This is a genomic window from Zhongshania antarctica (assembly GCF_014202945.1).
In the GTDB taxonomy this organism is placed as follows: Bacteria; Pseudomonadota; Gammaproteobacteria; order Pseudomonadales; family Spongiibacteraceae; genus Spongiibacter; species Spongiibacter antarcticus.
Window position 1 is genome coordinate 1 of record NZ_JACHHW010000007.1, and the last position, 207,974, is coordinate 207,974.

Here is a 207,974-nt window from a genome sequence, read left to right on the forward strand (position 1 = left end):
ATGGCTTCTGCAGCATCTCGAATAGAGCGCCCCTGATTAACAACCAGCTGGGCTGCTTCCAATCGAAATTCTGGGCTAAAAGTCGGTCTTGTACGATTGCTCATTGATCACCTGTATCGTTATAGAGGTGATCATATCACCTCTAATCAGGTGGCCAAATTCACTATGCCACTACAAAATGACTGATGTGTCAGAGTGGACTTATAAAGACTGGAGTGCATTATCTAACGCGGGCGATATATCCCCTACATCGCGAACGTCTTTAGAGTGGGGTTGGAGGAAGGAGGCGCCACTTAAGCCGGATATTGTAGAAGAAGGTGGTAATTTAATTATATCTCCGGATAAGAAACATATTACCAATGCTGATTGTGTCTCGTTAGTCACCACAGGGGACCATACGAAGGGCCGATTCTTTATAGACCACAGAGAAACGAGCGCCGCGACGGCACTTACTTCAAGATTAGCTGCTAATGTTTGGTCTCAGTATCCGGAGTACTGGTCAGAAACAATTCGGGCTCTGATAATCCATAGTGCATCTTGGACAGATGCTATGTGGAACTATAAAGATTTGGCTGTCGCTCAAGGGTTATTGGAAAGTGATGCGAAGGAGATCGTACTTCGAATGTTTGGCCATGGCGTTCCAAGTCTTGATCGGGCATTGGCTAGTAAAACAAATTATTTAACTATGGTCGTCCAGGATTTTATTTACCCATACAAGCTAAAGGATGGTCGGTTGGGGCTAAATGAAATGCACTTAATTGAGTTGCCATGGCCGCAGGCTGAATTACTTGCACTGGGTAATGCTAAAGCAAAGTTAAGGGTAACACTTTCCTACTATATTGAGCCAAACCCTGGGCGACGGGCGTACACAAAGCGATTCCGCTATCAATCTCATGGCCTACGATTCAAGTTAAATCAAAAAAATGAAAGCAGTGATGATTTTGTTGCGCGAATTAATCTCTCTGAGAGACCGGATAATTACGAGGCTGGGGGTGTAGATAATAGCGGCTGGTGTTTGAAAGAACGATTGCGGACGAGAGGAACAATACACCAAGATACTTGGGAGGGCTCTGCTTCAGATTTAGCATTGCGAAATTTAATTGCTGTAGTTCCGATTGCCGGATGGTGGAGCCAAAGCCAAAAGGCACTCACTGAAAAAAGGGATCAGAAGCCTGTAGCTTATTCACTTGTTGTTTCACTTGAAGTAGATAGCTCTGATGTCGATATTTATTCCCCAGTGGCAGTTCAAGTTGGAATTGATAATCCGATTGCGATATCGGTTCTTACATAAGCTTTACGTACAGTTATCGACAGAACTTCAAGGGAGGCGCATTCGCACCTCCTGAAGAACCAAAAATTTGGAGGGTATCTAAGCTTTTGGGCCGACTTTGGATTGTCCACGTACGAATCCGGGTTTTAATTATTTCTGAGCTTTGATAAAACACCCCTTTAAGTTGCTTTACGGCTTCGCCAAATTGATTGAATTGGTTATTTAATACGTGGAACCCATTGAGGCTCTAGCTCATTTGCCAATCTGCGAGCTGGCGTTTGATCTGCTTATTGGTATTTCCGAGGGCAAGCGATAGCAGTGAGAAAACATATAAGAAGTGCGATTGCACGTCTTTGTAAATGCAGCCCCCGGCGTCGATAAGAGCTCGGCTACTATCGTAGGGGGTTTGTATATGTTGGCTAGGGAAAGACGCCAATAGAAAGAGTGTTTTATCTGCGTGTTCGCGTAGGTGTTCAATAAGGTCGTTGTAGTCCGCGCCATAGGGACCTGTCCCGCTGTGGTATAGCTGGATAATGACGATGTCTCGACCTTTTGTGACGGCTTGGAGGACGCTTTTATCTATGCCGGGGTAGAGCGTTATGCAGCATATTTTGGCTTGGGCTGTTTCGATGGCTTTTTTGTCAGGCAAGTTGGCAGTTTCAATTTTTGGATGTGTTATGCCCGTGCTGGAGGCAGGGTTAGATAAGCCATATTTTGGGGAGTAGCTTGCAAGCACATTATTATATAAGGCGCCAAAGTATGAGTCGTCAAAATTCATGGGCTTAACGTCGAAGCCATTGAGTATTCTGGCCTCACTATTGTTTTCGTTTGACCTGAACGCGACAAAAATGCCACTTGCCGGATGGCTTGACGCGGCAAATTCTAATGCCGCTAAAAGGCTCAAGGAGGTGTCTGAAGACGGGTTGTCGGGCGAGTAAAACGCGCCAGTAAAGCAAATTTTCTTATTCCATAAATGCCCTAAGGCCACGGCGGCTGATACTGTATAAACAAGGGTGTCGGTACCGTGTGTCACCACAACAGCGCTTGCATCTGTTGCGCAGGCTGCTTGGATACTCAATAAAATATCTAGCCAATCACTGGGTGCGAATGCCTCTGAATTTTTATTTATTGGCGCTGCGACTTCAATGTCATAGCCCAGTGTTTGCTTTGCTATTTCAATTTCTTTGGCGATTTTGTTTGCAGATAAGTCTACTGAGACAGTGCTCGATTGCAGAATGGAGCCTATCGTTCCTCCGGTGGTTATAACGACAATCTTGCTATTCATTTTGTTCACCAAATTAATTCAGTTGATCTACGCCGAGGTCTATATGCCCAAAATTATTAGCGATACCGGCTGCGGTGCTTAATTAAGAAATACCACGCTGGCGGTGGTATTCGATAATTCGCGCATCTTTTTTCCTGAGTGCTTCAAGCTATTTTATGTGCGTATAGATCAGCATACTAATATACGTTCGGGCGGCTCATTGCATTAGCAATTTGCCGTTGCGCACGCGTTGAGGGTGGTTGCCCACGGGGACGCTGGCTACTTCTTTGGCTTCTGCAAAGGAGATAACCGAAACTCGGTCTTGTTCGCTAACCGAGACATAGCAATACTTGCCGTCGTGGCTTTCAGTTGCCCAGTATGGTTTGGCACCCAAGGGGTGTTCGGAGAGCTGCACAACTTTATAGTCAAAACTTTCTCGGTCGATTATGGCGACATAGCCCGACATGGTGGCTGCCGCGCAGAGCTTGGTTCCGGCTGAGTTAACCGCCAGGCCGTGGTGGGCGGAGTTGAGCTGGTAGTCTGAGTAGGGCATATCTTGAATTAGCTGGGGTATGGGCAGCTCCAGTTTGCGGGTGATGCGCTCAGTTTCGAGATCGTATTCAAACAAGCCGTGGAAAAACGACACTTGTAAATATAGGTGCTTGCCATCTGCAGGCACTGCCATTGGCCGTACCGCTGAGTCGATCCAGGGAAACCCGGCTTCTGCGAGCTTCTTACCAATGTCGATGCGTTTGAGCACTTCTAGGGTGCTGGCGTCGACAATTTGTAACCAGCGATCACCCTTAATCCAATCTAACCACGAGGCCGTTGTGGGCACAAATACCTTGCCGATACTGGCGTGATAGATCAGCTTGCCGTCTGTTGAGTAGGTGTTTTCGTGGGGTTGGTCGCCAGATTCAAACTCGCCAATAATTTTGCCGGTGGCGGTGTCGATGGCTTGTACCTTTCGGGCGGTGGAGGCTGAAACCATGAAGGTCTTTCCGTCTGGCGAGATCGCGGCATGGTCGGCGCGGTAGCCCGCAATGGGAGTGCGCCAGACAATTTCGCCACTGTGCATGTCTATCGCGACGACATCGGCAAAGCTGGGGCGTGAAACATAGACAAAGCGGCCGTCGTGGGAGGTGAATAAGTCATCGACCAGTTGGTCATTGCCTTCGCCGGGGACGTGGCGAACAAATTGGAACATGAAGCGGCGTAGTAAGCTGCCATTGTTGATCTCGTCCATGCGCTCGGCGCGGTCCGGCACGAGATTAATTGTTTTTAGGGTTTCAAAGGTATGCGGGTCAAAAATTTCGGCGGTGCCATCCCAGTTGCTGCCCACAATGACAATATCTCTTACCGTGGGGCTGCTGGTGTCAGCGCTAACGGGCAGAACTAGGGCTAGGGCGATTAGGCTGGCTAGGCGTTTAATCCATGGCGTTGACGGTGTTTGCAGCATTTAGGGCCTCACAGGTAATGAATGTAATCAAATTGCCTATTATTGCGGCTATTCTCTCACAGTAAGTCGAGGCTGTTAGCTAGATTTTGCTGAGGATTATGTAATGTTGCGTTGCAATGTCGAATTACGTCATCAGGTTTCGACTAAGCCGAGGGGGTGTTCAAATCCACCTTATGCCTTTTGATAAGTGCAGCGGGGCAGGGTGCTGGCTATACCGCCAGTGCGCGGCATTGGAACGAGGCCGCGATGAAGCGGCATGCGCAAATGGGTTTTGCTGAGGGTTGGGCAATGGTGGTCGAGCAATTGGCCGCCCTGGCGGAGGCTTAAGCCTTGGGGTTTAATCGTACGAGCTACTGCGCGGCTGAGCGGCGCAGTAGCGAGCTTAAGCGGCTTGCTTTTGGCTTGTAGCCACAATTTTTCTGTTTGTCGCGGTTTGGCTTTTGCCTTTTAAGGCGTAGCAGTTGAGGCCAGGCATGTGAACTTTGCGCAAGTAGTGTTCCCAGTTTATTGCGCGGGCATCTACCGGGAACAGGGCTTGGTCGGCGGGCCCCATGCGCTTGGCTAAATTGATGAGTTTGTCGTTGCGGAAGATATATTCTGGTTCGGTGTAAAACGAGAATATGGTCGATAAGCTTATGGCGGCATCAAGGTTTCGACGGGCTTTGAGACTCCGTTTCCAGCCAAGTTTGCCAAGGGTTTGGCTGGCCATAAGCAGCACAAAACTCATGCACAAGGTAATGGCATTAAACAGGCGTTTATTCACCGCGATAAAGGGTTTGCGAGGGCGCCGTGAAAATAGTTTGTCGTAGGCTCCGTGGTTTTCTTTGGCCTCGGCCATCAAGTGGTCGATAAACGTGCCGAGTGTGAGTGGGTTTGCCCCACCACTGCAGCATTGATAAACGTGGTGGTTGCCCGGCGCTTTAAACTGTTCAGCCAGTGAAAGTAGTATGCTGTTCGCTACTAAGTCGGCGGGAATAACGTCGATAACGCCACTGCGTTTGCCGGGGAAAAAACTCACTTTTTCTTTGGCGTAGGCTAGCAAAATCGCATCCGCAACTTTGACGCCTTCGATCCAGCCAGGAGACGGTTCGTTTAGCGTGCTTTCAACAATTGACGGTCTTAGGAGGGTGAGTGAGTAACCCCGCAGCGATTTTAAAAGAATTTGCTCGCCCAGCCATTTGGTAAAGGTATAGGTATCATTCCAGCCTAGGGCATTGGCTTCACGAATACCGAGGTCAATCAACTGGCTTTTGAGTTCTTTGCCTTGGTATTGGCTGTGTACATCAGCAATTTTTAATTCTAGTTCTTGGATTAAACTGCAGACCTCGAAGTAGCCACTTTTGTGCTGAGTGAGTTCGCCGCGTGTTGGCTTGACCACAGTTTCGTGAATAGGGCCTTTATTGAAGCCGTTAACGTAGCAGGTTGAGACTTGTATAACGGGAATATTGCCCGCGATATCTGACAGCTCGACAATATTGCGCAAGCTGTGAGTGTTGATCGCGAGGGCGCGGTCGAGCTCTTCGCGAAAATTAACGCTGGCAGCGCAGTTTACTATAGCGTCAATTTTACCGCCAAGTGCGCGGAACTCGCTGCGCGACAGACCAAATTGGGGCTCGCTAATTTCGCCGCTAATGCAGTGCACTCGGTTATCACAGAAGTCATTAAAGTAGTCTGGGGAATTTAGTTTTAGGTGTTCGAAAACCGACGAGGTGGCAATTTCGTTGGCGAAGCGGCTACCGGCATTGGCGTGCTTTTTATTGCCGCGAATGACTAAATAAACTCCGCCGATGTCGGGTACGGTGCGCATGATTTTTTCTAGCATGACTTTGCCAACAAAGCCGGTGGTGCCAGTAATTAAGATGTGCTTTCCCTTGAGGAGTGGCAGAGTCTGAGAGACAGTGCTACTAGAAATATCCATGTATGCGTCCTCGTTAAGTATAGATGTGTTGAAATAGCGGTTAAGGTGCTCATCCTTTAAGCATCCTAGCGGTAATACTTGACCCTAGTGTTACAGCTAGGTTTTAACTCATTACCTGCGCAGTTAATTCCATCAATGCATCAAGTAAGCCAAGTCGTTATGGCAGTGTTTTATTTACTTAATTTGGGCTGCGGAAGTAGTGGTAAACGTTTGTTTGCCCGAGTTGGCAGGCAAATTCGTCGAAAACAAAGTGACTGTGAATTAGCGGTAACAAAGGTATATTTTGTCTCGCACCACTGTTAGGCGGGGGATGCTAAATTGGTGCACGATAATGCACTCAGATGTGGAGCTGGGATGGCACTCACTGGCTTTACTGTTTTTTAATTTACCGGCAAAACTCAAATAACTGTTCAGGCGGGATTAAGTTAGCAGTGAGCATACTGCGACCATACTTAAATGGAGTACGGCCATGAAAATACTGTCTGTTGTTACGCTTACCACCCTCGTAGTCTTGCCTAGTTTAGTGCATGCGGAACATGGCGCTAGCAATCGTTACCGCAGTGGGCCAAGCATGTATATGTTTGGTGGTCTGAGTGCATCTGAATACGATTTTGAGGCTTCGGACTATCGCTATAGTTTTGGTGATGGGTCGCTGTCGGATGTGCAGGTCGATAATGAAAGCTACGGCCTGCGAGCGGGTGTCGGCTTCGGGTTTAGCCCCCAGTTGGCCCTGGAGTTGGGGTTTGTCGATTTAGGTAAAATAACCTCCACCAGTGTTTCTGACGGCTCGCAGATAGTAAATAACGGTTTTGCTGCGGGTAGGGTTGATATGGATGCTGATGTTGACGGCGTTTTCTTTGGTGTAAAAGTCCATACCCCCATTGAAGAGCCGGTGGGCTTGTATGCGCGCTTTGGCGTGTATTCTTGGGAATTTTCTGGCACGTTAGAAGACAATAGTCGCCAAGGTGAGTTTTCGGTAGAAGGTACCGATCCCTATGTGGGCATCGGTCTGCGTTTTGCGGTAGCGCACAATGCCGATTTACAAATCGGATACGACCACTATGTATTAGATGACGATGAATCGGTGAATATGTCGGCCAACACCTTGTCTGCGGATTTGGTTTTTCGTTTCTAATCTGGATAAAGCCTCGGTACGGCGGCAATCTTTGTGATTGCCGCCTTTTTTTTGCCCATGTATTGGCGCCGGTATGCTGTTTGTGGCGGGAGGGAACATCTTTGTGAACAAGAATTAATAAGTGTAGCGGCCAACATTGGTCATAATCTATGACCTTTGCAATTCAGTCGCGGGACATTGTTTTTGCAGATCGGTATAGTGTGGCATATTGCGAGATGTATTCGGAGATAACATGGCAGATTTAGAATTTACCTTAAACGGTCAGCAGCAAACCCTGAGCGTTGATGACGGCACACCGCTTTTATGGGTGTTACGTGACCATCTGGCCATGACCGGCACCAAGTTTGGCTGTGGAATGGGCCTCTGTGGCGCATGCACCGTGCATCTAGATGGCAGCCCTATTCGGAGTTGCAGTTACCCTGCGGAATTCGTAAATGGCAAAGCCATTACCACTATTGAAGGCTTAGCGAGTTCGGATGAGAATTTGCATCCGGTTCAGCAGGCGTGGCTAGAGATGAATGTGCCCCAATGTGGCTACTGTCAGTCAGGTCAGATTATGTCCGCAGTGGCCTTGCTCGCCAATAATAGCGCGCCGAACGACGCAGAGATTGATGCCGCTATGGCGGGCAATATATGCCGGTGTGGTACATATCCCCGTATTCGCAAAGCGATTCATCGTGCTTCTGAACTTGCGGTGGTGCAACACTATCAGCCGGCCAATACCGTTAAGGAGAATGTGTAATGACTATCTCCAGACGTAGTTTTATTAAAGGTGGTGCTATTTTTGGCGGTGGCTTGGCGATTGGCTTTAATCTTAGCGGTTGCGCCCAAACTGAATACCCACATTTCTCGGCAACTGATTTACAGCCCAATGCCTATATACAAGTAAGCCCGAGCGGGCAGGTGATTCTTCAGCTCTACAAATCAGAAATGGGTCAAGGTGTGTACACCGGTATGGCAACCATGGCTGCTGAAGAATTGAATATGGATCCGAGTCTGATTATTGTTCAGCACGCTGAGTTTTATCCGGATTTTCGTGACCCAGAATTTTATGTGATGATCACCGGCGGCAGCTCCTCGATTAAATACGGCTACACAATTTTGCGTGAGGCGGCGGCCACCGTGGCGGCAATGCTAAAGACTGCGGCTGCACAGTATTTATCTATAGCAGAGTCGGCGCTTAATCTTAAGGACGGCAAAGTGGTGTATGCCGGTGGTGAAGTAGATTTTGCGACATTGCTGCCTATTGCCCGCGGTTTAGCGACGCCGACTGAAGTGACGCTAAAATCGCCACAAGACTTTCAATATATTGGCCGCCACAGACAGCGTTTAGACGCTTTAGGCAAAGTCACGGGCAAATCTGAGTTTGGTATTGATGTTCAATACCCCGGTGCGATGACCGCTGTGCTGCTACGTTGCCCGCATTTTGGCGGCAAAGTAAGCAGCTTTGATGCGAGTAACGCGCTGAAAATGTCGGGTGTTAAGTCTGTCTTTGAAGTTGACGGCGCCGTTGCGGTTTTGGCCGAAACTTATTGGCAGGCGCGCCAGGCCGCGGGCGTAGTGAGCGTCGTTTGGGATAAGGGCCCGTTGGCGGGAGTGAGTAGTGAGTCGCTGCGGGTTGAACGCCACGGCATGTTGACTAGTGAAGCCGGCAAAAACGTTGAGGAAAAAGGCGAGGCGAGCGCGGCAACCGGCGAGTTGTTCGAGGCTGTTTACGATGTGCCTTACCTCGCCCATGCAACGATGGAGCCGATGAATGCGGTGGCGGTAGCCACTAAAGAAGGCATTGAAATTTGGACCGGCAATCAGTCGCCCGACATTGCATTGTCAGAAATTGCTGATGCGACAGGGTTTAAACGCGAGCAAATCCGTATTCATAATCATATGCTCGGTGGCGGTTTTGGTCGGCGTATCATGCCGGATTATTTGGTTGAGGCGGCGCGTATCGCGCAACTTAGCGGTAAACCAGTGAGATTGGTGTGGAGCCGCGAAGACGATATGCGCGGCGATTTTTATAGGCCCAATGCGACTGTGGCAATGAGCGCGATGATAGATCAGTCAGCCGTAACCAGTTTGCAGGCCAAAATTGTTGCACCAAGTATATTGGGTGGCTTTGTGCAATTTGTAACCAATACGTTGCTGCCCCAGTGGCTCCCTAAAGGGCTTCATAAAAAGATTGGCGGTATGGCCAGTGGATCTGACCCCGCAGCGGCTGAAGGCATAGCGCATTCGGATTATGAGTTTCCCTATATGCGCACCGATTATGTGGAGCAAAAAACCACTATTCCGCTAGGGTATTGGCGCTCGGTGGGGCATTCCCAAAATGGTTTCTTTATTGAAAGTTTTATTGACGAGCTTGCCCATCAAACCACCCAAGATCCGGTTGCCTTCCGTCTGGCACATATGGCCAAAGACTCGCGTCGTCGTCAAGTTTTGGAGTTGGCGGCGGCCAAGGCGAACTGGGGTAATCCTCCGCAGGGCCAATTTCAGGGCGTTGCCGTACATGAATCCTTCTCTACCGTCGTGGCTCAGGTTGTGAATGTGTCGATCGCCGACGGCAAAATCAAAGTGCATAAAGTGGTTTGCGCCGTGGAATGTGGTATGGTGATTAACTCGGATATTGTTGTTGCGCAAATGGAAGGTGGTATTGTGTTTGCCTTAACGGCGGCCTTGAAAGGCGAGATTACCATCGAAGATGGTGCTGTTCAGCAAAGTAACTTTCATGATTATGAAGTTTTGCGAATCAATGAAACGCCGGAAATTGAAGTGTATCGTGTCGACAGTGCTAACGCGCCAACCGGCGTAGGCGAGCCGGGCGTGCCGCCACTGGCACCTGCGCTTGCGAATGCGGTATTCGCGGCAACCGGCCAGCGCCTGCGCAAATTGCCTCTGCGTTTAGCTTGAGTTGCCCAAGGCAGCTGCCTCTGGGCTGTTGCCTTTCTGCACATCTAATATGGAATACCTATGAGTAGTGATGCCAAAGCAGGAATATCTTATCCTTTTCCGGGTGCACCGGAAAAAGGCCAATGGTTAGAAGTTGCCAAAGGCATCTATTGGCTGCGAATGGTTTTACCAATGGCACTGGATCACATCAATCTGTATGTGCTTGAGGATGATGCCGGTTGGTGGATAATTGATACGGGCATAAATCTCGGCGATACGCGCGAGCGCTGGGAGCTGCTGCTTGCTGGCCCAATGGCGGCAAAGCCGGTGCTAGGGGTGATTTGTACGCATATGCACCCTGATCACGTTGGCCAGGCGGGCTGGTTGTGCGAGCATCTGCGGGTGCCGCTGTACATGAGTTACAAAGAGTATTATGAGGCGCGGACATTTACCGGTGCGAGTACCGACCAGATTAGCTGGACGACAGAAGAGTACTTCAGTAGGGCCGGGGTAGACAAAGATTATCAGAAAGAAATGGCGTCGCGATTTAAGGGCTTTGGTTCGGTTGTTGCGCCTTTGCCCACCGCTTATCGGCGTTTGGAAGAAGGGCAGACTTTACGCATAGGCGGCCGCGACTGGCTGATTATGACTGGTGCCGGTCACTCTCCAGAGCATGTGTCGCTGTATTGCGCCGAAGATAAGCTGATGATGTCTGGCGACCAGATTATTCCGCGTATTACGTCGAATGTTAGTGTTATGCCCTCAGAGCCAGAGGCGAACCCGCTGGCAGATTGGTTTAGTGCACTGCGGCGTTTTCGTGCCGATATCGATGCCGATACACTGGTTATGCCGGCGCATAATGCGCCGTTTTATGGTGTGCATGCGCGACTAGATTATTTAATAGCTCACCATGAAGGACATTTAGAGGAAATTGAAAAGGCCTGTGTTGAGCCGAAAATTGCCCTCGATTTGTTTGGTATTATGTTTGCCCGGAAAGTGGGCATGGATCAACTCAGTTTGGCTCTGGGTGAGGCGGTTGCCCACCTTCATTATTTGTGTGCGGAAGGGCGAATGCAACGAGAGCTGGATAGCGAAGGCGTGTATCGCTATCGGAGCATCGACCCGTCAAACTGTCCTTATCATGGTGTGTATGAACCCGATACCGGGCCGATGGAAGTGTAGCTTGCCGCCGGTTTTACGCGTTAAATTCAAAATTCGACAAGGGTAAGGTAATCATGCAACAAGGCTTGTTTGGCGATGAGTCAGTGGCGCAAAATTGTATTTTTTGTAAAATCATTGCCGGCAAGGCGCCTGCTCATATTCTCTACCAAGACGAACAGGTTCTGAGTTTTTTAGATATATCGCCAGTCAGTCCTGGCCACAGTTTGATTATCCCCACCAATCATCATGACAATATATTTTCCCTCAGCGGGGAGGAGATCACCGCGGTAGCGCTGCATGCCAAACGTCTTGCCCCAGTGGTTAAGCGCGTTACCAAGTCTCCAGGTTTGGCGATCCACCAGCTCAATGGCCGCGCTGCCGGGCAGACGGTATTCCACTATCATATGCATTTAATTCCCTGCCAACATGATACTCCTAAGCAATTCCACGGCCGTCGCGCAGCGTCTCAAAGTGCATTGGCTGAACTGGCGGTGGAAATACGGCAAGCTTTAACTAAAGCCTGAGTGTCACGTGACAGAGAGGTGGTCGTGTTAGGCTTCGCCAATACTCTGTAGTCCGAGTGCACGAAACAACTCACTGCTGACGCCACCTCAGCTAGCCGTTTTTTTCGTCATTGTTCGTTCAAATATAATGTAAATAACGGCCTCAATTGCGCCAGCTCGTATACAAAGCTGTGGCAGATTTGCTAGTATCTGCACCCTCGAACAATCGATCGTCGAGGTTCTCAGGGCGGGGTGTAAGTCCCCACCGGCGGTAATCATGCCTAGCATGTAGCCCGCGGGCGCTTGGTCAGTATCTTTTTGCAATGATGTGACTAAGGACAGCAGATCTGGTGAAATTCCAGAGCCGACAGTGAAAGTCTGGTTATGAGAATAAAGAGGGTTACATGCTATCAGTCGCTGTTTTTTTAACGGTGTTGCCTGACGGTTTGTTACTCACTTTTGCCGCCCTGTTTTATTCACTCGGGGCTAAACCATGATATCGAAAACTACCGCATCAACTGATACACAAACCATCGCGTTTATCCAAGCCTGTTGGCACCGTGATATCGTTGACCGCTGCAAAGAATCCTTTCTGGCTGACACAGCCAAGCATAGCAATCTAAAAGTCGAACTATTTGAAGTGCCCGGTGCCTTCGAAATTCCACTGCACGCAAAATTGCTTGCCCAAACAGGTAAATACGCCGCCATCGTTGCGGCGGGCTTAGTGACTAATAGCGGCATTTATAAACATGAATACGTCGCGCAGTCCGTTATTTCTGGCCTTATGCAAGTACAGTTAGAAACCTTGACGCCGATCTTTTCCGTGGTTCTAACACCGCACAACTTCCACAGCAGCGAAGAACATGTCAGCTTTTTTCGAGAGCATTTCGTCGTTAAAGGTGCAGAAGCAGCATCAGCCTGTATTAGCACGCTAGAGAGCCTTGGCAAACTAGGCGATTAACCTCTCTACTTAGCTTGCCATGTCAACATGGTGGGCTAAGTATCTCCTAAGGCCGTGTGCGCTATCGCGGACTTCGTCGTCGCGCGCTATTTAGATGCCGCCATTTCGATTTACTATTGACCGTTTTTGCTATCCCGGTGACGCCTTATGTTATTGAGGGCAGCTGGTATATCGTGAAGAATGCTAAGTCTTAACTGGTGTACACGGCCATAGCGAAATAATTAATAGGAGCCGATTCATGGCAATGCCCGACGACATTAAAGTAATAGACCTGATGCTTAGCGTACCGGGCGAAGACAATAGCCAGTGGTATGAGTTTATGAAGCCACTGCTGATGGATGAAGAAAGCCGCACTATGTTTAAAATGCCCGCTCAATATATGTTTAAAGACATTCCTGAGAGCGGTAAGAAAGAAGACTACATTGCCTATACCATTGAACAAATGGATAAGCACAATATTGAACGCGCCATGCTGGGCATTGACGACCATAATGAGATTGCCAAAGAAGCGCTACGCCGTCATCCAGATCGGTTTTTTTGCTCGCTTGAAGTCAATCCGAATAATGGCATGGACGAAGTCAGGAAAATCGTGCGTCTGCACAAAGAGTTCGGCGTTAAGGCAATAACCGGCTTTGCCTCAGGTCTTTGTCCACAAGTGCCTTACGACGATAAAAAATGGTATCCAATTTACGCTAAGTGCGTTGAACTCGATATTCCATTTTGCCCTTGCGTCGGCGTTCCTGGCCCACGTCTACCAATGGCGCCGCAGAAAGTGGAACTGCTTGATGAGGTATGTTGGTTTTTCCCCGAACTCAAAGTTGTTATGCGCCACGGCGCCGAGCCTTGGGAAAAATTAGCGTGGAAACTGATGCTGAAATACCCGAATCTGTATTACATGACCAGTGCGTTTGCGCCCAAGCATTACCCCGAAGAGATTGTGAAATTTGCGAACAGCCGCGGCGCCGACAAGGTAATGTATGCGGGCTATTTCCCGATGGGCTTGTCTTTAGATCGTATCTTTAAAGACATGCCGAATGTGCCGTTTAAAGATGAGGTGTGGCCGAAATTCCTTAGCGAAAATGCGCGCAGGGTTTTTAAACTCGATTAATTTTTGCAGTTAGCGGTAGGGCTGTAGTTCAAACGGTAGAGTAATAAAACAACAATAAGAACCTTAACAAGGAGATATGCCATGGCCCTATCTTTAGAAGAAATGTCGGATCGTTTTGAAATTCAAGACATGCTGTACCACTACGCCGATATTATAGACCGACAGGCGGCTGAGGAATTGAGCGATATTTTTACCGCTGACGCGCATATTGATTACAGTGCATTTGGCGGCACGATCGGTGACTTGCCGAGCACCATCGCGTTTCTCAAGGAGGCTCTGCCTGCGTTTAGTGCGACGCAGCATCTTAATGCCAATATTCAAATTACGGTTAGCGGTGATACTGGCACTGGTCGCGTAATGTGTTTCAACCCGATGGCGATGCCACTGGGCGACGAAACACAGGTGTTTATGCTCGGTCTTTGGTATGTGGATACGTATCGACGCACTGATACGGGCTGGCGCATAAGCAGTCGCAAAGAAGAGAAAAGCTGGGTATTTAATGTACCGGACTTTATGGTGTTATAGCATAGGTGCTGCTAGAGGAAAAGTGAATGCATTGGGGAGGCTTACGCCTCCCCGTAAGTGTCGCTTAGCTATTGGCTGTTGCCGCAATGAATTCTAAAATAACCTCAACCAAACGCTCGCTTTGGTCTTCTTGTAAAAAATGCCCTCCGTCCTTAATCGTTGTGTGAGCTTGGTCTGCACAACCGGGAATCATCTTTCTGAATATTGGCTCGCCACCTGAGGTGATCGGGTCTTTATCGCTAAATGCGGTTAGAAAAGGTTTTTGCATTTTACCGAGGGTTTCCCAAGCGCGTCGATTCGGTACTGCCGCAGGGTCTTCAGGCGAAATAGGGACTAGCATTGGAAACTGGCGTGCGCCGGCTTTATATGTCTCGTCTGGGAAGGGCGCATCGTAGGCCGCGATCGTTTCTGCAGATAGCTTTTTAACGCAAGCTCCGGCAATCAGTTTACCCACGGTAAACGTTGGTATGTTTTGCGACAGCTGCTGCCATTGTATAAAGGCTTCACCGGGATGATGGTCGCCCGTTGGTAGCATGGTGTTCGCGGCGACGGTGCGGCTAAAACGGTTGTTTTCTTCGGCCAGTAAGCGTAGTCCAATCAGTCCGCCCCAATCTTGGCAGAACAGGGTGATGTCTTGTAAGTCGAGTTGATCTAACAGTGCACGGAGCCAATCTACGTGACGCTGGTAGGTGTAATCACTGCGCTCGCTTGGTTTGTCTGAACGGCCAAAGCCAATTAAGTCTGGGGCGATAACTCGAAACCCTGCTGCAGCCAAGCCTGGAATCATCTTGCGGTATAGGTAGCTCCACGTTGGCTCACCGTGCATCAGCAAAATCGGCGGTGCGTCTTTTGGGCCTTCATCAACATAGTGCAGGCGCAAACTGCCGCCTTCGGTATCGTCAACGTTGATGTAGTTCGGTGCAAAAGGGTAGTCGGCTAAGTTCGCAAAAAAACTATCGGGTGTGCGTAGTGGTGTCATTCGTTCGCTCCAGTTGTTGCTGTTATAGGTAGGGTGGCGATAATGTGCCTGGCTTTATCGGCCAAGCTATGGTGTTCGTTGTTTAAGCGGCTACTCACGAGTAAGCCGAACAATTGCAATTGCAGATTATCAGCAAGCTGGTCGATCTCGGCATTAGGTGCCAATAGATGCTGAGCTTGAAGTCGTAATAAATTGCTGCGCAGCGCCAAAAATATTTTGTGGGTGCCTTCATGCAGGCAAGCTTGTATTTCCTCATCGGCTGATGCGCGTTCAAGGCTAGTGTTAACCAGTAAACACGAACTAGGCTGCTGGAAGCGCTTGGCATTTTGAGGAATGGACTCAAAAAATGCGCATAAGCCGGTCAGGGCATCCTCAGCGTCAAGATAGTGGCGAATACGCCAGTCAATTACGCTCTCAATATAGTGACGAAGGCTGGCACAAAACAAACCGTGTTTAGAGTGAAAGCGGTGGTAGATGGCTGGGGACTTTAGCCCAAGGGCGAGTTCAATCTCGCGGGTTCCGGTCGCGGCAAAACCTTGCCGCCAAAATAGCTGGGTTGCGGCGTCAAGTAACTGCTTGGTGTCTTGTTGTCTGGGACGGGCCATGTGAACTCTATTTTGTATCGATTGATACAAAATAGAGTGTGTTGATTGCTAGGTCAAGTTTTTGGATAACGTTTAGTAAAGGATTTGCGCGGTGATTGCTCGCAATGCACCGCGCTTGAACAGGTTTATGCCGGTAGGGAAATCGGCTTCTCGACAGACTCGTCGTTTGGTTCTGGCGGCACAAAACTAATGACGGTATCGCCAGACTGCAGTTTGCGGGCTTTTTGGCTTAGCCATTCCAGTTTGCCGCTTTCGGGGATAATGGCAAGCCGCACGGCATCTTCAGGTAGCTTGGCCAAAAAGTCTTTCTCGGTGTAAGTCTCGGTAATAATCGTTTTGCGGATACCCCAGCCACGAATCATTCGGGTCCACAGTTCGGCAAAAGAAATATTGGCGGAGAAGGCGGTAATGCCGCGTCGAGTTTCTGACACCACGCGATTGTGGCGTTCATAGCCGCTGTCGTAGGGCTGAAACACGCGGTGGCGGCCAAGGTGGGGAGCAAAGTGGTTACATACCATTGAGTTGTAATGGTTGTTGCCTGTTGCGGCCAGCACGGTGTAAATATTGTCTAGGGCCATGGCTTCCTCGGCCAAGTCAGACAGCACCTCACCAAACCACGTGTCTATTCCCTGCTGGCGGGCAGATTGCAGTCGCCCCCATTCCGTATCGGCAATAACCACATCTTGGTTGATTTTTTTCAGGGCGCTAGCCAGTTCAACGGTCCACGGTGAGGCGCCAACGATGAGAATTCGGCCTTTGCCAGCCGATCCCAGTTTTAATAATTTGGTTAGGGGGCCAAGGGAAAAACCGTGGGCGATGATAGTGGTGAAAATTAGCATAAATACCGCGGGTACCAAATACTCAGCGTCGCTGAATCCGGCGTCAATGAGTGCTGGGGCAAAAGCGCCAGCGGACGCAGCTGCGACAACCCCACGCGGGGCGATCCATCCCATTAGCACGCGATCCTGCCAGCTACAGTCGGTGCGGATGGTGGCAAGAAAGACGGCGAGGGGACGAACCACAAAAACAAAGCCAAGCACCATGGCAATCAACGGCCAGTGAATGGCGCGTATCGACTCCATAGTGAGTGACGCGGTAAGCACCACAAACAAAAACGACACCAATATGATGGTGATGTACTCTTTGAATCGACGCATTTCGTCCAAGCTGCGCAAACGCATATTGCCCATTACCACGCCCATTAGGGTGGTCGCGAGCAATCCAGACTCATGTTGGGCAAGGTCGGAAAGGGCGTATACCGCGAGAACCGCCGCAATAACTGATGGCGCTTTTAGGTATTCAGGAATCCAGCCTTGTCGAAAGCTATAGCCCAAGCCGTAGGCAACACCGCCCCCGAGTACCGCGGAAACGCCGAGCGCTAAGGCGAGGCTGGCAATAACGGACTGTATGGCAGGGCCTTCGCCGGAATAAAGCAAGTATTGATAAACCAGTACCGCCAATAACACCCCAATAGGATCGTTTATGATGCCCTCCCATTTTAAATAGGAGGCCGTACGGCGGTTGAGTTTGGCGTGTTTAAGCAGCGGCATAATGACCGTTGGCCCGGTAACCACCAAAATGGCGCCGAGTAGGGCTGACACGGCCCAGCTTAATCCGCCAACCCAGTGCGCCATCGCGATACCAATGCCCCATGCTAGGATTACGCCGATTGATGTTAGGCGCCGCGTTACTTGCGCTGTTTCGCGCAATTCATGGAACTGAAGATTGAGTCCGCCCTCGAAGAGAATGATGGCTACAAATAATGAGGTTACCGCGGTGAGCCCGGTGCCAAACTCAACGGCGGGGTTAATCCAGCCGCTTATTGGTCCGAGTATTAAGCCGCAGGCCGCGAGAAGTACAATCGCCGGTAGGCGAAACCGCCATGCCAGCCACTGACAAATGATGCCAGCGACTAAAATACTTACTAAAGCTATGGTCATTGTTAAACGGTTTCCCTTGCTAATTATTTGCGGAGCTGAAGATGTCATGGTCAGCCCTGTAAAGTAAAGCTGGGAACTGGGTCAAATCAAATTAAACTGCTTGGGTTATGATTGTTTTCCGCGCAAACTTGCGCTTTTAGGGATCATTAGGGGTATGGGGAAGTGAATGTTTAAGCAATTCAGCGGCATCATTTGGGGATGTTTGCTTGTGCTCGGACTAAGCGCCTGCGCGCATCATGCCGAACAGCGCCGTTTTAGTGCCGAAGGCCAACCCTCACCGGTTTTTAGTGGTGAATATCGCGGTGGCTTATTTAGGCAAGGTACGGTGACCTACGGCGATAAGCTTAATACAGTATTTAGTGGGAAATTTAACGAGGCGGGCTTTCCGCTGCGGGGCGAGCTCCGGCAGTCCTACCAAGATGCCCAAGGAGGGCGGCTGCAGCTGCTACTAACGGGCGACTTTAGTTTAGACCCGGAAGAGAATGAACTCGGGTTTGCCGGTGGTTTCGTCATACTTGATGCCGAGCAGCGTATATTGGCAAGCGCTGAGGTCAGTCATTGGGCGGCCGCTTATGGCGAGCTTCATCCCTTTCAGGCGCCGCAACGTATGACGATGGCGGGCGAAAACACCTATACCCAATATCGTCGGGATATTAGTCCTGCTGGGGCAGGCCATGCTTTTGTGAAGATTCGTCGCCCTTTATCCGGCCCGTTTGAAGTTGATCTTCGCTATCAAGCTGGAGTGCCTAGGGGCATAGTGAAAATATCGACGACCAGCAGCGAGGGCAAGCAGTATGTTGTTGAGCGCCAGTATTTTAATTTTCAAATAGCAGGGGAGCCGGTTCATTATTTTTATTACGAGCCGGGTAGTTTTACCGAGGCCGATATCTTGGGTGACTGCAAAATAATGCCTAATTTAACGGCGCCGCAAGCACTGTTGAGCGTCTATGCCTACGATTGTGACAAAGCGGTATTTTATGCCCTGAGCGAGGATTTTCCGGCGTCGGTATTGGCGATTGCCGCCGCAGACTTAGATAATAGTGGCGCCTTTCATCGCTTCACCCTTTATCACCACGGCGTGGTTAGTCAAATCGAGATTAGTGTCGATGCCCTGTACGAGGGCCAGTGGCTGCGGCACGGTGATGTAAGGCAACTGCATTATGGTGATCTGCGGTTTTATGCGCGCTACCTGCTTGGCACACCGATTGGTATTGGTATTCAGGTTGATGATGAGGGGCCAAAATACAGGCGTTTTGGCCAGTCGGGGGCTGAGGCTGAGATGCTCCCGAGCGCAGAGCTTTATGACCGCATCAACGGTCGCTATGAATGGCAAGTGACACGCTTGAATAAGCATTTTTCGGCAGTTTTGGGCAGCAGTATTGTGTCGGCAGACGCACTTGCGACGCTAAAAGAGGCGTTGTTAGCAGATTTAAGTGAAAACAAGGCAATAGCCCAGGATGGCCAAGTGCCAGGTTTGAGCGAGTTATGGCAGAGCTGGCAGCGCCAAAGTCGGGCGCGGATTATCACGTGGCAGCGCCATAGTACTGGGGAGCAGGAGAAAACGCCGGCGTCGATGCAGTTAAAATTGAAAGCAGACATCGATAAATGGTTGGCGCAAAGCCAAAAACTGCTCCTAGGCGAGGCTGAGCGGCGCTGTGAGCTTAATAGTCAGAGTTTTAATAGTGATGTTTGGCAGTGCGAGAATCGGCCTGATGCTCGCCTAGCTGAAGTCTGCGTAAACTATTTAAGTAAATCCGCCTGCGCCAAGATGGCAGGGGAGTTTGCGGCGAGCGCGGCGCAGTAGCCGGTGATAGTGCTGGGCACAAATTTGCCAATAATTTTGTGTTCTTGGTTTTTCCCTTGTCATAAAGCACTACAATGACGGCGAACATTTTCTTTTATCGTTACACAGGCAATGCGATACATGTGGTTTAAAAATCTTCTTATATACCGTTTTACCAAGCCATTTACCCTCACCGCAGATGAGGTGGATCAAAAATTAGGCGAAATGGCCTTTTCACCCTGTAATAGTCAAGATCCTTCTAGTTACGGCTGGACCATGCCGCTGGGCAGTCAGGGTAGCCAATATGTGCACAGTGCCAACGGCTATATTATGGTCTGCGCCAAAAAGCAGGAAAAAATTCTCCCCGCGGCGGTCATTAATGAAGTGTTGGCTGACAAGCTAGAAGAAATTAAATCTCAGGAAGACCGCAGGCCCGGACGCAAAGAGCGCACAGACCTAAAAGAAGAAATTATTTTTTCTCTGCTGCCCCGCGCATTTACACGCTCGAATCGTGTGTTTGCCTATATTGCGCCCCAAGAGGGTTTGTTGATTGTGGATGCGGGCTCGCACAATAAGGCTGAAGAGTTAATGGTTTTATTGCGCGAATCGCTGGGCAGTCTGCCGGTTATTCCGATTAAGGCAAAAAATGTTGCTCAGCACGCCATGACCGAGTGGTTGACCAATGGCAGCGCACCCAAGGGCTTTGAGCTGGGTGGCGAATGTGAATTACGCGACAAGGCCGACGACAGCGCAGTGATTCGTTGTAAAAATCAAAACCTTTGCTCCACCGAGATTAATAATCACATTCAAGCGGGTATGTTCGTCAATAAATTGGCCTTGCATTGGGTAGGTGATATCGATTTTATTGTAGACGACCAGTTGACGATCAAGCGTTTGAGCTTTGGCGACCTTGTCCAAGAAAAGCTAGGCGAAACCAATGCCGATAGCGCCGCCGAACAGTTCGATGTGGATTTCAACATCATGACTGGCGAATTTGCTAAATTCATTCCGGCGGTATTAGAAGCCTTTGGTGGTGAAGATACCGCCGAGCAAGATCCAGTCATCTCCAGCGCGGCTTAATTTCTGCACGCTATCCTATAGTTCCAGCCTTTACCCTGCGAATTTTCCCCACGAGCTCACGCTTATGGGGTTTCGCAGCGGCAGTGTAAGAAAATGTCATGTTTTTTGTTCTGAAGTGACATGTCGCCTCGATCAGCTATGGCACAGAATATGGCCAATTTCGAATTCTGGGTTCGATCTCACTGTTTTGGTGTGCTTGGGCCTAGGGGTTTTGAGAGTTCATTTAATAATATTGGGAGTGAGATAATGGATATTACTGGCAAAATTGCAGTGGTTACTGGTGGTGCATCTGGTCTAGGTGAGGCCACTGTGCGGGCCTACGTCGCTAAAGGTGGCAAGGTTGCTATTTTTGATATGAACGCCGACCGCGGCAATGCCATTGTTGCTGAGTTGGGTGCCGACAATGTCAGTTTTCATAACGTCAATGTTTCTGACGAAGAGTCAGTGAGCACTGCCATTGCAGAAGTAATGGCGAAGTTTGGTGCCATTCATATTTGTAATAACTATGCCGGTATTGGCAACGCAGTAAAAACGCTGGGTAAAAACGGCCCGTTCCCATTAGATGCCTATAAGCACGTAATTAACGTGAACTTAATCGGTACCTTCAACGTTGCCCGTTTAGCGGCTGAGCAAATGGCCAAAAACGAAGCCTACGACGGCGCGAATGCCCGTGGGGTAATTATCAATACTGCCTCAGTAGCGGCTTACGAAGGTCAAGTCGGTCAGTTGGCTTACAGCGCATCTAAAGGTGGCGTGGTCGCTATGACCTTGCCAATGGCGCGTGATTTAGCGTCTTACGGTATTCGCGTTAACACTATTGTACCGGGCTTGATTCACACGCCGCTGTTCGAAACCCTACCTGAAGAAGCCTATAAGTCTTTAGAAAACAGTGTGGTAAACCCGCGTCGTCTTGGTCGTCCGGAAGAAATCGCGCACCTCTCAGTCATGATTGCTGAGAACGAATATATGAATGGCGAATGTATTCGTTTGGATGGCGCAATACGCATGCAGCCGCGTTAATTATTGGTCTGCAAACTTGGCCCTGCGTCCTGCAGGGCTGAACGATGTACCTCATAATAAAAGTAGAGGCGAGCGATGAACGTAAATTCCACGGTTGAAATGACCATCAATGGTCATGTTGCCACTATTTGCTTAAATCGACCCGATTCCCTGAATGCCTTCAATCGTGAGATGCGCGCAGAATTACTTGCATGTTTTACGCAAGTGTCAGCAATGTCTGACATCCGCGTTGTGGTGCTTGGGGCTAATGGGCGCGGTTTCTCGTCTGGCGCTGATTTGACGCAAGGTCCGCTGGATGGCCAAAGTGTCGAACGCCAGTTGCTCGATGAGTACGGCCCCATTTTGCGCTTGATTGAAACCATGGATCAAACCGTGATCGCGGCGATTCCTGGCGTTATGGCCGGTATTGGCGCCGCCTTTGCCATGCACTGCGATTTATCGGTAATGGCGAATAACGCCAGTATGGTGATGGCCTTTACCAATGTAGCGCTGGTGCCGGATGGTGGGGCGACATGGAATTTACTGCGGCGTTTGGGCTATCAGCGTGCTTTTCAGCTTATAGCCGAGGGCGGCAGGCTCGATGCGGCAAGTTGTTTGGAGCTGGGTTTGGTCACTAAGCTCGCTGATGCGGGTGAGGTTTTAGCAACCGCTCAGGCCTGGGCTGAAGCATTAGCCCAGCGTGCGCCAATAGCGCTGCGCGAAGCAAAAACCTTGCTTCGCAATGCCGGTACACAGTCCTTTAGTGAAACCATGGCCGCCGAGGCGAAAGCTCAGAATCAGTGCTTTGCTAGCGAAGACGCGGCCGAGGCAATTGCGGCATTTATGGCGAAGCGCAGCCCAGTTTTTAACGGCCGCTAATGTTCGATTTTGGCTGATAGTAAGTATTTTAATAATTGATTAGGAGAATTTGCAAATGAGCGATGAAGTATTGGTAAGTGTTGAAGACGGCGTGATGCTTATAACTTTAAACCGTCCAAAGGCAAAGAACTCGGTGAATTTGGCTGTTGCAAAAGGCGTAGCTGCAGCAATGGACGAACTTGACAGCAATGACAGCATTCGCTGCGCTATTATTACTGGCGCAGATAATACCTTTTGCGCGGGTATGGATTTAAAAGCGTTTGTCACTGGCGAGATGCCAGTGATTCCAGGGCGTGGTTTTGCTGGCTTGGTTGAAGCTCCCCCGAAAAAGCCGTTGATTGCTGCTGTCGAAGGCTATGCCTTAGCTGGTGGATTTGAAATCGCGATCACCTGTGATTTGGTTGTGGCGGCAAACAATGCCAAATTTGGTATTCCGGAAGTTAAGCGTGGTTTGGTTGCAGCAGCTGGCGGCTTAATGCGCCTGCCTCGTCAAATTCCCTCGCGTATTGCTAAAGAAATGGCGCTGACCGGAGAATTTATTGATGCAGCTCGTGGCTACGAGCTTGGTTTGATAAATAAAGTGGTAGAGCCCGGCTGCGCACTTGATGGTGCAAAAGCCATGGCTAAACTGATCGCCGCGAACGGTCCGTTGGCCGTCATTAAGAGTAAGCAGGTTATCGATGAGTCCCAAGACTGGACTAACGATAATATGTACACCAAGCAAACCGAAGTGGCTACTGTGGTATTTACCAGCCACGATGCAATAGAAGGTGCAACGGCCTTTGCCGAAAAACGTGCGCCTAATTGGCAGGGTAAGTAAGGTTTCTCTAGCCAGCAAATCCAAAAATAACATGGCGAGGATTTGCGTTCTCGCCTATAACGAGAGTTTTGAATATGAGCGAAGCATGGGTTATAGATGCCTGCCGCACCCCGCGCGGTATTGGTAAAGTAGGTAAGGGCGCATTGGCGGGCATTCACCCCCAGCAGTTGGGCGCGACAGTTTTAAAAGCGATTGCCGAGCGCAATAATTTAAACACCGCTGATGTCGATGACATTATTTGGGGTACCAGTGCCCAGCGCGGCACCCAAGGCGGCGATTTAGGTCGTATGGCGGCACTCGATGCAGGCTACGATATTCGTTCCAGCGCGGTAACCCTAGACCGCTTCTGTGGTTCAGGTATTACGGTAGTCAGCATAGCTGCCGCTAGTATCATGTCTGGTATGGAAGACGTGGTGATTGCCGGTGGCACTGAAATGATGTCGACCTACGCAGAAAATAGTAAAGGCATGTCGCCGTTTATGGATTCCGGCAATACGCGTTTACGCGACAGCCACCCTCAGCCCCATCAGGGCGTGTGTGCGGATGCGATTGCGACGCTTGAAGGCATTAGCCGTGAAGCCCTTGATCAATTGGCGGTGACCAGTCAACAGCGCGCCGCCCACGCTATCGCAAACGGCCACTTCGATAAAAGTTTGGTGCCGGTTTACCATGAAGATGGCACTTTGGCCTTAGACAAAGAAGAGTTTCCGCGTCCAAGTACTACCTTGGAAGGTTTGTCTCAGTTGAAGCCGGCATTCCCGGACTTGGCGAATTACCCATTAAATGAAGAAGGTACGACCTACGCGAGTTTGGTTGCTAAGGTGTATCCAGACCTCACAATTAGCCACGTTCACCACGGTGGTAACTCTTCAGGTGTGGTTGACGGCGCAGCGGCTCTATTGCTGACCTCGCCAGAATACGCTAAAGCCCACGGTTTAAAGCCTCGCGCTAAAATCGTCGCCATGGCCAATATGGGAGACTCGCCAACCTTAATGCTTAACGCACCGGTGCCAGCAACCCTGAAAGTACTGAAAAAAGCTGGCTTAACCATCGACGATATCGACTTGTTTGAAATCAACGAAGCCTTTGCCGTCGTTGCCGAGAAGTATATTCGCGATCTGAAGCTGGATCGCGATAAGGTCAACGTCAACGGCGGCGCAATGGCTTTGGGTCACCCCATTGGTGCAACGGGCGCGATTTTGATCGGCACATTGCTGGACGAATTAGAGCGTCGTGGCCTTAAACGTGGTCTAGTTACCATGTGCGCGGCCGGTGGTATGGCGCCAGCGATTATCATTGAGCGTATTGAAGGCTAAATTTACGCGATTTGAATTTTTTGTGTTTAGAGGCCGCAGATGCGGCCTTTTTTTGTTTTTTGTCCCGCCAGAAAGCGATATTGCCGTGTTAAAACCACATTGCGCGAGAATAAAACTCCCTGAATCCCCCCAGACCATAGCCTTAGCGCCCCAGCTTGACTAAAATGCACTCCTTTCGGCTTGGAATTTAACAGTTTCCGTGCCAGTCCCAGTATTGTCGGGCTTCCAGCGCCCGAGATATTGCCTGATGTTTTAAAGGAGCAATAGTGGATTCGGTCAAAGTAGGAATATGTGGTTTAGGAACCGTGGGCAGCGGCACGTTTGCGGTATTGAAGCGCAATGCAGCAGAGATATCTGCTCGGGTTGGCGCCGATATCGTGGTGGCGCAAATTGGTTCGCGTCGCGATAACCCCAAGTGCGAGACCGGCGATGTGGCGATTAATCGCGATGTGTTCGCCGTGGCTGAAAACCCCGAAATCGATATTCTGGTGGAATTGATTGGCGGCACCACTGTAGCCAAAGAACTCGTCTTAAAAGCAATTGCCAACGGCAAGCACGTTGTCACAGCCAATAAGGCGCTGATCGCTGAGCACGGTAATGAGATTTTCGCAGCTGCAGCAGAAAAGGGCGTTACCGTTGCCTTTGAAGCCGCTGTAGCCGGTGGTATTCCCATCATCAAGGCGCTGCGTGAAGGCTTGGCGGGCAATAAAATTCAGTGGCTGGCGGGTATTATCAACGGCACGGGCAACTTCATCCTGTCTGAAATGCGTGAAAAGGGCCGTGACTTTGCCGACGTACTGGCCGAGGCGCAGGAGCTGGGCTATGCCGAAGCTGACCCCACTTTTGACGTGGAAGGTATCGACGCCGCGCATAAACTGGTCATCCTTGCCTCTTTGGCCTTTGGTATTCCTCTGCAATTCGACAAGGTCTTCACCGAGGGCATTAGCCGCATTGCTCAAGAAGACGTGATCTATGCTGAAGAGCTTGGCTACCGTATAAAGCATTTGGGTATTGCCAGAGACACGAGCGACGGTATCGAGCTGCGAGTTCACCCGACTTTGATTCCCGAGAAGCGTCTGATCGCCAATGTAAACGGCGTCATGAACGCGGTGCTAGTACAATCCGACGCGGTTGGCCCTAGCCTGTATTACGGCGCTGGCGCCGGTGGCGAACCCACGGCCTCTGCAGTGGTAGCGGACATTATCGATGTGGCACGCACCTTAAGCTCGTCGCAAAGCAGTCGCGTACCGTATTTGTCGTTCAAAACTGAATCCCTCAGCGCCCACCCAATACTGCCGATTGATGCGGTCGAAACCGCTTACTACCTGCGCATGGCTGCAGTGGATAAGCCTGGTGTACTGTCTAAAGTTGCGCAGATCCTCAGCGACGGCGGAATCAGCATTGAAGCACTGATTCAGAAAGAACCCGCTGACGGCGCGAACTTGGTGCCCATGATCATCCTGACCAATCGCACCATCGAAGCCAAATTGTCGGCTGCAGTAAGCCAGATCGAAGGCTTGGAAAGCATCGTGGGTGAAGTGACTCGGATAAGAGTGGAGTCGTTGGCGGGTTAAGGCCGCTTTACGCGGCACGGGAGACGGGAAACGCCAGTGCGGCTTTTGCGTCTCCCGTCTCCCATCAAGCGTTTAACTACTATAATTTAACGAACATTGAGAGCTAAAAGCACGTGAAATACATTAGCACCCGCGGCAAAGCGCCCGCCCTGAATTTTGAAGACGTTCTGCTGACGGGCCTCGCGCCAGATGGCGGTTTGTATGTGCCCGAGTCTTTGCCCAAGTACAGTAAAGCGCAGATTGCGTCGTGGGCGTCCTTGTCGTATACCGATTTGGCGTTTCAAATTATTCAGCCCTTTATCGGCGGCTGCATTCCTGATGATGACCTCAAAGCGATTATTGACGATACCTATGTGGATTTTCGTCACCCAGCGATAGCGCCGCTGGTGCAGTTAGATCGCAATGAGTGGGTACTGGAATTATTCCAAGGGCCGACCTTGGCCTTTAAAGATTTTGCCCTGCAAATGCTCGGTCGCTTGCTCGATTACGTGCTTGAGCGCCGTCAGCAGAAAGTCGTCATCATGGGCGCGACCTCGGGTGATACTGGCTCGGCTGCGATCCAAGGCTGCAAGCGCTGCAGCAATATCGACATTTTCATATTGCATCCTTATCAGCGGGTATCAGAAGTACAGCGTCGCCAGATGACCACGGTGGTAGGCGACAATATTCACAATATTGCGGTGCGCGGTCACTTTGATCACTGTCAGGCGATGGTGAAAGCCAGTTTTGCCGATCAGAGCTTCCTGCCTGAAGGTCGTCAGTTGGTTGCGGTTAACTCGATCAACTGGGCGCGGATTATGGCCCAGATCGTTTACTACTTTTACGCGGCTTACGCCGTTGGCGCGCCAGATCGCTCAGTGAGTTTCTCTGTGCCCACTGGTAACTTTGGTGACATTTACGCTGGGTATTTGGCTAAGTGCATGGGGCTGCCAATTGAGCAGTTAGTGGTGGCGACCAACCAAAACGATATTCTGCACCGTTTTATTAGCGGTAATAAGTTTGAAAAGCACGAGCTGCAGCACACCTTGTCGCCGAGCATGGATATTGTCGTTTCTAGCAATTTTGAACGGATGTTATTTGACTGCTATGACCGCGATGGTGCCGCCATTGATGATTTAATGACGAAGATGAATACCGAGACCGTTTCGATTCCTGATGCGGCGTTTGCTAAAGTACGCGGTCTGTTCGATAGCTACGGTGTTAACGACGAAGAAACCGTGGCCATGATCGCCTCGGTTTATGAAAACAATGAGTATCTGCTCGACCCTCACTCAGCGATTGGTGTTAAGGCCGCCCGCGAATGCCGTCGTGATACCGCTACGCCAATGATCACTTTGGCCACCGCGCACCCGGCTAAATTCCCCGAAGCGGTGATGAAAGCGGGCTACCCTACGGCGCCAGCCTTACCCCACCACATGAGCGATCTCTTCGATTTGGACGAGCGCTATGAGGTCGTCGACAATAAACTGGAAGACGTGCACGCGATGATCGCCGCGAATATTCGCGCATGATTTGCTCCCTAACGTAGTGACAGACTTTCCCAAGATAATCCTTCGTGAACCCGCCGCCGCAGAATTTTCTGCGGCAGTGCCGACCCTTCTGCAAAGACTCTACGCCAGCCGTGGCTTGTTTCGCGATGCTGATCTGGAATCTGGTTTAGAGCATTTACCCAAACCAGAAATGAAAGGCATGGCAGAGGCTTGCGCCTTGCTCGCCAATGCCCTCGAAAAGCAGCATCGCCTATTAATTGTCGGTGATTTTGACTGCGACGGCGCAACCAGTACCAGTCTTGCGGTTTTGGGCTTGCGGGCCTTGGGCGCGGCGGATGTGGATTATTTGGTACCCAACCGCTTTGAATACGGTTACGGCCTCACGCCTGAAATTGTCGCGGTAGCGGCGGAGCGCCAGCCAGATTTAATTATTACTGTTGATAACGGCATCTCCAGTATCGACGGTGTTGCCGCTGCGGCTAAGCTGGGCATTCCGGTGTTGGTTACCGATCACCACTTGCCCGGTGACTCACTGCCCCAAGCCGCCGCGATTGTGAATCCTAATCAGCACGGCTGCCCCTTTGCTGGTAAATCCTTGGCTGGGGTAGGGGTGATGTTCTATGTGCTGCTGGCATTGCGTAGCGAGTTGCAGCAGCGGGGCTGGTTTACTGGCGAGCGCGCTAAACCTAACTTGGCCGAGTTCCTGGATTTGGTCGCCCTCGGCACCGTCGCTGACGTCGTGCCGCTGGAGCACCTCAACCGCATTTTGGTTGAACAGGGCTTGCGCCGTATTCGTGCGGGTCGCTGTCGTCCGGGCATACAGGCTTTGCTGAGAGTGGCGGGTAAAGAGTCTGGCCGCTTAGTTGCATCGGACATGGGCTTTTCGATTGGCCCGCGTTTAAACGCGGCGGGCCGCCTAGACGATATGAGCCTGGGTATTCGCTGCTTGCTTACTGAAGATGCCGATACCGCGCTAAATTTGGCCGCCGAGCTAGACGATTTAAACCGCGAGCGCCGTTCAATAGAGCAAAGCATGAAAGACGATGCGATGCGGGTATTAGCGCATTTGCAGCTCGACCCCACGGCGGTGCCAAACGGGATATGTCTTTACGACCCAACATGGCATCAGGGAGTGGTCGGGATACTTGCCTCGCGGATTAAAGACCGCTACCACCGGCCCGTGATCGCCTTTGCCGATGCTGATGGTGAAGAAATCAAAGGCTCGGCGCGCTCGATTCCAGGCCTGCACATGCGTGATGCCCTCGATTTAATTGCCAAGCGCCACCCGGGTTTGCTCAATAAATTTGGTGGCCACGCCATGGCGGCGGGCATGAGTTTAGCCAAAGCTGATTACGAGCGATTTGCTAAGGCGTTTGACGCCATTGTGGCGGAGTTAACTAGCGCGGAACAATTGACTGCCGCGGTATACAGTGACGGCGAATTGACCGCCGAGGATTTGTCGCTAGAGCGGGCAGAATTACTGCGCGGCGCAGGCCCTTGGGGACAGAACTTCCCTGAGCCGCTGTTTCACGGCCGGTTTCGCCTCGTGCAGCAGCGTATTGTTGGCGCGCGGCATTTGAAGATGGTCTTGGCGCCGGAGCAGGGTGGCGAACAAATTTTTGACGCTATCGCCTTTAATATCGACACCGATGTGTGGCCCAGCCCCACAACTGAATACGTCGAGCTAGTCTATAAACTCGACAGCAATCTGTTTCGTGAGCGCCTGTCTTTGCAGCTTATGGTCGAACACCTGCGCTCGCTGTGAACGCCTTAATTGCCCCTTGTGAGTAATTGCCCCCGCGATGCTTTGCGGGAGCTGGCTCATCAGGTAAAATGCCGCCCTTTCCACGTGATACCGGATAATCTTCAATGTTAGAAGTCAACGCGATACGTCAGTCCCTAAAAAGCATGAGCGAAAGAACCGACGTGCTTCGGGGGTATCTTTGACTACGCTAACAAGAAAGAGCGTTTATTTGAGGTAGAGCTCGAGCTGGGCGACCCTAAAGTGTGGGACGACGCTAAGCGCGCCCAAGAGTTGGGTCGTGAGCGCGCCGCGCTAGAAGCGGTAGTGGCGACGATAGATGAATTAGACAGCGGTGTGTCCGATTGCAAAGAGCTTTTGGATATGGCGGTTGAAGAGGGTGACGAAGACACCATCAGCGGTATGCAGGTCGATGTCGACCGCTTGGAAGCCTCCTTGGGCGCTCTTGAATTTCGTCGGATGTTCTCTGGCGAGATGGACCCTAACAACTGCTATCTGGATATTCAGTCAGGCTCTGGCGGTACCGAAGCGCAGGACTGGGCCAATATGGTGTTGCGCATGTATTTGCGCTGGTGCGAGGCCAAGGGCTTCAAAGCTGAATTGGTGGAACTGTCAGACGGTGAAGTGGCGGGTATTAAAAGTGCGACTATTCATATTCAGGGCGAATACGCGTTTGGCTGGCTGCGCACCGAGACGGGTGTGCACCGTCTAGTACGGAAATCGCCTTTTGACTCGGGCAATCGTCGCCACACCTCATTTTGCTCGGTATTTATATCGCCAGAGATTGATGACGATATCGAAATTGATATCAATCCATCAGACGTGCGCACCGATACCTATCGGGCCAGCGGCGCGGGTGGTCAGCACATAAACAAAACCGATTCTGCGGTGCGTTTAACCCACGTGCCGACGAATATTGTGGTGCAGTGCCAAAACCAGCGCTCGCAACATCAGAACCGCGACAGCGCGTGGAAAATGCTAAAAGCAAAACTCTACGAACTGGAAATGCAAAAGCGCAATAGTGCCGCGCAAGAGCTGGAAGACAGCAAGTCGGATATCGGTTGGGGAAGTCAAATTCGCTCCTACGTTTTAGACGATCAGCGCATTAAAGATTTGCGCACCAATGTGCAGACCAGTAACTGCAATGCGGTGTTAGATGGCGATTTAGATCAGTTTATTGAAGCAAGTTTGAAGTTCGGCCTTTAGCTGGCTGAGTCGGGTGTCGGAAGTCTGACGTCTGACGAGAAGTTCGCACAAGTGTTAAGCAGGGCGCTGAGATCGGCGCCTTAATTTTCAAATACAAATAAGCAGCGCGCTGCTTTTAATACGTCCGACGTCAGACCTCCGACGCCCGACTTAGGAACCCAATATGTCTGATAACCACAACGAAGTTGAAAACGCCCAGGAAGAGAATCGCTTAATCGCCGAGCGTCGCGCCAAGCTGAGCGCGATTCGCGAAAAACGCAATGCCTTCCCTAATCACTTCCGTCGTGAAGACTACGCCCAGCGCCTGCAAGATGAGTTGTCTGAGAAGGGTAAAGAAGAACTTGAGGTCTTAGATCGCAAGGCTAGCATCGCCGGTCGTATTATGGCCAAGCGCGGGCCCTTTATGGTGCTGCAGGACATGACTGGTCGTATTCAGGTTTATGTCGATAAAAAGCTCCTGCCAGCTGAGCTGATTACCGAAATTAAAACCTGGGATATCGGCGATATTATTTCAGCAACTGGCCCTGTGCATAAGTCTGGCAAGGGCGACCTCTACGTGAATATGCATGAGACCTCCTTGCTGACCAAATCGCTGCGACCATTGCCAGATAAATTCCATGGTCTGACAGATCAAGAAACCCGCTACCGTCAGCGTTATGTCGATTTGATCATGAACGAAACCTCGCGCCGGACCTTCGCGATTCGCTCAAAAATGATCAGCTCAATTCGCAATTTCTTGCAGCAAAAAGACTTTGTTGAAGTTGAAACTCCAATGATGCAAGTCATTCCCGGCGGCGCCAGCGCGCGGCCGTTTGTAACGCATCACAATGCCCTGAGCATGGACATGTATCTGCGTATTGCGCCTGAGCTGTACCTAAAGCGTTTGGTCGTTGGCGGCATAGAGCGGGTGTTTGAAATCAACCGTAACTTCCGCAACGAAGGGCTTTCTACTCGGCACAACCCAGAATTCACCATGATCGAATTCTACCAAGCCTATGCCGATTACAAAGACATGATGGACTTGACCGAAGCCATGCTGCGCAATACGGCGCAGGAAGTCTTGGGCACGACCATCATCACCTACCAAGGCAGCGAATACGATTTCGGTAAGCCGTTTACCCGCCTGTCAGTATTTGATTCGGTGTTGCAGTACAACCCAGAAATTACTGCAGAACAGCTCAGCGATATGGTACAGGCCACTGAAATTGCGGTAAAACTTGGCGTTAAAGTCAAAGACACGTGGGGCTTAGGCAAAATCCAGATCGAGATTTTTGAAGAGACCGTTGAACACAAGCTTGATCAGCCGACTTTCATTACTGAGTATCCTACCGAAGTCTCGCCACTGGCCCGCCGCAGTGACGGCAACCCCTTTGTGACTGACCGCTTTGAATTCTTTGTCGGTGGTCGGGAGCTGGCTAACGGCTTCTCGGAGCTTAACGACCCAGAAGACCAAGCCGAGCGCTTTATGGCGCAAGTTGCCGAGAAAGACGGCGGCGACGATGAAGCCATGCACTACGACGCCGACTACATCGCCGCGCTTGAATATGGCTTACCGCCAACCGCCGGTGAAGGTATTGGTATTGACCGCTTGGTGATGCTGTTCACCGACTCACCGTCGATTCGGGATGTATTGCTGTTTCCACATATGCGACCAGAGTAGGTCTGATGTCGGAAGTCTGGCGTCGGACGTATGCAGAGTGCATATTTAAGCGTCAGACATCTGACTTCCGACGTCCAGCGTAAAACCCGCCTAGACAGCCACTTACGCAACTATGCTATAGTAACCTCCACGTTTTATCGTCCTTGGGGAATGTGGTAATGAGTATCGAAAACGTCGATTTATTTGACGGCCTGATGCCGGAAGAGATCCAAATTTTGCGCGACACCAGTGTGTTGCGGGACTTCGCTAAAAACACGGTTTTGATTCACGAGGGCGACGTTGCAGACTCCCTTTATGTTGTGGAGTCGGGCCGAGTTAAAGTGTATTGCAGCGATAAAAGCGGCAAAGACTTCGTACTGAATATTCTTGAAGATGGTGACTACTTTGGCGAATTAGCCTTGTTGGATGACGACAAGCGCTCAGCCTCGGTGCGCGCTATGGAAGCGACCAAGGTACGTATCGTTTACAAGGAGGATTTCAAAGCGATATTGGATATGCACCCCAATATCACCCGTATCCTCAATAAAAACTTAACTCGCCGTATTCGTAAACTCACTAACGATGTCAAGAGTTTGGCCTTGCAGGATGTGTACGGTCGAGTGGTTAAAGTACTGACGAATCTGGCCCAGCCCGCGGGTGACGACGGCAGTATGCGTATTGATGAAAAACTCACTCAGCAAGAAATTGCTGACCGGGTGGGCTCGTCCCGCGAAATGGTAGCGCGAATATTAAAAGACCTGACCATTGGAGAATACATCGATGTTGAAGGTCGGCATATTGTGATTAAGCGCAAACTTCCGGAAAGCTATTAATATAAATTTTATACCGAAGGCAAGTTCTTGGCTTCGGTATAAAATTGTTAAGTCGTCATTCCTGTTTCGTTAAAACTCACGTGGCCGTGCTTGATTTAACCAGCAGTTTCGCAGTTCCCTGGCTAAATTTTGCACGCAACTCTTGGTCTGTACTAAGTTGGTCTGCATTATTGATTATCTGGCCGCTGGTATCCTGAATAATAGAATACCCTCTATTTAAGGTCTGCTCGGGCCCTAGGTTGCGCAGTTGTTGCTCAAGGTTCAGGCTGGCGGCTTTATTTTGCTTTAGATTTTGCTTGATGGCGTTAACCATGCGCTTGCGCAACTGGCTAAGGTCGCGCTGCTTATTGTTAAGCTGGCGCTGAGGGTTTAGCAGGGATAGCTGCTGGTTGGCCGCGCCAAGGCGCTGCTGGCGCCGACGCTGGCTTTGCTGCCACTGCCGTTGCAGGCGAAGTTCTAAATCATCTAGGCGCTGACTTTGCTCTCGCAACTGACTGCGCGGGTCGCGAACCCGACGGCTTAATGACAAGAGTTGCTCTTGCCAGCGTCGTAGTCGTAATTGCTGTGACTTGGCGAGGCGACCTTTGAGTAAATGCAGCTTAGAGATTAGCTCGGTTTGATCTGGGCTAAGCAGCTCGGCTGCCGCAGATGGCGTGGCCGCGCGTATATCGGCAACAAAGTCGCTAATACTGAAATCCACTTCGTGGCCCACGGCGCTAATTACGGGCAATTCTGAGTCGTGAATTGCAGCGGCAACAATATGCTCGTTAAACGGCCATAAATCTTCTAGTGAGCCACCGCCACGGGAGACCAGTATTAGGTCAAAGTCTTGCTGTTTAGTGCGCACCCAATGGTTGGCTTGGGCAATGGCGTTGGCAATTTGGCCAGCGGCGTTGTTACCCTGCACTAATACGGGCAATACACTGATTTGCATCGTTGGCCAGCGACGTTTAAATACGGATAAAATGTCGTGAATAGCCGCGCCAGTAGGGGAGGTCACTACCGCAACGTGTTTGATGGTGGCCGGTAGCGGTTTTTTGTGTTCGGGGTCGAACCAGCCTGCAGCCAAGAGTTCTTGCTTGAGTTTTTCAAACGCCAAGGCCAGCGCGCCAGCGCCAGCTTGCTGCATACTGTCGACAATGAGCTGGTAGTCACCACGGCCTTCATAGAGGCTGACTTTGCCGCGAACGCTGACTTGCTGGCCGGGCTCGGGGTTAAAGTTAACCCGCATATTCTTACCCTTAAAGAAGGCGCAGCGAATTTGGGCGCGGTCGTCTTTTAGGGTGAAATACCAGTGGCCGGAGCTGGGGCGCGATAAGGTCGACAATTCGCCGGTCACGTTGACCTGGGCAAAACAGTCTTCAAGTAATTGTTTAGCCAAACCGTTTAATTGGCTGACAGAGAGAGTTTGTGGCGGTTCTTGTGTAGTCATGGCGCTATTGTAGCAAGATATAGTGGGTAGTTCGCCAAGAATCGGTTTACTAAGAGGGCGGTATCGCTTAAAATTGCGAGGATTCTAGCCACCGGCATTGGAATCTATTTATGCTACGTATTGCCCAAGAAGCACTCACCTTTGATGACGTTCTTCTGCTCCCAGGTTACTCCGAGGTTACCGCTAAAGACGTTAGCCTAAAAACTCAGCTGACCCGTAATATCTCACTGAATATTCCCCTTGTGTCTGCCGCAATGGATACTGTCACTGAAAGCGCGCTGGCGATTGCCCTCGCTCAGGAAGGCGGCATCGGCATTATTCACAAGAGCATGACCATTGCTCAGCAAGCTCAAGAAGTGCGCGCGGTTAAAAAGCACGAGAGCGGTATAGTTAAAGATCCAATCACCATTGAAGCGAGCGCACCACTTAGCGAATTGTTTGAGCTACGTCGTCGCCATAAAATCTCCGGCGTTCCCGTTCTCGATAAAGGCGAGCTGGTTGGTATTGTCACCAGCCGTGATGTGCGCTTCCAAGAAGAATTAAACGTTCCTGTTTCTAGCATGATGACCCCGAAAGAAAAGCTGGTCACGGTTAAAGAGGGCGTGGATATGGTGGTAGCCAGAGAGCTACTGCACCGTCACCGTATTGAAAAAGTCTTAGTGGTCAATGACGATTTTAAATTGACTGGCATGATCACCGTTAAAGACATGAACAACGCCCAGACTTATCCCCATGCCTGTAAAGACAGCCAGGGCCAGTTGCGGGTTGGCGCATCGGTTGGCACTAGTGCAGATACCGATGATCGCGTTGCCGCACTGGTTGCCGCTGGCGTAGATGTATTGGTGGTTGATACCGCGCATGGTCATTCTATGAATGTATTAAATCGGGTGCGCTGGATTAAAGAAAATTATCCGCAGGTGGACGTGATCGGCGGCAATATCGCGACTGGCGCAGCGGCTTTGGCGCTACTCGAAGCTGGCGCCGACGCGGTTAAGGTCGGTATCGGTCCAGGCTCCATTTGTACTACTCGTATTGTGACTGGTGTTGGTGTTCCGCAAATTAGTGCTATTGCTAACGTTGCCGCAGCCCTTAAAGGCACCGGTGTACCGCTCATCGCCGATGGCGGTATTCGCTTTTCCGGTGATTTGTCTAAAGCTGTGGTTGCTGGTGCTAACTGCATTATGATGGGCTCGATGTTTGCCGGTACCGAAGAAGCGCCAGGCGAGGTCGAGTTATTCCAAGGTCGTACTTATAAGTCGTACCGTGGCATGGGTTCACTCGGCGCAATGACCAAAACCCAGGGCTCTAGTGATCGCTATTTCCAAAGTGCTGACGATGGCGCCGAGAAACTCGTACCCGAGGGTATTGAAGGTCGCGTCGCCTATAAAGGCCCGCTGGCCGTGATTGTCCATCAGTTGATGGGCGGCCTGCGCTCAGCCATGGGATATACCGGTAGCCTCGACATTGAAGCTATGCGCAACAATCCTGAGTTTGTGCGGGTGACCTCGGCAGGCATGAACGAAAGCCATGTACACGACGTGAGCATCACCAAAGAAGCGCCCAATTACCCTACCTAGGGGGTAGTGGTCATTATTTTTTTGAATTAACAAACCCGCTACCGTAGCGGGTTTGCTGTTTTATTTATGTTCACATTTGCCGTGAACCTTGTTGAGAGAATTGCCGTGTCAATCCCAGATATCCACGCCCACCGTATTTTGATTCTAGATTTTGGCTCTCAGTACACCCAGCTGATTGCGCGGCGTATTCGTGAAATTGGCGTATATTGCGAGATTCGCGCCTTTGATATTAGCGATGACGATATCAATGAATTCAAACCCTCAGGCTTTATCTTGGCGGGTGGGCCAGAGTCGGTAACGGAAGCAGGTTCGCCACGAGCGCCACAATTGGTGTTCGAATTGGGTGTACCGGTATTGGGCATTTGCTACGGCATGCAGACCATGGCCGAGCAAATGGGCGGTAAGGTAGAAGGCTCGCCGGTTCACGAATTTGGCTACGCGCAAATCAAACTGGAAACCGCTGGCGCGCTAACTGCAGACATTGCCGACCATATTGACAGCAAAGACGGCAAGGCGCTGCTGGATGTGTGGATGAGTCATGGCGACAAGGTCATTCGCTTGCCAGAAGGGTTTGAGGTTTTGGCCTCTACGCCATCTTGTCCGATTGCGGCGATGCAGTGCGAGGCAAAGAAGTTCTACGGCGTGCAGTTTCACCCAGAAGTTACTCACACCTTACAAGGCCAGCGCATATTCGAACATTTTGTCTTGAAGCTGTGTGGCTGTGAAGCACTGTGGACGCCCGCCAATATTGTTGAAGACGCCATTGCCAAAGTGCGCGCTCAAGTTGGTAACCAAAAGGTATTACTGGGTCTTTCTGGCGGTGTAGACAGTTCAGTCGTCGCAGCCTTGCTGCACAAGGCCATTGGCACACAGCTTACCTGCGTGTTTGTTGATAATGGCCTGCTTCGTAAAAACGAAGGCGATCAGGTTATGGAAATGTTCGCTAAGAATATGGGCGTGAAGGTTATTCGCGTCGATGCCGAAGAAGCGTTTTTAAGCAAGCTGGCCGGCGAAGCCGATCCTGAGAAAAAACGTAAATCCATTGGCAATACCTTTATCGAAATCTTCGACCAAGAAGCCACCAAGCTCAAAGATGTTAACTTCCTTGCGCAGGGCACAATCTACCCCGACGTAATTGAATCTGCGGCCTCTAAAACAGGTAAAGCCCACGTTATTAAATCTCACCACAATGTTGGCGGCCTGCCCGACGACATGGCAATGGATTTGGTTGAGCCACTGCGCGAGCTCTTTAAAGACGAAGTGCGCCGCATTGGTTTAGAACTAGGTTTACCTTACGACATGGTCTATCGCCATCCATTCCCTGGTCCCGGTTTGGGGGTGCGGATCTTGGGTGAAGTGAAAAAAGAATTTGCTGATATTCTTCGTGAAGCCGACGCCATTTTCTTAGAAGAACTGCACCGCGCTGACTGGTACCATAAAACCAGCCAAGCCTTTGCCGTGTTCCTGCCGGTGAAATCGGTTGGTGTCGTAGGGGACGCCCGTCGCTACGAATACGTTATTGCGCTACGTGCCGTAGAGACTATCGACTTCATGACCGCGCGCTGGGCACACCTGCCATATGAGCTGTTAGAAACCGTATCAAACCGCATTATCAATGAGATAAAGCAGGTTTCACGAGTCGCCTACGACGTAAGCAGCAAACCGCCAGCGACCATTGAGTGGGAATAGCGAATTTGAGGTAAGGTCTGCTGAATTAAATTCAGAATTCAGTGCTGCGGTTTTTGGTTGCCGGCGTACCGCCGGCATTGCTTAGAAGATTACTTGCTCAGATCTTACAATCATAGGTAGCAATGTGATACTAATCATGAAAACTGAGTTTGAAAACCTACAGCAGAATGCCGCGCATTCTTATGATGTGGATACCAATACCGATAAGCAGGTTCTTAAAATCTATTGCGGTGAAGTGTTGATTGCCAAAAAGATCAAACAGAAAAAATCCATTCGCTACTTTGGGGTTCGGGATTACCAGAAGTACCTGCACTCAGTTTAATCGTTTTTTATAAGTACAGTATCAAGCGGCCTTTTGGCCGCTGCCATCGCATAGTCTATTGCTCGTCCTCTGATCTGATCCATATATCCCGTTGTGGGAAGGGGATTTCTATTTCGTGTTTTCTCAGCGTTGCCTCTATTTCCACGTGAATCTCGTGAATTAAGGGCATGATGTCGAGCATGCTGGGTACAAATACGCGGAGTTCGAAGTTGAGGCTACTGTCGCCAAAGCCGACAAAAAAGACGGATGGCGGCGGATCTCTGGTAATTCGACGGTTGTCTTCAATGACTTTAGAGAGCAATTTATGCACGGCAATCACATCAGAGCCGTAAGCGACGCCTACTTTAATTATTTGCCGGGTAATAGAGTCGCTTAATGTCCAATTGGTGAGCTGCTCAGTAATAAAGGTTTTGTTGGGAATTATCTGCTCCTTGCGATCCCAGTCGGTGAGTGTTGTCGCGCGAATACGGATGCGGGTAACGGTTCCGGTGTGATTGCCGACCGTGACGGTATCGCCGACGCGAATGGGTCGCTCGAATAAGATGAGTAACCCGGAAACAAAATTAGCCACAATTTCTTGTAAGCCGAAACCAAGGCCGACACCGAGCGCGGCGACGAGCCACTGCAGTTTCGACCATTGAGCGCCGATAATATTCAGTGAAACAATAATGCCAACCATCACGATAATGTATTTCACCACGGTGGTGATGGCATAGCTGCTACCGGATTCGAGTTGCAGTTTACGTAGGATCGAAATTTCTAAAATGCCGGGTAAATTGCGCGCGCCCAAATACGTTAAGGTCATCATGATGACGGCAATGATACCGTCGGCAAGAGTGATTGCCTTGTCACCCAGTGCGGGATTGTCACCCGTCACGTGCCAAAGTTCGACGGTATTGAGTATGCTCAGTGCCGGTAGTATTTCTGCCCATAATTCCCAGCCTAGAAGGATTGCCGCAACGCCAGTTAATAAGCCTAAAAAGCCTCTGGTTTGCTGGGTAATCGTGTCCATGTCGTATTCAGTGGCATCAATGGATTCGGGCATTCCTTCGCCGGCATTGTCTGCCGCTTGGCGATTCGCGTTTTGTGCTTGTTCGGCTTTGCGCTTTACTCGCAGCCGCTCGAGCGTCATACGCCGTTCAATTACTGAGAATATGCGTAAGGTCAGGGAGTAGAGTATAAACAGTACTGCCATTAAACATGCAGTTACAAAGAGCTTATTTTGGATCATGAGTGCTGAGAAATGATAGCCGTACCAAGACAGGCCGAGCAGTGTTAAGGGGATGCAAACTGCCACTGCGTGAACGAAATATTTAAAGCTGATTCTCCGGCTAGAGACCTGATTTCTCAGTAAGAAGAGTTGCCATAATACGCGGTGTGTTACGTAGGCGAGCGCTAAAGACGATATGCTGAACAGTATACGGCTAATAATAGTATTGCCATCTGCGCTGTGGTCTGCAATGGGTATGAAAAGCGAGACAAAAACCAGTGTTAAGGTAAGCCAGCGTAGATTTTTTCTGGTGACGTTAATGATGTCGAGACGCCATTTGAAATGGAATTCTGCAACTCCGTCTGGTCGGCATATTTCGCGAAAGACATTTAGCAGTAGCCACAAGCCCGCTGCATTCTTAAGCCCTTGGTGAATTTGCTCTGTGAATGCGCCGCCATCTGATGTTAAAACGGCTAAGAAGCCAAGCGCTAAGGGGCCTGGTGAGGCCAGTACAAGGGATACTAGCAATGCCAGCGCTGTGTAGGAAAATCGGTCTCGATTTACCTTGCCGACGTTCGTCGCTAGCGTTTTTAACAGCGTGAGTAATCGTGACTTCAGTAAAAGAATGAGCGTCGGAACGGCGAGTAAAAAAAGCTGCCATTTATTATTCCAGGGTGTATTTTTGGACAAGTTGTTTGCTTGCCATTTCGGTAGGCGCGCCGACCAAGGAGAGTCTTGCTCTATTGCTTGCTTTAGCTGAGTCCATAGTGGTGTTGTGCTTGGAATCCACAGCAGACGACTATTAAGCAGCTCAATGTATTCAGCCGTTTTTGTGTTCAGGGCGATATTTTCACTTCGGGTAGTCATTATTGTTTCAATATACCGTCGGTAGATTTTGGTGCCGTTCTGAAGCAGTTGGCGTTGTTCGTCGTGCAGCTCGTCGCGCTGTGAATTCAGGCCTGTGCTATTCTCTTTGGTCATTAAATACTGGCGGTCTTCGAGGCGAAGTTTAGTCAATTGGGCGCGGGCGAGTTCTTCTTCTAGCGCCTTAGTTTTTAGTGTTAGTGCAGCGCGCTGGAAGAACTGCTGGCGCTGTTCGAGTAGATCGACGCCCAAGGTTGACAGGCGGTCGGCGCCAGTGATGGCAAGCTGCTGTGCCATGCTGTTGGAATAACGTTCAACGTAGGACCGCTCATCACGTAGCCCCGCTAGTTTGTTGAGTAAATCGTCTGTGCGCGCCGTGACGTTGGCAATATCGCTAGCGAGTTCGGCGTTATCTTGGGCAATTTTTTTAATCTCTTCATCCGCATTTTCTAGCTCAACAAGGCGTTGTTGGGCTTGCTCAGCAATAGTATTGGCCTGATTTCGGCGGGCGCTACTTACGGCTTCTTGTAGTTTTTCGATTGCTTGATTCGCAATATCGATTTTTCTTACTACTAAGCGTTGCTGAAGGTCCAAAATTTCAAGTCGTGAATCTCTGGAAATTAAGCGTTGTCGCAATAATTCAACTCGTGCATTGGCGGCTACGCTTTCGCTCTCGTTGAACGCTCGGCGCGCTCTGGCTAGTTCTGTTGTTTGGCTTTCGGGACTCTCTGCTAATTGCGCTTCAGCGTTAGACTGCTTCTGCAAGGCAGTCTCTATTAGTGGCGAAACGTCTTGTTGCGCAGATAGTATTCGCGCGTTTATAGCGGTTTCTTCGCTGTGGAGCTCGAGTAAAGTGGCCTGTTGATTGAGTAAGCGTTTTTCGAGAAGACTAAGCTTACCGCTAACGTCGATTTCTGGGAGGGGCTGGTCAAGTTTCTGCTGAATCTCTGCCTGCCGTGTGGCAGCCGTCGCGATTTGGTCGATATATCCTTGGGCTTGATTGCGGTCTTCTGTTGCTTGCGCCAAATTGTCGAGGGCTTGCTGGTAGAGTTGGACAATAAAATCGCGTTGTTCGGAATTGAGTTTTTCAGAGGATTGCGCCGCATTTAGACGAAGTTGCAGGTCATTACTCGTTTGTTGGGTGAATGTTGATTCAGCGTAGCTCGGGTGTGCGGTAACACTAAACAGTATGCAAAATAGACGTACGGTGAATAAGGCGTACCGGTATATTTGAGGTTTTAGCTGCACTCGGCTGGCGTTAGCCGTGTTACGGCTGTTTCTGGGTAAGCAAACTAGGTGAACCCCTGTTGTCTGTGGGGCGTCTTGCTTAGGTGTTTGATTTTGTTGATAAGATGACATGTGTTGCCTTTACGAAGTCCAGAACCTGCTAAACGCTGGCTTAGCCTAAGGACTATTGGGTTGTTGTGAAAATATTACAACTGACGGTAGCAGAAATAAAAGCAGACGCGTAGGTAAAAGAGTGCCGAGCCCTTGATGCCTCCACGTCACGGCTTGGCTATTACCAATGGCTTTTGAGTTTGCTTGATTTGAATCAATTCGCTTTTCTATCAAACAGGTAGCATTAACTTAGCGCATTTTCGCAGCCTTGCCGTATGGAGAGTGGATGATGAGTACAAAGCAAAATTTTAACGATATGATCGAAAAATTGCGTGAGCAGCGTGATGATATCAACGTGAAAATTCATTTGGCTAATATGGAAGTGCGTGACGAGTGGCAGGAACTAGAACAAAAGTGGGGCCAACTCGTGGATAAAACCAAGCACCTCAATAAAGAAGTGGAACCGACTGTCGAGAGCGTGCACGCCGCGATATCCCTTTTAGGCGAGGAGATTAAAGAAGGCTATTGTAAAGTTAAGCGCGCTTTGTAAGGTAAGTCTAAGAAGGCGGCGTCGGTGATTTGAGGCCGCCTAGTTTCGTCATCAAGTTACTGACTTATGTTCCGGCTTTCCGTTGACCGACGAGTGAAAATACCGCGCCCTGTGGGTCGAGTCCTTGAATGGTGTATTCGTCGCCTGGAATTGGGTCTGGGCCAGTTAATATCGTTCCGCCGGCAGCCTTTACTTTTTCGACCGCGATATCTATGTCTGCAACTCTGAAATAGAAATTCCACATTGGCCGTGACATAGCTTCTGGACTTGGCATTATTGCGCCGATCATGTGATCGTGACGTAAAAACTCGTAAGTACCCATTGGCCCCATATCCATTTCGCCGTCTTTAATCCAGCCAAATTCCTTGCCATAGAATGAGCGCGCCCCAGCGGGATTGCTGCTCATTAACTCGTTCCACGCGCAGTGTCCGTCCCTAGGGTGGTCAGCGGCAAAGGCAAGACTGGCTTCGTCGCTAAGCCCCCGCATAATATAAAACAGCGCGCCCTGGGGGTCGCTTACCATCGCGATACGGCCAATATCAGGAATGTCAGTTGCCGGCATTATTTCTGTGCCACCGGCGGTGATGATCCGCTCAATACAGGCGTCAACGTCGTCTGCGGCGATATAGCCTAGCCATATTGGTTGCGCGCCGCCTGCTTTCATCTCAGGCGTAATCTGTAGCATGCCACCAATGTCGGCGCTGGCTTTGGCGGTGATAATCGTATAATCCATCTCGGCTTGGCCGCTATCGTTGAATTCCCAGTTGAGTACATTCCCGTAGAATGATTGCGCGAGGTCAGTATTGTTTGTTATTAACTCGTACCAGATGAAATCGCCGTGTTTGTTGGCCATGCTTATTCTCCTTATAATTTAGTCCATTGTTTAACGTTATTTGTCGCGCAAGCGAGGGCTAAATCGACATTAGCACAGAATTTTTACAGTTTTTAGTATGTTTTCGGCTAGCGGCGGTACTGTCATTAATAGGCTAAAATAGCGAATTCATATATTTTCGGGTGAAACTGATGGAGGCGAATAATGTTCGGCAGTAAACACGCGGTTTTTCGGTCATTGCGTAATATGCATGTCTGAGCTTTCTGATGAGTATTGGATGCGCCATGCATTAGAAATGGCGCAGCAGGCTGATATAGCCAATGAGGTGCCAGTTGGCGCGATTATCGTTAAAGATAATACAGTTATTGCCGAGGGCTTTAATCAGCCGATATCCAAGGCTGACCCTACGGCTCACGCTGAAATTGTGGCGCTGCGCAATGCCGCGCAAAGCCTTAATAATTATCGCCTGCCGGACACCACTCTCTATGTGACCGTTGAACCCTGCGCTATGTGTGCTGGGGCTATTATCCATAGCCGCATTCAACGCGTGGTGTATGGCGCTGCTGAGCCTAAGGCCGGGGCGGTGTGCAGCCATTTACAGCTATTCGACCAACCGCAAATGAATCATCGGGTGGATTGGCAGGGTGGTGTGCTGGCTGCGGAGGCCACGGCTGTATTGCAGGCATTTTTTGCGCGGCGCCGTGATGAGAAGCGCGCTTTGAAGAAAGCTGATTAAAATTTTACGCTGGCTACGCTGCTAGAGCGGTTTTCGCCTCGCTGGGCGACTTACTTCTTTTTTGTGTGAAAAAAGAAGTAAGCAAGAAAAAGCACACCCCATCACTCGCCCTTCGGGTGCCCTGTGCTTCTCAAAATTGAGCGGCGCTGCGCAACTCGCCTTCGGCTCAAACAGTGCTCGCTAAAGGCCCCGCTCAGTTTCTGCGATGCTCGGCGAGTTCAAAGGGGGCTTGTCTAGCTCGTAGTTGATGAGCATAAATTCGATACAGTGCGCTATGACATGTGATGAATCTAAAAACATATGGTCAAGGCGTAATGTTACTGGCACAAAAAAGCCGCCCGAAGGCGGCTCTCTCAACGACTTAAGTCAAAGACTTACATCGATACTTCAGTAATTTCTACTGACGCTATACGCTTACCTTCTTCAGCACCTTTCTGGAAAGACGCAATCTGATCGAAGTTCATGTAGCGATAAATCTCGCCAGACATGGCATCCAGATCTTTACAGTATTCCATATACTCAGCCGGCGTAGGCAGGCGGCCCAAGATCGCGCCAACCGATGCTAATTCAGCAGAGGTCAGGTAGACATTAGCGCCATTGCCAAGACGGTTGGGGAAGTTACGGGTTGAGGTAGACAGTACTGTAGCGCCATCGGCAACACGTGCCTGGTTCCCCATGCACAGTGAACAACCTGGCATTTCGGTGCGTGCACCAGAAGCGCCGAAGATGTTGTAGTAGCCTTCTTCCATCAGGGTGTGCTGATCCATTTTGGTCGGTGGAGAGATCCACAGACGGGTATTCAGCGTGCCCTTGTTGGCGTCTAGCAGTTTACCAGCGGCGCGGAAGTGACCGATGTTGGTCATACAGCTACCGATGAAGACTTCGTCTACTTTGTCGCCGGCAACTTCAGACAGCAGCTTAGCGTCGTCTGGGTCGTTAGGGCAGCAAACTACAGGCTCTTTCAGTTGGTCTAGGTCGATTTCGATAACGGCAGCGTATTCGGCATCGGCGTCGCCTTCAAGCAGACTTGGGTTAGCCAGCCATGCTTCCATATTGGCAGCGCGGCGCTCTAGGGTACGTGGGTCGCCGTAGCCTTCGCTTACCATCCAGCGCAGTAGGGTGATGTTAGAGCGCAGGTATTCAGAGATTTCTGGAATGCCTTGCTTGATGGTACAGCCCGCGGCTGAACGCTCTGCAGAGGCGTCAGACAATTCAAATGCCTGCTCAACAGTCAGACCGGCCAAACCTTCGATTTCAAGAATGCGGCCAGAGAAGATGTTCTTCTTGCCCTTTTTCTCAACGGTCAGGTGACCTTCTTTAATCGCTTGGTAAGGAATGGCGTGAACCAAGTCGCGCAGGGTAATGCCGGGCTGCATTTTGCCTTTAAAGCGAACCAATACTGATTCAGGCATATCCAGTGGCATAACGCCGGTGGCAGCTGCGAAGGCAACTAGACCAGAACCCGCGGGGAAAGAAATACCCATTGGGAAGCGGGTGTGGGAGTCACCGCCGGTGCCAACAGTGTCTGGCAGCAACATGCGGTTCAACCAGCTGTGGATGATACCGTCGCCTGGGCGCAGTGAAACACCGCCACGGGTCATGATGAAGTCTGGCAGGTTGTGCTGGGTGTCGATGTCGATTGGCTTGGGGTAAGCCGCAGTGTGACAGAACGACTGCATGGTCAGGTCGGCAGAGAAACCGAGGCAGGCCAAGTCTTTCAGCTCGTCACGGGTCATTGGGCCAGTGGTGTCCTGTGAACCAACAGTGGTCATTTTGGGTTCACAGTAAGTTCCTGGACGAATACCAGTACCTTCGGGCAGACCGCAGGCGCGACCAACCATTTTTTGCGCCAAGGTGTAGCCTTTGCCTGTATCTGCGGGCTGCTCGGGCAAGCGGAATAGGGTAGACGTGGGCAGACCCAAAGATTCACGGGCTTTCGCGGTTAGGCCACGACCAATGATCAGGTTGATACGGCCGCCAGCGCGAACTTCGTCAAGCAGTACGGGTGACTTCAGTTCAAAGGTGCTCAGGGTAGCGCCAGTTTCAACATTTTTGATTACGCCGTCGTAGGGGCGGATTTCAATCACGTCGCCCATGCTCAATTCGTCAACTGGGGCTTCAAATACGAGTGCGCCAGCATCTTCCATGGTGTTGTAGAAGATAGGAGCGACTTTACTACCGATACAAATGCCGCCAGAGCGCTTATTGGGCACGCCAGGCATATCGTCGCCAAAGAACCAAAGTACCGAGTTGGTCGCAGATTTGCGCGAAGAGCCAGTACCAACAACATCGCCAACGAAGGCAATGGGGTGGCCTTTTTCTTTCAGGGTGTCGATCAATTTAAGTGGGCCAACACTGCCTTGTACGTCGGGCTTAATACCGTCGCGCTCCATTTTAAACATCGCTAATGCGTGCAGCGGGATGTCTGGGCGTGACCATGCGTCTGGCGCAGGTGATAGGTCATCAGTATTGGTTTCGCCGGTGACTTTAAATACGGTGTTAACAATGCTTTCGGCAACTTCAGGGCGGTTGGTGAACCACTCTGCATCGGCCCAGCTTTGAATAACTTCTTTAGCCAGAGCGTTACCGGCTTTAGACTTTTCTTCTACGTCGTGGAATGCGTCAAACATTAGCAGGGTGTGCTTAAGCTCTTCTGCGGCGAGTTTGGCTAGATCTGCGTGGTCGAGGAGGTCAACCAGAGTCACAATATTGTAGCCACCGTGCATATTGCCCAGCAGTTTAACTGCTTCTTCTTTGCTCAGAAGTGGGCTGCTGGCTTCGCCTTTAACGATAGCTGACAAGAAGCCGGCTTTAACATAAGCGGCTTCGTCGACACCGGGTGGTACACGGTTGGAGATCAGGTCAACAAGGGTTGCTTCTTCGCCTGCAGGCGGATTTTTGAGCAACTCGATTAGGCCCGCGACTTGTTCAGCGTTGAGTGGCTGGGGAACAATGCCTTGCGCGGCGCGTTCGTCGACGTGTTTCCGATATGCTTCAAGCACAGTGTAACTCCTCTTTTCAGTTTCGGTACCCGCATCCGCCGGGATCGCCGGGGCCGGGGCTATCGATGCCCATCATCGATGCGAAATAGGGGGCAGCAAGTATACTGAAAAACCACACGGAGGTTAAGCTTATTACCGCGCTTGCCAGCCTATGCGGTGCTGGCTTACTCTTTACGCCCTATATTTGCCGCTTTCTTAGGAGTCTAGTTTGGCTGTTGTGCATCCGCGTGTTGTAACTCCCTGTATCGGTGTTTGTTCAACGGCGCTGGGCGATGAGGTGTGCCGTGGCTGCAAACGTTACAGTCACGAGGTGATTGACTGGAATAGCTACAACGATGACCAAAAGGCGATTATTGATGCGCGTCTGGACGGTTTTTTGGTTCAAGTCATGGAAAATAAACTCCGCATTCACGACGTAAAGCTCTTGGAGTGGCAGCTGCAGACTCAGCGTATTCGCTACCCAGCGCATAAAAGCCCCTATGTTTGGTTGTTTCAGCTATTGCGAGCGGGGGCTGGTCAGATCAGTGATAGTGCCCAATTTGGCTTTAGCGTTGATGCTGAATACCGGACGGAGCCCTTAATATCGCTACGTGAGATGATTGATCAGGAGTTTTATCTGCTGTCAGAGGCGTATTACCAGCGCTATATCGGTCGGTATTTACATCGCGACGTTTAATTTTTCTGCCGTGTGTGGTTATTCAGTTGCATTGCGTCTGAAATAGGCTGCAATTTTGCTATACTGCGGCCGTTTTCTTGCCCTGTTTTAGATTGGATATGCATTCTCATGGCCGTTGATATCAGTGAAATACTCGACTTTCTTCCTTGCGAGACGCCACAGGGCTGGGTCGATGCCGCCTTGCGTTTCCCGGAAGAAATGCTGATTGATCACGCCAATTGCGAGAAGAAAGCGGCGGGTACCGCGCTTAATCTTATGTTTCGCTACGTGGATAAGCCTGATTTGCTGATGAAAATGTCAAAATTGGCGCGGGAAGAGCTGCGCCATTTTGAGCAGGTTATGGGGATCATGAAAAAGCGTGGCGTCGAGTATCGCCATTTATCGTCCGCCAATTATGCAAACGGTTTACGCGCTGGTGCTCGGACTAGCGATCCCCACAAATTGGTCGATATTTTAATTATCGGTGCGTTGATTGAGGCGCGATCCTGCGAGCGCTTTGCGCGTATTGCGCCTTTGTTAGATGAGGAATTGGGCGCTTTTTATACTTCTTTGTTGAAGTCTGAAGCGCGGCACTTCAAGGACTATCTGTCATTGGCTGAACGCTATGCGGTGGAGCCAATAGCCCCACGCGTGGCCTTTTTTAGGGCCAAAGAGCAGGTCTTGATTGAGACAGTAGAGCAGGAATTTCGCTTTCATAGCGGGCCTATTGCCGCTTGACGTCCTCCGTCGCAATTTGACCCTATGGTAGCGCTTAAATAAATGAGCCGGTATCCAGTAATTGGCGAGCTATCTCGGTAACCGGCCGGCGCTGGCGATCTGCATTTTTACTGAGTAAGTCGCTGGCTTGGTCTTCTGCTAAGCCGTAAGTGTCCATAATGAATCTTTTGGCTTTATTCAGCACTTGTCGGGCTTCAATTATGGGCTTTATGTGTTCAGCTTCGTAGCGCAATTGGTCGATGCTGTGGAAGTAGGCTATGGCTATGTCGATCAAGGCTTGCAATAGCGCGGTGGGAACTGCATCGATGGCATAAAGGCTGATGCCGGCTTCGGCGGCAAGGCGGTTGATGCCTTCGGAGCGCGTGTTTTCCAATTTAATGACGGTGCGCGGTGCATTCTTCTGAAGTTGAGCCAAGTGTTCTAGGGTGTCGCGATTGGGTGAATTGGTGTCGACAAGAATAATTTCTGGGTGCATTTCGCCGACTAATTGGTAAATATCGGCGTTGCTGTCGTTAATGGTAATCATGTCAATGCCGGTCCAGGCAATGATGGGCGCAAGCTTGTCGGCGCGAATATCGTCAACATCAATCAATAGCAATTTCATGAAGCGAGTTAAACCTCTTTTTGGGCGTTAATTAGCCGTAGTGCGGGAATGTCTGCCTTGGAAAGATTTTGTTTTTCCAAATATTTAATAATGCCGCCGACGCTAATAATTTTTCCGTCCAAAAATTGATTGGGGCCGATGTGCTGGGATTTCGTCAACATCATTTTCTCATGTAAATTGCCCTCTGTTTTCCGGTCGATGCTGGGGCTTTCAATGCCAAGCGCTGCGGCTGCGATGCGAAACAAGCCGGGCTTGTACACGGCAGCGACGGTTTCTTCTATATTGACTGGCGTTGTTAATTGGCCCCAGCGATACATTTGCGAAATAAACCACTCGGCGTGATTTAGCCAGGGGAAGTTCGCGGAATAGCGGTGGAAAACATGAAAGTCGTCTACTTTCTCTGGCGGCAGGCCATGGTGCTTTAGGGATGAACCCATTAATGATAGGGCAACTGTTTCCTCTGGTAGGGCGATATACGCCGCCTGACTGATGATTTTAGCGGTGAGCCTGCGGTTTTCTTTTTTGTCCAACCAAATGCATGCTTTGATCAAGGCCCTCAGTAAAGCTTGATGGGTTGCGGGGTTATCTTTCGACCAGCTCTCACTCACGGCGAATACTTTTTCTGGACTGTTGTTCCATAGCTGGTATTTGGTGGCGACCACATGGCCAATTTGTTGTTGTACTGCAAGGGTGTTCCAAGGCTCACCTACACAGAATCCGTGGATGTCGCCGTCGGTCATCGCGGTGACCATTTTTGGCGGGGGAATTACCACGATTTCGACATCTCGGTCGGGGTCAATGCCCGCACTGGCTAACCAGTAGCGCAATTCGTAGCTTTGGGTGGAGCAGGGATAAACGACCCCAAATCGCAATTTTGGGCGTTTACTCCGTTTGTTTTCTTCTATTAAGCATTGCAAGGCCTGCGCCGCGATTAGTGGGCTGAATTCGCTGCGTGAATCGATTTCATAGAGGTGGTTGTATAGTTGATTGTTAACGGTAATGGCATTGCCATTGAGGTCGAGTACCATGGCGCTGACCATGTCTATTTTGGGCCCACCGACGCCAAGGCGCGAAGCGACGGGTATGGACGCCAACATTTGTGCGCCATCCAAAATACCGAGTCCCACTTTGTCGCGAATGCCAGCCCAAGACACTTCCCTTGAGAGGGTGACGTTGAGTCCCTCGCTGGCGAAGTAGCCTTTTTCGTGGGCGATCACCAGCGGTGCGCAATCTGTCAACGGAATGAAGCCGAGTGTGACGTCGGCTTTCTCTAAGCGGAGTCCGTTCTTATTGTGGATGGCGCCCATATTATGCCCCTACTGCCTTTTTAACTTCGGTTAGTGGTTCCGCTGACGAGAGTTGCGGCGGTGACGCTGGTTTTTTTGCTTGTTTTTGGTGCAAGAAAGTTAGCACCGCAGCGCGGTAGTGGTTGTAGTCGGGGTTGTCGGCCAGCGCTAAACGGTCGCGCGGACGTGGCAGGTCGATATTGAGGATTTCACCTACTTTCGCGGCGGGGCCATTGGTCATCATGACAATGCGGTCTGAAAGCAGTACTGCCTCGTCAACATCGTGGGTAATGAGGATGACGGTATTGTTCAGCTCCGACTGGATCTCCATAAGGGCATCTTGTAAGTGCGCGCGGGTTAAAGCATCGAGGGCACCAAAAGGCTCATCCATCAGCAATACTTTGGGTTCCATGGCCAGTGCTCTAGCGATGCCAACGCGTTGCTTCATGCCGCCTGAGATCTCCGCAGGGAGCTTGTGGCTGGCATGGGACATGTGTACCAAGGCGAGATTGTAGTCCACCCATTGACGCATTTCGGCCTTGGACTTTTTGCCTTTAAAAACTTGCTTCACTGCAATTTCGACATTTTCAAAAACCGTCAGCCAGGGGAACAGTGAGTGATGCTGAAATACCACAGCACGGTCTGGGCCAGGTGCATTAACCTCTTTGGATTCGAGTATTACGGCACCTTCGGTCGCTTCGTAAAGTCCGGCAACGATATTAAGTACCGTTGATTTGCCGCAGCCCGAGTGGCCAATCAGAGAGATGAACTCGCCGCGAGCAATTTTTAAGTCCACTTTGTCTAGGGCTTTAAACGGGCCCGTTTTCGTAGGGAATTCTATGCTAATTTGTGAAATATCAAGATAAGTCGACATGTCAGAATCCTTTGTTTCAAGCTTCGTCGTGGGCGATGATTTTGTGAAGCGTATGCATGAATGAGTCCAGAATGAACCCGACAAAGCCAATGGTGATGACCGCGACCATGATGCGGGCGAGGGATTCAGAGCTGCCGTTTTGGAATTCATCCCACACAAACTTACCAAGCCCCGGGTTTTGGGCGAGCATTTCGGCCGCAATCAATACCATCCAACCAATGCCAAGGGAGATTCGCAGGCCAGTAAAGATCATCGGTAGCGCGGCGGGAATCGCAATTTTAGTAACCCGTGTAAACCAGCCAAGCTGAATGACGCGGCCAACGTTGATTAGGTCTTTGTCGATATTGGCAACGCCGACGGCGGTATTGATCAAGGTTGGCCACATGCAGCACAGCGTGACGGTGATAGCCGAGTTGATAAACGACTTAGACAGCAAGGGGTCATCGCTAACGTAGACGGCGCTGACGACCATGGTCACCAATGGGAGCCATGCAAGGGGCGACACGGGTTTGAGTATTTGAATGATTGGCGTAATAGCGGTGTTTAATAGCGGGCTAAGACCGCAGGTTATACCGATGGGAACCGCGATAATCGATGCGATCAGAAAACCAGTAAAAACGGTTATGAGGCTAGTAATAATCTGGTCGAAATACGTCGGCTTGCCGGTGTAGTCGCGGATCTTAATTTCGGCGTCTGGATTTCTAGCTAATTTTTCTTCGTTGCGTTTATTTTGGCGTTCATAAAAGGCGACCGCCTTTTCACGTTCAACTACGTGTTCTTGATACAGACCCTGTGCTGCTGAGACCACGGCGGTTGGGCCGGGGAAGGTACCAAGACTGGTGTCAATGCGCGATGCTGCCGTAGACCAGATGGCCAGAAATACCAAGATGGCGATCACTGGCAGACCAATGAGGCGAACGATTTCCTGTGCTTGCTCCCGGGGGTTCTCCCAGCTGGCAAGCTTAATGAGTGGGACTAGCCATGCGAAACCTGCAACACTCAAGTAATGCAGGGTGTTTTGTTTAAACATAGGTGCTCCTTTTGCCCCGCTGTGAGCAGCGGGGCGGTACGACTACTACTTCAGAGTGTCTTTTGGTTTTAGGCCGATGCTGAATTTTGAGATGTATTCATTAGGCTTTTTGCCATCGTAGGTAATGCCATCAATGAACTCAGATTGAGGTGGTTTAAAGCCGGATTCGATCGCGAAGTTTGGGAACTCGCTGGCACTGACCTTGCCCTCGGCAATCAATTGTTCGGCAGCTTTGCGGTATATATCTGGACGGTAAACCTTCTTGGCGATCTCCATATACCAGCTGTCGGGTTTGTGCTCAGGAATTTGGCCCCAGCGGCGCATTTGGGTGAGATACCAAATCGCATCAGAGTAGTAGGGAAAGGTGGCGTTGTGACGGAAGAACACGTTGAAGTCGGGGACGTCGCGCTTATCGCCTTTTTCATACTCAAACGTGCCGGTCATCGAGTTAGCTATAACGTCGTAGTCGGCGCCGACGTAAGCTGATTTAGCGAGGATTTTAACTGCTTCTGGGCGGTTGGCGTTGTTGTTTTCGTCCAGCCATTTGGCGGCGCGAATCATGGCTTTCACGACGGCAATGTGGGTGTTTGGGTATTTCTCAGCCCACTCATTGCTCACGCCAAACACTTTTTCGGGGTTGTTTTTCCAAATTTCATAATCAGTTATAACTGGGACGCCAATCCCTTTGAAGACAGCTTGCTGATTCCACGGCTCACCTACACAGTAGCCGTCGATAGTGCCGGCTTCTAAGGTTGCGGGCATTTGTGGTGGAGGGGTAACCGATAACAGCGCGTCGGCGTCAATCTGACCACTGGTATCGCCTTTTAATGGCGCGTAATAGCCTGGGTGAATTCCGCCAGAGGCTAACCAGTAGCGCAATTCATAGTTATGAGTAGATACGGGGAAAACCATACCCATTTTAAAGGGCTTGCCCTCAGCCTTGTATTTGTTGACGACGAGTTTTAGCGCGTCGGCCTTGATTGGGTGAACAGGTCTGCCGTCGGCCTGTTTGGGGATGTGGGGTTTCATGTCTTCCCACACGCTATTGGAAACGGTAATGCCGTTGCCGTTAAGATCCATGCTGAAGGCGGTAATGATGTGGGCCTGAGTGCCAAAGCCGATGGTGGCGCCGAGCGGCTGTCCAGCCAACATGTGCGCGCCGTCTAATTCGCCGTCTATGACGCGATCAAGTAGTACTTTCCAATTAGCCTGGGCTTCAAGGCTGACGTATAAGCCTTCGTCTTCGAAATAGCCTTTTTCGTAAGCAATGGCCAGTGGCGCCATGTCGGTAAGTTTTATGAAGCCGAATTTTAGCTCTTCTTTCTCTAGCTCGGCGGCCATTGCAAAGCAGGTACTTGTTAAGGCGAGGGCGCCGACTGTGCATTTTATGAGGCTATGATACCAAGGCATTTATCTGTCTCCGGGTGAGTGACGGTTGCCAAGATGTGATCAGCATCGCGGCGTCCCGTATTCGTAACACCGCCAATCTTGGCGGGCTGCGTTTTGGATCAGAACGTTCTGCATAGGAATTAGCAATAGCTATGCCATGAGTGTTATTTTTATAAAAAACAGTGTGTTAGGGTTTTTTTGTGCGGCGTCTGCGCTGGCGCAGTGCGCTAAATGGGTGCTGCTTAATTTGAGAGTGCTACGAAGGCGATGTTCAAAATGGTGCAGTTCAGCGCCGCTAGGGCGCTGAAGAGAGAAGGCTTGGTGTTAGGGCGTGGCGTTTAAAAGGGGATTTCTGTTAGCGTTAGGCCATTGCTGTCGGCAATCAAGAACCATGCGGCGCGATCCCAGTCACCGAGAACAATGCGTTCTGCGAGCTTGCCATCGATGTTGAGGGGGTGGCGCATTGGCCGGTGGGTGTGGCCGTGAATTAAGCGGCAGCATTGGTGGCTCTGCATTTCGCGTATGACGTCATTGGGGTTCACATCCATGATGTCTTCGGCCTTGTTGCTATTGGCCTCGCTGCTGGCCATGCGCAGGTGTTGCGCTATGACGCGGCGCTCTTCCAGCGGCTTGGCTAGGGCTTCTTTCTGCCAATCGGCTGAGCGCAGCATTTTACGAAACTGCATATATTCTTGGTCGTCGCTGCACAGGCTATCACCGTGCATCAGGAGGGTGGCTTCGCCATTTAGCTCAATAACCGTGGGGTCTTTGAGTAGTTTTGCACCAACGGCGTCGCAGAACTGTTGGCCTATAAGAAAGTCGCGATTGCCATGCATGATATACAGGACGACGCCTTTGCTGGTGAGCGCCTTGAGTTCTCTGCTGACTTCGTCGAGAAGCGGCGATTGGTCGTCGTCACCAATCCAGGCTTCAAAAAAATCGCCAAGTATGTATAAGGCTTGGGCTTTACTGGCGTGGCTATGCAAAAATTGAAAAAACGCCCGACTGATATCCGGGCGATTTTCATCCAGATGAAGATCTGAGATAAAGAGGCTAGTCATAGGGAGATTAGTCTACCCAAACCGCTTTTTCGATGATGACGTCTTCTACGGGAACATCTTGATGTCCGGCAGCGCTACCGGTCTTTACGCCCTTGATTTTGTTGACTACGTCCATGCCGTCGGTGACTTTGGCGAATACCGCGTAGCCCCAGCCCTGCATGGTTTTGCTGCTGTGGTTCAAGAAGTCGTTATTTTTCACGTTAACAAAGAACTGTGAGCTGGCTGAGTGTGGGTCTGAGGTGCGAGCCATAGACAGGGTGCCCACGTCATTTTTCAAACCGTTGTCGGCTTCGTTTTCAATGGTGGCGCGTGTTGCTTTTTGCTTCATGCCAGGCTCAAAACCGCCGCCCTGGAGCATAAAGCCGTCGATTACGCGGTGGAATATGGTGCCGTCGTAGTAACCGTCAACAACGTATTGCTTGAAGTTTTCAGAGGTCTTGGGTGCATTTTCAAAGTCTAATTCAATGTTGATGTCGCCGAAATTCGTTTTGAAGATAATCATTTACGCTGATCTCGCTTATAACCAGAATTTAAAGCCGCTATAATACGGCTTTTGGTCCCTCGGTGAAACCAGCCTCGCACGTGGCGCTTCAAATCCGTCAGCGGAATGCATTAGCCCGCTTGCCGGAAAATGACGATTAACGGAATGATTCAATGACTGACACAGCAGTAACGGGCAATAATTTTCTGCGCACTATTATTAAAGAGGACATAGCCAGTGGGCGCCTAGTGGGCGAACTGGTAACCCGCTTTCCGCCGGAGCCGAACGGTTTTCTTCACATTGGGCATGCCAAATCGATTTGTTTGAATTTTGGTCTGGCAGAGCAATTTGGCGGCCGTTGCCATCTGCGCTTTGATGACACCAACCCGGCGAAAGAAGAGCAGGCCTATATTGATGCTATTCAGGAAGATATTCGCTGGTTGGGCTATGAGTGGTCAGGTCCGATCCGCTATGCCTCTGATTACTTCGACACCTTGTTTGAGTACGCCCAGCATTTAATCAGCACGGGCCATGCCTACGTTTGCGATTTAAGTGCCGATGAGGCCCGAGAATATCGTGGCACCCTTACCGAGCCCGGCCGTAATAGCCCTTACCGTGATCGCAGTCCAGAAGAAAACTTGGCCCTGTTTGCCGGAATGCGCGACGGTGAGTTTGATGAGGGAAGCAAAGTGTTACGCGCTAAAATTGATATGGCTGCCCCTAATATTAATTTGCGCGATCCCATCATTTATCGGATTCGCAAGGTTAGCCACCATCAGACCGGCGACAACTGGTGTATCTATCCCAACTACGACTTTACTCACGGTCAGTCCGACGCCTTGGAAGGGATCACGCACTCAATCTGCACCTTAGAGTTTGAGGATCACCGCCCTTTATATGAATGGTTTTTGGCGCATTTGCCTGTGCCAGCTCAGCCTAAACAGTATGAATTTGCTCGTTTAAACATCAATTACACCGTGACCAGTAAGCGCAAGCTAAAAATGCTAGTGGACGAGAAGGTGGTTGATGGCTGGGATGACCCGCGGATGCCGACCATTGCGGGTATGCGGCGTCGTGGCTATACCGCCACAGCCCTGCGCAATTTCTGCGATATGGTCGGCGTGGCGCGCAGTGAAGGCGTGGTTGATATGGCCATGCTGGAGCACGCGATTCGCGATGACCTCGACAAAAACGCGCCGCGGGCCATGTGTGTGATGGATCCGCTGAAATTGGTCATTACTAACTACCCAGAAGATAAGCTTGAACAGCTCACCGCACCGGGTCATCCGAACCGCGATGACCTTGGCGAGCGCACGCTGCCCTTTGGTCGCGAAGTGTATATTGAGCGCGAGGACTTCCGGGAAGAAGCCAATAAGAAGTTTAAACGGCTGGTCCTAGGTAAAAAAGTGCGCCTGCGCAGTGCTTATGTATTGCTGGCCGAATCCGTGATTAAGGATGCTGAGGGCAATATCACGGAAGTGCATTGCAGTTATGACGACGGCACCTTGGGTGAAGACCCCGCAGATGGCGTTAAGCCTAAAGGTGTTATTCACTGGGTTTCGGCAAGCCAGGGTAAGCAGGCAGTAGTGCGCTTATATGACCGTCTGTTCACCCATGAAGCACCGGATCGTGGTGGCGAAGAGTTTTTAGATCACGTGAATCCAGACTCACTGACGGTCTTAGAAAACTGTTGGATTGAACCGGGCTTAGCTGACGCTGCACCCGAAGCGCGTTTTCAGTTTGAACGCACGGGCTATTTTGTTGCTGATCGGCGCGAACACTGCAGTGATAAGCCGGTGTTTAATCGGGCGATTGCGCTGCGGGATACTTGGGGTAGCAAGGAGTCGGGCGAGTGATGGGTCAGGCGTCCGACGTCTGACGTCTGACGTTTGGTCTAGCGTGCATAATTACGGGCAACTGCGAAACTAAATTTACGTTACGGGTCTCGGGGATAAGCCCCCGTCTCCCGTCCAGCATTAAGCGAATACTTATGAGCATACAAATCTACAACACCTTAAGCCGCAGCAAGCAGCCGCTAAAACCATTACAAGACGGCAAGATCGGCATGTATGTCTGTGGTATGACGGTTTATGACTACTGCCACTTGGGGCATGCGCGGGTGTTGGTGGCCTTTGATGTTATTACACGATATTTGCGCGCTAAGGCGTTTGAGGTCAATTACGTGCGCAATATCACCGACATCGACGATAAGATTTTGCGTCGCGCCACTGAAAACGGCGAGCCTTACGAGGCGTTGACCGAGCGCTTTATTGCGGCCATGAATGAAGACGCTGAGCGCCTTGGTATTATTGCACCTGACCGCGAGCCACGCGCCACAGCGCATATCGGCGATATTATTGCCATGATTACGCGCTTAATTGCGAGTGGTCACGCCTATCAGGCGAGCAATGGTGATGTTTATTATCGGGTAACGTCGTTCGCCGACTATGGAAAGTTATCAGGGAAAAAGCCTGATGAGTTGCTGTCTGGCGCCCGTATTGCAGTGGATGAGGCAAAGGATGATCCCCGCGACTTCGCCCTGTGGAAGGCGGTTGACGACGGTACAACAAGCTGGTCGTCGCCGTGGGGGGAGGGGCGTCCCGGTTGGCATATTGAGTGCTCGGCAATGTCGACATGCTGCTTGGGCGAGACCTTCGATATTCATGGTGGTGGGCCAGATTTGGTATTTCCTCACCACGAGAATGAAATTGCCCAGTCGGAAGCGGCCACCGGAAAGAAGTACGCACAGACGTGGATGCATGCCGGTGCGGTGCGGGTCGACAATGAGAAGATGTCTAAGTCCTTAGGCAATTTTTTCACCATTCGTGAAATTTTGGATAAATACCACCCTGAAGTGGTCCGCTACTTTCTGATCTCAAGTCATTATCGTAGTGCTATTAACTACTCCGAAGAAAATTTGCAGATCGCGAAGCAGAACCTGGAGCGGTTCTATCACGCTTACAAGGGGTTGCCGCCAGTAACGCTAATTTCTTACGCGGACTTGCCCCAAGATAATGACTTTGTGCAGCGCTTTGATGCGGCAATGGCAGATGATTTTAATGTGCCGCTTGCCGTTGCGGTTTTGTACGATATGGTGCGAGAGCTAAATACTGCAAAAGAGGCCGGCAATGCAGAGCTTATTAGCTCGCTAGCGCAGCTCCTGAAATCGCTAGCCGCCGTTTTAGGTGTTTTACAGTTAGAAGCTGACGACTTCTTGCAGTCTGGCAGTGCCGATCAATTAGATGAAGTGAGTATCGAAGCCTTGATTGCTGAGCGGGTGCAGGCGAAGAAAGATCGCCAGTTTGCTCGTGCGGATGAAATTCGCGACTCACTTAAAGCGCAGGGCGTGATCCTAGAAGATAGCCGAGAGGGAACTACCTGGCGTAGGGATTAAATCCTTGCTGTTTTTTATAGCATCTAGGCTCACTTACTCATACGCATTGTGAAATGCATAAGAAGCCAAGTGAGCAGGTAGCCGCTGATCACCCCGAGGCTATTGGCGAATGCATCTTCATACGATGTATGTCTGCCGGGGGAGAGCTGTTGGGCGTATTCCACTGCAATGCTGTACGCGATGATGCCAATACTGCTAGCGATCCGCCAGCGGTGGTTGCTCGCTAAGGGGTAGGCCAGCATCATAAATAATAGGTAGGCGCCAAAGTGCTGAAACTTATCCCAAACGCCCAGTGCCGGGCTTTGTTGTGCGGGGAGCAAAGACATCACGGTAATTACGAGCGCGTAAGCCAAAAACAGTAATATGCGGTATTTGCGGCTTAAAATCATTTAGTGATTCCGTAATCATCAGCTTGCAATGCGAGTAGGCGCTTTTGTGCCTCGGCCACCACAATATTTATATCTGCTTCGTTGGCATAGTCTTCCATAGGGAAGCGTTCATAATTAAAGCTAATACTTGTAAAGGGCTTGGGGAGTTTTGTCTTGTCCCAGGTGCTTTCCAGACGCACGCCGCTGTACTGTGCGCGTATTAAATACAGGGGTAACTTGGTTTTGCGGGCCAGCATAACTGCCCCTTGCTTCATTTCATGGCGGGGGCCACGTGAACCGTCTACCGCGAAGGCGATAGTTTTGCCTTTGCGTGCCGATTTTAATAATTGAAAAAAGGCATCCATGCCGCCGCGGCTACGCGAGCCAAGGGCGACTTCATAGCCGTAACGCTCCATGACCTTGGCGATGGAGTAACCGAAGTGATTTTGCGAAGCAATGGCGGTAACGTCTTCATCTCGAAAGTAGTGAATGAGCGGCATTAATTCATCGTGATAGACCGCCATTACACAGGGCCGTTCAATAGCCAGCTGATTTTTAAAGCGCAGGGTGTTCATCACCCAGAAAAACAGCTGCAGTACCTCACTTAAGATTCTGCGCGCTATTTTTTGGCTAGTATTAATTTTCTTGGGGGTTTTGATACGGCCCATAATGTGTGTCCGGCTTAGCCTAGAGCCTTTTCGCCGGAATCGACACTCTGGAAGATCAAGGTGTTAATGGTCATGGGGCCTACACCGCCAGGAACGGGTGTATAGGCGCTGACGCGGTCTGCTAAAGGTCCAAGCTCGATATCACCGACACCGCCTGGGTGGTAGCCAGCGTCAATGACAACCGCGCCATCTTTAATCCACTCGGCTTTAATAAACTCGGGTTTGCCAACAGCGCCGACGAGAATGTCGGCTTGTTTAATGAGTTCGGGCAGGTTTTGGGTGCGGGAATGACAAATGGTAACCGTGGCGTTGGCCTCTAATAACATCATGGCCATGGGTTTGCCTAGAATGGCGCTGCGACCCACTACAACGGCGTGTTTCCCTTCCATGGCGATTTTGTAGTGCTCTAATATGCGCATGATGCCTTTAGGAGTTGCGCAACCATAGGCGTCCTCACCCATGGCCATACGGCCAAAGCCGAGGCAGGTAACGCCGTCGACGTCTTTATGCAGTGCAATGGCGTCAAAGCAGGCGCGCTCGTCAATTTGTTCTGGCACTGGGTGCTGGAGCAAAATGCCGTGTATGTCAGGGTTGTTGTTTAACTCATTTATTTTGGCCAGCAGCTGCTCGGTGGTGGTGGCTCCAGGCATTTCTACGGCGAGTGATTCCATGCCAACGCGGCGGCAGGCATTGCCTTTCATTTTTACGTAGGTGGCGGAGGCGGGGTCATCGCCAACCAATATTGTCGCTAATATAGGGCTTCTACCTGCACAGCTATTCTTGAGGGCGGTAACCCGCGCTGCCAGTTGTTCTTCCCAGCTTGCCGCCAGTGTTTTGCCATCTAAGATCAGAGCTGCCATGTCAAGTAGTCTCAAAAAAAGGTGATTCAAATGAAGGTGTTATTGTCGCATGGCGCGAAACGGCAGGCCAACAAATGAAATGAAATAATTTCGTTAAAAGCGTTGACGGAAACAGGACTGCTGCGTATTATGCCCACCTCCTGTAGCGAGGCATACGGGAAACGAAAAACGGGGTATAGCGCAGTCTGGTAGCGCGCCTGCTTTGGGAGCAGGATGTCGGGAGTTCGAATCTCTCTACCCCGACCATTTTTCGTATCTCAGTTAAGGCGATTTTGCGCCCGTAGCTCAGCTGGATAGAGCAACGGCCTTCTAAGCCGTCGGTCACAGGTTCGAATCCTGTCGGGCGCACCACTTACAGGTTTGTAGTACCCTTTGTAGTACCCCCAATGGTGGCCGTAGCTCAGTTGGTAGAGTCCAGGATTGTGATTCCTGTTGTCGCGGGTTCAAGCCCCGTCGGCCACCCCATTATTTAATACACGCATTGCCGAAGTCACTTACTTCGAGTTGCTAAGCATTGCAGATCTGAACCTCCCTTCAAATTAATATTCCAAACTCTTGCTAGCGGAATTGTCGTTCTCTGGTTTTGATTATATCAATTTGGCCCGCCGTCTTGTCCTTTAATGCTAGATCCCTACCTGCACCGCAATTATGGAATATTCACATTGTACTAGTGATCGGGCCTATTGCGTATTCCGGCGCTTAACCTATGATAGGCGCGTTTTGGCGGCAGTTTAAAACTGGCGGCGAGGATCTGAAAATAGCGCATTCGTCGCTGTGGTTTTTCATTTGTATTACGTTTTGGGTATCAAATAACCGCTTTATATAGCGGAATTTTGCGGTGCCTAAGGTTCGTGTCTGGGTAAAGGCTTTGGCTGGCGTCCAGTTGCAATTTCATTGTATTGGGTGTGGAGTTTGGCATGAGATCTGTTCGTCGGTATCTAGTAGCTGTGCTGGTGAGTGCGTTGTTAATGGCCCCTATGCTGTTAACAACAAATGTGGCCAAGGCTGATGCAATGACTGATTTTTTAAATTCGCTAGGGCTTTCAGCGCTCTTTTCCGAATTCGGTGAATCGGTAGGTACGGTTGGCGGCTCGGTGCTGGATCCCGTCGGCACCGGCGATAACGATTTTCTAGGGCTAGATGTGCTCAACCCTGAGAATGATTTCGGCTTAACCGCGAATTCAGAAGAGGTGACAGGATTTGGCAATAAGACCGGCTCCGGTACGGCAATTCCCTTGGATGAGCTCGGCGGCTCCGAGGCGGCTAATGAATCCGGTTTAAGCTATGAAAGTGGTAGTGCCGACCGAATTCGTGCCGTTATTGGGCCAGACGGATCAATTACTGCGCCAGCGGCGGCCGGTGTTAAAGACGGTGCTGGGCAAATTGGCACTGCAGTGGGTTCAAATGCACCTCTGCCAGGATTGAGTGATCAGCCCGTTGGTTTGGCAGTTTTGGGTGCTAGCTCATCGGGTAATGGCGAGGCGGTTGGGATCGCGGTTCTGTCTGGCGATAATTCCGGTAACGGTGGTAGTGCCGGTGTGGCGGTGCTCTCTGGGAGTGGGTCGGGCAACGGCGACAGCGCCGGTATCTCGGTGCTTGGCGGGGCGAATTCCGGTAATTCCGAGCTGGCTGGTGTCGCGGTATTAAATGGCGCCAATTCAGGGAACTCGGGCACCGTTGCCGTGGGTATCTTAAACGGCGCCAATTCCGCCAATGGCGGCGTGGTCGGTGCAGGGGTTTTAAACGGCCCAGGCTCAGGTTCTGGTGGTTTAATTACGCTTGCCGTTGCCAATGCGCCGCTCGGGCCAAATAGTAATGGCGGCGGTGTGGGCAATAATGGTAGCTGTTCTGCATCAGGCGGCGTGGGCTGCGGTGATATTGGCGCTTTGGCGTTGTTGGATTCGTGTAAAGACGCTGATCTAGACGGTGTGTGCGACGAGTTAGACGAGTGTTTAAATACGCCCGCCGATATGCCGGTCTTTTTAACGGGCTGTCATTTGTCTGAGGATGCGCCGCTGGTGCTGCGTGGCGTTAATTTTGAATTTGATAAATGGGACTTAACCGCAGAGTCGTATCCGATTTTGGAGCAAGCCGTGAAAGTGTTAAATGCTCAGCCTGATTTTCTGGTTGCGGTAGACGGCCACACCGATTGGATGGGCAGCGATAGCTATAATATTCGCTTGTCATATAAGCGTGCGAGAACGGTTTACCACTATTTGGTTGATGCTGGAATTAAGGAGAATCGCTTGGTATTTCGTGGCTACGGGGAAAATGTTCCGGTTGCAGCGAACGCAAACGAAGACGGCAGCGACAATCCTGAGGGGCGTGCAGAAAACCGTCGCGTAGAACTAAATGTTCTGCAGCCCGCTGTTTTTGAGGCGGTGAAAGAAGAAAACTTGTCGCAGCGTTGAGGTGTGTCGGCGCTAGCGCATAAGCACTAACGCTTATTTTTTGGGAGTGGTCTCCCTTGGCTTTTATTGTTTAGAGACGATGATATGGCAATTGATTTTCCTTCCGCGCTTCCTCCGCAACAGGCGAGCGTAGCGCAGATTGCTGAGTGGGCGGGCACGGGTAGTGTTTATCAAGGTTTGGTGAATGGATTCCAAGTTCGCGTTTCCGGTGTCCACCAATTGAGCCGCGACGAATTGGATAAGATTTTTAAATCGGCAAAAACGCCATCACAGGCAATTTTTCTGATGAGTTCGGCGGCGCTTAGAAAAGGGCATATGTTGGTTTCTATACAGTATGCGCCAGAGGGCAATGTTATTTATGTTCACGCTCTTCAGGCCCGCATTACGGGATTTAAGGGCGGCGAAATAAGTGCGTTTTTTACGGACTTAAAAGATGATCCAAGTCTAACTCGGGGCGAGTTTGATCGCGCTAGAGTGATGGCTAACGTGCGCAGTGAGCGTACAGGCGTTGATTATTCGGTTAGTTATGTCGTCGATGAAAATGCGCCTGAGCGTGTTGTTATGGTGTTTTCTGGTGAGCCCCGTGAGGATTACGACGCCACTGATTTGGTGTTGAAATTTGGCAATCAAGGTAGTCGTTACGTTGGGCGTTATTTTGGTGATGTTGGACTCAGCCATAATTTTAAAGATGGTAGTCGCGCCACCGGGAGTTTAGAGACAGCGTTTACCGATTTAGGCGAATCTCGCGACGGCGAAGATTACTACCGTATTCAGTTAGCCGCAGATCGTCCGTTTGCGCAAGGCTTGTACGGTATCAGTGCCGGGCACACTGAGTATTCACAAGATCTAGGCAGTACGACGAACTCAACAACGACAGCGTCGGGCTCGGATCCAATTTGTGATGCATTGGGTATGCTCGGTTTATGCAGTCCTAGCTCAGCCACCACGACCAGTACTCAAAACGTAGGTTTAGACGCCAAAATCAATACGCTTGGTGTATCTGGCGAGCAGGTCTTGGCCAGCGATTTAAGCTCAAGGCTAAATGTGTTCGAGCGTATCGACTATATCGACTCACAAATTGACGTGGGTGTTTTTGGTAATTTACAAGACGAAAAGTACGCAACCCTTGAAGTCGGTGCTAAGTATTTTGCCGCTGACCTGCGCGGGCCAAAGTCTTTGCGCTGGTCTGCCCAGCTTTCAGTTAAAACCGGATTAACCGGCGATAGCGGTAGCTTAGGGACTTACCCTGCGTATCGCGCTCAGTATTTGAGTAACAATCCCGGTGCGACAAGTGCGCCCCAGGTAGTCCCGGCTGCGCGAACAGCGGAGTTTGTTACCGTATTGCCGCGCTTTACGGCCAAGCTCCCGCTTGCTGATAGCGGAAATTTACGGCTTAACGTCATGGCTCAGCTCGCCAATGAGCAATTGCCCCAGCAGCAGCAGTGGGTGCTGGGCGGTATGGGTTCAATTAGTGCTTATTTGCCGGGTGTTTTATCGGGTGACTCAGGTTACTACGGTAAGTTAGATTACGCCAAAACGATTGCTGTACTCGGTATTGATGTAGAGCCGGAGGTCTTTGTTGAATACGGGGCGGCATGGTTCGAAAATGCCTCAGGTCTCGAGGGTGAGACGCGGAGCATTGTTGATGCCGGTGTCAAATTCAGTGCTGATTTGGGTTGGGATGTGCAATTGGATGCCGTAATGGCGCGGTCCTTAGCTGATGATGGTTTTGCGAGTTCCTCCGCGCTGAAAGTATTTGAAGCCGATTTTTTCTTTACGGTTAAGAAAATATTTTAATCTTTTCTTGTTAATGGTAGCTGGCGCGCTCACGTGCCAGTTACTCGAAATATAGCATTTTCTCCTCCCTCGAAATTTAAATATCCCCTTTTCTTACTCTATATATCGTAATTTTGTGCTAACTACAGCCTAGGTGCTGCCGCATATAAAATATTTATCACCTTTTTGAGTTTTTGGCGCTAATGCTCAAAGTCTTTTTATAGCAAACGTTTATTTCTCAATTCCTTTGTAGTGTGACTTTGTCAACATTTCCTGGCGATAAAAGTGTGATCATCATCACATATATCACATAATCACAGATGTAAAGATAGCTTTTTCTCATATCTTAATACAATTGCATTAAGATGCTTTTTCCTAACGTAAATGTTGTGCCACTTAATGGTTTCCTGCTAATGCTTGTGCAGTGTGATCTTTAGGATTGGGAATTGAACAGTGACGTTCAAATTACAGTAGAAGTTACTGCCTACAAGGAAAGTACCTATGTTTTGCGAAAGCGAGGCGACGTTAAGTACATCTATTCCTGTTTTTTTAAATGTGCACTTTGCAATAGTGTCTATGCAAAGTGTTGTTTCTGCGTGTCGAGAAAAATAGCTTCTCAACTACTTTGCTAATGCCATCAAGGGGAAATCCTGACGTCTGTAGTGATTAGTCACGATATTGAATTGAAGGCCCCTGAAAATTTAAATCCTGAATTGTTATTTTCTTTTTTTACAAATGGAGTTGCCAAATGAAGTCTATTCGCAGACTGTTGTCTGTTTCGCTTATTATTTCGGCAGGAATGTCGGCATCATTAGCGTCTGCAGATGCTCTAACAGATCTACTAAATTCCCTCGGTTTACCGCAGCTGTTCTCTGAGGTTGGATCGACCGTGGGCACGATAGGTGCGTCGGTGCTCGACCCTATCGGTACCGGGGATAATGACTTTCTTGGTGTCGATTTATTAAACTCAGAAGACGATGTCGGTGCGACCTTGGGCGGCTCTGGGGAACTCACCGGGACCGGCAATAATACTGACTCTGAAACCATGATGCCGCTGGATGCACTTGGTCTAAGTGAACTATTGGATGCATTAGGTTTAACCTATGACACCGGTTTTGCGACTCAGCTTCGTGGTTTGGTTGGGCCTGAAGGCCTAATCATCGAAGGGCTGGTTGGTGTGCTCGACGGTATACCCGCAGGCTTCGAACTACCTGGTTTAGCGCAAAGCTCCGGACTGGTTATTGATGGCGCTGAAAACGGACTGTTGGGCCTGTCTTTACTTGACTCGGGTTCTGGCGGTAACGGTGGTGCGATCGGTGTGGCGATTTTGTCTGGCAGTAATTCTGGCAACGGTGAATACGCTGGCGTTAGCCTGTTGGGCGGCGCTGGTAGCGGCAATGGCGGGGCGCTTGGTGTGGCGGCATTGTCCGGAAGTAATTCAGGAAATAGTGATGCAATCGCGGCCGGTATTTTGGGTGGTGACAACACCGGTAATGGCGGTAATTTAGGTGTTGCGCTGTTGAACGGCGACAATGCTGGCAATGGCGAAAACGCGGGTGTCGCAATACTAAATGGTGCTAACTCGGGTAATGGCGACACAGCTGGTATTGCGGTTTTAAATGGGGACAATTCAGGGAATGCGGTGCTTGCCGGCGTTGGCGCGTTGAACGGCGCGAATTCAGGTAACTCAGACACTATTGCGGTTGGTGTGCTCAATGGCGAAAACTCCGGAAATGGCGGTGTTATCGGTGCTGGTGCGCTAAATGGCCCCGGTTCAGGTCAGGGCGGTTTGATTGCCGTTGTTGCTGTCAATGAGCCTGCTACCGGAACGAATGGAAATGGCGGTGATAACAACGGAAGTTGTACTGCGGCAGGTTCTGTTGGCTGCGCGGCGCCGCTGCAATTGGCTATGCTGGACGCTTGTGCTGATGTCGATGGCGATGGTGTGTGCGATGACCGTGATGAATGCCTTGATACCCCGGCAAATACGCCGGTGTTTTTAACCGGCTGCCATCTAACAGAAGATGCTCCGCTGGTTTTACGTGGTGTTAATTTTGAATTTGATAAGGCGGATTTAACGCCTGCATCTTTACCGATTTTGGAGCATGCAGTGCGTGTTTTGGCTGCGCAGCCGGAATCCTTAGTTGCTGTTGACGGGCATACCGACTCGAAGGGCAGTGACGAATATAATATGCGTTTGTCTTATCTTCGCGCGCGTGCCGTATACAGCTACCTGATTGACGCGGGCATTGACGACCTGCGTTTAGCGTACCGTGGTTACGGTGAGAGCGTGCCGGTCGCGCCAAATGCCAACGATGATGGTGGCGATGATCCAGTCGGTCGTGCAGAAAATCGCCGTGTTGAGTTGAATATACTCGATGTGGAAAGCTTTCAGTCAATCAAGCAAGAAAATCTAAGCAAATAGACAAAAGGGACGAATTATCCGAGGCCGATGATGGGAGCGTTTGTTGCTCCCTGTTTGCATGGCAGGCTTCCTCTGTTTGATAAACACTTAATTCAAAGCATATTTAAGGAATAGATTATGGCTATTGATTTTCCTCCTGCGTTACCGCCGCATTTGACGACTGTCACCGAGATTACAGCTGCAGCCGCTGGTGCAAGTGCGCCCTATGTTGGCTTAGTAAACGGTTATGAGTTGCGGGTAACTGGAGATCATTATTTAACTGAGGGCGAGCTGGGCACTATTTTTAGTACCGCCAAAACGCCGTCACAGACCATCTTTTTGATGAGTTCTTTAGCGCTGCGGAAAGGCCACTTATTGGTGTCAATGGAGTATGCGCCGGAGGGCAGTGTTGTCCATGTTCATGCCGTTCAAGCGGCATTGACCTCAGTGGAAGGCGAGGGTGTTGCTCAGTACTTTACCGGATTAGAGGGCGATACTGATTTAACGCGCGCCGAGTTCGAGCGTGCCCGCGTGATGGCGAATGTAAAAAGCCTGCGCACCGGTGTTGATTATTCTGCGAGATTTGTTGTGGATGAAAATCATCCGGAAGTTGCGAGCCTAGTATTTGATGCAACGCCAGTTGAAGATTTTGATGCCACTGACGTTTATCTGCAATTCGGTAATCAAGGTAGCCGCTATGTTGGTCGTTATTTTGGTGACGTTGGTGTCAGCCATAATTTTGATGACGGGAGTCGCGTTGGTGTTGGTTATCAAACGGCGTTTACCGATTTGGGTGAGTCGCGCGACGGTGAGGATTATCATCGGATTCAAATCGCCGCGGACAAACCGTTTTCTTCAGGGCTTTACGGAATAACAGTGAGCCATACTGAATATACTCAGCAACTTGGTTCTAGTTCAAGCAGTTCGACGACTGGCGGGGCCGGTGCGATCTGTGACTTACTTTCAGCTTTGGGCTTATGCGCTCCTGGGGCATCTACCGCAGGGCAGAGTTATGATTTAGAGGCAGATATCAATGTTGTTTCGCTGAGTGGCGAGCAAGTATTAGCGAGTGACTTAACGTATCGCATAAATTTGTTCGAGCGCCTTGAATACATCGATTCTCAGCTTGATGTTAGTGGTGTCGGTAGCTTACAAGATGAGAAATACGGCACGCTCGAATTGGGTGCTAAGTATTTCTCCGCGGAAGCGATTGGCGATACTAAATTTCGCTGGTCAGCGCAGCTGTCGGTAAAAGCGGGGATCACTGGCGACAGCGGCACGCTCGGCACTTACGCGGAATATTTAGCAGCGAACCCAACGTCATCATCTGTGGTTCCTACAGCGCGCACCGCTGAATTTGTAACGATTCTGCCGCGTATTGCCGCGAAGCTTCCCTTGTCGAAAGAGACTGAACTGAACGCCAGTGTTTTTGCCCAGTATGCCGATGAGCAATTACCTCAGCAGCAGCAGTGGGTTTTAGGCGGCATGAAGTCTATTAGCGCCTACTTGCCCGGCGTAATGTCAGGGGACTCGGGTTATTTCGGTGATCTGAGCTTGCAGCATAAAGTTGTTGTGGCGGGTATTGATGTAACTGCCGCCGTATTTGCTGAATACGGCGCGGCATGGTTTGAAAATGCCGCAGGTGCGGCAGGTGACGAGCGCAGTATTGCCGACGCCGGCGTACGTGTTTCAGCTGATTTGGGCTGGGGCGTTAACTTGGATGCCGTTGTAGCGAGACCGCTGGCAGATGATGGTTTTGCGTCCGACGCCGAGCTTGAGCGCTTGGAGGCTGACTTCTATTTTGTGGTGAAAAAGGTCTTTTGATCGCTAGTTTCGCTGCAGCTGCCCATTTTGAAGGTAGCTGTAGCGAATTTACTGGCTACTGTGTTTAGTAAAGGCAGCGTAAATACGCCTTTATACACGCATCTAGGCCCATCTCGATGGCGTCTACGGTGAAAGCATGGCCAATAGACACTTCGCTTAATTGGCTTACGCTGTTTTTAAATAATAATAAATTGTGTAAGTTTAGATCGTGACCTGCATTCAGTCCGAGGCCAATATCGCCGGCCAGAATGCTTGCGTCGATGAATTTCTGTAAGACTGCATCTTGTTGGCTTGTGCCGAAGGCTTCAGCGTAAGGGCCGGTGTAGAGCTCTATTCGGTCTGCGCCCACCGATTTTGCTAATCGGATTTGCTCTGGCTCGGGGTCCATGAACAAGCTCACCCGCACGCCAAGGTCTTTTAATTCGCTAATAATTGGCTTTAGGCGTTCGCCGTCACGATGCAGATCAAAGCCGTGATCCGACGTTAATTGGGCGTCGCTATCGGGTACTAAGGTGCACTGGGCTGGGCGTATTTGGCGAATGATTTCCATAAAGCCGGGGTAGTCAGCAACGTCTTTGCGTGAGGACTTCATTGCTGGTGCAAAGGGGTTTCCTTCGATATTAAATTCAACATTTAACATCTCTGCGAGCTCAAAGCAGTCGCTTACCCGAATATGGCGCTGATCTGGTCGGGGGTGTACGGTAATCCCGTGAGCGCCTGCGGCAATACAGCGTGCAGCATGGAGCGTTACGCTCGGATAGTCAGTATCTCGAGAGTTTCGGATTAGCGCGATTTTATTTAAATTAATACTTAAGTCTGTCACGGTAGATCCCTTGCGCTAGTGCGCATGGATTATGGTTGCTGGACACCACTTGCCTGTTTAATACTGGTATTCGTGATTAAGATGGGTTCGACGGGAACATCATCGAAGCCACCAACGCTGTGAGTGCGGCTTACAGCGATGTCGCGAACAACGTTTTGTCCGTCTATGACCTTTCCAAATACGGCGTAACCGTCTCTGCCCATTCTGGCGTCGAGATTCAGATTCATGCCCATATTAAAATAAAATTGAGATTGCGCACTATTTGGATCGTTGGTCCTGGCCATTGCAATGGTCCAGCGTTCATTGCTCAGTTTGCTCGTTTTAGACTCGTTAATGATCGGGTCACCATTGTCTTTTTCAACGAGGTCTGGAGTGAAGCCGCCACCTTGCACCGCAAAGCGTCGAATAACGCGGTGAAATATTGTGCCATTATAAAAATCGCTGCGAACATAGCCTAGAAAGTTCTCAACAGTTATTGGCGCTTTGTCGGCATATAGCTCAACAGTAATACTGCCTTTGCTGGTCTCTATAATCACTACGGGATTCGCGTTGGTCTGACTGTGGCCAGTAGTGGGTAACAGTAAACCTAAAACAATTACTAGTGCCGACAAATAGCGCATCATTCTCAACTCCAATCAGAGCGTCTTTTTGGCATCATTTTTGGAATGATCAATGTGATCATAACGCCAATTAAAACGGCAAAAGCGCCGTTTAAGAAAAATTCGTTTTCTTTGTTTTCTCGTAACCGGGCATTGTCGGTTTTTAAAACGTCGACTTCGCTACTGAGCATTTGATTGGATTCCAACAAGCGTCTGTTGTCCTCGTCTAGCTTGATCGCGTTTGCTGATATTCGTTTGACTTCCCCAAGCTCTTCATTGAGCGCGGTGTTTTCCTGCTCAAGTTCGCTGACGATGTTATTGGTTTGAGTGCTGCTTTGGGTGGTGTTTTTTAGTTGTTCACGGAGCTCTTTGTTAGTGTTCGAGAGTTCGGCGACTTGTTGTTTTGCTGCGGTTAGTAAGGTCCGAGCAACGGGATTTTCAACCAAGTAGTGACTCGGCAGCCAACCCTCAACACCGCGGTCAGTTTTTACCCGAGAGTAGCCACTGTCTTCGTTCGTTTCGAGTAATTCGAGTTTTTCGCCACTGGGCAGGCCGCGATGAATGATGCGGTGTTTAGTGCTATCGCCGACGCGCAAGGGCACGTATATCTTGTCGCTGATGTAGCGAGTTTCTGCTAAGGCCATGCTACCTACGCTTAGTAGGAGAAATGATGCGCCGACGATAATCGATTTTTTCACTGGATTTTCCACGTTAATAAGCTGCAATAAACGATTAAAAAATAAAGAATAAAGCACTTGGAGGCTTACTTCAATTTTCTTACTTTTAGGGCAAAACCTTTTTATAGGGTTTGACGGTGACTTTGGCGTATACGCCGGCTGCAATATAGGGGTCGGTATCGGCCCAATGCTGGGCATCGGCCAAACTTGGAAACTCAGCAATAATCAGGCTGCCAGTAAAACCCGCTTCGCCAGGGTCTTCAGTGTCGATGGCGGGGTGCGGCCCCGCCATGACCAGGCGGCCTTGGCTTTTTAAGTCTTGCAAGCGGGCAATATGATCTGGGCGCGCCTCTAGGCGTTTGGCTAGACTATTGCTTACATCTTCGCTGATTACGGCGTATAGCATGAGTATTCCTAGTTAAGTCTGAAAATTTCTTCAAAGCTCAGCGATGTGAGCTTTTCTATGCGCTTTACCAGATAAAACATCGCACCTAACATGACTATCGTGCAGGGCAGGGCGATAACAGGAAAGCTTAGGCCAGTCATTTTGCCGAGTTCAGCGCTGTATTCCGCACTGCCAGGTGGACTGATAAGTAATATTTTGGCAAGCGCGTAATTGAGGATGGCAGACAAGAAAAACGAAAAGGCAATCATATAGGTCGCGGTTTGCAATGCCTTTTGGAATAGCGCGTTGCTATTGTGTTGCTTGAGTGCGTTGGTAACTTTTTCAGTGTCGATAATTTCATCATTAAAGATAAAGGTTTTTATCAGCGGGTAGGGGGTATAAAGTGAAATTAGCGTCGCGAGGCCAATAAGCGCTGGGATGCTTGCTTCCTTGATGGCGATATACCCTGCATCGAGCTCTAATAGGCTGATGCCACCAGTTAGCAGGACACTGATAAAGCCCAAAATTGCAAACATATTGGCGCGGCGGGTTTTTACAAAGTCGTAAAAACCGAAGCCAAGCGGGAAGGCTAGGGCAATTATGATGCTATAGCGGGGGCCAAGATACACCTCGCTACTGAGTTTGGTCAGTATTAAGGTGGGGATAACGATATTGAACAACAGGTTAACGATGACACTGTGTCGTTGTTTATTTGGCGCCTGTTCCGGCATATTGGATCCTAATGTGGGCTTGCTGTTTAGCGGGTAATGATTGATTAACGCGACCTGCTGTTGCGTCACCGCGGCAGGGCAGTGATAATCCGCCCACTATACCTATTTTCAAAATCCATCACTAGCCTCCAAGGGGATTAGCTTTGATTGTTGATTTACACACTCACACGACGGCTTCTGACGGTGGACTTTCGCCCTTGGAGTTGGTTCAGCGTGCTCGTGAGCGGGGTGTGCAATTGTTGGCGATCACCGATCATGACACCGTTGCCGGTTTTGCCGCGCTTAAGGGTGAGGCTGGCGATGGAATGCAGTTGCTGGCCGGAATAGAGTTGTCGTGCACGTGGTCCGGTGTGAATATCCATGTGCTCGGTTTGGGTATTGATATTATGGCTCCCGCGTTTGTTAGCGAGCTAGAGGGACAGCGCAACGCACGAGATTCGCGCGCCCAGGTTATCGGTCAGCGCTTGGATAAACTAGGTTTTGTCGGCAGTTATGAAGCTGCCGCAGAGCTGGCGGCGGGGCGAGCAATTGGTCGTCCGGATTTTGCTCGATTTTTGGTGGCCGAGGGGCATGTCAGCTCAATGGCGGCGGCCTTTGATAAGTACCTCGGCTCCGGTAAATTAGGTGATATTAAGGCTGTGTGGCCCGATTTGGGCGAAGTTGTTAGCTGGATTCGTGAAGCGGGTGGCGTCGCGGTTATGGCGCATCCGCTGCAATATAAAATGACGAATGCGAAGTTGCGGCGCATGCTGACCGAGTTTAAAGAAGTGGGTGGCGAAGGCTTGGAAGTGTGTAACGGCAAGCCTTCTAATCAAGACTTGGCGTATCTTCGACAGCTTTGTCAGCAGTTTGAGCTGGAAGCCTCTGCCGGTAGTGATTTCCATAACCCTAGCAGTTGGTCTGAATTGGGTTGCGACGCGAAAATCATTGCGCCCTGCAAGGCCGTTTGGGATCGCTGGTGCACGCAATAGATCGATTGGAATATAATTATTGGAGGCTGCAGTGAGCCAATTTTTTCAGATACACCCCGAAAACCCACAGGCCAGATTGATAAAGCAGGCAGCCGATATTATTCGCGGCGGCGGGGTGGTGGCTTACCCAACTGATTCTGCGTATGCCTTGGGTTGCCATTTGGGGGATAAAAACGCCCTGGAGCGGGTGCGGGCTATTCGTCGTCTCGACGACAAACATAATTTTACCTTGATGTGCAGTGATCTCTCTGAGCTGGGCACCTATGCGAAGGTTGATAATTCTGCATTTCGTCTATTAAAAGCCCACATTCCGGGGCCGTACACTTTTATCTTGCGGGCTACCCCCGAGGTGCCGAAGCGCTTGCTGCAGCCCAAGCGTAAAAGTGTGGGTTTGCGGGTGCCCGCTAATCAAATTTGTTTGGATTTGCTGGCGGAGCTTGGTGAGCCCTTGATGAGTGTAAGCTTGATACTGCCAGGTGAAGAGCTGCCGATGACAGACCCCTATGATATTCGCGATACGATCGGTGGCCTAGTCGATTTGGTAATTGACGGTGGCTATTGCGGCATGGAAGCAACCTCAGTCATCGATTTGGTGGACGAAGTTCCGGTAATAATACGCAGAGGCCTCGGTGATGTCAGTCAATTCGAGGATTCACTGTGACCGGCGGCCAGATCCACGTATAATCGCGCCCTTGGTGGATGATATCGTGAGATCTCAGTAACAGTGCAAGACGAGCAGACAGAACAGCAGCCCGACGCGGTTGTACAAAGCGCAGCAGATGATGCCTCATTGGCGGCAGATCTCCGCGCTGGGCGTTTGGAACCAGTTGTGGAGCCACCAATTGCGCCTCTGGAAATTATTAGCTTAAAAGCTATTCGTCAGCAGTCCCAGCAAGGGGAGATGCCCTTTGCGGTAGTACAAGGCAAAGCGCTTACTGAAATCCCTAAAGATTTATATATCCCACCTGAGGCGCTTGAGGTTTTTCTCGAGGCTTTTGAAGGCCCGCTGGATCTCCTTCTTTACCTGATAAAACGCCAGAATCTGGACATCTTAGAGATCAACGTTGCGCAAATTACTGAACAGTATATGCAATACGTGAATATGATGAGTGCCATGCAGTTTGAGTTGGCCTCAGAATATCTTCTGATGGCGGCGATGCTTGCTGAAATAAAATCGCGGATGTTATTGCCTCGTTCAGCGGAAGCGCTTGACGATGAGGAAGACCCCCGCGCGCAGCTAATTCGGCGTCTCCAGGAATATGAGCGTTTTAAGCAAGCCGCTGAAAGTATTGATCAGCTTCCTCGTATTGGCCGGGATAATTATATTGCGCTAATTGATCCCCCCGCTGCGGAAAAACGCCGGGCAGAGCCCGATGTCGATCTTAAGGAACTGATGCTGGTGCTCGGCGACGTGCTTCGCCGCGCTGATTTATTTGAAAGCCACCAAGTGCAACGTGAAAAACTGTCTACCCGCGAGCGCATGTCAGAAGTACTTGCCGCGCTGCGTTCCGACAGTTTTGTACCTTTTGTTAGCCTGTTTAAGGCGGAAGAGGGGCGTTTGGGCGTGGTGGTGACTTTTCTGGCGATTATGGAATTGATTAAAGAGTCGCTGGTTGAAATAGTGCAATCCGAAGCTTTTGGCCCCATTCACGTGAAAGCGAAAGTGATCTAATGCTCGAGCAACAACAATTAAAACGTATTTTAGAAGCCGCGCTTATGGCGGTTGGTCGCCCGCTCTCAGTGCAGCAGCTCAGCGAGCTGTTTGATCCTGAGGACAGACCAACCACGCCCGATATTTTGGATACCTTGAAGACAATTGCAGAAGATTGCGATGGTCGTGGCTTTGAACTCAAAGTGGTTGCTAGCGGTTACCGCATGCAAGTTTGTGAAGACCTTGCGCCCTGGGTTGGCCGCCTCTGGGAGGAAAAGCCACAGCGCTATTCGCGGGCGATGCTTGAAACATTAGCCTTGATAGCTTATCGCCAGCCAATCACCCGTGGCGATATCGAAGATATTCGTGGCGTGGCGGTAAGTTCGCAGATTATTAAAACCATGCTCGAGCGGGAGTGGGTTAGGGTGGTTGGCCATAAAGACGTGCCGGGGCGCCCAGCAATGTATGCCACAACCCGAAAATTTTTAGATTATTTTAATTTGCGCAATTTAGATGAATTGCCCAGCCTCGCCGATATTGCCGATTTAGACACCCTCAATGGTGAGCTGGATCTCGACACCGGCGAGTTTAGTCCCACCGCAGATAATGCTGAGTCTGAAGCAGACGCCAGCGATGAACATGGTGATGACGAAAACAGTGATTTAGCCTTGAATGACGACGCCAGCGACAGTGTCGAGCTCAAGCTCAGCGTCGCCGAAAATGGCGATGCTGACGACGACAACCGTGACCCAAATTTCCCACCCGAGACCCTTCTTTAATGATACCAACTGATGAAAAGCTACAAAAAGTTCTGGCCCGCGCTGGTTTAGGTTCGCGCCGAGAAATGGAAAAAGTCATCAGCGAGGGCCGAGTGACCGTCGATGGCCGGGTGGCTGGCTTGGGTGATCGGGTCGCGGTGGGTGTAAAGATTCAGCTCGACGGAAAACCGCTGCGCATTGAAGGCGCTGCTGCCAGACCGCGAATACTGCTCTATAACAAGCCTGAGGGCGAAATCTGCAGCCGTAAAGACCCTGAGGGGCGGCGCTCGGTGTTTGATCGTCTTCCCCGTCTACAGGGCGAGCGTTGGATTTCGGTTGGCCGACTGGATTTTAATACTACCGGTTTGCTGTTATTTACGACCGATGGCGATCTGGCAAATAAGCTGATGCACCCCTCAACGACAATTGAGCGGGAGTACTTATGCCGAGTCATGGGTAGCGCAACCCCTGCGATGATGCAGCAATTGCGCGATGGCGTGCAGTTAGAAGACGGCTTAGCTAAGTTTGCCGACATTGCTGACGGCGGCGGTGAAGGCTTTAATCACTGGTATTACGTGGTAATTATGGAAGGTCGAAACCGGGAAGTTCGCCGCTTGTGGGAGTCTCAAGGTTTACAGGTCAACCGCTTGAAGCGCGTCCGCTATGGTTCGGTTTTTATACCCTCCAAGGTCAAAGTAGGGCAGTGGACGGAATTGAGTGACCCTGAAATTGCCACGGTATACCAAATGGCGGATATGCCGGCGCCGCTGAGCGCGCCAGAGGGCGGGCGCGGTCGGAAGTCGCGTTAGACAGGCACAAAAAAGGCCCGCAAGGGCCTTTTGAATGGTGATGGTCAAGGGTTTGTCGTGGTGTCAGTGGATTGCTTGTTTTTCAAGCGCGGTAGCGGTGTCGATGCCATCCCAGTGGTCGGTTCGGCCTTCTCGCCAGCCGGTTAGCCATTCCTGTCTGAGTTGGTCTTGATTATGTGGGCAGTTGTCTTTTTGTCTTCCAGCTATACCGGCCTGATAGCCGCGTTGGTAAGCTCTTTCGGTCATGTCGCGTTTCTGTCTTCTCATTGGGCATACGCCTCCAGCATTATAGTCAACATGTCGCTCTGGGTTATCGTCAGTGCGCCTAACCCAGTTTTCTGGCACCATCGCGAGACTTATCGCGGTGGGAACCCCATGTAATCAAACTTTCATGGTGCTCGTCGAAGACCTATTGCTTATATGCATATAGTCTTTTAGAAGCAGGTCGTATAAGACGGTATGCTATTGTTTGTAAAAGAATTTAAATTTACTACTAGTTCTCCCCAGAGGTTTTATGAGTCAAAAGCGTTCTTTTATCGCCACCTGCCCTAAAGGTCTGGAGCAGTTGCTTGCGGCAGAAATCGCGAGCTTAGGTGGTGAGCCGTTGCGGGAAACCGTCGGCGCGATGATTTTTAACGCCGATCTCGCGGCGATGTATCGCCTGTGTTTGTGGTCGCGTTTGGCCAACCGTGTAATGTTGATACTGTCGGAGTTTCGCGGTGAGAGTGCCGATGATCTCTATCAAGGATTGTCTGCTATCGATTGGCAGGATCACATGTTGGCCAGTAATAGTATTAGCGTCGACTTTAATGGCCAGACGGACGAAATTCGCAACAGCCATTTTGGCGCCTTAAAAAGTAAGGACGCGGTTGTCGATTATTTCCTGGCTCGAGGCGAGGCGCGACCAAGTGTTGATAAAAATACGCCAGATATTCGCATTAATATTCGTTTAAATCGGGGGCAAATCACGGCTTGTATCGACTTGTCTGGTGAAAGTTTGCACCGTCGCGGTTACCGTTCCAGTGGTGCGATGGCGCCGCTCAAGGAAAACTTGGCGGCGGCACTGTTGCTTCGCGCCGATTGGCCAGGTATTGCGAGTCGCGCGGGAGCGTTAATTGACCCCATGTGTGGCTCCGGCACTTTGCTTATTGAAGGCGCAATGATGGCCATGAATATTGCGCCGGGTTTGCTGCGTCAGCGCTGGGGCTTTCGAGGCTGGCTAGACCATGATCAGGCGCTGTGGGAGGGGATTGTTGAGCAAGCTGAGGCTCACCGCAGTTTAGCCTTAACGCGGGAGTGGCCAGAAATTCGCGGCTACGATGCCAATGGTAAAATTGTTGCTCAAGCGCAGGAAAATATAGAAAACGCGGGTTTGGAGCGTTTCATTAAAGTCTCTCGGCGGGAGCTCGCTCAGTTGGCTAAGCCAACACACCGCGAGTTGGATCACGGCCTATTAATTACGAACCCACCGTATGGTGAGCGCTTGGGCGAGCAGGCGGAACTGCTGCATTTGTATCGTCATTTAGGGCAATCGATGTTGGCGCACTTTAGCGGCTGGCAGGGGGCGGTCTTTACGGGCAATGCCGATTTGGGTAAGCGCATGGGGATTCGCAGTTACAAGCAATATCAATTGCTCAACGGCACCATTCCCGCCAAGTTACTGCTGTTCAATATTGGGCCAGAGGCGCAAGTGCGAGAGCGTCGTCCTGATGTTCAGCAAGAGAGCACTGCGGAAGCGCTGCAGCTGACCTCCGGCGGACAAATGTTTGCCAATCGCCTGCGTAAAAATTTAAAGCGTCTATCGAAATGGCGGACTAAAAACGGCATTGAATGCTTTCGGGTTTATGACGCAGATATGCCGGAATACGCCGTCGCAGTCGATTGCTACGGCAGCGCGGTGCATATTGCCGAATACATGGCGCCAGTCTCGGTGCCGGAGGAAGATGCTGAGCGTCGCTTGCGCGAAGTGATTGAGGCGGTGAGCCAAGTATTCAATGTCTCCGCCAACAATATTGCCGTTAAGGAGCGTCGTCGTCAGCGCGGTAAAGATCAATATCAGCGTCAAGCACCACGCAATACGGTTATGGAGCTTAAAGAAGGCCAAGCCAAGGTTTTGGTTAATCTGCATGACTATTTGGACACCGGTTTGTTTTTAGATCACCGCCCGGTGCGTCTTGATATTGCGGCAAGAGCGAAGAATAAACGTTTTTTAAATTTGTTTAGTTACACTGCGGTTGCCTCGGTGCAGGCGGGTATCGGTGGCGCTAAGGTCACGACCTCAGTGGATATGTCTCACACCTATTTGCAGTGGGCGCGACGTAATTTGTCGCTAAACGGTTTGAGTGAATCGCGGCATCGTACAGAGCACGGTGATTGCCGCCGTTGGATGAAAGACTGTAAAGATCAGTACGACCTTATATTATTGGATCCGCCGACGTTCTCAAACTCTAAGCGTATGGATGATGTCTTAGATATTCAGCGTGATCACAGTGAATTAATTAATGATGCAATGGCGCTGTTGGCGCCAGAGGGCTTATTGATATTCTCTACCAATAAGCGCGATTTTATTTTAGACCAAGACTTATCTAGTCGTTATAAAATGGAAGACCGGACGCGATGGTCCCTCGATGAAGACTTTTCGCGTGGCGGTAAGCCAATCCACTACTGTTGGTATATTACTCGCTGAGAGCAGGGATAAGGCTGAATTAAAAAAGCCCGCAGTGATAATTCACTGTGGGCTTTTTTGCTAAAGATTGCCTTAAAGCGCAATGACGTTAGCGGCTTGTGGTCCTTTCTGGCCAGTCTGTACATCAAACTCAACGGCTTGACCTTCCGCTAGTGTTTTAAAGCCGGTGCCACCGATAGCGCTAAAGTGAACAAAAACATCTGGGCCGGAATCTTGCTCAATAAAGCCAAAGCCTTTTGTTTCATTAAACCATTTTACTTTTCCGGTGCTTCTGGACATAACATGTGCCTCGTTGTGTTAAGAAATGCCTTTTATGGTGCTTGAGCTGAGATAGTCAGGGACTTATGAAACAGAACGAGGTACTTAAAACGACTTCGTGGTGCTTATACATAAAACCAAGCTGCATCCGTAGCCAGCATGATTATTATATACATAGAAAAAAGTCGCTTTGGAAGAGCTTTAGCCCACGGAAAATGAAATTTTATTTCGTTTTCCGTGGTGGCAGGCCCGTGTGTTGCGTCAATATTCGGCGACCCTTGCCTTGCTTGGGTGTCCAGTTTACTGGCTGGCGCGGCGGTACTAAATGTTTTTTACCGTAGCCAATCAGGTCTTTACGGCCCATTGATAGCAGTGCTTCACGTATCGAAGGCCAGCCTTCAGGGTCGTGGTAGCGCAATAATGCTTTGTGTAAACGACGCTGTTTCAGGCCCTTGGCGCTCACCACATCTTCACTCGTTCGCGATACTTTCTTAAGTGGGTTTTTGCCGGAGTAATACATCGCAGTGGCATTCGCCATTGGCGAGGGGTAGAAGGCTTGCACCTGGTCGGCGCGAAAGCTATTACCCTTTAACCACATGGCTAAATTCATCATGTCTTTATCACTGGTGCCGGGGTGGGCGGCGATAAAGTAGGGAATTAAATACTGCTCTTTACCTGCCTGTTTGGAATATTTATCAAACATGGCTTTGAATTTGTTATAGCTGCTCATGTCCGGCTTCATCATTTTCGACAGCGGACCCTCTTCGGAATGTTCCGGAGCAATTTTTAAATAACCACCAACGTGGTGGGTCACTAATTCTTTGACATATTCTGGGGTTTCAATCGCGAGGTCATAGCGCAGACCCGAGGCGATTAAGACTTTTTTGACGCCTTTCAGCTCCCGCACGTCGCGGTATAAATCAATCAGTGGCGTTTGATCCGTATTCAGGCTTTTACAGATACTGGGGTAAACGCAAGACAGGCGGCGACAGCGGCTTTCGATTTCAGTGCTTTTGCAATTTAGGCGCCACATATTGGCGGTGGGGCCGCCTAAATCAGAAATGACGCCAGTGAATTCTGGGGTCATATCCCTGATTTTTTCTACTTCTTTGACAATAGATTCGTGAGAGCGGCTTTGAATGATCCGCCCCTCGTGCTCGGTGATTGAGCAGAAACTACATCCGCCAAAGCAGCCGCGCATGATGTTTACTGAGAAGCGGATCATCTCATATGCAGGGATCTTGGCTTCGCCATAAATTGGATGAGGCTTGCGCTGAAACGGCCGTTCAAAGACCCAGTCGAGTTCTTCGGTGCTCAATGGAATTGGTGGTGGGTTCAACCACACTTCCTGGTCGCCGTGACGTTGGATCAAAGCTCTGGCATTGCCTGGGTTGGTTTCCAAATGCAAAACCCGGGCGGCGTGCGCATAATTTACGGGGTCGTTTTTAACGACCTCGTAATCAGGCAGGCGGATGACGGTTTTGGCAGCGTCAGTACCTGCTTTACGGGCTTGCAGGGGATCGATAATTCTAACCGTCTGCACCGCTTCAACTGCGTCGGGATTTTCTTCGTTCTTTTTACAGCTCTCGGTGGCGCTGGTATCAACGTAAGGGCTGGTGATCGGATCGACCTTGCCGAGTTGGTCAACACTGGAGGAGTCAATGACAGTCCAACCATTGGGTACATCGCGGGTAACAAAAGCAGTGCCGCGCAGATCGCGAATACTGTCAATGCTGTCGCCACGGCCAAGGCGGTGTGCCACATCAATAATTGCACGTTCGGCGTTGCCATAGAGCAGTAAATCGGCTCTGGAGTCGAGTAGTACCGAACGTCTTACCTTGTCGCTCCAATAGTCGTAGTGGGCGATTCGGCGCAAACTGGCCTCAATCGAGCCAATAACGATTGGGGCGTCTTTATAGGCTTCGCGACAGCGCTGGGAATAAACAATTACCGCGCGGTCTGGACGCTTACCACCTTCGTTGCCCGGCGTGTAGGCGTCATCATGGCGAAGGCGCCGGTCGGCGGTGTAGCGGTTAATCATGGAGTCCATGTTGCCGGACGCCACCCCAAAAAACAGATTGGGTTGCCCTAGGGCTTTAAAGGGTTCGGCGGATTGCCAGTCGGGCTGGGCAATGATGCCCACGCGGAAGCCTTGGGCTTCCAGTACTCGGCCGATAACCGCCATGCCAAAACTGGGGTGGTCGACATAGGCGTCACCGGTCACAATGATGATGTCGCAGCTATCCCAGCCTAGGGCATCCATTTCCTCGCGAGAGGTGGGCAAATAGGATGCGGTACCGAAACACTCGGCCCAGTAGGGGCGGTGACTAAAGATGAGTTTTGGAGTTTGTATTGCTGAAGACATAGAGGTAACGCAGGAATCCGAATAAACGAGCATTATACGTGAAAACGGCGACACTTGCTGGATGTTAAGCTGTCGCAGCTAAATATAAATAGCTTTACTAAGTGCTTGAATTTTTAGGTAAATAAGGGATAAATGAGTGTCTCAAACGCGACTCGCTACGGAATGAGGTTAAAAATGGAATGGTTAGACGCAAATATTGCCTACTGGCACTGGATGGTTTTGGGTCTTTTGTTGGTTGCGACTGAGTTATTTATTCCTGTTTTTGTCATGATTTGGTTTGGCGCCAGCGCCATTGCGGTCGGCTTGATATTGTTGGTGGTCGACATGAGCTTGGTCGTGCAAATGTTATTTTGGCTGAGCTTGTCGGTGCTCGATTTAGTGGTGTGGTTTAAATTTATTCATCCCAAAATGAAGAATAAGACCCTATCGGGTATGTCCCGAGAGCAGGTGATAGGGCAGGAGGGCATGGTTATTCGGCTTGGCCCGGAAATAGAGCAAGGCACCATACGTTTTTCCATACCGGTGCTGGGCAGCGATGAGTGGCAGTTTATTTGCCGGGAACACGTTGCCGTTGGCGACAGGTTAGTTGTGGAGGACATATCGGGGAACACGCTTATTGTCCGGTCTCAGCGCGGCGCGGCATAACATACAAGACCAACTGAATCAGAGAACAAGGAGTATTGCGATGGATGGCTTGGCAGTAGTAATAGCATTGGCAATTTTGGTTATTGTTACGTTAATGAAGGGGGTGCGCACGGTACCTCAAGGCTATAAACATATTGTGCAGCGGCTGGGTAAATACCACGTAACCTTGAATCCGGGATTGAACTTCATTATTCCCTATATCGATGACGTGGCTTATAAATTAACGACCAAGGATATCGTGCTCGATATTCCCTCGCAGGAAGTCATTACCGAAGATAATGCGGTGATTATCGCCAATGCCGTTGCTTATATTAATATTGTTGCCCCAGAAAAAGCAGTGTATGGGGTTGAAAACTATACCTTTGCCATTCAAAACTTGGTACAGACTGCCTTGCGTTCTATTGTCGGCGAGATGGCGCTGGATTCTGCGCTGTCATCTCGAGATCAGATCAAAGCGAAATTGAAAGCGGCGATTTCAGAGGATATTGCAGACTGGGGGATAACCCTGAAAACCGTCGAAATTCAGGATATAAATCCATCACCGACGATGCAGGCTGCCATGGAAGAGCAGGCGGCGGCAGAGCGTCAACGTCGCGCCGCAGTGACCAAGGCCGAGGGAGAGAAGCAAGCGGCTATTCTGGAAGCAGATGGCCGCCTGGAGGCGTCGCGCCGTGATGCCCAAGCACAGGTTGTATTGGCGAAGGCCAGTGGCGCTGCCATTACCTTGATTTCTGACGCGGTGGGTAATGAGGAGTTGCCAGTGTTGTATTTATTGGGCGAAAAATACACCGACGCCTTATTGCGTCTGTCTTCGTCAAATAATGCAAAAACGGTTGTTTTACCGGCTGATTTGCCTCAGGCATTGCGTGGCATTTTGAATAAAGCCTAATTTAGGATTGAGTGTTTTACATGGATCATACTTATCGTTTAGTGATTAGCTGTCCCGACCGCGTGGGCATTGTTGCGCGGGTTAGTCAATTTGTCGCGGAGCACGGCGGTTGGCTTACCGAGGCAAATTATCATGCTGATGCAGAAAGTAATTGGTTTTTTATGCGTAATGAGATTCGTGCAGAATCTCTAAAAGTCAGCGCTCAGGCCTGCCGCGAGGCGTTTGCGCCATTAGCGGCTGAATACGGCATGCACTGGGCGCTGGTCGATTCTGCCGTTAAGCGCAAGGTTGTAATACTGGCTAGTCACGCCTCTCACTGCCTTGCTGATATATTGCACCGTTGGCACAGCGGCGAATTAGACTGCGATATACCCTGTGTTATTTCTAATCATGAAAACCTGCGTAGCATGGTTGAGTGGCACGGTATTCCCTTTGAGTTTGTCGCCATAGATCCCGAGAATAAAGCGCCCGCGCATGCCGAGATTATGGCGCTGGCCCAGCGCTATGAGGCAGATTGCGTGGTGTTGGCGCGCTATATGCAAATTATTCAGCCCGAGTTTTGCCAAGCTTACGCTGGTCGAATGATTAATATACACCATAGCTTTCTACCGTCATTCATCGGCGCAAACCCCTATCAAAAAGCCTTTGATCGTGGCGTCAAGTTGATCGGTGCTACTTGCCACTACGTTACCGAGCGACTAGATGAAGGCCCGATTATCGAGCAAGACGTGATTCGGGTGTCGCATCGTCATAGCAAAGATGACCTCGTTAGGCTTGGCAAGGACGTCGAAAAATCGGTGTTGGCGAGAGCGCTGCGCAACCACTTGGAAGATCGTGTTTTGGTGCACGGGAACAAAACCGTAGTGTTTGATTAACCAAGTGAAATTTAAACTGTCATAAAATTGTCACTTAAAATGGTTTTAATGCAGCTTACGATTTTTACAAAAAAGGTTAATGGAATGACGTCAGCCACCATATTGATTGTCGACGATGAAACCGCAATCCGTGAAATGATACGGGTGGGTCTTGAATTGGCGGGTTATGAATGTCTGGAGGCAAGCAATGCCCAAGATGCCCACGGCATAATCGTCGATCAGCGCCCTGATCTTGTGCTGCTGGACTGGATGATGCCGGGAACTAGCGGTTTGGAATTGTTGCGGCGTTTGCGCCGGGATGAGCTGACCCGCGATTTGTTGGTGATTATGTTGACTGCCAAGGACGATGAAGACAATCGGGTGCAAGGTCTTGATGTCGGTGCCGATGACTATATTACCAAGCCTTTTTCGTCGCGGGAGCTGATGGCGCGTATAAAAGCGATTATGCGCCGTTCGACAAATCGCGACGAGGAGGAAAGTATCGAAGTGGCGGGGCTGAAATTAGATCCCAGTAGCCACCGTGTATTTGTTGATGCAACCCCCTTAGATATGGGACCCACCGAATTTAAATTACTAAAATTCTTTATGACCCATCAGGAGCGGGCTTATAGTCGCGGCCAGCTTCTTGATCAGGTATGGGGCACCAATGTGTACGTTGAAGAGCGTACCGTCGATGTCCACATTCGCCGTCTTCGCAAAGCATTGCAAACTGAGCTAAGAGACTGCGGCCTTTTAATTCAAACAGTTCGTGGAACCGGCTACCGGTTTTCGACAACAGGTGTCTGCGCATAGCGCGAAATAATGCGGTATTACAGTTGGAAGGCAGAGTTATTGCGCGTTGCCATACCACTCCTTGTGGTTGCGGCTGGCTGCGCGTTATTCGATCTTGGGCTATTGCCGCTGTTGGCGGCGGCGTTGTTGGCATGTGCATGGCTGTTGCGGCATTTACAGCGCTTGTCTGACTGGCTGTATAACGGTGCGAAGTCAGATCCACCAGAGGCTGCAGGGATGTGGGGTCAAGTTTTTGATGTAATTTACGATATGCAGCGGGAATCGTCGCAAGACAATGATCGCTTGCAGGCAATGATTGATTATTTGCACGCTTCGTTTGCCTCGATGTCTGACGCAGTAGTGATGCTTGACCCCTACGGAAATATTGAGTGGTGTAATGCCTCTGCCCACGACTTGTTGGGTTTAAGAGAAGAGGATGATAAGGGCCGTCAGCTGGTCAATTTGCTGCGTAGTCCGGCGTTTCTCCGCTATTTCGAGGCTGAGCGCTATCAAGCCCCTCTGGAAATGGTATCGCCGGTCAATGGCCTCATTAATTTGAGTATTAGCGTGAGCTTCTTTGGTAAGCGCAATCGCCTTTTGTTTGCCCGCGATGTTACCCGAACCCACCGTCTAGAGCAGATGCGCAAGGATTTTGTTGCCAATGTCTCCCATGAGTTGCGCACGCCACTCACGGTTATTAATGGTTATCTGGAGACGTTTTCTGAGCATGGCGGCGCAAATCCCCGCTGGGACAGAGCGGTAGATCAAATGCTGCAGCAATCTCGACGCATGAATTTATTGATTCATGACTTGATGATGTTATCGCGCTTGGAGTCGGTACCAAAGTTGGCCGACGAGAGTGTTATTCAGCTGCGGCCCCTAATGGAAATGATTCGCGAGGAGAGTGGTACGGCGGCGAAAGGCAAACGCCGCATTGAAATTGATTGTGACGATAAAATTGCAATTAATGGTAATGCCAATGAATTGCGCAGTGCTTTTTCTAATTTGGCGGTCAATGCGGCCCGCTATACTGCTGAAAATGACCGAATTATCTTGCGTTGGTATCAGGATGACTATCACGCCTATTTTGAGGTGGAAGACACGGGGATTGGCATCGAGCCCCAGTATATTCCACGCTTAACTGAGCGGTTTTACCGGGTTGATCAGAGTCGATCCCTTGATACTGGGGGCACTGGCCTAGGTTTGGCGATCGTTAAGCACGTGCTGATTCGGCACCGGGCAGAATTGCGAATTCGCAGCGCGCCCAATCAAGGTAGCGTCTTTACCTGTGTTTTTCCGAAATCAGCGGCGGTTCAGGTATCTGGAAAGGAGTAGCTTGAAAGTAATTATTACAGTACTTGTCACAAAGTTGTCATAATTCGACTATAAAGTAGCCTCACTGAAGTAGCTTACATTGGTTTAGGAGTGTCGAAGTGAAGATGAAATATTTAGTAGCGAGTGCGTTTGTGGCGGCGTCTGCTGTCGGCACAATTGCTGAAACCCGAGTGGATAGCGCTTTGTCCGATTACACCATAGTCTCTGGTGTGTCAGGTAATTTGTCTAGCGCCGGTTCAGATACCCTAGCTAATTTAATGACCTTATGGGGCGAAGACTTCAAACGTAACTACCCCAATATTAATATCCAGATTCAGGCCGCAGGTTCATCTACTGCGCCGCCAGCGTTGACCGAAGGCACCTCTAATATTGGCCCTATGAGCCGTAAGATGAAGGACAAGGAATTAGAGTCCTTTGAAACGAAATTTGGTTATAAACCTACTGCGATTCCGGTTGCAATAGATGCACTAGCGGTCTTTGTTCACAAGGATAACCCGCTTCAAGGCATGACCATGGCGCAGGTCGATGCGGTATTCTCCAGTACTCACAAGTGTGGCCATAGCGCTAATGTGAACACCTGGGGTGGTTTAGGTATGACCGGCGGCTGGACGGCTCGTGATATCCAAATGTTTGGCCGTAACTCAGTGTCAGGTACCTACGGATACTTTAAAGAAGAAGCACTGTGTAAAGGCGATTTTAAAAATGGTGTGAACGAGCAGCCGGGATCAGCATCTGTTGTGCAGTCGGTTTCGACATCAATTAATGGTATTGGCTATTCTGGAATCGGTTATAAGACCTCTAGCGTTCGTGCTTTACCCCTAGCTAAAGATGACAAGAGCCGTTTTGTTGAAGCCAACGCTGAAAACGCGACCAATGGTAGTTACCCCTTGTCACGCTTCCTCTATGTTTACGTAAATAAGGCCCCGAACAAGCCATTAGCGCCTTTAGAGCGCGAGTTCATCAAGCTGGTATTGTCTAAACAGGGTCAGGAAGTTGTTGTAAAAGATGGCTATATACCCTTGCCAGCCAGTGTTGTTACTAAAATTAAAGCTAAGCTAGAGCTGTAACTCGAGTTGTAGTTGGTCATGACAATACAATGCCGCAGAATGGATTTGCGGCATTTTTTTTGTTGAAGACCTTTTGTCATATTAATGTAATAAATTTGTCATATTGTGTGCGCAGGTTTTTAGAGAGCGAAATACATGAGTCAGTCTGAGGTTCGAGCTACCGCTTCCGCCTATCGTCAGTGGCGTAAAGTCAAAGATGGTATGGCAACCGCTACGATCACGGCGGGTGGTATAAGCGTACTATTTGCAATACTCCTGATTTTTTTCTACCTCCTCTATGAAATTATGCCCTTATTCCAGTCGGCCTCGCTGGACGACGGCCAAGAGTTTGCTGCGAACAGCGATGCGCCCAGCCTGTATTTGGCGATGGAAGAGCAAGCTGAAGTGGGTTTCAGTTTAGATCGTTCAGGTAGAGCTGACTTTTTCCAAACAAACGATGGTAAGTTGCTACTCAGCGAGGCTATTCCGCTGGACGGCGCAGAGATCCGGAGCTTTGCCTTAGACTCGGAAGTGAGCCGAATTTTTGCGCTTGGCTTGAGTAATGGCCGGGTGATCATTGCCAAGCATGATTACCGCACCAGCTTCCCAAACGATAAACGCTTAATTACCCCCGTGTTGCGTTTTCCTTACGGTGAACAGAGTTTATTGCTCAGTGAAAGCGAACCGATAGACCATTTGGCGATTAGTGACAGCGATGACGAGTTGTTATTGGTTGCCGTAAGTCAGGGCAAGCTTATTGGGCGCCGCTGGGTCAAAGAAGAAGACTTCCTTAGTGAGGAGGTGACCTTAGTCGAAGAGTCGGTTGATCTGCCAGTTTTGGACATGAGCGCTGACCGTGTACTTCTGGGCCCAGATCAGCGATGGCTCTATGTAATGAGTAATGATGGCGGTTACCGATTAATCGATTTGCGTCGCGTGAAGGTCGCGGATCGCGGCTATCTTTTTGACAGCGGTAAGCTAAATGAAGCCCGTTTCTTGCTCGGTGGGATATCCCTGCTCACCGCCAGCGATCAGGGTGAGGTGGGGCAGTGGTTTGTCGTGCGCGATAGCGAGCGCGAGTCGGGCTACCGCCTACAAGCGGTTCGCAAATTTGCCGTGCCCGAGGGTAGCGGTGCTACCTTGGCGACGGAACATCGCAGGAAGGGCTTTGTCAGCGTAAGCAAACAAGGGCATTTAGACCTGTTTTACACCACTTCCCACCGCCGTTTGCTCAATGCCGATTTAGATGTCGGGCGTATTGCTGCAATCGCAATATCGCCACGGGCCGATATGCTCTTGATTGAAAATGAGGGCGGAACTCGATACAGCTATAAACTCCACAATGAACACCCAGAACTGTCTTGGTCGGCGCTGTGGAGCAAGGTGTGGTACGAGAGCTATCCCGAGCCGGATTATGTTTGGCAGTCTTCGGCTTCCACCAATGATTTCGAACCGAAATACAGCTTTGCGCCACTTGCTTTTGGCACACTTAAAGCCGCTTTTTACGCCATGCTTATCGCTGCGCCTTTAGCGATATGTGGCGCGATTTACACCGCCTATTTTATGGCGCCCGCGCTGCGCAGAAAGGTAAAGCCGCTAATTGAACTAATGGAGGCGCTACCGACGGTTATCCTCGGTTTCCTTGCTGGTTTGTGGTTGGCGCCCTTTATTGAAAAGAATATGCCCGCCGTGTTTTCAATGTTTTTGGTTTTGCCATTTGGAATACTGCTGTTTGCCTGGACTTGGTCGAAAGTCCCGATAAGTTTGCGTCGTCATGTTCCCGATGGCTGGCATCCTGTGCTGTTAGTCCCCGTCGTGCTCGGTATTGTTACCGCCTGTGTTGCCTTGGGCGCACCGATGGAGCGCGCATTCTTTGGCGGTGATATGCGCGCCTGGCTAACGAGTGATTTGGGCGTGTCATTTGATCAGCGCAATGCCCTGGTCGTTGGTATCGCCATGGGCTTTGCCGTAATACCCACTATATTCTCGATTGCCGAAGATGCGATTTTTTCGGTGCCTAAGCACCTTAGTTATGGCTCCTTGGCGCTTGGCGCTACCCCGTGGCAGAGTTTGGTCGGCGTTGTTATGCCAACCGCCAGCCCCGGTATTTTTTCGGCGCTCATGATCGGTATGGGTCGAGCGGTCGGTGAAACCATGATTGTTCTGATGGCCACGGGTAATACCCCTATTATGGATGCCAATATTTTTGAGGGTATGCGAACTCTCGCCGCCAATATCGCTGTTGAAATTGGCGAGACCGAGGTGGCTAGCTCTCATTATCGTGTTTTGTTTTTGGCAGCATTTGTATTGTTCATGTTTACTTTCTTTGTGAACACGATTGCAGAAACAGTGCGTCAGCGCCTGCGCATGCGTTACGGAAATCTCTAACATTACTGTCGCAGTGGGCTGAATACAGGAAATTTACTAATGTCTTTGCATGATGATAACAAACAGGGCCTCGTCGAGTGGTGTAAGCGCGGCGAACCCATGATTTGGATGAATGCGGCCGCGGTTACCGTGAGTACGCTCGCCGTTATTGGCTTACTTCTACTATTGGCAGTGAGAGGCTTTGGCCATTTTTGGCCGGCGTCCGTGGTGCAGGCGCAATACAGCTTGCCCGGTGAGTCCTCTGTACCCATATTGGCTGAGCGGGTTGAAGTAGAGAGTGTGCCAATTGAACAGCTGTTGAGCGCTGGGTTTAAGATTCATGCCGACGAAGCATTTGTTAAGCGCGAACTGGTTAAGGTGGGCAACCGTGACGTAGGCGGCGCGGATTTTCAGTGGGTGATCACTCGTCATCTTGAGAACCCAAAATACCCTGTCGATGCGGTTGTCGTGGAGCGCAGAGAATGGGGTAATTTTTACGGATTCTTGCGCGACGTCAAAGAGCAGGGTGAGGTGGTGGCCAGCGCGAGTGAAAGTGCCGATTTAGCGTGGGCAGCTTTCGAAGAGCGAATTGCGCGCGCCAGCGACATTCATGAGAAAATTTCCAAAATTGAAAAGAAGGAAATTGGTAGCATCAACTATCAGTTTGAAAAACTGCGTTTAAAGGAGCGGGGCTTGGCACTCGATCCCGATCTTGACCCCTCTCGTCGGCAAGTAATTGAAACGGATATTGCGCTTTCTCGTGCAGAACTGGATATTGAATATAAAGCGCTACAAGGGCAATTGGCCGATTTGTATACCCAGTGGAATCGCGATAGCTTCACCATAGAGACGAGCAGTGGCGCGCTTCGCGAGCAGCGTATGGCCACCGTAGTGAAGGCGTATCGGCCCAACGCTATGCACCTCGGCCAAAAAATCGTGTTTTATTTTCAGAAATTTGCTGAGTTTCTGACTGACGAGCCCCGTGAGGCCAATACCGAAGGCGGTATCTTCCCGGCGATTTTTGGCACAGTCATCATGGTGCTAATTATGTCGGTGTTAGTGACGCCCTTTGGCGTCGTCGCAGCGGTTTACCTCCGCGAGTATGCCAAACAAGGCTTAATGACCCGTATAGTCAGAATTGCGGTGAATAATCTAGCGGGCGTGCCGTCAATCGTTTACGGTGTGTTTGGCTTGGGTTTCTTTATCTATTTTCTAGGTGCAGAAATGGATAAGGCTTTATTTGCTGAAGCGCTCCCGGCCCCGACTTTCGGAACGCCGGGCTTGCTGTGGGCGTCGGTGACCCTAGCACTCCTTACTTTGCCTGTAGTCATAGTGGCCACGGAAGAGGGCTTGGCACGGATTCCTCGCAATTTACGCGAAGGTAGTCTCGCGCTTGGCGCGACCAAAGCCGAAACCTTGTGGCGAGTCGTATTGCCAATGGCGAGCCCGGCAATGATGACGGGCTTGATTTTGGCGGTGGCGAGAGCGGCCGGCGAAGTTGCACCGCTAATGTTGGTCGGGGTGGTGAAATTGGCGCCGTCGTTACCGGTAGATGGCAATTTCCCGTATTTCCATTTGGATCAAAAGTTTATGCATTTGGGCTTTCACATATACGATGTGGGTTTCCAAAGTCCTAATGTTGAGGCTGCGCGTCCTCTCGTTTACGCGACTGCGCTGCTGCTGGTGGTGATCATTGCATTATTGAATTTGAGCGCAGTGGCTATGCGTAATCACTTACGCGAAAAATACAAATCACTGGAAATGTAAGCGCGTGAACAAAGTAAATGAAAAGGCAGCGAATTTTATGACGACAGATAAAGCGGCAGTGAAGTCACATGCCATCAATATGGAATCACTGGGTCGCAATCGTAGCGAGCAATCTATTCACGATGAGGATATTACCCTGTCGGTAGATAATCTCGACCTTTACTACGGTGAAAAGCAGGCCTTGTTCGACGTCAATATGGTTATTCCTCGGAAAAAGGTAACCGCGTTTATCGGCCCTAGTGGCTGCGGTAAATCGACCTTATTACGTTGTTTTAATAGAATGAATGACTTGGTTGATACCTGCCGAGTTGACGGTGGCATCTCGCTCGACGGTTCGAATATTTACGATAAGCGTGTTGACGTGGCGACCTTGCGCCGCCGGGTAGGTATGGTGTTTCAAAAGCCAAATCCCTTTCCTAAATCGATTTACGAAAATGTCGCCTACGGTTTACGGATACAAGGTATAAATAAAAAGCGGGTTTTAGACGAAGTGGTAGAGCGTTCGCTGCGCGGCGCTGCGCTGTGGGATGAGGTTAAAGATCGCCTGCACGATAATGCCCTTGGTATGTCCGGTGGTCAGCAGCAGCGTTTGGTTATTGCTCGCACCATCGCGGTAGAGCCTGAAGTTTTACTTCTGGACGAGCCGGCGTCGGCTCTCGATCCCATTTCGACCTTGAAAATTGAAGAATTAATTTACGAACTAAAAGATAAATACACAATCGTAATTGTCACACACAATATGCAGCAAGCGGCGCGGGTGTCAGACTATACGGCGTTTATGTATATCGGTAAGTTAATAGAATTTGACAATACCGATGTTCTTTTTACTAATCCGACGAATAAGCAGACCGAAGATTATATTACCGGGCGCTATGGTTAAGCTTACGTGGAATCGTTGTCGGTCACTGTTTGCTGATGAATTATTGGGAGCATAAAGATGAAAGAAAAGAATACATATACCCACCATATATCTCAGCAGTTTAATACCGAGCTCGATGATATTAAAACGCGCATGCTGGAGATGGGGGGCTTGGTCGAAAAGCAAGTTGCAGATGCAACCAATGCCTTCATGCAATTGGATACGGGCTTGGCTGAAGAGGTCCGCAAAGGCGACGCTCTGGTAAATGCCTTAGAAGTCTCCATTGACGAAGATTGCACAATTATACTGGCTCGGCGTCAACCCGCTGCGAGCGACCTGCGCTTGGTCTTGTCGATAAGTAAAATTTTAAGTGACCTTGAGCGAATGGGCGACGAAGCGAGTAAGGTTGCTGATAGTGCTATTAAGTTAACTGAACTCGGTGGCTTACCCCGCAGTGTGCTTGAAATTCGCCATATTGGTGATCACGTTGCCGGTATGGTGCGGGGTTCACTGGACGCGTTTGCGCGACTCGATATTGATCTTGCGCTCGAGGTTGCTGAAGAAGATAAGGCAGTAGACCTTGAGTACGGCACGGCCATGCGCAGCTTGGTGACGTATATGATTGAGGACCCTCGTACTATTTCGTCGGTTCTACAGGTTATGTGGGCCTTGCGCTCTCTAGAGCGGGTCGGCGATCACGCACGTAACATCGCCGAGCATGTGATCTATTTGGTTAAGGGCGCGAATGTCCGCCACGTCAATATTGAAGAAATGGCGGCAACGGTCCAAGATCAGTCGTAAAAGAGCAACGGGCGAGAAATGTCGCCCGCTTAGCCTGGGCCTAGCGGCAGTCCAGCTGCTAGCCACAGACCTAGTAACAGCGACCATCCCAGTAAAAAACTCAGCGAATAAGGCAGCATTAATGCCATGAGGGTACCCATGCCTGCGGTTTTGTCGTGGCGTTGGACAAAGGCAACGACCACGCCGAAGTAGGGCATTAATGGGGTGATAATATTGGTGCTTGAATCGCCAATTCTATAAGCCATTTGGGCAGACTCAGGATCGACACCTAATAAAAAAAGCATAGGCACAAAGATGGGGGCCATTAAGGCCCACTTGGCCGATGCGCTGCCAATCAATAAGTTAATTAGGGCGCTAATCAGAATAAAGCTCAGTAGCAGGCTTATTTTTGAAAGTGCCAGTCCTGCGAGCCAATGGGCGCCGTTAATCGCAGCGATTGCACCGAGCCCGGTCCAGTTGAAATAGTTCACAAACTGCGCCGCAAAGAACATGAGCACCAAATACCCAGACAAACTCGATAGGCCGGTTTCCATGGCTTTTACCCAGTCGTGTTGGGCGCTGAATTTGCCGGTGGTGTAGCCAAAAATTACACCCGCGATGATTGCGTATAGGGCGATGAACACCACAATGCCGTTAAGCAAGGGCAGCGCGGCAAGGCCGTCTGGGTCAGGGTTTCTCATTAAGCCATTGGCAGGGAGCACTAAGGCAAACAATATTCCGATAAATACCAGGCTAAAAAAGCCTACTCTGCGCAAAGCTTGGCCTTGGCAGGGGTCCTCGGTTGCAAGGGGCGTGTCTGCGCTGCCTTTCGGCTTCGCGAGTCGCGGCTCGACGAATTTTTCATTTATCCAGGTGCCGGCAACAGTGATAAACACGGTGGAGGCGAGGGTGAAGTAATAATTGGCGCTAGTGAGCACGTCCCTGTCTGGCGCCACCAAATGAATGGCTTCGCTGCTGATACCTGACAAAATGGCGTCGACTGGGCCGAGTAATAAATTGGCGCTATAGCCACCGGAGACTCCAGCAAACGCCGCCGCAATACCCGCCAGTGGTGAGCGACCCGCGGCGCGAAAGATCAATGCTGCGAGTGGTATTAACACCACATAGCCCGAATCAAAACCAATGCTGGACATAACGCCGGCAAAGACGACGAAGCTACTGAGGAAACGTTGGGGAGCTTTACTTGCCAGGCCATGAAGGACGCAGGCAAGTAATCCAGATTCTTCAGCGACGGCAATGCCTAATATCGCGACGATAACCGATCCGACGGGGGCAAAGTGAATGAAATTGCTGACGGCATTGCTAACCATCCAGCGCATGCCGTCACCGGACAGTAGCGATTTAGCGGCAATGGTGTCGCCGCTAATCGGGTGGTTTGCGCTTAATCCCAGAAACTGCGCTATTGCAGAGGCCAGTATTACCGCAAGGCAAAAATAGAGAAATAGCATGACGGGGTTTGGGAGTCTATTTCCCGCGCTTTCAAGGTGGTTAAGCCAGCGCTGACTAATAGGGGTATTGGTTTGACTGGTGGGCATTAAGAGCTTCCGTTGCAGTTAGAGGGCGTTAGCAGTGTACTATAACCATACTTAAAGCAGGGGCGCGAATGCTTGGCGATATTTGTAAACTACGCCGTTCGAATTATAAAAAATAGGAATGCATAGGAAGTGACTCACTCTCAACAAAGCGGCCTAAAACCCACATGGCAAATGATGATTACGCTGTATTTGGCCATGATGAGTGTCGGTATGGGCCAGACTGTCGTGTTTGCTATTTTACCCATGCTCGGCCGCGAATTGGCACTGGATCAACTGGTTTTTCAGCTTCCTTTCGGTTTAGGTGCCATACAAGGTAAAGAATTAACCATTACCTCATTGTCAGCGTTAACCGCATTTAGCTTTTTTATCGCGGCGCCCTATATGGGCCGTCTTAGTGATCGGCTTGGGCGTAAGCCCCTCATTATATTTGGGCTATGCGGCTATGCGGTGGGCACGCTTATATTTAATGGGGTCGCTGCTTTAGGTTTAAGCGGCGTACTAGTGGGAACTATGCTCTATGTGTCGTTGGTGCTAAGTCGGGTATTTCATGCGGTTTTGATGTCGTCGACGCATCCCGCGTCTGCGGCTTATATGGCGGACGTGACCTCAATTAGTGAGCGGACTAGGGGCATGGGGAAGATGCAAGCTTTCAATCAGCTTGGCGTCATGATTGGCCCCGCTTTGGCGTGGTTCGTTCATATTAGTTATTTAGCGCCGCTATATATCCAAGCTGTTATTTCATTTGTGGTGGCAATGATGGTTTGGCGATTTTTACCGCCATTACCGGTAATGCGTCGAAAAGATCAGAAAGTCGTGTCGATGTCATTTTTTGATCCCCGCTATAAATTGTACATACTGCTCAGTTTTATTATGTATGGTCTGTTCGGAATGGTGCAGCAGACCCTAGGGTTCTATTTTCAAGATCTGCTGCATATCGACGGGGTGCGTGCCTCGCAGATTTTTTCGATGGCGATGGTCGTGTCTTCAGCTGCGATGCTGATAGCGCAATTTCTTGTAGTACAGCGCTATGCGGGACCGCCTATGCGCTTGTTGCGACGGGGCCTGCCTTTTATATGCCTTGGTTATGGCTTACTCGCGAACGCAACGACGCTGCCAACGTTATTGCTGGCGATGTCTCTATTTGGGTTTGGCATGGCATTAACCGCTTCGGCACTCGCTGCCAGTGCAACTATGGCGGTGCAAAGTAATGAGCAGGGTGGTCTGGCGGGGCTACTGGGGTCGACCGCCGGCTTGGGGTTTATGATTGGCCCGCTTGTCGGCGGCAGTCTCTACCGAATCTCCCCTAGTTACCCGTATTGGTGTGCTGCAGCGGTTATGTTTGCTGTTATTGTGTTTCTCTTTACCGAGGGTCGGCGCAAGGGAAGTCAAGCTAAATAAACGGCTAGGGCGGTTTGGTTAATTTTTATCCGTAAGCTGGCAGTCCCCATGAACTCTCGCTCAAGGAGGTTTCCTACAAAGTTATCCACAAGCTTATTCACCCTAAATGGGGAAAACTTTTATTGTTGGTAGCGCAGGGAATCATTTTGCCAGTATTAGTCTAGAATCATTTAAAGTGCGGTTAGGTACGCCAGTTGATCGGTTTTCAGCATTGTTTTCGCCGTTTTTGAAGCGTTTAATGGTAGCTGTTAGAGTTTCCTGCTAAAAATAAAGAGCAATCAGGTATTATACTAATCCTTGTCCGAAGCTGGGCGCGACGCGTTTAATGAGAATTGAGTATGCCTAAATACAAAATGCCGGCGATGCTGCCGTTGTGCTTGGCGGTTTTAGTTAGTCAGAATGCGATGGCACTGGGGCTTGGCCCAGCCAGTTTAGATTCTGAACTCGGCGAGCCCCTGTTTGCGCGTATACCTATTTTTCGGGCTGATGGTTTGGGTAGTGAGCAATTGCTCGTCACCCTGAGTCCGGTTAAGGACGACGGCAGTGGCATTGAAGTTGGCTCGGTCGACACGCGCGCGATATCTGCAGTCGGCGAAGTAGATTTGAGTGGCAATGGTACGGTCTATTTGCGCAGTGATCGCCCCTTAGTTGAGCCTTTTTTGCATTTTATGCTCACCGTGCGCTGGCCAAATGGCAGCTTAAGCCGCGCTTACACGTTGTTATTTGATCCGCCGGTCAATGCCGCGGCAGGTTCGGCGCAGGGCGTGTCTGCGCTGCAAAACATCAATCGAAGCTCAACGCCGGCTATCGCGAGCCGCAGTGAATCCCGGCAAGCTCGGCCGCTGCCTGTCGCCGAAGCGATTACCGCAGAGTCGAGTTTATACACCACGGTTCGCGGTGATAGTTTGTGGACTATAGCCCTTCGTCTTGCGAAGGTGAAAAGTGGTTCAGTTACGCTGTGGATGGATCGGCTTTACGCCAATAACCCCGCAGCGTTTATCCGCGGTAATCGAAATTTACTCAAAGAACGTGTGACCTTGGATTTGTTTGAAAGTATTCCAGAACCGCTTAATCCAGGTCCACAAGCGCTGTCTTCGGCACTTCCCAAAATCAAAAAAACTGAGGTCGTCGCCACCAGTTCGATTGGTAACCCTGGGGACCAGCTTGGGCAAGATAAGGCCATTTTAAATCGTCGAGAGGATGACGGTGCGAATTCGTCTTTAGCGGATGGCAATGATGAGGCCCTAACTGAAAAGCAGTTTTTGCAGCAAAGCCTGGTTGATGTCCGTAGCGAAGTTGACCGTGTGTCAGAAAATATTACGGAAATGACGGCTCGTTTGGCCGCATTGCAGACCCAGCTGGAAGGTCTTAATAACCAATACAGTCAATTGCGAACAACAGGCCTTGACGCTGAGCTGGGTGGCGAGGCTTTGAGCAGTGCTGATGAGGGCCTGGCAAACGCTGATATTACGGTGGCCGATGCCGACGTAGCTATGACAGACGAACTATTGGTGGCGTCGACGGAATTACAGCCAGAGCAATCGGTAGCGGTAGTCGCTGATACGACGCTGCCGAGCAGCGCGTCGTCGGCCTGGCAGCTCAATTGGCGCTGGCTATTACCGCTTGCGGCCTTTGCCTTTGGCTTATTACTGTGGGTGCGGCGTCGCCGCGAAGAGAAAGATGCGGCCTTTAACGTGGATTTGAGTGACGTAAATGCGGCAGTTGCCGCCAGGGCGAATACCAAAGAGGCGTTTAACGATGTGTTTTCGTCATTGGATTCCCATTCAGGTGTTGTAAAGCCGAGCGTTAGTCCGCTGGTTGAGCCTACCTTGCGAGACGAGGATAATGAATCCGATGTTTTTGATTCGTCGCCAACACCAGCGGCGGTAGATGAGGTAGAGCCCGCGAGCGCGGTGATCGGTGAAGATGTTTTTGCGGCACTGAATTTGATACCCAATGATTCTACAGAAGCGCATACCGACGAACTGTTTCTTGATTCTGCTGACGCAGCAGAAACGATCAGTATTGATGAAATTGAATTAGATGATGAATTATTCGCAAATTTAAATGACGATCCGGCTCCGGAGTCTGACGAAGCGGACCTGGTCGATTTTGATTTGTCGGCGATAGATGATGATTGGCTTACCGATTCAAGTGATGACAGTCTTCATGCGGCGGAAAATTTAGCTGCAGACGGGGACGCTAGCCACCGAGCTGCAGCGGCGCTGGAATTAGGCGATTTTGCGGGCGCTAAATTAATATTAGAAGATGCCATTGCTGAATGCGATGATGTGAACTTAACGATGCAATTGCTCGATGTCTTTGCCCGCAGTAATGATGCTGCTAGTTTCGAGGAAGTGGCATTGCAGATTCAGTTTTCCGATGTCGATGACGAAATAATGCACGAGGTTGATCTCATGCGCGCATTGCTTCATGACGGTCACGAGAACGGTAAGCGCCACGCTGATTAATATGACTGTTGTGGATCATCAAACTAAGCACTATGAACTTGTAAAAGACACTGCGGATTACATCGTAATTGATAAGCGCCCTGGTGTTAACCTTCATCGTAATAACACCAAGCAAAGCTTGGTCGATATCCTGAACGCAGATTTTCCTGGGGAGTCGCTGCATTTAGTGCATCGTTTAGACGATGCTACCTCTGGCTTATTGGTGCTGGCGAAGAACCCTGTCGCAGCCGCTGAGTTCGGCGCGCTGTTTGCTAATCGCGAAGTAGAGAAATACTATCTTGCTGTCGCTGACGGCAAACCGGGTAAAAAGCAGGGCGCAGTTGTTGGTGATATTAAAAAAAGCCGCAGTGGCAGCTATTTACTCAGCAGAACGCGCAGTAATCCGTCGCTCACGCAGTTTTTTAGTTACAGCCTTGGTGAGGGACGACGGGCGTATTTGCTAAAGCCGTATACCGGAAAAACTCATCAGTTGCGGGTGGTAATGAAAAGCCTTGGGGTGCCGATTTTTGGCGACCGCCGCTACGGGCCGACAATTCAAGACAGCGACCGTATGTATCTTCACGCTACCGCCTTGCGTTTTACCTTTCGCGGCGAGGAGCGCGAATATATCTCGCTTCCCAAGGAAGGGCAGCTATTTGCCGATGGAGGCTTGGCAGCGGCTTTGTTAGACTGCCAAACACCTTGGGCGCTACCGTGGCCTAGCCTAAATTAGTGAGTAGCCTTGTTAATTTTTTAGCAGGAGTTGCATTGTAGATGGATTGTGAACATGACCGAGTTGCCCTCTGAACTATGTATTAAGCTCAATCGCGAAACTTCGAAAATTGATTGGGAAGCGCTTCAGCGCTTCTATGCACAAGGCACGGTTTTAGTCGTTGCCGCTGAACTTGATTTGGTTGCCACGGCTGTGGCGCTTGCTGAAGATAAAACTCAGTATATTGCAGACCTGTTAGAAAAAGGCCTGCTTCAGAAAGCAGATGAAACTCAGGCCAAAGCCTGGCTGGCAGAAAAATGTGAGGTGTGGGCAGTGGTTGTCGCACCTTGGGTGCTAGTGCAACGCGAACGCACATTGGCAAAATAATGAGCGCTGCAAATGACTTTTGCGCACAGCTATTTGAGAAAATACATAGCTTTTTCAGTGATCAGCAACAAGGTTTAGATATTCCTCCCGCGCAATTATACCGTCTTGAAGGTTTCATCGAGGCAGGCTTGCTCGCGGGCTTTGTCCTTGAATCTGAGGTTAAAAAAACGTTTATCGACTGCGCGGAACAGTATTTTAATACAGAGATTGCCGACTTTTACCGCAAGGATTATCGCTTAATCCTGCATATGCGTATGAGCGAAGCACCGGTTTACCCCAGCAGTAACGCCCCGTGAACCTTCTTTTTGAGAACGATTCTGCGCTCAGTTTAGCGGATGTCTATGAGCGATTGCGATCCCATGCTCTGCACAGCGGACACCGGTATTTGGTGTTTGTTTCGGGTTCAGCCGCGTGGTGTGAAACGCAGTTATTGAATGTGCCTACGGCTCTTGATAATTGTCTACTGGTTGCCGGGCACGAATTGTGTGGGCTTACGCCGTGCAAAACAGAAAATACGCTTGGCAGTGAATATTCGTCGCTGCTTATCAATGCGCATAATCACCAAAAGCTTAATGATTGGCTGGCTGCCGCGGGCTGCTTAACAGCGGGTGGTGTGCTGTTATTACTGTGTCCGCGCTTTTCTGAGTGGCCGGGCCATTTTAGCAATCAGTCACACTTTGGCGACAGCCGGCCCTCGGTATTTATGCAGCGATTGCTTCGGCTCGCGGCCGGGCTGGAAGGCTGCTTTTTTTGGGATCAAGAGACGGGCTGCAGTGGTAATGCGCCGAACACGGGTGATAAATGGCAGCAAACCCTGCCAACACCTAGCCAAACAGCTACCTTAGCAGCCATTAAAACCGTCGTGACGGGGCGGGCAAAACGGCCATTGGTGATTCGTTCAGACCGGGGCCGGGGTAAAACCAGCGTCCTCGGTTTGGCGGTAGCCGCGCTTTTTGCATCAGAAGATAATGACTGTCGACGGGTGCTGATTACCGCGCCGAGCTTTGCTGCGGTGAAAGGCGCTTTTGAACACTTAGCCGCCGTGCTGCCTGCGGCACAATGGCGTGATGACAGCTGTTTTGTTGGGCCATGTTGTTTCACGTTTTTGGCCTTTGATGCGGCGCTAAAAAATCGTGATGACTGGGATTTGCTTCTTGTTGATGAGGCGGCCGCGCTACCGGTAGCAGGTTTGCGCACCTTATTGCTTCGTTATCCTCGTATTGTTTTTTCCAGTACGGTGCACGGCTACGAGGGCAGTGGTCGTGGCTTTGATATTCGCTTTAAGGCGATATTAGACGCCGAGCGGCCACAGTGGCGACGGCAGAACTTAGATGAACCGATTCGCTGGGCGGCGGACGATCCATTGGAACATGCCTTGAATGCCTTGTTCTTATTAAATGCCGAACCACGGTCTAGCGATGATAATCGCGATGAGTTGAGGGTTCGCGTTGTTGATTGCGAGGCGCTATGCGACGACGATTTATTGCGCCAAATATTTGGCCTGCTGGTGCAAGCCCATTACCAAACCACACCACAGGACTTACAGTATTTGCTCGATGGTGACGCAGTGATAATTATTGCCAGTCGCGGCAGCAGTGTTCTGGGTGTTTGCCAATTATTGCCCGAGGGCGATTTTGCGGAGGGCTTGGCCGCAGAAGTGATAAAAGGGCGGCGCCGCCCAGCGGGGCATTTGGCTGCCCAGCGGTTAGCGCATTGCAGCGCGGAATCACGCTATCTAACCGGGCAAAGTTGGCGTATTAATAGAATAGCAGTCGCGGCAGACTGGCGTCGTCAGGGCTTAGGAAGAGCGATGTTGACGACGGCGGAGCACGTTGCGCGCAGCCGAAATATTACGTATTTATCGTCTAGTTTCGCAGCCGATCCGCAAGTGATTAATTTTTGGTTGGCGCAGGGTTTCGCTCCGACCTATTTTGGTAGTCGTCGCGATAGCGCTAGCGGTTTGTATTCACTGATTGTCGTAAAAGGCCTCAGCCCGCAGCTAGAGGCCGATGCAGCGCGACTTGCAAGCCAATTGAATAATGATTTGCGCTTCAGTTTAGCGAGTGTTTATGCTGGACTCAGTGCAGATTTACTTATCGTTTTGCTCGCTTCAACTCGAAATCCGGCAAGCCTTGTGCCGACATCAGCCGTTGTGGTTGCGAAGCGTTACTGCGACGGTGAACTGATTTTCGAACAGGCGGCGGCGAGTTTGGCGCAGTTGTGTTTAGCTTGTGATTTACGTGCCGTGAGCGATGCAGACTTGGCTGTCGCGCGCTTATTATTGGGTCATAACTGGACAGGCATCGCGGACCAATTTGGGTTAACGGGCAAGGCTGAAATCGAGCTGAATCTTAAACGCATCTTTAAAAAATTAATTTCTACCTTAGTGTGAGGTTTTATTATGTCGACGCTTTTTACGAAAATTATTCAAGGTGAATTACCCAGCCATTTTGTGTGGGAAGATGAGCAGGCTGTCGCTATTATGACAATTGCGCCGATTCAGGCCGGACATGTTCTCGTTATTCCCCGTCAAGAAGTAGACCATTGGGATGATCTGCCTGAAGCCCTTGCCGCGCATTTGATGGCTGTTAGCCAGACCATTGCCAAGGCAATTAAAAAAGCATTTTCTTGCCAGCGCGTCAGCATGATGATTATCGGTCTTGAAGTGCCCCACACACATTTACATTTAGTGCCAATCAATACCATGGAAGATGCCAACTTCGGCAATGCTAAAATGGCAGAGCAAGAAGAGCTCGCAGCGTCAGCTGAGAAAATCCGCGCGGTCTTAGCAGAAAATTAAGGCCTGCGGAGTCAGCTTAGCCTCACTGTGGGCTGAGCTGAGGTTTAACATTGGGATGCATAATTCGTACGGTTTGCACCTCAATCGTGGGGCTCAGTATTTCGCCCCGCAGCCAACCACCGCCGTCAGGGTCTTTCAGAATAGTACCGACACCCCCGGGGCTTTTAACGTTGAATCTTTGGGCTTTCGGCGACAGGTCTTCGGGCGCCGGCAAACTCAGGCAGTCGAGTGCCGTTTTGCTGCTGATAACATCGAAGTTGAAGCTGTATTCGGTTTCTGTCGGCCCGCCAACGCGAGGCGATAGGGCTTGATCTAAATCGATAATATTGGCAATGGCGTCGCGATGTTGCTTGCAATTGGCGGCATCTAAATAGGTAAAGACCTGCTGACGAAGCAGTGTGTATAGCGCCTCAGGGTTTTGCAATATAGCCGTGTAGAGGCGAGCCCTATTTTCATAGACGACCATGCGATCGCTTAAATCAATGTCATTTAATTCATCTTGGTATTCCGCGCAGACGGCGCGTAGTAGTTTGCGGAGTAACGGTGCCGTGGTGATATTGTCTTGCAAGGCTAAGTACCGAATCGACAGAGGAAGCAGGTGGCCGTGGGCAAATAAAATGTGCGCGGTAATTAAAAAATAGCCTTCAATACCTTGGTCGCGGTCAAAGGTGTGGCAGGCGACCACATACTCACCCTTGGCTTTGCCATAACCGGCGACAGGAATGGTTTCGATCTTATATTCTTCGCGTCGCTCGTAAAATTCAGTGCCGGGCAGCAGGGTATAAGCAAAGATATTTAAGTTGGGGAAGGTGCGCAGTAATTGATCTAAATTGCGTTCGAACTCAGGTAGGTTGTCACCTGGTAAGCCCCATATTAGCTCGGCGGCAATGGGAACACCTTCGCTGGCCATCTGTTTGGCGATGGGTTCGTATTTGTTGGCGCCCATATTTTTGCGGTTACTTAATTCCAAGGCCAGTGGGGTCAATGTTTGCAAGGCCAGTTGATAATGGGGCAGCAGGCCATTGCGGTGTAATAGCAATACAATATCTTGAACTCGTGGACTGTGTTTTTTTGACCAGGATGTAGCAAAACTACTCGGTAGGCCGGTCTCGGCTTTGAGTTCGCAAATGTACTGGGCTTTTTCCAGGTCTTCTTTTAATGCGCCAAAGTTGGAATCTGCCAACCATATGTCTTTAATGCCGGCGTCGACAATACGGCGCCAGTCGCTCCGCACCCGCTTCATGGAAAACTGATACATCTTGGTGCCAATTGCACCGGTTCCCCACTCGCAAAACGCACATTTAAACGGGCAGCCTCTGCTGGTCTCGTAGGAAATGGAGTCATATAGGCAGTTGCCATCGGCATCGACCAAGTCAATAACATCTAGTGCTGACGGCAGTTCGTCAAGCAGAGTGCGACGCCGGCGCTCGGGGGTTTTTACTATCTCGCCATTTTTTAAAAACGCGAGGCCGTTAACCTCTGTCCATGGATTGCTTAGAGGAGTGTCGAGAATTTCCTGAAAGGTGGTTTCGCCCTCACCGAGAATAATTAGGTCTATTGGGTCTTCAAAAAGATAATCTTCCGCTTGTTGAACATGGGGGCCGCCGGCGATACAGAGCACCTCGGGGCAGGCGGCTTTTATTTGGTGGATTAAACTTAAAAATTCCGCCGCGTTCCACGTGTACATGCTAAAGCCAACCACTGGTCGTTGGCCTGCGTCTAGTGCGGTTTTTAGTTTGGGTAAAACCGTGTTGTGCCATCGGCTCTGCCAGGCTGCAACCGCGTCGCTATCGCGAAAATGTATTAATTCTAATTGATACTGTGATGTTTGTTTTCCGTAGGCTTGGTAGTAGGCCTTAAGTCCGCCGGTGGTTGTCGGTGCGGCCCAAAATTGATCAGAATCCATACTGAACAGGAATACGGGGCAGGGCAGTGCATTCATTATTATTTCATTCCGGCAGAGGCCTTAGTCTTGCCAAGGCGGGGCATCACTAGGTGATACAAATGACATACTTTAGCTAAGAGTAGCAGCCTTTTGAAGCCCGGCCTACAACCGAGTTGTCATAAATAGTGCGAGGGGCTACGCCGTTCGGGTGAGGTTGCGCCGCCGCTTATCCGGCATGATTATCGCGACTTTTATAGACTATGGCTGGACTCGAAAAATGGTAAACGTACATTTGGCACGTGATTTTGACATTGCTGCAGACAAGGTGTGGGCCCTGCTAGAAAATTTTGGCGATATTAGCTGGGCACCGGGCATCGATAAAACCGAGGTTATCGGCGAGGGTGTTGGTATGACACGCCGTCTACACATTGCCGGGATGGAGCCTATTGACGAGGTGTTAACGGCGATGGATAAATCGGCAATGACGTTTTCCTACAATATTCCCCGAGGCATACCGATGCCGGTCACGGACTACTCAGCCAATGCCAAAGTGACTCCCTTGAGTGAGGGGCGTTGCCATGTTGACTGGTACGGCCGCGCGGAGCCTGTCGGCATAAGTGAAAAGGAGCTCGGCGCGATGTTAACCGGGACCTATGAAATGTTACTCCAATGGATTCATGATCATCTGACTGCGGCTTAACGCTGGTAGCGTTTTAGTAAATCAGGGCCTTCAGGAAGCTCTAGAACAAAGCGGCGCACCAAGTCTAGGCTTAAGGCCGCTACCCAGTTTTGGAAACCTGTGCGCTCAAAGGGCAGGTGGAAGCGCTGGGTTTTGAGGTTTTGAGCTGTACCCCAAGCGATCCATACGGTGCCGACCGGTTTTTCAGGGCTGCCGCCATCGGGCCCGGCGATACCGGTTACCGCAATTGCGATATCAGCGCCGGTGCAATCAAGGGCGCCTAGTGCCATTTGTCTAACGACAGTTTCGCTAACGGCACCCTCGGTTGCTAACGTCGTTTTTGAAACCTTAAGCAGCTGGTTTTTTACGGCATTGGAGTAGCTAATAATTGCGCCGGGGAAAACCTGAGAGGCGCCAGGAATACTGGTTAGCTGCGAAGCAATAAGGCCGCCAGTGCAGGATTCGGCAGTACAGATCTGTAAATTGTTCTGCTTTAACGCATTTATGGTCGCTAGCGCTAGGCTAATCGGCAGTTCGCCCAGTAGATGGTCGCCCATTAGTTCGGCGACTTTGGCTCGCCATGGCGCGAGTTCGGCGCTTGCATTTTCGCCTCTTGCCGTCAGTTTGACTTCCAAAACCGGCATGGACGCCCGAAATCCGAGCTCAATGTCCGCTGGCCAGTCTGCTAATTTTTCATTAACAAGTTCTTGAATTGCTGATTCGCCTAAACCAAATACGCCTAGGCGTATGGTTTGTATATGATCTGAGTGGAAAAGCGTGACCAGCGCGGGAATTATTTCATTCGCGAGCATTGGCTTTAATTCACTAGGCACGCCGGGTGTTGCTAAAACGAGGCAGTTGCGATGTCGTAATTTAATACCAACGGCGCTGCCTTTAGCATTGGCAATAATCTCACAGCCTTGCGGTAACATTGCTTGTTTGTGGTTTGATGCATTTAGGGCGAAGCCTCTCAATGTGCACCATGCTTTTAGGTGGTCTAGTGCTTCTGGGTGTTCAGCAATGGCCGTGTTGGTGACCTTGGCAAGGGCGACAGCGGTAAGATCATCAACGGTAGGGCCGAGCCCGCCATTTATTATAAGGACGTCTGCACCGGTGCAGAGCTGATCGATTTCATCACATAGAATGCTTAGCTCATCGCCCACCGTTACTTTTTTGTTGATGCGCCAGCCAAAATCTTTAATTTGTTCAGCGAGCATTGCGGAGTTGGAATCTATAATATCGCCAGCCATAAGCTCATTGCCGGTGAGGAGCAGGTTTAGCTTCATTCAATTCACATCCATTTTGATCGTTGTTTAACGTTGGCGCTAAGCGGTATATTTAGCGGAGTAAGCCGTTTAGTCATTGATAGCATAGTAATGTTTTTTTGGCCTATGCTCTAATGATTGTCGTTATTATCCTAGGAGCAATGGTATGAAGTTGTCGTCAGGTGAAATTCTTGCTGGGTGCATCGTTCTTGTGTTGTTGGTCTTTGAGGTGTGGCAATACTTGGACGCCAAGGCCTACCGAGAGACGATGAACGCCCAGTTGGTGTTGTTGTCGACGCGGGTAGACAGTGTTGATGAACGGGTTCAGCAGGCGCGAGATAAACTCGAGGAGTTGGAGCAGTCGTCTCTTGGGGGCTTGATTGAAAATGCTAACGACGCCTTGATTCAGGGATGGTCGGCAATGATTGATACGGTGGAAAAAGAGCTGCACCGTGCTAAGAAGGGATTTGATAAGCCAGCCGGTAATGCCGGTGCGGGAACTGACCCTCAAACTGATCAGTCGTCAATGTCAGCGCCAAATGGCAACGGGCCGCTATAGGGTGCTGCCAATGGCGTATGCAGTATAAATATATGATTTGTCGCCACGAACAGAGCTTTAAGTGGCTGTCGTATCCGAAAATTGCGTATATTGGATTAGACGAAAGCGCTGACTAAAAACCTTGTTCGTGTCTTGCCTCTTTAACTGCGGTTTGTCACCTAGTAGCGTAGGCGTGCATCAAGCTCATCGACTATTTCCGCCCATTCGGCGTCTAGGTCAATGGATTCCTTGAGTAACTTTGCCTGTGCGGGCTTCCAGAAGCTTGCTTCATGAATCATTAGCCCTCGAGGAAGCGGGCGGTGACGTACAATGAATCGCTCTACTTCTTCATCGCTGTCGGGCAGGCCGAGCTGCTGAAAAAGCATATTCATTGTGTGTAGTTCGGTTTCCATTTTGTCCTCCGTAGGTGAGCGCGTTCGCTACGCCCAATATAGAAGACCACGCGCTCGCTTTCCAGTATTTGTCTGTAAGCGCTGAGAGTTTAATCTTTGGTCCCCAAAAGAGTTCACTTAGGAGCTTGGTAAAAGATCTAAGCGCATGCCGGCGCTCCAACCGCCATCAACAATAAATTCTGCCCCTGTTGAATAGCTGCTGTCGTCTGAGGCTAAGAACAGCGTGGTGTTGGCGACCTCGATAGGCAGACCGACACGAGGGAGCGCGTGATTGGCATAAAAAGCATTGTCTTCGGCGGTGGGTGCAGCTTTTCCCTCGGCACCATGCATTGCAGTAAATACGCCACCGGGGTGTACGGTGTTGACGCGAATATTATAAGGGCCAAGCTCGAGGGCCGCGGATTTGCTCATGCCCCGCACAGCCCATTTACTCGATACATAGGCGGATAAGCCGTTTTTTGCTTGAAGTCCGTCGATAGACGAAATATTGATAATAGACCCGCCTCCGGCGCGCTTCATTGGCTCAATCGCCGCCCGAATACCTAGGTATGTACCTAGCTGATTAATTTGAATTACCCGCATATAATCGGCGGCGTCGGAGTCTTTAATTGCGGCGATATGGAGAATTCCAGCATTGTTAACGACGGTTGTTAGTGGGCCGATGGCTTCAGCTGCACCGGTTAGGCGTGCCCAGTCGTCTTCATTAGATACGTCTGCGTGAACATAATACGCGTTATTGCCAAGTTCCTGGGCGAGTTGCTCACCCGCATCATCAAGAATGTCGGCGATAATGACGCTGGCGCCGTGTTCAATAAAAAGTTTAGCGGTAACTGCGCCCATGCCGCGCGCTGCGCCGGTAATAATGGCAACTTTGCCAGTGAGTCTTTTCATGATTTTGGTATCTAATTTTAAGTGATCAAGGCGCCCACTTTAGCGATGGTTTTTTTTGCAAACCATGCTCCAAGCGGACGATGCGGCGATAGTCAGTTTTATTTTTCGGGGATAAGGAATGCGTTTGGTCGTAATTGTTGGTTTGTGTCATGTTTTAATGGCCTGTCAGGCTAGGGAGCCTGCTCTGAGTGGTATGCCGGTAGAGCGTGAACAGGTTGTTCAAAAAATGGTGGTGTTAGAGGAAAAATCGCCGTCGTCAATTGCGAGTGCTGCTGCGCCTCTTCAGACTTTGGATCTGAGTTTACCGAGAGTGCCTGATGTTGGTGTCCAAGATGTCTGGGACGATGTTACGCGGAGCCGCTATGGCGTTGGGGGGTGGTTTAATGCGAGTGCTGGGCGGGAGGATGCTCGACTCAAGGTGAAGTCTAAGCTACTGCTAAAAGAGGCTGTTGAGTCCGAGTATTCCTTTAGTAGTTTTGCGGATAGTGTTAGTGGCGCCGAAGTTGGTTTTGAGTATAAAACCCGTTAAAAGCCTGTACTACCGTATTTTAAGCAATAAAAAAGGTCGCCTAGGCGACCTTTTTTATTGCTTCTATTTGTTGGCTTAGCGTTTGTCTAGGCTGACAAAATCGCGCTGTGCTGGGCCGGTATACAGCTGGCGTGGGCGACCGATGCGGTAGCTACCGCTGATCATTTCATTCCAGTGTGCGACCCAGCCTGGGGTGCGACCCAGAGCAAAGATAACGGTGAACATGCTGGTGGGGATGCCAATCGCCTTGAGGATGATACCTGAGTAAAAATCGACGTTTGGATAGAGTTTTCTTTCAATGAAGTACTCATCTTCCAGCGCAATTTGCTCTAAGCGTTTAGCAATTTTTAGTAATGGGTCGTTTTCAAGGCCAAGTTCAGCCAACACTTCGTCAGCGGCCAGCTTCATTACTTTGGCGCGAGGGTCAAAGTTCTTGTAAACCCGGTGACCAAAACCCATCAAGCGGAATGGATCGTCTTTGTCTTTGGCTCTTGCCACGAATTCGTCGATCCGCGAGGCGTCACCAATCTCATTAAGCATATCCAATACTGCTTCGTTGGCGCCGCCGTGAGATGGACCCCACAGTGCAGCAATGCCAGCAGAAATACAGGCAAAAGGATTGGCGCCAGTGGAGCCAGCGAGGCGCACGGTTGAGGTTGATGCGTTTTGCTCGTGGTCCGCATGCAAAAGGAATATTTTATCCATTGCCTTGGCGAGTACGGGGTTTACATTGCTTGGCTCGCAAGGGTTGCCGAACATCATGTGCAGGAAGTTTTCTGAATAGCTCAGGTGGTTCTGCGGGTACATGAAGGGCTGGCCGATGGTGTATTTGTAGGTCATGGCCGCCAAGGTTGGCATTTTTGCAATCAAGCGAATGGCAGAAATTTCGCGGTGTTTTTCGTCAGTGATGTCGAGTGAGTCGTGGTAGAACGCGGACAGTGCGCCAACTACGCCACACATGATCGCCATGGGATGGGCGTCGCGGCGGAAGCCCTTGAAAAAGGTGCTCATCTGGTCATTGACCATGGTGTGCATGCGGACTTTATTGAAAAACGCTTCTTTCTGATCGGCATTTGGTAGCTCGCCGTACAGTAATAGGAAGCAGGTTTCTAGGTAGTCAGACTGTTCTGCCAGTTGCTCGATCGGATAACCGCCGTGCAGCAGAATGCCTTTATCACCATCGATATAGGTGATTTTAGACTCGCAGGCTGCGGTAGAGACAAAACCGGGGTCGTAGGTAAAGTAACCATTACCCGTCAGGGCGCTGACTTCGATGACGTCGGGGCCGATGGTGCCGGAGTGGACTTTAAGGTCCAGTGTTTTACCATCGATACTCAGACTTGCTTTCTTATCGCTCATTGTGACGGGCTCCTGTAACTTTTAGCTAGCTTGTGGCGTTGGCTTCCTATGTCTAGCATTCGGCATGGTATTGCGTGAATGTAACATTTGAAGGTCCGCTTACGCGGGAGTGACAAATATAGAGAGATGAAATGTTTTGTCAACGGTGAAAACATTTTAACGTGCAATTGTTGTAGATGGAATTGTATTTGTTGTTTGAATTGGTGATTTTCTTGAGCGGATGCATGTTAGCATCTTTTTTTGCGCGCTATTAGTTCGTAAAAAGATCTTCTATGGCGCCATAATGGTGCGAAATAATGTCTTAAGCCCTTGATATTGGAGTTTTTTGCCGCAAGTGAAGGGCGTTTTGGGGGGTTTGTAATTGCTCGGGCTTGGCCCTATAATGCGCGGCGTTTCTTGTGGGGTTTATAACTGCCTTGCACATACTGAAACTCAGCCGAATATGAGATTCGGAGCTTTATTGATCCACTTCCTTTAAACCGCTTGAGAATTCGAGCCAGAAATTAAAAGTGTGGCAAACCGTGAACGATAAACGACCTGTAAATCTGGATATCGGGACAATCGCACTGCCGATTACCGCATATACCTCTATTTTGCACCGCGTGAGTGGTGTTTTTCTTGTAGCTGGCGTTGCCTTGCTGTTTTGGTTGCTTGGTACCAGTCTTGATGGTCCTGAGGGCTTTGAGCAAGCGAAAGCTTGTTTGGCTTCGTTCTGGGGTAAGTTGAGCCTTTGGATTGTGTTGGTTGGTTTGAGCTATCACTCGGCGGCAGGTGTTAAGCACTTGGTGATGGACGCTGGTATCGGTGAATCGATGGAAGGCGGCGAGACTGGCGCGAAATTAGTGCTGGCTGTCACTGCGGTGTTGGTTGTACTTGCGGGGTTGTGGATATGGTAAATTCAGTAACGAATTTGGGTCGCAACGGCTTAGCAGATTGGCTGGTGCAACGTGTTAGTGGTGTCGTGCTGCTGGCTTATATGTTGGTGGTTGGTTTTTACCTGCTTTGTAGCGGCTCTGATTTAAGCTACGAGCAGTGGAGTGGCTATTTCGATAGCACTTTTATGCGTGTGTTTAGTACCGCAGCAGTATTGTCCATTGTGTCTCATGCATGGATTGGTTTGTGGTCGGTATCGACTGACTATTTAACTGAACGACTAATGGGTGGCCGAGCTACGGTTTTACGCTTGGCATTTCAGGCAGCTTCGGCTGTTGTGTTGTTCACCTACCTCGTTTGGGGCATCCAGATTCTTTGGAGTTAAGCAATGGCTAATATTCGTACAATTTCTTTTGATGGTGTGATTGTTGGCGGTGGCGGTGCAGGTATGCGCGCGGCACTGCAGTTGGCGCAGTCAGGCTATAAAACAGCAGTAATCTCTAAAGTATTCCCCACGCGTTCACACACTGTGTCTGCTCAGGGTGGTATAACCTGTGCAATTGCCAGCTCTGATCCCCAGGATCAGTGGCAGTGGCATATGTATGACACCATTAAAGGCTCTGATTACATTGGTGATCAGGAAGCCATTGAATACATGTGTCAAGTTGGTCCAGAAGCGGTTTACGAGCTGGATCACATGGGTATGCCGTTTTCGCGTACCGAAGAAGGCCGTATTTATCAGCGTCCATTTGGTGGTCAGTCTAAGAATTTTGGTGAGGGCGGTCAGGCTGCTCGTACCTGTGCAGCGGCCGACCGTACTGGTCACGCACTGTTGCACACGCTTTATCAGGGCAACCTGAAAAACAATACTGTGTTTTTCAATGAGTGGTACGCCACTGATTTGGTGAAAAACGAAGACGGCGAAGTCGTTGGTGTTATCGCGATTTGTATTGAAACCGGAGAAGTCGTGTACGTTAAGTCGAAAGCGACTGTATTTGCCACGGGTGGTGCTGGCCGTATTTACGCCTCTACTACCAACGCCCACATCAACACCGGCGACGGCGTTGGCATGGCGCTGCGCGCAGGCTTCCCAGTGCAAGATATTGAAATGTGGCAGTTCCACCCCACCGGTATTGCCGGCGCTGGTGTACTTGTTACTGAAGGCTGTCGTGGTGAGGGCGGTTACCTCGTCAATAAAGACGGCGAGCGCTTCATGGAGCGCTACGCGCCAAACGCCAAAGATTTGGCCGGTCGCGACGTTGTTGCCCGCTCAATGACCTTGGAAATTCTTGAAGGTCGCGGTTGTGGCCCCAACGGTGACCACGTTTACTTGAAGCTGGATCACCTTGGTGAAGAGGTTCTTGAGAGCCGCCTGCCAGGTATCTGCGAGCTGTCTCGTACCTTTGCTCACGCTGACCCGGTAAAAGAGCCCGTTCCAGTTGTACCGACTTGCCATTACATGATGGGTGGTATTCCCACCAACGTAAACGGCCAAGCATTGACTGTTGATGCAGACGGCAACGATACCGTTATCCCCGGTTTGTTTGCCTGTGGTGAAGTCGCTTGTGTATCCGTTCACGGCGCTAACCGTTTGGGTGGTAATTCACTGCTGGATCTCGTGGTATTTGGTCGCTCTGCAGGTTTGTTCATTGAGAAGAGCCTGCGTGAGGGCGTTGAAATGCGCGATGCCTCCGAGGCCGATATTGACCGCGCTATGAGCCGCTTGAACAAAATCAACAATACTACCGGTGGCGAAAGTGTCTCCGCACTGCGCACCGAATTACAGACCATCATGCAGAATCATTTCGGCGTATTCCGTCGCGGCGACTTCATGCAAGAAGGCATTAAGAAGCTGGCAGAGCTGCGGGTGCGTATTGATAACGCGCACTTGGAAGACAAGAGCAACGCCTATAATACTGCGCGTATTGAAGCTCTTGAACTGCATAACTTGTTTGAAGTGGCTGAAGCAACGGCGATTGCTGCCGAAGCACGTACTGAAAGCCGTGGTGCCCATGCTCGTGAAGATTTCACTGAGCGCGACGACGAAAACTGGTTGTGTCACTCGGTTTACTTCCCCAGCGAGAAGCGGGTAGGTAAGCGGGCCGTTAACTTCACACCGAAGACCCGTGAAGCGTTTGCACCAAAAATTCGTACGTACTGATTCAGGGGAAACGAACATGTTGAAAGTCAGTCTCTATCGTTACAATCCTGAAGTCGATCAGGAACCGTACATGCAGGAAGTCGAACTGGATACCGGTGGCAAAGACCTCATGGTATTGGATGTTCTTGAACTGCTAAAAGGCAGCGATCCGTCGCTGGCCTACCGCCGCTCTTGCCGTGAAGGCGTGTGTGGTTCAGATGGCATGAATATCAACGGCAAAAACGGTTTGGCCTGCGTTACGCCAATTTCCGAAGCCCTGAAAAACGGCAAAGGCGGCAATAAGCTGGTTTTGCGTCCGCTGCCGGGTCTGCCCGTTATTCGCGACCTTGTTATCGACATGAGTCTTTTTTACAAGCAATATGAAAAGATTAAGCCTTTCTTGCTTAATGACACGCCAGCGCCCGCTATTGAGCGTCTGCAGTCCCCAGAAGAGCGCGCCAAGCTTGACGGTTTATATGAGTGCATTCTATGCGCTTGTTGCTCAACCGCTTGCCCGTCCTTTTGGTGGAATCCAGATCGTTTTATCGGGCCCAGCGGCTTGCTGCAGGCCTACCGCTTTTTGGCGGACAGCCGTGACACCGCAACAGAAGAGCGCCTGAGTGATCTTGATGATCCGTTCAGTGTGTTCCGCTGTCATGGTATTCAGAACTGTGTGAACGTTTGCCCTAAGGGCTTGAACCCAACAAAGGCAATTGGTCACATTCGGAATATGTTGCTAAGCAGAGCAACTTAAGTATTCCCCCGGCCTCGGTCGGGTATAAAAAAACTCTGCGAAATGTAAGTCCTCAGGCGCTGTTCACGAACGGCGCCAGAACAATACAACTCGGTGCTTACCGGCACTTTACGAGCTAAAAAGCGTATTAAGAGGGAAGGGACGTTCCCTGTGGTGCGAGTCGGTTCTGCGGCGTACACTGAATGCTGCTGGACTTCACAGGATGAAAAGGGCCTTATCGGGCAATGATCATTCGGACTGCCACTTCCCTTGCTACTAGGTGGACAGGAATGCAGAAAAATTCGATGGAGCTACTCTGGAAAAGCTCCCATATATCCGGCGGAAATGCGACTTACGTAGAAGAGTTGTATGAGGCCTTCCTCACTGATCCAAACGCTGTCTCTGATGAATGGCGTAGCTATTTTCAACAATTACCCCGCGTTAGTGAAAACACAACTCACGATATCCCCCATTCGCCAATTCGCGATCATTTTGCGCAATTAGCAAAGACCCCTGTTCGCTACAATGGCGCAGTCAACAACGAAGTTAGTGACCACGAACGCAAACAGGTTAGGGTTATTCAGCTGGTTAGCGCCTATCGGCAGCGCGGTCATCAGGAAGCCCAATTAGATCCTCTGGGTCTCTGGCAGCGGCCCCGAGTCCCAGATCTCGAACTGCAGTATCACCAGTTAAGCGAAGCCGATTTTGATACCGTTTTTCAAACCGGTAGTCTTTACATTGGTAAGGATCAGGCAACGCTGCGTGAAATTTACGACTCCTTGCGGGCAACTTATTGCCGCTCGGTGGGCACTGAATTCATGCATATTGTGGATACCCGTGAACGCACGTGGATCCAGCAGCGCATGGAGAGTGTTCGCTCTCAGCCGCAATACGGGCTCGAGACCCTTACCCATTTGCTGGAGCGACTGACCGCGGCAGAGGGCTTGGAAAAATCTTTAGGCTCTAAGTATCCCGGTACTAAGCGTTTCGGTTTGGAAGGTGGTGAAAGCTTAATTCCAATGATGGATGCGATGATCCAGCGAGCTGGTGCTTATGGCGCCAAAGAGATCGTCATTGGTATGGCTCACCGTGGTCGCCTTAATCTTTTGGTTAATATTCTTGGTAAGAGCCCTGCGGAATTGTTCGACGAGTTTGAAGGCAAGGTTAAGTACCAAGGCTCAGCGGACGTGAAATATCATCAGGGTTTCTCATCGAATGTGATGACGCCTGGTGGCGAAGTGCATTTGGCGCTGGCATTTAACCCCTCGCATTTGGAAATTGTGTCACCGGTAGTAGAAGGCTCTGTACGCGCCCGTCAAGATCGCCGCAACGACCCCATTGGCGACAAGGTGGTACCCATTGTATTGCACGGTGATGCGGCGTTTGCCGGTCAGGGTGTGGTCATGGAAACCTTCCAAATGTCCCAGACCCGCGCGTATAAAACTGGCGGTACGGTACATATTGTTATTAACAACCAAGTTGGTTTTACCACCAGCCTGCAGGAAGATGCCCGCTCTACAGAATACTGTACCGATGTGGCAAAAATGGTGCAGGCGCCAATCTTCCACGTTAATGGCGACGATCCCGAGGCGGTGTTATTTGTTAGCCAAATGGCTGCCGATTACCGCCAGGAATTTAAAAAAGACGTGGTTGTGGACTTAATTTGCTACCGTCGTCGCGGTCATAACGAAGCGGATGAGCCATCCGGTACGCAGCCACTGATGTACAGCAAAATTAGCAAACAGAAAACGACCCGTGAACTGTATGTTAATAAGCTGCTCGACGAAGGCATTATCGATAAGGCCCTCGCAGAGAAAATGGCTGACGATTACCGTCAGGCGCTAGACAATGGCGAACATGTTGCAAAGAGTCTGGTGATGCAGCCCAACTCAGAAATGTTTGTCGATTGGACGCCGTATCTTGGTCATGCATGGGATGTGGCTGGCGATACATCGATTGACGCTAAAGTACTGAAAGAAGTTTCGGAAGCGGTGAACTCGGTCCCAGAAGGTATCGTGGTGCAGCGTCAGGTGGCCAAGATATACGAAGACCGCCGCAAAATGGCTGTTGGTGCGATGGATATTAACTGGGGCTTTGCTGAAGTCCTGGCCTATGGCACCCTGCTTAAACAGGGGCATAAGGTTCGTTTGACAGGCCAAGACGTAGGGCGTGGTACTTTCTCGCATCGTCATGCGGTGCTGCACAGCCAAAATGACGGTGGTCGCTATGTGCCACTGCAAAATATGAGCGCCGACCAACCGAGCTTCTCTATTTTTGATTCGCTGTTGTCTGAAGAAGCGGTGCTTGCTTTTGAGTATGGTTATTCAACCACTCAGCCGGACTCACTGGTTATTTGGGAGGCGCAGTTTGGTGATTTTGCCAACGGCGCTCAAGTTGTCGTTGACCAATTTATTAGCAGTGGTGAGCTTAAGTGGGGCCGTTTGTGCGGCTTAACCATGTTGTTGCCCCATGGCTATGAAGGTCAGGGTCCTGAGCATTCTTCAGCGCGGTTGGAACGCTTCCTCCAGTTGTGTGCAGAACACAATATTCAGGTTTGCGTGCCGTCAACACCGGCGCAGGTTTATCACATGTTGCGGCGCCAGGCGATTCGCCCATTGCGTCGTCCCTTGGTGGTTATGTCGCCTAAGAGTTTATTGCGACACAAAGAAGCTGTGTCGACACTCGAAGAATTAACTACGGGTCAATTCCAAAACGTGATTGATGAGACCGATGACATCGATAAGTCTAAGGTCACGCGCATGTTATTGTGCAGCGGTAAGGTGTATTACGATTTGCGTGCCGCGCGCCGCGAGCATGGCAAGGACTCTATTGCGATTGTGCGCTTGGAACAGGTGTATCCGTTCCCGTACGATGACTTGCGGAATGCGATTGCACAGTACCCGAACTTGAAAAAGGTCGTTTGGTGCCAAGAAGAACCCCGTAACCAAGGAGCGTGGTATAACAGCCGCCATCGTATGACACGGGTAATTCGCAGCTTTAAGCCAGAGAAGAACCTATTGTTGGGCTATGTTGGTCGGGAGCCTTCGGCGTCGCCAGCGGCGGGTTATATGGCTTTGCATTTGGCGCAGCAAGAGAAATTCATCACTCAGGCACTCAAACTTTAAACGTGTCTGCACACTTATAGAGACTGTCTCGTACAGCAATATTAATTGACAGGAAAGATAATGAGCATTGAAATTAAAGCGCCAACATTTCCAGAATCCGTTGCCGATGGCTCTATTGCGACATGGCATAAGCAAGTGGGCGAAGCAGTGCTGCGTGATGAGCCGCTGGTCGATATCGAAACTGATAAAGTGGTCTTAGAAGTTGTTGCACCGGCTGACGGCGTACTTAAAGAAATACTGAAGCCAGAAGGCGAAATCGTGCTGAGCGACGAAGTGGTCGCCATCTTTGAAGAGGGTGCGGCGGCGTCTGCGGCGAGTGCCCCTGCTGAAGCCGAAGCGGCGCCAGCGGCCAGTGCCCAAGATTTAAAAATCAGTCCTGCTGCACGTAAAATGCTTGAAGAGAAGGGTATTGATGCCGCTGCCGTAACTGGCACCGGTAAAGGCGGCGTGATCACCAAAGAAGATGTGGTCAACCATAAGCCCGCGGCGCCTACTTCAGCGCCAAGTGCAGTTGCCGCAAAGCCTTCGACCCCCGTTGCCGTAGATGTGCCTGCTGGTGAGCGCGTAGAAAAGCGGGTGCCAATGACTCGCTTGCGCAAGCGTATTGCCGAGCGCCTGCTGGAAGCGACCCATACCACCGCTATGTTGACGACCTTTAATGAAGTCAATATGAAGCCGGTTATGGATTTGCGTAGCCAGTACAAAGATCTGTTTGAAAAGTCGCACAATGGCACGCGTTTAGGTTTTATGGGCTTTTTTGTTAAGGCTGCCTGTGAAGCATTGAAGCGCTTTCCTGCTGTGAACGCGTCCATTGACGGCGATGACGTTGTCTACCACGGTTTTCAAGACGTTGGTGTGGCGGTGTCTACGGAGAAAGGCTTGGTTGTTCCGGTATTGCGCGATGCAGAAAACATGAGCATGGCCAAGATCGAAGAAAAAATTCGTGAATACGGTCTGCGCGCTAAAGACGGCAAACTTAGCATGGAAGACATGACCGGCGGTACGTTCACGATTACCAACGGCGGCGTGTTTGGTTCATTGCTGTCTACGCCAATTTTGAATCCACCACAAACCGCGATTTTGGGCATGCATAAAATCCAAGATCGACCCATGGCGGTGAACGGCGAAGTCGTTATCCTGCCCATGATGTACTTGGCGTTGTCTTACGATCACCGCTTGGTTGACGGTAAAGACGCCGTCCAGTTTTTGGTGGCGATCAAAGACCTTATTGAAGATCCGGCGCGGATTTTGCTCGAAGTCTAAAGCCCGTTACATGGTGGTTGACTCAGTTTGATTGCTGGGAGTGTCGCTATGCGTTCTCTCAGCACAAAAGGAAATAGGACAACGCAATGTCAAAATTTGATGTGGTAGTAATCGGTTCCGGCCCAGCGGGCTATGTGGCCGCGATTCGCGCAGCTCAACTGGGCTTAAAAACCGCGTGTATTGAAAAAAATCGCAATAAAGAAGATAAACTTGCTCTCGGCGGTACCTGTTTGAATGTAGGCTGCATTCCTTCTAAAGCCTTGCTGGATAGCAGCTATAAGTACCATGAAGCCAAAGACGCCCTCGGTGTCCACGGTATTGGTACTGGTGATGTAACGATAGATGTGCCGGCCATGATCAAGCGTAAAGACGGCGTCGTCGCGCAGATGATCGGCGGCATTGGCGGTTTGTTCCAAGCCAATGGTGTTACGACAATTGAAGGCGCCGGAAAAGTATTGGCGGGTAAAAAAGTTGAAGTGACTGCTGCTGATGGCACGGTATCAATTTTAGAGGCAGAGAATATTATAATTGCCGCTGGTTCTGTGCCGGTTGCCATTCCGCCTGCGCCGGTTGATCAAGATATTATTGTTGATTCAACGGGCGCTCTGGAGTTCCAGTCCGTTCCCGGCAAGCTAGGTGTTATTGGTGCAGGTGTGATTGGTCTTGAGCTAGGTAGTGTTTGGGCTCGTCTCGGCAGTAACGTGGTGTTGCTGGAAGCGCTAGAAAGCTTTTTGCCTGCCGTAGATGGCCAAATTGCCAAAGAAGCCGCTAAAGTCTTCAAAAAGCAGGGGCTTGATATTCGTTTAGGCGCCCGCGTGACCGGCACTAAAATTGTTAAAAAGCAGGTTGAAGTTAGCTATACATTTAAAGATGAAGAAAAAACTGAAACCTTCGACAAACTCATTGTTTGTGTTGGCCGCAAACCTTTAAGCAGTGGCTTATTAGCCGCCGATTGCGGCGTTAACCTGGATGAGCGCGGTTTTATCTTTGTTAACGATTACTGTGAGACCGATGCCGCCGGTATTTACGCCGTTGGTGATATTGTTCGCGGGCCAATGTTAGCGCATAAAGGCTCGGAAGAAGGTGTAATGGTCGCCGAGCGCATCGCAGGCCATAAAATCGCAATGAATTATGACTGTATCCCCGCGGTTATTTATACCCACCCAGAAGTTGCTGGGGTTGGTAAAACAGAGGAACAGCTTAAAGCAGACGGTATTCCCTACAAAGTGGGTACGTTCCCCTTTATGGCGATTGGTCGTGCGGTAGCTGCAAATGACACAACGGGCATGGTGAAAATGCTCGCCCACGAAGACACTGACCGTATCCTTGGCTGCCATATCATTGGTGCCAGCGCTGCTGACTTGGTGCAACAAGTTGTAATCGCTATGGAATTTGGCTCGTCAGCAGAAGACATTGGTCTGACCGTATTTGGTCATCCAACACTTTCTGAGGCTGTCCATGAAGCTGCTTTAGCAGTAAATGGTCAGGCTATACACATGCCAAATCGCAAGAAGCGTAAATAGATTTGCGGTAGTGCGCGAAATTCGGGAAAATACGCATCCCGATTTCGCGTTGTTATTGCAATGTGCAGAGGGAGCGGGCCAAGTCACTGACAGGATCTAACTCGCTTAACACTTCCACAGACCGAGATGGTAATTCCAACATGAACCTTCACGAGTACCAGGGCAAACAGTTGTTTGCCGAATACGGGCTACCTGTTTCTATAGGATATGCCTGTGATACCCCGGAAGAAGCTGCCGCAGCAGCTGATAAGATTGGCGGTGATAAATGGGTTGTTAAAGCCCAGGTTCACGCCGGTGGCCGAGGCAAAGCTGGCGGCGTTAAGCTGGTTAGCAGCAAAGAAGAGATCGCGGCATTTGCTGAAAAGTGGCTGGGTAAAAACCTGGTAACCTATCAGACCGACGAGCACGGTCAGCCAGTGTCTAAAATCCTGGTTGAATCTTGCACTGATATCGATCAAGAACTGTACTTAGGTGCCGTTGTCGACCGTTCATCACGTCGTATCGTTTTCATGGCATCTACCGAAGGTGGTGTTGAAATCGAGAAAGTTGCAGAAGAGACTCCAGAGAAGATTCTCAAAGCAATCATCGACCCGATGACTGGCGCGCAGCCTTACCAAGGTCGTGAATTGGCTTTCCAGCTGGGTTTAAATCCAACTCAGGTTAAGCAGTTTGTTAAGATTTTCTTGGGCTTGGCACAATTATTCCAAGACAAAGATTTGGCTCTGATGGAAATCAATCCTCTGGTTATTACTAGCGAAGGCAATCTGCACTGCTTGGATGCCAAACTGGTTGTTGATGCTAACGCGATGTACCGTCACCCTGAGCTGAAGGCAATGCATGATCCTTCACAGGAAGACGAGCGCGAAGCGCGTGCGGCAGAATGGGATCTTAACTATGTTGCCCTGACTGGCAACATCGGTTGTATGGTAAACGGCGCTGGCTTGGCCATGGGTACCATGGATATCGTTTCTCTGCACGGCGGTTTCCCTGCTAACTTCCTTGATGTTGGTGGTGGTGCTACTAAAGAGCGTGTTACTGAAGCCTTCAAAATCATCCTCGAAGACACCAATGTTAAAGCGGTATTGGTTAACATCTTCGGCGGTATCGTACGCTGTGACCTGATTGCCGAAGGTATTATCGGTGCAGTGAAAGAAGTGGGCGTTACCGTGCCGGTTGTGGTTCGCTTAGAAGGTAACAATGCAGAGCTGGGTTCTAAACTGCTGTCTGATTCTGGCCTCGATATCATCGCGGCAACCAGTCTTACTGACGCGGCTGAGCAAGCTGTTAAAGCAGCAGGGGGCAAATAATGTCTATTCTTATCGACAAAAACACCAAGGTAATCTGTCAAGGTTTCACTGGCGGTCAGGGCACTTTCCACTCTGAGCAAGCAATTGCTTATGGTACGCAGATGGTTGGCGGCGTAACGCCAGGTAAAGGCGGCACTGAGCACCTTGGTCTGCCCGTGTTTAACACGGTTAAAGAAGCCGTTGACGCAACTGGTGCAGACGCATCAGTTATCTACGTGCCTGCTGCTTTCTGTAAGGATTCCATCCTTGAAGCGGCTACGTCCGGCATCAAACTGATCGTATGTATCACTGAGCACATCCCCGTTATGGATATGCTTGAGTGTAAAGTGAAATGCGACGAAATGGGCGTACGCCTAATCGGACCTAACTGCCCAGGCGTTATCACTCCAGGTCAGTGCAAAATCGGTATTATGCCAGGTCACATTCATTTGCCAGGTAAAGTCGGCATTGTTTCACGTTCTGGTACCCTGACGTACGAAGCCGTTAAGCAGACTACTGACTACGGCTTTGGCCAGTCTACCTGTGTTGGTATCGGTGGTGATCCGATTCCTGGCTCTAACTTCATCGATATTCTCGAACTGTTCGAGAAAGATCCAGCGACCGAAGCGATTGTTATGATTGGTGAGATCGGTGGTTCTGCAGAGGAAGAAGCGGCTGCTTATATTAAAGCACACGTAACCAAGCCTGTTGTGTCTTACATTGCGGGTGTTACTGCACCTGCAGGTAAGCGTATGGGTCACGCTGGCGCCATCATTTCTGGTGGTAAAGGTACTGCAGACGAGAAGTTTGCTGCCCTGCAAGATGCTGGTGTTAAAACTGTTCGCTCACTTGCGGACATCGGCAAAGCACTGAAAGAAATTACCGGCTGGTAAGTTCGGCATGCTTTGGTAGAAAAGGCGGCTTCGGCCGCCTTTTTGCGTTCTGGTGATTCACTTTGTGGCGATGCGCATTATTTAAAGCGAGCGCTTGTTTAAAGAAATGAATCATGATTCACTTGTTTGGCGTGAGGTAGGTAAATAGCATGGCGTATCGGGAAACGGATTTAGTTAGACAACGAAAAGTGGCGCAAAAATCCGGTTTATTGCATACCGCTGAAACCCTTGTGCGAGAGGGCGGTTTTGGCGCCCTAACAATTCAGGCGGTAGCCGAAGGGGCCGGGGTCGGGGTCGGTACGGTCTACCGCTATTTTAGCGGTAAGGATGAGTTGGCGACGGAAGTGTTTAAACGCGCGACGAGCCGAGAGGTCGGTGCCGTGCGCGAGGCGCTGAATGGCAATGGCGGTCCCGCTGCGTGTTTGGCTGCGGCGGCAGAAGTATTTGCGGTCCGCGCCTTTGCCGCGCCCAAATTAGCGTGGGCGCTCATTGCTGAGCCGGTAGATCCCGCCGTAGACCTCGCTAGATTACAGTATAGAAAAACCTACACAGCCTTGTTTGAAACTGTGGTACAGGCGGGTATAGCAAATGGTGAATTTGCGCCTCAGAGCGCGGGGCTTTCTGCAGCAGCCTTGGTTGGCGCTATGGCGGAAAGCTTGTTGGGGCCCCTGGATAACCGAGCTTGCGATGCGGATACGATTGCCGCGTTGCGATTATTTTGCCTGCGCGCCGTCGGTGCGCAATGTTGATGTTTTAGAGGAATAAAAGATGCCAGTGATCAACTCAAATGCGGATGTCGGTACCGTCAACCCCGCTGATACCCACGAGGTTTTTAATCAATCACTGGCCTTGGAAAACTACAATCTTTACGGCAGTGACCTCCCTTTACAGCAAACCCTCAAGGCCAACGGTGCTATCGACGAAGGCGTACTTAGCGCCTACGGCGAGCGCTGTGGTCGCGCAGATGTTATTAACTGGGGTTATGAAGCCAACGACAATAAACCCCAGCTCGACACCCATGATCGCTTTGGTCATCGCGTGGATTTAGTCCGCTTTCATCCTGCCTATCATCAGTTAATGGATATGGCCTTAAGTGCTGGGATTCACTCGGGCCCTTGGCGGGCCGGCGCCAAACACGCCCACGTTCAGCGCGCGGCGCTAAGTTATATGCAATCACAAATAGATGCCGGTCACGGCTGTCCTTTAACCATGACTTTCGCCTCGGTGCCTACTTTAAAGTTGACGCCGCGTCTGGCGGATGCATGGTTGCCTAAAATACTCGATAACGCCTATCAGCCTGACAATATACCCTATTTTGAAAAGCGCGCCGTGACCATTGGTATGGGCATGACCGAGAAGCAGGGTGGCTCCGATGTTCAGGCCAATACCACCGCTGCAACTTCACTCAGCGGTCGGGGCAGCGGCGCGCTTTATGCGCTAAATGGCCATAAATGGTTTTTGTCGGCACCAATGTGTGACGCGTTTTTAATGCTGGCAAAAACAGACGGCGGGCTAAGTTGCTTTTTGGTGCCGCGCTGGCGTGAGGATGGTCAGAAAAATGGCCTGTATTTACAGCGGCTCAAGAATAAAATGGGCAATGTCTCGAATGCCTCTTCTGAAGTTGAGCTACGTCAAGCCCATGGCTGGATGGTTGGCGAAGAGGGGCGGGGCGTTCCGGCAATTATTGAAATGGTCGCGCTAACTCGCTTCGATTGCATGGTTGGCTCCAGCGCTGGTCAGCGTCAGGCGGTGGTGCAGGCTGTGCATCATGCCCGAAAGCGCCAGGCTTTTGGTGCTCGTTTAATTGATCAGCCCCTGATGCAAAATGTATTAGCTGACCTGCAATTAGAGGTTGAGGGTTCCCTGGCGCTCACCATGCGCATGGCGAGGGCGCTGGATAATAGCAGCGATCCCGCTGAACAGTTATTAATGCGCTTAGGCACGGCGGTTGGCAAGTTTTGGATTTGTAAACGTACACCAGGGCACGCTTACGAGGCGATGGAGTGTTTAGGTGGTAATGGCGTCATTGAAAACTGCATCATGCCGCGGCTGTATCGTGAGGCCCCGATCAACGCCATTTGGGAGGGCTCAGGTAATATTCAGGCACTCGACGTACTGCGCGCCATTGCGAAAACGCCAGCGGCACTGGAGCAGTGGTTCGCGGAGCTGGCTAGCTCAACTGGCCTTATCCCAGACTTGGATCGTGCCGTAGATAAGTTGCAGGACGCGTTTAAAGCGTTGCGAGATCCGGCTTGCCAGGCGCGGCAATTAGTCGAACAGCTTGCGTTGACTATGCAAGCATCGCTATTAGTGCGCTACGCGCCGCCTGCCGTTGCCGATGCCTTTATACGGTCGCGGTTGGCGGGGCGTCAGGCAATTTACGGCTGTCTGCCCGAGGGTGTTGATTTGTCGGTCATTCTGGATCGTGTGCTACCCGAGCAATATTAAGTCGGTAGACCTCTTGAAAACCCACTAAAAGTCCCCATCTTTCAAATACTGTCCGTCTTAAGCGGCGGGCATACTTAATTTAGTATTAAAAGGTGGAAATAATGTCAACAGCAGAAAAAGAAACTCTGGGTTTTCAAACTGAAGCCAAGCAAATGCTTCAGTTAATGATTCACTCAATGTATAGCAATAAAGAAATCTTTCTTCGTGAGCTGATTTCTAACGCCTCTGATGCCGCAGACAAGCTTCGTTACGAGGCCCTAGCAGATGGCGCCCTGTATGAAGACGACCCTGACTTACGTATACGTATCACCCTTGATAAAGACGCCAATACCCTGACCCTGAGCGATAACGGCATCGGCATGTCTCGGGAAGAAGTGATTAATAATTTGGGCACGATCGCCCGTTCGGGTACCGCCGAGTTTCTGAAAAATCTCAGTGGTGACGGCAAGAAAGATTCTCAGTTAATTGGCCAGTTCGGCGTTGGCTTTTATTCGGCCTTTATCGTGGCTGAGCGGGTTGAGGTGTTTACCCGTCGCGCGGGCTTAACGGCGGCAGACGCCGTGCACTGGGAGTCTAGCGGCGAAGCCGATTTCTCTATTGAGTCATGTGAAAAGGCGGACCGCGGTACGACTGTTATTCTGCATTTACGCAAAGAAGACATCGAGTTTACCGATGATTGGCGGGTTCGCTCAATTATCAAAAAGTACTCAGATCACATCAGTATTCCAGTGCAAATGCTTGAAAACGTCCCCGCCGCTAAAGAAGGCGAAGAGCAGAAAGTGCCGGAGTTTGAAGCGGTAAACAGTGCCACCGCCTTGTGGACGCGTTCGCGCAGTGACGTTACTGAAGAAGAGTATCAGGCCTTTTACAAGCATGTTAGTCACGATTTCAGCCCAGCCTTACATTGGAGTCACAACAAAGTAGAAGGTAAGCTGGAGTACACCAGCTTGCTGTATCTTCCTGGTCAAGCGCCGATGGATTTATGGAATCGCGACGCCGCTCGGGGTTTGAAACTTTATGTTCAGCGCACGTTTATCATGGACGATGCCGAGCAATTCCTGCCGCTGTATTTGCGTTTTGTGAAGGGGGTTATCGATTCTAATGACCTGTCTTTGAACGTATCCCGCGAAATTCTGCAGCAAGACCCAGCAGTTGATGCTATGAAGAGCGCTTTAACGAAGCGCGTGCTAGATATGCTGAGCAAACTCGCGAAAAGTGATGTTGAGAAGTACCAGCAGTTCTGGAAAGCCTTTGGGCAGGTGATGAAAGAAGGCCCCGCTGAAGATTTCAGCAATAAAGAAAAAATCGCTAAATTACTGCGTTTTGCGACTACCCATGACAATAAGGCCGAGCAGACACATTCGCTAGAAGATTACGTCGCACGTATGAAGGAAGGGCAAACTAAGATTTATTATGTGGTTGGCGAAAGTCACAAAACCGCTTCTAGCAGCCCTCACCTTGAAGTGTTCCGCAAGAAGGGCATCGAAGTCTTGCTGCTGTCTGAGCGAGTAGACGATTGGTTGATGAATCACCTCGCCGAGTTCGACGGCAAGTCCTTCTTGGACGTAGGTCGCGGTGATTTAGATCTGGGTGACCTTGAAGACGAAGCTGAGAAAAAGGCACACGAGGCGTCCGCTGAGGCACATAAGGATTTGGTTGAACGGGTAAACACTGTATTGACTGACAAGGTCGAGAAAGTGCGGGTGACGAGTCGCCTGACGGAGTCGCCAGCGTGCTTAGTGGTTACTGAAGACGATATGGGCGCGCAAATGCGCAGAATGTTAGAGGCCGCAGGTCAGGCGCTACCGCCGAGCAAGCCCGTTTTTGAACTCAATCCTGAGCATCCCTTGGTGCTTAAACTTGATAAAGAAACGGATGAGGACCGTTTTGCTGATTTGGTTGGCATCCTCTTTGACCAAGCACATTTGGCCGAGGGGGCTCAGCTGGATGATCCCGCGGGCTATGTACACAAGCTCAATAAATTACTGCTAGAATTGAGTGCGTAAACTATAAATTAAGGCGGCGAAAGCCGCCTTTTTTGTATTAGGGGCTATTGCAGCAGTGCTAGACTCTCTAATAATAACTAGCAGGTAGAAGTAAAGTATGGCTACAAAACATAAGGTTGCCGTTATTGGCGGTGGTAGTTTTGGTACCGCGATTGCTAATATTATTGCCGATAATGGCCACGACACCTGTCAGTGGATGCGGACCCCAGAACGGGTTAAAGAGGTCAATGAGCTTCATACTAACGAAGTTTATCTGCCAGGAATCAAGCTAAATCCAGCCCTGCGTGCTAGCGCCGATTTACAGGAAACTGTGGCGGGCTGCGATACCGTATTTTTTTCTATTCCCAGTAAGTCCAGTCGAGAGGTTGCTCGACAACTTGCTGACTGTATTGCGCCGGGAACCATTTTAATCAGTACCACCAAAGGTATTGAGTTTGAAACTAATAAGTTAATGAGCGAAGTCCTGCTGGAAGAGTTGCCGCAGGTTAGGGTGGGAATTTTGAGCGGCCCGAATTTAGCGAAAGAGCTCGCGGCGCGAATGATTACCGGTACCGTGGTGGCGAGTAAAGACCCTGGTGTTACCAGTACGATTCAAGACTTGCTGCAGTGTTCCTATTTTCGGGTATACGCCGGCAGCGATATGTATGGTGTCGAGTTGGCTGGTGCCTTGAAAAATGTTTACGCTATCACTGCGGGTATGGCGGCCGCTTTGGGTTGCGGACATAATACAATTAGTATGCTGATAACTCGCAGTTTGGCTGAAATGAGCCGCTACGCAGTTATTAAGGGCGCAGACCCACTTACTTTCTTAGGCTTGGCCGGCGTCGGGGATTTATTTGTTACCTGCACTTCGCCACTTAGTCGTAACTACCGCGTCGGTTTTGAACTTGGGCAGGGGCGAGACCTCAGTGAAGTGGTGGCAAGTTTGGGGCAAGTCGCTGAGGGCGTAAACACGCTGCGGTTAATGAAAGAACAATCGGAGTTGCTCGATATCTATATGCCTTTGGTACATGGGCTCTACGATATTATTTACAATGGCTGCAAGGTTGGTGACGTTATCGGCACCATGATGTGCGCTGAGCAAAATCGCGATGTTGAATTTACCCTGCAATAGCAGATACAGACTATTTCGGGCTTATATTAGGGGCTTATGGAAATTTTGCTAGTACGTCACGGCGCGGCGTCGTGGGACACTCAAACCGATATTGAACGAACCTTGACGACGGTCGGTAAAACGGAAATCTGCGCTGCATCGGAGTGGTTGACGACCAGCCAGTGGCAGCCAGAGGAACTGTGGGTTAGCCCTTACAAGCGAGCGGTAGAGAGCGCTGAGATATTTAATCGGCAATGGCAGCTGCGGCCGCGTATAAAATCCTCGCTTACCCCAGAGACGCCCTTATCGGAATTAGAAGCGATGTTGGCGACCTTTAGTGGCGAGCGTCTGATGTTGGTCGCCCATAATCCGTTGTTGAGCAATGCAATTAATCATTGGCACGGTGCCGAAGCGCAAAGCTATTGGGGTATGCAGACGGCGAGTATGGCCATGATGCAGGGCGACGTGTTTAGTCAGGGTTGTGCCAGCTTGCAATGGCTACGGCACTACCCCAATTACGACCATAATGGGCGCTAAGGCGGATCTATGTCGATAGCGCAAGAGCGCCAGTTTGTTGTTGATGGAATGACTATTAGTGCCAAGCAGTGGGGGAGTAGTGGTGTTCCTGCTATTGCACTTCACGGCTGGCTAGATAATGCGGCCAGCTTCGACGCATTGGCGCAGGGCCTACCCGAGCTTCAGTTACTGGCATTGGATTTGCCGGGTCATGGTTTGAGTGACCACAAACCCGCTTCAGGTAGTTACGCTATTTGGGATGATTTGCGTTTTGTTCTGGCTGTTGCGGAGCAGATGGCTTGGCCGAAATTTGTACTGATCGGTCACTCGAGAGGGGCGATAATGGCCAGTCTGCTGGCTGGCGCGATGCCAGAACAGATTTCTCATTTAATCTGTCTTGATGGGTTTCTCCCCCCACCTGAAGACCCAGCTGATTTCCCTGTTCAGCTCGGTCGTTATTTACGTGATTTTGCCCAGCTTGGTGGTGGTGATAAAGGCCATATTGCCTTGTCTGATGCGGTAGCAGCCCGGCGAGCTGCAACGCCGATGTCCGAAGTGGCGGCTCGCCTTATTGTTGAGCGTGGCAGTTACTGTGGCGAAGACGGGCGAGTGTATTGGCGAAGCGATCGTCGGCTTAAACTGGCCTCGCCAGTGAAGCTAAGTTTGGCGCAATTGCACGCCAATATGGGCGCAATTGTGGCGCCCAGTATGCTTGTCGTTGCCGATCAAGGTTTCGGTCGTTTGTTAACCACATTGCCGGCGACATTGCTGAGTGGCTTTGAAATTCAGCATATTGAAGGTGGGCACCACTGTCATATGGATGGGCAGGCGCGGCAAATAGCGCTGTGGGTGAAGGCGTTTTTAGGGCTCGGCCAGACTGACGACTAAGTCTGCTAATAGCTTACCTGCGCTAAGATGCAAAAAAGCCCCTTTTAGGGGCTTTTTTACTATCAAACTGCTTACGCCTTGTTAGGCAGGTCGGTTAATTAGTGACAGAAACTCAGTACGGGTTGCGTTGTTGTCTTTAAATACGCCTAGCATGGCACTCGTGCGCATAATCGAATTTTGTTTTTCCACGCCGCGCATCATCATGCACATATGGCGAGCTTCGATAATAACGCCTACACCCTCTGAGCCAGTGACATCCATAATAGTCTTGGCAATCTGGGTTGTCAGGCCTTCTTGAATCTGCAGCCGGCGGGCGTATAAGTCGACAATGCGCGCCACCTTCGAGAGGCCTAGCACTTTGCCGCTGGGAATATAGGCGACATGACATTTGCCAATAAAGGGCAGTAGGTGGTGTTCACACAATGAGTAAAGCTCGATGTCTGAAACTACCACCATTTCATTGCAGTCAGAATCGAATAGGGCGTTGTTAACAACGTCTTTTACGCTGCGACGATAGCCTTCGGTCAAAAATTCAAAGGCTTTGGCCGCGCGAGCTGGAGTGTCGAGCAAACCGTCTCGGGTGGGATCTTCGCCAATTTTTTTTATGATATCTGCAAACGCTTTTTCCACGTCACTTCCTTAGCGCGTTGTCGGGAACGAATAGTAACAAACAGACCCTCAGCTGCCAAATGCTGTGGCGTCTTTAGTTATAAATAGGTACAGGATTATTCTGCTTGAGCAGTGTAAAATTGGTTTTTATCTGAAGGGAGTAGGTTTGTGACAAGTAACGACGAGATTGGTCGAGAGCTGCATACTCTCCGAGATTATTTGCGCTGGGCCATTAGCGAATTTGGACGTGCCGGCTTATTTTTTGGTCACGGCACCGACAATGCCTTTGATGAAGCGAGAATGCTGGTATTTCACGGACTTCATTTGCCTTTGGGCACGGATCCGGCCTTACTCGACGCGCGTTTGACGCTTGTCGAGCGGCAGAAAGTGCTGGCGCTTATTCAGCGCCGGGTAGAGGAGCGCCTACCTGCTGCTTACCTCACCAACGAGGCCTGGTTTGCAGGTTTGTCGTTTTATGTCGATGAGCGGGTTTTAGTGCCACGCTCACCGATTGCCGAGCTTATTGCTCAAGATTTTGAGCCGTGGCTGTCCGCGCGCCCTCAGCGAATCCTTGATCTGTGCACTGGCAGCGGTTGTATTGGTATCGCCTGTGCTTACCAATTTGACGAGGCGATGGTCGATTTAGTGGATATTTCGCTGGATGCGCTTAATGTCGCCGATATTAATATTGCCCGTCATGACTTGGGGGATCGGGTCAGTGCCGTGCAGTCGGATGTGTTTGACTTGCTGGGCGGTCAAACCTATGACCTCATCGTTAGTAATCCCCCCTATGTTGATGCTCAAGATTTAGCAGCGATGCCCGCCGAGTATCAGCGCGAGCCGGCGCTAGGCTTAGCCTCTGGCCCGGATGGCCTAGATATTACCCGGCGTATTTTGCGCGAGGCGGCAAACCATCTCAATGAGGAGGGGGTATTAATTGTTGAGGTGGGGAATAGCTGCGTGGCGCTTGATGACGCGTTCCCAACAGTGCCGTTTATGTGGCTCGAATTTGAGCATGGTGGTCATGGTGTGTTTGCCATGAGTCGTGAGCAATTGCTTGAATATGCAGAGAGTTTTGCCTGAAGCTCTGACCTTAGCCGAGCTTTACCGTATAATTCTTCATCAGTAATTTGGCTGGCCGCGAGTAACTGCGCGGTAGGTCGTCAATGAATAGCGTTGGGATAATCAATGTCAGGTAATAGCATCGGTAAATTATTCTCGGTCACCACCTTTGGTGAGAGCCACGGCTTGGCGCTGGGCGCCATTATTGATGGCTGCCCGCCTGGCCTTGAACTGAGTGAAGCCGATTTGCAGCTCGATCTGGACCGTCGCAAACCGGGCACCTCGCGCTATACCACACAGCGCCGTGAAGACGACGTGGTAAAGATTTTGTCTGGGGTGTTTGAAGGTAAAACCACCGGCACCTCGATTGGTCTGCTAATTGAAAACACCGATCAGCGCTCCAAAGATTACGGCAAAATCAAAGACCGGTTTCGGCCGATGCATGCTGATTACACCTACCAGCAAAAATACGGCAGCCGCGATTACCGTGGCGGTGGTCGCTCGTCTGCACGTGAGACCGCGATGCGCGTGGCGGCTGGCGCGGTTGCTAAAAAGTATTTAGCCACGCACTGTGGCGTAGAAGTGCGCGGCTATTTATCTCAACTTGGTCCAATCGCAATTGATAGCGTGGATTGGAGCGTAGTTGAAACCAATCCCTTCTTTTGCCCAGATGCCGATAAAGTGCCGCAGATGGAAGAGTATATGCAGAAGCTGCGTAAGGCTGGTGATTCGGTGGGTGCTAAGCTCACCGTGGTAGCTAGCGGTATGCCAGTGGGTTTGGGCGAGCCCGTATTCGATAGGCTCGACGCCGATATTGCCCATGCGTTAATGGGCATCAATGCGGTGAAAGGTGTTGAGATTGGCGCTGGTTTTGATTGTGTGGATGCACTGGGTAGTGAACATCGCGACGAGCTTACGCCTCAGGGATTTACCTCGAATAACGCAGGTGGCATTTTAGGCGGTATTTCTAGCGGTCAAGATTTGGTGGCGCATTTAGCCTTGAAGCCGACCTCCAGTATTTTGATCCCGGGGAAAACAGTTGATATTGACGGTAATGCAGTAGAAGTTATTACAACTGGCCGTCACGACCCATGCGTCGGCATCCGCGCGGTGCCAATTGCGGAGGCAATGGTGGCCATTGTGTTGATGGATCACTTGTTGCGCAATCGTGGGCAAAATGGTGGAGTGCATTCGACTACCCCGGTAATCCCCGCAGCCGCATCTTGATGTCGGTATGACTGCTGCGCTGCCGTACTGGCGTTTATCGGGATTTTATTTCTTTTATTTTGCCCTTTTAGGTACCTGGGTACCGTATTGGTCTCTGTACCTAAAGTCCTTGGGCTTTAGCTCAGAAGAAATTGGAATTCTGACATCCTTAGTGATGCTCACCAAAATACTTGCACCCAGCTTATGGGGTTGGTTGGCGGACAGTTTTGGCTATCGCAGCCGCATTATTCGCGTTGGTGCCTTTATGGCGATGCTGGCCTTCACCGGTGCGTTTTTACGGTCGGACTTTTGGTGGCTAGCCGGCGTTATCATAAGCTACAGCTTTTTCTGGAATGCGGTGCTGGCACAATTTGATGTGCTCACTTTATCTCATCTTGCCGGTCGCTATGGTCGTTACAGCCTCATTCGGGTTTGGGGTTCTATTGGCTTTATTGTTGCCGTTATTGGTATCGGTTGGTGGCTAGACAACCACCCGATTGGTCAGTTGCTTTATCTCATCACCATTTTACTCAGCGGTATATGGCTGGCGAGTTTGTTGGTGGTAGAAAAGCCGGGTGGCTTGCGCCAAGACGCTGAGCGGCAATCGCTTAAAGGTATTTTGCGACAACCCGCCGTCATTGCTTTTTTTGCGGTGAGCTTTTTTCTGCAATTATCCCATGGTCCGTACTACACCTTTTTCAGTATCTACCTTGAGGCGCAGGACTATTCGCGTAGCTTAATAGGTGGCTTTTGGTCGCTTGGTGTTATTGCTGAAGTTCTGCTGTTTTTGTTTATGCATCGACTCTTGGCGCGGTATAGCTTGCGCGCAATTGTGCTGTGGAGTTTGGGTTTGTCCGCGTTGCGTTGGCTGCTTATAGCGTATTTTGTTGAACACGCCGCTGTTTTAGTGCTGGCGCAATGCTTACACGCGGCCAGTTTTGGCAGCTTTCATGCCGCCGGCATTGAAGTTATTCGTCACTGGTTTACCGGCCATCACGGTCAGGGTATGGCCATGTACAGCGGCCTTAGCTTTGGTTTGGGCGGCGCCTCTGGTGCTTTGCTGAGCGGCTGGGGCTGGGATATTAGCGCGCAGCAATGTTTTGTTGCCGCTGCTGCGGCCGCAATTGTTGCCTATATTGTGGCCTGGTTCTGGTTTGACGTAAAAGCGGAGCCGGAAGCGGCTTTAGAGTAATAATCTACTGGCTGCCAAGCGAAGGCTTTTGTAGACTCGCATTGAGTTCTTTAAACAGGTAACACCATGGCCCAGGAATCCGTCGTTTACGGTTGCATTACTGATATGCTGTTCGCCCGAGATCTCGCTGCATTAGATAATCGGCGAGATAATAATCAGCTGGTTACGGCCTTGCTGCCCGCGGCTGAAGACTGGCCACTCTTGTGCCGAGAAATGTTTTCGGCACCGCGTCCAGCCATCGATTTTGGCGGCTGCCAAACCGATGTCATTCATTTTGGTAGCTCTTATAAAGCCATTGAACACGAGTGGGACGAGTGGCTACGGCAATTCGAAAACATGCTTCATAAAATGTACTGGGTTAGCGCTACGGTGCACCTACAAACGGCCTATAACGGTACTCATACTTTTGTATGGCAGGCGGAAGAAGATTTTCACGCGCCGGGGCAGGGGGCGGGTAAATTGCGGTGCGAGTGGGTGCGAGAAGATATATTGGGTTGAAAAAGGGTGCTGGCACTCGGAGTTTTTCTTTTAGCAAAAGGTTTAGCGTGGATAACACTGTCATTCAAGATTATGTAAAAACCTTTAAGCGTTACCGCACGCCGGTGTTAGCGGTGTTGGCAACGCTGATGCTCGTGTCCTCTGCCGTGTGGACCTTTGACGTGCCGTGGCAGGATATTGCGAGCTACTTCTTGCTCTGTGTCGCCGGCGTTAGCGTTGTTGCGCTGCTCTCGGCGGCGCTGGTTTTTGCCGTAAAGCGTTTGCGGGGCTAGCCCGGTAAGTTAACTTACAACAATATCAACATCGAGTTGCTCGGCAATTGCGTCGAGGCTATCTTCCAGTTCGTCAAAATCACAGCCTGCAGGCATTTGTGCGCTGACATGAGCCTCGAACAGGGCATCACCGCTCATGGCGGCACTGGTGATGTTAGAACTCATTTCTATTACGTTAATCTGTTGTTGCTTAAGGGCGCGGCTAACTTCGCGGACAATGCCCGGGCGGTCGTTACCTAAGATATGCAATTTACATTGCTTGCCACGCGCGCCGGGTGCGGGGTCGCTGACACCGGGCTGAATGTGAATGGTTAAGCCCTCTATATTTAAGCTGCAAAGCGCATTGCTGAGCTCGTCAATGTCCGTTTCGTTAACGGCCACGCGAACGATGCCTGCAAATTGCCCTGCAAGTTGGGTCATACGGCTTTCCAGCCAGTTACCCTGATGATCGGCGACAATATCTGCTAAGCGTTCAACGAGGCCGGGGCGGTCTTGTCCTAAAAAAGTAAAAACCAATGAGCTGTTCACGGCGTACCCTTATTCTTTATTGGAGTGCTGATACTAGAGTATAGTCTGGGCAGATTGCGAGTGTAAGTGGGGATTTGTATGAAGGTGATTGTGGATTTTTGCATCATTCCCCTTGGCGGGGAATTGTCGTTGACCCCCTATATTGCTGAGTGCCAAAAAATCATTGCCGGCATGGGCTTAGAGCACCAACTGCATGCCTATGGCACCAATATAGAGGGCGAGTGGGAGGTGGTGATGGATTCGGTTAAACGCTGTCATTTGCGTGTGCACGAGATGGGCGCGCCGCGAATATCGACTCAGCTTAAAATTGCTACGCGCAGCGATAGAGACCAAGGTATGGTGGAAAAAATTGATCATGTGCGGGACTATTTGGCGAAGCTTTAAACCAAGCAATAAATTGAGGAATCAATCCATGACAAAAAAAGTATTGCCGCAGACTCGGATATTTATTGGTTTTTTTATGTTGCTGATGATGGTTGCTGCTGAAGCCGAACTACTTAGGGAAGCTCCTAGTTGGCCAGGAGTTGTTGATGGCTCACACCGCAGCGCGGAAAGTCGCGCGCGAGATGTTTATAGGCACCCAGCTGAAACCTTGATGTTTTTGGGTGTGCAGCCCTGCGACACAGTCGTTGAGTTATGGCCTGGCGCAGGGGGCTGGTATACCGAGATACTGGCGCCGCTGCTACGCGATTGCGGAAAACTTTATACTGCTCAGTTTGCTAAAGACAGCGGTGTGGGGTATTACCAAAAATCTCGCCACACCTTTGAACAAAAATTGGCGGCGAATCCGGAGGTTTACGACAAGCTATCGGTGACCACCTTACAAGCGCCCGAATACCTTGCGATTGCCCCCGCAGGTAGTGTCGACAAAGTGCTGACCTTTCGCAATGTTCATAACTGGTTAAAAGCCGGTGTCGTCGAGCAGGTATTTGCGGCGGCGTTCACGGCCTTGAAGCCGGGTGGCATTTTCGGTGTTGTCGAGCATCGGGCAGACCCTGACGCAAGCATAGCTGCGATGGTGAAGAGCGGCTATGTTAGCGAGCAGTTGGTGATTGCTCAGGCTGAAGCGGCTGGCTTTTTACTGTTGGAAAGCAGTGAAATTAATGCGAATTCAAAGGACAGCCATCACCACCCGGAAGGGGTGTGGACGCTCCCGCCGAGCTTACGCTTAGGCGAAAAGCAGCAAGCAAAATACTTAGCCATTGGCGAAAGTGATCGAATGACTCTTAAATTTGGTAAACCTGTACATGAATGATAATGATTATGTTGAAATCCCCTGGCAAAAACTCAGTCCCGACGCCTTCCAGGGTATGCTCGAAGAGCTGGTGAGCCGCGAGGGTACCGATTACGGTGAGCAGGAGCTTAGTACCGAGGCCAAAATAAGCCAGTTGCGTCAGGCGCTGACGCAAAAGCGCGCAGCGATTGCTTTTTGTCCTGACAGTGAAAGTTGGACGGTTATCGCCAAGGACTAAGGTCTGGAGTTCCTTGTGTTTTGAGCTTAAGGGCGGCAATCGTCGCTGTTACTAATTGATTTGGACAGAGTAATGACAATAGCAGTAGATCACACACTGGATACTTGCGGCCTGTTTTGCCCAGAACCGGTGATGATGTTGCACAATAAAATCCGTGACATTGCCTCCGGCGAAGTACTGGAAATTATTGCTACCGATCCCGCGACGACCCGTGACATCCCGAAATTTTGTAATTTTCTTGGTCACACCTTGCTGGGTAAAGAAGAAAGCGACAAACAATATCGCTATTTTGTTCAAAAGGCCTAAATAGCGAACATAGTGCTGTTTCGGCCTAGTAGTTCAGGATTGCAGTAACTGGCTTAGGGCGCGGGTAGCAACTGGGCCGCCGGCCTTAATCTGATTGGCAATATGATATTGAAAGAAGTAGCGGAAGGCGGGGTCCTTCTGTACGGCAAACAAGCACGCATCGCCGGCAAGAATCGGAAAATACGTGGCCAAACTAATATTGGCCACCATGCCCTCTAAATTGCCATTTTGCTGTAAGCGCCAGCTGATGATAGGTTGTAGCTCAAATTCTTTATTTTCGCCGAGCAGGGCCGCGTGGCTGCCAATGAAATCAGGGAACTCCTGTATAAAGCCGCCGTCGGCTGGCAGAGGGTAATCTGCCATGGCGTCGAGTGCAGCTAAGTGGTGTGTGGGCACCTCGCTAAATCGCCGCTCTTTAGCGGGGTCGTAATAGCCCTGAGACTGGCCTGAATGGGGATCAACTAAATCAATACAACGTGCAATGCCATTAAGCCAAGGGAGTAACGCGACATCTTTGCCGTTGGCCAAGCGCGCCCAGCCTAAGATCTTGACGGCGTAGAGTTTGTCGCGGCTAAGCACGTGGTGGGCATAGAGTAGGCAGAGGCCTTCGTATTCGGGAGAAACGTGGAGAATTTTATGTTGCTCAACGCGGGATGGCCGCTGAGGGAATGGGATAATCTTCGCTGAGGAAGACTTGCAGGGGTTACGTGGAGCCATAACATCATTCCTCACGTAGCGGGCGGTACATTGCGCTGCTAAGGTCTGAAGCACGTGGCTAGAGGTGCAGAATCACCTCATTGCTCGTCATGCTCAATTGCAAAGACGGTGCGCGGATGTCCCTTTCTGTTAAAATTACTCCCTGTTTCCTGTTTTGCCAAGTGCTTCGCGATGAGTTTTTACTATTTTGCCTATGGTTCCAATATGAACCCCGCCCGAATGCAGGCGCGGGGCCTGGCTTTTAGCGCCGCCGAAAGCGCCCGGCTGCCAGGCTACCGTCTCGCCTTTAATAAACGCTCGCACTGCACGCCGGGCGTGGCCTACGCCAATGTCGTGCACAGCAGTTATGGCGCAGTGGAAGGCGTCTTATATGCCCTGGCGAATCAGGATGCACTCAACATAATGGATGGCTTTGAGGGCACGCCAGTGCGCTATAGTCGTGAGTGTATGGCGGTACAAACGGCGACTGGAGCAAAGTCTGCGTGGATTTATGTGGCAAATCCCGCCTATGTTGAAGCGGGCTTACTACCGGAAAGCAATTATTTAAACCATTTATTGGCCGGCGCAGCGCATTTGTCCTCGGAATATTTAGTCATGCTGCAGGCCCAGGCCTGCCGCCCAGCCGTTCAGTTACTTGGCGATAAAGGCCTGCTTTACAATGCGTGAATCGCTTGGCGCTGATGTTGGTCTGGGGAGTGAGCGCATCTGCGAGATATTTGCCGTTTGCTTTGCGCCAAGTCACAAAACAGTATTGATCGGCGGGGGAGAAGAGCCATTTTATCAGCCTGCGACAGAGTTTGGTGGCCATCACAAAGTTGTCTTTCGCGCTGATTATGCCGCCAGCGCGCTCCACGAAGTAGCGCACTGGTGTATAGCAGGGGAGGCGCGGCGGCAGCTTCCAGACTATGGCTATTGGTATGAACCGGATGGTCGTAATAGCGAGACTCAGCGTATTTTTGAGGGGGTTGAAGTGCGGCCGCAGGCTTTGGAGTGTTTGTTTAGCCTGGCTGCCGGTCGCCTATTTCGGGTGAGTATCGACAATCTCGGTGGCGATTCGCTCGATCCATTTCCCTTTCAATTGGCTGTTTGGCAGCAGGTGCAATGCTATCTGCGGCGGGGTTTGCCTGAGCGCGGGGAACAATTTCGGTGGGCTCTGGCGCGCGCTAGTGGTGCAGAAACGGACCTGACGGCGGTTAATATACCTTTGGAATATATTTCATAAAATTTATTACTTTCAGTTGGTTGGCTATATTAGCTGAGCTGTAATCTAGGATAAAAGCAATTGAAAATCGTAGTGGATGAAAACATTCCCGGTGCCGCGCAGTGCTTTGCTCAGTTTGGCGAAGTAGTCACTCGCAGCGGGCGACAGATTTGCCCCGCTGATGTGCAAGATGCCGATGCATTAATCGTGCGCTCAGTTACCAAGGTCAATAGGGCCTTGTTAGCCGGTACGCCGGTGCGGTTTGTCGGCTCGACCACAATCGGCAGCGATCATCTCGATAGCGAGTATTTGCGCGAGCAGAATATCCACTTTTGCACGGCGCCGGGTTCCAACGCTGAGTCAGTGGTAGATTATGTGCTCAGCGTGATCTGTACCCTTGAGGGATTACTGGAAACGCTACTGGGGGGCGGGCGAGTTGGTATAGTTGGTTATGGTAATGTAGGTAAGCGGCTAGGGCAGCGCTTGAGTGCTATCGGAATTCCCTGGAGGGCCTACGATCCGCTGCTCGACCCAAAACAACATCCCGGCTTGGCATCACTAGAGGAAGTGGTGAATAGCACGCTGCTGAGTTTACATGCGCCCTTAACGGTGTCGGGACCGTTCCCGAGCTTTCATATGCTTGATGCATCGCTGTTAGCCACTATGCCAGCGAGTAGTGTGCTTTTGAGTGCTGGACGAGGGGAGGTGGTCGCCACCGACGAGTTGCTTAGCTTAATAGACCGCAGGCCGGATATCCGTTTGGCGCTTGATGTGTGGGAGGGGGAGCCGGCGTTTTCGTCGGAACTGGCGGCGCGCTGCGCAATTTCAACCCCGCATATCGCTGGATATAGCCTTGATGGCAAAAAAACGGGCTTGCGGATGGTTGCCAGCGAATTGGCCGCATTTCTTGGGCAATCATTGCACGTCGATGACAGTGAAGCAGCGGCGTCGGCGCCAGTAGTGAGCTGTATTGGCGATGACGCGCTCAGCGTGATTCGCGAGGCGGTATTGGCGGTGTATGACGTGTCTGGCGATAGTCAGCGCTTTCGCGAAATCATTCACACACCTGATCGCAGTGAGCAATTCGATTTGTTGCGCAAACATTATCCACCGCGCCGAGAGTTAGGCTACTGTCATTTACACGCCGAGAATGCCGCAAGAACTAGCTTGCTGCGCGCTCTGCAAGGCGGCAAATAAACTCGGCGTCACTGTCTTGTAGTGCCATTAAAGCGCTTTCGATCATCGCATCGCTGATGCGCACCTCTCGGCCATTGTGGTCGATAATCGCGCCGAGGTTGTTGTCCTGCTGATCCATATTGCTCTCCCATGCGTGTTAAGTTGATGAATACATGGATTTATTGGGCCACTATATGCAGCTGATGTACCTAGGTAATTTACACAGTTACGCGGTTTTGGTTCACGTCTTTACATTTTTTAAAGGGAATACATGTTTAAGTTAGGCTTAATCGTAAACCCCGTGGCTGGCGCGGGCGGCCCTCTTGGCTTAAAGGGGAGCGATGATTTGCGCAACAGCGATGGTCGTGCGGAAGCGCGCGCCCTGCGTTGCTTGGCGCATCTGGCGGCTCGCGCGAAGGGTCGGCTCACGGTGTTTGGCTACAGTGGCGCTATGTCGGCCCATACCAGTTTGGGTGTTCATGATGACAGTGATTTGGCTGGTCTTCACTTTGTTTCGGTAGGGCGGCCGGCTTCTATTGCCGAGACTAGGGCAGATGATACCAAGGCCGCGGCGCAGGCCTTATTGGCCGCCGGGGTGGATTTACTGCTCTTTGTGGGGGGCGATGGCACCGCGCGGGACGTTTTTGCCGCAGTAGGCTCTAATCTGCCTGCTTTAGGGGTACCCGCCGGTGTGAAAATGCATTCTGGCGTTTATGCGGTAAGCCCAGAAAGTGCTGCGGATATCGTATTGACGCTTCTTGATGGCGGCTTGGTCGATATTGACCTCGCTGAGGTGCGCGATATCGATGAACTTGCCTTCAGGCAGGGACAGGTACGTTCTAAGTATTACGGTGAATTATTAGTGCCTCGGGTCGGCGGGTTTTTGCAACATGTGAAAGCTGGCGGGCGTGAGGTAGAGGAACTGGTGGTCGCAGATATAGCCGACGAAGTCATTGCCGAAATGGATGCGGATACCTTGTATTTGGTTGGGCCGGGCAGTACCACTCAGGGCGTAATGCTCGCCCTTGGTTTGGAAAACACCTTGCTGGGTTTCGATTTAATTAAGGATCAGCAATTATTGGCTAAGGATCTCAATGCTGAGGATATCGCCGCTGCTTTGTCGAATCATCGCGGCCCAGTCAAAGTATTGATTACGGCCATTGGTGGCCAAGGTCATATCTTAGGACGAGGTAATCAACAGTTAATTCCGGAGCTGATCCGCCAAATTGGCAGGGAGAATTTTATGGTGTTGGCGACCAAAACTAAAATAAGTGGTTTGGCTGGCCGGCCATTGCTGGTTGATAGCAATGACTTGGCTTTAGATAAATCGTGGGAGGGCTATATTCGAGTGATTACCGGTTATCGCGACGCAATAATGTATAGGGTGAGTGCATCGGGTGAGTGATTTTAAGACGTTTGTGACGCAAAGTAATTTCGCCCAATGGCCACAAAAAATACAGCAGGCAGGGGATGCACTGCGGTTGTTTCACGGACGCGGTCAATGCTTCTTGGATTTTGAATACTTCAGTGTCGACTACTTTGAACCAGTGCTCTGGATCGTTGTTTATCGCGAGCCAGAAGCTGAATTTTGGGCGGCGCTTTGTGCAGCACTCAAGGCTGAATTTGGAGCGATCTGCGCTGCAGCTATAGTTCAGAGTCGATATCATAACTCTCCGGTAAGCTATTGTTTATGGGGAGATATCCCTAAGAATTTCTCGGTGAGAGAGGGCGCGGCGGAATACCTTGTTGATCTGGCTGCAAAACAAAATATTGGCTATTTCATGGATATGCAGCCCACACGGCAATGGTTGACAGATCGCGCCGACGGCAAGCGAATTTTAAATCTGTTTGCCTACACCTGTGCTTTTTCGGTGGCTGCAGAATTGGCTGGCGCGGCGCGGCTAGTGAATATCGACATGAGCAAGGGCGCACTGCAAGTGGGTCGCGAAAACCACCGCCGCAATGACGCGCGATTAACGACCAGTGGTGAGGAGGCCGAACTCAAGTTTTTGGGTCACGATATTCTTAAGTCCTGGGGGCGCCTACGCAAACTCGGCCCTTACGATATTGTGATCTGCGATCCACCGTCGTTGCAGAAAGGCAGCTTTGACGCCGTGAAGGATTACCCCAAGTTAGCACGACGCTTTAGGGAGCTGTTGCCCGAGGGCGGTGATATTGTGGCCTGCTTGAATGCGCCGTATTTAGATGAAGCGTTTTTGCGGGAGATAATGGCGGTTCATTGCCCAGAGGCTGAGTTTGTCGCGCGCTTGGCTGGGCGGGAAGATTTTCCTGAATTAAATGCGGATCGTGCGTTAAAAGTGCTGCACTATCGACTCACGCCCCAAGTATAGGCCGCGCAAGTCGATGTGGTAGGCCGCTTCAGGCGGTCTTGGTTTTAAGCTGCTTGCGGTAGCGTGCTAGGAAGTTGCCTAGGCGTTCAATAGCATCAGCTAGGTCCAGCTTGTTGGGCAGGAATACGAGGCGGAAATGATCCGCATCTGGCCAGTTAAAGCCTGAGCCCGGTACCAGTAATATCCGCTCCTGATTCAGCAATTCAAGAATCATCTTTTCATCGTCTTTAATTGGGTATATCTCAGGATCTAGCCTTGGGAACATATAAATTGCGCCCTCGGGTTTGGTGCAGCTAACGCCGGGAATTTCATTGAGCATCTTATGAGCGAGATCGCGCTGCTCCAGCAGGCGGCCACCTGGCAGAATCAGCTCATTGATGCTCTGGTAGCCTCCCAGTGCAGTTTGAATAGCGTGCTGGGCGGGTACGTTGGCGCACAGGCGCATCGACGATAGGATGTTCAAGCCTTCGATATAGTCGGTGGCGCGGTCTTTGGCACCGGACACAATCAACCAACCGCTGCGGAAGCCGGCGAGTCGATAGGCCTTAGACAGACCATTGAAGGTCAGGCACAAAATATCGGCTTTGAGGCTGCCAATGGGAATGTGTACCGCGTCATCGTAGAGAATCTTGCTATAGATTTCGTCGGCAAACACCACCAAGTTGTGTTCTTCGGCTATGGCGACGAGCTGCTCAAGTAGCGCACGGCTATATACCGCACCCGTGGGGTTATTAGGGTTAATGATGACGATGGCTTTGGTGTTCGGCGTAATCTTGCTCAGAATATCGTCGACCGACGGCTCCCAGTTTTGCTCCTCTTGGCAAAGATAGTGCACGGGTGTTGCCCCGGAAAGGGAAACAACCGCAGTCCAGAGTGGGTAATCCGGTGCCGGGATTAGCACTTCGTCGCCTTGATTCAGTAGCGCCTGGGTGGCTAAGCTAATGAGCTCGCTGGCGCCGTTACCTAGGTAAATGTCGCCGACTTCAACACCGGGGATGCCGATTTTCTGACACTCTTGCATCACCGCTTTGCGGGCGCTGTACAGGCCTTTGGAGTCGCTGTAGCCCTCGCTGTCCGGCAACATTCGGATGACGTCTTGAATGATTTCATCTGGGGCGTTAAAGCCGAAGGGGGCGGGGTTACCGATATTGAGCTTGAGGATGCGGTAGCCTTCCTCTTCTAACTCATTGGCGCGTTCCAATACTGGGCCGCGAATGTCGTAGCACACATTGTTTAATTTTTTCGACTTGCTATAGAGAGCCATGTCCTGCCTTCTTAATCGGCTGTAAAGCCAGATTTTATGTCCGTGTTGGCGGTGACACCTTGTGGTGTCGCGCTGGTAGTGCTTAACCTAGAATGCTAAATTTGCTCAAGCGATTAATACTGGTGAAGTATAGAAGCGCCAAAACAGAGTGCATCGATTATACGGTGTTGTAGTGCCCAAGGTGGAGAGCTTTTCGTGGAAAAAATAGTGAAATCTGAGCAAGAGTGGCAGGAACTTCTCTCTAATGAGGAGTTTCAGGTTTGCCGGCAGAAAGGAACTGAGCGCGCGTTTACGGGTGAATATAACGATGAAAAAACCGCGGGCACCTATAAATGCCGTTGTTGTGGCTTGGCTTTATTTACTTCAGAGACCAAGTACGACTCGGGTTCCGGTTGGCCGAGTTTTTATCAGCCAAGCAAAGAAGATGTGGTGGCAGTTAATAGAGACATTAGCCATGGCATGGTGAGAGAAGAGGTTGTTTGCGCGCGCTGCGATGCGCATTTAGGGCATGTTTTCCCTGATGGGCCTGCGCCAACGGGGCAGCGTTATTGTATTAACTCGCTGTCGCTGAAATTAGATCCAAAATAAGTTGGCTGATTGTTGTGCAGTTTGGCTGTTAATTGGCCAAAATAGGCGCAAAATTGGGTTTATTTCACTTTAAATGTAAAAGCGACTTGACGTCGGCGCCTAAGGTTTCTAGAATTCGCGCCACTTTCAGACATCAAGTGACTCGGAGTCTGGAAGGGTTTGCGGCGTCCCCTTCGTCTAGTGGCCTAGGACACTGCCCTTTCACGGCAGTAACAGGGGTTCGAGTCCCCTAGGGGACGCCATTATTCAGCTTTGCTGATATGTCGGCACAGCGAAAAAGAGAAGCAGAAATGCTTCTCTTTTTTTTTGGAAAAAATTTGAAATTGGCATGAAAATATCCTTGACGGGGTGGGGTAGGCGCACTAGAATGCGCGCTCTTTCAAGGACAGCAGCTTTGTTCTGGAAAGAGCTCGCGGCGTCCCCTTCGTCTAGTGGCCTAGGACACTGCCCTTTCACGGCAGTAACAGGGGTTCGAGTCCCCTAGGGGACGCCAATTAATTTACGTCACAGCGCGTAAATTTGTCAGTTTACAGTTGATCTGTTAATTGACAGTTTGATGAAAACTTTTTATTATGCGAACCGCTTAGGTTTGACGTAAAAAGACTGTTTAATCAAGGCTGTACGGCATATGTGAAATTGATTTAAACTAGCTTTTAAATCTCATGTCGTGATTTGCGGGAATAGCTCAGTTGGTAGAGCGCAACCTTGCCAAGGTTGAGGTCGGGAGTTCGAGCCTCCTTTCCCGCTCCAAATTCTAAAAAGCGAAGCGTCTGCTTCGCTTTTTTTTCGTCCGTGTTTTTTGCGCTTAACGTGCGCCATGCATGACCGCCAGGGAACAGCCCCAGCGGTGCGTTCCTGTTGCTCAATGCATGCCAAATTGCTGGGCGCGGATGTTGCGATACGAGGTGTTTGAATCCTCCGCGCTCTGTTCGTAATACAGCTCTTCAATGTTTTGATAGCGCTCTAGCTCATCGTCGCCAAGATAGTGCAGGCAGTCCCCGCCAAAAAACCACAGAAGATCGCGATGCATATGCGGGGTGATGTCTGGGTAGTGGCTGATAATGTGCGTTATAATGTCTTGGCCGAGGTTGATGTAGTCGTCGCTTTTTGCGAAGTTGGCTTCGAGCTTAGCAAGCTTGTCGAGTAATTCTGTATTGCTATCTTTGCTATGCGCAGGGTGCTCAGGGAGAATCTTGGCGCCGAGCGCGTGCAGCTCGCTACAGAGTTGCAGGTAGTATTCATTTCGTTTTGTCACGGGGTCTCCAAAGCGGATTATTGCAGATCAGTTCTGCGAGTAGACTTCTGCTGTCTAGTGTATTCCATCGAGCTGGCGTGGCAAAATAGTCGGCTTATCAAATGAAAACCAGATTTAGGAAATCCATTATGGCGATTGCCCTAGAGATTAAGGGATTACGCAAGGTTTATGACAATGGTTTTGAAGCGCTAAAAGGCATTGATTTAGAAGTTAAAGAGGGCGATTTTTACGCCCTGCTAGGGCCAAACGGCGCAGGTAAATCGACTACGATTGGTATTGTGTCGTCGCTGGTTAAGAAAACCGCTGGCGAAGTGCGCATCTTTGGCCATTCAATTGATAATGAATTGGCTGCGGCGAAACGCGAAATTGGCTTGGTTCCTCAGGAGTTCAATTTCTCTAGTTTTGAATCAGTCTGGGATATCGTGGTGAATCAGGCGGGCTATTACGGTTTAAACCGTAAAGTGGCCGGCGAGCGCGCCGAAAAATATTTAAAAAAGCTGGGGCTGTGGGATAAGCGTAAGGTCGCTTCGCGAATGCTGTCCGGCGGGATGAAACGGCGCTTAATGATCGCCCGGGCCTTGGTGCATGAACCCCGGCTGTTGATTCTCGACGAGCCCACCGCGGGTGTAGATATAGAGCTACGCCGCTCAATGTGGGAATTTCTCACCGAAATTAATCGCAGCGGCACCACCATTATTTTGACCACCCACTACCTGGAAGAAGCGGAAAGCTTGTGTCGCCATATTGCGATTATTGATGCTGGCGTCATCGTTGAAAACACCACGATGAAAGCGCTGCTTAAACAGTTGCAGAAAGAGACCTTTATCCTCGATGTTCGCGATGGCATTAAGACCGACATCAGCATTCCTGGTTTTGAGACGCGTATGGTCGATGAGCACACCCTGGAGCTGGTGCTGAATAAGGGGACGTCACTCAATGAGGTATTTGTGGCCTTGAACGGCAGTGGTATCGAGGTGAGCAGTATGCGCAATAAGGCGAATCGGCTTGAAGAGTTGTTTGTGGCGCTATTAAACGCCAAGTAGCCTGCCCACGTATTGATAAGGATGGAATATTAATGACATTAGCAGAGCAGTGGGTCGCGTTTTATACGATCGTCCGCAAAGAGATTAGGCGCTTTTTGCGTATTTGGATGCAAACCTTGTTGCCGCCCGCCATCACCATGTCGCTGTACTTTGTGATATTTGGTGCCTTGATTGGCTCCCGCATCGGGCAAATGGGCGGTTTCAGCTATATGGAGTTTGTGGTGCCGGGCTTGATTATGATGTCGGTAATTACCAATGCCTACTCCAATGTAGTGTCATCGTTTTTTGGCGCAAAATTTCAACATTTTGTCGAAGAGATTCTGGTGTCGCCAATGTCGAATAACACCATACTTTGGGGCTTTGTTCTTGGCGGGGTGACGCGCGGTTTGCTGGTTGGCATTATTGTGACAGCGCTGTCGCTGTTTTTCACCACATTGCATATCCAGCACATTGGGGTAACGATCGCGATTGTGCTGATGACATCAATCATGTTTTCGCTGGCGGGCTTTATTAATGCGGTTTTCGCCAACAACTTTGATGACGTCTCTATTGTGCCGGTCTTTGTTTTGACGCCGCTAACCTATTTGGGCGGTGTATTTTACTCCATCGATTTACTACCTGAGTTTTGGGCTGGGGTGTCGCGCTTGAATCCTATGCTCTATATCGTCAATGCCTTCCGCTATGGCGTGCTGGGCGTGTCTGATGTGAATGTCACCACGGCCTTCATCATGGTCGGGGTGTTTACTTTAGCGGCTTATGCTTATTGTATGCACCTTTTGCGTACGGGCACTCGCCTGCGTCAATGAATGTCTTTGGGTTAGCGATTTAGTAAAAAACGGATAAAACATGAGTGAACAGCTAAGCCATGGGCCACTAGGCGAGCAGGTAGATTATCCCGGTCAATACGACCCGAGCTGCTTGCATCCAATTGCTAGGCAGGCGGGGCGTGATGGTTTGGGGCTTGGTGATGTGTTGCCCTTTGGCGGTGTGGATATTTGGAATGCCTATGAATTGTCCTGCTTAAATGAGCAGGGCAAGCCCTTGGTTGCCTGTGCCGAGTTTCGGGTACCGGCCCAGTCGCCCAATATCATCGAGTCAAAATCCTTTAAGCTTTACCTTAACTCGTTTAATCAAACTCGCTTACCCGGCCTAGATGCCATGGCCGAAATGCTGCGCCACGATTTGAGCCTGGCTGCCGGGGCCGAGGTCCAGGTGGCAATCTATTGTCCCGAAGATTGGCCCGCCAATTACAGTATTATGCTGCCGCGCGGCGAGTGTATTGACGGTCTAGATATTTGTCCGGATAGCTATCAACCGAGCCCGAGCTTATTGTCTGCGAATACTGGCGATGTGGTCGAGGCGACCCTGTATAGCCATTTGTTGCGTTCTCGCTGTCCGGTGACTTCGCAGCCTGATTGGGCAAGTATTGAAATTAGCTATCGTGGGCCGCGTATAAATCACGAGGGTTTGTTAGCGTATTTGGTGTCTTTTCGTGAGCATGACGATTTTCATGAACAGTGTGTTGAGCAGATTTTCAGCGATATTAGTCGCTATTGCGCACCGGCGCGATTAACGGTGTACGCTCGCTACCTGCGACGTGGTGGCTTGGATATTAATCCTTGGCGAAGCAATGATGATTTGGCCAGCCCGGAGAATCGCCGAGGTGCTCGGCAATAACGATGGCAGGTGCTTAAGCACCTGCCCGCCAGTCAGAGACGACAGCAGCCAGCTTTGTTAAATAGCTATTGAAGTTGGTGGACTTGCTGATAAATGCATCTGCACCGAGGGCAATGCATTCGCTTCGCTCGCGATAGGACACGGTTTGCATCACGATATAGATGTGATCGTAGCGCTTGTCAGCGCGGATGAATTGCAGAGCCGATTTCCCGTTCATTCGTCGCATACTGATGTCTAGAAATATGACATCGGGGAGTTCGCTATTTTTTTTGTGGTCGAGTTCATTGAGAAGTATTTCACCGTCGTCAATTTCACGCAGCTGTAGCTGCGTACCCAGGCGGCTGAGGGTTTCTTTGAAAATGATTCTGTCGGCCTTGGAGTCATCAACTATCCAGAAACTCGAGCTTCGGGTTTCAGTCATGCAGGTTTTCCCATTCGAAGCGGGTACTTGATCTAGGATAGTGATGACGGCATTCTTGAGCTGTAGGGGATTTCCCGTATGTGGGCGGCGCGTTGCGGGCCGATAGTATGCTGATGGTAGGTAGTTGAACGGATTCCCTGTGGCCGGGCTTGGCAGCATAATTGCCTGCATATTTAATGCGCTCAGGAGTACCACATGCTTATCGCAAGTTACTTGCTAGGCTATGACGAGGACGGAAGTGTACGCCATATTGCGGTTGATAATATCCTGCCAGACGTAAAGCAGAGTTTTGATTACACCCTTTATCCGCGCGAATCGTCAAAAGGTCAGGAAATTCTCGATTTGGTCTTGCTGTTTGCGGAGGCTGACGAACACCGTAAAACCATCTGCTTGCCTAATCTCCCGCTTCCCGTAGCGAGTCACTTGCTATCAGGTCAGCCTTTGCAAATAATTGATTTTGCTTATGGTCGGGTCGTGCGCTTGGCATTCGACGCGCCGTTGTCTCAGCAGCGTTGTGCCTGATGAGTTTTTGGCGAAAAAGTAAATCCAGTGCCCTCGAAGCGAAATGCTACTCCATGCATGGCCCTCAGTCGACGATCAGCTTGTGTCCGATCAGTCAGCGCCTGAGTTATTCTGCAAATTTTTCTGCGCAGACTCCCGAGTCAATTGCAGGGAGGATCCAGGCGGATTTCCGCTTTTCCCCCGACGCGGATACCCTAAATTATTTTATTACCTTGTCAGAGCGCCTGGCTAAAGCCAGCGAAGCGAAAGTGAAAGCGGGTAAACTGTAAATTTCCACTGCGTTCGCCACCATCCTTGTTTATCATGCTCCCCTAGATTTTAATTTGTTGGGGTTCCCGTGTCAGATATAAATAATCGCCAAGCGTTTGTCACCATGCTGGGCCTGCAAGATCGTATGAATTCCAAAGTTCACGCTGAGTGGCGAGACCAAGGTTTTGCTTGGTATCGCGCGGCGTGGATCGAGTGCGCTGAATTAATGGATCACTACGGTTACAAATGGTGGAAAAAGCAACAGCCTGATATTCAACAGGTACAGCTAGAAATCGTTGATATCTGGCACTTCGGCTTGAGCGCTATGTTCAGAGTGGGTGCAGATACTGATGAGCTGGCCGATGAAATTGTCGCCGAACTCGGTAATTACCGAGCTTCTGGTAAAGATGTTTTGGCGGCAACAGAGTCGCTCGCTGCTTACTGCCTAACTGAAAAGTCTTTTTCGGTGAGTTTGTTCTGGGATCTGATGGCCGCTGCCGAGCTGAGCTTTGATCAACTCTATAAACAGTACGTCGGTAAAAACGTGCTTAATTTTTTCCGCCAAGATAACGGCTATAAAGACGGTAGTTACATCAAGATCTGGCAAGGTGAAGAGGATAATGTCCATCTTGTGCAAATACTGGCCACAGCCGATATGGCGTCGCCGCAATTTGCTGACGATGTCTACCAGAGCCTTGCCGCTCGCTACCCCGTGGCCTAAGGATGTCTGTGGATAAAGTATCTACCTCAGCGCTCGCTAAACTTGGTGAAATACCGGTTCAACAGCTGTTTTCAGTGCTTAAAGATTACGGTTGGATTCGCAAAGCGGACGAGGGCTGGTTCTTAACCGCGAAAGGTGAATTTGAGGGCGGTAGCTATGTTAACAGCAAGCGTTACGGTCGCTATATTGTCTGGCCGTCAACGCTCTTAGATCACCCGCTTTTTCAAGCCATAGAGAGCAATAAACTCCTGTCTGCGGCTGCTTTGGGGCGAGCTGAAGGGTTTAGCGGTCGAGAGATCAACCGGATGTTGGTTGAGCTTGGCTGGCTAAAGCCCAGTCACCGGGGTTGGGAATTGACAGAGCAGGGCGTCAAGGCGGGGGGGCAAGTCTTTGAGAATCAGCAAAGTAGTTTGAGTTATGTGCTGTGGCCTGAAGATATTCCGCTGCGATCGGGCTTTAAGCGCATCTTGGCGCTCTGTAAGCCTGATGCCCCAAGTGACGGAGATTTATTTGCTGCGACGAGCCTGGAATTGCGCAGTATCGATGGTAAGGCGTGTAAAAACCAGGCTCACTGGGCAATTGCGCAGTGGCTGTACTTGGCTGGTCTGCGTTACGCGATGTACCGTGCGTTGCCAGTAGCGGAGTTGTTAGTCAGTGATTTTTACCTGCCACAAAGTGGCGTGTATATCGAGTATTGGGGCGCAGATGATCACTCTGATATCATTTCTGCCCGCATGTGTCGGGCTGAACTGTGTAAAAAGTTGGGTTTTGCAGTGCTCGACGTGCACCCCGAAGATATCGCAAATTTAGACGACTATTTGAGCCGTCACCTGCAAAGTCTTGGGGTCGATTTTTACTAGGCTAGCCCTGCGTGAACTAGCGACTTAGCTCCTGCTTAATGGCTTCGGCTAGGGCGAGATCTTTGGCGCTTAAACCGCCAGCATCGTGGGTGGTTAGGGCAATACTGACTTTTTTGTAAACATTGCTCCACTCCGGGTGGTGGTCAATTTTTTCGGCGCGCATGGCTACCCGAGTCATAAAGGCAAAGGCGCTGATGAAATTATCAAACTCCAAATCAGTGCAAAGTTTTCCGTCGCGCAACTCCCAACCTTTTAATGCTGTTAATGCATCGCTGACTTCTTGCTCGGTAAGTTTAACGGTCATATCACGCCCTTTTTTATAAGAAATACACCACATTCCATATGATGAGTGTACGGGAACTGGTCAAACAGCGCGAAGTCCTTTGCCGCGTGTGATTTTGTTAATATTTCCAAATCTCGGTGTAGGGTCTCTGGGTTGCAGGAGATATAAACGATACGGGGGAAACGAGCAATAAACGCGCGGCTCGCTTCATCTAGACCGGCTCTCGGCGGATCGACGAACACAGTATCGATTGCGTAGCTATCCAAATCGACATCGGCCAAGCGGCGGAAGCTCCGCTCCTTGTTTAGGGCCGAGGTTAGCTCCTCACTCGACATTCGTAGCATAACGGCGTTATGCACTGCGTTCATGGCGAAGTTCTCGTGGGCGGCTTTTACTGAGGTTTTGGAAATCTCCGTGGCGAGTACCCGGCGAAAATGGCTGGCCAGTGGAATCGTAAAATTACCGTTGCCGCAATACAACTCGAGTAAATCTGTGTGTGGGTTTTGGCCGCAGCGGGCTTTGGCCCAGCTCACCATTTTGGCATTGACTTCGCCATTAGGCTGGGTGAATCCGCCTTCGTATTGGTGGTAGGCGTAGTGCTGGCCATCGACAGGCAGTTGCTCGAGTACGTAGTCTCTCCCCAGTACCAGCTTCTGCTTTTTACTGCGGCCAATAATTTGAATATTGAATTTGGCTGCAACAGTTTGCGCGGCGGCTTGCCACTCGTCGTCTAAGCGGCGGTGGTAAATTAAGGTGACCAGAGTATCGCCACTTAGCGTACTCAGAAAATCAATTTGGTATAGCCGCTTGCTCAGCACTAGCTGCTCGCCTAAGGCTTGCCGCAGCGGCTCCATAAGCTCACATATAGTCCGCGAGGCCGTGGGGAAGTGGTCGATGCGCACCGGCACTCTCGGTTCGGCTGGATCAAACATGGCGTAAAAGAAGCTGTCACCTTCATGCCAAATGCGGAACTCAGCGCGCAGGCGGTAATGCTCGGCGGGCGAAGGGTAAACTTCTGGCTTTGGCAGTTGGAGGTCGGCGAAGAGTGCGCTTACTGTGCTGACCTTTTCATTGAGTAATTGTGGGTATTTTGTAGGGTCTAGCGGTCTGAAGCTCATATTGATTCCGTCGCTGTGGCGGTAAGCCGCTCGCGGTTACGCTGTTGCCAAATTGATTGGGCGCGCGCGAGACATTCTGTTTGGCTCAACTCGGGATTGCGTAATTGCAAAGCAATGGCGATCGTGCCTTGAATGGCGAGGCGACCATATTCGGTAATGTCATCATCACGCCACGCGTTGAATAGATCGCCTAGCGTTAAAGTCTCAAGTTTTTCTTGGCGGCCCTCCAGCATGCGCGGCCATTCTGATTCTGCTAGCACACCATTGTGAACTGTTTTTACTCGGCAAGTTGCCTCTGGCTTGCGCTCGGCTTCACCCGCTTCGCCCTTAAAGACAACGGCGTGCGCTTGCGCCAATAAAGCGGCGGCTTGTTGGTGGTTGTCAGCATAGGCAGGGTGGAAAATACTTTGTATTGAGTAATCCGCTGCCAGTGGATTAAGGAGCCGAGATAAGGTGTGTACTGGTGACCGCAGGCCAAACTGCGCGCGCAGATCGATCATGCGCTGCAGGGGCAAAGAGAAGCGCCCTAACGGCATATAAGCAAAGTTGCGACTGTCTAGCTTCACGCTGACATCCTGCCAGTCCTGAGCGCAGGGCTCGCCGAGGGCGTTGAGTACCTGCTCACTATAAACTCGATCGGCAGTGTGGCCTGCTGCGCCGTGCATGAACACCCGCAAACCGCTGTCGGCCAACGCAAGTGCGGCAAGGAGGTACCAGGGCTGTTGGCGTCGCTTGCCAGCGTAGCTCGCCCAGTCTAAGTCTGCCTCAATTACGGGTGCATTGAGGGTTTCGCGAATAGCGCGCACAAACCCAGCGAGCTCTTCGCAACTTTCTTCTTTGACCCGCAGCAGCATAAGAAAAGCGCCTAGCTGCACATCTTCAACCTCGCCCCGCATAATCATGCTCATTGCGGCGTAGGCTTCGTCAGCGCTTAGCGAGCGCGATCCAGTCTTGCCTTTACCGAGAATGCGAACATATTGCGCAAAAGGGTGTTCCATCATAGTGTTTTTAACTCGGATTAATTTACAGGCAGTTGTCGGGCCGGGGCAGCCCGGCAATTTTACTGAGTAACTTTGCCGGGCTGCCGGGAAAGTGCTTAAGAAAATACAGGCTGTTACCCTTGTCGTCGCCGAGCGCTAGCTTGGCGTATTTTATCAGTGGCCGCATCGCGGGGGACAGGCCAAATTGCTGATAATAGCGCTGTACGAGCTGAATTAATTGCCAATGGCTATCGCTAAGCTTAATGCCGGCCTCCGCGGCGAGCTCCTCGGCGACGGCGGGGGACCAATCTTTGAGGTCTTTCAGAAAACCATCAGGGTCGGTGGCGATGCTGCAGCCATTAACGATTATCGCCGCCATCTTACCAGCTCAAGCAGTGACGGTGCTGCGCGCAGAGTGCGACAAAGCCAGGGTAGTCGACCAGCGTTATCGCCGCAATTGGGCTTATTCCGCGACGATCAACGTCGTCGCTCAATGCCGAAATACGAATATTGCGGTGCTCAAGTGTAATTTGTGTTGCGGCAAGCACGACGGCGTCTTCGATAAGGATAAGGGCATCACCGTCGCTCATACTGAAAAGGCATCGATTTAGGCTGTTTGGGCTGCTTAATATATGTAGGCTCACCTAAAAACTCTGTATTCGATCGGCGCTGCGCATTAAGTCAGCGAGTTCTGTGGCGGAGAGGGCTTTGGCGTGGGGTGCCAAGTTTGTGGCTGATATGTTTCTGCTCGTGCAGTCGTCACTAAGGTAATAGATATTCTCAATTTCGTACAGCGGCAGAGCATTGATTACACCTATATGCGGCTTTTTTTCGGTATTGCCGTTATCTTGTGTATTGAGTAATTGATAAATCGCATCTTGAGCAAAAACGAGGCTGACGTGTTGATCGAATGCGGCGCTGGCCAAAGCCATATCCAATGCTTCTCGGGCAATGCTGTGACCGTAGGGTGCTCGTGTAAACAAATACAAAAATGTCACTGGGCATTACCGCCAAAGCGAATAACGCGGTCAGCATTTTGGCAGGCGTCTACCCACTGGCCTAAGCCGCCAATGGTAAAGCCATCAGCCAGGTTGTGGCCGTCCAGTTCATAGCGAGCGGCTTCTTTCTTGTCCACAATACCGCGGCGCAGCGCACTAGAGATACAGACGACTAAATCCAAATCAAAGGTTTTTTGCAAATTTGTCCACTGCTTCGGTACGGCAATTTCATCTTGGGGGGGCGTCGTAAAGCGATTGGCGCAATGCACACCATCGTTAAAAAAGAATACCCGGTAAATTTGATGACCACTATCAAGGGCTGCTTGGCAAAAACGTAGGGCAGTTAAGCTGGATTGGTCGGTACAGGGTTGGCCACTGACAAGTAAAGCGAAACTGAGGCTCATAAGAGCCTCAGTTGAGTTGCAGGTGCAATTGAGGGGTGATTAATCATCGCTGCCAAAAATGCCAAGCAAATGCAGTAAGTGTACAAACAGATTGTAAATATCCAGATACAGGGCGACGGTTGCGCGAATATAATTCGTTTCGCCACCGTGGATGATTCTGCTGGTATCAAACAAAATCAAACCAGACATAATAAATACGGCTGCGGCAGAAATTGCCAACGATGCCGCGGGCACCTGGAAAAATAGATTCGCAATGCTGGCAACGACCATGACCAGCAAGCCGATCATCAGAAAACCGCCGAGAAAGGAGAAGTCTTTACGGGTAGTGAGTACGTAAGCTGACAGGCCAAAGAAGACCAAGGCGGTGCCGCCAAGTGCTTGCATTACCAGTTCGCCGCCATTAGGCAGGGCTAAGTACATTTTAAGCATTGGGCCCAGCGCGGCGCCTAATAGACCAGTAAACACAAATATGGCAACAATGCCTTTACTTGAGTCTGCAGTCTTATTAACCACGAATAGCATGACAAAGCCTAAAACCATTAAAATAAGGCCAGTGATGTGACCAATATTCATGGCCATTGCCAAACCAGCACAGAGGGCGCTAGTGACAAGGGTGATGCCGAGCAGCATATATGTATTGCGCAGCACCTTGTTGGTTTCGAGAACGGGCTGGGCGTGCGCGCCTGTCTGAAAGACCGATTTGTCTTGCATGGATGACTCCGTAGTAAAAGAAGGGTTAAAGCTTAGGTAATCATACTTCGTGGGGTGTTACGACTGCAAGCCTATGCATGCGAAGGTTAACTTAGCTTAATCCAGTTAGTTTTAATTGTTGGCTAAGCTCGGTAAATGCTTTGCTTTGAATATCGGCAAGATCCGCAAGGCTAATGTCCGTCGATAAGCCTGTAATTTGGGGCCAGTTGCCCTTGCTTAAGGCAATCGCAAGATCGAGAATTTCGCCGTAAGCCCCCGTGTGATCAAGAAGGGCAGTCGTCATGCTTGCAGGTAAAGCAAGCTTTGAACAAACGTCTTTCAGCGGAATGTCTATAAAGGCGTCTAGCAGCGAAAACATGCCGGTAGTGTATGCGGTGTGCTGATCTACGCCTGGGTGTTTCTGGGCGAGCAATTGACATAAATAGGCGCGACATAGCGCCTGTTCCAACAGGGCGCGGGGTTTGTGATCTAGGCGACTCAGCACTAGCATAGTAGCCCATGATTTAATGCGGTTGACTCCAGCCATGGTGGCCGCATGATGCACCGAGGTGATTTCTGTCACTTTTGCGACGCTGGCCGAGTTCATGAACTGCAGAATACGGTAGCTAAGTTGCGGGTCACTCTGGATCGCACGACTGATATCCAGCATTGTACTTTCGTCATTGCCTAATACTTTGAGTAAGCGCATAACTGCAAATTGGCTGTCGTTGTTGCGTTTGCCGAACAAAGGAGCAGGCCGACTAAAGAAAAAGCCCTGAAAAAGGCTGTAGCCTTCTTCTTTGCAGCGCTCAAATTCCTTAATGGTCTCGACTTTTTCTGCTAGCCAGATCAAGCCGTCGCGCTGGTGCTGCTGAAGCAGTGATGCAGAGCTGTGGCCGGGTAATAGGTCACTTATATCCACTTTAACGATGTCAACGTGGGGGAGCCATTTGTCTTGTTCGGGGTCGCCAGTATAGTCATCTAGGGCGACTTTAAAGCCGAGCCTGCGCAGTTGCTGGACGGCTTCAATATTAGCTGGTGTGGCAGAAATATATTCTAGCACTTCACAAACGAGTTTGTCGGCTTGCACTGCGGGTGGGTTGTACAACCAAGACTCAGTGAGATTAACAAAGGCGGGGAGCCCATTGGTAATGGAGTCGATACCGAGGTCATGAAAGGCGCCAATTAAAACCTCGCCCGTTGCCATGGTGCCATTTTCGTTCTGTGATTTTAATGAGTCTATTTCGACTGAGCGGCACAGCAATTCATAGGCTACGGTTTTTCCGTACCTATTTAGTATGGGTTGGCGGGCCATTAGCAGTGTGCTGCTGTCACTCATTAATAAGTCTCGTGCCCATCATTGCGTTGCTCGGCGCTTATACAACGCGCTGTTAGATGGCTAGGGAGTGCGTCTGCTGAACATTGTTTTGAGTAGAGTGTAGTGTTTAATGCTGACGTAGCGAGGACGCGCAATTAATTGGCGCATATTAACGGTTTGGATTTCAGAATATAACGTGGGCTTGTACGTAGAGGGGAGCTAACAAGGTGCTAAAAGTGGCGGAGGGGCAGGGATTTGAACCCTGGGTTGGGATGAACCAACGCCGGTTTTCAAGACCGGTGCAATCGACCACTCTGCCACCCCTCCGCAGCAGTTGCGAATTATACAGAGCTTGTTAGGCGAAACAAGCAGTATTGAGAAAAAGACTTATAAATCAGCTTGATGTATTAGGATTTGCTTAAATTTTAGGCAATAAAAAGCCCGGCACGGGGCCGGGCTAGTTGTTTTAGGTGCTTTGCTTAATTGCGCGGATCGTTTGCTGCTCGGGGCGCAGCAGGGCGATTCGGGCTTGGCTGAGCAATTATGCTTGGATCGAGTTTCGGCGTTTGCGGCTGCGCGGTAACGATCTCAAGGGCTTTCAGCGGTTGTGGCGCCACTCTTGGGTCATTACTTGCGCGGCCAACTGGCCGTGGCTTGATGGCTGTTGTTTCGCTAGCAGGCGTCTTTGCGACAGGTTTGCTCACCGGTTTAGATGCCTTTTCTGCAGCTGGCTTAGCCTGTGTTGGCGTATCGGCGTCGGCTCCAGTCTCGATTTCAGCGCTCGCTACCGTGGCCGGTATTTCTTTATCTGCGCTCGCAGCGACCTCAGGTGCAGCCACAACCTCGGAGGCTACCGCAGTTTCTACAGTTGCTTCTGGAGTGGGAGCTGGCTCGCTGAATGCGCTGGCAACGGGTTCCGCTGGTTTAATTGCATCAGCTTCTGTTGCTGGTGCCGCAGTGACGGACTCTGGCGTAGACTCTGCACTTGGAGTGGCTTCAGGCGGCGCTGTGTTCTCAGGGGTCTTTTCGGCGACAACGGCAGGACTTGGTGGCGCCTCTGCTGCTGGGGCCTCGTTTTGCTCTGGAACAAAACGAGCGGTGGTTGTTGGTGTGATCGGCGTGAACTCATTCTCTTCAGCCGTGGGTTTTTTTGCCGCTGGAACGGTAATTGCTGGCTTGGTTTCCGGCGTTACGGTTGCTGCTTTATCCGTGGTAGCGGCATCAGTAGTGTCCGTCGCTTTGTTGTTTGCTTGATTGTCCGTAGCGACAGCAGTGTCATCGCTGGGCGCAGGGGTGCGGCGACGCTCCTGCTGATTGCGTGGTCTGCGGTTGCCCGGGCGGCGCTTTGGTCTCGCTTGGCCTTCATTCTCGGTGTTGGCTGGTGTTTCGGCGGCTTCGATTGGCGCCTCTACTTTAGCTGCTTGGGCCTCGACGCGGTTACTGCGGTTATCAGTTACTCGGTTATCGTCGCGCGCTTGACGCTGGTCGGGGCTGCGGCGATTGCGACCACCACGATTGTTGCGATTTCCCTGGCGAGGGTTGCTATTGTGGTTGCCTTCGTTGCGGCGTTTTGGTGCTGGCGTCGGTTCGGGCTCTGGCTCTGGCTCGGCGGTTTTAAATAATCCACTAAGGCTCTTGCCCAGCTTGCTGAAAAAGCCTTCGCCGGTTACGGCAGGTGCCGCTGGGGCTTTCGCTGCTACAGCTTCGGTGGCGGCAGGTGCTGGCGCCTTGGGGGCGAGGGTGCGAACGACGGCGGCGGCGGGTGCAGGCGTCGAAACAACTTCGTCAGAGATTTCTTTTTCGGCTTCGAGGTCGGCTACTATCTTGTAGCTGATTTCCTGTTCGTCACCTAGGTCGCTTTCGCGTAGGCGAACCACCTCAAAGTGGGGGGTATCGAGTGCCGGAGTCGGGATAACCATGACTCGGACGCCGCTGCGCTGCTCGATATCGTATATTGCGGTGCGCTTTTCGTTAAGCAAGTACGATGCAACGTTCACTGGCACGATGGCGCGAATTTCAGCGCTTTTCTCTTTGTTTGCTTCCTCTTCGACCAGGCGAAGAATCGATAGCGCGAGAGAGTTGGTGTCGCGAATAGTGCCCTGACCGCTGCAGCGCGGGCAGACTTTGGCGCTGGTTTCACCCAGTGATGGGCGCAGGCGCTGGCGAGACATCTCAAGTAAACCAAAGCGAGATATGCGGCCGATCTGAATGCGGGCGCGATCTGGCTCCATGGCATCGCGAACGCGATTTTCAACTTCACGCTGGTTTTTCGCGGCGAGCATGTCGATAAAGTCGACCACAATTAAGCCGCCGATATCACGCAAGCGCAGCTGCCGAGCAATTTCGTCGGCTGCTTCTAAGTTGGTTTGCAGTGCGGTTTCTTCAATATCGCCGCCTTTGGTAGCGCGAGCCGAGTTTATATCAATAGAAACCAGTGCCTCGGTAGGGTCGATAACAATCGAGCCGCCAGAGGGTAGTTGTACTTCACGCTGAAAAGCCGATTCGATCTGGCTTTCAATTTGATAGCGGTTGAAGAGGGGTACCTGATCTTTATAGAGACGAATTTTGCTCTTGAAATGCGGCATGACCTGTTCAACGAAATGCATGGCTTCGTTGTAGGATTCTTCCGAGTCGATTAAAACTTGGTCGATATCATCGCGAAGATAGTCGCGAATTGCGCGGATAATGACGTTGCTTTCTTGCAGAATCAGGATCGGTGCTTTGCGTTCCTCTGATGCTTGCTTGATTGCTGACCAAAGGTGTAGCAAATAGTCCAAGTCCCACTGCAATTCTTCTGAGCTGCGGCCTACCCCAGCGGTGCGGACAATAACGCCCATCGCATCGGGGATATTGATTGAGTTTAAGGCGTCGCGTAATTCTGTGCGCTCGTCGCCCTCGATGCGGCGAGAAATGCCGCCGGCCCGTGGGTTGTTGGGCATTAAGACCATATAGCGGCCAGCGAGGCTTATAAAGGTGGTGAGGGCGGCGCCTTTATTGCCGCGCTCTTCCTTTTCTACCTGGACAATGACCTGGGTGCCTTCTTTGACAAGATCTTTGATTTTGGCGCGACCGCCGCTGCCATCGGCAGGGTTGCGGTAGAAGTATTCTTTAGAGATTTCTTTGAGGGGTAGAAAGCCGTGGCGCTCAGCACCAAAATCGACAAAGGCGGCTTCGAGGCTTGGTTCTACGCGGGTTATGGTCCCTTTATAGACATTGGCTTTCTTTTGTACGCGGGTACGATTTTCAATATCCAGGTCAAACAAGCGTTGGCCATCGACGAGGGCAACGCGCAACTCTTCTGGTTGAGTTGCGTTAATAAGCATTCTTTTCATGAGCTAAAAATCCCAAAAGCCGGGATTTGTCGGGCCGCTCATGCGATTGAGCATCTTTAAGCGTTCTGATGTAGGCTGTATTAGCTGGTGAGGCTGCTGATTTATTGCTGCGTGCACCTTGTACATCAGTGGGGCCGCGTTGCCTGGCCGTTATATTCCAGTTCGCTTATTCTGGCCCTGAGGCCTTCTGCGCTGGGCGTCTTTCATCTATTACTGTTGGGCGCAATTTGCGGCGCCAGTATTGGTAACGTTCTTTACGTCGCTTTCTCAGAGTTCTATCGCACTTGCGGTGCTAACAAATATCGGCAGCACTATTATTTAATGTACCGACACTACGGTAGAATGCCCGCCGGTACACTGCTATTCACTTATGTAAATAAGGCTATGCGAATGTGTCGCAATCTTTGCCTTAGTATTAGCCGGCGGTCTTCCCTCTCATCACAGCCCTGCTGTGGTGGGAACCGGACCCGGTTGCTACCGGGCGACTATATCAGTATTCAATAACTAACTCAATGAGTTACAGGAGTGTACGTGGAATCCGAAAAAGTCATCAATCCAGTGGTTCGTTTGGTGGCAGTCGAGGCTGACTATGTCGGTCAGCGCATCGACAATTTCTTGATGAGAGAGTTAAAAGGTGTTCCTAAGTCACGGATTTATAACCTTTTAAGGCGAGGCGAAGTGCGGGTAAATAAGTCTCGCGCGAAACCGGATTACAAATTGCAGGCAGGCGATATTGTTAGGGTGCCGCCGGTACGGGTGGCGGTGCGTGAAGAGTCCGTCGTTCCGCTGGGCTTGGATGCCGGTTTGCGCTCGGCGATCCTGTATGAAGATGCCGGCTTGCTGGTCATTAATAAGCCGTCAGGCTTAGCTGTACATGGCGGTAGCGGAATATCCTTGGGTTTGATTGAGGCGTTGCGGCAAATGTATCCCGAGCAGCGCCACCTAGAGCTGGTGCATCGCCTTGACCGCGATACTTCAGGTTGTGTAATGGTTGCCAAAAAGCGCAGCGTGCTCAAGCAGCTTCATGAGCTATTGAAAGCCCGTAAAGGTGTCGATAAGCGTTATTTGGCGCTGGTTGGCGGTAAGTGGCCAGCTCGTAAGCAGCAGGTAAATGCGCCGTTGCAGAAAAATGTGCTGTCGTCTGGGGAGCGCATGGTGCGGGTTGAGCTTGAGGGTAAAAAGTCGGTAACCGAATATACCCTGCTGCGCCGAGTTGCTGGCGCTAGTTTAATTGAGGCGCGACCTGTCACTGGGCGAACTCATCAGATTCGGGTGCACTGCCAATATGCGGGCTATCCGATTCTTGGTGACGATAAATACGGCGATGATGAGGCGGACGCGAATTTCCGCAAGCTGGGTTTGAAACGCTTGTTTTTGCATGCTCATTCTTTGGCGTTTAATTTAGATGGTAAGCGAATCTCGGTGGTGGCGCCGCTGCCTCCAGAGTTAGAAAAAGTATTAGAAAATGCAGGTAGTGAATTGTAATGCTTATAATTTTTGATTGGGATGGCACGATATTAGACTCCAGCGATAAGATTGTGGCCTGCATGCAGGCTGGGGCGCGGGAGTTTGGCGTGGAAGCGTGCGCCGCTGAAGATATTCGCAATATTATCGGTCTGGAGCTGAGTATTGCTATTGCTACTTTATACCCAGAGTTGAGCGCGGATGGGGTTGAGGCGTTACGGGCGGCCTACGTTCGCAGCTTTATTTTGGCAGATCAGCAGCCCTGTCAGATGTTTGCTGGCGTTGAGGAGAGTTTGCGCGCTTTAAAAGCAGCTGGTCATGATTTATGCGTTGCAACAGGTAAGAGTCGTCGGGGCCTGGATCGGGTGTTTGCAGGCTTACCGATAAGCTCGTTGTTTAGTGCTAGTCGCTGTGCTGATGAAACCGCGTCAAAGCCCGACCCGCTGATGCTTGCGCAGCTGTGTGCAGAGCGTGGTTACGAGCCGGCATCGGCACTGATGGTGGGTGATACCGAGTACGACTTAGAAATGGCCAGCCGTATTGCTATGCCGAGTGTGGGGGTTTCTTACGGTGTACATAGCGTTGCGCGGCTGCAGCGCTGGCAGCCATTGGCGGTTATTGATTATTTCTCTGGCTTGCTGCCGATTGTGGGTGAGTTATCTCGCTAAGTGGCCGGGGTATCTATAGTAGGGGGTAGTCTTCTTCTTTTAAGAAGTCGATAAGCCGGATCAACGGTAGACCTATTAGGGTGTTTGGGTCATCGCTGTGGATGTGGCGAAACAGGCTGATGCCGAGCCCCTCTGCTTTAAAGCTGCCAGCGCAATCGAGGGCGGGCTCTCTTGAGGTGTAGCGCTCGATTTCCGAGGGGCTTAGGGTGCGGAATGCCACCTCTACCGTTTCTACGCTAGTGTACTGCTTACCGGTTTGGCTGTTTAGCAGGCAAACTCCGGTGTGAAAGAGTGCTTCGCGACCAGAGCACTTGCTGAGTTGGCTTTGTGCGCGAGCCTTGGTGCCAGGTTTGCCGAGAATTTGCCCATCTAGTTCCGCGCACTGGTCGCTGGCTACGATCAGTGCGCTGGGGAACAGCTTAGCTGCGCTAAGCGCTTTACTGATGCTTAGTCGCCTCGCTAATGCTGGCGCCGCTTCGTTCAATAGTGGTGACTCGTCGATATTAGTGGTGTGGCAGTGGGGGTGTAGTCCGATTTTTTCCAGCAGTAGGCGCCGATAGCTGGAGCCCGACGCCAAGATTAGGGGGAGTGGCTTTGGTGTGGTTGGCGGCATTTTCGCGCATCTTTATAGCTAGACAGGGTTGGTAATCTTCAGCTTTTAAGGGGGCTGGTCGCTAGCCTTGACGCGGAAGCCCTTGATCGCCCTTGGTATTAGGCGCGCTGCAGGTGTTTTTGCTTTGACAATAGAGGGGGAAGTCCCTATTATTGCGCGCCTATGCAAAGACAGCCCCTACCTAAGTTCGTTGATGCTCGGAAATTTGTTGCTGGTGGCATGAAAATTCACGCCTCGCAACAGGTTGCTGATCTCAGCCGGTTTGCTGCCGGACTCGCTAATACTAGCGGTTCGGTAGACGTAGACTTGCGCTTTTTTCGAAGTGAGCAGGGGTTTAAGTGTATAGTCGGTGCTGCTGTCAGTCAGGTTGAGGTTTTGTGTCAACGCTGCATGGAAGCAATGCCTATATGCATTGAGGCTGAATTTAATTTAGCCATTGTGTGGACAGACGAGCAAGCCAAAGCACTGCCGAAATCACTGGATCCTTTGATTTTAGGCGAAGACGAAGATTTGGTTTTAGCGGATTTGCTGCAGGATGAGCTGATCATTAATACTCCTTTTGTTAGCTATCACGATGACGCTGTTTGTAAAGTGTTTGAACTGGAATCAGAACCTGAGCCAGTTAACGTGGTAAGCGACGCAGAGGAAGGCGATACGCCGTTTGCTATTTTGGGGCAGTTAAAACCCCGCGATTAATCTCTATTATGAGGAATTTTTAGGCCATGGCTGTTCAAAAAAGTAAAGTGACACGTTCACGTCGGGGTCAGCGTCGTTCGCATGACGCATTGACTGGTCCAACTTTGTCTGTGGATCAGACCAGCGGTGAGAAGCATCTCCGTCACAATATCACTGCGGATGGCTTTTTCCGTGGTCGCAAAGTTGTCGCTGGTAAAGACGACTAAGTATTTGCGTGGCATCGCTGCGACTCGCCGTTGATGCAATGAGCGGAGACCACGGTCTCCGCTCTTCTATTCCTGCCACTGTAAATGCGCTGAATCTCAATTCAGCTCTTCATATCATTTTGGTTGGCGATGAGCCTGCCATTGCGCTTGCGCTCGCCAGCGAAAAATTCGATTCGAATCGCTTAAGTGTTCATCATGCCCCCGATGTGGTGGCCATGGATGATCAACCCAGCCGAACACTTCGTAGCAAAAAAAACTCCTCGATGTACATTGCCCTTGAGCTGCTTCGCGACGGTGTTGTTTCCGCTGTGGTCAGTGCTGGGAATACTGGCGCGCTCGTTGCTATGAGTTGTGTTGTGTTAGCGCGTTTACCTGGTATCAAACGCCCGGCCATCTGTGCGCCGGTGCCCGCCTTGAATGGTCATACTTTCCTGCTTGATCTTGGCGCCAACGTCGAATGCGATGCCCAGCAATTACATCACTTTGCGCAAATGGGCTCGGCCTTGTGCAGGGTTCTCGATGGCAGTGAGTCGCCCCGTGTCGGTCTTTTGAATATTGGCTCTGAGCTGACCAAGGGAACTGCAACCATACGGGATGCTGCTGAGCTTATTGGTGCTGATTCTCGTTTGAATTATTGCGGCTTTATTGAGGGTGGTGACCTGTTTTCGGCAGACGTCGATGTGGTTGTTTGTGATGGTTTTGCCGGTAATGTGGCCTTAAAGGTCTGCGAAGGTACGGCAAGTTTTATCGCGAGCCAGCTGCGGGCGCGATTCAAAAAAACCTTGTACGGTATGTTCGTGGGCTTGTTAGCCCGGCCCATAATGACGGCATTTCAGCGCGACATTAATCCCGATCGCTATAATGGCGCGGCATTGCTTGGGCTTAACGGCATCGTCGTAAAAACCCACGGTAGCTCCGGTGCGCAGGGGTTTCAGTCGGCAATTCACCAGGCCGCAAGAGCGGTGCGTAACGATTTGCAGTCACAAATTGAAAAACAATTAGAAACGACATCTTAAAATTCACTGATTAAGGATACATGGAATGAATACCCAGCAACTTGCCTTGGTTTTCCCCGGTCAGGGCTCGCAAAAAGTCGGTATGCTAGCCGAGCTTGGCGCTGCTTTCCCTTCTATTAAAGCGACTTTTGCCGAGGCCTCAGCGGCCTTGGGCTACGATATGTGGGATTTGGTGCAAAATGGCGAGCAAGCCCAGCTGAATCTAACTGAAACTACTCAGCCGGTGTTATTGACCGCCAGTGTTGCGGTATGGCGTTTGTGGTGTGAGCAGGGAGGCTTGCAACCTTCTTTAATGTCTGGTCATAGCCTTGGTGAGTTTTCTGCCCTTGTTTGTGCTGGTTCAATTGATTTTGCTGATGCGGTGCGTTTGGTGCGTGCGCGTGGCCAGTTTATGCAAACTGCGGTGCCCGTGGGCGAGGGCGCGATGGCAGCCGTGCTGGGCCTGGACGATGCGCAAATTATCGATATTTGCCAGCAAGCGTCAGCGGCGGGCGTGGTTGAGGCGGTAAATTTCAATTCTCCTGGTCAGGTTGTTATTGCCGGTAAAGTTGCCGGCGTCGAAAAGGCGATTGAATTACTAAAGGCCGCAGGGGCTAAGCGCGCACTGTCATTGCCGGTAAGCGCGCCTTTCCATACCTCTTTGATGCGACCTGCGGGCGAGAAATTAGCTGAAGCTTTAGCTGCGATGAGCTTGCAGTCACCAATAATCCCAGTAGTGCACAATGTGCACGGCAAAACTGAAAACGATCCGTCGGCGATTAAGGCCTTGTTGGTGGAACAGATTTACAGTGCGGTTAAATGGGTGTCTTGTGTTGAGGCGATGGCCGCAGCCGGTATTACGACGACTATAGAGGCTGGCCCAGGTAAAGTGTTGAGCGGCTTGAACAAGCGTATTGAAAAATCGCTAAGTTGTTTGAATATTGAGTCACCCGAAACACTGGCGGCGGCACTGGAAGCTGTTGCCCAATAAATTAATTCTATTTAGGAGCGGGAAGATGACAGCGAAAGTAGCATTAGTCACCGGCGCGAGCCGCGGTATTGGTCAGGCAATCGCCATTGCGATCGGCAATATGGGCTATCAGGTTATTGGTACGGCGACAACAGACGGTGGCGCCGACGCAATTACCGCCCATTTTAAAGCGAGCGGTATTAACGGCGTCGGGATGATGATGAATGTGTCTAACAGCGAGTCGGTAGACGCGACACTGAAGGCGATTACTGAACAGTTTGGCGCGCCAGCGGTCTTGGTGAATAACGCCGGTATCACCAAAGACAACTTAATGCTGCGCATGAAGGACGATGAGTGGTATGACGTTATCGATACCAACCTCAACTCGCTTTACCGCTTGAGCAAAGCCTGTTTGCGCGGCATGACCAAGGCCCGCTGGGGTCGCATTATTAATATTAGCTCTGTGGTTGGCGCGATGGGTAATGCCGGTCAAACCAATTATGCCGCCGCCAAAGCGGGTATGGACGGTTTTACTCGCGCCCTAGCGCGGGAAATTGGCTCGCGAGGCATTACCGTAAATGGTGTTGCTCCAGGTTTTATCGACACGGATATGACCAAAAAGCTGGGCGATGATCAGCGCGAAGCACTAAAAACCCAAATACCGCTGCAGCGCTTGGGTAGCCCGGAAGAGATTGCCGGGGTAGTGGCTTTTTTGGTTAGCGATGTTGCAGGCTATGTTACAGGTGAAACAATCCATGTTAATGGTGGTATGTATATGGCGTAAACATATGCTTAGGAAGGAAAATTCCTGTCTGAGCGTGAATTTTTCATATTTTTCTATGCACAAGCGGCATCAGTCGCGGTAGAATGAGCGCCGAAGTGCTGGCGATATGAAACACAATTTTCGGTGGTCATGCTTTTGGCTTGCGGCCAAGTTAAATGGCCATCGGGAAGTAGGCCCAAAATTTTAATATCAATTAGGAGTCACCAACGACCATGAGTAGCATTGAAGAACGCGTCAAGAAGATTGTTGCAGAGCAACTGGGTGTTAAAGAAGAAGATGTGTCAGAGTCTGCATCATTCGTAGAAGACCTCGGCGCAGATTCGCTGGACACGGTTGAACTGGTAATGGCTCTGGAAGAGGAATTCGAAACTGAGATTCCTGATGAAGAAGCTGAAAAAATTACCACTGTTAGACTGGCCATTGATTACATCAAAGCCAATCTTCAGTAAGTAATATAACGGCCTAGCCGTTTAAAAAGCCGTCTCTATGTAATGTAGAACGGCTTTTTTTATGTCTGAACGTGTGGCATTCGTGGCTTAATGAGAGCGTATGTAGCACGTGCTTGGAGTCGGGAGAGTATTATGGATAAGAGAAGAGTTGTCGTCACCGGGATGGGAATCATTAGCCCACTTGGAAATTCAGTAACTGAAACTTGGCGCAATATTCTTGCGGGGAAAAGTGGTATCGCGGCAATCGATCGCTTCGATGTTAGCGAGTTTGCCACCCGTATTGGGGGCGCCATAAAAAATTTCGACATTAATGATTATATGTCTGCCAAGGAAGCCAAACGTTTTGACCCGTTTATTCACTACGGCGTGGCGGCGGCAGAACAGGCCCTGCAAGATTCGGGTATCGAGGTAAATGACGCGAACGCCCATCGTATTGGTACCGCGATTGGCTCTGGTATTGGTGGTATAGGCCTGATAGAAAACAGCAGGCAGATATTAAATAGTGGCGGCCCGCGCAAAATATCGCCGTTTACTGTACCCGGCGCCATTATTAATATGATCGCTGGCGTTGTTGCTATTAAGCACAATCTGCAGGGGCCAAGTATTGCGATCGCGACGGCCTGTACAACAGGTACCCACAATATCGGTATGGCGGCGCGGATGATCGCCTACGGAGACGCTGATGCAATGCTGGCTGGTGGTGCCGAAATGGCAACCACCCCGGTGGGTTTGGGTGCGTTTGCGGCGGCCCGAGCCATGTCTACTCGCAATGACGATCCCGAGCGCGCAAGTCGGCCATGGGACAAAAATCGTGACGGTTTTGTGCTGGGCGATGGCGCGGGGATGTTGATGTTAGAAGAATATGAATTTGCAAAACGCCGCGGCGCGCATATTCATGCTGAGATTCTGGGTTTCGGTATGAGCTGTGATGCCTTTCACATGACCTCGCCGCCAGAAGACGGTCGCGGCGCGCGGGCAGCAATGCAAAGCGCGCTAGACGATGCACGCTTAAATGCAGATCAAGTTGATTACATTAATGCCCACGGCACGTCTACGCCTGCCGGGGATGTTGCGGAAAGCCGCGCGATTGAAAGTCTATTGGGCCCTGCAGCCGAAAAAATTGCAGTGAGTTCAACCAAGTCAATGGTCGGGCATTTGCTGGGGGCGTCTGGCGCGGTAGAGGCTATATTTTCGATTTTAGCGCTGCGTGACCAAGTTGCGCCACCGACGATCAACCTCGATGACGTGGAGGAGGGCTGCAATTTAAATTACGTGCCCCACACTGCGCAGCCACGCAAGCTGCAGCGGGTGTTGTCCAATTCCTTTGGTTTTGGTGGCACTAATGGCAGTTTATTGTTTGGTCAGCTCAGTAGTTGAGTGAACTGATGACGTCGGCAAGCTTGGTGAATGGCCGGTTCGCCAATAATATTAGCCTCGATAACCGAGGTCTAGCCTATGGCGACGGTCTGTTTGAAACGATATTGGTGCGCAAGGGTTCTGCGCTGTGGCTGGACGAACACCTCCAGCGTTTAGCGCAAGACGCCCGCCGTTTGCGCATTCCGTGTGATACCGATGTGCTTGCAGGGGATTGCTCGCGATTATTAGCGAATTTAGGCGCGAACGATGCGATTTTAAAAATTGTACTGACTCGCGGCACCGTAAGCCGGGGTTATAGCCCCCTAGCGGCGGCGTCGGATCGGATTGTTAGTCTCTCTTCAGTAGTGCCAGCGTCACTGCGATATTGGCAGCAGGGCGTTGCGCTTGGCTTGTGTCAAACTCGGCTGGCTCGCCAACCACAGCTTGCCGGCATCAAGCACCTTAACCGTCTAGAGCAGGTGCTGGCGGCGGGGGAAATGCAGCGCCGAGGCTTTGATGAGGGCTTGGTGCTTGATGAGACCGGCAAAATTATCGAAGCGACTCGGAGCAATGTGTTTATGGCAGTAGCGGGTAGTTTAGTTTCCCCAAGCTTGAATGATTGTGGTGTCAACGGCATTATGCGCCAGCAGATCCTTGCTGCGGCCGAGCGTTTAGGGCTGAGATTGAAGGTTGGGGTCGTGGAAATGTCGGCACTGCGTAATGCCGATGAGGTATTTATTTGTAATAGTGTTATCGGTATTTGGCCAGTAATAAAAATAGAATGTATGCATAAGGCCATAGGTCCGATGTGTCGACAGTTACAGCGGGAGTTTGAGTCACATTTCTATGCTTAAAGTATTTAAAGCCCTGCTGGCGCTAATATTCCCCCTTATACTTACGGCGCTGGCCTTGGTGTGGTATCTCAACTCATACCTTAACAAGCCTTTACCGCTGACAGAAAGTACCGAAGTTTTTGTGTTGCCGCCGGGTACTGCGTATTCGAGTATGGTGGCGCTACTCGCAGAGCGCGGCTGGATCAGCAAACCTTATATATTAAAAATATATGGTCGTCTGCACCCCAAAGCTGCCGATATAAAAGCGGGGGAGTACCGTTTTGAGGAAGGTATGACTGTCGCTGAAAGTTTGGCGATGATGCGATTAGGGGACGTGGTTCGCCATCAGCTGACGCTAGTGGAGGGCTGGACCTTGGCTCAGTTGCTGCGTTACTTGGATACGCAAGACTTACTTGAGAAACAAGAACTAAGCCAAAACGCCGACCTGTGGGTGCAATTAAATATTACGGAACCCATGGCGCAAGAGCCCGAAGGTTTGTTTTTCCCCGATACTTATGACTACTATCGCGGCGATAAAGTCAGCCTAATTTTGACTCGAGCTTACCAGCGTATGCAAAGGGTGCTGGCTGACGAATGGGAGGCTCGCGCTGACAATCTACCCTACGCTAACCCCTACGAGGCCTTGATTATGGCCTCGATTATTGAAAAGGAAACGGGCGTTGCTTACGAACGGGCAGAAATTGCCGGGGTATTTGTGCGGCGCCTGCAGACGGGAATGCGTCTGCAAACCGACCCAACCGTGATTTACGGCTTAGGCGACAGCTACCAGGGTAATTTGCGAGGCTCGCATCTGCGGGACGACAGCAATACTTATAATACTTACCGGCAAAATGGCCTTCCTCCCAGCCCCATTGCATTAGCAGGGCGAGAAGCGATTTACGCTGCCTTGCACCCGGCGGATGGCGACGCGGTATTTTTTGTTGCTAAGGGAGACGGTACCCATTATTTTTCGGCTACCTTGAAAGAGCACGAAGCCGCAGTAAAACGCTACCAAGTGCAAAAGCGTCGTGCGGATTACCGCTCGGCGCCACCGCTTCCGGAGAAATAAATGAACACGCCAGCCAAAGGCCGATTTATTACAGTTGAAGGCACCGAGGGCGTTGGTAAGTCGACTAATATCGCTTTTATTCGCCAGCTGCTCGATGCTGCAGGAATTCCTTATATTGTTAGCCGGGAGCCTGGCGGTACGCCTCTCGCTGAAGAAATTCGCAACACCTTGGTCGTGCCCCGCGAAGAGAGCATGTGTGAACTCACGGAATTACTCTTGGTATTTGCTGCCCGCGCTCAGCACATTAATCAGTTAATTCTACCTGCGTTGGCACGTGGCGAATGGGTCTTGTGCGATCGTTTTACCGATGCCACCTTTGCGTATCAAGGATGGGGGCGGGGCTTGTCGACCGATGTTATTGCCAGCTTAGAAACCATGGTGCAGGGAGTGTTGAGGCCAGATTGCACTGTGCTGCTCGACGCCCCCGTCGATGTCGGTATGGCCAGGGCCAGCGAGCGGGGTGATCTAGACCGTTTCGAACAAGAAAAACATGATTTCTTTGAAAAAGTTCGAGACGGCTACTTGGCGCGGGTTGCTGCAGAACCGCAGCGGTTTAAACTAATTGATGCCAGCGCTGATCTGGCTAGTGTGCAGCGAGACATTGCCGCCGCACTGAAACAGCAATTAGCTGCCTATCAGGTGGCCGCTAATGTCTGAACCACAGCATGCCTATGCCTGGCAAATGGCCCAGTGGCAAGATGTGCAAAAGCAGATCCGCGCTGAGCGTTTGCCTCACGCCTTATTACTGAGTGGGCCGAGTGCGATTGGTAAATTGCGATTTGCCCAAGCCCTCGCAGCGTATTTGCTTTGCGAGTCACCGGGCGAATTGGCAGCTTGCGGGCAATGTCGCAGCTGTCATTTTCAAAGTGATGCTTCCCATCCAGATTTTCGTGAGATTTGTCCGGAGGAGGGTAAGCGGCAAATTGGCGTCGATCAAGTGCGCAGCTTGCAACATTTTTCGGCCCAGCACGCTCACCGCAGCGGTGGTCGGAAACTCGTGCTGATACACCCCGCCGAGGCGATGAACGCGAATACCGCCAACGCATTGCTTAAAACCCTTGAAGAACCAGCCAGTGGCACTTTACTCATATTAGTCAGCCACAGTAGCAGCCAACTGCTAGCGACAATACGTTCGCGCTGTTTGCAATTAAGTTTTGGTATTCCGAGTCCCGAACTGACTGAGCCATGGCTGCGAGACTATGTCGGCGATCAGGCCATGGCGCAACGCTTATTAGCGGAAGCCGGTGGGCGGCCTTTGGCGGCGCGTCAGGTCTTTGACGACGATGGTTTGGCAAGTCGCGAACGTTTTGACAAGGGCTTGATGGCACTAGTAGACGGGCAGCGCAGCCCTTTGCAATTTGCAGAGGAGATGTTAGACGCAGATATATTGCAGGTGCTCGATTGGTGGGTGGCACGCTTACTGTCGCTGTCTCGCTACCAATTGGCAGGCCAGGTTTTAACTGCAGTGAGTTGGCAGCGCTTTAAATCGCTTCCTGCAAAGAGTGTCATTGGCAGTTTAGAGCGCGCCCTTAAACTGCGGAGTAGTTTTAGTCGTGGTGTTGCGCTGAATAAGCGCTTGATATTGGAAGGCGTGTTCCTCGAGTGGGCACAATTGTGCCAAAATCGTGCGGTTGCTTAAACATATTGCTATGATGCCAGTATCAACACGTTATAACGCTTCTATTCCACAGGGTGGTTTACATTTATGAGTGGTGCGCAGGGTGCACGCAATGGCATTTTGTCACTGACTATTCGTGACAAGGCCGTATTGTATGCGGCGTATATGCCTTTTATTCGCGACGGCGGTCTTTTTGTGCCGACAACCAAGCCTTACAAAGTCGGCGACGAAGTGTTTATGCTGTTGACGCTAATGGATGAGCCCGAAAAATTGCCTATTGCCGGCAAAGTCGTGTGGATTACGCCACGCGGTGCACAGAGCAATCGTGCCGCTGGTGTCGGTGTTCAATTCGTTGGTGGTGACGGCATCGCTAACAAAAAAATTGAATCCTATCTCGCCGGTATTATTGAATCAGACAAGCCCACCCACACCATGTGAATCGGTGTGTCGCGTAGGCTTCATTTACGTGCTGGGTCTACGTTATATCTCAAACCAGAATGCCAAACGAGAAGTCCATGCTTGTAGACAGTCATTGTCATCTTGATCGTATTGACCTCAGCCCCTATGACGGCAGTCTTGATGCTGCGGTTAAAGCAGCTACTGAGCGGGGGGTTGACCGCATGCTGTGCATCGGTATCGATCTTAATAACGCGCCAGCAGTGGTGGCGATTGCTGAAAAATTTCCAAATATTTACGCCTCGGTAGGGATTCATCCTCTCGATATCGCTGACGAAATTTGCTCTAAACAGACGCTGTTGACGCTGGCAGATCATCCCAAAGTTGTTGCCATTGGTGAGACGGGATTGGATTATTATTACAGCAGTGAGCGCAAAGAAGCGCAGCAACAAAGCTTTACCCAGCACCTGCAGGTGTCGGCCAGTTGTGGAAAACCCACAATAGTGCACACCCGCGACGCACGTGCGGATACGTTAAAACTTATTGCTGAGCATGGCTCGGCTGAGGTGGGTGGCGTGCTGCACTGTTTCACGGAATCGTGGGAAATGGCTGAAGCCGCGCTGGACATGGGTTACTACATTTCTTTTTCGGGCATCATAACCTTTAAAAATGCGCAGGAATTGCGTGAGGTTGTGCGCCGGGTGCCCATATCGCGGTTACTCGTCGAGACCGATTCGCCATACCTTGCACCGGTGCCATACCGGGGTAAAAAAAATGAACCGAAATACGTTGTTGAAGTAGCCGAGTGTGTTGCCGAGTTGAAAGGCTTGTCTTTTGCTGAGGTTGCCCAGCAAACCACCGCGAATTTTGAACAGTTATTTTCCTTGGGGCGCTGATAGCCCCGATTTTGAGAATTGAATTTAGCGATTTTGTGTTCTGTTGGCCGTATTCTGAGGCTATCGGCCGCAAATCCTTTCGGAGATGTAAATGACCGTTGAAGTATTAAAAACCACTCCTCTAAATGCGTTACACCGCGAGCTTGGCGCAAAAATGGTGCCGTTTGCAGGTTACGATATGCCGGTGCAATACCCCATGGGTGTAATGAAAGAGCATCTGCAAGTGCGTAATGCGGCGGGCTTATTTGATGTATCGCATATGGGGCAAATTCGCTTGCGCGGCGAAAATATTGCGCAAGCGCTGGAAGCCTTGATGCCGCAAGACGTGCTGGGCTTACCACTTGGCCGCCAGCGCTACGGCTTGTTAACAAATGAGCAGGGCGGCATTCGGGATGATCTCATGTTCGCGAACTGCGGCGACAGCTTTATGTTAGTGGTGAATGCCGCGTGTAAAGACCAAGATTATGCGTGGCTGCGGCAGAATTTACCGGAATCCATCAGCATGGAAATGCTGGCGAATCAGGGCTTGCTTGCACTGCAGGGGCCTGCCGCGCGTCAGGTGATGGCACGTTTGGCGCCAGAGGCTGCCAATATGGTGTTTATGGATACATTGTCCTGTCAAGTTGCGGGCATTGACTGCTGGCTGAGTTGCTCTGGTTATACCGGCGAAGATGGTTTTGAGATATCCGTTCCTGCCGGTGACGCAGAAAAATTGGCGCGCTCATTGCTAGCAGAAGACGAGGTGGAGTTTATTGGTCTCGGTGCCAGGGACTCGCTGCGTCTAGAGGCGGGCCTATGCCTTTACGGTCATGATATGGATGAGAATATTTCACCAGTTTCTGCCAATCTATTGTGGGCGATCTCCAAGGTGCGGCGCCCCGGTGAGGCGCGTGCCGGAAATTATCCCGGTGCAGCGGTTATCGCCAAACAACTAGCTGAAGGCGCGGCAGAAAAGCGGGTGTTGCTCGATGTTGAAGGGCGCGCGCCCGTGCGCGAGGGTGTCGAGGTCGTCAATGCTGAGGGTAGTGTGCTTGGGCGAGTTAGTAGCGGCGGTTTCGGTCCGAGTATTGGTCGCCCTCTAGTCATGGCCTATGTCGCAACAAAAGCACTCAGTCAGGGTGAGGCGCTCTACGCCAGTGTTCGAGGTAAATTATTGCCACTAACGCTACGCCAAAGCCCTTTTGTTGAGCAGCGCTATTATCGCGGTTAAAGGACGTTAATATGGCATTTGCGCCGGGACTTATTGAAGGCTTCTACGGTCGCCAATGGACTTGGGCGCAGCGTTTTTCGCTGCCGGGACTGCTGCGTCAATGGGGTTATGGCAGCTACATTTATGCGCCGAAGGCCGATGTTAGTCTACGCAGTGAATGGCCGCAGGATTTTAGTGCAAGTCATCGTGATAATTTATTAATGCTGGGCGAACACTGTCGTCGCTCGGAAATTTCGTGGGGGCTTGGCCTTTCGCCTGCGGGGCTTCAAGCCAATTACACGCCGACAGACAAGCTCAAACTAGCGCGTAAAATTGCTGCAATCGCCGAGCTAAAACCCGATATTCTGTGGGTGTTATTTGACGATTTACCGGCCGGAAATCCCCAGCTTGCTGAAAACCAGTTGGCTGTGGTCAATGATATTCGCGCCCAGCTTCCCCAGGTAAAGCTCGCGGTTTGTCCGAGCTACTATAGTTTTGATCCAATTCTTGAGGAGTTGTTTGGTCGCTGCCCCGATAATTACTTTGCAGATTTGGATGCTGGCTTAACTCCCGATATCGATTTGCTATGGACCGGGAATCGCGTTATTAGCGAAGCTTATTCTGAAGAGGATATGGCGCGAGCCACCGCATTGCTTGGCCGAAAACCCCTGCTATGGGACAACTACCCAGTTAATGACGGGCGTAAAACCAGTCGTTTTCTGCATTTGGCTCCCTTTACCGGGCGACCTTGGCAGTTGTCGGCATGGTGCGCCGGTCATATGGTTAATCCAATGAATCAATTTCATGTGTCGGGCCTAGTCTTGCCAACACTGGCAGCGGTCTATACTAGCAGGGCAGGCTATGACCCGGAGCAGCTGTTAGATTCCGTGCTTAGCTCGTTACCAGTAGCGTTGGCGTCATTGTTAAAACGAGATATGACAATATTTCAGCGGCAGGGCCTAGATAGCCTCAGTGAAAATGCAAAGCAGCGCTATATTGCAGAGTACGCAGGGGTGCTGCACCCTGTAGCTGAGGAAATTTGTGATTGGTTGAGGGAAGGCTATCGATTTGATCCGGCGTGTTTAACCGATTAAATAGCGGCTTAGCTTGCCAAGGTTTTGGTAATAAGGTAGTTTTAGCGCGCGATGTTTACATGGAAAACATGGGGTGTACGGTAAATGCCGTCGCCACAAACTCAATTTGAGGAACAACGATGATTTATCAAGGCAAGGCGTTAACTGCAAAATACCTAGAAGATGGGATTGCAGAGCTCTGTTTCGACCTTGAAGGCGATTCAGTAAATAAATTTAACCGTGTGACGCTGCAGGAGCTGGGTGAAGCTACCACGGCCCTTGTTGGGGAAGCGGGCCTCAAAGGGGTATTGGTTACCAGCGGGAAGTCGGTATTTATTGTTGGTGCAGATATTACTGAATTTACCGAGCTGTTTAAGCTGCCAGACGCCGAGTTGCGCGGCTGGGCTCAGCAGGCCAATGATGTCTTCAACGCGTTTGAAGATTTGCCAGTACCAACGGTTGTCGCGATTAACGGCGTTGCCTTAGGTGGCGGTTTTGAAATGTGCTTGGCCTGTGATTACCGGGTTATGTCAACGGCAGCCATTGTTGGCTTGCCAGAAGTAAAATTAGGGATTAACCCTGGTTTTGGCGGCACAGTGCGTTTGCCGCGCGTCATCGGTTGCGATAACGCGATGTTGTGGGTAGCCACTGGCAACCAACAGAAGCCAGACGCAGCCCTAAAAGATGGCGGTGTTGATGCCGTTGTCGCGCCTGAGTTATTAAAAGAGGCTTCTCTAGACTTGCTGAAAAGTGCTATTGCCGGTGAGTTTGACTATAAAGCGCGCCGCGTCGAGAAAACCACGCCGGTTAAGTTGAATGACATTGAGCGAATGATGTCCTTTACCACGGGTAAAGCAATGGTTGCTCAGCAAGCTGGTCGCCATATGCCTGCGCCTCTGACTGCCGCTAAGTCAATGGAACGCAATGCCGGTCTCAATCGCGCAGAAGCGATTGAGGTTGAGATAGATCACTTCATCAAACTGGTGCGCACGCCGCAATCTGCAGCACTGGTTGGTTTGTTCTTGAGCGAACAAGCAGTGAGCAAAGCTGCACGTGGTTTTGCCAAAGCCGGTGGCGATGTTAAGCAAGCAGCCGTGTTGGGAGCGGGCATTATGGGCGGTGGTATCGCCTATCAGTCCGCCTATAAAGGTACGCCGATCCTGATGAAGGATATTGCCGAGGCGGGAATTGAGCTGGGCATGAAAGAGGCGGGTAAGTTACTGGCCAAGCGTGTGTCTCGCGGCCGTATGACCGCCGACAAAATGTCTGCAGTATTGAACAGCATTCGCCCATCATTGAGCTATGACGGTTTTGACAAGGCAGACGTTATCGTCGAAGCCGTTGTTGAAAATCCAAAAGTGAAGCGCGCAGTACTTGCCGAGACCGAAAAGCATATCCGTAACGATGCGGTTTTAGCGTCGAATACATCTACAATCTCCATTACACATCTCGCGGAAGCTCTTGAAAGACCTGAGAATTTCTGTGGCATGCACTTCTTTAATCCAGTGCATGCAATGCCTTTGGTTGAGGTTATTCGCGGTGAAAAAACCAGCGAGTCGACGGTTGCTAGGGTTGTTAAGTACGCACTGCAAATGGGTAAAACCCCGATTGTTGTTAACGATTGCCCGGGCTTCTATGTAAACCGCGTGCTGTTCCCTTATTTTGCTGGCTTCGACATGCTGATTCGCGATGGCGCGGATTTCCGCAAAGTAGACAAGGTGATGGAAGGCTTCGGTATGCCAATGGGTCCAGCTTATCTGATGGACGTTGTTGGCATTGATACCGGCTACCACGCCGCTGAAGTCATGGCAGACGGCTTCCCAGATCGCATGCGTCACGACTTTACCGGTATTTCGCAGATGATGTTTGAGGCCAAGCGTTACGGTCAGAAAAACGGCATTGGCTTCTACCGCTACGAAGAAGACAAGAAGGGTAAGCCCAAGAAGTGTGAAGACGACACTGCGCTGGAAATGGCTGCTAAAGCCAAGCAAGCCAGTGTTGAATTGAGCGATGACGACATTCAGGCGCGGATGATGATACCAATGTGTATCGAAACGGTGCGCTGCATTGATGAAGGTATCTTGCGTGACCCAGCTGATGCCGATATGGGCTTAGTGATGGGTATTGGTTTCCCTGTATTCCGCGGTGGCGCTCTGCGCTATATCGATCAAATGGGTGCTAAAGCATTCTGTGAAATGGCTGACCGCTATGCAGATCTCGGACCCTTGTACCAGCCTACTGCCAGCCTGCGGGCTATGGCGGCGAATGGCGAAACTTTCTTTAAATAATCGGGCGGAGATACAGTAATGACTTTTAAAGCAAATGATGTGGTAATTGTCGATTGCGCCCGTACCCCAATGGCGCGCTCTAAAAACGGCGTGTTTCGGAATGTACGTGCTGAAAATTTATCGGCGGCCTTGATTGATGCGCTTTTGGCGCGCAATCCCGGTGTTGACCCGGCGAGTTTTGAAGATGTGATCTGGGGTTGTGTGAACCAGACTAATGAGCAGGGCTGGAACATTGCGCGGATGATTTCCGTGCTAACCAAGCTTCCTCATGAAGTCGCGGGGCAGACTGTGAGCCGTTTGTGTGGTTCGTCAATGTCGGCGTTGCACACGGCTGCTGGCGCAATTATGAGTGGCTGCGGTGACACCTTTATGGTGGGTGGCGTTGAGCATATGGGTCATTTGGCCATGAACCACGGTGTTGACCCTAACCCGCAGGCGAGCAAATACGTGGCGCGCGCTGCAGGCATGATGGGCATGACCGCCGAGGCGCTCGGAATGATGCACGGCATTAGTCGCGAGCAGCAAGACGCATTCGGTTTGCGCTCGCATATGCGCGCGACTGAAGCGCAGGCTAAGGGGCTCTTCGATAATGAGATTTTTGCGATGGAAGGCCACGCTGAAGACGGTCGCAAAATTTTGGTGAAAGCCGATACCACAGTTCGCCCTGAAACGACGCTAGAGAGTTTGGCGCAGCTGCGCCCAGCATTCGACCCTCGCAACGGTACTGTAACGGCAGGCACTAGCTCGCAGATCGCCGATGGTGCCTCTGCAATGATCGTTATGTCCGGTCAGCGGGCAATGGATCTTGGTTTAACACCGCGCGCTAAGATCACGGCAATGGCCGTTGCTGGTGTTGACCCGTCAATCATGGGGTATGGTCCAGTACCGTCAACTCATAAAGCGCTTAAGCGCGTTGGTATGAGCATGGACGATATTCAGACTGTAGAGCTTAATGAGGCGTTTGCCGCGCAATCTCTGCCCGTGCTTAAAGATTTGGGCTTGCTGGACAAAATGGACGACAAGGTTAACCTAAATGGCGGCGCGATTGCCCTGGGCCACCCCTTTGGTTGTTCAGGTACCCGTATTGTCACCACCTTGTTGAATGTTATGGAACAACGCGACACGTCAGTAGGTTTGGCGACCATGTGTATTGGTATGGGGCAGGGCATTAGCACGATTATCGAGCGCGTTTAAGTGCTCCTTTGGCGTATTCTTAGTAGTGAAATTGTCATTAATTAAGGATACGTCTGAAATTGTGTCGCAGCTTCGCTTGATCGCGGTCATGGGCTGTGGCACAATCTCGTTCCTCGCGGGACTGAGCTCCTGCGATTTTGTTTGTAAACCGAGATAATTCAATACCTTAAGTCGGTTTACGGGTGTGCGGATGTGGTGAAATTGGTATACACGCCAGATTTAGGTTCTGGTGCCGCAAGGCGTGAGAGTTCGAGTCTCTCCATCCGCACCATTTCAAAGAATTCTTATGAATGGCCGCTTCGATGCCGAAGTGGCCATTTGTGCTTATAAGACCTGTTTTGAGGATCATCGATGCAAGTTTCCGTTGAAACGACTTCTGGCCTAGAGCGCCGTCTGATTGTAGGTGTTCCTGCTGCCCGTGTAGATGGCGCAGTTGATAGCCGTCTGCAAAAAGCTGCAAAAACCGTAAAACTTGATGGCTTCCGTCCCGGTAAGGTGCCGATGAGCGTGGTTCGCCAGCGTTTCGGTCAGTCGGTACGCATGGAAGTGCTCGGCGAAGTAATGAATGAGTGCTTCTACGAAGCCATTCAGCAGCAAGAGCTAAAGCCTGCTGGTCGCCCAGAAATCGAGCCAAAGAGCTTAGAGGCCGGTAAAGATATTGAGTTTGTTGCCACTTTCGAAGTATTTCCAGAAATCGAAGCCAAAGATTACAGCTCGATTGTCGTGAAAAAGCCAGTTGCCGAAATCACTGCCGCTGATGTCGATAAAATGATCGAGAATCTGCGCTCTCAGCGTGCTGATTGGAGTGTTGTTGAGCGCGCCGCAGCGGATGGCGACAAGGTTAATATAGACTACCTTGGCACGAAAGACGGTGTAGAGTTTGAAGGCGGTAAGGATGAAGGTTCTGATCTAGAGCTCGGTTCTGGCCGTATGATTCCTGGCTTTGAAGCGGGAATCGAGGGTATGGTCGCCGGAGAAGAGAAGGTCATTGCCGTGTCTTTTCCTGAGGACTACCACAGCGAAGAGCTTAAGGGTGCTGCGGTTGAGTTTAAGATTACCTTGAACTCTGTTAGTGCTAAAGAATTGCCTGAGCTTAATGAAGAATTGTTTGAAGCTTTTGGTGTGAAAGAGGGCGGTGTAGACGCTTTTCGCGCTGAAGTAGAAAAAAATATGGCTCGGGAGTTGAAAAATGCGACTAAGTCCCGCATTAAGAACCAAGTCATGGAAGGTGTGCTAAAAGTGCATTCTGATTTGCAGGTGCCTAAAGCGCTTGTTAGTCAAGAGATTGAGGCTTTGCGCGGACAGCAAATGCAGCAGTTTGGCGCAATGGCTGAAAAACTGAATGCAGCAGACATCCTTCCCGACGAGCTTTTCCGTGATAACGCGGAGCGTCGTGTTAAATTAGGTTTGGTGCTGAATGAGCTAATTAGCGCAGAAGGCATTAAAGCCGACGCAGATAAAGTTCGCGCTGCTCTTGAAGAGATGGCGGCTAGCTTCGAAGATAAAGACGAGATTATCAATCACTACATGGGTAACCCCCAGCAGCTTCAGCAGATCGAAGGTATGGTCATTGAAGAGGAAGTTGTTGAGAAATTGCTTGAAAAATCGAAGGTTAGCGAAGAAACTTTAAGCTACGAAGAAGTTATGTCGCCACCGGCGGAAGAGGCAGACGCGTCTTAATTTGCTAGATTGCTCTGCTTATCTGCGAACAAGCGACTGAGCCTTACGGTTCCGTCGCTTGTTTTTTTTCTGGTAGGTGAAAAATCCGCTTACCCATTTACGATACGGAAGAGTGTTTACTATGTCGCGCAACTCGATTGACGGTATCAACAATAATTCTATTACTAATTTAGGCTTGGTGCCTATGGTCGTCGAACAGACGGCGCGGGGCGAGCGCTCCTACGATATTTATTCGCGTCTTCTTAAGGAGCGGGTGATTTTCTGTGTCGGTCAGGTTGAAGATCACATGGCTAACCTGATCGTGGCCCAGTTGCTGTTCTTAGAGTCAGAAAATCCTGATAAAGATATTCATCTGTATATAAATTCGCCGGGTGGCTCGGTGACTGCAGGCCTTTCTATTTACGACACCATGCAGTTTATTCGACCCAATGTGAGCATCATGTGTATTGGTCAAGCGGCCAGTATGGGTGCGTTCTTGCTAAGCGGTGGCGAAAAGGGCAAGCGCTTTATTCTGCCTAACGCCCGCACCATGATTCACCAGCCCAGTGGCGGTGCCCAGGGACAGGCAACGGATATCGACATTCAGGCTCGGGAGATTCTTATTATCCGCGAACGCTTGAATCATCTTATGGCTCAGCACACCGGTCAAAGCTATGAAACCATTGCTAAGGACACTGAGCGGGATAACTTCATGAACGCCCAGCAGTCTTGTGATTACGGCTTGGTTGACCAAGTTTTGACTGATCGCAAATAGGCGCACCACACATTGCCGCAGGTTTGCGCTTAAGTGAGCAAACTTGCAAAAATAGCTAAAAGGCGTCATCTTTACCCTAAGGTGGATATCGCCATGCAAATAGAACAAGGTGGGAATGAATGAGTAGCAAAGACGGCACAGACGAAAACGGCAAGCTGCTGTACTGTTCCTTCTGTGGTAAAAGCCAGCACGAAGTCCGCAAGTTAATTGCTGGCCCGTCTGTTTTTATCTGTGATGAATGTGTTGACCTATGTAACGACATTATTCGCGAAGAAGTGCAGGAAGCGGCAAGTGAAGCTGGTCGCGACAAGCTACCGACGCCGCAGGAAATCAACCATACGCTAGATCAGTATGTTATTGGTCAGGTGCGTGCCAAGAAAGTGCTCGCGGTAGCGGTGTATAATCACTACAAGCGTTTGCGCGTAGGCGAAAAAGGCAAAGACGATATTGAGCTGGGCAAGAGTAATATCCTGCTGATTGGCCCTACTGGTAGCGGCAAGACCTTGCTAGCAGAGACCTTGGCGCGACTCCTTGACGTGCCCTTTACTATTGCTGATGCGACTACCTTAACCGAAGCCGGTTACGTGGGTGAAGATGTTGAAAACATCATTCAAAAGCTGCTTCAGAAGTGCGATTACGATGTAGAAAAGGCCCAAATGGGTATCGTCTATATAGATGAAATCGATAAGATCTCTCGAAAGTCGGACAACCCTTCAATCACACGTGACGTTTCGGGTGAGGGCGTGCAGCAGGCGCTATTGAAGTTGATCGAGGGTACTGTTGCATCTGTGCCGCCGCAGGGTGGTCGCAAGCATCCCCAGCAGGAGTTTTTGCAGGTAGATACCTCTAATATTCTGTTTATCTGTGGTGGTGCCTTTGCTGGCCTGGATCGCGTTATTCGTGATCGCTCTGAAAAGGGCGGTATTGGATTCAGTGCAGAGGTCAAGAGTAAAAGTGAGGCACGCAACGTAGGCGAGATACTCGCTGATGTTGAGCCAGATGACTTGGTCCGCTACGGCCTGATACCCGAGTTTGTCGGTCGTCTGCCAGTGATTGCAACGCTGGAAGAGCTGGATATCGATGCATTAGTCAGTATTCTGACTGAGCCAAAGAACGCGCTGACCAAACAGTATTCCAAGCTTTTCGATATGGAAGGTGTGGAAGTCGATTTCCGGGAAGACGGCTTGCGCTCAGTTGCTGAAAAGGCAATGACCCGCAAAACCGGTGCTCGTGGTCTGCGTTCAATTTTAGAGTCAGTGCTGCTTGATACCATGTACGATTTGCCTTCAATGGAAAACGTAAGCAAAGTTGTCATTGATGGCTCAGTAATCAAGGGCGATTCTGCGCCAATCTTGGTTTACAGTGAGCAGCGCAAGGTCGCTCCGGAAGAATAAACCCCGCTCCAAAGCCGCCGCGGAAGTTATTTTCGCGGCGGGTCTCTTTTTTGTCACAATCTTTGCTAGTCAAGTCTTGTTTTTACTGTGCTAAGTCCCCATCTTAGGCTTAAGCTGTCTGTATTGCAGGCGAAATATCCGTTGTGTCCGGATTGTACAAATATTATGCGAGGCGATTAAATGGCCGATAAGCGAGAAATACAGGAGCTGCCACTGCTTCCTTTGCGCGATGTGGTGGTTTACCCCCATATGGTGATCCCCCTTTTCGTTGGACGCGATAAGTCGATACGCGCACTTGAACTGGCCATGGCAAGCAATAAGGAAATCGTGCTTGCCGCACAGCGCAATCCCGATTTAGATGAGCCGGGTACCGACGACCTTTACGATATTGGTACCGTTGCCAATATCTTGCAGTTGTTGAAGCTTCCTGACGGCACCGTGAAAGTTTTAGTTGAGGGTAGCTACCGAGCTGTCCTCAACGCCGTTACTGCCGAAGAAGATTATTTCAGTGCAGAAATTGATGTATTGGAAGAGATTAAAATTGGGGAAGAAGAATCCGAGGTCATGTTGCGTTCGGCGATCTCCCAGTTTGAAAAATACATTAATCTCAGTAAGAAAATTCCCGCCGAAGTGCTCACTTCACTGTCTGGTATAGACGACCCCGGTCGCCTTGGCGACACCATTGCCGCCCATATGAATATGGCGCTTGAGCAGAAACAAGCTGTTTTGGAAATGGTCGACGAGCGCGAGCGTCTAGAGCATTTAATGGGGCTGATGGAATCCGAAATTGACCTTTTTCAGGTTGAGAAACGAATTCGTGGTCGCGTTAAAAAGCAAATGGAAAAAAGTCAGCGCGAGTACTACCTCAATGAGCAAATGAAGGCTATTCAGCGTGAGCTCGGTGAGTCGGAAGAGGGCGTTAACGAGCTAGAAGAGCTCGAAAGCCGCGTAGACAAAGCGGGCATGAGCAAAGAGGCGCTAGATAAAGCTAAGGCAGAGCTGGCCAAACTGAAAATGATGTCACCCATGTCGGCGGAAGCCTCCGTGGTGCGTGGCTATATCGACTGGCTAGTGAGTATCCCCTGGCAAAAGCGCTCGCGGGTTAAGCATGACCTCGCGCGGGCTGCAGAAATTTTAAATGAAGACCACTACGGCCTCGATGAGGTCAAAGATCGGATACTTGAGTATCTTGCGGTTCAGAAGCGAGTAAAGAAAGTGAAGGGTCCGGTTTTGTGTCTCGTTGGGCCGCCAGGGGTTGGTAAAACGTCCTTGGGTGAGTCTATTGCACGAGCCACTAACCGTAAATTTGTGCGCATGGCCCTGGGTGGCGTGCGCGACGAAGCTGAAATTCGCGGTCATCGCCGAACTTACATTGGCTCTATGCCTGGCAAGGTCATTCAAAAGATGTCCAAGGCGTCTGTTCGCAATCCGCTGTTTTTGCTTGATGAAATCGACAAGATGGGTATGGATCATCGCGGTGATCCGGCATCTGCTTTGTTGGAAGTTCTCGACCCAGAGCAAAACCATGCCTTTAACGATCATTATCTTGAAGTTGATTACGACCTCTCAGATATTATGTTTATCTGCACCTCGAACTCATTGAATATTCCGCCAGCACTGATGGATCGCATGGAGGTTATTCGGATTCCAGGTTACACCGAAGATGAAAAGATCAATATTGCGCGTCGTTACTTGATTCCCAAGCAGCTAAAGAACAATGGGCTTAAGGAAACAGAGGCCAGTATTGATGACGACGCGCTGCAAGATATTGTGCGCTACTACACGCGTGAGGCAGGTGTGCGCGGGCTAGAGCGTCAAGTTGCTAAAGTGTGCCGAAAAGTTGTTAAAAACTTAGCCTTAAATGGCGAAGGCAATAAAATTGAAGTGGTTTCTAGCAACTTAGAGGACTACCTCGGCGTGCGCCGTTACAATTATGGTAAGGCAGAGGAAGAAAACAAGGTAGGCCAGGTGACTGGCCTCGCGTGGACTTCGGTTGGCGGCGAATTGCTCACAATCGAAGCTGTGTCGGTGGTTGGTAAAGGTCGGCATATTAAAACCGGCTCCCTCGGCGACGTAATGCAAGAATCTATTCAGGCGGCAACAACCGTCGTGAGGAGCCGTTCTAAGCGCCTGGGCATCCCTGCGCGCTATCATGACCGTCATGATATCCATATTCATATGCCAGAGGGTGCAACCCCCAAAGACGGGCCATCGGCTGGCGTTGGGATGTGCACCGCACTGGTTTCGGTGATAACAGGTATCCCGGTGCGCTCCGATGTGGCAATGACTGGCGAGATTACTTTGCGCGGGCAGGTGTTGGCGATTGGTGGTTTGAAAGAAAAACTGCTTGCGGCGCACCGCGGCGGTATAAAAACCGTTATAATCCCGTCCGAGAATGAGAGGGACCTCAAAGAGATACCTGAAAACATTAAAGCCGACTTAGAAATTCGCCCCGTTAAATGGATTGACGAAGTGCTGAATATCGCACTGGAAAGTATTCCAAAAGAAATTTCTGAAGAAGCTTATTTGGCAGGTATTGATGATAACCACAAAAGTGTAGACGGTAATGATGATATCTTGGGCGAAGCGCGCGCAAACGCACACTAGCCACAGAGATTCCTTGACCGTAAGAGGCGCAGTTGGTATAAATCCCACTCTTTGCGCATGCGGCTGTCACTGTCCTTGCGCAGGTATGTGACTGCCAGCAGTGACACTTAAAAATTTTTTTATAACAATTTGAAGGGGAAGAATAAGTGAATAAATCTGAGCTAATCGACGCAATTGCAGAATCTGCAGACCTGTCCAAAGCAGCCGCTGGTCGCGCGCTGGATGCAACGGTAGAAGCCATTACCAATGCATTAAAGTCAGATGATTCTGTATCGCTTGTCGGTTTTGGTACATTTAGCGTTAAAGACCGTGCAGCTCGCACTGGCCGCAATCCACAGACTGGCGCGCCAATCGAAATTTCAGCTGCCAAGATTCCAAGCTTCAAAGCAGGTAAAGCGTTGAAAGACGCCTGCAACTAAGGGATATAGCCATTCCCACGGTGTTGGGAAGTCGCTATAGGGGTTAAAACCTCTTACAGAAGGCGCATCGAGAGGTGCGCTTTTTTTTATGATTCAGAGTCGGATTCGCGTCAATGCTGCAAAATATTCGGAATAACATTCAGGGAGCCGCTGCCAAGTTTATTATCGCGCTCATCATAGTGCCGTTTGCACTATTTGGTATCGATAGTTTGTTTGGCGGTTCAGGGCAGGTCCCGGCTGCAGTGGTTAATGGTGAGAAAATTTCTGAAGGCGAATTGCAGCAGGCGATTGGTCTTCAGAAGCGACGTTTACTAGGAATGATGGGTGACCAGATTGACCCAGCCATGCTAGACGACGCAATGTTGCGTAAGCCAGCATTGAACACGCTAATAAAACAGCAGCTACTCCTGCAAGCCGCTGCTGAAGCAGGCATCGAAATATCGACCGCCCAGCTGCATGCGACCATCGCGTCCATGCCGCAATTTCAAGAGGACGGCCGATTCTCTCAAGCTCGTTATGAGCAAGTTTTACGCTTGCAAGGCTATAGCAGTGCGTTTTTTAAACAGCTGTTGCGCTCAGATCTCATAATTCAACAGCTATCTAGCGCCGTTGCGGGTTCAGCCTTTGTAGCGGGACCAGAATTGTCGCGAGCCATCGGCTTGCTTCATGAAACCCGTGATTATCACTTTATCACCGTCGCGCAAGCGCCTTATCGCGCTAGTGTTAAGCTTAGTGATGAAGAGGTCGAAACCTACTACCAGGAAAATGCCAAGCAATTCCTGAGTGAGGCCGCCGTTAGATACTCTTATGTTGAGTTATCTGAAGAAGACTTTTTTGAACCGGTTTCAGAAGATCAAGTCATGGCCGAATACCAGCGATTGGTCGAAGCTAGTAATGCGCAAGTAGAGCGTGAAGCTGCGCATATTTTGATTGAAATCAACGAGGACATGAGTCGTGAAGATGCATCTTCACAGCTTGAGAAAATTCGCCAAGCGGTTCTGGCGGGCGCTGACTTTGCAGAACAAGCTCAAAAGTATTCTGCTGATGCCGGTAGTGCGGATGAAGGCGGTGCCCTTGGTTTTAGCAGTGGCGACAGTTTTCCAGCGGAGTTTGAAGAGGCTTTAGCTGGACTAAAAGACGGTGAAGTCTCTCCTGTGATTGAAACAGAAGCGGGTTTGCACCTAATTAAATTGCTGAGTGTTCGCCAGCCCAATGTGCCGGGTTTGGAAAGCGCGAGACTGGAGATCACTGAGCGGCTGCGTCGCCAGGCAGCAATGCCACGCTTAATTGGTGCGGTAGAAGATTTACGTGATTTTGTCTTTAACGCAGAAAATTTAACCATGCCTGCTAAAGAGCTCGGGCTAGACGTTAAGCAGAGCGAGTGGCAGAAACAATCTGACGAGAGCGGCTTGTTTGCCTACGCGAGCTTGAAATCTGCGGCCTTTAATCCTGAGTTACGCAGCAAGGGGCTAAATAGTGAGGTCTTTGAATTAACACCGGAACACTTTGCGGTGATCCATGTCGAAGAATACAAGGCGCCCGAAGTATTACCTTTAGCTCAGGTGCGCGAGAAGATTGTGAGTAGTCTGGAACAGCGCAAGGCTGAACTTGCGGCAGAATCCCGGGCCAAGGCAATTCAGGCTGAATTGATCGCTGGCAAGCGCGCTGAGGATGTTGCCAAGGCAGAAGAATTGTCTTGGAATGCGATTGCAGCGGGCAAACGAGGTGATATCGCCGTCGATACGCCGATTCGTAATCGCGCATTTTCAATGCCACGACCAGATCAGCAGGCTAGCGTAAGTGTTTTGCGTTTAGCAAACGGTGATCGGGTTGTTGTGCAGCTACTTAATGTAAGTTATGGCAGCCAAAGTGGTATGGACGTTGCTCAGCTGAACGATGCAGAAAATAGCGCGTCTAGAAATAGGTCTTCACAGGATTTTTCGGCTTACTTTAATGGTTTGTGGAAAGACGCAAAAATTAAGATCAATTGATTTGGGCCCCAGCCGGCTGATGACGGCTGGGGCTACTTAATGGATATATAAAAATAATGACTTCCGCTTTACGACGGTCGCTGAGTGTCGGTGTTGTCGATGTTTGGTTTAGCTTTACCAATGACAATCGCCTGAAAGCAGTGCAAAAGGAGTACGAGGAAATGCTCTCGCAGTCCGAACTCGAACAGTATCAGCAGCTTAAACATGTCGATAATGGTTGGGATTATCTGGTGAGCAGGGCCCTGCTGCGTACGGTATTGGCTGAATATTGCGAGCTATCGCCGCAAGAAATTGAATTTGAAGTAAATGGCTTTGGTAAACCCGAGCTGGATAACTCTAGCGTTTCACCGATAATCCAATTTAACACAGCGCACACTAGCGGATTAACCGTTTGCGTGGTTACGCGTGACAATGCCATTGGCGTTGATGTGGAGTGCAGCGCAGAGAACCCAGGAATACTCGATGTTGCTGAAGACTACTTTTCTGCGCTTGAATTGCAGGCATTGAAAAGTCGAGATGAAGCGCAGCAGCTCGATTATTTTTATCGTTACTGGACATTGAAAGAAGCGTACATCAAAGCTCGTGGCGAAGGCCTGTCCATTCCCTTGCACGACTTTTCGGTAGTGCTTGGTAATGATGGCGAGTTCCTGGAGTTTTTTGGTCCTGACGCAGAGAGCTGGGATTTTCGTTTACTTGGCCAAAATGCTCGTTACACCGCTGGGCTTAGTATGAATGGCCGCATTGCCGGCTTGAACTTTTTCCACAGCGTGCCATTAGGCCCTCAGTCAGAGCAAAATGCCGCAGATGCGTTTGATCAGGGTTTAGCGCCGGCAGGTGATCGCCGTCGTCGCATTGGTTAAAATAATTAGGAGTAGAAACCTTGTATAAAGTATTAACCCTGAACCAAATTTCTGACAAGGGCCTGAGCCGCTTACCCAGTGACAATTATGAATTGGCAACGGAGTTTAGTGCACCTGATGCGATATTGTTGCGCAGCCACAAGCTCCAAACTGCTGAAATTTCGCCCAGTGTCAAAGCTATAGCCAGAGCGGGCGCCGGCACGAATAACATCCCGGTGTCTGCGTGTACGGAGCGCGGCATTCCGGTTTTCAATAGCCCTGGTGCCAATGCCAATGCGGTGAAGGAATTGGTCATTGCCGGTTTAGCCTTAGGCTCACGGGGAATTTTAGCCGGTATATCGTATGTGAATACCCTTGGTCATATGAATGACGCGGCCGAGATGGCTAAGCTGTTAGAGAAAGAGAAAAAGCGTTTTAAGGGGAATGAGCTGGCGGGGCGTACTCTTGGTGTTGTCGGCCTCGGGGCAATAGGCTCAATGATAGCGAATGCCGCATTAAATTTGGGTATGGAAGTTATCGGTTACGACCCAGCCCTGTCTGTTGACGCCGCATGGCGCTTGCCTAGCTCAGTAAAGAAAATGGATAATTTGAGCAGTTTATTCGCTCGAGCAGACTTTATTACCTTGCATTTACCAGTTTTGGATTCAACCCGAGGCTTAATAAATACCGACTTGCTGGCCGCCTGTAAGCCGGGCTGCTGCTTGCTGAATTTTGCCCGTGAAGAAATTGTGGATATCAGCGCGGTTATTCGCGCCCTAGATAATGGAAGTTTGCGCCAGTTTATTACCGACTTTCCTGTACCTGCGCTTATTGGTCGAGCTGATGTAATTCTAATGCCGCATATCGGCGCCAGCACCGATGAGGCTGAAGAAAATTGCGCAATTATGGTTGCCGATCAGCTGAACGATTTTTTGCAAAACGGCAATATCAAAAATTCAGTTAATTTCCCTAATTTGCAGCTGGACCGCAGTGGCCAATGCCGTTTAGCGATTGCTAATCATAATGTTCCTAAAATTCTTGGTAGCGTGCTTGGCTTGCTTGCCGATGCAGATATTAACGTTGTCGATATGCTAAATAAAAGTCGTGACGAAATAGCCTACAATCTAATCGACTTGGGCAGTGAGGCTAGCCCGGCACTGCTTGAGCAGTTAAGTGCTATTGAAGGCGTTATCAGTGTGCGCTTAATTCAATGGTGAAAACGCAATACTAATAAAGGTTAGGTACATGGCGAGCTTGGACAGTATACAAGCACTACTCAAAGATCAGCGTGGTGTGCCACCTATTGAAGACTGGCATCCTGAGTTAAGTGGTGACATTGATATTGTCATAAAAGCCGATGGCCGCTGGATTCATGAAGGTGGTGAAATTAAACGCCATGAACTGGTTAAGCTATTTTCTTCCATTCTGCGCCGCGAGCAAGATGGGCACTACTACCTCGTTACGCCTGTTGAAAAATGGCGGCTGCAAGTGGAAGAATTCCCTTTAATAATTGTCGATTTCGAAATTGGGGCTGGCGCTGATTCACCGCTTATTGCGGTTAAAACCAACGTCGGCACTTGGTTTGAGCTTGGCTCAGAGCACCCTCTGTGCGTTGATACGCAAGCCGATAGCAAGGAACCCATTCCCTCGGTGTTAACTCGGCATGGTTTGGTAGCAAAGGTGAATAGGGCGTGTTTTTATCGCCTAGTGGATCTTGCTGAGAATGAAGCTGGGGCTATTGTGCTACACGCCGGTGGCGCGTCTTTTGAACTCGGTTCAATTCAGTAGAGCTGCTTGGCAGGCAATAAAGTATACGAGCACAAAAAAGGGCAGCGGAAGCTGCCCTTTTTTGTGTGTCTCGCTTTTACATATTGGGGTAGTTGGGGCCGCCGAGGCCTTCAGGTGTTACCCAAATAATATTTTGCGCCGGATCTTTAATGTCACAGGTTTTGCAGTGAACACAGTTCTGGCCATTGATTTGAAACTTGGGCGTGCCTTCGGCATCTTCAACCACTTCGTAAACCCCTGCAGGGCAATAGCGCTGAGCTGGCTCGGCGTATTTCGGAAGATTGTCGCGAATTGGCAGCTCAGGATCTTTCAGTGTCAGGTGACAGGGCTGATCTTCCTCGTGGTTGGTATTGGATAAAAATACCGAGGTCAGGCGGTCGAATGTGATCTTATTATCCGGTTTAGGATAAGTGATCTTTTTACACTCGGCCGCGGGTTTCATTTCAGCGTGATCCGGGTGATCGTCGCCTAAAGTCCACGGCAGTTTACCGCTGAAGAGGTTAAGGTCGACAAAGGCGTAAGCCGAGCCAAAGAAGTTGCCCCATTTGTGCTGAGCTGGGCCGAAGTTGCGTTGTTCGTGCAATTCTTTATACACCGAAGAGTTTTCAAATGCCGTGGTGTATTCACCTAACTCTTGACCAGTTGCCTCGTTTTCAGTGATGGCTTTGTGAACCACTTCAGCGGCGATCATGCCCGATTTCATGGCGGTGTGGCTGCCCTTGATCTTGGCGAAGTTCAGGGTGCCAGCGTCACAACCAATCAACAAGCCGCCTGGGAAGGTCATTTTAGGCAGTGACTGCAAGCCACCTTTGGCGATAGCGCGGGCGCCGTATGAAATACGTTCGCCGCCTTCCAAGTATTGCATAACGGTAGGGTGCTTTTTAAAGCGCTGAAACTCTTCAAAGGGCGACAAGTAGGGGTTGTCGTAGCAAAGGTCGGTAATCAGGCCAATCGATACTTGATTGTCTTCAATGTGATAGAGGAAGCTACCACCGGCGGCGCCATTTTCGGCCAGTGGCCAGCCCGCAGCGTGCATAACCTTGCCTTCTTCGTGCTTGGCAGGATCTATTTTCCACAGTTCTTTAATACCTAGGCCGTAGTGCTGAGGATCTTTGCCGGCGTTAAGGTCAAATTTCTCCATCAGACGTTTGCCTAGATGGCCACGACAGCCTTCGGCAAATAGGGTGTATTTGGCGTGTAACTCCATGCCTGGCATATAGCTGTCTTTCTCGCTGCCATCGGCGGCGATGCCCATATCGCCGGTTACAACGCCTTTTACGCGACCGTCTTCATGGAATAGCACGTCTGACGCGGCGAAACCGGGGTAAATTTCCGCACCCATGCCTTCTGCTTGTTCGGCCATCCAGCGACACAAATTACCGAGGCTAATAATATAGTTGCCTTCGTTGTGCATGGTTTTCGGTACGGCAAAGCCAGGTACCTTAATGGCCTTTTCAGCGCTGGTCATATAGTAAATGTCATCGCCAGTGACTGGGGTGTTTAGCGGAGCGCCTTTTTCTTTCCAATCTGGAAACAGCTCGTTCAACGCGCTGGGTTCAAAAACCGCACCAGAGAGAATGTGAGCGCCAACCTCAGAGCCTTTTTCAACAACACAGACACTGATATCTTTGCCAGTGCTTTCGCTTAATTGACGGATTTTACATGCTGCCGCTAATCCGGCGGGGCCAGCCCCAACGATCAGGACATCAAATTCCATTGATTCGCGTTCCACAGACGTTCTCCTATGTATGCTAAGTAGCATTGCCCTTTTATGGGGCGGTTTGTGGCTAATTAAAACAACAAATTATAAAACCACGGGCTTTAAAACGCTACTTTAAGCGTAGTTTAATTATAAAAGTTTTATGCTAAATAGAAATCACCGCAATCAGAAAAGCCATTTACTTACAATGACTTAATTATTTCTCTTGCTATTGGGTATAGTTGGCTTATAGAGAATATACGTCCTGTGAATACCGTACTTTTATTGACCTTGGGGCGTATAAGCGTCAATATAACCGCGCTTTTTACCGAGGCATTGTCTGCTTGAATCTGAATGCAGGTTCGCTGCGTAGGGACAATCGCCATTTCATTCCATTTACGCGAGTACTGGGGAATCCATGAAGGTTCTGGTTGCTGTCAAACGAGTAGTTGACTACAACGTAAAAGTGCGTCCGAAATCGGACGGCACCGGCGTTGATCTGAATAATGTCAAAATGGCCATAAACCCATTTTGTGAAATTGCAATTGAAGAAGCTGTTCGCCTGAAAGAAAAAGGCGTAGTGACCGAGATTGTTGCTGTGTCTATCGGTGCAAAAGTCAGTCAGGAGCAAATTCGTACCGCTCTAGCACTGGGTGCTGATCGCGGTATTCTGGTAGAAACTGACGTAGAAGTTCAGCCCCTGGCAATTGCCAAGCTGCTGAAAGCCGTTTGCGATAAAGAACAACCACAAATGGTTATTCTTGGTAAGCAGGCTATTGACGGCGACAACAACCAAACTGGTCAGATGCTGGCTGCCTTAACTGGCATGTCGCAGGGTACGTTTGCCTCTGAAGTTGTGGTTGAAGGCGACAGCGTTACGGTAACCCGTGAAGTTGATAGCGGTTCACAGGTCGTTAAGCTGTCACTGCCAGCGGTAATTACTACCGATTTACGCCTGAACGAGCCCCGTTACGCTTCATTGCCAAACATCATGAAGGCCAAGAAAAAGCCAATGGATGTCATGACTCCCGAAGAGTTGGGCGTAGAAGTTACTCCTCGCGTCACTACGTTGAAAGTTGAGCCGCCTGCTGAGCGTAAAGCCGGTATTAAGGTTGCGGATGTCGCTGAACTTGTTGAGAAACTGAAAAACGAGGCGAAGGTAATCTGATGAGTATTTTAATTCTTGCAGAACACGATAACGCCTCTATTAAGGGCGCTACGCTAAATACTGTTGCTGCTGCTAAAGCGATTGGCGGCGACATTGTTGTCCTGGTTGCAGGTGAAGCCTGTGGCGCAGCTGCAGAAGCCGCTGCGAAAATTGAAGGCGTTAGCAAAGTGCTTGTTGCCGACAATGCTGCTTACGGCCATCAGTTGGCTGAAAATGTTAGCTTGTTGGTTGCTGAGCTTGGTAAAGACTTCAGCCACATTCTGGCACCTGCTTCAACTTCTGGTAAAAACACACTGCCACGCGCAGCGGCTTTGCTTGATGTTGCACAGATCTCCGAAATTATCTCAGTAGAAAGCGCCGATACTTTTAAGCGCCCAATCTACGCAGGTAATGTTATTGCTACCGTGCAATCGTCTGATGCCATTAAGGTGATCACCGTGCGTACCACCGCGTTTGACGCAGTTTCTGCCGAAGGCGGCAGCGCTGTTGTAGAAGCCGTTGCTAGCGCTCATGACGCCGGTACTTCTAGCTATGTTCGTGAAGAAGTTGCGAAGAGTGATCGTCCAGATTTGACTGCAGCAAGCATTGTGGTTTCTGGTGGTCGCGGCATGCAAAATGGCGACAACTTTGCCATGCTGTACTCGCTAGCCGACAAGCTAGGCGCTGCCGTTGGTGCTTCGCGCGCTGCAGTAGATGCTGGTTTCGTACCTAACGATATGCAGGTTGGTCAAACGGGTAAGATCGTTGCTCCAGACCTGTACATTGCTATCGGTATTTCTGGCGCTATCCAGCATTTGGCTGGTATGAAAGACTCTAAAGTCATTGTTGCTATCAACAAAGACGAAGATGCCCCCATCTTCCAAGTTGCTGACTACGGTCTGGTTGCTGACTTGTTTAATGCCGTACCTGAGCTGGATTCTGCGCTATAAGCAGAAGTAGAGCTTTAAAAAAGCCCGGTTTTTACCGGGCTTTTTTTTTACCTAAATTAAGTCTGGGTTCTCAAATCTCGCCCTAATCCTTGTCTCTTTGAAAGCAAAATGTAAAGCTTACTCGAGGCCTGCGGGCCATCGGTCATTGGATTTAATGAGGAATGGATGATGAAACAATTGTTATGTGCGGCAATGCTTTTGCTGCAGCTTGGCGCCGCAAATGCAATGGAGCTGAAAGCAGATAGCTCAAGCTTGAGTTTTGTGAGTATTAAAAATGACGCAATAGCGGAAACGATGAGTTTCTCCAGCCTCACCGGCAGCATTGATGATAAAACGGGTAAGGCGGAAATCGTCGTAGGCCTGAATAGCATTGCCAGCGGCATCGATATCCGCAATGAAAGAATGCGTAAATACCTATTTGAGACGGATAAATTCCCTGCAGCGACGTATACCGCACTGGTCGATATGCCTGAGCTGGTGGCCATGCCTGTTGGCGAGCAAAAGACGGTGAAACTCACCGGAGCGCTTGTCATGCACGGTACAAGTTCACCGTTGAGCTTTGATGTTATTGTCACTAAGCGGGCCGACGGCGCATTACATGTCGTGACGCTTGCCCCTAGCTTTGTAGATACTCAGCGCTTTGGCTTAGTTGCTGGTGTCGCTAAGCTGCGCAGTTTGGCGGGTTTGAGCAATATTGGCTTGGCTGTGCCGGTGAGCTTTTCAGTAACTTTTCAATAGTCACTGAAAAAATAGGCGACGGGCTAGTCTCGTCGCAATTTGTCGGAAATACCAATAGGCGTAGGGTAGTTTAAAACCACGATATAAGACGACACCACAAAACTAATAATGGCGGTAGCCTGAATCAAATGCGACGCTTCACGGCCGATTAGAGCCATTTCTGTGGCGACGTAGGCAATAAGTAAAGAAAACTCACTGATTTGCCCCATCCTGAAACCTAAGTCCCAGGCCAGTTTCTTGGTCTCACTCATGCCATGTATTAAATAACGGAAAATAACGGGTTTGAGTACCAGCACCAGGCCGGCAAGAATCGACGCAGGTACGATAATTTCGCTCAGCAAACCCAAGTCGAAACGCGCACCCAGTGAAAAGAAAAATAGGATCAGGAAAAAATCTCGCAAGGGTTTTAGATTAATCGCGATGTACTGCGAGATCGGGCTGGTCGCTAGGCTAATACCGCCCAAAAATGCGCCAATTTCAGCAGATAAGCCTAATGCGTGTGCGGCCTCGGTCATACCAAGACACCAGCCAATAGCCAGCAGAAATATATATTCATGAAAGCGATCAAAGCGACTTATCAGCGGTAATAAAACGAAGCGCACAGCTAAAAAGGCAAACGCAATTAAGGCTGGCAAGGCGATAAGTGCTTTAAATAGGTTTGTCCCTGAAAACTCCCCCAGACTCATGCTGAGCAATATCATCAGCACAAAAATTGCGATTAAATCCTGCAGCAGTAGCAAGCCAACCATGAGTTCGCCGGTATGACGGTGATGCAGCGCGGTCGTTGGCAGCAGCTTAATGCCAATAATCGTGCTCGAAAACATCATGGCGGCGCCAATCACTAATGATTCGGTGGTATTGAACCCAAAGCTGGCGGCGAGGGCATAGCCAATGAGGGCAAAGGCCAAGGAGCTGAGGAGCGCGACCACGGTGGCCTTTTTAAGGGTGGCTAACAGCGCTTTGGGCTGCATATCTAGGCCCAGCAGAAATAGCAAAAAGATAATGCCGAATTCAGCAATCTCAGCAAGCAGCTTAACATCAGTGACCCAAGCGCTGCCGTGAGGGCCAATAATGGCGCCAAGTGCGATATAAGCTATGAGTAGTGGCTGACGGGTGAAGAGGGCAATCGAGGCTAATACCGCTGCACCACTAAAAATCAGAAAAAATGACGACGTTAAACTCGCTTCCACGGCTTAAACCTCTTGGCGGGGCGGGTGAAGGCTCATAATCACACAAGCTCGCGTGGCGAGACAATAGCGCTTGGGCGAATCGAAAGCGATAAAGTAGCAGTCTATAAAGCAAAATGCCGCCAAAGTGGCGGCATTTTGTGATTCGCGCGCAGCCTTAGCGGCGACGGAAAATCGGCAAGGCTTGATCTATCGACGGCTGATAGGCGTCACTAAAATCATTAAAACTAGCCAAAGCTTCGTCGAGCTCGTCGCTTTGTAGCGCGAAACTATTAAAGCCACAACGCTTAAGAAAATAGAGCTGATCCCGCATAAAATCGCCGATCGCGCGTAATTCACCGGTAAACCCGTGTTGTTCGCGCAATTCTCGGCCATAACTAAAGCCACGACCATCAGCAAACTTCGGGAAGTCGACCGCAATCAGCGCAAAGCTATTAATGTCGGCGCCTAAAAGCTTGGGGGACTGGTCACTCGCTAAAAACACCGCGATATCGCCAAGCGCCAGCAGAGCATCCTTATGTGCTTGCCACAGTGCTAATGGCACAATATAACCGCCGCTAGTAGGTAAGCTCTCGGTGTCGCGCCAAACCTGCCAGCTGTCCTCAACAACATTGAGGTCTTTAATAATCTTAGGCATATGCACGCTCCTTAAATGGGTCCATACCAACACGGCGGAAGGTGTCTAAAAAGCGCTCTTCCGGCTGGCGAAGTGATACAAAGGTTTCGAGCACTTTTTCAATCACATTAGGTACCTCATCTTGAGCGAAGGATGGCCCAAGAATCTTGCCGATTGAGGCGTCTAAGCCCTGACTGCCGCCAAGGGATATTTGATAAAACTCTTGGCCTTTTTTGTCTACGCCAAGAATGCCGATATTGCCAATATGGTGGTGACCACAGGCGTTCATGCAGCCAGAAATATTGAGTTCAATTTCACCCAAATCATAAACGTAATCCAAATCCTCAAAGCGACGCTGAATGGCTTCAGCAATGGGGATAGACTTGGCATTTGCCAGCGAGCAGAAATCGCCACCGGGGCAGCAGATAATATCGTTTAAAGTGCCAACCACAGGGGAGGCTACTTCTAATTCAACCAGCTCTTTCCACAGTGCCAGCAAATCCTGCTGACGAACATCGGGTAAGACGATGTTCTGCTGGTGGGTACTGCGAATTTCCCCAAATCCGTAGCGCTCGCCTAAATCGGCGATCACTTCCAGCTGCTCGGCTGTCACATCGCCGGGAGCAACGCCGGTGGTTTTCAGCGCCAAGGTCACAATGCGGTAGCCCGCTACTTTGTGTGCATGGGTGTTGTGCTGCAACCAGCGGGCAAAGTCAGCATTTTCTAGCGCCAATGCCTGCATATCTTGCTGTGGCAATGATTCGTAGGCGGGCGGCTGGAAGAAAGACTGGGCGCGGCTGATTTCTTCATCAGTTAGGCTCAGGGCGCCATCTTTAATATGTGCCCATTCTTTTTCAACATCTGCTTTAAACGCCTCGGCGCCCATGGCGCGAACCAAAATCTTGATACGGGCTTTAAATTTGTTGTCGCGACGACCAAGCTGGTTATAAACCCGCAATATTGCTTCAAGGTAAGTCAGTAGATGCTTAGGCTCAAGGGCCTCGTTAATCACGCTACCAATCACCGGGGTGCGACCCAAGCCGCCTCCCACAATCACCTTAAAGGCGGTGTTGCCAGCGGCATCTTTTACAATTTGGAGACCAATATCGTGAACCATTACCGCGGCGCGGTCAGATGCTGAACCACACACCGCGATTTTGAATTTGCGGGGTAAAAATGCGAATTCAGGGTGAAAGGTCGACCACTGGCGAATAATTTCGCAGTAGGCGCGGGCGTCTTCAACTTCGTCAGCCGCGACGCCAGAGAACTGGTCGGCAGTGACGTTGCGAATACAGTTACCGCTGGTCTGCACTGCGTGCATTTCGACTTCGGCAAGCTCTTCCAGGATGTCCGGTACTTCTTCTAGCTTGGGCCAATTCAGCTGCACATTCTGGCGAGTACTGATGTGGGCGTAGCCCTTGTCATATTTCCGCGTAATAGACGCTAATTTGCGCAACTGCTCGGCGTTCAGCGTGCCGTAGGGCACGGCAATACGCAGCATAGGTGCGAGGCGCTGAATATAGAGGCCATTTTGCAAACGCAAAGGCAGAAACTGCTCATCGCTAATTTTGCCTTCGAGATAGCGCTGGGTTTGGTCGCGAAATTGCGCAACACGCTGACTGACAAGCTGACGGTCAAATTGGTCGTAAGCGTACATAGGAACCTTTGTCGTAAGTGTTTGGCGGGTCAATAATACTAAGTAGGGCAGGGAGTTCCATGCATTGAGCGGGCATAGAGCTGGTAGCTGCAGTTTATAGCGGACTAATGTTAAAGATAAAGTGGGGGTTTCGCTAACGAATTTTCTGGGTAATGCTTACGCGCGGGGTCGATAAGCCAAAATCTAGGCGATTAATTAGCTCAACGATGGCGGAAATTCTTGCTACAATGCGCGCTGAATTTTAGCGCCGACCTACGGCCCCAGTAATCTACCCATACCAAAGAGGCTTCCATGTCTGATCACACGTCTGAGCAAACCGAAGAGCAACGCGGCGACAACTTCGCTGATGCCTGCGCCGCCATCGCTATTTTGACCATCGTTGTGGGTACTGTAGTGTATTGGTTGGCGGGCATGCCTTCTTAATCAGTTCTTTGGTGCGCGGGAAGTACAGATTTAAACGCTTTCCTGAAACTTTAAAATCCTCGCTTTTTAGCGGGGATTTTTGTTTATAAGTATCTAGGCCTAGAGTTGTTTTATATTGAACGCATCACTTCGCGCTGTTCGAAAATCACTCATCCAGCTTGCTTTAACACCAGCTGCACAATCGTAAACACGGTAGCGATAAACAAGCCCACAAAGATAATGGCAGTGACGACGTAGTTGCGAAAGCGGCCGTGTTTAAAATCGCGTTCGCGATTGTGACTGCTCTGCACCCCAAAGGCGGCTGAGATAATACTGCCTACGACGGCAAAGATGCGGGGTTTACTGTCTTCTGGTTGCTTGTTGTCGCTCATTTTTTACCTCAGAAATAGCGTATGCGCACTACGTGCGAACCCAGATGTTTCTTAAAACACCCGGACTCGCGCGTTAGGCTTGATAAAGCGCTAGGGATCGTAATCCAAGTTGGGAGACAACCAGCGTTCCATGGTTTTCATTTCCATGCCTTTGCGGGCGGCAATGTCTTCGACCTGGTCTTTACCAATTTTGCCCACGGCAAAGTAGCGCGACTGGGGGTGGGAGTAGTAAAAACCACTGACCGCCGCCGCGGGGTGCATGGCGAGGCTCTCGGTTAAGATAATCCCGGTTTCGCTGGTGGCGTTTAGCAGGCGGAACAGCGTTTCTTTCTCAGTATGATCGGGGCAGGCTGGGTAGCCTGGCGCAGGGCGAATGCCGCGGTATTTCTCTTTGATTAGCTCCTCATTGCTCAGGCTTTCATCTGCGGCATAGGGCCAGTATTCCTTACGCACCCGCAAATGCAGGTGCTCGGCAAAGGATTCTGCCAAGCGGTCAGCAAGCGCCTTAACCATAATGGCGCTGTAGTCGTCGTTGGCGGCGATAAATTTATCGGCCAGTTCGTCTGCACCTAGACCGGTTGTTACTGCAAAGCCGCCGATATAATCGGTTTTACCGCTATCGGCCGGGGCGATGTAGTCCGCCAAACTCATGTGCGGCTTGTCGTCGGGCTTTTGGGCTTGCTGGCGGAGCTGGTATAGGGTTTCAAGCGCTGCCGAGCCTTCGGTATTCATTACCGTGATGTCGTCGCTGCCGCTGCGCTGGGCGGGCCAAAAACCGATAATACCGTTGGCCTGTAGCAGCTTTTCTTTAATAATGCGGTCGAGCATGCGCTGGCCATCGTCAAATAAATTGCGCGCAGCTTCGCCGACGGTTTCATCGTCGAGAATTTTAGGGTACTTGCCGGCCAAACCCCAAGATATAAAGAACGGCGTCCAGTCGATGGTTTCGCGCAGAGTTTCGAGGGGGTAGTCCTCAAAGGTGCGAGTGCCCAGGAAGCTGGGGGCTGGTGGGGTGTAATTGGCCCAGTCGGTAACAAAGGCATTTTGGCAGGCCAAGGGATACGTCAATAAGCGTTTTTTACCCTGACTTCCGGCACGGCGGGCGCGAACCCGCTCGTATTCGTCTTTGCGCTCGGCGACAAAATCGGCCTTCATGTCTTCGCTAATGAGCTGGGTGGCAACCGCTACGCTGCGCGAGGCATCGGGCACATAGACCACGGCATCGTTCTGGTATTTAGGTTCGATCTTAACCGCGGTATGGGCTTTCGAGGTGGTCGCGCCACCGATCATTAAGGGAATAGTTAGGCCCTGACGCTGCATTTCGCTGGCCACATGCACCATTTCGTCTAGCGACGGGGTGATGAGTCCGCTCAGGCCAATGATGTCAACTTTCTCGCGTTTAGCGGTTTCGAGTATCTTGTCGCAAGACACCATTACGCCGAGATCGATAACCTCAAAGTTATTGCACTGCAGCACTACGCCGACAATGTTTTTACCGATATCGTGAACATCGCCTTTGACTGTTGCCATCAGTACGCGGCCATTGGCTTTGGCGCCAACCGCTTTGCTGGCTTCGATATACGGGTTGAGGTAGGCCACGGCTTGCTTCATGACGCGGGCCGATTTAACCACCTGAGGCAGGAACATTTTGCCGTCGCCGAATAAGTCGCCAACCACGTTCATGCCATCCATTAATGCGCCCTCAATGACATCAATGGGCTTAACCGCGGCGGCACGAGCAACTTCGGCGTCTTCTTCAATATAAGTCGAAATACCTTTAACCAGCGCGTGTTCAATACGCTTTTCAACTGGCCATTCACGCCATGTCAGGTCTTCTTTGTTTTCGGCTGTGGAGCCGTCGCCACGGTATTTGTCGGCAATATTCAGTAAGCGCTCGGTGCTGTCGTCGCGACGGTTGAGAATAACGTCTTCAACGTGATCTCTAAGCTCCTTCGGCAGATCATCGTATATTGCCAGTTGACTGGCGTTAACAATGCCCATGTCCATGCCCGCTTTAATCGCGTGGTAGAGGAACACCGAGTGAATCGCCTCACGGACGGGGTTATTGCCCCTGAACGAGAAAGAGACGTTAGATACCCCGCCAGAGACCATCGCGTAGGGCAGCTCTTTTTTGATGTAAGCAGTGGCCTCGATAAAGTCGACGGCGTAATTATTGTGCTCGTCAATGCCGGTGGCCACCGCAAAGATGTTCGGGTCGAATATGATGTCTTGGGGCGGAAAGCCGATTTCATTGACCAGAATGTCGTAGCTGCGTTTGCAAATTTCAGCTTTGCGCTTAAAAGTGTCCGCTTGACCGTCTTCGTCGAAGGCCATGACCACCACGGCGGCGCCGTACTTCATGCAGGCCCGGGCGCGGTCGCGAAACTCGTCTTCGCCTTCTTTCATCGAAATGGAATTAACGATGGGCTTGCCCTGAATACACTTCAGGCCCGCTTCGATAACGTCCCACTTAGAGGAGTCGACCATAATCGGTACCCGACAGATATCCGGCTCCGAGGCGATCAGATTTAAAAAGGTGACGATGGCATGTTCGGCATCGAGCATGCCTTCATCCATATTGATGTCGATCACCTGGGCGCCGTTTTCAACCTGCTGACGGGCTACCGAAAGGGCGGCGTCGTAGTCGTTCTCTAAGATTAGGCGCTTAAATACCGCAGAACCGGTAACGTTACAGCGTTCGCCGACGTTCACAAACAGCGAGTTGGTGTCGATATGGAAGGGCTCTAAACCCGACAATCGGCAAATAGGCTCGCGCTGGGGCAGAGGACGTGGCGCAATACCGTCCATTGCCGTGCCAATTGCCTCAATATGCGCTGGGGTCGTACCGCAGCAGCCGCCGACCAAATTCAGGAAACCGCGTTCGGCAAACTCTTTTAACTCGCCGTGCATATCCTCTGGGGTTTCGTCGTACTCGCCAAATTCATTGGGCAGTCCCGCGTTAAAGTGGCCGCTAAAATAGCAGTCAGAAGCTTCGCAAAGTTCTTCAACAAATGGCCGTATCTCACTGAATCTTCTACCACAATTGGTGCCAATGATAAGTGGCTTGGCGTGGGCAATGGAGTTCCAGAACGCGGTGGGTGTTTGCCCAGACAAGGTGCGGCCGCTGGTGTCGGGGAAGGTCACCGAGATCATGATGGGCCGCTCGTCGCCGGTGTCTTCAAAATATTGCAGCACGGCATAAACCGCCGCTTTGGCATTGAGACTGTCAAAAATAGTCTCAATCATCAGAATGTCGGCGCCGCCGGTAATCAGGCCACGGGTGGCGGCGTAGTAGTTTTCGACCAGCTCATCAAAATTGGTATTGCGCGCGCCGGGGTCGTTTACATCGGGTGAAATAGACGCGGTGCGCGGCGTGGGGCCAATAACACCGGCAACAAAGCGAGGTTTGTCCGGGTTAAGCGCCGTTGCCGCATCGGCGACTTCGCGGGCTAGCTCAGCGCCAACCCGGTTTAACTCTTCGGCAATCTCTTGTAAGTCGTAATCGCCTTGGGCAATGGCGGTCGAGTTAAAGGTGTTGGTCTCGATAACATCGGCGCCGGAGTCAAGATAGGCCTGATGTATTTCGCGGATAACATCGGGGCGAGTCAGGGTTAGCAGGTCGTTATTGCCTTTGAGATCGGTATGAAAGTCAGCAAAACGCGCGCCGCGATAGTCGGCCTCTTCCAGCTTGTAGCTTTGAATTAAGCTGCCCATAGCGCCGTCAATTACCAGTATGCGGTTTTTTAGTGCGGTTATAAGTTGGGCGGTGCGGGGAGTAGGCTGACTCATGAATATCCTGATAATTTTAAGCGTTAGAATCAAAAGCGTTACGCGGACTGTGGCCAGCATGGGCTTCGTGGTAAACTACGTAATTCTAACAGATACTCGGCCCAGCATAGAAATTGTTTGGCAAAACAGCGGGATATACAGAGGTTAATATGTCTACAGAACAAACAGCCGTTAATTTGACGATTACAGAGTCTGCCCAAGACTATCTGGCCGAATTGCTAGCAAAGCAAGACGACGTCATTGGTGTGCGGGTGTTTATTACGCAGCCCGGTACGCCTAAAGCCGAAACCTGCATCGCGTATTGTCGCGACGGCGATCTAAACGACGCCGATATCATTCGGGATTACCCGAAGTTTAAGGCCTATTTTGATGGCCGCAGCGTACCATTTTTGGACGAAGGTTTTATCGATTACTCTAGCGACCGCATGGGTGGCCAGTTAACCATTAAGGCACCAAACGCCCGGCTGCCAAGGGTTAGCGAAGACAGTCCGCTGGAAGATCAAATTAACTACGTGCTGTATAACGAAGTAAATCCCTCGTTAGCGGCGCACGGTGGTGAAGTGTCACTGCTGGAGATTACCGAAGATAAGTTGGCGGTACTTAAGTTTGGTGGCGGCTGCCAGGGTTGTGGCATGGTCGACGTGACGCTCAAAGAAGGTGTTGAAAAGACCCTGCTTGAGAAAGTCCCCGGTCTGTCTGGCGTGAAAGACAGTACGGACCACACTAATACCGATAATGCTTATTTTAAATAGTCATAAGGCTTATCTGCCTCGGTAGACAATATATAGAGTAAACCCTGCTCCCCTAAACGGGGCAGGTATCTCAAGGACGCCCCTTCATGCAGCTTCAACACTCTCGTACCGATATTCAGGTGCGCTTCTCGGATCTCGACCTCCTTGGCCATGTTTCCAACAGTTATTACGCCCAGTATTTTGACTTAGCCCGAGTGACGTTTTTTCGACAAATAGCCAAGCTTATTAAGAACCCCGTTCCGTCGTATGTCGTTGCTAGCGTAAAGATGGATATGCTGCGGGAAATTCGTTTTGACGACCGCGTTGTTGTCGATACCTGGTGTTCCCGGGTCGGAACGAAAAGTATGACCATAGAACATGTTATTTATGCGAATGGCGAAAAAGCCACTACCTGCCAGACTGTGCTGGTTGGCTTTGATCGCGATACTCGCAGCTCAACCGCGCTGCCAACGGACTGGGAAGTCAGTGATCTTAGCGATGTTATACCGCCGAGTAAGGCCTAAGCCTTGAACTGTTACTGCGGAGAAGACCTCGCGTTTCGAGATTGTTGCGGCCGTTATATTAGCGGTTCGCAATTGGCGCCGACCGCTGAAGCGCTAATGCGCTCGCGCTATAGCGCATTCAAGGTCGGCAATGCTGATTACTTATTGGCGAGTTTGCACCCCAGTAAGCGCGCATCAGAAAGCCGCGAAAGCCTTGAGCAAAGCTTTGCCAATACTCAGTGGTGCAGTTTGCGAATTTTATCTCGCCGTAATGGCCAGTCTGGTCAAACTGCCGGTGAAGTGGAGTTCGTCGCTTTTTACCGCAGTGGCGAAGAAATTGGTCAATTACATGAGCGTTCGCGTTTTGTCTGTGAAAACAATCAGTGGCTATACTCTGATGGCGACATGCTGCCAGCGCTGAAGTTAGGTCGAAATGATGAATGCTGGTGCGGCAGCGGCCTGAAACTAAAGAAGTGCCATCCTGACTAAAGGACTGTGTTCCTTTCCGACAGAGTAGCGTATTGATGACAGTAATAAGAGTTTTGTCTTATAACGTCCACAAGGGCTTTTGCTCGGCAAATCGTCAGTTTCTCCTTAATCAAATCCGCGAAGGTATTCGCAGTGTTGATGCTGAGTTGGTTTTTCTGCAAGAGGTTGTTGGCGAAAATAGCCAACACGCAGAGCGCCATGTTGATTGGGTTGATGAAAGCCAGTTTGAGTATCTTGCCGATACGGTGTGGCCACACTTTGCTTACGGCAAGAATGCAGTTTATGACCACGGTCATCACGGCAATGCCATTCTTAGCAAATACCCAATCCTAAGTAGCGAAAATGTCGATATTTCCCTATATCGTCGCTCTCAGCGCGGTTTGTTATTGAGTGTAATTGAGCCGGGGATCTACGTTATTTGCGTGCACATGGGCCTGCTGGGTTGGGAGCGCCATCAGCAATTCAACTTACTTACCAAGTTAATAAGTGAAAAAGTCCCGGCAGATGCACCGCTGATCATTGCCGGTGATTTTAATGATTGGAGTGGCGCTCTGCATTTACGTTTTAAACACAGCCTTAAATTGCGCGAGGCATCGCTGCAGGCCAATGGCAAACTCGCCAAAACATTTCCGGCCAAGCGGCCAATGCTGCGTTTGGATCGTATTTACTTTAGGGGATTTCAGGCACTATCGGCTAAGCGCCTAAGCGGCGAGCCATGGCGGTCGCTGTCGGATCACTGCGGGCTATACGCCGAGCTCAAACTGCACTTGCCAATATAAGAGTACAAACCCAAGTTAAAAAAAAGCCCCGACAAGTCGGGGCATAAAAGCCTTGAGCATCAAGGTGTAGAAGCACCTGTCTTACGCTTCGATGCTTATCTTGGATCACCTAGATGACGTAAAAATGAAAAAAGCGCCCGAAGGCGCTTTTTATACTGCTATGTGTGCTCGTTGCTATTAACGTGCGCGTTTTGGCAGTACGTCTTTCAAACGCTCGCGCATAGTGCGCAATGCGGTTTCGGTTTCGTCCCAGCCAATACAACCATCGGTAACCGACACGCCGTAAGCAAGCTTGGACAAATCTTCAGGAATACTTTGATTGCCTGCGTTGATGTTGCTCTCAACCATCAAGCCAACAATCGAGGTGTTGCCCTCGATTACTTGGTTAGCCACATTTTCGATAACCAGCGGCTGTAATTGCGGTTGCTTGCTCGAGTTCGCATGGCTGCAATCGACCATAATGTTGAGCGGAATGCCGGCCTTGGTCAGTTCTGCTTCGCATAATTTAATATGCACAGAATCGTAATTGGGGCCTTGGCTGCCGCCACGAAGTACTATGTGGGTGTAGGCATTGCCGGTGGTGTGAATAACCGCGACCTGGCCTTCGCCATTAATGCCCAGAAAACGGTGGGGTTTAACTGCTGAGCCAATCGCATTAACCGCAACGGTTAAGCCACCGTCGGTGCCGTTTTTAAAGCCAACCGCAGAAGACAGGCCACTTGCCATTTCGCGGTGGGTTTGTGATTCGGTAGTGCGTGCGCCAATCGCTGACCATGCAATACAGTCTTGCAGGTATTGAGGCGAAATTGGGTCTAGGGCCTCAGTCGACGTGGGTAGACCAAGTTCACTGATGTCGAGCAGTAATTTACGACCAATATGCAGACCTTCTTCAATTTTGAAGGTGTCATTCAAGTAAGGGTCGTTGATTAAACCTTTCCAGCCGACAGTTGTGCGGGGCTTTTCAAAGTACACCCGCATAATAATAACCAAGGTGTCGCTAACTTCATCGGCCAGCGCTTTTAAGCGCTTGGCATAGTCCATGGCGGCGTCGACATCGTGAATTGAGCAGGGGCCAACCACCACAAACATGCGGTGATCTTTGCCGTCGAGAATATCTCTGACGGTATCGCGGCCCTGATTAACAACCTCTTTGGCGAGATCGCTCATGGGTAACGCGGCTTTTAAACGTGCTGGAGTAATCAGCACTTCCTGTGCGGTGACGTTTACATTTTCAATTTTTTTTTCGATGCTAGACATAAGCCTTCCGGTTAGGCGGAGAGTATAAAATACGCTAAGCCGCGTATTCTAACCGAAAAGAGTGGTAATTGAATATCCACAGCGGACGTGCCTAGGTAAAATACTTCGAAATTCAAGGGAATATAATTGCTGATGCGAAAATATAGCCGTGTCTGTCTACTGCGCCTTTTAGCGGTGGTGCTATTTGCCAGTCCTTTTCAATTGCTGGCAGCGGAGGAGTCTGAACTCCCGGTAGTGAAATTGTCACCGCAAATACGCAGTAGCGCTGCGCAAGACGAGGGGTATTCCGAGTTGGGGTGTGAGCAGCTATCCGGTGTAAAAGCAGAGTCCGCGGCCCAGCAACGAGCTTTAGCGACCCGAAAACAACAGTGTCTGCAGCAATATCGGCAGTTTATTCCCAATACAGGTTTGCGTTAATGAGTAAGCAGCGTCACCACATCAACACCTTTAAACCGGCTAAAAAGCCGAAGTCTGCCCTAGATACCGCCGTACTAAAGTTGCATATCGACAGTTTGGCCGATGACGGCCGCGGTGTAGCCCGTCACGATAATAAGGTGGTTTTTGTTGGCGGCGTCTTGCCCAATGAAACCGTAGACGCCCAATATGTTCGCCGTCACAAGCGCTATGACGAAGCTAAGTTACTTGCCGTATCTACGCCGGCCGAGCAGAGAGTAGACGCGATTTGCCCGGTTTATCAGCGCTGCGGCGGCTGCCAATTGCAGCATTTAAAGTACCCCAGCCAAGTGAGCTTTAAGCAAGAGCGTCTGCAGCGGGTATTGGCGGCAGCGTCTGCGAATACCGAGACCGCTACCTTGCCTGCGGCGATCACCGGCTCAGAATTTGGCTATCGTCACCGCGCGCGTCTTAGCTACCACAATGGCGTTTTGGGGTTTAAAGCCCAAGCCAGCCACAACTTGATTGGCGTTGAGAGTTGCCCCTTATTGGCAGCGGAATTGAATGGGGTTTTAAGCCAGAGCGCCGCAGCCATCGCCGAGTTTTTGGGTGATAAAACCACCGCCGAGGTGGTGTTAAGCCTGAGTGACGATGGCCGCGTTGCCCTAAAAATAAAGAAAGAAGGCTTTGTTGACGCAAAGCGCAGCGCGGTTTTGGCAGAGAAACTAGTGGCCCCCGCGTTTTTACACAGCATTGAAGGCAGCAAAGGCGCAGCCTGGCGCGGCGAAAATGCACCCTTAAGCTACCCAGTGAGTGAGGCGTTGTCGCTGCCGTTTCAGCCCAGCGATTTCACTCAGGTAAATATCGCGGTGAATCAACAAATGATTCAGCAGTGCATGGCATGGTTAAAGCCGGAATCTGGCGAGCTTATCAGCGATTATTTTTGCGGCTTAGGTAATTTTAGCCTGGCTTTGGCCAGTGCCAGTGCCCGCGTTATTGGCGTTGATGTTGGCAAGGCCATGTTGCGGCGCGCCAACCAACAAGCGGAAACACTGGGTTTAGCGATTGAATACCGCAACGCCGATTTGTTTGATGCAGAAAATATTGTATTAGATGTCGCTAGCCACAAGGTGCTTCTCGATCCACCCCGCGCTGGCGCCAAGGCGCTGTGCGAAGTGTTGGCGCAAAGCAAAACCGTGCAAACCATTGTTTACGTGTCTTGCGACCCAGCAACCTTGGCGCGAGATTTAGCGATATTGCAGGAGGGCGGTTTTGCAGTGGCAGATGCCGTAATGGCCGATATGTTCCCGCAAACCTATCACCTAGAAAGTTTGGTGCATCTAACCCGCAATTAATCAGCCCTGGGCAGGGGACTTATTCTCGGCGAGACTCCCCGATAATCTGGTCACCTGATTGCGCTAAAGCATCCGAATTGTCCGTAGCGGTCGCACTTCACGCATCCCCGTTGCGGCAAACTGTTATCCTGAATCTCTAACTCGCTGTTCTGGGAGACTGCCTGCGTTACCTTCTGGGCTTCAAACCTTGCTATTTTGGCCCCTAGGCGCCATCACCCTGAGATTCCTACGCCGTTACGCTGAATTCCCTAAATGGTCATTCTGAACTCCCTACATCGTCATTCTGAACTTGATTCAGAATCCATATACCACCGCACTAATTCAATCTGAAAAAGCGGATGTCTAATCAAATCCGGCGTAACGCCATTGCCACACTGGCCGCAGTCGCTGCTTCCGCGGCATCGAGCGAAGTGAACAAGAGAGTACTTCCCATTAACACATTGGCGGATCACTTAACTCATTGAACTTTATAAAAAACGCGATATGATCAAGGGAAAGGAATGCTTGGCAGAAATAAAGGGAACTCGTCTTCGTTTGACCGACACTCGTTAATAACGAGGTCGTCACATCATTGAATTTCCTAGAATTTTTCAATTAACTTTAAAGCCCACTCATTGATAAGGGGGCCAAAGTGATATATGGCCTGAGTCGTTATAATAAACTGTTAAATTTTTAAGGAGTGCTATGCAGCATTGGTATGTTTACCACAGTCAGGAGACCATGTCTCACCCATACGCTTCATTAGGTGAGCATGCGGTTTACAGCAAACAAAATCAGCCTAAGTTATGTTTCAACGACGTAATTTGGGTTGTGGAGGGTGATTCAAGCACTCCGAAAAATTTCACTCTGGTTGATTGCTTCCAATACAAGAACTCAGAATACCCTCCATTTAAAGCTGAGTATTCTGCATTTAAGCTAAAGGTTTCCGATACAACATCTTTATTAGAAAGTGCTATTTCGCTTAGTAAGGATATTCCGTGGTTTGAAGATCTACACCAAAGGTTCATTACGAAGCAGCGATTTTTTTTGTAATCTCGAAAATACAGAAAATATAATTCAGGGGCTAAAAGAATCATCTGGGATCAAAATTTAATCGGGTAGCCGAGGGTCTCTAACCCTCAGCCCCCACAACACCCTGCATGCGGATCCGCACAGGGCGTTTCACTAAGAATGGTGAAGCTTGAT

The 207,974-nt window shown here is 50.5% G+C and carries 195 protein-coding genes, 8 tRNA genes and 1 riboswitch; of the genes, 143 read left to right on the top strand and 60 right to left on the bottom strand.

All coding sequences use genetic code 11. The annotated features are described in order from the left end of the window. Positions 1 to 178 precede the first annotated feature (178 nt). A complete protein-coding gene (locus HNQ57_RS12910; RefSeq protein ID WP_184463631.1) occupies positions 179 to 1,291 on the top strand; it encodes a S8 family serine peptidase in 1,113 nt (370 codons plus the stop codon). 226 nt (positions 1,292 to 1,517) lie between these two features. On the opposite strand, the gene HNQ57_RS12915 is transcribed toward HNQ57_RS12910, so the two are convergent. Next, positions 1,518 to 2,555, bottom strand: coding sequence for an asparaginase domain-containing protein (locus HNQ57_RS12915; protein ID WP_184463633.1), 1,038 nt, complete (start codon positions 2,553 to 2,555; stop codon positions 1,518 to 1,520). Between the two features lie 196 nt (positions 2,556 to 2,751). Further along, entirely contained in the window at positions 2,752 to 3,993 is a 1,242-nt protein-coding gene (locus HNQ57_RS12920) for a YncE family protein (protein ID WP_184463635.1), read from the bottom strand. A gap of 156 nt (positions 3,994 to 4,149) precedes the next feature. Here HNQ57_RS12920 and HNQ57_RS12925 point away from each other — a divergent pair, with 156 nt between their 5' ends. Further along, positions 4,150 to 4,320 (top strand): SRPBCC family protein, encoded by a 171-nt coding sequence (locus tag HNQ57_RS12925; protein ID WP_184463637.1) that lies wholly within the window; start codon positions 4,150 to 4,152, stop codon positions 4,318 to 4,320. A gap of 55 nt (positions 4,321 to 4,375) precedes the next feature. On the opposite strand, the gene HNQ57_RS12930 is transcribed toward HNQ57_RS12925, so the two are convergent. After that, positions 4,376 to 5,911, bottom strand: a complete 1,536-nt coding sequence (locus HNQ57_RS12930) for a fatty acyl-CoA reductase (protein WP_184463639.1) — start codon at positions 5,909 to 5,911, stop codon at positions 4,376 to 4,378. A gap of 469 nt (positions 5,912 to 6,380) precedes the next feature. Here HNQ57_RS12930 and HNQ57_RS12935 point away from each other — a divergent pair, with 469 nt between their 5' ends. From HNQ57_RS12935 to HNQ57_RS12970, 8 genes are all read left to right on the top strand, one after another. Next, positions 6,381 to 7,046, top strand: coding sequence for an outer membrane beta-barrel protein (locus HNQ57_RS12935; protein ID WP_184463641.1), 666 nt, complete (start codon positions 6,381 to 6,383; stop codon positions 7,044 to 7,046). A 232-nt stretch (positions 7,047 to 7,278) separates the two neighbouring features. Further along, positions 7,279 to 7,788 carry a (2Fe-2S)-binding protein gene (locus tag HNQ57_RS12940; protein ID WP_184463643.1) on the top strand — a complete coding sequence of 170 codons (510 nt, stop codon included), beginning with the start codon at positions 7,279 to 7,281 and terminating at the stop codon, positions 7,786 to 7,788. Continuing rightward, entirely contained in the window at positions 7,788 to 9,950 is a 2,163-nt protein-coding gene (locus tag HNQ57_RS12945) for a xanthine dehydrogenase family protein molybdopterin-binding subunit (protein ID WP_184463645.1), read from the top strand. Before HNQ57_RS12940 ends, HNQ57_RS12945 begins: the two co-directional genes overlap by 1 nt. A gap of 60 nt (positions 9,951 to 10,010) precedes the next feature. Continuing rightward, a complete protein-coding gene (locus HNQ57_RS12950) occupies positions 10,011 to 11,111 on the top strand; it encodes an MBL fold metallo-hydrolase (protein ID WP_184463647.1) in 1,101 nt (366 codons plus the stop codon). A gap of 53 nt (positions 11,112 to 11,164) precedes the next feature. Then, positions 11,165 to 11,614 carry an HIT family protein gene (locus HNQ57_RS12955; protein ID WP_184463649.1) on the top strand — a complete coding sequence of 150 codons (450 nt, stop codon included), beginning with the start codon at positions 11,165 to 11,167 and terminating at the stop codon, positions 11,612 to 11,614. 213 nt (positions 11,615 to 11,827) lie between these two features. Continuing rightward, positions 11,828 to 11,989, top strand: a riboswitch (FMN riboswitch). A 97-nt stretch (positions 11,990 to 12,086) separates the two neighbouring features. Then, complete coding sequence (locus tag HNQ57_RS12960) at positions 12,087 to 12,554, top strand: 6,7-dimethyl-8-ribityllumazine synthase (protein WP_184463651.1); 468 nt, start codon at positions 12,087 to 12,089, stop codon at positions 12,552 to 12,554. Between the two features lie 238 nt (positions 12,555 to 12,792). Then, a complete protein-coding gene (locus tag HNQ57_RS12965; protein WP_184463653.1) occupies positions 12,793 to 13,662 on the top strand; it encodes an amidohydrolase family protein in 870 nt (289 codons plus the stop codon). Between the two features lie 81 nt (positions 13,663 to 13,743). Further along, a complete protein-coding gene (locus tag HNQ57_RS12970; RefSeq protein WP_184463655.1) occupies positions 13,744 to 14,187 on the top strand; it encodes a nuclear transport factor 2 family protein in 444 nt (147 codons plus the stop codon). A 64-nt stretch (positions 14,188 to 14,251) separates the two neighbouring features. Here HNQ57_RS12970 and HNQ57_RS12975 read toward each other — a convergent pair whose 3' ends face one another. The 3 genes from HNQ57_RS12975 to HNQ57_RS12985 all read right to left on the bottom strand — a co-directional run bounded on the left by HNQ57_RS12975 (position 14,252) and on the right by HNQ57_RS12985 (position 17,711). Then, entirely contained in the window at positions 14,252 to 15,166 is a 915-nt protein-coding gene (locus HNQ57_RS12975; RefSeq protein ID WP_184463657.1) for a haloalkane dehalogenase, read from the bottom strand. Continuing rightward, positions 15,163 to 15,771: a TetR/AcrR family transcriptional regulator gene (locus HNQ57_RS12980; RefSeq protein WP_184463659.1), complete on the bottom strand. Its 609-nt coding sequence runs from the start codon at positions 15,769 to 15,771 to the stop codon at positions 15,163 to 15,165. The genes HNQ57_RS12975 and HNQ57_RS12980 overlap by 4 nt, the downstream gene beginning before the upstream one ends. A gap of 125 nt (positions 15,772 to 15,896) precedes the next feature. Next, entirely contained in the window at positions 15,897 to 17,711 is a 1,815-nt protein-coding gene (locus tag HNQ57_RS12985; protein ID WP_184463661.1) for a cation:proton antiporter, read from the bottom strand. A gap of 166 nt (positions 17,712 to 17,877) precedes the next feature. On the opposite strand from HNQ57_RS12985, the gene HNQ57_RS12990 reads away from it, so the two are divergent. The 12 genes from HNQ57_RS12990 (at position 17,878) to HNQ57_RS13045 (ending at position 33,092) form a co-directional block, all read left to right on the top strand. Then, positions 17,878 to 19,515 (top strand): hypothetical protein, encoded by a 1,638-nt coding sequence (locus HNQ57_RS12990; protein WP_184463663.1) that lies wholly within the window; start codon positions 17,878 to 17,880, stop codon positions 19,513 to 19,515. Between the two features lie 120 nt (positions 19,516 to 19,635). Beyond that, positions 19,636 to 20,574 carry a recombination-associated protein RdgC gene (gene rdgC / locus HNQ57_RS12995; protein ID WP_184463666.1) on the top strand — a complete coding sequence of 313 codons (939 nt, stop codon included), beginning with the start codon at positions 19,636 to 19,638 and terminating at the stop codon, positions 20,572 to 20,574. 246 nt (positions 20,575 to 20,820) lie between these two features. After that, positions 20,821 to 21,594, top strand: coding sequence for an SDR family NAD(P)-dependent oxidoreductase (locus tag HNQ57_RS13000; RefSeq protein WP_184463668.1), 774 nt, complete (start codon positions 20,821 to 20,823; stop codon positions 21,592 to 21,594). A 75-nt stretch (positions 21,595 to 21,669) separates the two neighbouring features. After that, on the top strand, positions 21,670 to 22,452 hold the full coding sequence (locus tag HNQ57_RS13005) for an enoyl-CoA hydratase/isomerase family protein (RefSeq protein ID WP_184463670.1): 783 nt from the start codon (positions 21,670 to 21,672) through the stop codon (positions 22,450 to 22,452). 55 nt (positions 22,453 to 22,507) lie between these two features. Then, entirely contained in the window at positions 22,508 to 23,272 is a 765-nt protein-coding gene (locus HNQ57_RS13010) for a crotonase/enoyl-CoA hydratase family protein (RefSeq protein ID WP_184463672.1), read from the top strand. A gap of 74 nt (positions 23,273 to 23,346) precedes the next feature. After that, positions 23,347 to 24,588 carry an acetyl-CoA C-acetyltransferase gene (locus tag HNQ57_RS13015; RefSeq protein ID WP_184463674.1) on the top strand — a complete coding sequence of 414 codons (1,242 nt, stop codon included), beginning with the start codon at positions 23,347 to 23,349 and terminating at the stop codon, positions 24,586 to 24,588. A gap of 266 nt (positions 24,589 to 24,854) precedes the next feature. Beyond that, on the top strand, positions 24,855 to 26,162 hold the full coding sequence (locus tag HNQ57_RS13020; protein ID WP_184463676.1) for a homoserine dehydrogenase: 1,308 nt from the start codon (positions 24,855 to 24,857) through the stop codon (positions 26,160 to 26,162). A 113-nt stretch (positions 26,163 to 26,275) separates the two neighbouring features. After that, the gene (gene thrC / locus HNQ57_RS13025; RefSeq protein ID WP_184463678.1) at positions 26,276 to 27,673 is read left to right on the top strand and encodes a threonine synthase; all 1,398 of its coding nucleotides are present in this window, start codon (positions 26,276 to 26,278) and stop codon (positions 27,671 to 27,673) included. 16 nt (positions 27,674 to 27,689) lie between these two features. Further along, a complete protein-coding gene (gene recJ, locus HNQ57_RS13030) occupies positions 27,690 to 29,417 on the top strand; it encodes a single-stranded-DNA-specific exonuclease RecJ (protein WP_226968221.1) in 1,728 nt (575 codons plus the stop codon). A 104-nt stretch (positions 29,418 to 29,521) separates the two neighbouring features. Beyond that, a protein-coding gene (gene prfB, locus HNQ57_RS13035; protein WP_184463680.1) for a peptide chain release factor 2 occupies positions 29,522 to 30,620 on the top strand; the annotation gives its coding sequence in 2 pieces (ribosomal slippage) (positions 29,522 to 29,596 and positions 29,598 to 30,620; 1,098 coding nt in all). 163 nt (positions 30,621 to 30,783) lie between these two features. Continuing rightward, the gene (gene lysS / locus HNQ57_RS13040; RefSeq protein ID WP_184463682.1) at positions 30,784 to 32,280 is read left to right on the top strand and encodes a lysine--tRNA ligase; all 1,497 of its coding nucleotides are present in this window, start codon (positions 30,784 to 30,786) and stop codon (positions 32,278 to 32,280) included. Between the two features lie 158 nt (positions 32,281 to 32,438). Then, entirely contained in the window at positions 32,439 to 33,092 is a 654-nt protein-coding gene (locus HNQ57_RS13045) for a Crp/Fnr family transcriptional regulator (protein ID WP_184463684.1), read from the top strand. Between the two features lie 76 nt (positions 33,093 to 33,168). Here HNQ57_RS13045 and xseA read toward each other — a convergent pair whose 3' ends face one another. After that, a complete protein-coding gene (gene xseA / locus HNQ57_RS13050) occupies positions 33,169 to 34,524 on the bottom strand; it encodes an exodeoxyribonuclease VII large subunit (RefSeq protein WP_184463686.1) in 1,356 nt (451 codons plus the stop codon). Between the two features lie 110 nt (positions 34,525 to 34,634). Between xseA and guaB the strand changes: the two genes are divergently transcribed. The 3 genes from guaB to HNQ57_RS13065 all read left to right on the top strand — a co-directional run bounded on the left by guaB (position 34,635) and on the right by HNQ57_RS13065 (position 38,112). Beyond that, entirely contained in the window at positions 34,635 to 36,101 is a 1,467-nt protein-coding gene (guaB, locus tag HNQ57_RS13055; protein ID WP_184463687.1) for an IMP dehydrogenase, read from the top strand. A 66-nt stretch (positions 36,102 to 36,167) separates the two neighbouring features. Beyond that, positions 36,168 to 37,790 (top strand): glutamine-hydrolyzing GMP synthase, encoded by a 1,623-nt coding sequence (gene guaA, locus HNQ57_RS13060; protein WP_221301716.1) that lies wholly within the window; start codon positions 36,168 to 36,170, stop codon positions 37,788 to 37,790. A gap of 136 nt (positions 37,791 to 37,926) precedes the next feature. Next, positions 37,927 to 38,112, top strand: coding sequence for a hypothetical protein (locus tag HNQ57_RS13065; RefSeq protein ID WP_184463691.1), 186 nt, complete (start codon positions 37,927 to 37,929; stop codon positions 38,110 to 38,112). Positions 38,113 to 38,167: 55 nt separating this feature from the next. Here the strand turns inward: HNQ57_RS13065 and HNQ57_RS13070 are convergent, their stop codons facing one another. Further along, on the bottom strand, positions 38,168 to 41,545 hold the full coding sequence (locus HNQ57_RS13070) for a mechanosensitive ion channel domain-containing protein (protein WP_184463693.1): 3,378 nt from the start codon (positions 41,543 to 41,545) through the stop codon (positions 38,168 to 38,170). Positions 41,546 to 41,810: 265 nt separating this feature from the next. On the opposite strand from HNQ57_RS13070, the gene HNQ57_RS13075 reads away from it, so the two are divergent. Continuing rightward, entirely contained in the window at positions 41,811 to 42,074 is a 264-nt protein-coding gene (locus HNQ57_RS13075) for a hypothetical protein (RefSeq protein WP_221301717.1), read from the top strand. Positions 42,075 to 42,138: 64 nt separating this feature from the next. Here the strand turns inward: HNQ57_RS13075 and HNQ57_RS13080 are convergent, their stop codons facing one another. Next, positions 42,139 to 42,927 (bottom strand): VOC family protein, encoded by a 789-nt coding sequence (locus tag HNQ57_RS13080; protein ID WP_184463697.1) that lies wholly within the window; start codon positions 42,925 to 42,927, stop codon positions 42,139 to 42,141. 229 nt (positions 42,928 to 43,156) lie between these two features. On the opposite strand from HNQ57_RS13080, the gene tadA reads away from it, so the two are divergent. Beyond that, entirely contained in the window at positions 43,157 to 43,642 is a 486-nt protein-coding gene (gene tadA / locus HNQ57_RS13085; protein ID WP_184463699.1) for a tRNA adenosine(34) deaminase TadA, read from the top strand. Between the two features lie 374 nt (positions 43,643 to 44,016). On the opposite strand, the gene acnB is transcribed toward tadA, so the two are convergent. Beyond that, positions 44,017 to 46,644, bottom strand: a complete 2,628-nt coding sequence (gene acnB, locus HNQ57_RS13090; protein WP_184463701.1) for a bifunctional aconitate hydratase 2/2-methylisocitrate dehydratase — start codon at positions 46,642 to 46,644, stop codon at positions 44,017 to 44,019. A 217-nt stretch (positions 46,645 to 46,861) separates the two neighbouring features. On the opposite strand from acnB, the gene HNQ57_RS13095 reads away from it, so the two are divergent. Next, positions 46,862 to 47,320 carry a DUF1289 domain-containing protein gene (locus HNQ57_RS13095; RefSeq protein WP_338112918.1) on the top strand — a complete coding sequence of 153 codons (459 nt, stop codon included), beginning with the start codon at positions 46,862 to 46,864 and terminating at the stop codon, positions 47,318 to 47,320. 108 nt (positions 47,321 to 47,428) lie between these two features. Further along, the gene (locus tag HNQ57_RS13100; RefSeq protein ID WP_184463705.1) at positions 47,429 to 48,037 is read left to right on the top strand and encodes a MiaE family protein; all 609 of its coding nucleotides are present in this window, start codon (positions 47,429 to 47,431) and stop codon (positions 48,035 to 48,037) included. Between the two features lie 34 nt (positions 48,038 to 48,071). Here the strand turns inward: HNQ57_RS13100 and HNQ57_RS13105 are convergent, their stop codons facing one another. The 7 genes from HNQ57_RS13105 to HNQ57_RS13135 form a co-directional block, all read right to left on the bottom strand. Then, a complete protein-coding gene (locus HNQ57_RS13105; protein WP_184463707.1) occupies positions 48,072 to 48,641 on the bottom strand; it encodes an ANTAR domain-containing response regulator in 570 nt (189 codons plus the stop codon). An 8-nt stretch (positions 48,642 to 48,649) separates the two neighbouring features. Continuing rightward, the gene (locus HNQ57_RS13110; protein ID WP_184463709.1) at positions 48,650 to 49,948 is read right to left on the bottom strand and encodes a CmpA/NrtA family ABC transporter substrate-binding protein; all 1,299 of its coding nucleotides are present in this window, start codon (positions 49,946 to 49,948) and stop codon (positions 48,650 to 48,652) included. 1 nt (position 49,949) lies between these two features. Continuing rightward, positions 49,950 to 50,801: an ABC transporter ATP-binding protein gene (locus HNQ57_RS13115; protein ID WP_184463711.1), complete on the bottom strand. Its 852-nt coding sequence runs from the start codon at positions 50,799 to 50,801 to the stop codon at positions 49,950 to 49,952. Positions 50,802 to 50,817: 16 nt separating this feature from the next. Next, entirely contained in the window at positions 50,818 to 51,831 is a 1,014-nt protein-coding gene (locus tag HNQ57_RS13120; protein ID WP_184463713.1) for an ABC transporter permease, read from the bottom strand. 45 nt (positions 51,832 to 51,876) lie between these two features. After that, positions 51,877 to 53,172: a CmpA/NrtA family ABC transporter substrate-binding protein gene (locus HNQ57_RS13125; protein ID WP_226968225.1), complete on the bottom strand. Its 1,296-nt coding sequence runs from the start codon at positions 53,170 to 53,172 to the stop codon at positions 51,877 to 51,879. Positions 53,173 to 53,558: 386 nt separating this feature from the next. Further along, positions 53,559 to 54,281, bottom strand: coding sequence for a UDP-2,3-diacylglucosamine diphosphatase (locus HNQ57_RS13130; protein WP_184463717.1), 723 nt, complete (start codon positions 54,279 to 54,281; stop codon positions 53,559 to 53,561). A gap of 7 nt (positions 54,282 to 54,288) precedes the next feature. Further along, positions 54,289 to 54,783 (bottom strand): peptidylprolyl isomerase, encoded by a 495-nt coding sequence (locus tag HNQ57_RS13135; RefSeq protein WP_184463719.1) that lies wholly within the window; start codon positions 54,781 to 54,783, stop codon positions 54,289 to 54,291. Between the two features lie 152 nt (positions 54,784 to 54,935). On the opposite strand from HNQ57_RS13135, the gene HNQ57_RS13140 reads away from it, so the two are divergent. After that, on the top strand, positions 54,936 to 56,618 hold the full coding sequence (locus HNQ57_RS13140; protein WP_184463721.1) for a glutamine--tRNA ligase/YqeY domain fusion protein: 1,683 nt from the start codon (positions 54,936 to 54,938) through the stop codon (positions 56,616 to 56,618). Positions 56,619 to 56,752: 134 nt separating this feature from the next. After that, on the top strand, positions 56,753 to 58,156 hold the full coding sequence (gene cysS, locus HNQ57_RS13145; protein ID WP_184463723.1) for a cysteine--tRNA ligase: 1,404 nt from the start codon (positions 56,753 to 56,755) through the stop codon (positions 58,154 to 58,156). 29 nt (positions 58,157 to 58,185) lie between these two features. Here cysS and HNQ57_RS13150 read toward each other — a convergent pair whose 3' ends face one another. The 3 genes from HNQ57_RS13150 to folD are packed head-to-tail and all read right to left on the bottom strand — an operon-like array spanning position 58,186 to position 60,052. Then, complete coding sequence (locus HNQ57_RS13150) at positions 58,186 to 58,545, bottom strand: VanZ family protein (protein ID WP_184463725.1); 360 nt, start codon at positions 58,543 to 58,545, stop codon at positions 58,186 to 58,188. Further along, positions 58,542 to 59,192, bottom strand: coding sequence for a lysophospholipid acyltransferase family protein (locus HNQ57_RS13155; RefSeq protein ID WP_184463727.1), 651 nt, complete (start codon positions 59,190 to 59,192; stop codon positions 58,542 to 58,544). The genes HNQ57_RS13150 and HNQ57_RS13155 overlap by 4 nt, the downstream gene beginning before the upstream one ends. A 14-nt stretch (positions 59,193 to 59,206) precedes the next feature. Next, positions 59,207 to 60,052, bottom strand: a complete 846-nt coding sequence (gene folD, locus HNQ57_RS13160) for a bifunctional methylenetetrahydrofolate dehydrogenase/methenyltetrahydrofolate cyclohydrolase FolD (protein ID WP_184463729.1) — start codon at positions 60,050 to 60,052, stop codon at positions 59,207 to 59,209. Positions 60,053 to 60,221: 169 nt separating this feature from the next. Here folD and HNQ57_RS13165 point away from each other — a divergent pair. The 7 genes from HNQ57_RS13165 to HNQ57_RS13195 all read left to right on the top strand — a co-directional run bounded on the left by HNQ57_RS13165 (position 60,222) and on the right by HNQ57_RS13195 (position 68,467). Then, positions 60,222 to 60,298 (top strand) — tRNA-Pro (locus HNQ57_RS13165). 28 nt (positions 60,299 to 60,326) lie between these two features. Then, positions 60,327 to 60,403: transfer RNA gene (locus HNQ57_RS13170), tRNA-Arg, on the top strand. Positions 60,404 to 60,441: 38 nt separating this feature from the next. Further along, a tRNA-His gene (locus tag HNQ57_RS13175) sits at positions 60,442 to 60,517 on the top strand. A gap of 452 nt (positions 60,518 to 60,969) precedes the next feature. Next, positions 60,970 to 62,463 carry an OmpA family protein gene (locus tag HNQ57_RS13180; RefSeq protein ID WP_184463731.1) on the top strand — a complete coding sequence of 498 codons (1,494 nt, stop codon included), beginning with the start codon at positions 60,970 to 60,972 and terminating at the stop codon, positions 62,461 to 62,463. Between the two features lie 84 nt (positions 62,464 to 62,547). Continuing rightward, a complete protein-coding gene (locus tag HNQ57_RS13185; protein WP_184463733.1) occupies positions 62,548 to 64,260 on the top strand; it encodes a ShlB/FhaC/HecB family hemolysin secretion/activation protein in 1,713 nt (570 codons plus the stop codon). Between the two features lie 727 nt (positions 64,261 to 64,987). After that, complete coding sequence (locus tag HNQ57_RS18080) at positions 64,988 to 66,664, top strand: OmpA family protein (RefSeq protein WP_184463735.1); 1,677 nt, start codon at positions 64,988 to 64,990, stop codon at positions 66,662 to 66,664. A 117-nt stretch (positions 66,665 to 66,781) separates the two neighbouring features. Next, complete coding sequence (locus HNQ57_RS13195) at positions 66,782 to 68,467, top strand: ShlB/FhaC/HecB family hemolysin secretion/activation protein (protein WP_184463736.1); 1,686 nt, start codon at positions 66,782 to 66,784, stop codon at positions 68,465 to 68,467. Between the two features lie 64 nt (positions 68,468 to 68,531). On the opposite strand, the gene HNQ57_RS13200 is transcribed toward HNQ57_RS13195, so the two are convergent. The 5 genes from HNQ57_RS13200 to HNQ57_RS13220 form a co-directional block, all read right to left on the bottom strand. Beyond that, the gene (locus HNQ57_RS13200) at positions 68,532 to 69,290 is read right to left on the bottom strand and encodes a pyridoxine 5'-phosphate synthase (protein ID WP_184463738.1); all 759 of its coding nucleotides are present in this window, start codon (positions 69,288 to 69,290) and stop codon (positions 68,532 to 68,534) included. 29 nt (positions 69,291 to 69,319) lie between these two features. Continuing rightward, positions 69,320 to 69,913 (bottom strand): peptidylprolyl isomerase, encoded by a 594-nt coding sequence (locus HNQ57_RS13205; RefSeq protein ID WP_226968220.1) that lies wholly within the window; start codon positions 69,911 to 69,913, stop codon positions 69,320 to 69,322. Between the two features lie 2 nt (positions 69,914 to 69,915). Then, positions 69,916 to 70,587 carry a TIGR04211 family SH3 domain-containing protein gene (locus tag HNQ57_RS13210; protein WP_184463740.1) on the bottom strand — a complete coding sequence of 224 codons (672 nt, stop codon included), beginning with the start codon at positions 70,585 to 70,587 and terminating at the stop codon, positions 69,916 to 69,918. 85 nt (positions 70,588 to 70,672) lie between these two features. Then, the gene (locus HNQ57_RS13215; RefSeq protein WP_184463742.1) at positions 70,673 to 70,972 is read right to left on the bottom strand and encodes a YciI family protein; all 300 of its coding nucleotides are present in this window, start codon (positions 70,970 to 70,972) and stop codon (positions 70,673 to 70,675) included. Between the two features lie 8 nt (positions 70,973 to 70,980). Next, a complete protein-coding gene (locus HNQ57_RS13220; RefSeq protein WP_184463744.1) occupies positions 70,981 to 71,682 on the bottom strand; it encodes a VC0807 family protein in 702 nt (233 codons plus the stop codon). Between the two features lie 143 nt (positions 71,683 to 71,825). Between HNQ57_RS13220 and HNQ57_RS13225 the strand changes: the two genes are divergently transcribed. The 5 genes from HNQ57_RS13225 (at position 71,826) to rluB (ending at position 75,871) form a co-directional block, all read left to right on the top strand. Then, entirely contained in the window at positions 71,826 to 72,653 is an 828-nt protein-coding gene (locus HNQ57_RS13225) for a PHP domain-containing protein (protein ID WP_184463746.1), read from the top strand. 31 nt (positions 72,654 to 72,684) lie between these two features. Further along, on the top strand, positions 72,685 to 73,314 hold the full coding sequence (locus HNQ57_RS13230) for an L-threonylcarbamoyladenylate synthase (protein ID WP_008249822.1): 630 nt from the start codon (positions 72,685 to 72,687) through the stop codon (positions 73,312 to 73,314). 63 nt (positions 73,315 to 73,377) lie between these two features. Next, entirely contained in the window at positions 73,378 to 74,325 is a 948-nt protein-coding gene (locus tag HNQ57_RS13235; protein ID WP_184463748.1) for a segregation and condensation protein A, read from the top strand. Beyond that, positions 74,325 to 75,083: an SMC-Scp complex subunit ScpB gene (scpB, locus tag HNQ57_RS13240; RefSeq protein ID WP_184463750.1), complete on the top strand. Its 759-nt coding sequence runs from the start codon at positions 74,325 to 74,327 to the stop codon at positions 75,081 to 75,083. The genes HNQ57_RS13235 and scpB overlap by 1 nt, the downstream gene beginning before the upstream one ends. Continuing rightward, positions 75,083 to 75,871, top strand: coding sequence for a 23S rRNA pseudouridine(2605) synthase RluB (rluB, locus tag HNQ57_RS13245; RefSeq protein ID WP_184463752.1), 789 nt, complete (start codon positions 75,083 to 75,085; stop codon positions 75,869 to 75,871). The genes scpB and rluB overlap by 1 nt, the downstream gene beginning before the upstream one ends. A 63-nt stretch (positions 75,872 to 75,934) precedes the next feature. On the opposite strand, the gene rmf is transcribed toward rluB, so the two are convergent. Next, positions 75,935 to 76,138 carry a ribosome modulation factor gene (gene rmf, locus HNQ57_RS13250; protein WP_008249830.1) on the bottom strand — a complete coding sequence of 68 codons (204 nt, stop codon included), beginning with the start codon at positions 76,136 to 76,138 and terminating at the stop codon, positions 75,935 to 75,937. A gap of 247 nt (positions 76,139 to 76,385) precedes the next feature. On the opposite strand from rmf, the gene rlmKL reads away from it, so the two are divergent. Next, a complete protein-coding gene (gene rlmKL / locus HNQ57_RS13255) occupies positions 76,386 to 78,557 on the top strand; it encodes a bifunctional 23S rRNA (guanine(2069)-N(7))-methyltransferase RlmK/23S rRNA (guanine(2445)-N(2))-methyltransferase RlmL (RefSeq protein WP_184463754.1) in 2,172 nt (723 codons plus the stop codon). A gap of 72 nt (positions 78,558 to 78,629) precedes the next feature. Here rlmKL and HNQ57_RS13260 read toward each other — a convergent pair whose 3' ends face one another. Together HNQ57_RS13260 and HNQ57_RS13265 are read right to left on the bottom strand one after the other, a co-directional pair. Beyond that, positions 78,630 to 78,836, bottom strand: coding sequence for a cold-shock protein (locus HNQ57_RS13260; RefSeq protein WP_008249850.1), 207 nt, complete (start codon positions 78,834 to 78,836; stop codon positions 78,630 to 78,632). Positions 78,837 to 79,038: 202 nt separating this feature from the next. Next, positions 79,039 to 81,180, bottom strand: coding sequence for a YgiQ family radical SAM protein (locus tag HNQ57_RS13265; protein WP_184463756.1), 2,142 nt, complete (start codon positions 81,178 to 81,180; stop codon positions 79,039 to 79,041). A gap of 174 nt (positions 81,181 to 81,354) precedes the next feature. On the opposite strand from HNQ57_RS13265, the gene HNQ57_RS13270 reads away from it, so the two are divergent. From HNQ57_RS13270 to phoU, 10 genes are all read left to right on the top strand, one after another. Then, a complete protein-coding gene (locus tag HNQ57_RS13270; RefSeq protein WP_184463758.1) occupies positions 81,355 to 81,825 on the top strand; it encodes an NfeD family protein in 471 nt (156 codons plus the stop codon). Between the two features lie 40 nt (positions 81,826 to 81,865). Next, positions 81,866 to 82,714 (top strand): SPFH domain-containing protein, encoded by an 849-nt coding sequence (locus tag HNQ57_RS13275; RefSeq protein ID WP_184463760.1) that lies wholly within the window; start codon positions 81,866 to 81,868, stop codon positions 82,712 to 82,714. A 20-nt stretch (positions 82,715 to 82,734) separates the two neighbouring features. Next, complete coding sequence (gene purU / locus HNQ57_RS13280) at positions 82,735 to 83,589, top strand: formyltetrahydrofolate deformylase (RefSeq protein ID WP_184463762.1); 855 nt, start codon at positions 82,735 to 82,737, stop codon at positions 83,587 to 83,589. A gap of 84 nt (positions 83,590 to 83,673) precedes the next feature. Continuing rightward, entirely contained in the window at positions 83,674 to 84,381 is a 708-nt protein-coding gene (gene phoB / locus HNQ57_RS13285; RefSeq protein WP_184463764.1) for a phosphate regulon transcriptional regulator PhoB, read from the top strand. Positions 84,382 to 84,390: 9 nt separating this feature from the next. Further along, positions 84,391 to 85,695, top strand: a complete 1,305-nt coding sequence (gene phoR / locus HNQ57_RS13290; RefSeq protein WP_184463766.1) for a phosphate regulon sensor histidine kinase PhoR — start codon at positions 84,391 to 84,393, stop codon at positions 85,693 to 85,695. A gap of 104 nt (positions 85,696 to 85,799) precedes the next feature. After that, positions 85,800 to 86,762, top strand: coding sequence for a PstS family phosphate ABC transporter substrate-binding protein (locus tag HNQ57_RS13295; RefSeq protein WP_221301719.1), 963 nt, complete (start codon positions 85,800 to 85,802; stop codon positions 86,760 to 86,762). 135 nt (positions 86,763 to 86,897) lie between these two features. Further along, on the top strand, positions 86,898 to 89,129 hold the full coding sequence (locus tag HNQ57_RS13300; RefSeq protein ID WP_184463770.1) for an ABC transporter permease subunit: 2,232 nt from the start codon (positions 86,898 to 86,900) through the stop codon (positions 89,127 to 89,129). A 39-nt stretch (positions 89,130 to 89,168) separates the two neighbouring features. After that, on the top strand, positions 89,169 to 90,875 hold the full coding sequence (gene pstA / locus HNQ57_RS13305) for a phosphate ABC transporter permease PstA (RefSeq protein WP_184463772.1): 1,707 nt from the start codon (positions 89,169 to 89,171) through the stop codon (positions 90,873 to 90,875). Positions 90,876 to 90,954: 79 nt separating this feature from the next. Continuing rightward, positions 90,955 to 91,755: a phosphate ABC transporter ATP-binding protein PstB gene (gene pstB, locus HNQ57_RS13310; RefSeq protein ID WP_197465760.1), complete on the top strand. Its 801-nt coding sequence runs from the start codon at positions 90,955 to 90,957 to the stop codon at positions 91,753 to 91,755. Positions 91,756 to 91,812: 57 nt separating this feature from the next. Further along, on the top strand, positions 91,813 to 92,535 hold the full coding sequence (gene phoU / locus HNQ57_RS13315; protein WP_184463773.1) for a phosphate signaling complex protein PhoU: 723 nt from the start codon (positions 91,813 to 91,815) through the stop codon (positions 92,533 to 92,535). Between the two features lie 29 nt (positions 92,536 to 92,564). Here the strand turns inward: phoU and HNQ57_RS13320 are convergent, their stop codons facing one another. Then, positions 92,565 to 94,070, bottom strand: coding sequence for an AbgT family transporter (locus HNQ57_RS13320; protein ID WP_184463775.1), 1,506 nt, complete (start codon positions 94,068 to 94,070; stop codon positions 92,565 to 92,567). A gap of 129 nt (positions 94,071 to 94,199) precedes the next feature. Here HNQ57_RS13320 and HNQ57_RS13325 point away from each other — a divergent pair, with 129 nt between their 5' ends. The 7 genes from HNQ57_RS13325 (at position 94,200) to HNQ57_RS13355 (ending at position 101,817) form a co-directional block, all read left to right on the top strand. Continuing rightward, positions 94,200 to 95,468: an MFS transporter gene (locus tag HNQ57_RS13325; RefSeq protein ID WP_184463777.1), complete on the top strand. Its 1,269-nt coding sequence runs from the start codon at positions 94,200 to 94,202 to the stop codon at positions 95,466 to 95,468. A 338-nt stretch (positions 95,469 to 95,806) separates the two neighbouring features. Beyond that, positions 95,807 to 97,939 (top strand): type IV pilus assembly protein FimV, encoded by a 2,133-nt coding sequence (locus tag HNQ57_RS13330; protein ID WP_184463779.1) that lies wholly within the window; start codon positions 95,807 to 95,809, stop codon positions 97,937 to 97,939. Next, positions 97,902 to 98,651 carry a TIGR01621 family pseudouridine synthase gene (locus HNQ57_RS13335; RefSeq protein ID WP_221301720.1) on the top strand — a complete coding sequence of 250 codons (750 nt, stop codon included), beginning with the start codon at positions 97,902 to 97,904 and terminating at the stop codon, positions 98,649 to 98,651. The genes HNQ57_RS13330 and HNQ57_RS13335 overlap by 38 nt, the downstream gene beginning before the upstream one ends. Before the next feature lie 54 nt (positions 98,652 to 98,705). Then, complete coding sequence (locus HNQ57_RS13340; RefSeq protein WP_184463781.1) at positions 98,706 to 99,017, top strand: DUF2288 domain-containing protein; 312 nt, start codon at positions 98,706 to 98,708, stop codon at positions 99,015 to 99,017. Beyond that, the gene (locus HNQ57_RS13345; RefSeq protein WP_184463783.1) at positions 99,017 to 99,313 is read left to right on the top strand and encodes a hypothetical protein; all 297 of its coding nucleotides are present in this window, start codon (positions 99,017 to 99,019) and stop codon (positions 99,311 to 99,313) included. Before HNQ57_RS13340 ends, HNQ57_RS13345 begins: the two co-directional genes overlap by 1 nt. Beyond that, positions 99,310 to 101,409: a GNAT family N-acetyltransferase gene (locus tag HNQ57_RS13350; RefSeq protein ID WP_184463785.1), complete on the top strand. Its 2,100-nt coding sequence runs from the start codon at positions 99,310 to 99,312 to the stop codon at positions 101,407 to 101,409. Before HNQ57_RS13345 ends, HNQ57_RS13350 begins: the two co-directional genes overlap by 4 nt. 9 nt (positions 101,410 to 101,418) lie before the next feature. After that, positions 101,419 to 101,817 carry an HIT family protein gene (locus tag HNQ57_RS13355; protein ID WP_184463787.1) on the top strand — a complete coding sequence of 133 codons (399 nt, stop codon included), beginning with the start codon at positions 101,419 to 101,421 and terminating at the stop codon, positions 101,815 to 101,817. 22 nt (positions 101,818 to 101,839) lie between these two features. Here the strand turns inward: HNQ57_RS13355 and HNQ57_RS13360 are convergent, their stop codons facing one another. Further along, the gene (locus HNQ57_RS13360) at positions 101,840 to 103,759 is read right to left on the bottom strand and encodes a B12-binding domain-containing radical SAM protein (RefSeq protein ID WP_184463789.1); all 1,920 of its coding nucleotides are present in this window, start codon (positions 103,757 to 103,759) and stop codon (positions 101,840 to 101,842) included. 220 nt (positions 103,760 to 103,979) lie between these two features. Here HNQ57_RS13360 and HNQ57_RS13365 point away from each other — a divergent pair, with 220 nt between their 5' ends. After that, positions 103,980 to 104,402: an SRPBCC family protein gene (locus HNQ57_RS13365; protein WP_184463791.1), complete on the top strand. Its 423-nt coding sequence runs from the start codon at positions 103,980 to 103,982 to the stop codon at positions 104,400 to 104,402. Here the strand turns inward: HNQ57_RS13365 and HNQ57_RS13370 are convergent. Continuing rightward, positions 104,399 to 105,667: a CinA family nicotinamide mononucleotide deamidase-related protein gene (locus HNQ57_RS13370; RefSeq protein ID WP_184463793.1), complete on the bottom strand. Its 1,269-nt coding sequence runs from the start codon at positions 105,665 to 105,667 to the stop codon at positions 104,399 to 104,401. The two genes, HNQ57_RS13365 and HNQ57_RS13370, sit on opposite strands and share 4 nt — an antisense overlap. A gap of 145 nt (positions 105,668 to 105,812) precedes the next feature. Here HNQ57_RS13370 and HNQ57_RS13375 point away from each other — a divergent pair, with 145 nt between their 5' ends. Further along, positions 105,813 to 106,205, top strand: a complete 393-nt coding sequence (locus HNQ57_RS13375) for a hypothetical protein (RefSeq protein ID WP_184463795.1) — start codon at positions 105,813 to 105,815, stop codon at positions 106,203 to 106,205. Positions 106,206 to 106,363: 158 nt separating this feature from the next. Here HNQ57_RS13375 and HNQ57_RS13380 read toward each other — a convergent pair whose 3' ends face one another. Then, positions 106,364 to 106,597 (bottom strand): DUF2789 domain-containing protein, encoded by a 234-nt coding sequence (locus HNQ57_RS13380; protein ID WP_008249921.1) that lies wholly within the window; start codon positions 106,595 to 106,597, stop codon positions 106,364 to 106,366. Positions 106,598 to 106,714: 117 nt separating this feature from the next. Further along, a complete protein-coding gene (locus HNQ57_RS13385; RefSeq protein ID WP_184463797.1) occupies positions 106,715 to 107,488 on the bottom strand; it encodes a glucose 1-dehydrogenase in 774 nt (257 codons plus the stop codon). A gap of 118 nt (positions 107,489 to 107,606) precedes the next feature. Between HNQ57_RS13385 and HNQ57_RS13390 the strand changes: the two genes are divergently transcribed. Next, on the top strand, positions 107,607 to 108,017 hold the full coding sequence (locus tag HNQ57_RS13390; protein ID WP_184463799.1) for a hypothetical protein: 411 nt from the start codon (positions 107,607 to 107,609) through the stop codon (positions 108,015 to 108,017). Positions 108,018 to 108,092: 75 nt separating this feature from the next. Here HNQ57_RS13390 and gltA read toward each other — a convergent pair whose 3' ends face one another. Further along, on the bottom strand, positions 108,093 to 109,376 hold the full coding sequence (gene gltA, locus HNQ57_RS13395; protein ID WP_184463801.1) for a citrate synthase: 1,284 nt from the start codon (positions 109,374 to 109,376) through the stop codon (positions 108,093 to 108,095). A 521-nt stretch (positions 109,377 to 109,897) separates the two neighbouring features. On the opposite strand from gltA, the gene sdhC reads away from it, so the two are divergent. The 15 genes from sdhC to HNQ57_RS13470 all read left to right on the top strand — a co-directional run bounded on the left by sdhC (position 109,898) and on the right by HNQ57_RS13470 (position 128,163). After that, entirely contained in the window at positions 109,898 to 110,272 is a 375-nt protein-coding gene (gene sdhC / locus HNQ57_RS13400; protein WP_184463803.1) for a succinate dehydrogenase, cytochrome b556 subunit, read from the top strand. After that, the gene (gene sdhD, locus HNQ57_RS13405) at positions 110,266 to 110,634 is read left to right on the top strand and encodes a succinate dehydrogenase, hydrophobic membrane anchor protein (RefSeq protein WP_008249933.1); all 369 of its coding nucleotides are present in this window, start codon (positions 110,266 to 110,268) and stop codon (positions 110,632 to 110,634) included. Before sdhC ends, sdhD begins: the two co-directional genes overlap by 7 nt. 3 nt (positions 110,635 to 110,637) lie before the next feature. Further along, entirely contained in the window at positions 110,638 to 112,410 is a 1,773-nt protein-coding gene (gene sdhA, locus HNQ57_RS13410; protein ID WP_184463805.1) for a succinate dehydrogenase flavoprotein subunit, read from the top strand. Between the two features lie 16 nt (positions 112,411 to 112,426). Next, positions 112,427 to 113,143, top strand: a complete 717-nt coding sequence (locus HNQ57_RS13415) for a succinate dehydrogenase iron-sulfur subunit (RefSeq protein ID WP_008249937.1) — start codon at positions 112,427 to 112,429, stop codon at positions 113,141 to 113,143. Between the two features lie 269 nt (positions 113,144 to 113,412). Beyond that, a complete protein-coding gene (locus HNQ57_RS13420) occupies positions 113,413 to 116,247 on the top strand; it encodes a 2-oxoglutarate dehydrogenase E1 component (protein ID WP_184463807.1) in 2,835 nt (944 codons plus the stop codon). Between the two features lie 60 nt (positions 116,248 to 116,307). Next, on the top strand, positions 116,308 to 117,510 hold the full coding sequence (gene odhB / locus HNQ57_RS13425; RefSeq protein ID WP_184463809.1) for a 2-oxoglutarate dehydrogenase complex dihydrolipoyllysine-residue succinyltransferase: 1,203 nt from the start codon (positions 116,308 to 116,310) through the stop codon (positions 117,508 to 117,510). 86 nt (positions 117,511 to 117,596) lie between these two features. Beyond that, a complete protein-coding gene (gene lpdA, locus HNQ57_RS13430) occupies positions 117,597 to 119,033 on the top strand; it encodes a dihydrolipoyl dehydrogenase (protein ID WP_184463811.1) in 1,437 nt (478 codons plus the stop codon). Between the two features lie 140 nt (positions 119,034 to 119,173). Next, positions 119,174 to 120,340 (top strand): ADP-forming succinate--CoA ligase subunit beta, encoded by a 1,167-nt coding sequence (sucC, locus tag HNQ57_RS13435; RefSeq protein ID WP_184463813.1) that lies wholly within the window; start codon positions 119,174 to 119,176, stop codon positions 120,338 to 120,340. Continuing rightward, complete coding sequence (gene sucD / locus HNQ57_RS13440) at positions 120,340 to 121,212, top strand: succinate--CoA ligase subunit alpha (protein WP_184463816.1); 873 nt, start codon at positions 120,340 to 120,342, stop codon at positions 121,210 to 121,212. The genes sucC and sucD overlap by 1 nt, the downstream gene beginning before the upstream one ends. Before the next feature lie 149 nt (positions 121,213 to 121,361). Continuing rightward, positions 121,362 to 121,961 carry a TetR/AcrR family transcriptional regulator gene (locus tag HNQ57_RS13445; RefSeq protein ID WP_184463818.1) on the top strand — a complete coding sequence of 200 codons (600 nt, stop codon included), beginning with the start codon at positions 121,362 to 121,364 and terminating at the stop codon, positions 121,959 to 121,961. A 19-nt stretch (positions 121,962 to 121,980) separates the two neighbouring features. Then, entirely contained in the window at positions 121,981 to 123,660 is a 1,680-nt protein-coding gene (locus HNQ57_RS13450) for an acyl-CoA dehydrogenase family protein (RefSeq protein WP_184463820.1), read from the top strand. Positions 123,661 to 123,761: 101 nt separating this feature from the next. Further along, on the top strand, positions 123,762 to 125,666 hold the full coding sequence (htpG, locus tag HNQ57_RS13455) for a molecular chaperone HtpG (RefSeq protein WP_184463822.1): 1,905 nt from the start codon (positions 123,762 to 123,764) through the stop codon (positions 125,664 to 125,666). A 97-nt stretch (positions 125,667 to 125,763) separates the two neighbouring features. Next, on the top strand, positions 125,764 to 126,780 hold the full coding sequence (locus tag HNQ57_RS13460; RefSeq protein ID WP_184463824.1) for an NAD(P)H-dependent glycerol-3-phosphate dehydrogenase: 1,017 nt from the start codon (positions 125,764 to 125,766) through the stop codon (positions 126,778 to 126,780). Positions 126,781 to 126,816: 36 nt separating this feature from the next. After that, the gene (locus HNQ57_RS13465) at positions 126,817 to 127,296 is read left to right on the top strand and encodes a SixA phosphatase family protein (RefSeq protein WP_184463826.1); all 480 of its coding nucleotides are present in this window, start codon (positions 126,817 to 126,819) and stop codon (positions 127,294 to 127,296) included. Positions 127,297 to 127,305: 9 nt separating this feature from the next. Beyond that, a complete protein-coding gene (locus HNQ57_RS13470) occupies positions 127,306 to 128,163 on the top strand; it encodes an alpha/beta fold hydrolase (RefSeq protein WP_184463828.1) in 858 nt (285 codons plus the stop codon). Positions 128,164 to 128,244: 81 nt separating this feature from the next. Here the strand turns inward: HNQ57_RS13470 and folE are convergent, their stop codons facing one another. After that, complete coding sequence (gene folE, locus HNQ57_RS13475) at positions 128,245 to 128,793, bottom strand: GTP cyclohydrolase I FolE (protein ID WP_184463830.1); 549 nt, start codon at positions 128,791 to 128,793, stop codon at positions 128,245 to 128,247. A 147-nt stretch (positions 128,794 to 128,940) separates the two neighbouring features. Here folE and prmB point away from each other — a divergent pair, with 147 nt between their 5' ends. The 5 genes from prmB to HNQ57_RS13500 all read left to right on the top strand — a co-directional run bounded on the left by prmB (position 128,941) and on the right by HNQ57_RS13500 (position 133,002). After that, entirely contained in the window at positions 128,941 to 129,855 is a 915-nt protein-coding gene (gene prmB, locus HNQ57_RS13480; RefSeq protein WP_184463832.1) for a 50S ribosomal protein L3 N(5)-glutamine methyltransferase, read from the top strand. A gap of 105 nt (positions 129,856 to 129,960) precedes the next feature. Beyond that, positions 129,961 to 131,061, top strand: a complete 1,101-nt coding sequence (aroC, locus tag HNQ57_RS13485; protein WP_184463840.1) for a chorismate synthase — start codon at positions 129,961 to 129,963, stop codon at positions 131,059 to 131,061. A 7-nt stretch (positions 131,062 to 131,068) separates the two neighbouring features. Beyond that, positions 131,069 to 132,232: an MFS transporter gene (locus HNQ57_RS13490; protein ID WP_184463842.1), complete on the top strand. Its 1,164-nt coding sequence runs from the start codon at positions 131,069 to 131,071 to the stop codon at positions 132,230 to 132,232. 66 nt (positions 132,233 to 132,298) lie between these two features. Next, positions 132,299 to 132,730: a hypothetical protein gene (locus tag HNQ57_RS13495; RefSeq protein WP_008249971.1), complete on the top strand. Its 432-nt coding sequence runs from the start codon at positions 132,299 to 132,301 to the stop codon at positions 132,728 to 132,730. Positions 132,731 to 132,777: 47 nt separating this feature from the next. Continuing rightward, positions 132,778 to 133,002 (top strand): hypothetical protein, encoded by a 225-nt coding sequence (locus HNQ57_RS13500; RefSeq protein WP_184463844.1) that lies wholly within the window; start codon positions 132,778 to 132,780, stop codon positions 133,000 to 133,002. Positions 133,003 to 133,011: 9 nt separating this feature from the next. On the opposite strand, the gene HNQ57_RS13505 is transcribed toward HNQ57_RS13500, so the two are convergent. Further along, positions 133,012 to 133,530 (bottom strand): glycine cleavage system transcriptional repressor, encoded by a 519-nt coding sequence (locus HNQ57_RS13505; protein WP_184463846.1) that lies wholly within the window; start codon positions 133,528 to 133,530, stop codon positions 133,012 to 133,014. A 78-nt stretch (positions 133,531 to 133,608) separates the two neighbouring features. Here HNQ57_RS13505 and HNQ57_RS13510 point away from each other — a divergent pair, with 78 nt between their 5' ends. The 4 genes from HNQ57_RS13510 to tusA all read left to right on the top strand — a co-directional run bounded on the left by HNQ57_RS13510 (position 133,609) and on the right by tusA (position 135,308). Then, positions 133,609 to 133,914 carry an MTH1187 family thiamine-binding protein gene (locus HNQ57_RS13510; RefSeq protein WP_184463848.1) on the top strand — a complete coding sequence of 102 codons (306 nt, stop codon included), beginning with the start codon at positions 133,609 to 133,611 and terminating at the stop codon, positions 133,912 to 133,914. Between the two features lie 28 nt (positions 133,915 to 133,942). Beyond that, positions 133,943 to 134,785 (top strand): class I SAM-dependent methyltransferase, encoded by an 843-nt coding sequence (locus tag HNQ57_RS13515; RefSeq protein ID WP_184463850.1) that lies wholly within the window; start codon positions 133,943 to 133,945, stop codon positions 134,783 to 134,785. Continuing rightward, positions 134,778 to 135,002, top strand: a complete 225-nt coding sequence (locus HNQ57_RS13520) for a YheU family protein (protein ID WP_008249978.1) — start codon at positions 134,778 to 134,780, stop codon at positions 135,000 to 135,002. The genes HNQ57_RS13515 and HNQ57_RS13520 overlap by 8 nt, the downstream gene beginning before the upstream one ends. Before the next feature lie 72 nt (positions 135,003 to 135,074). Next, positions 135,075 to 135,308, top strand: coding sequence for a sulfurtransferase TusA (tusA, locus tag HNQ57_RS13525; protein WP_184463852.1), 234 nt, complete (start codon positions 135,075 to 135,077; stop codon positions 135,306 to 135,308). Positions 135,309 to 135,341: 33 nt separating this feature from the next. Here the strand turns inward: tusA and HNQ57_RS13530 are convergent, their stop codons facing one another. Continuing rightward, positions 135,342 to 136,025 carry a hypothetical protein gene (locus tag HNQ57_RS13530; RefSeq protein ID WP_184463853.1) on the bottom strand — a complete coding sequence of 228 codons (684 nt, stop codon included), beginning with the start codon at positions 136,023 to 136,025 and terminating at the stop codon, positions 135,342 to 135,344. A 171-nt stretch (positions 136,026 to 136,196) separates the two neighbouring features. Between HNQ57_RS13530 and HNQ57_RS13535 the strand changes: the two genes are divergently transcribed. The 3 genes from HNQ57_RS13535 to HNQ57_RS13545 are packed head-to-tail and all read left to right on the top strand — an operon-like array spanning position 136,197 to position 138,423. Continuing rightward, a complete protein-coding gene (locus HNQ57_RS13535; protein ID WP_184463855.1) occupies positions 136,197 to 136,691 on the top strand; it encodes a gamma-glutamylcyclotransferase family protein in 495 nt (164 codons plus the stop codon). After that, positions 136,684 to 137,247 (top strand): elongation factor P hydroxylase, encoded by a 564-nt coding sequence (locus HNQ57_RS13540; RefSeq protein WP_184463857.1) that lies wholly within the window; start codon positions 136,684 to 136,686, stop codon positions 137,245 to 137,247. The genes HNQ57_RS13535 and HNQ57_RS13540 overlap by 8 nt, the downstream gene beginning before the upstream one ends. Before the next feature lie 60 nt (positions 137,248 to 137,307). Next, entirely contained in the window at positions 137,308 to 138,423 is a 1,116-nt protein-coding gene (locus HNQ57_RS13545) for a 4-phosphoerythronate dehydrogenase (protein ID WP_184463859.1), read from the top strand. On the opposite strand, the gene HNQ57_RS13550 is transcribed toward HNQ57_RS13545, so the two are convergent. Beyond that, the gene (locus HNQ57_RS13550; protein WP_184463861.1) at positions 138,389 to 138,541 is read right to left on the bottom strand and encodes a PA1571 family protein; all 153 of its coding nucleotides are present in this window, start codon (positions 138,539 to 138,541) and stop codon (positions 138,389 to 138,391) included. The genes HNQ57_RS13545 and HNQ57_RS13550 overlap by 35 nt on opposite strands. A gap of 132 nt (positions 138,542 to 138,673) precedes the next feature. On the opposite strand from HNQ57_RS13550, the gene HNQ57_RS13555 reads away from it, so the two are divergent. Both HNQ57_RS13555 and HNQ57_RS13560 read left to right on the top strand, forming a co-directional pair. Continuing rightward, a complete protein-coding gene (locus HNQ57_RS13555; protein ID WP_184463862.1) occupies positions 138,674 to 139,807 on the top strand; it encodes an ATP-NAD kinase family protein in 1,134 nt (377 codons plus the stop codon). Beyond that, positions 139,800 to 140,753, top strand: a complete 954-nt coding sequence (locus tag HNQ57_RS13560) for a class I SAM-dependent methyltransferase (protein WP_226968219.1) — start codon at positions 139,800 to 139,802, stop codon at positions 140,751 to 140,753. Before HNQ57_RS13555 ends, HNQ57_RS13560 begins: the two co-directional genes overlap by 8 nt. Positions 140,754 to 140,781: 28 nt before the next feature. Here the strand turns inward: HNQ57_RS13560 and HNQ57_RS13565 are convergent, their stop codons facing one another. Next, a complete protein-coding gene (locus HNQ57_RS13565; RefSeq protein WP_184463865.1) occupies positions 140,782 to 142,017 on the bottom strand; it encodes a pyridoxal phosphate-dependent aminotransferase in 1,236 nt (411 codons plus the stop codon). A 195-nt stretch (positions 142,018 to 142,212) separates the two neighbouring features. On the opposite strand from HNQ57_RS13565, the gene msrB reads away from it, so the two are divergent. The 4 genes from msrB to HNQ57_RS13585 all read left to right on the top strand — a co-directional run bounded on the left by msrB (position 142,213) and on the right by HNQ57_RS13585 (position 143,355). After that, positions 142,213 to 142,605 carry a peptide-methionine (R)-S-oxide reductase MsrB gene (msrB, locus tag HNQ57_RS13570; RefSeq protein WP_184463867.1) on the top strand — a complete coding sequence of 131 codons (393 nt, stop codon included), beginning with the start codon at positions 142,213 to 142,215 and terminating at the stop codon, positions 142,603 to 142,605. A gap of 166 nt (positions 142,606 to 142,771) precedes the next feature. Continuing rightward, positions 142,772 to 142,847 (top strand) — tRNA-Glu (locus tag HNQ57_RS13575). A 175-nt stretch (positions 142,848 to 143,022) separates the two neighbouring features. After that, positions 143,023 to 143,098 (top strand) — tRNA-Glu (locus HNQ57_RS13580). A gap of 181 nt (positions 143,099 to 143,279) precedes the next feature. Then, positions 143,280 to 143,355 (top strand) — tRNA-Gly (locus tag HNQ57_RS13585). 112 nt (positions 143,356 to 143,467) lie between these two features. On the opposite strand, the gene HNQ57_RS13590 is transcribed toward HNQ57_RS13585, so the two are convergent. Continuing rightward, the gene (locus tag HNQ57_RS13590; protein WP_184463869.1) at positions 143,468 to 143,860 is read right to left on the bottom strand and encodes a PA2817 family protein; all 393 of its coding nucleotides are present in this window, start codon (positions 143,858 to 143,860) and stop codon (positions 143,468 to 143,470) included. 128 nt (positions 143,861 to 143,988) lie between these two features. On the opposite strand from HNQ57_RS13590, the gene HNQ57_RS13595 reads away from it, so the two are divergent. Genes HNQ57_RS13595 through queF form a run of 3 tightly spaced genes read left to right on the top strand, consistent with a single transcriptional unit; the run spans position 143,989 to position 146,580 of the window. Continuing rightward, positions 143,989 to 144,903, top strand: coding sequence for an ABC transporter ATP-binding protein (locus HNQ57_RS13595; protein ID WP_184463871.1), 915 nt, complete (start codon positions 143,989 to 143,991; stop codon positions 144,901 to 144,903). A 32-nt stretch (positions 144,904 to 144,935) separates the two neighbouring features. After that, positions 144,936 to 145,709 (top strand): ABC transporter permease, encoded by a 774-nt coding sequence (locus HNQ57_RS13600; RefSeq protein WP_008250000.1) that lies wholly within the window; start codon positions 144,936 to 144,938, stop codon positions 145,707 to 145,709. A 40-nt stretch (positions 145,710 to 145,749) separates the two neighbouring features. Further along, entirely contained in the window at positions 145,750 to 146,580 is an 831-nt protein-coding gene (gene queF / locus HNQ57_RS13605; protein ID WP_184463873.1) for an NADPH-dependent 7-cyano-7-deazaguanine reductase QueF, read from the top strand. Between the two features lie 13 nt (positions 146,581 to 146,593). Here the strand turns inward: queF and HNQ57_RS13610 are convergent, their stop codons facing one another. After that, positions 146,594 to 147,001, bottom strand: a complete 408-nt coding sequence (locus tag HNQ57_RS13610) for a response regulator (protein ID WP_184463875.1) — start codon at positions 146,999 to 147,001, stop codon at positions 146,594 to 146,596. Positions 147,002 to 147,196: 195 nt separating this feature from the next. Here HNQ57_RS13610 and HNQ57_RS13615 point away from each other — a divergent pair, with 195 nt between their 5' ends. From HNQ57_RS13615 to HNQ57_RS13630, 4 genes are all read left to right on the top strand, one after another. After that, on the top strand, positions 147,197 to 147,523 hold the full coding sequence (locus HNQ57_RS13615) for a hypothetical protein (protein ID WP_184463877.1): 327 nt from the start codon (positions 147,197 to 147,199) through the stop codon (positions 147,521 to 147,523). Continuing rightward, positions 147,523 to 147,792 (top strand): hypothetical protein, encoded by a 270-nt coding sequence (locus tag HNQ57_RS13620; protein WP_184463879.1) that lies wholly within the window; start codon positions 147,523 to 147,525, stop codon positions 147,790 to 147,792. Before HNQ57_RS13615 ends, HNQ57_RS13620 begins: the two co-directional genes overlap by 1 nt. A gap of 68 nt (positions 147,793 to 147,860) precedes the next feature. Continuing rightward, positions 147,861 to 148,493, top strand: coding sequence for a dUTP diphosphatase (locus HNQ57_RS13625; protein WP_226968218.1), 633 nt, complete (start codon positions 147,861 to 147,863; stop codon positions 148,491 to 148,493). A gap of 8 nt (positions 148,494 to 148,501) precedes the next feature. Continuing rightward, positions 148,502 to 149,353 (top strand): hypothetical protein, encoded by an 852-nt coding sequence (locus tag HNQ57_RS13630; RefSeq protein WP_420825309.1) that lies wholly within the window; start codon positions 148,502 to 148,504, stop codon positions 149,351 to 149,353. Between the two features lie 16 nt (positions 149,354 to 149,369). On the opposite strand, the gene HNQ57_RS13635 is transcribed toward HNQ57_RS13630, so the two are convergent. From HNQ57_RS13635 to rne, 11 genes are all read right to left on the bottom strand, one after another. Next, on the bottom strand, positions 149,370 to 149,657 hold the full coding sequence (locus HNQ57_RS13635) for a 4a-hydroxytetrahydrobiopterin dehydratase (protein ID WP_184463883.1): 288 nt from the start codon (positions 149,655 to 149,657) through the stop codon (positions 149,370 to 149,372). Beyond that, positions 149,654 to 150,754 (bottom strand): tRNA (uridine(54)-C5)-methyltransferase TrmA, encoded by a 1,101-nt coding sequence (gene trmA / locus HNQ57_RS13640; protein WP_184463885.1) that lies wholly within the window; start codon positions 150,752 to 150,754, stop codon positions 149,654 to 149,656. The genes HNQ57_RS13635 and trmA overlap by 4 nt, the downstream gene beginning before the upstream one ends. After that, the gene (locus tag HNQ57_RS13645) at positions 150,751 to 151,755 is read right to left on the bottom strand and encodes a glycosyl transferase family protein (RefSeq protein ID WP_244966197.1); all 1,005 of its coding nucleotides are present in this window, start codon (positions 151,753 to 151,755) and stop codon (positions 150,751 to 150,753) included. The genes trmA and HNQ57_RS13645 overlap by 4 nt, the downstream gene beginning before the upstream one ends. 22 nt (positions 151,756 to 151,777) lie before the next feature. Further along, positions 151,778 to 152,113: a TusE/DsrC/DsvC family sulfur relay protein gene (locus tag HNQ57_RS13650; protein WP_184463887.1), complete on the bottom strand. Its 336-nt coding sequence runs from the start codon at positions 152,111 to 152,113 to the stop codon at positions 151,778 to 151,780. A 1-nt stretch (position 152,114) separates the two neighbouring features. Next, positions 152,115 to 152,378, bottom strand: a complete 264-nt coding sequence (tusB, locus tag HNQ57_RS13655) for a sulfurtransferase complex subunit TusB (protein WP_226968217.1) — start codon at positions 152,376 to 152,378, stop codon at positions 152,115 to 152,117. After that, positions 152,379 to 152,732, bottom strand: a complete 354-nt coding sequence (gene tusC / locus HNQ57_RS13660) for a sulfurtransferase complex subunit TusC (protein WP_184463889.1) — start codon at positions 152,730 to 152,732, stop codon at positions 152,379 to 152,381. Further along, entirely contained in the window at positions 152,729 to 153,136 is a 408-nt protein-coding gene (tusD, locus tag HNQ57_RS13665; RefSeq protein WP_184463891.1) for a sulfurtransferase complex subunit TusD, read from the bottom strand. Before tusD ends, tusC begins: the two co-directional genes overlap by 4 nt. A gap of 39 nt (positions 153,137 to 153,175) precedes the next feature. Continuing rightward, on the bottom strand, positions 153,176 to 153,847 hold the full coding sequence (locus tag HNQ57_RS13670) for a Bax inhibitor-1/YccA family protein (RefSeq protein WP_184463893.1): 672 nt from the start codon (positions 153,845 to 153,847) through the stop codon (positions 153,176 to 153,178). Between the two features lie 91 nt (positions 153,848 to 153,938). Then, complete coding sequence (locus HNQ57_RS13675) at positions 153,939 to 155,165, bottom strand: EAL and HDOD domain-containing protein (protein WP_184463895.1); 1,227 nt, start codon at positions 155,163 to 155,165, stop codon at positions 153,939 to 153,941. Between the two features lie 216 nt (positions 155,166 to 155,381). Further along, positions 155,382 to 155,471: transfer RNA gene (locus tag HNQ57_RS13680), tRNA-Ser, on the bottom strand. Positions 155,472 to 155,623: 152 nt separating this feature from the next. Continuing rightward, a complete protein-coding gene (rne, locus tag HNQ57_RS13685) occupies positions 155,624 to 158,476 on the bottom strand; it encodes a ribonuclease E (RefSeq protein ID WP_184463897.1) in 2,853 nt (950 codons plus the stop codon). A 531-nt stretch (positions 158,477 to 159,007) separates the two neighbouring features. Here rne and rluC point away from each other — a divergent pair. Then, on the top strand, positions 159,008 to 159,961 hold the full coding sequence (gene rluC, locus HNQ57_RS13690) for a 23S rRNA pseudouridine(955/2504/2580) synthase RluC (RefSeq protein WP_184463899.1): 954 nt from the start codon (positions 159,008 to 159,010) through the stop codon (positions 159,959 to 159,961). Further along, complete coding sequence (locus tag HNQ57_RS13695; RefSeq protein ID WP_184463901.1) at positions 159,961 to 160,608, top strand: HAD-IA family hydrolase; 648 nt, start codon at positions 159,961 to 159,963, stop codon at positions 160,606 to 160,608. Before rluC ends, HNQ57_RS13695 begins: the two co-directional genes overlap by 1 nt. A gap of 13 nt (positions 160,609 to 160,621) precedes the next feature. Here the strand turns inward: HNQ57_RS13695 and HNQ57_RS13700 are convergent, their stop codons facing one another. Next, a complete protein-coding gene (locus HNQ57_RS13700) occupies positions 160,622 to 161,221 on the bottom strand; it encodes a Maf family protein (RefSeq protein WP_184463903.1) in 600 nt (199 codons plus the stop codon). A 162-nt stretch (positions 161,222 to 161,383) separates the two neighbouring features. On the opposite strand from HNQ57_RS13700, the gene HNQ57_RS13705 reads away from it, so the two are divergent. From HNQ57_RS13705 to HNQ57_RS13835, 27 genes are all read left to right on the top strand, one after another. Next, the gene (locus HNQ57_RS13705; protein ID WP_184463905.1) at positions 161,384 to 161,917 is read left to right on the top strand and encodes a YceD family protein; all 534 of its coding nucleotides are present in this window, start codon (positions 161,384 to 161,386) and stop codon (positions 161,915 to 161,917) included. A gap of 26 nt (positions 161,918 to 161,943) precedes the next feature. After that, positions 161,944 to 162,123 (top strand): 50S ribosomal protein L32, encoded by a 180-nt coding sequence (gene rpmF / locus HNQ57_RS13710; protein ID WP_008250024.1) that lies wholly within the window; start codon positions 161,944 to 161,946, stop codon positions 162,121 to 162,123. A gap of 8 nt (positions 162,124 to 162,131) precedes the next feature. Continuing rightward, positions 162,132 to 163,139 (top strand): phosphate acyltransferase PlsX, encoded by a 1,008-nt coding sequence (plsX, locus tag HNQ57_RS13715; protein ID WP_184463907.1) that lies wholly within the window; start codon positions 162,132 to 162,134, stop codon positions 163,137 to 163,139. A 25-nt stretch (positions 163,140 to 163,164) separates the two neighbouring features. Beyond that, positions 163,165 to 164,109 (top strand): ACP S-malonyltransferase, encoded by a 945-nt coding sequence (fabD, locus tag HNQ57_RS13720; protein ID WP_184463909.1) that lies wholly within the window; start codon positions 163,165 to 163,167, stop codon positions 164,107 to 164,109. Positions 164,110 to 164,134: 25 nt separating this feature from the next. Further along, the gene (fabG, locus tag HNQ57_RS13725) at positions 164,135 to 164,872 is read left to right on the top strand and encodes a 3-oxoacyl-ACP reductase FabG (RefSeq protein ID WP_184463911.1); all 738 of its coding nucleotides are present in this window, start codon (positions 164,135 to 164,137) and stop codon (positions 164,870 to 164,872) included. Positions 164,873 to 165,084: 212 nt separating this feature from the next. After that, on the top strand, positions 165,085 to 165,321 hold the full coding sequence (gene acpP, locus HNQ57_RS13730) for an acyl carrier protein (protein WP_008250062.1): 237 nt from the start codon (positions 165,085 to 165,087) through the stop codon (positions 165,319 to 165,321). Between the two features lie 132 nt (positions 165,322 to 165,453). Next, positions 165,454 to 166,698 carry a beta-ketoacyl-ACP synthase II gene (fabF, locus tag HNQ57_RS13735; RefSeq protein WP_184463913.1) on the top strand — a complete coding sequence of 415 codons (1,245 nt, stop codon included), beginning with the start codon at positions 165,454 to 165,456 and terminating at the stop codon, positions 166,696 to 166,698. A gap of 8 nt (positions 166,699 to 166,706) precedes the next feature. Continuing rightward, positions 166,707 to 167,531 (top strand): aminodeoxychorismate lyase, encoded by an 825-nt coding sequence (pabC, locus tag HNQ57_RS13740; protein ID WP_184463914.1) that lies wholly within the window; start codon positions 166,707 to 166,709, stop codon positions 167,529 to 167,531. Next, positions 167,524 to 168,579: an endolytic transglycosylase MltG gene (gene mltG, locus HNQ57_RS13745; RefSeq protein ID WP_184463916.1), complete on the top strand. Its 1,056-nt coding sequence runs from the start codon at positions 167,524 to 167,526 to the stop codon at positions 168,577 to 168,579. The genes pabC and mltG overlap by 8 nt, the downstream gene beginning before the upstream one ends. Then, positions 168,580 to 169,236 (top strand): dTMP kinase, encoded by a 657-nt coding sequence (gene tmk, locus HNQ57_RS13750; RefSeq protein WP_184463918.1) that lies wholly within the window; start codon positions 168,580 to 168,582, stop codon positions 169,234 to 169,236. Then, positions 169,229 to 170,218 carry a DNA polymerase III subunit delta' gene (locus HNQ57_RS13755; protein ID WP_184463920.1) on the top strand — a complete coding sequence of 330 codons (990 nt, stop codon included), beginning with the start codon at positions 169,229 to 169,231 and terminating at the stop codon, positions 170,216 to 170,218. Before tmk ends, HNQ57_RS13755 begins: the two co-directional genes overlap by 8 nt. A 66-nt stretch (positions 170,219 to 170,284) precedes the next feature. After that, the gene (locus HNQ57_RS13760) at positions 170,285 to 170,635 is read left to right on the top strand and encodes a PilZ domain-containing protein (RefSeq protein WP_008250068.1); all 351 of its coding nucleotides are present in this window, start codon (positions 170,285 to 170,287) and stop codon (positions 170,633 to 170,635) included. Positions 170,636 to 170,712: 77 nt separating this feature from the next. Next, entirely contained in the window at positions 170,713 to 171,489 is a 777-nt protein-coding gene (locus HNQ57_RS13765; RefSeq protein ID WP_184463922.1) for a TatD family hydrolase, read from the top strand. A 91-nt stretch (positions 171,490 to 171,580) separates the two neighbouring features. Next, on the top strand, positions 171,581 to 172,699 hold the full coding sequence (gcvT, locus tag HNQ57_RS13770) for a glycine cleavage system aminomethyltransferase GcvT (RefSeq protein WP_184463923.1): 1,119 nt from the start codon (positions 171,581 to 171,583) through the stop codon (positions 172,697 to 172,699). Between the two features lie 11 nt (positions 172,700 to 172,710). Continuing rightward, complete coding sequence (locus HNQ57_RS13775) at positions 172,711 to 173,772, top strand: beta-N-acetylglucosaminidase domain-containing protein (protein ID WP_184463925.1); 1,062 nt, start codon at positions 172,711 to 172,713, stop codon at positions 173,770 to 173,772. A 119-nt stretch (positions 173,773 to 173,891) separates the two neighbouring features. After that, positions 173,892 to 176,039 (top strand): fatty acid oxidation complex subunit alpha FadB, encoded by a 2,148-nt coding sequence (gene fadB / locus HNQ57_RS13780; RefSeq protein ID WP_184463927.1) that lies wholly within the window; start codon positions 173,892 to 173,894, stop codon positions 176,037 to 176,039. An 18-nt stretch (positions 176,040 to 176,057) separates the two neighbouring features. Next, the gene (gene fadA / locus HNQ57_RS13785) at positions 176,058 to 177,233 is read left to right on the top strand and encodes an acetyl-CoA C-acyltransferase FadA (RefSeq protein ID WP_008250073.1); all 1,176 of its coding nucleotides are present in this window, start codon (positions 176,058 to 176,060) and stop codon (positions 177,231 to 177,233) included. Positions 177,234 to 177,419: 186 nt separating this feature from the next. Then, positions 177,420 to 177,504, top strand: a tRNA-Leu gene (locus HNQ57_RS13790). 80 nt (positions 177,505 to 177,584) lie between these two features. Then, positions 177,585 to 178,913, top strand: a complete 1,329-nt coding sequence (gene tig, locus HNQ57_RS13795; RefSeq protein ID WP_184463929.1) for a trigger factor — start codon at positions 177,585 to 177,587, stop codon at positions 178,911 to 178,913. 121 nt (positions 178,914 to 179,034) lie between these two features. Next, complete coding sequence (clpP, locus tag HNQ57_RS13800; RefSeq protein ID WP_276509430.1) at positions 179,035 to 179,667, top strand: ATP-dependent Clp endopeptidase proteolytic subunit ClpP; 633 nt, start codon at positions 179,035 to 179,037, stop codon at positions 179,665 to 179,667. A gap of 119 nt (positions 179,668 to 179,786) precedes the next feature. Further along, positions 179,787 to 181,061, top strand: a complete 1,275-nt coding sequence (gene clpX / locus HNQ57_RS13805; protein WP_008250076.1) for an ATP-dependent Clp protease ATP-binding subunit ClpX — start codon at positions 179,787 to 179,789, stop codon at positions 181,059 to 181,061. A gap of 180 nt (positions 181,062 to 181,241) precedes the next feature. Further along, on the top strand, positions 181,242 to 183,668 hold the full coding sequence (gene lon, locus HNQ57_RS13810) for an endopeptidase La (RefSeq protein WP_184463931.1): 2,427 nt from the start codon (positions 181,242 to 181,244) through the stop codon (positions 183,666 to 183,668). Between the two features lie 146 nt (positions 183,669 to 183,814). Then, complete coding sequence (locus tag HNQ57_RS13815; RefSeq protein WP_008250078.1) at positions 183,815 to 184,087, top strand: HU family DNA-binding protein; 273 nt, start codon at positions 183,815 to 183,817, stop codon at positions 184,085 to 184,087. 113 nt (positions 184,088 to 184,200) lie between these two features. Further along, positions 184,201 to 186,078, top strand: a complete 1,878-nt coding sequence (locus HNQ57_RS13820; RefSeq protein WP_184463933.1) for a SurA N-terminal domain-containing protein — start codon at positions 184,201 to 184,203, stop codon at positions 186,076 to 186,078. 56 nt (positions 186,079 to 186,134) lie between these two features. Continuing rightward, positions 186,135 to 186,938 (top strand): 4'-phosphopantetheinyl transferase family protein, encoded by an 804-nt coding sequence (locus HNQ57_RS13825; RefSeq protein ID WP_184463935.1) that lies wholly within the window; start codon positions 186,135 to 186,137, stop codon positions 186,936 to 186,938. A 20-nt stretch (positions 186,939 to 186,958) separates the two neighbouring features. After that, positions 186,959 to 188,134 (top strand): phosphoglycerate dehydrogenase, encoded by a 1,176-nt coding sequence (locus HNQ57_RS13830; protein ID WP_184463937.1) that lies wholly within the window; start codon positions 186,959 to 186,961, stop codon positions 188,132 to 188,134. A gap of 28 nt (positions 188,135 to 188,162) precedes the next feature. Further along, positions 188,163 to 188,705, top strand: coding sequence for a DUF1285 domain-containing protein (locus HNQ57_RS13835; RefSeq protein WP_184463939.1), 543 nt, complete (start codon positions 188,163 to 188,165; stop codon positions 188,703 to 188,705). Between the two features lie 76 nt (positions 188,706 to 188,781). On the opposite strand, the gene HNQ57_RS13840 is transcribed toward HNQ57_RS13835, so the two are convergent. Further along, on the bottom strand, positions 188,782 to 190,437 hold the full coding sequence (locus tag HNQ57_RS13840; protein ID WP_184463940.1) for an electron transfer flavoprotein-ubiquinone oxidoreductase: 1,656 nt from the start codon (positions 190,435 to 190,437) through the stop codon (positions 188,782 to 188,784). A 385-nt stretch (positions 190,438 to 190,822) separates the two neighbouring features. Between HNQ57_RS13840 and HNQ57_RS13845 the strand changes: the two genes are divergently transcribed. From HNQ57_RS13845 to HNQ57_RS13855, 3 genes are all read left to right on the top strand, one after another. After that, positions 190,823 to 191,572: an electron transfer flavoprotein subunit beta/FixA family protein gene (locus HNQ57_RS13845; protein WP_008250102.1), complete on the top strand. Its 750-nt coding sequence runs from the start codon at positions 190,823 to 190,825 to the stop codon at positions 191,570 to 191,572. Next, positions 191,572 to 192,501, top strand: a complete 930-nt coding sequence (locus HNQ57_RS13850) for an electron transfer flavoprotein subunit alpha/FixB family protein (protein ID WP_184463941.1) — start codon at positions 191,572 to 191,574, stop codon at positions 192,499 to 192,501. The genes HNQ57_RS13845 and HNQ57_RS13850 overlap by 1 nt, the downstream gene beginning before the upstream one ends. Positions 192,502 to 192,666: 165 nt before the next feature. Further along, on the top strand, positions 192,667 to 193,239 hold the full coding sequence (locus tag HNQ57_RS13855; RefSeq protein WP_193024051.1) for a YceI family protein: 573 nt from the start codon (positions 192,667 to 192,669) through the stop codon (positions 193,237 to 193,239). A 23-nt stretch (positions 193,240 to 193,262) separates the two neighbouring features. On the opposite strand, the gene HNQ57_RS13860 is transcribed toward HNQ57_RS13855, so the two are convergent. From HNQ57_RS13860 to HNQ57_RS13870, 3 genes are all read right to left on the bottom strand, one after another. After that, entirely contained in the window at positions 193,263 to 194,429 is a 1,167-nt protein-coding gene (locus HNQ57_RS13860; protein ID WP_184463943.1) for a cation:proton antiporter, read from the bottom strand. A gap of 154 nt (positions 194,430 to 194,583) precedes the next feature. Continuing rightward, positions 194,584 to 195,063 (bottom strand): DUF934 domain-containing protein, encoded by a 480-nt coding sequence (locus tag HNQ57_RS13865; RefSeq protein WP_184463944.1) that lies wholly within the window; start codon positions 195,061 to 195,063, stop codon positions 194,584 to 194,586. After that, positions 195,056 to 196,699 carry a nitrite/sulfite reductase gene (locus tag HNQ57_RS13870; protein WP_184463945.1) on the bottom strand — a complete coding sequence of 548 codons (1,644 nt, stop codon included), beginning with the start codon at positions 196,697 to 196,699 and terminating at the stop codon, positions 195,056 to 195,058. The genes HNQ57_RS13865 and HNQ57_RS13870 overlap by 8 nt, the downstream gene beginning before the upstream one ends. A 291-nt stretch (positions 196,700 to 196,990) precedes the next feature. Here HNQ57_RS13870 and HNQ57_RS18085 point away from each other — a divergent pair, with 291 nt between their 5' ends. Then, a complete protein-coding gene (locus HNQ57_RS18085; protein ID WP_264299213.1) occupies positions 196,991 to 197,122 on the top strand; it encodes a hypothetical protein in 132 nt (43 codons plus the stop codon). 149 nt (positions 197,123 to 197,271) lie between these two features. On the opposite strand, the gene HNQ57_RS13875 is transcribed toward HNQ57_RS18085, so the two are convergent. Further along, the gene (locus HNQ57_RS13875; protein WP_184463946.1) at positions 197,272 to 197,493 is read right to left on the bottom strand and encodes a DUF2970 domain-containing protein; all 222 of its coding nucleotides are present in this window, start codon (positions 197,491 to 197,493) and stop codon (positions 197,272 to 197,274) included. A gap of 90 nt (positions 197,494 to 197,583) precedes the next feature. Continuing rightward, positions 197,584 to 201,282, bottom strand: a complete 3,699-nt coding sequence (metH, locus tag HNQ57_RS13880; protein ID WP_184463948.1) for a methionine synthase — start codon at positions 201,280 to 201,282, stop codon at positions 197,584 to 197,586. A gap of 149 nt (positions 201,283 to 201,431) precedes the next feature. Here metH and nfuA point away from each other — a divergent pair, with 149 nt between their 5' ends. The 4 genes from nfuA to HNQ57_RS13900 all read left to right on the top strand — a co-directional run bounded on the left by nfuA (position 201,432) and on the right by HNQ57_RS13900 (position 203,784). Continuing rightward, entirely contained in the window at positions 201,432 to 202,034 is a 603-nt protein-coding gene (gene nfuA, locus HNQ57_RS13885; protein ID WP_008250132.1) for a Fe-S biogenesis protein NfuA, read from the top strand. A gap of 86 nt (positions 202,035 to 202,120) precedes the next feature. Beyond that, positions 202,121 to 202,537 carry an acyl-CoA thioesterase gene (locus HNQ57_RS13890; protein WP_184463950.1) on the top strand — a complete coding sequence of 139 codons (417 nt, stop codon included), beginning with the start codon at positions 202,121 to 202,123 and terminating at the stop codon, positions 202,535 to 202,537. Between the two features lie 3 nt (positions 202,538 to 202,540). Continuing rightward, positions 202,541 to 203,005 carry a YchJ family protein gene (locus HNQ57_RS13895; RefSeq protein WP_184463952.1) on the top strand — a complete coding sequence of 155 codons (465 nt, stop codon included), beginning with the start codon at positions 202,541 to 202,543 and terminating at the stop codon, positions 203,003 to 203,005. A gap of 35 nt (positions 203,006 to 203,040) precedes the next feature. Continuing rightward, a complete protein-coding gene (locus tag HNQ57_RS13900) occupies positions 203,041 to 203,784 on the top strand; it encodes an endonuclease/exonuclease/phosphatase family protein (protein WP_184463954.1) in 744 nt (247 codons plus the stop codon). Between the two features lie 177 nt (positions 203,785 to 203,961). Here HNQ57_RS13900 and HNQ57_RS13905 read toward each other — a convergent pair whose 3' ends face one another. Next, the gene (locus HNQ57_RS13905; protein WP_221301721.1) at positions 203,962 to 205,041 is read right to left on the bottom strand and encodes a 3-deoxy-7-phosphoheptulonate synthase; all 1,080 of its coding nucleotides are present in this window, start codon (positions 205,039 to 205,041) and stop codon (positions 203,962 to 203,964) included. Between the two features lie 132 nt (positions 205,042 to 205,173). Between HNQ57_RS13905 and HNQ57_RS13910 the strand changes: the two genes are divergently transcribed. Together HNQ57_RS13910 and rlmD are read left to right on the top strand one after the other, a co-directional pair. Further along, positions 205,174 to 205,458: a hypothetical protein gene (locus HNQ57_RS13910; protein ID WP_184463956.1), complete on the top strand. Its 285-nt coding sequence runs from the start codon at positions 205,174 to 205,176 to the stop codon at positions 205,456 to 205,458. Then, positions 205,458 to 206,789 (top strand): 23S rRNA (uracil(1939)-C(5))-methyltransferase RlmD, encoded by a 1,332-nt coding sequence (gene rlmD / locus HNQ57_RS13915; protein WP_184463958.1) that lies wholly within the window; start codon positions 205,458 to 205,460, stop codon positions 206,787 to 206,789. Before HNQ57_RS13910 ends, rlmD begins: the two co-directional genes overlap by 1 nt. The last annotated feature ends 1,185 nt before the right edge of the window (positions 206,790 to 207,974 follow it).

Bases quoted from the DNA above. Each gene is read 5' to 3' on its own strand.
- HNQ57_RS12910 (WP_184463631.1), top strand. From the start codon at position 179: ATGACTGATGTGTCAGAGTGGACTTATAAAGACTGGAGTGCATTATCT.
- HNQ57_RS12915 (WP_184463633.1), bottom strand. From the start codon at position 2,555: ATGAATAGCAAGATTGTCGTTATAACCACCGGAGGAACGATAGGCTCC.
- HNQ57_RS12920 (WP_184463635.1), bottom strand. From the start codon at position 3,993: ATGCTGCAAACACCGTCAACGCCATGGATTAAACGCCTAGCCAGCCTA.
- HNQ57_RS12930 (WP_184463639.1), bottom strand. From the start codon at position 5,911: ATGGATATTTCTAGTAGCACTGTCTCTCAGACTCTGCCACTCCTCAAG.
- HNQ57_RS12935 (WP_184463641.1), top strand. From the start codon at position 6,381: ATGAAAATACTGTCTGTTGTTACGCTTACCACCCTCGTAGTCTTGCCT.
- HNQ57_RS12940 (WP_184463643.1), top strand. From the start codon at position 7,279: ATGGCAGATTTAGAATTTACCTTAAACGGTCAGCAGCAAACCCTGAGC.
- HNQ57_RS12945 (WP_184463645.1), top strand. From the start codon at position 7,788: ATGACTATCTCCAGACGTAGTTTTATTAAAGGTGGTGCTATTTTTGGC.
- HNQ57_RS12950 (WP_184463647.1), top strand. From the start codon at position 10,011: ATGAGTAGTGATGCCAAAGCAGGAATATCTTATCCTTTTCCGGGTGCA.
- HNQ57_RS12955 (WP_184463649.1), top strand. From the start codon at position 11,165: ATGCAACAAGGCTTGTTTGGCGATGAGTCAGTGGCGCAAAATTGTATT.
- HNQ57_RS12960 (WP_184463651.1), top strand. From the start codon at position 12,087: ATGATATCGAAAACTACCGCATCAACTGATACACAAACCATCGCGTTT.
- HNQ57_RS12965 (WP_184463653.1), top strand. From the start codon at position 12,793: ATGGCAATGCCCGACGACATTAAAGTAATAGACCTGATGCTTAGCGTA.
- HNQ57_RS12970 (WP_184463655.1), top strand. From the start codon at position 13,744: ATGGCCCTATCTTTAGAAGAAATGTCGGATCGTTTTGAAATTCAAGAC.
- HNQ57_RS12975 (WP_184463657.1), bottom strand. From the start codon at position 15,166: ATGACACCACTACGCACACCCGATAGTTTTTTTGCGAACTTAGCCGAC.
- HNQ57_RS12980 (WP_184463659.1), bottom strand. From the start codon at position 15,771: ATGGCCCGTCCCAGACAACAAGACACCAAGCAGTTACTTGACGCCGCA.
- HNQ57_RS12985 (WP_184463661.1), bottom strand. From the start codon at position 17,711: ATGACCATAGCTTTAGTAAGTATTTTAGTCGCTGGCATCATTTGTCAG.
- HNQ57_RS12990 (WP_184463663.1), top strand. From the start codon at position 17,878: ATGTTTAAGCAATTCAGCGGCATCATTTGGGGATGTTTGCTTGTGCTC.
- rdgC (WP_184463666.1), top strand. From the start codon at position 19,636: ATGTGGTTTAAAAATCTTCTTATATACCGTTTTACCAAGCCATTTACC.
- HNQ57_RS13000 (WP_184463668.1), top strand. From the start codon at position 20,821: ATGGATATTACTGGCAAAATTGCAGTGGTTACTGGTGGTGCATCTGGT.
- HNQ57_RS13005 (WP_184463670.1), top strand. From the start codon at position 21,670: ATGAACGTAAATTCCACGGTTGAAATGACCATCAATGGTCATGTTGCC.
- HNQ57_RS13010 (WP_184463672.1), top strand. From the start codon at position 22,508: ATGAGCGATGAAGTATTGGTAAGTGTTGAAGACGGCGTGATGCTTATA.
- HNQ57_RS13015 (WP_184463674.1), top strand. From the start codon at position 23,347: ATGAGCGAAGCATGGGTTATAGATGCCTGCCGCACCCCGCGCGGTATT.
- lysS (WP_184463682.1), top strand. From the start codon at position 30,784: ATGTCTGATAACCACAACGAAGTTGAAAACGCCCAGGAAGAGAATCGC.
- HNQ57_RS13045 (WP_184463684.1), top strand. From the start codon at position 32,439: ATGAGTATCGAAAACGTCGATTTATTTGACGGCCTGATGCCGGAAGAG.
- xseA (WP_184463686.1), bottom strand. From the start codon at position 34,524: ATGACTACACAAGAACCGCCACAAACTCTCTCTGTCAGCCAATTAAAC.
- guaB (WP_184463687.1), top strand. From the start codon at position 34,635: ATGCTACGTATTGCCCAAGAAGCACTCACCTTTGATGACGTTCTTCTG.
- guaA (WP_221301716.1), top strand. From the start codon at position 36,168: ATGTTCACATTTGCCGTGAACCTTGTTGAGAGAATTGCCGTGTCAATC.
- HNQ57_RS13065 (WP_184463691.1), top strand. From the start codon at position 37,927: ATGAAAACTGAGTTTGAAAACCTACAGCAGAATGCCGCGCATTCTTAT.
- HNQ57_RS13070 (WP_184463693.1), bottom strand. From the start codon at position 41,545: ATGTCATCTTATCAACAAAATCAAACACCTAAGCAAGACGCCCCACAG.
- HNQ57_RS13075 (WP_221301717.1), top strand. From the start codon at position 41,811: ATGATGAGTACAAAGCAAAATTTTAACGATATGATCGAAAAATTGCGT.
- HNQ57_RS13080 (WP_184463697.1), bottom strand. From the start codon at position 42,927: ATGGCCAACAAACACGGCGATTTCATCTGGTACGAGTTAATAACAAAC.
- tadA (WP_184463699.1), top strand. From the start codon at position 43,157: ATGTCTGAGCTTTCTGATGAGTATTGGATGCGCCATGCATTAGAAATG.
- HNQ57_RS13100 (WP_184463705.1), top strand. From the start codon at position 47,429: ATGGCCGTTGATATCAGTGAAATACTCGACTTTCTTCCTTGCGAGACG.
- HNQ57_RS13105 (WP_184463707.1), bottom strand. From the start codon at position 48,641: ATGAAATTGCTATTGATTGATGTTGACGATATTCGCGCCGACAAGCTT.
- HNQ57_RS13110 (WP_184463709.1), bottom strand. From the start codon at position 49,948: ATGGGCGCCATCCACAATAAGAACGGACTCCGCTTAGAGAAAGCCGAC.
- HNQ57_RS13115 (WP_184463711.1), bottom strand. From the start codon at position 50,801: ATGTCGACTTATCTTGATATTTCACAAATTAGCATAGAATTCCCTACG.
- HNQ57_RS13120 (WP_184463713.1), bottom strand. From the start codon at position 51,831: ATGTTTAAACAAAACACCCTGCATTACTTGAGTGTTGCAGGTTTCGCA.
- HNQ57_RS13125 (WP_226968225.1), bottom strand. From the start codon at position 53,172: ATGGCCGCCGAGCTAGAGAAAGAAGAGCTAAAATTCGGCTTCATAAAA.
- HNQ57_RS13130 (WP_184463717.1), bottom strand. From the start codon at position 54,281: ATGACTAGCCTCTTTATCTCAGATCTTCATCTGGATGAAAATCGCCCG.
- HNQ57_RS13135 (WP_184463719.1), bottom strand. From the start codon at position 54,783: ATGATTATCTTCAAAACGAATTTCGGCGACATCAACATTGAATTAGAC.
- HNQ57_RS13140 (WP_184463721.1), top strand. From the start codon at position 54,936: ATGACTGACACAGCAGTAACGGGCAATAATTTTCTGCGCACTATTATT.
- cysS (WP_184463723.1), top strand. From the start codon at position 56,753: ATGAGCATACAAATCTACAACACCTTAAGCCGCAGCAAGCAGCCGCTA.
- HNQ57_RS13150 (WP_184463725.1), bottom strand. From the start codon at position 58,545: ATGATTTTAAGCCGCAAATACCGCATATTACTGTTTTTGGCTTACGCG.
- HNQ57_RS13155 (WP_184463727.1), bottom strand. From the start codon at position 59,192: ATGGGCCGTATCAAAACCCCCAAGAAAATTAATACTAGCCAAAAAATA.
- folD (WP_184463729.1), bottom strand. From the start codon at position 60,052: ATGGCAGCTCTGATCTTAGATGGCAAAACACTGGCGGCAAGCTGGGAA.
- HNQ57_RS13180 (WP_184463731.1), top strand. From the start codon at position 60,970: ATGAGATCTGTTCGTCGGTATCTAGTAGCTGTGCTGGTGAGTGCGTTG.
- HNQ57_RS13185 (WP_184463733.1), top strand. From the start codon at position 62,548: ATGGCAATTGATTTTCCTTCCGCGCTTCCTCCGCAACAGGCGAGCGTA.
- HNQ57_RS18080 (WP_184463735.1), top strand. From the start codon at position 64,988: ATGAAGTCTATTCGCAGACTGTTGTCTGTTTCGCTTATTATTTCGGCA.
- HNQ57_RS13195 (WP_184463736.1), top strand. From the start codon at position 66,782: ATGGCTATTGATTTTCCTCCTGCGTTACCGCCGCATTTGACGACTGTC.
- HNQ57_RS13205 (WP_226968220.1), bottom strand. From the start codon at position 69,913: ATGATGCGCTATTTGTCGGCACTAGTAATTGTTTTAGGTTTACTGTTA.
- HNQ57_RS13215 (WP_184463742.1), bottom strand. From the start codon at position 70,972: ATGCTATACGCCGTAATCAGCGAAGATGTAAGCAATAGTCTAGCCAAA.
- HNQ57_RS13220 (WP_184463744.1), bottom strand. From the start codon at position 71,682: ATGCCGGAACAGGCGCCAAATAAACAACGACACAGTGTCATCGTTAAC.
- scpB (WP_184463750.1), top strand. From the start codon at position 74,325: ATGCTCGAGCAACAACAATTAAAACGTATTTTAGAAGCCGCGCTTATG.
- rluB (WP_184463752.1), top strand. From the start codon at position 75,083: ATGATACCAACTGATGAAAAGCTACAAAAAGTTCTGGCCCGCGCTGGT.
- rmf (WP_008249830.1), bottom strand. From the start codon at position 76,138: ATGAGAAGACAGAAACGCGACATGACCGAAAGAGCTTACCAACGCGGC.
- rlmKL (WP_184463754.1), top strand. From the start codon at position 76,386: ATGAGTCAAAAGCGTTCTTTTATCGCCACCTGCCCTAAAGGTCTGGAG.
- HNQ57_RS13260 (WP_008249850.1), bottom strand. From the start codon at position 78,836: ATGTCCAGAAGCACCGGAAAAGTAAAATGGTTTAATGAAACAAAAGGC.
- HNQ57_RS13265 (WP_184463756.1), bottom strand. From the start codon at position 81,180: ATGTCTTCAGCAATACAAACTCCAAAACTCATCTTTAGTCACCGCCCC.
- HNQ57_RS13270 (WP_184463758.1), top strand. From the start codon at position 81,355: ATGGAATGGTTAGACGCAAATATTGCCTACTGGCACTGGATGGTTTTG.
- HNQ57_RS13275 (WP_184463760.1), top strand. From the start codon at position 81,866: ATGGATGGCTTGGCAGTAGTAATAGCATTGGCAATTTTGGTTATTGTT.
- purU (WP_184463762.1), top strand. From the start codon at position 82,735: ATGGATCATACTTATCGTTTAGTGATTAGCTGTCCCGACCGCGTGGGC.
- phoB (WP_184463764.1), top strand. From the start codon at position 83,674: ATGACGTCAGCCACCATATTGATTGTCGACGATGAAACCGCAATCCGT.
- phoR (WP_184463766.1), top strand. From the start codon at position 84,391: ATGCGGTATTACAGTTGGAAGGCAGAGTTATTGCGCGTTGCCATACCA.
- HNQ57_RS13295 (WP_221301719.1), top strand. From the start codon at position 85,800: ATGAAATATTTAGTAGCGAGTGCGTTTGTGGCGGCGTCTGCTGTCGGC.
- HNQ57_RS13300 (WP_184463770.1), top strand. From the start codon at position 86,898: ATGAGTCAGTCTGAGGTTCGAGCTACCGCTTCCGCCTATCGTCAGTGG.
- pstA (WP_184463772.1), top strand. From the start codon at position 89,169: ATGTCTTTGCATGATGATAACAAACAGGGCCTCGTCGAGTGGTGTAAG.
- pstB (WP_197465760.1), top strand. From the start codon at position 90,955: ATGGAATCACTGGGTCGCAATCGTAGCGAGCAATCTATTCACGATGAG.
- phoU (WP_184463773.1), top strand. From the start codon at position 91,813: ATGAAAGAAAAGAATACATATACCCACCATATATCTCAGCAGTTTAAT.
- HNQ57_RS13320 (WP_184463775.1), bottom strand. From the start codon at position 94,070: ATGCCCACCAGTCAAACCAATACCCCTATTAGTCAGCGCTGGCTTAAC.
- HNQ57_RS13330 (WP_184463779.1), top strand. From the start codon at position 95,807: ATGCCTAAATACAAAATGCCGGCGATGCTGCCGTTGTGCTTGGCGGTT.
- HNQ57_RS13335 (WP_221301720.1), top strand. From the start codon at position 97,902: ATGACGGTCACGAGAACGGTAAGCGCCACGCTGATTAATATGACTGTT.
- HNQ57_RS13340 (WP_184463781.1), top strand. From the start codon at position 98,706: ATGACCGAGTTGCCCTCTGAACTATGTATTAAGCTCAATCGCGAAACT.
- HNQ57_RS13345 (WP_184463783.1), top strand. From the start codon at position 99,017: ATGAGCGCTGCAAATGACTTTTGCGCACAGCTATTTGAGAAAATACAT.
- HNQ57_RS13355 (WP_184463787.1), top strand. From the start codon at position 101,419: ATGTCGACGCTTTTTACGAAAATTATTCAAGGTGAATTACCCAGCCAT.
- HNQ57_RS13360 (WP_184463789.1), bottom strand. From the start codon at position 103,759: ATGAATGCACTGCCCTGCCCCGTATTCCTGTTCAGTATGGATTCTGAT.
- HNQ57_RS13365 (WP_184463791.1), top strand. From the start codon at position 103,980: ATGGTAAACGTACATTTGGCACGTGATTTTGACATTGCTGCAGACAAG.
- HNQ57_RS13370 (WP_184463793.1), bottom strand. From the start codon at position 105,667: ATGAAGCTAAACCTGCTCCTCACCGGCAATGAGCTTATGGCTGGCGAT.
- HNQ57_RS13375 (WP_184463795.1), top strand. From the start codon at position 105,813: ATGAAGTTGTCGTCAGGTGAAATTCTTGCTGGGTGCATCGTTCTTGTG.
- HNQ57_RS13380 (WP_008249921.1), bottom strand. From the start codon at position 106,597: ATGGAAACCGAACTACACACAATGAATATGCTTTTTCAGCAGCTCGGC.
- HNQ57_RS13385 (WP_184463797.1), bottom strand. From the start codon at position 107,488: ATGAAAAGACTCACTGGCAAAGTTGCCATTATTACCGGCGCAGCGCGC.
- HNQ57_RS13390 (WP_184463799.1), top strand. From the start codon at position 107,607: ATGCGTTTGGTCGTAATTGTTGGTTTGTGTCATGTTTTAATGGCCTGT.
- gltA (WP_184463801.1), bottom strand. From the start codon at position 109,376: ATGAGCGATAAGAAAGCAAGTCTGAGTATCGATGGTAAAACACTGGAC.
- sdhD (WP_008249933.1), top strand. From the start codon at position 110,266: ATGGTAAATTCAGTAACGAATTTGGGTCGCAACGGCTTAGCAGATTGG.
- sdhA (WP_184463805.1), top strand. From the start codon at position 110,638: ATGGCTAATATTCGTACAATTTCTTTTGATGGTGTGATTGTTGGCGGT.
- HNQ57_RS13415 (WP_008249937.1), top strand. From the start codon at position 112,427: ATGTTGAAAGTCAGTCTCTATCGTTACAATCCTGAAGTCGATCAGGAA.
- HNQ57_RS13420 (WP_184463807.1), top strand. From the start codon at position 113,413: ATGCAGAAAAATTCGATGGAGCTACTCTGGAAAAGCTCCCATATATCC.
- odhB (WP_184463809.1), top strand. From the start codon at position 116,308: ATGAGCATTGAAATTAAAGCGCCAACATTTCCAGAATCCGTTGCCGAT.
- lpdA (WP_184463811.1), top strand. From the start codon at position 117,597: ATGTCAAAATTTGATGTGGTAGTAATCGGTTCCGGCCCAGCGGGCTAT.
- sucC (WP_184463813.1), top strand. From the start codon at position 119,174: ATGAACCTTCACGAGTACCAGGGCAAACAGTTGTTTGCCGAATACGGG.
- sucD (WP_184463816.1), top strand. From the start codon at position 120,340: ATGTCTATTCTTATCGACAAAAACACCAAGGTAATCTGTCAAGGTTTC.
- HNQ57_RS13445 (WP_184463818.1), top strand. From the start codon at position 121,362: ATGGCGTATCGGGAAACGGATTTAGTTAGACAACGAAAAGTGGCGCAA.
- HNQ57_RS13450 (WP_184463820.1), top strand. From the start codon at position 121,981: ATGCCAGTGATCAACTCAAATGCGGATGTCGGTACCGTCAACCCCGCT.
- htpG (WP_184463822.1), top strand. From the start codon at position 123,762: ATGTCAACAGCAGAAAAAGAAACTCTGGGTTTTCAAACTGAAGCCAAG.
- HNQ57_RS13460 (WP_184463824.1), top strand. From the start codon at position 125,764: ATGGCTACAAAACATAAGGTTGCCGTTATTGGCGGTGGTAGTTTTGGT.
- HNQ57_RS13465 (WP_184463826.1), top strand. From the start codon at position 126,817: ATGGAAATTTTGCTAGTACGTCACGGCGCGGCGTCGTGGGACACTCAA.
- HNQ57_RS13470 (WP_184463828.1), top strand. From the start codon at position 127,306: ATGTCGATAGCGCAAGAGCGCCAGTTTGTTGTTGATGGAATGACTATT.
- aroC (WP_184463840.1), top strand. From the start codon at position 129,961: ATGTCAGGTAATAGCATCGGTAAATTATTCTCGGTCACCACCTTTGGT.
- HNQ57_RS13490 (WP_184463842.1), top strand. From the start codon at position 131,069: ATGACTGCTGCGCTGCCGTACTGGCGTTTATCGGGATTTTATTTCTTT.
- HNQ57_RS13495 (WP_008249971.1), top strand. From the start codon at position 132,299: ATGGCCCAGGAATCCGTCGTTTACGGTTGCATTACTGATATGCTGTTC.
- HNQ57_RS13510 (WP_184463848.1), top strand. From the start codon at position 133,609: ATGAAGGTGATTGTGGATTTTTGCATCATTCCCCTTGGCGGGGAATTG.
- HNQ57_RS13515 (WP_184463850.1), top strand. From the start codon at position 133,943: ATGACAAAAAAAGTATTGCCGCAGACTCGGATATTTATTGGTTTTTTT.
- HNQ57_RS13520 (WP_008249978.1), top strand. From the start codon at position 134,778: ATGAATGATAATGATTATGTTGAAATCCCCTGGCAAAAACTCAGTCCC.
- tusA (WP_184463852.1), top strand. From the start codon at position 135,075: ATGACAATAGCAGTAGATCACACACTGGATACTTGCGGCCTGTTTTGC.
- HNQ57_RS13530 (WP_184463853.1), bottom strand. From the start codon at position 136,025: ATGGCTCCACGTAACCCCTGCAAGTCTTCCTCAGCGAAGATTATCCCA.
- HNQ57_RS13535 (WP_184463855.1), top strand. From the start codon at position 136,197: ATGAGTTTTTACTATTTTGCCTATGGTTCCAATATGAACCCCGCCCGA.
- HNQ57_RS13540 (WP_184463857.1), top strand. From the start codon at position 136,684: ATGCGTGAATCGCTTGGCGCTGATGTTGGTCTGGGGAGTGAGCGCATC.
- HNQ57_RS13550 (WP_184463861.1), bottom strand. From the start codon at position 138,541: ATGGATCAGCAGGACAACAACCTCGGCGCGATTATCGACCACAATGGC.
- HNQ57_RS13555 (WP_184463862.1), top strand. From the start codon at position 138,674: ATGTTTAAGTTAGGCTTAATCGTAAACCCCGTGGCTGGCGCGGGCGGC.
- HNQ57_RS13565 (WP_184463865.1), bottom strand. From the start codon at position 142,017: ATGGCTCTCTATAGCAAGTCGAAAAAATTAAACAATGTGTGCTACGAC.
- HNQ57_RS13595 (WP_184463871.1), top strand. From the start codon at position 143,989: ATGGCGATTGCCCTAGAGATTAAGGGATTACGCAAGGTTTATGACAAT.
- HNQ57_RS13600 (WP_008250000.1), top strand. From the start codon at position 144,936: ATGACATTAGCAGAGCAGTGGGTCGCGTTTTATACGATCGTCCGCAAA.
- queF (WP_184463873.1), top strand. From the start codon at position 145,750: ATGAGTGAACAGCTAAGCCATGGGCCACTAGGCGAGCAGGTAGATTAT.
- HNQ57_RS13610 (WP_184463875.1), bottom strand. From the start codon at position 147,001: ATGACTGAAACCCGAAGCTCGAGTTTCTGGATAGTTGATGACTCCAAG.
- HNQ57_RS13615 (WP_184463877.1), top strand. From the start codon at position 147,197: ATGCTTATCGCAAGTTACTTGCTAGGCTATGACGAGGACGGAAGTGTA.
- HNQ57_RS13620 (WP_184463879.1), top strand. From the start codon at position 147,523: ATGAGTTTTTGGCGAAAAAGTAAATCCAGTGCCCTCGAAGCGAAATGC.
- HNQ57_RS13635 (WP_184463883.1), bottom strand. From the start codon at position 149,657: ATGACCGTTAAACTTACCGAGCAAGAAGTCAGCGATGCATTAACAGCA.
- trmA (WP_184463885.1), bottom strand. From the start codon at position 150,754: ATGAGCTTCAGACCGCTAGACCCTACAAAATACCCACAATTACTCAAT.
- HNQ57_RS13645 (WP_244966197.1), bottom strand. From the start codon at position 151,755: ATGATGGAACACCCTTTTGCGCAATATGTTCGCATTCTCGGTAAAGGC.
- HNQ57_RS13650 (WP_184463887.1), bottom strand. From the start codon at position 152,113: ATGGCGGCGATAATCGTTAATGGCTGCAGCATCGCCACCGACCCTGAT.
- tusD (WP_184463891.1), bottom strand. From the start codon at position 153,136: ATGAGCCTCAGTTTCGCTTTACTTGTCAGTGGCCAACCCTGTACCGAC.
- HNQ57_RS13670 (WP_184463893.1), bottom strand. From the start codon at position 153,847: ATGCAAGACAAATCGGTCTTTCAGACAGGCGCGCACGCCCAGCCCGTT.
- HNQ57_RS13675 (WP_184463895.1), bottom strand. From the start codon at position 155,165: ATGAGTGACAGCAGCACACTGCTAATGGCCCGCCAACCCATACTAAAT.
- rne (WP_184463897.1), bottom strand. From the start codon at position 158,476: ATGAAAAGAATGCTTATTAACGCAACTCAACCAGAAGAGTTGCGCGTT.
- HNQ57_RS13695 (WP_184463901.1), top strand. From the start codon at position 159,961: ATGCTTATAATTTTTGATTGGGATGGCACGATATTAGACTCCAGCGAT.
- HNQ57_RS13700 (WP_184463903.1), bottom strand. From the start codon at position 161,221: ATGCCGCCAACCACACCAAAGCCACTCCCCCTAATCTTGGCGTCGGGC.
- HNQ57_RS13705 (WP_184463905.1), top strand. From the start codon at position 161,384: ATGCAAAGACAGCCCCTACCTAAGTTCGTTGATGCTCGGAAATTTGTT.
- rpmF (WP_008250024.1), top strand. From the start codon at position 161,944: ATGGCTGTTCAAAAAAGTAAAGTGACACGTTCACGTCGGGGTCAGCGT.
- fabD (WP_184463909.1), top strand. From the start codon at position 163,165: ATGAATACCCAGCAACTTGCCTTGGTTTTCCCCGGTCAGGGCTCGCAA.
- fabG (WP_184463911.1), top strand. From the start codon at position 164,135: ATGACAGCGAAAGTAGCATTAGTCACCGGCGCGAGCCGCGGTATTGGT.
- acpP (WP_008250062.1), top strand. From the start codon at position 165,085: ATGAGTAGCATTGAAGAACGCGTCAAGAAGATTGTTGCAGAGCAACTG.
- fabF (WP_184463913.1), top strand. From the start codon at position 165,454: ATGGATAAGAGAAGAGTTGTCGTCACCGGGATGGGAATCATTAGCCCA.
- pabC (WP_184463914.1), top strand. From the start codon at position 166,707: ATGACGTCGGCAAGCTTGGTGAATGGCCGGTTCGCCAATAATATTAGC.
- mltG (WP_184463916.1), top strand. From the start codon at position 167,524: ATGCTTAAAGTATTTAAAGCCCTGCTGGCGCTAATATTCCCCCTTATA.
- tmk (WP_184463918.1), top strand. From the start codon at position 168,580: ATGAACACGCCAGCCAAAGGCCGATTTATTACAGTTGAAGGCACCGAG.
- HNQ57_RS13755 (WP_184463920.1), top strand. From the start codon at position 169,229: ATGTCTGAACCACAGCATGCCTATGCCTGGCAAATGGCCCAGTGGCAA.
- HNQ57_RS13760 (WP_008250068.1), top strand. From the start codon at position 170,285: ATGAGTGGTGCGCAGGGTGCACGCAATGGCATTTTGTCACTGACTATT.
- HNQ57_RS13765 (WP_184463922.1), top strand. From the start codon at position 170,713: ATGCTTGTAGACAGTCATTGTCATCTTGATCGTATTGACCTCAGCCCC.
- gcvT (WP_184463923.1), top strand. From the start codon at position 171,581: ATGACCGTTGAAGTATTAAAAACCACTCCTCTAAATGCGTTACACCGC.
- HNQ57_RS13775 (WP_184463925.1), top strand. From the start codon at position 172,711: ATGGCATTTGCGCCGGGACTTATTGAAGGCTTCTACGGTCGCCAATGG.
- fadB (WP_184463927.1), top strand. From the start codon at position 173,892: ATGATTTATCAAGGCAAGGCGTTAACTGCAAAATACCTAGAAGATGGG.
- fadA (WP_008250073.1), top strand. From the start codon at position 176,058: ATGACTTTTAAAGCAAATGATGTGGTAATTGTCGATTGCGCCCGTACC.
- tig (WP_184463929.1), top strand. From the start codon at position 177,585: ATGCAAGTTTCCGTTGAAACGACTTCTGGCCTAGAGCGCCGTCTGATT.
- clpP (WP_276509430.1), top strand. From the start codon at position 179,035: ATGTCGCGCAACTCGATTGACGGTATCAACAATAATTCTATTACTAAT.
- clpX (WP_008250076.1), top strand. From the start codon at position 179,787: ATGAGTAGCAAAGACGGCACAGACGAAAACGGCAAGCTGCTGTACTGT.
- lon (WP_184463931.1), top strand. From the start codon at position 181,242: ATGGCCGATAAGCGAGAAATACAGGAGCTGCCACTGCTTCCTTTGCGC.
- HNQ57_RS13820 (WP_184463933.1), top strand. From the start codon at position 184,201: ATGCTGCAAAATATTCGGAATAACATTCAGGGAGCCGCTGCCAAGTTT.
- HNQ57_RS13825 (WP_184463935.1), top strand. From the start codon at position 186,135: ATGACTTCCGCTTTACGACGGTCGCTGAGTGTCGGTGTTGTCGATGTT.
- HNQ57_RS13835 (WP_184463939.1), top strand. From the start codon at position 188,163: ATGGCGAGCTTGGACAGTATACAAGCACTACTCAAAGATCAGCGTGGT.
- HNQ57_RS13845 (WP_008250102.1), top strand. From the start codon at position 190,823: ATGAAGGTTCTGGTTGCTGTCAAACGAGTAGTTGACTACAACGTAAAA.
- HNQ57_RS13850 (WP_184463941.1), top strand. From the start codon at position 191,572: ATGAGTATTTTAATTCTTGCAGAACACGATAACGCCTCTATTAAGGGC.
- HNQ57_RS13855 (WP_193024051.1), top strand. From the start codon at position 192,667: ATGATGAAACAATTGTTATGTGCGGCAATGCTTTTGCTGCAGCTTGGC.
- HNQ57_RS13865 (WP_184463944.1), bottom strand. From the start codon at position 195,063: ATGCCTAAGATTATTAAAGACCTCAATGTTGTTGAGGACAGCTGGCAG.
- HNQ57_RS13870 (WP_184463945.1), bottom strand. From the start codon at position 196,699: ATGTACGCTTACGACCAATTTGACCGTCAGCTTGTCAGTCAGCGTGTT.
- HNQ57_RS18085 (WP_264299213.1), top strand. From the start codon at position 196,991: ATGTCTGATCACACGTCTGAGCAAACCGAAGAGCAACGCGGCGACAAC.
- HNQ57_RS13875 (WP_184463946.1), bottom strand. From the start codon at position 197,493: ATGAGCGACAACAAGCAACCAGAAGACAGTAAACCCCGCATCTTTGCC.
- metH (WP_184463948.1), bottom strand. From the start codon at position 201,282: ATGAGTCAGCCTACTCCCCGCACCGCCCAACTTATAACCGCACTAAAA.
- nfuA (WP_008250132.1), top strand. From the start codon at position 201,432: ATGTCTACAGAACAAACAGCCGTTAATTTGACGATTACAGAGTCTGCC.
- HNQ57_RS13890 (WP_184463950.1), top strand. From the start codon at position 202,121: ATGCAGCTTCAACACTCTCGTACCGATATTCAGGTGCGCTTCTCGGAT.
- HNQ57_RS13900 (WP_184463954.1), top strand. From the start codon at position 203,041: ATGACAGTAATAAGAGTTTTGTCTTATAACGTCCACAAGGGCTTTTGC.
- HNQ57_RS13905 (WP_221301721.1), bottom strand. From the start codon at position 205,041: ATGTCTAGCATCGAAAAAAAAATTGAAAATGTAAACGTCACCGCACAG.
- HNQ57_RS13910 (WP_184463956.1), top strand. From the start codon at position 205,174: ATGCGAAAATATAGCCGTGTCTGTCTACTGCGCCTTTTAGCGGTGGTG.
- rlmD (WP_184463958.1), top strand. From the start codon at position 205,458: ATGAGTAAGCAGCGTCACCACATCAACACCTTTAAACCGGCTAAAAAG.